The sequence below is a fragment of the Shewanella piezotolerans WP3 genome, assembly GCF_000014885.1.
GTDB lineage: Bacteria > Pseudomonadota > Gammaproteobacteria > Enterobacterales > Shewanellaceae > Shewanella > Shewanella piezotolerans.
In genome coordinates this window covers 4,613,874-4,844,559 of record NC_011566.1, presented here as the reverse complement: position 1 = coordinate 4,844,559, position 230,686 = coordinate 4,613,874, and the positions used below count along the sequence as shown (strand labels likewise).

General features: G+C 43.4%; 167 protein-coding genes, 1 tRNA gene, 3 pseudogenes and 1 riboswitch (2 of these 172 only partly in view). Of the genes and pseudogenes, 82 read left to right on the top strand and 89 right to left on the bottom strand.

Annotated elements, in window-relative coordinates; all coding sequences use genetic code 11:
* Both SWP_RS20510 and mepA read left to right on the top strand, forming a co-directional pair.
* Positions 1 to 481, top strand: the final stretch of a protein-coding gene (locus SWP_RS20510) for a PAS domain-containing hybrid sensor histidine kinase/response regulator (RefSeq protein WP_020914577.1). The gene continues 2,324 nt to the left of window position 1, outside the view; the window shows 481 of its 2,805 coding nt (coding positions 2,325–2,805); its start codon lies beyond the left edge, outside the window; its stop codon occupies positions 479 to 481.
* Between the two features lie 106 nt (positions 482 to 587).
* Positions 588 to 1,442: a penicillin-insensitive murein endopeptidase gene (mepA, locus tag SWP_RS20505; RefSeq protein WP_044556564.1), complete on the top strand. Its 855-nt coding sequence runs from the start codon at positions 588 to 590 to the stop codon at positions 1,440 to 1,442.
* Between the two features lie 70 nt (positions 1,443 to 1,512).
* Here mepA and SWP_RS20500 read toward each other — a convergent pair whose 3' ends face one another.
* The 4 genes from SWP_RS20500 to SWP_RS20485 form a co-directional block, all read right to left on the bottom strand.
* Positions 1,513 to 3,798, bottom strand: a complete 2,286-nt coding sequence (locus SWP_RS20500; RefSeq protein ID WP_020914575.1) for an aminotransferase class V-fold PLP-dependent enzyme — start codon at positions 3,796 to 3,798, stop codon at positions 1,513 to 1,515.
* 279 nt (positions 3,799 to 4,077) lie between these two features.
* A complete protein-coding gene (locus SWP_RS20495) occupies positions 4,078 to 4,611 on the bottom strand; it encodes a protein tyrosine phosphatase family protein (protein ID WP_020914573.1) in 534 nt (177 codons plus the stop codon).
* Between the two features lie 23 nt (positions 4,612 to 4,634).
* Positions 4,635 to 5,096, bottom strand: coding sequence for a NanQ anomerase/TabA/YiaL family protein (locus SWP_RS20490; RefSeq protein ID WP_020914572.1), 462 nt, complete (start codon positions 5,094 to 5,096; stop codon positions 4,635 to 4,637).
* 85 nt (positions 5,097 to 5,181) lie between these two features.
* Positions 5,182 to 5,610, bottom strand: a complete 429-nt coding sequence (locus SWP_RS20485; protein WP_020914571.1) for a hypothetical protein — start codon at positions 5,608 to 5,610, stop codon at positions 5,182 to 5,184.
* A 352-nt stretch (positions 5,611 to 5,962) separates the two neighbouring features.
* On the opposite strand from SWP_RS20485, the gene SWP_RS20480 reads away from it, so the two are divergent.
* The 3 genes from SWP_RS20480 (at position 5,963) to SWP_RS20470 (ending at position 8,729) form a co-directional block, all read left to right on the top strand.
* Entirely contained in the window at positions 5,963 to 7,018 is a 1,056-nt protein-coding gene (locus SWP_RS20480; RefSeq protein WP_020914570.1) for a patatin-like phospholipase domain-containing protein, read from the top strand.
* A 160-nt stretch (positions 7,019 to 7,178) separates the two neighbouring features.
* Positions 7,179 to 7,766, top strand: coding sequence for an LON peptidase substrate-binding domain-containing protein (locus tag SWP_RS20475; RefSeq protein WP_020914569.1), 588 nt, complete (start codon positions 7,179 to 7,181; stop codon positions 7,764 to 7,766).
* Between the two features lie 45 nt (positions 7,767 to 7,811).
* Entirely contained in the window at positions 7,812 to 8,729 is a 918-nt protein-coding gene (locus SWP_RS20470; protein WP_044556141.1) for a pseudouridine synthase, read from the top strand.
* Positions 8,730 to 8,731: 2 nt separating this feature from the next.
* On the opposite strand, the gene SWP_RS20465 is transcribed toward SWP_RS20470, so the two are convergent.
* A complete protein-coding gene (locus SWP_RS20465; RefSeq protein WP_020914567.1) occupies positions 8,732 to 10,651 on the bottom strand; it encodes an alkaline phosphatase D family protein in 1,920 nt (639 codons plus the stop codon).
* 103 nt (positions 10,652 to 10,754) lie between these two features.
* On the opposite strand from SWP_RS20465, the gene SWP_RS20460 reads away from it, so the two are divergent.
* From SWP_RS20460 to SWP_RS20445, 4 genes are all read left to right on the top strand, one after another.
* Positions 10,755 to 11,666 (top strand): dTDP-4-dehydrorhamnose reductase family protein, encoded by a 912-nt coding sequence (locus SWP_RS20460; protein WP_020914566.1) that lies wholly within the window; start codon positions 10,755 to 10,757, stop codon positions 11,664 to 11,666.
* A gap of 14 nt (positions 11,667 to 11,680) precedes the next feature.
* Entirely contained in the window at positions 11,681 to 12,994 is a 1,314-nt protein-coding gene (locus SWP_RS20455; protein ID WP_020914565.1) for a sensor histidine kinase, read from the top strand.
* Positions 12,991 to 13,527: a response regulator transcription factor gene (locus SWP_RS20450; RefSeq protein WP_020914564.1), complete on the top strand. Its 537-nt coding sequence runs from the start codon at positions 12,991 to 12,993 to the stop codon at positions 13,525 to 13,527. The genes SWP_RS20455 and SWP_RS20450 overlap by 4 nt, the downstream gene beginning before the upstream one ends.
* A 204-nt stretch (positions 13,528 to 13,731) precedes the next feature.
* Positions 13,732 to 14,709 carry a sensor domain-containing diguanylate cyclase gene (locus SWP_RS20445; RefSeq protein WP_020914563.1) on the top strand — a complete coding sequence of 326 codons (978 nt, stop codon included), beginning with the start codon at positions 13,732 to 13,734 and terminating at the stop codon, positions 14,707 to 14,709.
* A gap of 79 nt (positions 14,710 to 14,788) precedes the next feature.
* Here SWP_RS20445 and SWP_RS20440 read toward each other — a convergent pair whose 3' ends face one another.
* Positions 14,789 to 16,840, bottom strand: a complete 2,052-nt coding sequence (locus SWP_RS20440) for a TonB-dependent receptor plug domain-containing protein (RefSeq protein WP_020914562.1) — start codon at positions 16,838 to 16,840, stop codon at positions 14,789 to 14,791.
* A gap of 632 nt (positions 16,841 to 17,472) precedes the next feature.
* Here SWP_RS20440 and SWP_RS20435 point away from each other — a divergent pair.
* Positions 17,473 to 17,883 carry a cupin domain-containing protein gene (locus SWP_RS20435; protein WP_020914560.1) on the top strand — a complete coding sequence of 137 codons (411 nt, stop codon included), beginning with the start codon at positions 17,473 to 17,475 and terminating at the stop codon, positions 17,881 to 17,883.
* An 87-nt stretch (positions 17,884 to 17,970) separates the two neighbouring features.
* Positions 17,971 to 18,093 (top strand): DUF3955 domain-containing protein, encoded by a 123-nt coding sequence (locus tag SWP_RS24850; protein ID WP_079891971.1) that lies wholly within the window; start codon positions 17,971 to 17,973, stop codon positions 18,091 to 18,093.
* A 17-nt stretch (positions 18,094 to 18,110) separates the two neighbouring features.
* On the opposite strand, the gene SWP_RS20430 is transcribed toward SWP_RS24850, so the two are convergent.
* Complete coding sequence (locus SWP_RS20430) at positions 18,111 to 19,025, bottom strand: LysR family transcriptional regulator (protein ID WP_020914558.1); 915 nt, start codon at positions 19,023 to 19,025, stop codon at positions 18,111 to 18,113.
* 102 nt (positions 19,026 to 19,127) lie between these two features.
* Here SWP_RS20430 and SWP_RS20425 point away from each other — a divergent pair, with 102 nt between their 5' ends.
* Positions 19,128 to 19,529: a VOC family protein gene (locus tag SWP_RS20425; protein ID WP_020914557.1), complete on the top strand. Its 402-nt coding sequence runs from the start codon at positions 19,128 to 19,130 to the stop codon at positions 19,527 to 19,529.
* Entirely contained in the window at positions 19,526 to 20,620 is a 1,095-nt protein-coding gene (locus tag SWP_RS20420; protein ID WP_020914556.1) for an alkene reductase, read from the top strand. The genes SWP_RS20425 and SWP_RS20420 overlap by 4 nt, the downstream gene beginning before the upstream one ends.
* A gap of 80 nt (positions 20,621 to 20,700) precedes the next feature.
* Here the strand turns inward: SWP_RS20420 and SWP_RS20415 are convergent, their stop codons facing one another.
* From SWP_RS20415 to SWP_RS20370, 10 genes are all read right to left on the bottom strand, one after another.
* On the bottom strand, positions 20,701 to 21,849 hold the full coding sequence (locus SWP_RS20415; RefSeq protein ID WP_044556139.1) for a putative sulfate/molybdate transporter: 1,149 nt from the start codon (positions 21,847 to 21,849) through the stop codon (positions 20,701 to 20,703).
* A 269-nt stretch (positions 21,850 to 22,118) separates the two neighbouring features.
* On the bottom strand, positions 22,119 to 36,854 hold the full coding sequence (locus SWP_RS24005) for a VCBS domain-containing protein (RefSeq protein WP_143711217.1): 14,736 nt from the start codon (positions 36,852 to 36,854) through the stop codon (positions 22,119 to 22,121).
* Positions 36,787 to 39,021 carry a VCBS domain-containing protein gene (locus SWP_RS20405; protein ID WP_020914553.1) on the bottom strand — a complete coding sequence of 745 codons (2,235 nt, stop codon included), beginning with the start codon at positions 39,019 to 39,021 and terminating at the stop codon, positions 36,787 to 36,789. The genes SWP_RS24005 and SWP_RS20405 overlap by 68 nt, the downstream gene beginning before the upstream one ends.
* 14 nt (positions 39,022 to 39,035) lie before the next feature.
* Positions 39,036 to 40,361, bottom strand: coding sequence for an HlyD family type I secretion periplasmic adaptor subunit (locus SWP_RS20400; protein WP_020914552.1), 1,326 nt, complete (start codon positions 40,359 to 40,361; stop codon positions 39,036 to 39,038).
* Positions 40,354 to 42,480 (bottom strand): peptidase domain-containing ABC transporter, encoded by a 2,127-nt coding sequence (locus SWP_RS20395; RefSeq protein ID WP_020914551.1) that lies wholly within the window; start codon positions 42,478 to 42,480, stop codon positions 40,354 to 40,356. Before SWP_RS20395 ends, SWP_RS20400 begins: the two co-directional genes overlap by 8 nt.
* Positions 42,477 to 44,135: an ABC transporter transmembrane domain-containing protein gene (locus SWP_RS20390; protein WP_020914550.1), complete on the bottom strand. Its 1,659-nt coding sequence runs from the start codon at positions 44,133 to 44,135 to the stop codon at positions 42,477 to 42,479. The genes SWP_RS20395 and SWP_RS20390 overlap by 4 nt, the downstream gene beginning before the upstream one ends.
* 280 nt (positions 44,136 to 44,415) lie before the next feature.
* Positions 44,416 to 45,813, bottom strand: coding sequence for a tetrathionate reductase family octaheme c-type cytochrome (locus SWP_RS20385; protein WP_020914549.1), 1,398 nt, complete (start codon positions 45,811 to 45,813; stop codon positions 44,416 to 44,418).
* Between the two features lie 45 nt (positions 45,814 to 45,858).
* Positions 45,859 to 47,571 carry a DUF3373 domain-containing protein gene (locus tag SWP_RS20380; protein ID WP_020914548.1) on the bottom strand — a complete coding sequence of 571 codons (1,713 nt, stop codon included), beginning with the start codon at positions 47,569 to 47,571 and terminating at the stop codon, positions 45,859 to 45,861.
* A 173-nt stretch (positions 47,572 to 47,744) separates the two neighbouring features.
* Positions 47,745 to 48,074, bottom strand: a complete 330-nt coding sequence (locus SWP_RS20375; RefSeq protein ID WP_044556137.1) for a c-type cytochrome — start codon at positions 48,072 to 48,074, stop codon at positions 47,745 to 47,747.
* 437 nt (positions 48,075 to 48,511) lie between these two features.
* Positions 48,512 to 49,231, bottom strand: coding sequence for an SDR family oxidoreductase (locus SWP_RS20370; protein WP_020914546.1), 720 nt, complete (start codon positions 49,229 to 49,231; stop codon positions 48,512 to 48,514).
* Positions 49,232 to 49,430: 199 nt separating this feature from the next.
* Between SWP_RS20370 and SWP_RS20365 the strand changes: the two genes are divergently transcribed.
* Positions 49,431 to 50,330 (top strand): LysR family transcriptional regulator, encoded by a 900-nt coding sequence (locus SWP_RS20365; RefSeq protein ID WP_020914545.1) that lies wholly within the window; start codon positions 49,431 to 49,433, stop codon positions 50,328 to 50,330.
* A gap of 287 nt (positions 50,331 to 50,617) precedes the next feature.
* Positions 50,618 to 51,328: pseudogene (locus tag SWP_RS20360) on the top strand (aspartate/glutamate racemase family protein).
* 57 nt (positions 51,329 to 51,385) lie between these two features.
* Here SWP_RS20360 and SWP_RS20355 read toward each other — a convergent pair.
* The gene (locus SWP_RS20355; RefSeq protein WP_044556136.1) at positions 51,386 to 51,583 is read right to left on the bottom strand and encodes a hypothetical protein; all 198 of its coding nucleotides are present in this window, start codon (positions 51,581 to 51,583) and stop codon (positions 51,386 to 51,388) included.
* A gap of 597 nt (positions 51,584 to 52,180) precedes the next feature.
* On the opposite strand from SWP_RS20355, the gene SWP_RS20350 reads away from it, so the two are divergent.
* On the top strand, positions 52,181 to 52,936 hold the full coding sequence (locus SWP_RS20350; RefSeq protein WP_020914540.1) for a putative porin: 756 nt from the start codon (positions 52,181 to 52,183) through the stop codon (positions 52,934 to 52,936).
* 189 nt (positions 52,937 to 53,125) lie between these two features.
* Here the strand turns inward: SWP_RS20350 and SWP_RS20345 are convergent, their stop codons facing one another.
* Genes SWP_RS20345 through SWP_RS20320 form a run of 6 tightly spaced genes read right to left on the bottom strand, consistent with a single transcriptional unit; the run spans position 53,126 to position 60,007 of the window.
* The gene (locus SWP_RS20345; RefSeq protein ID WP_020914539.1) at positions 53,126 to 54,061 is read right to left on the bottom strand and encodes a sugar phosphate isomerase/epimerase family protein; all 936 of its coding nucleotides are present in this window, start codon (positions 54,059 to 54,061) and stop codon (positions 53,126 to 53,128) included.
* 55 nt (positions 54,062 to 54,116) lie between these two features.
* Complete coding sequence (locus tag SWP_RS20340; RefSeq protein ID WP_020914538.1) at positions 54,117 to 55,850, bottom strand: GMC oxidoreductase; 1,734 nt, start codon at positions 55,848 to 55,850, stop codon at positions 54,117 to 54,119.
* Positions 55,851 to 55,899: 49 nt separating this feature from the next.
* On the bottom strand, positions 55,900 to 56,526 hold the full coding sequence (locus tag SWP_RS20335; RefSeq protein WP_048908479.1) for a gluconate 2-dehydrogenase subunit 3 family protein: 627 nt from the start codon (positions 56,524 to 56,526) through the stop codon (positions 55,900 to 55,902).
* On the bottom strand, positions 56,516 to 57,769 hold the full coding sequence (locus SWP_RS20330; RefSeq protein ID WP_020914536.1) for an MFS transporter: 1,254 nt from the start codon (positions 57,767 to 57,769) through the stop codon (positions 56,516 to 56,518). Before SWP_RS20330 ends, SWP_RS20335 begins: the two co-directional genes overlap by 11 nt.
* Positions 57,770 to 57,789: 20 nt before the next feature.
* Positions 57,790 to 58,839, bottom strand: a complete 1,050-nt coding sequence (locus SWP_RS20325; RefSeq protein ID WP_020914535.1) for a sugar phosphate isomerase/epimerase family protein — start codon at positions 58,837 to 58,839, stop codon at positions 57,790 to 57,792.
* Positions 58,826 to 60,007 carry a Gfo/Idh/MocA family protein gene (locus SWP_RS20320; RefSeq protein WP_044556134.1) on the bottom strand — a complete coding sequence of 394 codons (1,182 nt, stop codon included), beginning with the start codon at positions 60,005 to 60,007 and terminating at the stop codon, positions 58,826 to 58,828. Before SWP_RS20320 ends, SWP_RS20325 begins: the two co-directional genes overlap by 14 nt.
* 245 nt (positions 60,008 to 60,252) lie before the next feature.
* Between SWP_RS20320 and SWP_RS20315 the strand changes: the two genes are divergently transcribed.
* Together SWP_RS20315 and SWP_RS20310 are read left to right on the top strand one after the other, a co-directional pair.
* The gene (locus SWP_RS20315; protein ID WP_079892016.1) at positions 60,253 to 60,918 is read left to right on the top strand and encodes an AraC family transcriptional regulator; all 666 of its coding nucleotides are present in this window, start codon (positions 60,253 to 60,255) and stop codon (positions 60,916 to 60,918) included.
* A gap of 329 nt (positions 60,919 to 61,247) precedes the next feature.
* The gene (locus SWP_RS20310; protein ID WP_020914532.1) at positions 61,248 to 62,441 is read left to right on the top strand and encodes a conjugal transfer protein TraF; all 1,194 of its coding nucleotides are present in this window, start codon (positions 61,248 to 61,250) and stop codon (positions 62,439 to 62,441) included.
* A 21-nt stretch (positions 62,442 to 62,462) separates the two neighbouring features.
* Here SWP_RS20310 and SWP_RS20305 read toward each other — a convergent pair whose 3' ends face one another.
* Together SWP_RS20305 and metJ are read right to left on the bottom strand one after the other, a co-directional pair.
* Positions 62,463 to 63,191 carry a sulfite exporter TauE/SafE family protein gene (locus SWP_RS20305; RefSeq protein ID WP_020914531.1) on the bottom strand — a complete coding sequence of 243 codons (729 nt, stop codon included), beginning with the start codon at positions 63,189 to 63,191 and terminating at the stop codon, positions 62,463 to 62,465.
* A 277-nt stretch (positions 63,192 to 63,468) separates the two neighbouring features.
* Positions 63,469 to 63,783 (bottom strand): met regulon transcriptional regulator MetJ, encoded by a 315-nt coding sequence (metJ, locus tag SWP_RS20300; protein ID WP_020914530.1) that lies wholly within the window; start codon positions 63,781 to 63,783, stop codon positions 63,469 to 63,471.
* Positions 63,784 to 63,992: 209 nt separating this feature from the next.
* Here metJ and metB point away from each other — a divergent pair, with 209 nt between their 5' ends.
* From metB to SWP_RS20270, 6 genes are all read left to right on the top strand, one after another.
* Positions 63,993 to 65,153 (top strand): cystathionine gamma-synthase, encoded by a 1,161-nt coding sequence (gene metB / locus SWP_RS20295; RefSeq protein WP_020914529.1) that lies wholly within the window; start codon positions 63,993 to 63,995, stop codon positions 65,151 to 65,153.
* Positions 65,154 to 65,168: 15 nt separating this feature from the next.
* The gene (locus SWP_RS20290) at positions 65,169 to 67,562 is read left to right on the top strand and encodes a bifunctional aspartate kinase/homoserine dehydrogenase II (RefSeq protein WP_020914528.1); all 2,394 of its coding nucleotides are present in this window, start codon (positions 65,169 to 65,171) and stop codon (positions 67,560 to 67,562) included.
* Positions 67,563 to 67,767: 205 nt separating this feature from the next.
* Positions 67,768 to 68,343: a c-type cytochrome gene (locus SWP_RS20285; RefSeq protein ID WP_228371088.1), complete on the top strand. Its 576-nt coding sequence runs from the start codon at positions 67,768 to 67,770 to the stop codon at positions 68,341 to 68,343.
* Positions 68,344 to 68,353: 10 nt separating this feature from the next.
* Positions 68,354 to 69,424, top strand: a complete 1,071-nt coding sequence (locus SWP_RS20280; RefSeq protein WP_020914526.1) for a c-type cytochrome — start codon at positions 68,354 to 68,356, stop codon at positions 69,422 to 69,424.
* Positions 69,425 to 69,517: 93 nt separating this feature from the next.
* Complete coding sequence (locus SWP_RS20275; RefSeq protein ID WP_020914525.1) at positions 69,518 to 69,886, top strand: GFA family protein; 369 nt, start codon at positions 69,518 to 69,520, stop codon at positions 69,884 to 69,886.
* A 20-nt stretch (positions 69,887 to 69,906) separates the two neighbouring features.
* Positions 69,907 to 70,143 carry a cysteine-rich CWC family protein gene (locus SWP_RS20270; protein ID WP_228371087.1) on the top strand — a complete coding sequence of 79 codons (237 nt, stop codon included), beginning with the start codon at positions 69,907 to 69,909 and terminating at the stop codon, positions 70,141 to 70,143.
* Between the two features lie 109 nt (positions 70,144 to 70,252).
* Here SWP_RS20270 and SWP_RS20265 read toward each other — a convergent pair whose 3' ends face one another.
* The 4 genes from SWP_RS20265 to uvrA form a co-directional block, all read right to left on the bottom strand.
* Positions 70,253 to 72,088, bottom strand: a complete 1,836-nt coding sequence (locus SWP_RS20265) for a DEAD/DEAH box helicase (protein ID WP_020914523.1) — start codon at positions 72,086 to 72,088, stop codon at positions 70,253 to 70,255.
* Positions 72,089 to 72,314: 226 nt separating this feature from the next.
* A complete protein-coding gene (locus SWP_RS20260) occupies positions 72,315 to 73,280 on the bottom strand; it encodes a M28 family peptidase (RefSeq protein ID WP_020914522.1) in 966 nt (321 codons plus the stop codon).
* A 343-nt stretch (positions 73,281 to 73,623) separates the two neighbouring features.
* Entirely contained in the window at positions 73,624 to 73,929 is a 306-nt protein-coding gene (locus SWP_RS20255; RefSeq protein WP_020914520.1) for a hypothetical protein, read from the bottom strand.
* 16 nt (positions 73,930 to 73,945) lie between these two features.
* Positions 73,946 to 76,786: an excinuclease ABC subunit UvrA gene (gene uvrA, locus SWP_RS20250; protein WP_020914519.1), complete on the bottom strand. Its 2,841-nt coding sequence runs from the start codon at positions 76,784 to 76,786 to the stop codon at positions 73,946 to 73,948.
* A 265-nt stretch (positions 76,787 to 77,051) separates the two neighbouring features.
* Here uvrA and SWP_RS20245 point away from each other — a divergent pair, with 265 nt between their 5' ends.
* On the top strand, positions 77,052 to 78,422 hold the full coding sequence (locus tag SWP_RS20245) for an MFS transporter (RefSeq protein WP_020914518.1): 1,371 nt from the start codon (positions 77,052 to 77,054) through the stop codon (positions 78,420 to 78,422).
* Positions 78,423 to 78,878: 456 nt separating this feature from the next.
* Here SWP_RS20245 and SWP_RS20235 read toward each other — a convergent pair whose 3' ends face one another.
* A complete protein-coding gene (locus tag SWP_RS20235; protein WP_020914516.1) occupies positions 78,879 to 79,262 on the bottom strand; it encodes a DUF4156 domain-containing protein in 384 nt (127 codons plus the stop codon).
* A 236-nt stretch (positions 79,263 to 79,498) separates the two neighbouring features.
* Positions 79,499 to 80,824, bottom strand: a complete 1,326-nt coding sequence (locus SWP_RS20230) for a phosphatase PAP2 family protein (RefSeq protein WP_020914515.1) — start codon at positions 80,822 to 80,824, stop codon at positions 79,499 to 79,501.
* Between the two features lie 454 nt (positions 80,825 to 81,278).
* On the opposite strand from SWP_RS20230, the gene SWP_RS20225 reads away from it, so the two are divergent.
* The gene (locus SWP_RS20225; protein WP_020914514.1) at positions 81,279 to 82,394 is read left to right on the top strand and encodes an MFS transporter; all 1,116 of its coding nucleotides are present in this window, start codon (positions 81,279 to 81,281) and stop codon (positions 82,392 to 82,394) included.
* Positions 82,395 to 82,422: 28 nt separating this feature from the next.
* On the opposite strand, the gene SWP_RS20220 is transcribed toward SWP_RS20225, so the two are convergent.
* The 4 genes from SWP_RS20220 to SWP_RS20205 form a co-directional block, all read right to left on the bottom strand.
* Positions 82,423 to 83,304 (bottom strand): LysR family transcriptional regulator, encoded by an 882-nt coding sequence (locus SWP_RS20220; protein WP_020914513.1) that lies wholly within the window; start codon positions 83,302 to 83,304, stop codon positions 82,423 to 82,425.
* A 193-nt stretch (positions 83,305 to 83,497) separates the two neighbouring features.
* A complete protein-coding gene (locus SWP_RS20215) occupies positions 83,498 to 84,058 on the bottom strand; it encodes a cytochrome P460 family protein (RefSeq protein ID WP_020914512.1) in 561 nt (186 codons plus the stop codon).
* Between the two features lie 147 nt (positions 84,059 to 84,205).
* A complete protein-coding gene (locus tag SWP_RS20210; RefSeq protein WP_020914510.1) occupies positions 84,206 to 85,183 on the bottom strand; it encodes a linear amide C-N hydrolase in 978 nt (325 codons plus the stop codon).
* A 385-nt stretch (positions 85,184 to 85,568) separates the two neighbouring features.
* Positions 85,569 to 86,336: a hypothetical protein gene (locus tag SWP_RS20205; protein WP_020914509.1), complete on the bottom strand. Its 768-nt coding sequence runs from the start codon at positions 86,334 to 86,336 to the stop codon at positions 85,569 to 85,571.
* A 922-nt stretch (positions 86,337 to 87,258) separates the two neighbouring features.
* Here SWP_RS20205 and SWP_RS20200 point away from each other — a divergent pair.
* The 4 genes from SWP_RS20200 to ssb all read left to right on the top strand — a co-directional run bounded on the left by SWP_RS20200 (position 87,259) and on the right by ssb (position 89,520).
* Positions 87,259 to 87,555 carry a hypothetical protein gene (locus SWP_RS20200; RefSeq protein WP_020914507.1) on the top strand — a complete coding sequence of 99 codons (297 nt, stop codon included), beginning with the start codon at positions 87,259 to 87,261 and terminating at the stop codon, positions 87,553 to 87,555.
* Positions 87,518 to 87,970 carry a hypothetical protein gene (locus tag SWP_RS20195; RefSeq protein WP_044556132.1) on the top strand — a complete coding sequence of 151 codons (453 nt, stop codon included), beginning with the start codon at positions 87,518 to 87,520 and terminating at the stop codon, positions 87,968 to 87,970. The genes SWP_RS20200 and SWP_RS20195 overlap by 38 nt, the downstream gene beginning before the upstream one ends.
* A gap of 133 nt (positions 87,971 to 88,103) precedes the next feature.
* Complete coding sequence (locus tag SWP_RS20190) at positions 88,104 to 88,481, top strand: hypothetical protein (protein ID WP_020914505.1); 378 nt, start codon at positions 88,104 to 88,106, stop codon at positions 88,479 to 88,481.
* A 352-nt stretch (positions 88,482 to 88,833) separates the two neighbouring features.
* Entirely contained in the window at positions 88,834 to 89,520 is a 687-nt protein-coding gene (ssb, locus tag SWP_RS20185; protein ID WP_020914504.1) for a single-stranded DNA-binding protein, read from the top strand.
* Positions 89,521 to 89,635: 115 nt separating this feature from the next.
* Here ssb and SWP_RS20180 read toward each other — a convergent pair whose 3' ends face one another.
* Positions 89,636 to 90,376, bottom strand: a complete 741-nt coding sequence (locus SWP_RS20180) for a substrate-binding periplasmic protein (protein WP_020914503.1) — start codon at positions 90,374 to 90,376, stop codon at positions 89,636 to 89,638.
* Between the two features lie 511 nt (positions 90,377 to 90,887).
* Between SWP_RS20180 and SWP_RS20175 the strand changes: the two genes are divergently transcribed.
* Positions 90,888 to 91,322, top strand: coding sequence for a hypothetical protein (locus tag SWP_RS20175; RefSeq protein ID WP_020914502.1), 435 nt, complete (start codon positions 90,888 to 90,890; stop codon positions 91,320 to 91,322).
* A 43-nt stretch (positions 91,323 to 91,365) separates the two neighbouring features.
* Here the strand turns inward: SWP_RS20175 and SWP_RS20170 are convergent, their stop codons facing one another.
* The 8 genes from SWP_RS20170 to cutA form a co-directional block, all read right to left on the bottom strand.
* Entirely contained in the window at positions 91,366 to 92,397 is a 1,032-nt protein-coding gene (locus SWP_RS20170) for an aldose epimerase family protein (protein WP_020914501.1), read from the bottom strand.
* 469 nt (positions 92,398 to 92,866) lie between these two features.
* Positions 92,867 to 94,024, bottom strand: coding sequence for a galactokinase (gene galK, locus SWP_RS20165; protein WP_020914500.1), 1,158 nt, complete (start codon positions 94,022 to 94,024; stop codon positions 92,867 to 92,869).
* A 268-nt stretch (positions 94,025 to 94,292) separates the two neighbouring features.
* The gene (locus SWP_RS20160; RefSeq protein ID WP_020914499.1) at positions 94,293 to 95,324 is read right to left on the bottom strand and encodes a UDP-glucose--hexose-1-phosphate uridylyltransferase; all 1,032 of its coding nucleotides are present in this window, start codon (positions 95,322 to 95,324) and stop codon (positions 94,293 to 94,295) included.
* Positions 95,325 to 95,384: 60 nt separating this feature from the next.
* Positions 95,385 to 96,809: a solute:sodium symporter family transporter gene (locus SWP_RS20155; RefSeq protein ID WP_020914498.1), complete on the bottom strand. Its 1,425-nt coding sequence runs from the start codon at positions 96,807 to 96,809 to the stop codon at positions 95,385 to 95,387.
* A gap of 68 nt (positions 96,810 to 96,877) precedes the next feature.
* On the bottom strand, positions 96,878 to 100,015 hold the full coding sequence (locus SWP_RS20150) for a glycoside hydrolase family 2 TIM barrel-domain containing protein (protein ID WP_228371086.1): 3,138 nt from the start codon (positions 100,013 to 100,015) through the stop codon (positions 96,878 to 96,880).
* Between the two features lie 196 nt (positions 100,016 to 100,211).
* Positions 100,212 to 101,846: a cation:proton antiporter family protein gene (locus SWP_RS20145; protein WP_020914495.1), complete on the bottom strand. Its 1,635-nt coding sequence runs from the start codon at positions 101,844 to 101,846 to the stop codon at positions 100,212 to 100,214.
* A gap of 784 nt (positions 101,847 to 102,630) precedes the next feature.
* Positions 102,631 to 104,445 carry a protein-disulfide reductase DsbD gene (locus tag SWP_RS20140; RefSeq protein ID WP_044556130.1) on the bottom strand — a complete coding sequence of 605 codons (1,815 nt, stop codon included), beginning with the start codon at positions 104,443 to 104,445 and terminating at the stop codon, positions 102,631 to 102,633.
* Positions 104,442 to 104,765: a divalent-cation tolerance protein CutA gene (gene cutA / locus SWP_RS20135; protein WP_020914492.1), complete on the bottom strand. Its 324-nt coding sequence runs from the start codon at positions 104,763 to 104,765 to the stop codon at positions 104,442 to 104,444. Before cutA ends, SWP_RS20140 begins: the two co-directional genes overlap by 4 nt.
* Before the next feature lie 308 nt (positions 104,766 to 105,073).
* On the opposite strand from cutA, the gene SWP_RS20130 reads away from it, so the two are divergent.
* Positions 105,074 to 105,658 carry an FxsA family protein gene (locus tag SWP_RS20130; RefSeq protein ID WP_044556129.1) on the top strand — a complete coding sequence of 195 codons (585 nt, stop codon included), beginning with the start codon at positions 105,074 to 105,076 and terminating at the stop codon, positions 105,656 to 105,658.
* Positions 105,659 to 105,666: 8 nt separating this feature from the next.
* Here SWP_RS20130 and SWP_RS20125 read toward each other — a convergent pair whose 3' ends face one another.
* A complete protein-coding gene (locus tag SWP_RS20125; RefSeq protein ID WP_020914490.1) occupies positions 105,667 to 107,469 on the bottom strand; it encodes a protein kinase domain-containing protein in 1,803 nt (600 codons plus the stop codon).
* 236 nt (positions 107,470 to 107,705) lie between these two features.
* Here SWP_RS20125 and SWP_RS20120 point away from each other — a divergent pair, with 236 nt between their 5' ends.
* The gene (locus SWP_RS20120) at positions 107,706 to 108,056 is read left to right on the top strand and encodes a hypothetical protein (protein ID WP_020914489.1); all 351 of its coding nucleotides are present in this window, start codon (positions 107,706 to 107,708) and stop codon (positions 108,054 to 108,056) included.
* Positions 108,057 to 108,207: 151 nt separating this feature from the next.
* Positions 108,208 to 108,876, top strand: coding sequence for a thiopurine S-methyltransferase (locus tag SWP_RS20115; RefSeq protein ID WP_020914488.1), 669 nt, complete (start codon positions 108,208 to 108,210; stop codon positions 108,874 to 108,876).
* A 120-nt stretch (positions 108,877 to 108,996) separates the two neighbouring features.
* Here SWP_RS20115 and SWP_RS20110 read toward each other — a convergent pair whose 3' ends face one another.
* Both SWP_RS20110 and SWP_RS20105 read right to left on the bottom strand, forming a co-directional pair.
* A complete protein-coding gene (locus SWP_RS20110) occupies positions 108,997 to 110,028 on the bottom strand; it encodes a porin (protein ID WP_020914487.1) in 1,032 nt (343 codons plus the stop codon).
* 496 nt (positions 110,029 to 110,524) lie between these two features.
* A complete protein-coding gene (locus tag SWP_RS20105) occupies positions 110,525 to 111,586 on the bottom strand; it encodes a porin (RefSeq protein ID WP_020914486.1) in 1,062 nt (353 codons plus the stop codon).
* A gap of 385 nt (positions 111,587 to 111,971) precedes the next feature.
* Between SWP_RS20105 and tcdA the strand changes: the two genes are divergently transcribed.
* Positions 111,972 to 112,784, top strand: a complete 813-nt coding sequence (tcdA, locus tag SWP_RS20100) for a tRNA cyclic N6-threonylcarbamoyladenosine(37) synthase TcdA (RefSeq protein ID WP_044556557.1) — start codon at positions 111,972 to 111,974, stop codon at positions 112,782 to 112,784.
* Positions 112,785 to 112,938: 154 nt separating this feature from the next.
* Positions 112,939 to 113,556, top strand: coding sequence for a superinfection exclusion B family protein (locus SWP_RS20095; RefSeq protein ID WP_020914484.1), 618 nt, complete (start codon positions 112,939 to 112,941; stop codon positions 113,554 to 113,556).
* A gap of 95 nt (positions 113,557 to 113,651) precedes the next feature.
* Here the strand turns inward: SWP_RS20095 and SWP_RS23655 are convergent, their stop codons facing one another.
* Positions 113,652 to 113,786, bottom strand: a complete 135-nt coding sequence (locus SWP_RS23655; RefSeq protein ID WP_079891968.1) for a DUF3149 domain-containing protein — start codon at positions 113,784 to 113,786, stop codon at positions 113,652 to 113,654.
* A gap of 495 nt (positions 113,787 to 114,281) precedes the next feature.
* Between SWP_RS23655 and SWP_RS20090 the strand changes: the two genes are divergently transcribed.
* From SWP_RS20090 to SWP_RS20065, 6 genes are all read left to right on the top strand, one after another.
* Positions 114,282 to 114,366 (top strand) — tRNA-Leu (locus SWP_RS20090).
* A gap of 394 nt (positions 114,367 to 114,760) precedes the next feature.
* Positions 114,761 to 116,269, top strand: a complete 1,509-nt coding sequence (locus SWP_RS20085; protein WP_228371085.1) for an ATP-binding protein — start codon at positions 114,761 to 114,763, stop codon at positions 116,267 to 116,269.
* Between the two features lie 5 nt (positions 116,270 to 116,274).
* Positions 116,275 to 119,424 carry a Z1 domain-containing protein gene (locus SWP_RS20080; RefSeq protein ID WP_020914480.1) on the top strand — a complete coding sequence of 1,050 codons (3,150 nt, stop codon included), beginning with the start codon at positions 116,275 to 116,277 and terminating at the stop codon, positions 119,422 to 119,424.
* Positions 119,424 to 120,383, top strand: coding sequence for a PD-(D/E)XK motif protein (locus tag SWP_RS20075; RefSeq protein WP_020914479.1), 960 nt, complete (start codon positions 119,424 to 119,426; stop codon positions 120,381 to 120,383). The genes SWP_RS20080 and SWP_RS20075 overlap by 1 nt, the downstream gene beginning before the upstream one ends.
* Complete coding sequence (locus tag SWP_RS20070; protein ID WP_020914478.1) at positions 120,384 to 122,237, top strand: AIPR family protein; 1,854 nt, start codon at positions 120,384 to 120,386, stop codon at positions 122,235 to 122,237.
* Between the two features lie 325 nt (positions 122,238 to 122,562).
* Positions 122,563 to 124,095 (top strand): DNA cytosine methyltransferase, encoded by a 1,533-nt coding sequence (locus tag SWP_RS20065; RefSeq protein ID WP_020914477.1) that lies wholly within the window; start codon positions 122,563 to 122,565, stop codon positions 124,093 to 124,095.
* Positions 124,096 to 124,232: 137 nt separating this feature from the next.
* Here SWP_RS20065 and SWP_RS20060 read toward each other — a convergent pair whose 3' ends face one another.
* On the bottom strand, positions 124,233 to 124,577 hold the full coding sequence (locus SWP_RS20060; RefSeq protein WP_020914476.1) for a hypothetical protein: 345 nt from the start codon (positions 124,575 to 124,577) through the stop codon (positions 124,233 to 124,235).
* A gap of 255 nt (positions 124,578 to 124,832) precedes the next feature.
* Between SWP_RS20060 and SWP_RS20050 the strand changes: the two genes are divergently transcribed.
* The 7 genes and pseudogenes from SWP_RS20050 to SWP_RS20025 all read left to right on the top strand — a co-directional run bounded on the left by SWP_RS20050 (position 124,833) and on the right by SWP_RS20025 (position 133,660).
* Positions 124,833 to 126,010 (top strand): IS3-like element ISSpi4 family transposase gene (locus SWP_RS20050; protein WP_143711184.1). Its coding sequence is split into 2 segments (ribosomal slippage): positions 124,833 to 125,091 and positions 125,091 to 126,010, totalling 1,179 coding nucleotides; the frame shifts between segments, so codons are not numbered across the junction.
* Between the two features lie 15 nt (positions 126,011 to 126,025).
* Positions 126,026 to 126,571: pseudogene (locus tag SWP_RS24795) on the top strand (DUF262 domain-containing protein); the annotation flags it as partial.
* A 174-nt stretch (positions 126,572 to 126,745) separates the two neighbouring features.
* Entirely contained in the window at positions 126,746 to 127,678 is a 933-nt protein-coding gene (locus SWP_RS24790; protein WP_338057177.1) for a GmrSD restriction endonuclease domain-containing protein, read from the top strand.
* Complete coding sequence (locus SWP_RS20040; RefSeq protein WP_020914472.1) at positions 127,671 to 130,187, top strand: DUF262 domain-containing protein; 2,517 nt, start codon at positions 127,671 to 127,673, stop codon at positions 130,185 to 130,187. Before SWP_RS24790 ends, SWP_RS20040 begins: the two co-directional genes overlap by 8 nt.
* Positions 130,188 to 130,960: 773 nt before the next feature.
* Positions 130,961 to 132,262: an AAA family ATPase gene (locus tag SWP_RS20035; RefSeq protein ID WP_020914471.1), complete on the top strand. Its 1,302-nt coding sequence runs from the start codon at positions 130,961 to 130,963 to the stop codon at positions 132,260 to 132,262.
* A complete protein-coding gene (locus SWP_RS20030) occupies positions 132,259 to 132,876 on the top strand; it encodes an HNH endonuclease (RefSeq protein ID WP_020914470.1) in 618 nt (205 codons plus the stop codon). Before SWP_RS20035 ends, SWP_RS20030 begins: the two co-directional genes overlap by 4 nt.
* 52 nt (positions 132,877 to 132,928) lie before the next feature.
* Entirely contained in the window at positions 132,929 to 133,660 is a 732-nt protein-coding gene (locus tag SWP_RS20025) for an NYN domain-containing protein (protein ID WP_044556128.1), read from the top strand.
* A 307-nt stretch (positions 133,661 to 133,967) separates the two neighbouring features.
* Here the strand turns inward: SWP_RS20025 and SWP_RS20020 are convergent, their stop codons facing one another.
* Together SWP_RS20020 and SWP_RS20015 are read right to left on the bottom strand one after the other, a co-directional pair.
* Positions 133,968 to 134,888, bottom strand: coding sequence for a hypothetical protein (locus tag SWP_RS20020; RefSeq protein WP_020914468.1), 921 nt, complete (start codon positions 134,886 to 134,888; stop codon positions 133,968 to 133,970).
* A gap of 117 nt (positions 134,889 to 135,005) precedes the next feature.
* Positions 135,006 to 136,183 (bottom strand): IS3-like element ISSpi4 family transposase gene (locus SWP_RS20015; RefSeq protein WP_143711184.1). Its coding sequence is split into 2 segments (ribosomal slippage): positions 135,006 to 135,925 and positions 135,925 to 136,183, totalling 1,179 coding nucleotides; the frame shifts between segments, so codons are not numbered across the junction.
* Positions 136,184 to 136,639: 456 nt separating this feature from the next.
* Here SWP_RS20015 and SWP_RS19995 point away from each other — a divergent pair.
* A pseudogene (locus SWP_RS19995) lies at positions 136,640 to 137,789 on the top strand (IS3-like element ISSpi1 family transposase).
* A 211-nt stretch (positions 137,790 to 138,000) separates the two neighbouring features.
* Here the strand turns inward: SWP_RS19995 and SWP_RS19990 are convergent.
* From SWP_RS19990 to SWP_RS19975, 4 genes are all read right to left on the bottom strand, one after another.
* Entirely contained in the window at positions 138,001 to 138,285 is a 285-nt protein-coding gene (locus SWP_RS19990) for a hypothetical protein (protein ID WP_020914466.1), read from the bottom strand.
* An 11-nt stretch (positions 138,286 to 138,296) separates the two neighbouring features.
* Entirely contained in the window at positions 138,297 to 138,950 is a 654-nt protein-coding gene (locus SWP_RS19985) for a hypothetical protein (RefSeq protein ID WP_020914465.1), read from the bottom strand.
* A 16-nt stretch (positions 138,951 to 138,966) separates the two neighbouring features.
* Complete coding sequence (locus SWP_RS19980) at positions 138,967 to 140,022, bottom strand: lipase family protein (RefSeq protein ID WP_020914464.1); 1,056 nt, start codon at positions 140,020 to 140,022, stop codon at positions 138,967 to 138,969.
* A 61-nt stretch (positions 140,023 to 140,083) separates the two neighbouring features.
* The gene (locus SWP_RS19975; RefSeq protein ID WP_020914463.1) at positions 140,084 to 140,422 is read right to left on the bottom strand and encodes a YegP family protein; all 339 of its coding nucleotides are present in this window, start codon (positions 140,420 to 140,422) and stop codon (positions 140,084 to 140,086) included.
* Between the two features lie 140 nt (positions 140,423 to 140,562).
* Between SWP_RS19975 and SWP_RS19970 the strand changes: the two genes are divergently transcribed.
* Both SWP_RS19970 and SWP_RS19965 read left to right on the top strand, forming a co-directional pair.
* Positions 140,563 to 140,925: a helix-turn-helix domain-containing protein gene (locus SWP_RS19970; protein WP_020914462.1), complete on the top strand. Its 363-nt coding sequence runs from the start codon at positions 140,563 to 140,565 to the stop codon at positions 140,923 to 140,925.
* On the top strand, positions 140,918 to 141,730 hold the full coding sequence (locus SWP_RS19965; RefSeq protein ID WP_020914461.1) for an ImmA/IrrE family metallo-endopeptidase: 813 nt from the start codon (positions 140,918 to 140,920) through the stop codon (positions 141,728 to 141,730). The genes SWP_RS19970 and SWP_RS19965 overlap by 8 nt, the downstream gene beginning before the upstream one ends.
* Before the next feature lie 141 nt (positions 141,731 to 141,871).
* On the opposite strand, the gene SWP_RS19960 is transcribed toward SWP_RS19965, so the two are convergent.
* Positions 141,872 to 143,155, bottom strand: a complete 1,284-nt coding sequence (locus SWP_RS19960; protein ID WP_020914460.1) for a tyrosine-type recombinase/integrase — start codon at positions 143,153 to 143,155, stop codon at positions 141,872 to 141,874.
* Between the two features lie 472 nt (positions 143,156 to 143,627).
* Between SWP_RS19960 and SWP_RS19955 the strand changes: the two genes are divergently transcribed.
* Positions 143,628 to 145,538: an alpha/beta hydrolase family protein gene (locus SWP_RS19955; protein ID WP_228371084.1), complete on the top strand. Its 1,911-nt coding sequence runs from the start codon at positions 143,628 to 143,630 to the stop codon at positions 145,536 to 145,538.
* A 91-nt stretch (positions 145,539 to 145,629) separates the two neighbouring features.
* Here the strand turns inward: SWP_RS19955 and SWP_RS19950 are convergent, their stop codons facing one another.
* The 9 genes from SWP_RS19950 to SWP_RS19910 all read right to left on the bottom strand — a co-directional run bounded on the left by SWP_RS19950 (position 145,630) and on the right by SWP_RS19910 (position 156,135).
* Positions 145,630 to 146,751, bottom strand: a complete 1,122-nt coding sequence (locus SWP_RS19950) for a site-2 protease family protein (RefSeq protein ID WP_020914458.1) — start codon at positions 146,749 to 146,751, stop codon at positions 145,630 to 145,632.
* Between the two features lie 85 nt (positions 146,752 to 146,836).
* On the bottom strand, positions 146,837 to 148,507 hold the full coding sequence (locus SWP_RS19945; protein WP_020914457.1) for a DUF342 domain-containing protein: 1,671 nt from the start codon (positions 148,505 to 148,507) through the stop codon (positions 146,837 to 146,839).
* A gap of 183 nt (positions 148,508 to 148,690) precedes the next feature.
* Positions 148,691 to 149,719, bottom strand: a complete 1,029-nt coding sequence (locus SWP_RS19940; RefSeq protein WP_020914456.1) for a methyltransferase — start codon at positions 149,717 to 149,719, stop codon at positions 148,691 to 148,693.
* A 620-nt stretch (positions 149,720 to 150,339) separates the two neighbouring features.
* On the bottom strand, positions 150,340 to 151,644 hold the full coding sequence (locus SWP_RS19935) for an alkaline phosphatase (protein ID WP_020914455.1): 1,305 nt from the start codon (positions 151,642 to 151,644) through the stop codon (positions 150,340 to 150,342).
* 18 nt (positions 151,645 to 151,662) lie between these two features.
* Entirely contained in the window at positions 151,663 to 152,610 is a 948-nt protein-coding gene (gshB, locus tag SWP_RS19930) for a glutathione synthase (protein ID WP_020914454.1), read from the bottom strand.
* A gap of 121 nt (positions 152,611 to 152,731) precedes the next feature.
* Positions 152,732 to 153,463: a 16S rRNA (uracil(1498)-N(3))-methyltransferase gene (gene rsmE, locus SWP_RS19925; protein WP_044556126.1), complete on the bottom strand. Its 732-nt coding sequence runs from the start codon at positions 153,461 to 153,463 to the stop codon at positions 152,732 to 152,734.
* Positions 153,464 to 153,477: 14 nt separating this feature from the next.
* Positions 153,478 to 154,185: an endonuclease gene (locus tag SWP_RS19920; RefSeq protein WP_228371168.1), complete on the bottom strand. Its 708-nt coding sequence runs from the start codon at positions 154,183 to 154,185 to the stop codon at positions 153,478 to 153,480.
* A 139-nt stretch (positions 154,186 to 154,324) separates the two neighbouring features.
* On the bottom strand, positions 154,325 to 154,885 hold the full coding sequence (locus tag SWP_RS19915; protein WP_020914450.1) for a SprT family zinc-dependent metalloprotease: 561 nt from the start codon (positions 154,883 to 154,885) through the stop codon (positions 154,325 to 154,327).
* A gap of 89 nt (positions 154,886 to 154,974) precedes the next feature.
* A complete protein-coding gene (locus SWP_RS19910) occupies positions 154,975 to 156,135 on the bottom strand; it encodes a pyroglutamyl-peptidase I (RefSeq protein WP_020914449.1) in 1,161 nt (386 codons plus the stop codon).
* A 268-nt stretch (positions 156,136 to 156,403) separates the two neighbouring features.
* On the opposite strand from SWP_RS19910, the gene blaOXA reads away from it, so the two are divergent.
* Positions 156,404 to 157,240, top strand: coding sequence for a class D beta-lactamase (gene blaOXA / locus SWP_RS19905; RefSeq protein ID WP_020914447.1), 837 nt, complete (start codon positions 156,404 to 156,406; stop codon positions 157,238 to 157,240).
* 9 nt (positions 157,241 to 157,249) lie between these two features.
* On the opposite strand, the gene SWP_RS19900 is transcribed toward blaOXA, so the two are convergent.
* A complete protein-coding gene (locus SWP_RS19900; protein ID WP_020914446.1) occupies positions 157,250 to 158,161 on the bottom strand; it encodes a LysR family transcriptional regulator in 912 nt (303 codons plus the stop codon).
* Between the two features lie 122 nt (positions 158,162 to 158,283).
* On the opposite strand from SWP_RS19900, the gene SWP_RS19895 reads away from it, so the two are divergent.
* Together SWP_RS19895 and SWP_RS19890 are read left to right on the top strand one after the other, a co-directional pair.
* Positions 158,284 to 162,837, top strand: coding sequence for an ATP-binding protein (locus SWP_RS19895; RefSeq protein WP_020914445.1), 4,554 nt, complete (start codon positions 158,284 to 158,286; stop codon positions 162,835 to 162,837).
* Positions 162,838 to 163,051: 214 nt separating this feature from the next.
* On the top strand, positions 163,052 to 164,038 hold the full coding sequence (locus tag SWP_RS19890; protein WP_020914444.1) for a sensor domain-containing diguanylate cyclase: 987 nt from the start codon (positions 163,052 to 163,054) through the stop codon (positions 164,036 to 164,038).
* 10 nt (positions 164,039 to 164,048) lie between these two features.
* Here the strand turns inward: SWP_RS19890 and SWP_RS19885 are convergent, their stop codons facing one another.
* Complete coding sequence (locus SWP_RS19885; RefSeq protein WP_020914443.1) at positions 164,049 to 164,936, bottom strand: LysR family transcriptional regulator; 888 nt, start codon at positions 164,934 to 164,936, stop codon at positions 164,049 to 164,051.
* A gap of 109 nt (positions 164,937 to 165,045) precedes the next feature.
* Here SWP_RS19885 and SWP_RS24280 point away from each other — a divergent pair, with 109 nt between their 5' ends.
* The gene (locus SWP_RS24280) at positions 165,046 to 165,186 is read left to right on the top strand and encodes a hypothetical protein (protein ID WP_020914442.1); all 141 of its coding nucleotides are present in this window, start codon (positions 165,046 to 165,048) and stop codon (positions 165,184 to 165,186) included.
* A gap of 223 nt (positions 165,187 to 165,409) precedes the next feature.
* Here SWP_RS24280 and SWP_RS19875 read toward each other — a convergent pair whose 3' ends face one another.
* Entirely contained in the window at positions 165,410 to 166,024 is a 615-nt protein-coding gene (locus SWP_RS19875; protein ID WP_020914440.1) for a LysE family translocator, read from the bottom strand.
* Positions 166,025 to 166,124: 100 nt separating this feature from the next.
* On the opposite strand from SWP_RS19875, the gene SWP_RS19870 reads away from it, so the two are divergent.
* Positions 166,125 to 167,003: a LysR family transcriptional regulator gene (locus SWP_RS19870; RefSeq protein WP_020914439.1), complete on the top strand. Its 879-nt coding sequence runs from the start codon at positions 166,125 to 166,127 to the stop codon at positions 167,001 to 167,003.
* Between the two features lie 29 nt (positions 167,004 to 167,032).
* Here the strand turns inward: SWP_RS19870 and SWP_RS19865 are convergent, their stop codons facing one another.
* Positions 167,033 to 167,293 carry a DUF5062 family protein gene (locus tag SWP_RS19865; protein WP_020914438.1) on the bottom strand — a complete coding sequence of 87 codons (261 nt, stop codon included), beginning with the start codon at positions 167,291 to 167,293 and terminating at the stop codon, positions 167,033 to 167,035.
* A gap of 219 nt (positions 167,294 to 167,512) precedes the next feature.
* On the opposite strand from SWP_RS19865, the gene SWP_RS19860 reads away from it, so the two are divergent.
* Positions 167,513 to 168,391 (top strand): universal stress protein, encoded by an 879-nt coding sequence (locus SWP_RS19860; RefSeq protein ID WP_020914437.1) that lies wholly within the window; start codon positions 167,513 to 167,515, stop codon positions 168,389 to 168,391.
* 88 nt (positions 168,392 to 168,479) lie between these two features.
* On the opposite strand, the gene SWP_RS19855 is transcribed toward SWP_RS19860, so the two are convergent.
* The 6 genes from SWP_RS19855 to SWP_RS19830 form a co-directional block, all read right to left on the bottom strand.
* Positions 168,480 to 168,905 carry a nitrate reductase cytochrome c-type subunit gene (locus SWP_RS19855; RefSeq protein ID WP_020914436.1) on the bottom strand — a complete coding sequence of 142 codons (426 nt, stop codon included), beginning with the start codon at positions 168,903 to 168,905 and terminating at the stop codon, positions 168,480 to 168,482.
* 25 nt (positions 168,906 to 168,930) lie between these two features.
* On the bottom strand, positions 168,931 to 171,414 hold the full coding sequence (gene napA / locus SWP_RS19850) for a nitrate reductase catalytic subunit NapA (RefSeq protein ID WP_020914435.1): 2,484 nt from the start codon (positions 171,412 to 171,414) through the stop codon (positions 168,931 to 168,933).
* Positions 171,404 to 171,679, bottom strand: coding sequence for a chaperone NapD (locus SWP_RS19845; RefSeq protein WP_020914434.1), 276 nt, complete (start codon positions 171,677 to 171,679; stop codon positions 171,404 to 171,406). The genes napA and SWP_RS19845 overlap by 11 nt, the downstream gene beginning before the upstream one ends.
* 340 nt (positions 171,680 to 172,019) lie before the next feature.
* Positions 172,020 to 173,126 (bottom strand): lipocalin-like domain-containing protein, encoded by a 1,107-nt coding sequence (locus tag SWP_RS19840; protein WP_020914433.1) that lies wholly within the window; start codon positions 173,124 to 173,126, stop codon positions 172,020 to 172,022.
* The gene (locus tag SWP_RS19835; RefSeq protein ID WP_020914432.1) at positions 173,123 to 175,645 is read right to left on the bottom strand and encodes an ABC transporter permease; all 2,523 of its coding nucleotides are present in this window, start codon (positions 175,643 to 175,645) and stop codon (positions 173,123 to 173,125) included. The genes SWP_RS19840 and SWP_RS19835 overlap by 4 nt, the downstream gene beginning before the upstream one ends.
* Positions 175,629 to 176,306, bottom strand: a complete 678-nt coding sequence (locus tag SWP_RS19830) for an ABC transporter ATP-binding protein (RefSeq protein ID WP_020914430.1) — start codon at positions 176,304 to 176,306, stop codon at positions 175,629 to 175,631. Before SWP_RS19830 ends, SWP_RS19835 begins: the two co-directional genes overlap by 17 nt.
* Positions 176,307 to 176,594: 288 nt before the next feature.
* Between SWP_RS19830 and SWP_RS19825 the strand changes: the two genes are divergently transcribed.
* Positions 176,595 to 181,889 (top strand): PAS domain S-box protein, encoded by a 5,295-nt coding sequence (locus tag SWP_RS19825; protein ID WP_044556123.1) that lies wholly within the window; start codon positions 176,595 to 176,597, stop codon positions 181,887 to 181,889.
* A gap of 128 nt (positions 181,890 to 182,017) precedes the next feature.
* Positions 182,018 to 183,034, top strand: coding sequence for an HD domain-containing phosphohydrolase (locus SWP_RS19820; RefSeq protein WP_020914428.1), 1,017 nt, complete (start codon positions 182,018 to 182,020; stop codon positions 183,032 to 183,034).
* A gap of 62 nt (positions 183,035 to 183,096) precedes the next feature.
* On the opposite strand, the gene ygfZ is transcribed toward SWP_RS19820, so the two are convergent.
* Together ygfZ and serA are read right to left on the bottom strand one after the other, a co-directional pair.
* The gene (gene ygfZ, locus SWP_RS19815; protein ID WP_044556122.1) at positions 183,097 to 184,068 is read right to left on the bottom strand and encodes a tRNA-modifying protein YgfZ; all 972 of its coding nucleotides are present in this window, start codon (positions 184,066 to 184,068) and stop codon (positions 183,097 to 183,099) included.
* Positions 184,069 to 184,292: 224 nt separating this feature from the next.
* Positions 184,293 to 185,522: a phosphoglycerate dehydrogenase gene (serA, locus tag SWP_RS19810; RefSeq protein WP_020914426.1), complete on the bottom strand. Its 1,230-nt coding sequence runs from the start codon at positions 185,520 to 185,522 to the stop codon at positions 184,293 to 184,295.
* 462 nt (positions 185,523 to 185,984) lie between these two features.
* On the opposite strand from serA, the gene SWP_RS19805 reads away from it, so the two are divergent.
* From SWP_RS19805 to ushA, 6 genes are all read left to right on the top strand, one after another.
* Positions 185,985 to 186,602, top strand: a complete 618-nt coding sequence (locus tag SWP_RS19805; RefSeq protein WP_044556121.1) for a DUF2238 domain-containing protein — start codon at positions 185,985 to 185,987, stop codon at positions 186,600 to 186,602.
* A gap of 203 nt (positions 186,603 to 186,805) precedes the next feature.
* Positions 186,806 to 187,477 (top strand): helix-turn-helix transcriptional regulator, encoded by a 672-nt coding sequence (locus SWP_RS19800; protein WP_020914424.1) that lies wholly within the window; start codon positions 186,806 to 186,808, stop codon positions 187,475 to 187,477.
* A 1,538-nt stretch (positions 187,478 to 189,015) separates the two neighbouring features.
* Positions 189,016 to 190,068, top strand: coding sequence for a hypothetical protein (locus SWP_RS19790; RefSeq protein ID WP_020914420.1), 1,053 nt, complete (start codon positions 189,016 to 189,018; stop codon positions 190,066 to 190,068).
* Between the two features lie 33 nt (positions 190,069 to 190,101).
* Positions 190,102 to 193,365 (top strand): ExeM/NucH family extracellular endonuclease, encoded by a 3,264-nt coding sequence (locus SWP_RS19785; protein WP_020914419.1) that lies wholly within the window; start codon positions 190,102 to 190,104, stop codon positions 193,363 to 193,365.
* 76 nt (positions 193,366 to 193,441) lie between these two features.
* Positions 193,442 to 196,081 (top strand): endonuclease, encoded by a 2,640-nt coding sequence (locus SWP_RS23235; RefSeq protein WP_020914418.1) that lies wholly within the window; start codon positions 193,442 to 193,444, stop codon positions 196,079 to 196,081.
* A 166-nt stretch (positions 196,082 to 196,247) separates the two neighbouring features.
* Positions 196,248 to 197,990: a bifunctional UDP-sugar hydrolase/5'-nucleotidase UshA gene (ushA, locus tag SWP_RS19775; RefSeq protein WP_020914416.1), complete on the top strand. Its 1,743-nt coding sequence runs from the start codon at positions 196,248 to 196,250 to the stop codon at positions 197,988 to 197,990.
* 139 nt (positions 197,991 to 198,129) lie between these two features.
* On the opposite strand, the gene SWP_RS19770 is transcribed toward ushA, so the two are convergent.
* Positions 198,130 to 198,645 (bottom strand): hypothetical protein, encoded by a 516-nt coding sequence (locus SWP_RS19770; RefSeq protein ID WP_020914415.1) that lies wholly within the window; start codon positions 198,643 to 198,645, stop codon positions 198,130 to 198,132.
* Positions 198,646 to 199,365: 720 nt separating this feature from the next.
* Between SWP_RS19770 and SWP_RS19765 the strand changes: the two genes are divergently transcribed.
* The 5 genes from SWP_RS19765 to katB all read left to right on the top strand — a co-directional run bounded on the left by SWP_RS19765 (position 199,366) and on the right by katB (position 204,707).
* Complete coding sequence (locus SWP_RS19765) at positions 199,366 to 200,592, top strand: NupC/NupG family nucleoside CNT transporter (RefSeq protein ID WP_020914414.1); 1,227 nt, start codon at positions 199,366 to 199,368, stop codon at positions 200,590 to 200,592.
* 88 nt (positions 200,593 to 200,680) lie between these two features.
* On the top strand, positions 200,681 to 201,391 hold the full coding sequence (deoD, locus tag SWP_RS19760) for a purine-nucleoside phosphorylase (protein ID WP_020914413.1): 711 nt from the start codon (positions 200,681 to 200,683) through the stop codon (positions 201,389 to 201,391).
* 283 nt (positions 201,392 to 201,674) lie between these two features.
* On the top strand, positions 201,675 to 202,112 hold the full coding sequence (locus SWP_RS19755; protein ID WP_020914412.1) for a PaaI family thioesterase: 438 nt from the start codon (positions 201,675 to 201,677) through the stop codon (positions 202,110 to 202,112).
* A gap of 121 nt (positions 202,113 to 202,233) precedes the next feature.
* The gene (locus SWP_RS19750) at positions 202,234 to 202,476 is read left to right on the top strand and encodes a YgjV family protein (RefSeq protein ID WP_044556120.1); all 243 of its coding nucleotides are present in this window, start codon (positions 202,234 to 202,236) and stop codon (positions 202,474 to 202,476) included.
* A gap of 767 nt (positions 202,477 to 203,243) precedes the next feature.
* Positions 203,244 to 204,707, top strand: a complete 1,464-nt coding sequence (katB, locus tag SWP_RS19745) for a catalase KatB (protein ID WP_020914407.1) — start codon at positions 203,244 to 203,246, stop codon at positions 204,705 to 204,707.
* Positions 204,708 to 204,816: 109 nt separating this feature from the next.
* On the opposite strand, the gene SWP_RS19740 is transcribed toward katB, so the two are convergent.
* Positions 204,817 to 205,371, bottom strand: a complete 555-nt coding sequence (locus SWP_RS19740) for a TMEM165/GDT1 family protein (RefSeq protein WP_044556119.1) — start codon at positions 205,369 to 205,371, stop codon at positions 204,817 to 204,819.
* Positions 205,372 to 205,383: 12 nt separating this feature from the next.
* A riboswitch (yybP-ykoY riboswitch) is annotated at positions 205,384 to 205,572 on the bottom strand.
* Positions 205,573 to 206,038: 466 nt separating this feature from the next.
* On the opposite strand from SWP_RS19740, the gene SWP_RS19735 reads away from it, so the two are divergent.
* Together SWP_RS19735 and SWP_RS19730 are read left to right on the top strand one after the other, a co-directional pair.
* Positions 206,039 to 207,238 carry an amino acid permease gene (locus SWP_RS19735; RefSeq protein ID WP_020914402.1) on the top strand — a complete coding sequence of 400 codons (1,200 nt, stop codon included), beginning with the start codon at positions 206,039 to 206,041 and terminating at the stop codon, positions 207,236 to 207,238.
* A 203-nt stretch (positions 207,239 to 207,441) separates the two neighbouring features.
* A complete protein-coding gene (locus SWP_RS19730) occupies positions 207,442 to 209,601 on the top strand; it encodes a S46 family peptidase (protein ID WP_020914401.1) in 2,160 nt (719 codons plus the stop codon).
* A 73-nt stretch (positions 209,602 to 209,674) separates the two neighbouring features.
* Here the strand turns inward: SWP_RS19730 and SWP_RS19725 are convergent, their stop codons facing one another.
* Positions 209,675 to 210,412: a hypothetical protein gene (locus SWP_RS19725; protein WP_020914400.1), complete on the bottom strand. Its 738-nt coding sequence runs from the start codon at positions 210,410 to 210,412 to the stop codon at positions 209,675 to 209,677.
* A 647-nt stretch (positions 210,413 to 211,059) separates the two neighbouring features.
* Between SWP_RS19725 and SWP_RS19720 the strand changes: the two genes are divergently transcribed.
* Positions 211,060 to 211,344, top strand: coding sequence for a hypothetical protein (locus tag SWP_RS19720; RefSeq protein WP_020914399.1), 285 nt, complete (start codon positions 211,060 to 211,062; stop codon positions 211,342 to 211,344).
* 170 nt (positions 211,345 to 211,514) lie between these two features.
* Positions 211,515 to 212,231 carry a Crp/Fnr family transcriptional regulator gene (locus tag SWP_RS19715; RefSeq protein ID WP_020914398.1) on the top strand — a complete coding sequence of 239 codons (717 nt, stop codon included), beginning with the start codon at positions 211,515 to 211,517 and terminating at the stop codon, positions 212,229 to 212,231.
* A 38-nt stretch (positions 212,232 to 212,269) separates the two neighbouring features.
* Here the strand turns inward: SWP_RS19715 and SWP_RS19710 are convergent, their stop codons facing one another.
* The 4 genes from SWP_RS19710 to SWP_RS19695 form a co-directional block, all read right to left on the bottom strand.
* On the bottom strand, positions 212,270 to 212,992 hold the full coding sequence (locus tag SWP_RS19710; RefSeq protein ID WP_020914397.1) for an RNA pseudouridine synthase: 723 nt from the start codon (positions 212,990 to 212,992) through the stop codon (positions 212,270 to 212,272).
* A gap of 8 nt (positions 212,993 to 213,000) precedes the next feature.
* Positions 213,001 to 213,711 carry a DUF998 domain-containing protein gene (locus SWP_RS19705; RefSeq protein WP_020914396.1) on the bottom strand — a complete coding sequence of 237 codons (711 nt, stop codon included), beginning with the start codon at positions 213,709 to 213,711 and terminating at the stop codon, positions 213,001 to 213,003.
* A gap of 284 nt (positions 213,712 to 213,995) precedes the next feature.
* Positions 213,996 to 214,979, bottom strand: coding sequence for a Cytosolic protein, putative (locus SWP_RS23110; RefSeq protein ID WP_020914395.1), 984 nt, complete (start codon positions 214,977 to 214,979; stop codon positions 213,996 to 213,998).
* A 324-nt stretch (positions 214,980 to 215,303) separates the two neighbouring features.
* A complete protein-coding gene (locus tag SWP_RS19695; protein WP_020914394.1) occupies positions 215,304 to 217,598 on the bottom strand; it encodes a S9 family peptidase in 2,295 nt (764 codons plus the stop codon).
* 595 nt (positions 217,599 to 218,193) lie between these two features.
* Between SWP_RS19695 and SWP_RS19690 the strand changes: the two genes are divergently transcribed.
* Positions 218,194 to 220,182: a tetratricopeptide repeat-containing diguanylate cyclase gene (locus SWP_RS19690; protein WP_020914392.1), complete on the top strand. Its 1,989-nt coding sequence runs from the start codon at positions 218,194 to 218,196 to the stop codon at positions 220,180 to 220,182.
* 36 nt (positions 220,183 to 220,218) lie between these two features.
* Here SWP_RS19690 and SWP_RS24275 read toward each other — a convergent pair whose 3' ends face one another.
* Positions 220,219 to 220,368 (bottom strand): hypothetical protein, encoded by a 150-nt coding sequence (locus SWP_RS24275; protein WP_187148514.1) that lies wholly within the window; start codon positions 220,366 to 220,368, stop codon positions 220,219 to 220,221.
* Between the two features lie 709 nt (positions 220,369 to 221,077).
* The gene (locus tag SWP_RS19685; protein ID WP_020914390.1) at positions 221,078 to 222,427 is read right to left on the bottom strand and encodes a Na+/H+ antiporter NhaC family protein; all 1,350 of its coding nucleotides are present in this window, start codon (positions 222,425 to 222,427) and stop codon (positions 221,078 to 221,080) included.
* Between the two features lie 365 nt (positions 222,428 to 222,792).
* Here SWP_RS19685 and SWP_RS19680 point away from each other — a divergent pair, with 365 nt between their 5' ends.
* The 4 genes from SWP_RS19680 (at position 222,793) to SWP_RS19665 (ending at position 229,064) form a co-directional block, all read left to right on the top strand.
* Positions 222,793 to 223,317, top strand: coding sequence for a DUF3087 domain-containing protein (locus SWP_RS19680; RefSeq protein WP_020914389.1), 525 nt, complete (start codon positions 222,793 to 222,795; stop codon positions 223,315 to 223,317).
* A gap of 832 nt (positions 223,318 to 224,149) precedes the next feature.
* Positions 224,150 to 225,430 carry an O-acetylhomoserine aminocarboxypropyltransferase/cysteine synthase family protein gene (locus SWP_RS19675; protein WP_020914388.1) on the top strand — a complete coding sequence of 427 codons (1,281 nt, stop codon included), beginning with the start codon at positions 224,150 to 224,152 and terminating at the stop codon, positions 225,428 to 225,430.
* A gap of 271 nt (positions 225,431 to 225,701) precedes the next feature.
* Positions 225,702 to 227,573: a GGDEF domain-containing protein gene (locus SWP_RS19670; RefSeq protein WP_020914387.1), complete on the top strand. Its 1,872-nt coding sequence runs from the start codon at positions 225,702 to 225,704 to the stop codon at positions 227,571 to 227,573.
* A 324-nt stretch (positions 227,574 to 227,897) separates the two neighbouring features.
* A complete protein-coding gene (locus SWP_RS19665; RefSeq protein ID WP_020914386.1) occupies positions 227,898 to 229,064 on the top strand; it encodes a porin in 1,167 nt (388 codons plus the stop codon).
* 67 nt (positions 229,065 to 229,131) lie between these two features.
* Here SWP_RS19665 and SWP_RS19660 read toward each other — a convergent pair whose 3' ends face one another.
* A complete protein-coding gene (locus tag SWP_RS19660; protein WP_020914385.1) occupies positions 229,132 to 229,842 on the bottom strand; it encodes an oxidative stress defense protein in 711 nt (236 codons plus the stop codon).
* A gap of 223 nt (positions 229,843 to 230,065) precedes the next feature.
* Between SWP_RS19660 and SWP_RS19655 the strand changes: the two genes are divergently transcribed.
* Positions 230,066 to 230,419: a hypothetical protein gene (locus SWP_RS19655; protein ID WP_020914384.1), complete on the top strand. Its 354-nt coding sequence runs from the start codon at positions 230,066 to 230,068 to the stop codon at positions 230,417 to 230,419.
* A 51-nt stretch (positions 230,420 to 230,470) separates the two neighbouring features.
* On the opposite strand, the gene bluB is transcribed toward SWP_RS19655, so the two are convergent.
* Positions 230,471 to 230,686, bottom strand: the final stretch of a protein-coding gene (gene bluB, locus SWP_RS19650) for a 5,6-dimethylbenzimidazole synthase (RefSeq protein WP_044556117.1). Its footprint extends 429 nt past the window's final position; 216 of the gene's 645 nt are visible here — the last part of the coding sequence; its start codon lies beyond the right edge, outside the window; it ends in the stop codon at positions 230,471 to 230,473.

Sequence of the window (230,686 nt, the reverse complement as noted above, 5' to 3'; positions counted from 1 at the left end):
CGCACATTTGATCTGTAAAACTCACCTTGCCCATGAAGTGAGTCAAACAGATAATCGTGATAATAAGGTTGTGGCGCTGGCGCGTCATAAAGAGGAGGAGCTTAACATTACAGAAGCCGATATCGACTTCAAGCAGCTACTCGAAATTCACGATGGTAATTATGCGGAAATAGAAAAAATGATTAACTCATTTAAGGTTTTTGCTGAACATTCCATTACTCAACTTATACAAGCCGTTGATAAGGATGATGTGAAGGATATCCATATTCTAGCGCACTCCATTCAGGATATGGCGGCCAACTACTATGCCAGCCGATTGCATAATCTAGCTAAGGAAGTTGAAGCGGTAACAGCAACTGGTGTCATCCCACCATTAGAATCGTTGCAGCACCTAATCAATCTTTTAGAAGTTAATATACATCAAAATCAGCGATTTATAAGCAGGTTGCATCAACAGAATAAAAGCAACCAGGTGAGCTAATATCCATCGGCGTAAATGGCCGCTTAACATATCGAAAATAGCTTAAACTGATATCAAAGGTATAAAAAGTCAGCGTTGTTAAAGGTGCGAGGTGAGGTTTAAGCGCGTGAATAGATACAGTCTCTATTATGGCTTACAGTGGTTAAGTGCGGCTCTTTTGCTGTTTAGCTCGATAACATTTGCGAACCCGTGGGAGCAAGTTAACAGCCCATTTGATGGAGTGGCCGCTGCTGTTGGGAGTTATGCTAATGGCTGCCTAGCGGGAGGTAAAGCGCTGCCTTCATCGGGGCCAGGGTTTGAAGTTATTCGTCCTGAACGACGACGCTATTTTGGTCATCCAACGCTTATTTCGTTTATTGAAGATTACAGCAGTCATTTCCGGCAATACTCTAAATCTAATCTACTCATTGCTGATATGTCGATGCCGCGAGGAGGGAACTTTACCCATGGTCACTCTAGTCACCAGATAGGGTTAGATGTCGATATCTGGTTCAAGCTTGCTGAACAAGCATTAACGGTAATGCAACTGGCTCAACCAGAACCGTTTGATATTGTTCATACCAAGCAGTTCAGGCTTGATAGCAAGCTGTGGCAAGCACAACATACCCGCATGGTGCAATTAGCAGCTGAAGATAGCCGTGTGGCGCGTATCTTTATTAGCCCTGTCATTAAGCAGCATCTATGCGATATGGATCTTGCTAATGATGCTTGGCTAAACAAAGTGCGTCCATGGTGGGGGCATACATATCATATGCATGTTCGACTGCACTGCCCAGAAGATGATGTCGATTGTATTGAACAAGCACCTATCCCAAAGGGGAATGGTTGTAATGAACTTAGCTGGTGGAAACAGCAATACACCCAGCCCAAACTGAAGCCAAAAACTAAAGCAGCAGATAAGGCAATTAAAAAGAAGAGTAAAGCGAAACCTAAGCAGTGTGCACAGCTACTGAGCTCTTAATACTCATATTGAATATAAGCCCTGCAATAATTAGAAGCAGGGCTTATCTACAGTCACTTTTCTGAAAAGCCTATGAACTTAACGCGTAACCGCCTTTTAGATGAGAAACCTGCTCAAATCCAAGCCGGTGCATGGCTTGCGCTGCAATCATTGAGCGACTGCCACTACGGCAAACTAATACCCATTGCCTATTTTTTTGGTTTTGATGCTCTTGGATAAACTGCACTAAACGCGTTAATGGCACATTCAAACTCGACTGAGTTGAGTGATTAAGCGCATATTCGTGAGGTTCACGAATATCGATAATGCAGACATTCTCATCTTGCTTCATTGCTGCAGCTAAGCTAAAGGCGTCGTACTCCTTAATCTTGAACTTGTCACAATTGCCAATCAGTGCGCCACACATTATTTCAGTGCCGACTTCATCGTTTAGATGAGTATCTAGATGGGCTTTTCGCTGCTGGAAGTCGTCCATTGACAACTGGTTGCTTAATACGCCTTTTAGCAGGTCATTGCGATTAATTTCTGCTTTAAGGCTGGTGGTAAACTCATTATTGTAATCGTGACTTGCACAGATCAAAGCCGTACTACTGATACTATCTCTAATCAATTTCAGGCTATTGAATAGTGCTACGCTAGAGCTAGACTCGAAGTTAGTACGGCCAAGGCTTCCCATTAAAATTGTGTCACCACAAAAAGCATACTGTGTGTGTTCTGCCGTGTGGTTTGATGCACTTGGTGCAGAGCATAACAGCAGGCTAATGCTATCGCTGGTATGCCCTGGTGTTGGCAGTCTGAGCAGTTGCTTTGTTCCTATTGAAATAACCTGCAGCTGCTGTGCTAAATGTTGCACCCGGTTCTCGGTTACTGGCCAGCCTAAATGATCAGATTCCTGCTCGGCTAAATAACGACTTGCCAAGGCTTCTCGTCCTGAGACGTGATCGGCATGGCCATGGGTATCAATTGCGGCAACTAAGGTTAGTTGCTGACATTCAAGCAAGGTTTCAAGCCTTTGCTTTAGCTCTGGCAGTGGATCAATTATGAGAGCTTGTTTGCTGAGAGAATCAACAAATACCCAAGTACAGCTTGCACCAGAACGTAGCTGTAACAAACCGTCTAAATCGGTTCTATCTGAAATATCACTGCTGTCATCCAAGATCATGCAACTTTGGGTGAGTGCTTGCGAGGCCGTTTTGATACGTGCGCAGGCGGTATCGACTTCAGCTTGAGTTATCGCAGGTCCAAAGGACATGCGAATTGCCGCTTCACTTTGCCAAGCGGGTAGACCCATTGCATCGAGTACGAAACTGCGAGTCACTTTAGAGCTACAAGCGGAGCCTGAACTGACACGAATATTAGCTGCATCGAAAAGATCCATGATCTCTTTGCTACTAAAGCTAGGAACTGCAAAATTAATCGTGGTTGCAACGCTATGCTCAAAACTGTTGTTAAACACAATATCGCTAAAACATTCTGTCAATGTGTCGGCGATCTGTTGTCGATACTGTGTGAGTTGAGCACTGCTTGAAAATGGCGACCCCTCTTGACTCAGTAACATCTCGAAAATCACATTGAGTGCAGCCAATCCAGGAAGGTTTTCAGTGCCTGAGCGCAGCCCGCTCTCTTGACCTCCGCCTGCAATAAAAGGGGTAAATGGTGCTGAGTCTCTAATATAGACAAAGCCAATTCCTTTTGGGGCGTAGAGCTTGTGACCACTAAATGGCGCGTAATCAATCGTGGTGGTTTTTAAATCTAGCTCTGTTTTACCAAGTGCTTGAACGCAATCAACCATCCAAAATATATCTGAATTTGCACTGCGAATAGTGGCTTCTAATGACTTTAGATTTTGGAATACGCCAGTTTCATTATTGACGGCCATGGTGCAGATCATCAGGGCGCTTGGCGCATGTTGACGGATAAAGTCATGATCAAGCAAGCCAAATTGATCGACAGGAATTGCAGTTACTTCAGCTTTAATGTCTAACACTGTTAGCCAATGCTTCAATGATTCAGGCACGGCTTTATGTTCAGTTGCACCGTAGAGTACAGAGTAATTTTTATCTGCAGACATGCGACTTTTTGCCGCAATTAATGCCGATAGTATGGAGGTTTGAATTCCCTCGGTTGCACCACTGGTAAAGATTATTTTCCCTTCACCGCTGCCGAGTAAGGTTTGTGCTCTTAACCGCGTTTGCTCCATTAGGTTTTTGGCTTTTAGCCCAGTAATGTGGCTACTGCTAGGGTTACCAAAGAGATTCTCCATTGCAGATAACGCCGCTGCTGCAGCCTCAGGTAAGACGGGGGTTGTAGCATTTGCATCAAGATAGATCTGGGTTAACTCTGTGGTGTTCTTCATCGTATTTAGCTCTTAATTGTTATTATTCTAAAGTCGCTTATTACTTTTTGCTATAACTAATATCTTGTCGCTATATTAGCAGGTTGGTAAGAATGATCAAGATCACATTTTTTCACGTTGAAGTCGGACGTTTAGCCGAAAATGATTTATTAAAAAAGACTTCATTAGCTAATAAAACAGAGCTGCAAAGCATGTAATAGTGGGTAAATCGAGGGTGATACAGGGAATAAATAACAAAAAAAGCGCCTTAAGGGCGCTTTAATTACGTCAAAATAGGGACTATTTCAGCTCTTGCTTAACCGTTTCAATCAGCGTATTCCACTGTGGATATTCAACTAAACTTTCTGACAACATGCCCCATGGCTGCATAGTTCGCTGTTTAAAGTCATCAGTATCAGCGTGTCCTTGCTTTAGCTCATAAAGGTAATAAAAGGCTGATGCGCGATAATTGGCTGCGCAATGGATTAATATTTTTTTGCCCTTATTAGCATCCATAATGGCAAAAAACTGTTCAACATTTTCAGTTGTAGGTTGCTGCCAATCGACATCTATCTGCTGATATTGCATGCCTGCGTTAGCGACGAAATCGGCTTCATCATCATGACCACTAGAGCTGCCTACTGGAATGAGATTGATGACTAACTCAACACCTGCTTGTTGTAACAGTGGAAACTGCGACTCGGTTGGTAGGCCTGCAGTGATGATGTTACCGTCATTAAATTGTACCGCTTTTATCTCTTGTAGCTTCTCAGGTGAAACTGCAGCAATAGCAATAGTGCTAAATAAGCTTGCGAGTAGAATCATTAACCTCATCTTATTGTTCCTATTTATTCGCGTTAAATTTTAACTTTAATAACCACTTTACGAACCTGTTGTGGCTTCGGACTAGTGCCAGGCATATGCATATCTTGTGGGAAAAAAAGTGCAAACATACCTGCTTTTAGAGGGATAAATGCAGCAGCTTCTTTATTGGGTAGATAGTCATATTCAGCATAATCATGCTTGGCAAAATAAGGCTTTGATGGCGTTTGGTCTGCTAGCGGCAGGTAGCCAAACTCCTCCTCTCCACTAACAACGTATTGCACATCGATGTATTGCTGATGTACTTCGAAAGGCTCGATTTCTCTAGGTTTAGTTTGGTAATCATTGACGATAACAAATAGGTTTTTGCCATCAAGTTCATAATTGCCAACTTCAAGCTGGCTAAAGTCTGTTTCAGCAAGGTGCGCTAGTGCCTTTGCTATACGTGGACTAATGTGGCTGTACAAATCACGGTTGGCTAAAGTATCTACAATCATAATCTTCTCGTTAATAAGGTCGCTTAACTCAGCTATCTAACAGAGTTTAAGACTTCAATACAGGGAAGTTTAGCGCTAATGGCCGCTAGGCGATACAGGAGTTCACTTCAAACTCGATCCCTTTAGATTCAAAAGCCTGTTTGAGCTTGGCAGCCATTGAAGACTTAGGTTTTAATGGGAAGTTGATCTTGCCACTGCTTGAATGGATAAATAGGTGATCGCCGAGTAAGCGCACTGAGTCGATATCTTGATAATTTAGCGTTAAGGTTTGTGGCACTGAGGTATCAGATTTAACCATCATTTTGATAAAAGTGACTTCAGCGGTGGTAAAAATAATCCGTTGAGTCCATAGCAGATGAATGAGCCAGAAAGTGGAGAGAACTAGATTAACTAGTATGAAGTAATCCCAAATATCATTGTCATTGCGTAAATAAATCGCCATAAAAGCGATGACTATAGCAATAAGCACAAAGCCTGCTTTTTGAAAGGGTTTAATCACCGTCGCATTTTCCATAATACTTCCTTGTTGCTTCCATTAAGCATCGAGTTTACGGTACTGATTATATACCCGTTCTACCTGAAGATGTTCGTTTCAGAGGCATTGTGCCAGTTCAATTATAGGCGCATTAATGTAGAAATGGTTATTCCCTTTTAAATTAATGCAACAACGAAGTGGGCTGGCACAAAGCCTTCTGCGATGGGCTTTAATGGACTTTACTCAGTGTTATTGATTTTACCAAGGGAATAACCATTAGTCTCAATCAATGCCGTGATTAAAGTCCATTAAACTCCCACTGAATTCTGCATCTTCAGGTAGAACGGGTATAAAGCAAAAGTTAATTATTGTTTAGGTATTTGAGGTGAGTGTGTCTTCTTTACGATTTATTGCGGGTGCAAAGGCTTTTAAAACATTGAGTGAAAATGGTTTTAAACCTGAGTTTTTTAGCCAACTGTTGGCGGCCTCTGGCGGTCCTAAATGGATTGGGATTGCTGGGCTCGATAAGTATCTCTTTGGTGAATTCTTTAAGTCACATCGACAACCCTTGCATACTTTAGGAGCTTCATCTGGTGCTTGGCGGTTAGCGTGTTTGGCTCAAAATAATCCACTGGCTGCCTACCAACGGCTTGAAGATCTGTATATTGGTCAACGTTATGACACTAAACCTACTGCTGAAGAGGTATCTGAGCAAGTTAAAGGGATCCTTGCTGGGGTCTTAGGTAGCCATGGCGCCAGTGAAATAGTCTCCAGCTCTTTTATTAATAGTCATTATATTGCCTGTCGAGGTCGTCATTTAAACCGCGTTTCGAACAAAGTCTCACTTGCCGCGGGACTCGCGACCGCAGCAGCCACTAACTTCGTCAGTCGTAAATCGTTAGCTTGGCATTTTGAGCGCTACGTATTCGGAGTTGAGCCGTCACAATCTCCTTTTGTTAACCTTAGCGATCTACCTAGCCAATTTTGTGGATTGTCTAAAGACAACATTCAGCAAGTCTTACTGGCTACAGGCTCTATCCCTTGGGTATTAGCCCCTGTTACTGAAATAAACGGTGCGCCTAATGGTCATTATTATGATGGTGGCATTACTGACTATCATTTTGACCTGCCGCTTAATAAGCCAAAAGGACTGACACTTTACCCACACTTTTTCCCTCGAATGTCGCCAGGCTGGTTCGATAAGTCATTACGCCGTCGAGATGCTAAGCGGAATTACGATAATGCGCTTATATTGGCACCAACTGATGCTTACTTAGCAAGTTTACCCTACGCAAAATTACCCGATCGTAATGATTTTTCTCATTTTGATAGCGACTCTAGAATTAAATATTGGCGTACAGCAAACGCGATGAGTCAGGTGTTAGCGGATGACTTAGCTGATGTTGTTGCTAAACAATCTATAATTGAACATATAGAGCCGCTATAGAGATTTCTGCGTCAAATTGCAATAAATCGCTGTTAATGCCTGTCTAATAAGTGAGCCGTCCCGTGAAAAGCCTGGTGGCTGAAATTTAACCAGCTGCTACACTTTAGCTTTATTGACGACCGTCAAAAGATGGTCTGGCCTACCTATTTTGGAGGTTATTATGCGAACAGAAGAGATGGCGTTATTAACGCACGATACTTTACTGTTACCTGAAGGCAGGTTAGAGATCCGCGTGGTCGATCCTGCCTACTTGAGCATAATAGCTGAAGTGCTAAAGCAGCATTATCCTCTGGTGTTTGGTGTTAGCAAAGCCAATAGTCAGCCTCCCTGTTATGAGATGGCAACACAATGTGAAATTATTGATTTTAATCAGTTAGATGACGATTCTCTTGGTATTGTACTTGAAGGCAAGCAACGGGTGAAAATCTTGTCGGCTGCGCAGCGTCGGGATGGAGTGTGGATCAGCAGAACTTTAGCCTGCAATAACTGGCAACAAGAACCTATCATCGGTGAGTTTGAGTTGATAAGCGCAGCGTTAGAACAATTTTATGAGGTAAACCCCGATCTATTTGGTTTATATGAAAATGACATACACCTAGAGGATGCAACCTGGGTCAGTCAGCGTTGGTTGGAGGTACTACCTTTATACAATAAAGATAAGCTACGGCTAATGAATCAGCCTAATTGCCATAAAACCATGAACTTTGTGCTGGAACTTATTAAGTCCCATGCAAGTGCTATAAGCTAGTTTTTGCTAAAATGGCGCTATGTCTTCGCTACTGTATTAAATCGCATGAGCCAATCTGTCCGCGCCGCCCAAGCTTCCTATATTGTGTTGCCTGAAACTGTCACCGATAAACCCACTGTTTTGAGCTTTCTCGTGAGTCACTTTAAAGCGATTGCAGAAACGACTTGGATTGATCGTATCGAAAACGGCAAAGTCCATTGGCGTGATGGTGAGTTAGTTACTTTAGAGAGTGAGTTTATTCCCCGTGCGCGAGTTTATTATTACCGTGAAGTGCAACAAGAGTCCTTGATCCCGTTTGAGGAGAAGGTATTGCTGCAAAATGAACAGATCATTATCGCTTTTAAACCACATTTCCTCGCCGTTAATCCCAGTGGTAATTTTGTCAATGAGTGCTTAGTCAATCGTTTACGGATTAAAACTGCTAATGAGCAGATCGTGGCCAGCCATCGACTCGACCGCGCGACGGCGGGAGTGATGTTGCTATCACTTAGTGTTGATACACGCCACGATTATCATCAGCTGTTCAAAACTGGCAATATCACTAAAACCTATCAAGCTATTGCTAGGCTTTCTGATGAGCTAATGGCAAAAATAGCGGCAGATGCTCTAGTGCTTCCAATAAGCTGGACTGTTAAAAATCGACTGGTGAAAGCCGACCCTAGCTTTATGATGAAGATTAGTGTTGGAGAATCCAATAGCCATTCAGAAATTACGCTGTTACAGGTTAAAGGGGGTTTTGGGTTATTCGAGCTAACTCCTGTAACAGGGCGCACACATCAACTTAGGCTGCATATGATGAGTTTAGGTATGCCCATCTTAAATGATAGGCTTTATCCAGAACTGCTTGATAAAGCGGCCGATGATTTTGACAATCCATTAAAGCTGATGGCTAAAAGGCTAGCATTTACCGACCCAATAACTGGTGAGCACATTGATATCAGCTGTGACGGCTTTTCGTTTTAGGATTAGCGACGTCTGGGTGGTAAAAATTCGGTTTCGCTCATGTCTGCGTGCAGTACCGTTATTTTAGTGGGGGCGCCATTGGCTGCTAATTCAACTTGACCAATGCCGCTCATATTCATTAAGCGTTGACTGCGGGCACCATTGGGGCGACGGCCACGGATCGACATACGTTTGCGCTTAGTGAAAAAGTTAAGTGGTGAGAAATGACCATATAGCCAACCATTAAATTTGTCGAAGTAGGGCAGTAGTTTTTCTGGGAATTGGTTTTTAATACCACTACAGGTGATCTGATATATCGCAGGGCCAGCATCTCTAAAACGGATACTAATATCGTAGCTAAATGAGTAGTGTACATCGCCAGAGAGAATGACAAATTGCTCGGGTGTTTTGCGGTGCTGGAAAATACTCAACAGTGTATTGGCTGTGCCTGGATGCGCCATCCAGTTTTCGGCATCAACCAGTAATGAAGCGCCGCAAAAGGTCGCCATTCTCTGTACTGTTTCAATCAGCTTCACCCCATACATAGGCGCTGGAGACACAATTATCACATTGGGTTGATTAACAAGCTCCGCCTGAAACTCCATCAATGCTTCCCAATCCATTAACCCCGATGGTTTACCAAGGTTGGACTCACTGCGCCAACGGCGAGTTCGGGTGTCGAGCACGATTATTTTAGGACTAGTTTGTAAGCTGTAGTGCCAGTCTTCAAAATGGAGTAACTCGTCGATAAGTTGATCCTGAACGGCACTCTTTGCTGACAGACCATCCTGAGTCGAGGTTTCTTGCTCGTTAAAAAGCGCATCTAACTGTGGACGCACGTCAGCATCAAATTTTGTTGGCGCATTGCCTAGCCCTTGAAACAGCGTATAGGCGATAAGGGCATTGCCTATGATCCGCTTGGAGAAAGGATGGCTGTATGCTGCCATCTCCCATCTAGCGGTGAGATTCCAATCATCAGTGACATCATGATCGTCGAAAATCATATAGGTCGGCAGGTGGGCAAATAAGCGCCTGACTTGTTTTAAGCCACTTTTGAATTCGAGTAAGTGAGTCCATTCTCGCTGCCAGCGAAGAGTGTTAGTTTTACTGAGACCGCTCACCTCTTTAGGAATATCAATGATCTCCCACAGCTCTGGTGACCAACTTAGTAGATAGAGTGCGATGAGTTCATTGAGGCTAACTAAATGGTTTTCAGCGATGGATGAGGTAAATATAGGATGATTAATATACCAACGTTTGATGGCTGTTTTTGCCTTGTATTGGGTTTTAGGCAATAGGTTCAGATGGCGTTGGTACATAGCTGCAGGCTGGTAACTTATTTGCTCACTATTGGTTAAGTTACAGTCAGTAAAATGCTCTTGATTTAAGCCTAGTAGGTCTATTACTTGCCCTATGGCATAGAGCATTGGTCCTGCAATATCATCGACATAGACTTGGTCGCCACTTAGCATCAGTAGTGCAGGTCGCAGTTCTGGGCTGGCTAATTGAGCCAGTTGTGTGTCGGCAGAGACCAGTGCGTCACCGCTATGGTGATGGGGGTTGCGGCATGAGCCATGCAATAGGTTGTCGACTTGCGGTTTAATAATGAATTCTAGCTCACTTTTACCGGCATAAGTGAGTTCATCAACAGCAGCAAACAGATCAGCATATTGTGCACTACCAAGTTGATAGCTTAATACTGTGTCATTGGGTAGTAGCTCAGGCTGAGAAATGCGGATTAGATATTGATATGCCTCTTGACCTAGTTTTACTACGTGAACCTCTTCACTGCTAAGCTTTCGATCAATCCCCGCATTGATTATCGCCAAATGTAGCTGTGAAAGCCGTTCACGACTGACGAACCACAAGGTAAAATGTTGCTGATCGCAGTGCCGCAAACAGGGGCCTGCAATAATGAGTGGCAAAGCATTTTCAAGCGACATTAAAGATTTCTTTAGTGAAAAGTAATTAATAGCCACAATAAACCAGTGCTTAGGTGATGAAAAGCCCTTAAGCTAACCTAGCGTTAATTCAAGGAGTGAAAATATGGTTAAGGTGATGGTAACGGGTGCAACGGGTTTATTAGGGCGTGCAGTGGTGGCGGAGCTCGAAGCTCAGCCAGATGTTGAAGTATTGGCCTGTGGTTACAGCCGTGCAGTGCAAGGCGTACACAGGTTAGATCTGACTCTTTCTTCTCAAGTGACCGCTTTTATTGAAACTCATCAACCGGATGTTATTGTCCACTGCGCCGCGGAGCGTCGTCCTGATATTTCCGAGCAAAACCCTGCTGCTGCGTTGGCGCTTAACGCCGATGCGACGCGCTTGCTTACTCTGGCTGCTAGCCAGTGCGGTGCTTGGCTGTTATATGTTTCAACCGATTATGTTTTTGACGGTACAGCGCCGCCATACAATGAACATTCGGCGACTAATCCAGTGAATTTTTATGGTGATTCTAAACGTCAAGGCGAAATGATTGTTACAGAGGCTAAGCAAGGCTTTGCTGTTTTGCGTTTGCCAATTCTTTATGGCGCTGTAGAAACGCTGCAGGAATCTGCAGTGATGGTATTGCTAAATCAGCTGCTTGATGAAAATGAACAGTTTGTTGATGATTGGGCTGTGCGCAGTCCGACCTCAACCGAAGATATAGCCAGCGCGATAGCGAAAATGATTAGCTTAAAAACAACAGGGGCTCACCTAGCTGGTCACTATCATTTTAGTGCAAGTGATACTATGAGCAAGTATCAGATGCTATTGACCATGGGTGGTTTGCTTGGGCTTAATACTGAGCATCTAAAACCCGTGACCTCCCCCACAGATAGTGCAAAACGCCCCCATGATTGCAGCTTAAGTTGTGAGAGACTTGCCAGTTTATCTATTCAAAGCAACGTAGTGTTTAACTCTGGAATTAAAAAAGCGTTGCAGCAGTCACCAGTCGCAATGTCGCTACTCAAGAAATAAAAGAATAGTTATTGATGATCAATTCAAAATTAAAGAATCCCTTTACTAGCTTATTTAATAATAACTTTGGCGCAACGGATCAGTTAGCCTTGCTACGCATTGCTGGGTTGCTATTAAAGCTGGGGCTGACGTTTTTTGCTGCAGAAACCTTTGGTCTTTCGTTAAGCAGCCCCGTTTTGTATTGGGGTTTGTGCTTAGAAGCTATGTATCTGGCATTTACCTTCAGGTTGCGTGAGCCCATTGCTCGTACCGAGTCTGGGTTATTTATAGTGTTACTGCTAGACACTATTTTTTGGATCTCTTGGCTCTATTTTACCGGCGGTGCGACCAACGCATTTATCTCCTTACTGTTATTACCGATTGCAATCGCTGCAATTACGTTGCCTAAGTGGGCTCCATGGTCACTGACATTACTGTCGACAGTCGCCTATAGCTTGATGATCTTCTCAGTGCCAGAGAGCCAGATGAAGCATCATGGTATGGACATGAGCTCTCATTATTTAGGTATGTGGTTTAACTTTCTAATCTCTTCATTGGTGCTAACAACTAGTGTTGCCTACATTGCACAGCGGATGCGTAAGCAAGATGTTGAGTTAAGCTTTATGCGAGAAGCCCAGTTACGACAGGAGAAATTACTCGCTCTTGGCACTGCATCGGCTCAAATGGCACACCAGCTAGCGACACCATTGGCGAGCCTTCGTTTGTTGGTTGATGAGGTAGTAGAGGAGGCTCCAACGCAAGACAGAAACCTTAAGCCCATTTTGTCTGAGATGGACAGTGCATTGCTACGCTGTGAGCAGACTTTACATTCACTGCGTACAGCAACTGAGTCTATTAGGGAGCAAAAGCAAACAGTGCTCAGTGCCAATCAACTACTTAATACCTTAAAGCAGCAAGTGCTGCTGCTGATGCCGCAAGTGAAGTTGGAGCTAACACTAATGGATGAATCTAATGCTGATTCTCAGGTGGGCATTGTTACCGATGCTAGTTTATTGCCTGCATTGATGTCATTAGTGGAAAATGCGGCAAGCGCAAGCTTAGCTGAAATTGGAGAGGAGCGAGTGAATGTGTCTGCATTGTTCGCTAATCAAAGTCATCGACTGTGCATTTTAGTCAAAGATCATGGCGTTGGTATTCCTAAAAAAATGCATGCCCAGCTCGGACAAGAGTTAATTGAAAGCGAACAAGGTATGGGCATGGCTTTGCTGTTAAGTCATGCCAGTTTTGAGCGCTTGGGAGGGAGGCTATTATTGGCTGGGCTTCCAGAAGGAGGCACTGTTGCTGAAGTGAGTTTTCCAATGCAGAAAAGTGTAGGGGCAACGACATGAAGCGATTACTCATTATAGAAGATGATGTTGCATTAGCAGCAATATTAACCAGACGTATGAGCAAGCAGGGGTTTGAGTGTCAGCAGTGTCACGATGCCAGCCAAGGTTTGTTGCTGGCACGTCAATTTAAACCGACTCATGTACTACTCGACATGAAGTTGGAGCAAGAAAATGGTCTTAAGTTGATCTCCCCCTTACGGCAATTACTGCCAAACGTCATTATGGTGCTGTTAACGGGTTATGCCAGCATTGCCACTGCAGTTGAAGCTATTCGTCTTGGTGCAGACAATTATTTGGCAAAACCAGTGGATACTCAAACTTTACTGAATGCACTCTCTGTAACTCCAGTAGATTCCATTGTCGAGGCTTTTCAGGAGGAGCCGTTGTCAGCTAAAAGGGTTGAGTGGGAACATATTCAGCAAGTGTTAACTGCTAATAGTGGCAATGTTTCTGCGACTGCTCGGCAGTTAGGTATGCATAGACGCACCTTGCAGCGTAAGCTTTTAAAAAAGCCTGTGGTGGACCATCGATAAGTTAATTTTATAAGTAAGTCATTGTCTTAATTATTTTATCTTTGATAGCTGATTCTATTGTGTGAAGAGCCCGTATTTTGATGTGACAACTACTTATGCTGTTAATCGCAATTAGATTGGACAGATATGCTGCTATATCGCTATGCTGAATTGAGGTAAGCGCTAAAAAAAATAATGTTCGCTTGTCTTTATTCGGAGTTGCCTATGACCCAAAATGCTACTTTTAATACTGATACTTTTTTACTAGAAGATCCAAACGATCTCATCTCAACTGATAAATGGCAAAGAACAGTTAATTTGTTAGCCAAGGTTTTTGACGCTCCCGCCAGCTTTTTAGTGCAATATACCCAGAAAGGTTTTCAAGTCACCATCGCTAGTGACCAAGCGTCTAATCCCTATCCGGCAGGGCTTATTGTTGAGCCCGAAGTGAATATTTTTTGCCGCCGGATCGTTGAGACGCGCCAGCAATTATATGTCAGTAATGCGCTACTAGACAGTTGTTGGGATAGTAATCCTGAAGTGCACAATGACGGTTTTAGATCTTATCTCGGGGTGCCAGTATTTTGGCCTAGTGGAGAGCCATTTGGCACCTTCTGTGTGATGGATTTTAAAGAAACTGACTACCAAACAACCTATCTTGAGCTCATTCGTCACCTTAAAGACATTTTAGAAGCTGATCTGTCATTAATTGGTGCTTACGCAGAAATGCAGAAATTGGCGATTACCGATCCCCTGTCTGGCGTAAATAACCGTCGTGGCTTTGATATTCTGGCTGAACAACGGGTGAAATTAGCTCAAAGAACGGATACAAGTCTTGGCCTTTTATACTTAGATGTCGATAATTTTAAAGCGATAAATGATAAGCATGGCCATGGTGTTGGTGATGATGTTATCACCCTTATTGGCATGGTTTTGACCCAGTCAGTGCGGCAGTCAGATGTGATTGGGCGTGTTGGTGGTGATGAGTTTGTTGCCTTGGTGATGTATGACGCTAAAGAGGAACTTGCGAGTGTAAAACATCGGATTGCAGCTGCATTTTGTTCTCACCACCAGCTTGAACGGCTACCGGTATTTACTGTCTCGATTGGTATTACAGATGCTAACTCTTCAGCTTCTATCGGTGAACTTTTGGATCTAGCTGATAGAGATATGCTGCAAAGAAAGCGTGAAATAATGGATTGAAAAGCCCCCGAGACAGAGGAGTCAGCTCGGGGTAAGGATGGGCGCAGTGGAGTGCTCCCTTTTGGTAACTCTTTTGACCCTAAAAGCGATACTCACCGGTAACCCAGGTATTTAATCCGGTTCCAGGCATGCGTTGACCAGGTGTGAGATCGCCGCCCATTACACGATTATAAGCAGCTAAATGGTCTTCATATTCGGTATCAAATAGGTTATCGACTCCCGCTTTGACTAGCCAATTATCGGCGTCATAGCTGACTGATATGTTGATCAAAGCGTAGCCAGCAGAAGTTTGCTCTAATTGAGATTCAGAGACTTCGTTTTGAGCAGAGACGGCCAACGTCTCTAAGCGTGCAGCCCAGCTATTTAGCTGATAGTTAATACCAATATTGACTTTTGGTGGGCTTATTCTATAAAGGTTGTCATCAATATCCCTGCGTTCTCCTTTGATGTAGCTGGCATTCATATCCATGAACCAGTTCGAGTTGAGCTGATAGCTGGCAGTAACATCCATACCGTAGAGTTGAGCGTCGACATTAGCAAACTGCATCGGGTTGTCGTCGCCCATCATTTGTGCTGCCATAATCACTGCCGGATCGGTTGCCGCAACACCTTGAATATAATCATCGATACGCTGAAAAAATATTCGTGGGTTAAGGCTAAAACTATCAGTTTGAAACTCACTGCCGAGCTCAATTTGATAGGCTGTTTCAAGATCCAAATCCATCTGACCGACATAAGTACGCCCATCAGCCAATCCGCCAGTAGACTGCATTGGTACCCATAAATAACGCTGCTGGTAACTGGCACTATCTTGCTTTCTTGCCAGTCCTACAATCCAGCTTAACTGTTCAGTTTGTGAGTAACGGCCATTAATGACGAGATCGAGTCCCGTTTGTTGCTGCGATCTGTCGGCATTGTTATATCTATCCATCAATACTTTTATTGCAGGCATGGAGCTCGACATTGAGTGATAGACCTCGTCAGCATCGGTTTGATAGTGCTTAACTCGAGCGCCTAACTCCCATTGCCATTGGCCAATTTCTTGCTGCCATTGGGCAAAGGCACTATAAGTGTTATCGATAACGGCATTGAAATTATCAACTTTGAACATAGGTTTTGTTGGATCGCTAATGACTGAGTTATGTTCACTTAGTTGGCTATCGAATCCAAATAGCCAGCTATTTTTGGCAAAAGTAAATGCGGCATCGTAACTCTGGCTTTCTGCGTTGTTATAGCGAGCATTCATGGTTGGCATTTTCATGCGCTCATTAAAGTTATCCATTCCATGCCTAGCATCGCTATATGCGAGATGCCAATTCACCTCCCAATCATTGAGGTCATGATTGCCCTCAAGTTTGACGCGATCTGTTTTAATGAAGTCGATATCCATTGGCAGTGCTGGTGTGCCGGCATCAGTGGTTTCCAAATGTTGATAACCAATGGAGATGGAGTCATTGCTACTGTTGTCGCCGAGGTGATAACGGTATTGGCCGCCAAACATATTCTTGTCATAAGTGGTGGGTGAGATAGTTTGATCGCCACCAGTGGTTACATTCTCATTGCCGTTGAGCATATCGGCATAAACTAAGACTGCGTGTTGTTCATTGGCAAAATTGCCTTTAGCACCGATGTGGCTTCTTTGACCATTGTCTTGGTATTGAGCAGCGACTTTGCCGCTGACTTCATCAAAACTCGCTTGAGACTCAATGACCTGTACGCTACCACCAAGAGTGTTTGTTCCTGCGGAGACTGGGGCAATTCCGCGTGTCATTTCTAGGCGCTCGGTGAGTATTAGGCTGGCGTAACTTAGCGGAGTATCCATGGCATTTGGGCCTGCACTTGATAGAGTCATGCCATTCACTTGGGTGTTGACTCTATCGCCGTATAAACCACGATACTGGGCGATACCTGTTAGTGGGCCATTGCCATTGACTGACGCGCCAGGCAAGTTGTTCAGTAAACCACTGATGTCTGTTTTAGGCTTTGCGGCCTCAGGGGTTACCGCACTGTAACTACCTTGATGTTGTCCGTTGACTTCAATAACCTCAAAGCCGGCATCATCGGCAAACGTCTGTAACGGAAATAGCGCAGTAATGATGGAAAGTGAAACTAGAGATAAATGCAACTTCATAATAATGTTGTTATTTTGTTTTGTGTGTTGCCGATGGTGTCAAGATGGTTTATCGCTGGCAAAGGCTAAAGGGCAATCTGCGACACCATGTCGCAGGTAAACGGCTAAAGGTAATGAGCGGACCGTTATTGCAATGTTTTTACCTAGTACAAAAGTTGCTGAGTTAATGATCAAGTTGAATTAACTTGGATTAGAGGTTAGTTGAGCCCATAGTTAATCTAGGTATGTTAGTTAATGAGTATTGAGATAAAGTCACGCTAGATTAGTCATCTGCTGCTGAAAATTGAGGTCGTAGCTGCTATTTGGGCTTGGATTTAAAGGTTAAGAAAGCTTGTATGGGTAGCGACTCAGGTGCAGCGTTAATGAACTTGAACCGCTGTTCATTCATTGCTAACCACCTGGCCTAGCATGTTCCTGACATGCTTAAGGCATTCCCTCCCTCCTTGGAGGTCAGATATAGGAGGTACGAGAGTAAGGATGCTCGAAGCTAGAATAATGCAGGAGCGATTATCGAGAGTCACGCAGGAGCAGTTACCGAGGAGCATTTAATGACCTGACCTCAAAGCTGCTAAACTCTCGCTGAGCGATTAAATCTTTATACTGATTGGTATAAATTAAAGGGAATATTTAACATGTTGAAATCGGTATTATTGGCTTTAATGTTTGCTGCGACCTCAGTCAGTGCGGCAACCTCTAAAGATTTGATTAAATCTACCCAATCATGGAATGGCGATAGACTACCTGCTTATGTCTTAAATCAGCCGGAAGTGACAATTAAAGAGATAGTGATAGCCCCTGGAGAACAGTTACCTTGGCATCAACATCCGGTCATAAATGCAGGAATCCTATTAAGTGGCGAGTTAGTCGTGCAGACTCGCGACGGCAAAAAATTACACCTAAAAGCCGGAGATACGCTGATTGAGTTAGTGAACACCTCGCATACCGGACAAAATATCAGCGCAGAGCCTGCGAAAATAGTGGTCTTTTACCTTGCAGAGCAAGGCGAGAAAGTAACCGTATTAGATCATGAACATAAGGGTTAACAATGAAGCTGTTGCAATCGTTTTGGCTAGCTATCTTGTTTTTGGTGTTAGCACTATCGGCATCTATCAGTTATCAAGTTATAGACTATTGATGCCAATGGCCTGTTGAACGAACCATTTGGGTTGCTCCCAATTGCATGGCTTTGTCTGTTTCTAGCTATCTTATCAGCGGCAGTCACTATGATCCGGCATAACATTTTAAAGCGATAGCGTTATATCCATTTGGCTTAATTTGGGCAAGGGTACCGTGTTAGATAGCTTTGTGATTTTTGTTTGAGAAAATCAATAGCACTGCGTACTTTGTGGCTAGGATAATCCGATTGCAGGTACACCAACTGTAAAGGGATCTCTTCCGCCAGTTGATCGGCAAAAAGTACCACTAGTTGACCCTGATTGACCTCTTTAGCTACGTCAAACCAACTCTTATAAGCAATGCCTTGGCCTGCAAGAGTCCAATCTTTTATCACTGCGCCATCGTTACAACTTTTATTAGCGGTAACAGCAACTTCATACTGTTTATTCTTGTGGCTAAAGCGCCACTTTTGCCATGGCTCTCCGCCGCGGTTGAGTACCAGTATTTTGTGTTGCGGCAGCTCTCTTGGGTGAGTTGGGTGGCCATGTACTTTTAAATAATCAGGAGAGGCAACCGCGACCCTAGGCATCATCGCCAATTGACGACGCATTAAGTTGGAGTCCTCTAGTTGACCATAGCGCAATGCCAAATGAACATTTTGGCCAATAAGATCTGTCATTTGATCGCCGAAATAGAGGATGATTTTTAGCTCTGGGGCGACAGCGCAAAAATCATCTAGCCACTCACGTACCACATTCCGGCCCAAATCTGACGGCAGTGCAACTTTCAGTTCACCCTTTAATTCTCCTTTATTATCAGCTAGCGCATTGCTAGCGCCTTCAAGTAGTTGAATGGCTTTACGACCTGACTCAATGAAAAGCTTGCCCTCTTCAGTTTGGGTCATTTTTCGGGTGGAGCGGGCGAATAGCACACAATCTAATTTCTTTTCCAAACGCTGCAGCGCAGCGCTCGCCGCAGCGGGAGTCATGGCTAGTTCACGCCCTGCTGCAGAAACACTTTGAAGATCGGCAATGCGAATGGCTAATTTAAGATCGTTAAGGTGGTACATATCAAATATTTTTTGAAAATGATTTTAATATTAGCCTAATTATCAAAATTAGTTAACAGGTATAAACTGCTTAACATCATTTGAATACTGAGATTACTGATTGTGGCAATCACATTTAATCATCTTAATTTACTCACATCTGAACATAGCGATGCTATGTACTTGCTAACGGAAGTGCTGGAATTAACCGATGGTAGGCGGCCCAGATTTCCCTTCAAGGGACAATGGTTGTATCAAGGTGATCAAGCCTTAATCCATATGATTGAGTCTGACGTTCCCCAGTGCCGCATAGGTCATGTTGCATTTGATACTGATATGAGTCTAGAGGCGCTAACCCTAAAGTTGCAAAGCAGCAGTATAAAATACAATGTTCGGCAGGTACCTGACAGTAATGTAATACAAGTTTTTGTCCGTGCTGGAGAAGTGGTATTCGAATTGATCACCTTGGACACACCTAGTCAGCAACATTTCGACGTTTTTAGCCAACATCAGGAGCTATTATGAGCCTTTTCACCTCTTATCTAAAACCACAATTATCACTTACTAACCGTATGGTGATGGCGCCAATGACGCGCTCTAGAACCAGCCAGCCTGGTAATATCCCCAATGAGATGATGGCCACTTATTATGCTCAAAGAGCTTCAACGGGCTTAATTATTAGTGAGGCGACACAGATCTCCGATGATAGCCAAGGTTATTCATTTACCCCTGGCGTGTACACTCCTGAGCAGATAGCGGGTTGGCAAAAAGTAACGGCTGCAGTGCACAAAGCTGGTGGTACAATATTCAACCAGCTATGGCATGTTGGCCGAGTGTCACATCCGGTGTTTCAAGCGGGAGCCGCACCTATGGCTCCATCAGCAATTAAGCCCACAGACACTCAGGTTTGGGTCGTGGATGAAGCACATCCAGAGGGGAAAATGGTAGACTGCCCGACGCCAAGAGAGATGGATCAAGTGGATATCGATCGCGTGGTCGCTGACTTTGCACAAGCGGCCAAAAACTCAATAGATGCGGGTTTTGATGGCGTTGAGAACCACGGCGGAAATGGTTATTTGGTTGACCAGTTTTTACGTACCAACTCCAACCATAGAACTGATGCATACGGTGGTTCGCCATTTAAGCGCATTCAGTTTTTAGCTGATATTGTCACCGCAGTCAGTCGCAAAATAGGCTCAGATAAAATTGGTGTAAGGCTCGCGCCATTTGTGACCTTTAAAGATATGGGATGCCCTGAGATTGTCGACACGATTTTACTGGCGGCAGAACACCTAGAGCAACAGGGCATTGCCTATATCCATCTTTCAGAAGCTGATTGGGATGATGCACCGCAGATCCCTGAGGATTTTAGAATCAAATTAAGACAGGTATTTGGTGGCACTATTATTGTCGCTGGGCGTTATGATGTAGAGCGCGCAAGTGCTGTCATCGATAAAGGCTATGCGGATTTGGTGGCTTTTGGTCGCTCCTTTATTGCCAATCCCGACTTGCCTTATCGATTGCAGCATAACTTACCATTAGCCGATTTTGACAAAGGTCCGCTGTTTGGCGGTGGAGCCGCAGGTTATATCGATTACCCAGCAGTGGAAAGGTAAATAGTTCAGCAACGGAACATAGAAGCATCTCTTCTATGTTCTACTTGATAATTGCAGATTTAAAGCACTTTAAGTTAACTTCAGTGCTTTAAGTCTGAATATAGGTGCCATTGGCGCCTGCCCATCTCTAGTAACACTCCTGCGGCAAGGCCTGCCGCTGTATTCACAATAAGACAGATAGCTGCAGTTGATAGGATCACAAAGATACAGAAAGGCTTACCATCAATAAAACGTTTCGACCAGGCTAGTTGGGTACCTGCAATCGCGAGTAAACTGCCGAGAACGGCCAGTGGGATCAGCGATAAAATGCTAGCAATTCCTTGCCCCCAAAATGCCGCTATGAGTAAGCAGCTGGTTCCAAAGATAGTTGGCGCTAACCAAGTGCGCGCGCCAAAGTGATGCTGCACGGCAAGACCGCCAGCGCCATGACACATGGCGCTGGCGCCAAAAGGAGCGAGCAATAGATTTGCCCAGCCTGAACTGGTGGCGAAGCGCTCTGGTGCAAACTTTTCTTTCGCATCTTGCGGGAATTTATCCTTGGCCATTGCAGAGGTGGCGATCACCGCATTGGTTAACGTGAGTGCTAGCTGCGGTAGCACCAGTAGACCCGCAGCAGAGCTCCACTCATCCATACTTGGCCAGCTAAACTGCCAAGGGCTATAACTCGATAGGTTAAAACTCGGGGCTGTACCACTGTTAAGCTGCCACACTATGCCCAGGGTAATAACGAGCGGCATGGCTAAATATCGCAGCGGTACAAATTTACTGCCAAACAGTAGGCCAAAGGCGATGAGCCCAATAAGCCAAGTTTGACTCATCATTTGACCCCCCATCCATATTAATTGAATACCAATGGCAAGCTGAATACCAATGCTGATAGCGGGAGAGAGCTGTTTTGCCATCCATTTAATCGCACCGCTATAAGCGAGTACGAGTAAGATAATACCCATCATCATACCACTAGCTTGCAGCATACCTGGGGTTAGCCCCTGTGCTATGACTAGTGCGGTGATAACCTTCATTGGTTGGATAGGAATAGGGCGACGATAGAAGAATGCGGTAAACAGCGCAAACAAGCCAAACCCCATAAATATCCCTTGCGGGGAAAAATGGTTGAGGGCAATTAGCCCAAGTACTAAAGGTAGAAAGGTGCCTAAATCGGCAAAGGCGCCACTAAACTCTCCTGAATATTGGTTAACACTATCAAATCGCTTGGTCTTACATGTCATATAGCTTGCCGTGGGAAAAATACCCACTGTCTATCGCAAGTTTGATGCCAGAAATTACAGCCTAAGCTAGCCGTAAAAACCGATTGAGTAAGCTATCTTCCAAGTTAGAGTAGACAACTTGACGCATCGGGACAGGGAAGATGGTCATTAGGTCTAACATTTGAGTTTGCTAAATTAATTTTTTAATAGAATAAGTAAACTTATGCAATTAAAAAGCAGTGAAATTATCACTGCTTAGTCGGGTTAATCATGGCTGATATACAGTCAGGTTAAAGTTGATTATGCATATCGTTTAACGCTTGATGTAGTAAATCATCATCGTTGGCGTAATGTTCTGCTTGATCTATCTGTGGATCATTATCAGCTAGATGATCAGAAGGTAGATGATGCTGGTCGTCATCTAACGGGTTTTCAAATCCATCTGACTGATGAATGTCTAACATATCAGCATCACTTCCTGACTGCGATAGCGTGGCCATTTCAGTAAGTGGTTCAGGTGTTTGAGAGATCTCAGAGCTAGTTTGCGATGATGGGCTAAGGCCTAGCATATTGAAATAATGGTCGACAGGTGAATCAATGGTGTCGGTGTACACCGATGCTAAATCGATGTCGCTAATTGGTTCATTTGGTTCATCTGCGGCAACCGTCATGCTAGGGGCTGCTAGTGACGGTAACACTTCAACTCCAAGGGTTTGGCTTTGAGTCGCTTGTGAGCTGCCGTCGTGAGAAATAGCACTGACTTGAATATCAAAGTGACCAGTAAAGCTAGCTTCTGGAATCAGTTTTAAGTTGGTCAGTTCACTTTGTTGCAATGTCCATATGCCGTTATGTTCATGACCTGCTGATAAATGAGTGTCACTTGGAATACCTGTTATTTCGACCGTTAATGTTTCGCTTGCATCTGGGCTCGAAACGTTAATGTTTAGCGCCAAATCGGTATTTTGATTGCCTTGAATTAAATGACTGTCTAGCGGAGAGCTAAGGTCGCCAACATGCTTGGTAAAAATCATGGTTGGTGTATCAGCTTCAGCTGCCACGTGAACAGTCATTGCATTGTCCACAGCGACATGGCCGTCAGAGACTTGATAATTCAGTCTTAACTCACCACTAAAGTTAATGCCTGGATTGATAACCCAGTGGTCACCTTGTTGGTTGATGCTACCACCTCCAACAAGTTGCAGGTGACTAACATTTAGGGTGTCCGTGTTATCTGTATCCTGCACGTTGGCTAATAAATCAGCCTTAGTCAGGGTTAATAAGTGTTCTTCGACTGTATTACTTGCAAGTGGGTGAGCAATAACTGGAACGTCATTGGTGCCAATAATCACCAGCTTCATTGCTTGGTCAACGCTGTGTCCCTGTGTGTCTGTTGCCGTGACCATAATGGTTTCTTCAAGCCGCTCACCTTCTGCGAGTCCTTGAACCTGAGCGGTATTATTGTGTGCACGGTATTGCCAGCTACCATCAGGGCTTAACGTTAAATCGCCGTACTGTGGCTGATTCCCAGGTTTAATTTCCCAAGTTACACCACTTTCGACTTTAACATCGCCCACTAGTAGGTCTAACAGCCCATGGGACTGGGTAACTTTATCTTCGGTAACCACAGATTCTGACGCCCCGAAAATTTGTGGACCTGTTTTCCCATCGCCTATATGTACCGTCAGTGTTTCTTGGCGGCTGACTCCAGTAGAGTCAGTGATTTTTAAGGTGACTGATTCGGTATGAATATGACCGGCGGCCACCTCTTGGTTGAGCTTATCACGCTCGGGGCCACTATGGCTGAAGGTGAAGTCCCACTTCCCGTCGGGGTCAATGTTGAAGTGACCAATCCCTTTTACTTCAATTTTATTTGAAGAATGGGCATGCATATCTAATAAATGCGTAACGCCTTGGGCATCCACACACTCAACTGTCACTGTGTCATTTTTATCTAGATCTGCAATGTTGATATAGCCATAGGAGTGGGTATGGGTCATTGAACCGGTGGTGACTGAACGAGATATTTCAAACGTACCAGTAAGCACTGGAGCATCATTGGTCCCATGGATTCCTATGTTGAGTACCGCATGTTTACTATCACCATGGGGGTTGGTGTAGCTAATAAAGAAATTATCGGCATGCTGTTCAGTGGCACTCATTTGCTGAATATCTGTATGCTGATTATCGAGTGTGTATTGGTAGCTACCGTCAGCATTAATATGCAATGTACCGTAGTTGCCATGTAACACCCCTAAACTTGCCACGGTATTGCTACTACCCAATGCGAACAGGTGCCCAGTGGCCGCAGTTTTGGTATCTTCTTCAACGTGTGGTGTCTGTACTAGTGTAGATAGATCAGCTGATACCACGAGGTTACGCTGGGTTGACGCACTGTCACTGGTGGCGGTAGCGACAACTTCTGCGCGAATATGATAAGCGTTGTCAGCAATACTGGCTGTCGCACTAGCGGGAACAATTACCTGCCAATGATTATCATGAACCACGGCTTGATAATGTTGACCAGCCAAAGTGACTTGCACTGGGTCACCATCAGATACATGGGTACAAGTCCCCGAGATAGTGAGGTCTTGTTGGTGCTCATCGTGATCGACCCAATCATCCTTGGAAATCGGATTGATACTGACGGTCGGTTTGGCAGTATCAATGGTAACTCGGTGGTGAGCTTGAGCATAGCTGCCGTCGGCTTTGGCCTCAAATACGGTCATGGTATAGGTGCCATCAGCAACATCTGTCGCGCTGGCATCCAATTTCCAGTGACCATTAGCATCGACAATCGTTTTAGCGCTGCTGAGAATCCCACTGCCAATGATACTACTACCGGGCTCGCCAGTACCGTATAAGATTATGTGGCCGTCACTGGTAACAAAGTCACTATCACTGATACCAGTATCATATCCTAAACGGGTAATAGCCAGCGGTGGTGTGACATCAATTATTGCGTTGGCATCAATCGTGTTATGACCATCACTGACTTGGAAGCTAATGGCTAAGTCGTTACCTGTAAAACCGGGATTGGCTGTGAAAGTAAAACTGCCGTCAGGGTTGGTTGAGACTTTGCCATGAGGAGAGTGAAATGACCCTGCAACGATTGATAGTCCGGTGCTACTGGTATCAACATCAGTCACATTAGTGAGCAAATCGGCTGCTTGGAAGTCGTAGGTGCTGCCAGATTCAACTTTGCCTAAATCGGTGGTGACGCTCGTTGGTGCAGTGTCGCTGCCAGAAAGGCTCACACTAATTTGGTGTTCAGTGCCATCGGCAGTCTTAACTGTAACGATATCGGTGGCGCTTTGGCCCTGTGACAGCGCTTGTGCCGCTTTGTTAGGTGTATATTGCCAACTACCACTTGTATCGATGGTGAACTCACCATGGCTACTGGGCAACACTTGGGCAATGAAGTGATCTTGATTGCTATCAGGGTCTGTTACCGTAAGTTGCCCGGTGTCAGCATGGGTTTCATCGGTAGTTAGCTTGCTATCACCTGTGATGCTGGCATTACCCACTTGAACCGTAAGGTGAGCTGGTAATGTCTCTTGACCATCAGTCACATCGACTTCTATTTTCAATTCACCGCGATAGTTCAAATTTGGTGTCACGGTCCACGTGCCATCGCCATTATCGTGAATCGTGCCGTGATTGCCCGCTATGGATACGTGAGATACCGATAAGGTATCGCCATCAATATCAGTAGCTTGATTTAAAATATCATTTTGATTGATGGTGAAGCTTTGATTGACATTAACGGTCGCGTGAAATTGGTCGTGGTCTATTTGATCGTATTTATGTAGCAGATCATTCAAACTGTTTGCTGAAGCAAGTGCTTTAATTTGTGCTGGAGAAATCACCTGATCAAATACTGCAAAATTATCAAAAGCACCATGTAAATTGCCATCCTGGGCCCAATGACTTTTGCCGATATAGTTCTCGCTTCTGGCAATTGCAGGAAGCTGGGCGCCACTATCGGTCTCGCCAAGTAATTGTCCATTATTATATAGCGCCATATGACCATCATGGCTGATGGTCGCAGTCAACTTCATCCATTGGCCTGGTGTTACCCCGTGAGGAACCATTAGGTCATGCTTCTGACCTGCAGCGTCGATGAATTCGAGTTGCAGTGTATCAGTGGTGCCACTATGGGTGAGCAAAATGTTGTCTTTGGCTTGGCCATTGCCGAAATCAAATACTCTGGAATAACTATCTGCTATTGAGTCAAATCTCACCGTAGCGGATACGGTAATACCCTGACCATATTGTAAATCAGGGACTTCGATTTTAGCGCTGCTATCCCCATGAAATTGCACTGCAGAGTCGGGTGTGCCATCGGCACCAGTGGTCGCCGTGACAGCACCACTGAGCACTGCATGATTATTCCTACCGGACAGATCTGTGCCTTGACCGGCGGAAAACTCATAGGCCGCTGATATTGGCAGTGACGCAAATTGGCCACCCGCTAAGAACGTTGGTGCGTCGTTGTCAGCTGAAATGTGGATAGCACCTGTGTATTGCTTTGAATCGAGGCTGCCATCACTAACTGAATATTTAAATGCGGATTCACCATTAAAATCTTTCACAGGCGTAAAGACCAACTTAGCGATGTCATCTGTATCTATTTGCTGACCAGCGACAACAGCCTGACCGTCTAATAGTAAAGCGCCATGGGCAGGGTTAGGTAGGTGGGTAATAGTAATGTGTTGTAATGTATCGCCGCTATCTACATCAGCAAAACCGAACTCACTTTTGCTAAAGGTATGGCTGTGGTCTTCTACATCCCTAATGCTGAGGTGAACAGAGGTTGGCGCATCGTTCTTGGCTGCAATATCAATTACACCTGTCGCAACCGATGAGCTGTCATGGCCATCAGTAACCGAGTATTTAAAATTAACTTTACCGTTAATGTTAAGCTCAGGCGCAAATATCAGTGCTGATATATCAGCGGTTGAAATGACTTGATTGGCACTTACCGCGACGCCATGTAAATAGAGCATGCCAAGACTTGGATCGGGTAATTCTGTTACGGTGACCGAGGTTAAGCTTCCGCCATCGACGTCAGTGAAACCAAAATTACTCGCAGTGAACTGATAGTGCGTATCTTCATTGGCATTGATAACTTGCACTGCAATCGTTGGGGCTTCATTACTTCCTTGTACATCAAAGTGCATGGTGTGAGTTGTTTGGCCACCTTCACTATCGGTCACTATTACATTAAATGTTTCTGTAACGTGTTGCCCTTCGGTTAAGCCTTGGGTTGTTGCTAAAGCATTATCAAGTTCGTAATGCCAGCCGCCATTCGCCGCTATTGAAAAATGTCCATAGGTGCCCAACACATCGGTTTGCTCAGTAATGCTATGGGTGTCACCGGTATCAGGATCGCTGATACTTAGCATTCCCGAAGTGCGAACATGGTCATGGCCACCGTCTTCAATAACGGTTTTAGGTGCTGCGAGTTCAGTAACGATTGGGTTATCGTCACGGCCATCGATATTGATGGTGATTTGGTGTTGAGTTCCATCAATACTAGTGACGGTATAGGTTTCGTGTACCTGATCATTTTTTGTTAGCGCATTTGCGGTGGCATTTGGAGTAAAGGTCCACTGGCCAGCTGAATCAATCGATAAGTGTCCATAGGTGCCACTAACATCATTGGCAGCAAAGTGTGCTTGGCTAGCGTCAGTGTCGGTGACTGTTAGCTGGCCGCTTACTGAATGATCTTCATCGGTATTACCGGTCGAGTCACCAGTGATTGTGGCATCTGGAATGGGCTTGTTAGGATCAAGTTGTAACCCTTCATGTTCAATTGAAATTGCTTCTTTCCCATCAGGAGCTTGGGTTGTTGCAGTAAGCGCCACGTTCATGTTTGTTGCTGCATCATGGGGTAACTGCGCAGTTAAAGATGCGGTATTCCAGCCATGGATATCCACCTTATCATTGAGGCTGGCAATTGTGTGCTGATGCCCATGTCCATCCGATAAGAGTGTACCTTTGATTAGGCCACTAATTTCAAGTTTAGTGACAACATCGTCAGGGGCATTTACAGCTGCGTTAGGGTGCAGATGCAATAACGCACCTCTAGGAATAGTGCCTGCATTACTATCAACAGGCACAACTACGGTATGAGCACCAGAGCCACTCGTTACAGTATGATGGCCAGTAGTATCGATGAAGTTGCCTTTGCCATCGGCCATAATATTGGTCAGAACCCCATTAGGCTCATGGGCTATGGTACCTAAAGCAACAGATGCAGGCGTCACCGCATGGTCGACCATGGTTGCCGAAAATACTCGGCCTCCCGCTGACAAGCTAGCGGTATAATCTGTTGGATTATCAGCCCCCGCGGAATTGTCTCGTGTGCCAGCGATAAAAGTACCGCCGTTAGGGAATGTGCCACCTTGATTAACCGTTTGTTGTTTGATGATGTGGCCGTTATCAAAAACCACCAAGTGACCACTACCAGAATCCCATGTCATCGTTAAGCGATGTGTATTGCCATCAAGTAAGTTCACTCCTGTGTCTACTGTTGGCCCCATAAAGGCAAATTGGAGATTACTGGCATTCCAAAAAGTAATTGTATTTTGTTGATCATGACCACCGGGTACAGAGTAGTTTAATAGCACCGCTGCATTGCTTGGTGGATGGCCATTGTCGAGTACGAAGGTGATTTCGGCTGACATTGCATGCATGGGTCCACCGGCATCGATACCGTCTACTTTGGCATAAGCTGTTTTATCGCCGGAACCAAAGCTCATCACTTGTTGTTCTGCAGAAATATGTAGACTTACCGTAGCGGGGTCGGTCACAGAGGTAACGTCTATGCTTGCATGTGCACTGCTTTGACTGGTGCCATCGGTAACTTGGTACTGTATATCGAGATTATCACCGTGGAAATTGGTTGCTGGTGTAAAAGTAAACCCATGAGCCGCATCACTTGAGAAGCTACCATGTGGTGAAGTAGGTAAACCAATTACGCTTAAGTTTCCATCCACATCTGACAAGTGTTCAAGTAGCTGCGCCTGTGTAATATGAATCGAACGATCTTCATCCGTTGCGCCTAAATCGCGCGCACCACTGTCAGTTAATGGATCATTTACTGCAGCGACATGTATTGATGCTCTAGCAGCTGATGAATCGGCATGACCATCACTGACTGTGTAACCAAAGTGCACATCACCATTAAAGTTGAGTGCTGGCTTGAAAGTGAGGTGGCTAATATCGGCGGCACTAATTTGCTGATTAGCACTAACAGCGACTCCGTTTATGAGTAAGCTGCCCTGTGCAACATCAGGTAGTGAGGTGATGGTAATGTGGTCGAGAGAGTCATGGCTATCAACATCGGTAAAGCCAAAGTTAGCCAGAGTAAATTGATAATCTGTGTCCTCTGTTGCTGAAATTACTTGGGTTGTAATGGTCGGGCGATCGTTGCTGCCATAAATCACCGCAGTTAATTGTTGTGCGGTACCATCAGCACTATGGACAGTAATAGTGTCAGTGATTTTTTCTCCTTCACCTAAACTATTAATTTTGCTGTTATTGTTGTCTGCTCTAAATAACCACTCGCCTGATGCATGTAAAATAAACTCCCCAACATGCTGATCTCCATTGACCCAAGATCCATGACTGTGAGCATCGGTATTCCCGCTAGCACCAGTAGGAATAAAGTAATTTTCACTACTATCGGTATCGGTTACCTGCAATGTCATCCTGTCTGATGACAACATATGAGTACCTGAAAGACGAAGATCTTCAGTTATATGCGTGCGCTCGTCGGTACTGATATGCCCTGAAATCTGCGCGGCATCATCTTTCCCTGTAATGGTAATTTTCGCCGTTTGTGCTACCTGGCCACCATGGCTATCTTTGACGTTGTAACTCACCGTAATGACTTCGGTTTCACCTGCTGCTAGGTGTTGGAATTCAGCGGCATTGGCGTTAACAACTAATGTATGACCATCTTTACCTATGCTTAAAAAGTCTGGTTTGGTAGTACTTTGGCTAGTTGTGCCTACTTGATATTGAAGATCTGCAACCGACAATACTTCAGCGGTATCAGCGTCAGTTGCACCTTGGAGTAAATTGATAGCGCCCATGCCGGAATCTTCAATTTTACTGCCTGTTACCGCAGCAGATACGCTAGGTGGTTCATTGATGAACATCGTCACAGCTTGGGTTATAGACTGACTTTCACCTCCAGCAGATGCTGTGGCGGTGACGTTGAATTGTAAGTCGCCATGGAAATGGGGGGCTTTTAAATCTAAAGTTAAGCCTGTGAGATCGGCTTTGTGCAATACCCACATCTTTGCAATGTTGTCATAGGTGCCGTGATTCAAAAGTGCATGGTCAGGTAATCCACTAATTTTGATCAATAAGTTTTCAGTATCACCACCGGTATCGGTTGCTGCCACATTCAAGTTTAAGTCCATCACAGTGCCTTGTTGGGCATCTGGCGCTGAGGCGCTTAATGTGGGTTTATCGACAGAACCATGAATGGTGATGGTAATATTATTGGTTACTGTACTACCATCGGTTGAAGTGGAAGTCACAGGAATGACTTCAGTGAGTGTTTGATTTACTCCAAGTTGGTTAACCGTAGGGTTAGTATTATCGATGGTGTAATGGTATTTTCCATCTGCATCTAAACTAAAGTGACCATATTTGGTGGTGTGTTGTGCTTGAATGTTAAAGCTAGCGCTATCGCCACTGTCAATATCAGATGTACGCAACTCTCCATCAATAGTGGCTTGTGCAGCATCTTCTTTTAATTCAGCATTGAGTCCCGCAGGGGTAATGTTGCTGACAACATTGCCACTGACTTGAAAGACGGTTTCTGCAGAATGCTGGCCGGTACTATTTTCAACATGCAGAGTATGCAAACCGTCACTCAAATGATTAGCTGCAACTTGCCAATGCCCATGACTGTCAGCAACGACACTGGCTAACTTATTATTGCCATCCATGACATTGATTGTTTCGCCTGGGGCTGCTGTGCCACTGTATGCCGTGCTGCCCAATTGTAGGTTTTGATAGGCATGATAATAAAGGTAATCAACCTCTGAGCCGCCACCAGTACATACCCGATTGATAATACCAATGGTTTGATGTCCAGTCGCATCTTCAAATACCACAATACCGCCGCTCCAAACATTACCGTGGCCACTCGCACCACCAGAGCCGGTGTTCACTGTGTCTGGTATTCCATGCTGATGCCACCAGTCATGGTTATCGACTCGGCTAAATCCTCCGACGCCACTGTGGTCTGTGGTAGTAGTGGCTGGAGTAGTTATCCAGTTATGATCTGAGCCAGGTTTGTACAAACCAACGAGCTTAACGCCTGTGGCGACGCCAGTAACATCGGTGCCCCAACGCGCGGTATTTTCTGCATTGGAGGCAGCGACATCAATATTAGCGCCAGTGGGTTGGGAGATGATACTAACCTCTTGCAGTTTCAAGGTCGCAGATGTGCCAGCCGGTGCGACATGAGCTGATTCGATAATGGGCTTATCATTACTGCCACTAATAGTAATATCCACCACTTGTGTTGACCCATCACTCGCGGTAAACGTGTGGTGATCGACGACAGGCGCTTGGTCTGGATCGAGTTGTTGGACCTTGTTTTGATTTAATGTGTAAGTCCATTGGCCATTGTTCATTTCAATATGGCCATAGGTGGTCGCTGTTGAGGTTATATCAGGAAAAACCGGGTTTTGTCCTGCGTCGACATCGGTAATCGTTAATTGTCCAGTCGCAGTTGTTTGGTCACCGATATCACCTTCAGTAACATTGCCATGGGTGTCGCCATGGATTTTAGCTGCATCATCGATTGCAGAGATGTGCAAGATATTGCTAACTTTGGCAGAATCAACATGGCCGTCATTAACTGTGTAGGCGAACTGCACATCTCCGTTAAAGTCTTTGGCCGGAATAAATTGCAGCTTGCTGATATCCGCAGTCGTAATGCTCTGGCCAGCGGTAATAGTTTGTCCGTCTAAGACAAACTTACCTTGTGATGCTGGTGGTAGGTCGGTGATGGCAATAGCATGTAAGGTGTCGCCTGTATCGATATCAGTAAAGCCAAATTGACTTGCTTGCATCTGATAATGAGTATCTTCAGTGCCATTGGTTAAAGCGACAACATTGGCCACTGGGGCATCATTTGTACCTTCAACTTGGATATGAAGTTCATATGCAGTGCCATCTTGGCTATGAACTCGATACACCACTTCTTCAGTCTGTCCAGCAGCTAAATGTTGTAATTGACTATTGTCAACGCTATATCCCCAATTGCCAGCGCTATCTATACGGAGCTGACCATTGAATTGATCTTTTATGGCTGTTTCGCCGAATTGGCTATACCTAAATCTATTTTCGCCGCTATCAGGATCAATTACTTGTAAACTACCAGAGGCAAGCTCAGTGATATGTCCAAGATTCTGGCTGCTATGAGAACCATCTTCGATAACTGTGCCTGTGGTGACTTCACTAATGATCGCCGTGTCGCCAACAGCGCTTAAGGTGGTAGTGGCACCTGTATGCGTGAGACCGCCATGGTCATCTTTTACGTCATAACTGAAATGGACCTGACCGTTGTAGTCTTTTTCTGGCGTAAAGGTAAAGGTTCCATCTTGATTGTCTTTGAGTGAACCATGATTGACGCTGATATTGGCAATGGTGAGTTTGCCCGCATCATTAGTATCTACATCGGTGGTATTAGCAAGTAATTGAGCTAACGTGAACGTTTGGCTGGTATCTTCAGTGCCAGGTTGAAGAGTAACCTCTGCGGCACAATACGGCTTGTCGTTACTGCCATGAATAGTAATTTTTATATCGTGGGTGGTTCCATCAAGACTATGCACGGTAATGGTATCAGTTAAAGTTTGCCCTTCGCCTAATTGGTCAATTTGGCTACCTACCGTCGTTTTTGTACTGCCTAAGTGCCAATCATGGCTACCAGCTGCAACGGCATAATCCCAATGACCATCAGGATGTAACAATAGGTGACCATATTGACCATGGTAGGAATAGACTTTGCCATTGGGATCGAAATGCGCTTGCCCTGAATCAGGATCGATGATGGTGAGTTGCCCGCTTGTTGAAAGGCTGCTTTGCCCAAGCGTTGCCATACCCGGTTGGGCGTGATCTGGTGACATATCAACGCCTGCCGCGTTCTCAGTCACTGAGCCAGTATCAACGCCACCAATAATCGCTTTATCGTCAGTACCGTTGATGGTGACGATGATCTTCTGTTCGGTGCCATCCACCGAGTGCACCAGTAGTGTATCGGTGAGTGACTCACCCGTTTTTAGCCCTTGAATCACCGCTTGTGAATTATCAGCTGTGTAGATCCAGTGGCCTAAATTATTAATAGAAAGCGTACCGAACTGGCCTTGCAGGCTTTCTGCTGTGAACTGGGCTTGACCATTATCGGGGTCGGTGATGTTTAAATTGCCATCTGCCCGAAGTTGGCCACTATGCACGTCTTTATCTTCAGTGAGGTTTGCAGTGCTAGTACCGCCAATCACCGCCTTATCGTCAGTACCGTCAATGGTGACCGTGATTTTTTGCTCGGTGCCATCCACCGAGTGTACCACTAAGGTGTCAGTGAGTGACTCACCCGTTTTTAGCCCTTGAATCACCGCTTGTGAATTATCAGCTGTGTAGATCCAGTGGCCTAAATTATTGATAGAAAGTGTGCCGAACTGGCTTTGCAGGCTTTCAGCTGTGAACTGGGCTTGACCGTTGTCAGCATCAGTAACACTTAGCGTCCCATCGACGCGAAGTTGGCCAGCGTGTACGTCTTTATCTTCAGTGAGGCTGGCAATGCTTGTGTCCGAAATAACCGCTTTATCGTCAGTACCGTTAATGGTAACCGTGATTTTTTGCTCGGTGCCATCCAGCGAATGTACCAGCAGGGTGTCTGTGAGTGACTCACCCGTTTTTAGCCCTTGAATCACCGTTTGTGAATTATCAGCGGTGTAGATCCAGTGGCCTAAATTATTGATAGAAAGCGTGCCGAACTGGCCTTGTAAGCTCTCTGCTTGGAATTGCTGCTGACTCGCATCGGGATCGGTGATGCTTAAATTGCCGTCTGCTCGAAGCAACCCTTGATGAACATCTTTATCTTCGGTGAGGCTGGTAGTGCTAGTTCCGCCAATTACCGCCTTATCGTCAGTACCGTTAATGGTGACGGTGATTTTTTGCTCAGTGCCATCCACCGAGTGCACCAGTAGGGTGTCGGTGAGTGACTCACCCGTTTTTAGCCCTTGAATCACCGCTTGTGAATTATCAGCGGTGTAGATCCAGTGGCCTAAATTATTGATAGAAAGGGTGCCGAACTGGCCTTGCAGGCTTTCGGCTGTGAACTGGGCTTGGCCGTTATCGGGGTCTGTGATGCTTAAATTACCGTCTGCTCGAAGCAACCCTTGATGAACATCTTTATCTTCGGTGAGGCTGGCAGTGCTAGTTCCGCCAATCACCGCCTTATCATCAGTACCGTTAATGGTGACCGAGACTTTTTGCTCAGTACCATCTACCGAGTGCACTAGCAGGGTGTCGGTGAGTGACTCGCCCGTTTTCAGGCCTTGAATCACCGCTTGTGAATTATCAGCGGTGTAGATCCAGTGGCCTAAATTATTGATAGAAAGGGTGCCGAACTGGCCTTGCAGGCTTTCGGCTGTGAACTGGGCTTGGCCGTTATCGGGATCGGTGATGCTTAAATTGCCGTCTGCTCGAAGCAACCCTTGATGCACGTCTTTATCTTCGGTGAGGTTTGCAGTGCTAGTACCGCCAATCACCGCTTTATCGTCTGTGCCGTTGATGGTGACGGTGATTTTTTGCTCGGTGCCATCCACCGAATGTACCACTAAGGTGTCGGTGAGTGACTCACTGGTTTTTAGCCCTTGAATAGCTGTTTGCGAGTTATCTGCTGTGTAAATCCAATGGCCCAGGTTATTGATTGATAATGTGCCGAATTGGCCTTGTAGGCTTTCAGCTTGGAATTGGTTCTGGCCGTTATCGGGGTCAGTGACGCTAAGCGCACCATCCACGCGAAGTTGGCCGCTATGCACATCTTTATCTTCGGTGAGACTTGCGGTACTGCTGCCAGCAATCACCGCTTTATCGTCTGTGCCGTTGATGGTGACGGTGATTTTTTGCTCGGTGCCATCAATCGAGTGAACCAATAGGGTATCGGTGAGTGATTCACTGGTTTTTAGCCCTTGAATAGCTGTTTGCGAGTTATCTGCTGTGTAAATCCAATGGCCCAGGTTATTGATTGATAATGTGCCGAATTGGCCTTGTAAGCTTTCAGCTTGGAATTGGTTCTGGCCGTTATCCACATCGGTGATAGTGAGGGCGCCATCAACTCGCAATAGCCCTGAATGAACCTCTTTATCTTCGGTGAGACTTGCGGAACTGCTGCCCGCAATAACGGCTTTATCGTCAGTACCGTTGATGGTGACCGTGATTTTTTGCTCAGTACCATCCACCGAGTGCACCAGCAGGGTGTCGGTGAGTGATTCACTGGTTTTTAGCCCTTGAATTACCGCTTGTGAATTATCTGCAGTGTAGGTCCAATGGCCAAGGTTATTGATTGATAATGTGCCGAATTGACCTTGTAAGCTTTCAGCTTGGAATTGGTTCTGGCCGTTGTCAGCATCAATAACACTTAGGGCTCCATCGACGCGCAGTTGGCCGCCATGCACGTCTTTGTCTTCAGTAAGTGTGGCTGTTGAAGTACCCGAAACCACCGCCTTATCGTCAGTACCGTTAATCGTGATCGTGATTTTTTGCTCAGTACCATCCACCGAGTGCACTAGCAAGGTGTCGGTGAGTGACTCGCCTGTTTTCAGTCCTTGAATCACCGCTTGTGAATTATCCGCTGTGTAGATCCAGTGGCCCAAATTGTTGATCGAAAGCGTGCCGAATTGGCCTTGTAAGCTTTCAGTTTGGAATTGGTTCTGGCCGTTATCCACATCGGTGATAGTGAGGGCGCCATCAACTCGCAATAGCCCTGAATGAACCTCTTTATCTTCGGTGAGACTTGCGGAACTGCTGCCCGCAATAACGGCTTTATCGTCAGTACCGTTGATAGTGACCGTGATTTTTTGCTCAGTACCATCCACCGAGTGCACCAGCAGGGTGTCGGTGAGTGATTCACTGGTTTTTAGCCCTTGAATTACCGCTTGTGAATTATCAGCGGTGTAGATCCAGTGGCCTAAATTATTGATAGAAAGGGTGCCGAACTGGCCTTGCAGGCTTTCGGCTGTGAACTGGGCTTGGCCGTTATCGGGATCGGTGATGCTTAAATTGCCGTCTGCTCGAAGCAACCCTTGATGCACATCTTTATCTTCGGTGAGACTTGCGGTACTGCTGCCAGCTATCACAGCTTTATCGTCAGTGCCGTTGATGGTGACGGTGATCTTCTGCTCGCTGCCATCAATCGAGTGAACCAATAGGGTATCGGTGAGTGATTCACTGGTTTTTAGCCCTTGAATTACCGCTTGTGAATTATCTGCAGTGTAGGTCCAATGGCCAAGGTTATTGATTGATAATGTGCCGAATTGGCCTTGTAAGCTTTCAGCTTGGAATTGGTTCTGGCCGTTATCCACATCGGTGATAGTGAGGACGCCATCAACTCGCAATATCCCTGAATGAACCTTTTTATCTTCGGTTAGCGATGCGGTCGAGGTACCAGCTATCACCGCTTTATCGTCAGTGCCGTTGATGGTCACTGTGACTTTTTGCTCGCTGCCATCCACCGAATGTACAACTAAGGTATCGGTGAGTGACTCGCCAGTTTTGAGGCCTTGAATTACCCCTTGTGCGTTATCAGCTGTGTAGGTCCAATGGCCCAGGTTATTGATTGTTAATGTGCCAAATTGGCCTTGTAAGCTTTCAGCTTGGAATTGGTTCTGGCCGTTATCCACATCGGTGATAGTGAGGGCGCCATCAACTCGCAATATCCCCTGAATGAACCTCTTTATCTTCGGTGAGACTTGCGGTACTGCTGCCCGCAATAACGGCCTTATCGTCAGTGCCGTTAATGGTCACAGTGACTTTTTGCTCGCAGCCATCAATCGAGTGAACCATTACAGTATCAGTAACCGAGTCACCCGTTTTTAGCCCTTGAATAGCAATTTGTGCGTTATCTGCAGTGTAGGTCCAGTGGCCAAGGTTATTGATTGATAATGTGCCGAATTGGCCTTGTAAGCTTTCTGCTTGGAATTGCTGCTGACCCGCATCGAGATCGGTGACGCTAAGCGCACCATCCACGCGAAGTTGGCCGCTATGCACATCTTTATCTTCAGTCAGACTTGCAGTACTGCTGCCTGCAATCACCGCTTTATCGTCAGTGCCGTTAATGGTCACTGTGACTTTCTGCTCGCTGCCATCAACGCTATGAACCAAAAAAGTATCGGTAACGGTTTCACCGGTTTTTAAGCCCTGGATCTGAGGACTCGCGTTGTTAGTTATATAGGTCCAATGACCGTTCTCATCAATACCGAATTGACCGTATTGGCCAGAGTAGTTATCTGCTGTGAACTGACTTTGGCCTGAATCTGGATCAGTAATAGTTAGCAGACCTTCTGTTCTCAATTGTTCGCCACTCGGGGTTAGATATACATTGAGATCTTCAGTAATTGCTCCCGTAGATGTACCGCTAATTTGCGCTAACTCATTACTGCCAGTAACTTGAATTGTTATCTGCTGAGCCACTGGCTGACCTGAGCTGTCTGTGGCTATTACCGTAAAGGTTTCAGTTGCTACCTGACCTTGGTTCAGTGCTTGTGTTGCTGGGTTTTTATTGTGGAGCTGATAATGCCAAGTGCCAGTATCAGGATCTATGCTTAGCTCGCCAAGTTGACCCAGACCATTGGCGATTGACCAGCTGGTATTGTCACCGGTATCAGGATCGGTTGCGATCAAACTGCCTGATGCGCTGTCTATGGCACCGTTTTCATTCAGTGCTGCGTGATGTACGCCGGAAATAGTAGGTAGGTCATTGCTACCTTCAACTTCAACTGCAAGCGCAGTTTGAACGTGGTTGCCATCGCTATCAGTTGCCGTGACAATAAACTGTTCGGTGTGGTGTTCATTTTCTGCTAATGCATCTGTTGCCTGTGCGGCGTTATTGAGTTGGTAATGCCACTGTCCAGTCACTGGATCGATATTAAGTGAGCCAAACTGCCCTTGTGATTGGTTAATGCTCCAGTTTATTTGCGCAGAATGATAGCCTTGAGCATGCAAAGTACCTGTAACTGTGTCAGTACTAGAATCTTCTTTAACCTGTTGAATTTGTTGTTGACTATCAATTGATAGTGGTTTCTCATTCGTGCCAGTGCCAGTGCCAGTGCCAGTGCCAGTGCCAGTGCCAGTGCCAGTGCCAGTGCCAGTGCCAGTGCCAGTGCCAGTGCCAGTGCCAGTGCCAGTGCCAGTGCCAGTGCCAGTGCCAGTGCCAGTGCCAGTGCCAGTGCCAGTGCCAGTGCCAGTGCCAGTGCCAGTGCCAGTGCCAGTGCCAGTGCCAGTGCCAGTGCCAGTGCCAGTGCCAGTGCCAGTGCCAGTGCTAGTGCCAGTGCCAGTAGAGTGAACAGGGTGTTGTGGATTTGGGATATATTGTGAGGCTTTATCAGGGCTTATAGTGGTTAAAGCTACGGTAAAGTGAGGCTGATTGTGTTCATTTTGGGTGAAGGTTAGCGGTTTAGCTAGGTTACTTAGGGGGGTAGTGCCTGCAGCGTTCGCGTGAAAATGGGCTCCTGAATGTAAGCCTGTTGTTTCGCTGGAACCATGCTGAGGGGTGAGGGGCTGTTGCTCTATTTGAACTTTTTCTGGTGTATCTGTTGTTGTCTGCTCTGTTGATACTGTTTGCCCGAGTGTCATTTTAGACTCTGTATCGGGCTGTTTGGCTTGTTGCTCTAGTTGGGCTGTGCCATTTTGGGACTCGCCTGTGTCGTCAGTAGATAATGGTGGCGTCGTGCTCCAAGATTTATCCGCGACCAAGTCCTTATTGCCAATGAGATTGGCTTTGCCGTTACTGTCACGTAGCTCTTTGGCTTTGAGGCGAGCAACATCTTTATCCAGTTGTTTGGCTTTTAGTTTGGCCTCCAACTCCCTTTGCTTTTTTTCAGCTTCAATCGCTTCTGGTGTCTTAGCACTTGATGTGGATTTTTTATCGTCCTGACTCATTATCTACTTCCTCTTTAGCGCTCACCAAAAGCTTCTGTCACGTTAGTAAATACCGGCTTCCATAAGTATTGAAAAACGGTTTTATCGCCTGTCACTATGTCTGCTTCACCTGTCATCCCTGGAATTAAGTCAAACTGGCCGGGCTTATCCGCAAAGTATGGTTTATCTATGCTGATCTGCACTTTATAAAATACGCCACCTTTCTCATCTGAATCGGTACTAGGGGATATGCGTTTAACAATGCCATCGAGTGCACCATAACGACTGTAATCAAAGGCATCGATCTTAATTCGCACCGGTTGGCCGACTTTCACAAAACCAATATCTCTTGGGGATAGTTTGGCTTCCATTAAGCCAGTTTTAGTCATGGGTACTATTACCGCCACCGTGCCACCTGGTTGAATAACGCTGCCAGTAGAAGAGGAGGGAATAGACTGAATAATTCCATCAACTGGCGCAGTAACAGTATTTTGTGACACCAATGAACCTGATGATTTTAAGCGGGCGATAATGCCTAGCAATTCGGCTTGTGCATTGGTGCGTTCTTCGCCGACCTCCTTAAGTAAGGTGGCCTGTTTTTGTTTCAACTGCTGCTCCAAGTTAAGCAAGTTTTTAGATAGCACTTGCTGCTTACTCTCCATGCTTTTGAGCTCACGCATATAGGAATCAAGTTTTTGTTGCGACTCCAAAATACGTAGTTTAGATACGGCTTGCTCCTCGGTTACTGATCGCATCATCTTAAGTGTTTGTTTGGCAGTTTCTATCTGATCACTAAGTGGTGGGATCTCTGCTTTAAGGCCATCGATTTCTGCCTGAGATTTAGCGATGTCAGACTCTGACAGTTGCTGCATTGCTAAACGTTCTTGATTCATTCGGCTAAGTGAAGCAGTGTGTAGTTTGACTAACTGAGGATATTCCAATTCAAACTCGACGAAATTGGCTTCTCTTTGATCAATAAAGGCTTCGTAACGCTCAATTCTGAGTACCAAATTGGCCCGCTTACTAGCGAGTTCTTCTTCGGCCGATTGGCTGTCTATAGAAACAAAGCTGGCAAGCACATCACCTTTTTTGACCACATCCCCCTCCTCTACCATTACAGAGGCGATAGTCCCACCTGTGCGACTCTGTATTATCTGGCGGTGGCCAAGTGGCACAACTTGTCCTTTAGATTTAGAGATCTCCTCAACCTGAGCGAATAGTGACCACAGCAACATAATCAGTACCGAACCTGTGATTAAAAATATGATGCGTTTAATCAGTTTTCTTTCAGCAGGAGCTTCAATTGCATCGGAAAATTCGTGCTCAGGCCATACTCGGTTCGCTAGTTGACGCTTATCCATTCGGGAGGCTCTCCTGAGGTGTTACAGGTTGCGGTTGTTGAGCTGATTGGTCGGGAATTGGTCCTGCATAAACGACCGCTCCTTTATCTAAAATGACGACTTTGTCAGCTTGTTGGATCAACTCTTGATCATGGCTGGTAAATAGCACTGTGCTTTTACCTTTAAGCTCATTGAATGTTTTTAGTAGTTGAGCTTTCGCTGCGGGATTGCGGTTGGCAATGGGTTCATCAAGGATAAGTAAGCTTGATTGTTTCAACAGTGCGCGGGCTAAGCTGATGTAACTGCCTTCAACAGCGGATAATAGGGTGTGACCACGGTTAAGTAGATCGATGTTAAGGTCATTACCTAAGGCATTAAACAGTGACTCACCTCCTGCCGCTTTGATGGCTGCTATTAGCTCTTCGTCCGTAGCATCTTCTTTGGCAATACGCAGATTATCGGCCAAAGAACCTGGGAAGATATCCGGTTCAGCAGGGCAGAATGCAGCCCACTTTCGATAGGCTTCAGGATCATACTGTTTTTGGTTTTTACCATTAACACTGACGTATCCTGCTTGCGCTTCAGCGACTCCCATAGCGGCAAGCAGCATAGAGGTTTTTCCGCAGGCATTAGGGCCGATAATTGCGACATTTTCACCGGGTTCAATGTCGACACTGACTCCCGCTAGGGCTGGCTCTACCTCAGCGCCATAACGTAAAGTAACATGTTGAAAGCTGATGGCAGGCGGGATATGTGTCGCAGGTGTATCGAGTCTTAACTCACTGTTTTCAGTACTCGCTTGCATAAAACGATCAAACTGTTTGATTGCCATGTCCATCATGGTGATTTTCTGACTGGATGAAAATGCCAGCTGCGCTGGCCCTGTTATACGCCAGATAAGCATCACACAAGCAATCAGTGCTCCGGGGCTAATACTTTGGTTAAGGACTAAAAATATACCCGTAAATACAGTGACTAACGCCGTGAGTAGACTCATCGCATGAGCGACTGCAGCATTTAGTCCGTTCCGTTTGGCGAATAGAAAATTCTGCCTGCAATTTTCTTTACACTGTCTGGCAAACTTAGTATTCCAACCGTCTGTTTCACCGCTGGTTTTGAGCTGCAGTAGATTCTTTGCGAGCTCGTTAATTGAGTTTTGATAATCACCACTAATGGTAGGAGAGGCTGATTGAGCATATTTGTTTACCGCTTTCATCACTAAATAAAATAGCAGCAACATTACCAGAGGAACAATGACTAACCAGCCACTCAAAAGTGCAATTGTGATAAGCGCAATAGCAGTAAAAGGTAGGTCGACTAGGCCTGCACCGCCAGGACCTGAGAGCAAGGTTCTTACTTTCTCTGCATTGCGCATACGTGCCATATGGTTAGAGATCCCGACGCGAGATAGCACCATCAGTGGCACACTCAATAGCCGCTTAAAAGTGAGATTAGAAAGGTCGCGGGCAAAGCGGTTACTGGTGCTGGCTAGAACATTGGCACGTGTGAGTCTAGTTGTAATCAACACCCCTAGAGCTAACGCAGCGCCAAGGGCGATAGTTGGCAGTACGTCAGGAGCTTGCCCACCGATCACCCGATCATAAACAGCCATGGTAAATAGCGGTACCGCAAGCCCGGTAATACTCGATAGCAAGCTAAGCCAAAATACAGGACGATACCATTTAGTGCGCTTACTCATATGTGCAGCAAAAGCACGAATATTCTGTTTACTGGCTGGCAGGTTTTCGATGATGAAAACGTGACCCATTTGAGGTAATTTAGCAGCGCTTATGGCTTGCCACTGCTCGGTATGCAGGTCAAATATTTCATACTGCTCATTTCTGCGTCGCGCCATTACAGCAGACTCGGTATCTGGGACAATAATAAAGGGATGAATCGCTTGCGAGGTTGCTTCTTTGTCGACTTTAGAGACAGAGTAACCGATATGGTGTTTACCCAGTAAATTGGCGAGCGTCACCGTATCTACTGTTTTAACAGAGTCATCATTAAGAATATTGTTTGCTTGTGAAAATAGCCCTAGCTGCTGAAAGAGTGCTACCAAAATATTTTTTAGTTCGCTTACTTCAAGTGGATGTATTTTTTCCGCTTCAGCTGGTTGAGTTTGACTGATTGAATTCATGCTTCAGCCTCCTGAGTCGCAGTGATAATGTTGCATTCACCAGAGGCGCCAATATTCACTCTTAGGTCGCTATTAGTCGCTAGCTCAGCAAAATGGGAGGCGCAAATAATGGTCATATTGCCACTGTAGCGGTTAATGACATTGATTAGCCTCGTCTGCGAATCAGCATCAAGTGAAATCATCGGCTCATCGAGCAGCAAGATTGATGGTGCTTGCACAAACGCCCTTACTAAGGCAATGAGTTTTATTGCGCCTTTGTTGAGCATTTGACTGTCGTTTACACCCACTTCGGTTTGATAGCCTGCGGGAAGTTGGGCAATGCTGCTGGTTAGCCCTAATGCTTCAGCTACCTCCATCGCTTGTGATTCTAGCTCAGGCCTAAACATGGTCATGTTTTCCAGTAAGCTACCTGCAAACAAGGTTGGCCAAGGAGAGACATAGGTGACCGATTGTCGGTACTCATCAGCCTTATGTTCGTTTTGTGCAACTCCTGCAATGGTGATACTACCTTGCTCCAAATGGTGGAAGGCGCCGACGACGCTTAGAAGTAAGCTCGCATGGGTGAGTGGGTCGGAAGTCACTGTGACTAAACTGCCACTGGGGATAGATAGATCAAAATGATTGAGCTTAGCACCAACTTGTGAACAGGCTACATCGTCGAACTTAATTGGACCTAGCGGCAGTTTCTGTTGATATTGAGTCGTGCCTTTAAACATCTCTTGTGGCAATTTGGCCAAATCATTAACGTGATTCATTGCGGTATTAGCACTTGCGAGTCGCGAGCGCAGACTAATAATGGCACTGAGGGGAGCAATTGCTCTGCCAGCTAATATAGAGCAGGCCGCTAAGCCACCAGTTGTAAGATCACCGTTTAACACTTCAAAGCACCCGATTAGTACAATCAATAGTGTGGTGCCTTGAGATGCACCTTGGATCAACTCCTGTAATTTTGAAGATAACCAATCTACTTGTTGCTGCTGCGCTAAACGGCGGTAATTAATTTCGCTGTAGCTAGCCGACAAGCGGGTCTCCATTGCCAAGGCCTTAGCTGTTGTTAATCCTGACAATACCAAGATCAGCATGCGTGAACGTTCACTCTCAGTGAGTGCCAAATCTTGTGTAGCACGGTTTAGCTTTTGACCGATAAAAAATACTAAGCCTCCGATCACAAGCCAGACTGCGATAGGAATGAACACTAACGGGCCACCAATATAAGCGACTAAGGCTAGAAAAATCAGCACAAAAGGGAAATCCATTAACGCAACGAGTGCTTGCCCAGAATAGAGCTCTCGCATAGCGGCTATGCTAGCAAGCCCGTTTGATACTTTGCCGGTACCGAGGCTTTCTACATGGTGGTAGTCAGATTGCATTAAAGCATTGACAACTTTGGTGGTGGTTTGTAGCTCAAAATTGGCAGCAGATGAGGCCAATAACCAGCTGCGAGAGTAGCGCAATAATAGTTCGAGTAGAATAGCCACCGCCACCGCTGAAGCTAGCACGCTGGCGGTGCCATAACCTTGATTCGGTAGGATCCGGTCGTAAATTTGCAACATAGTAAATGGCAGCGCCAGAGATAATAAATTAATGAAAGTCGAGGAGAGCAACAACTCAGCTTTAGCGCGATTATTATTTAGTAAACTGAAGTTTTCTCTCATCGTTATTCACATCCTTGCAAGCTCAGAAAAGGTTTTATAAATAATAGTATAGCTTTTGATATTCTGTTCGAATTTGCCGTTTAGTTATAACTTCTGGAGAGGATACTGACTCGGCAATATCATCAAGCGCCTAGGGAGTAGCGGGAAGAGTGATTGAAAAATAATCGATACTATAAAGTTTAGACTGGGTGTCAGCCGGTGAATTTGCAGGGAACCGGCTGACGATTAACGCAGCGAACGGAGCAATCGCTGCGTTAAATACTGCTTGTGACGTGTTAAGTTACTTGGCGTGGCGTTTGCCATCCTTATTTTTCATTGGGTCGCCATCATAGCCAAGCGCATTCCAGTTCATACGAGTGCCCTTGTTGTGGCAGTCTCCACATTTCAATGCCGCGGCTTTTGGTGAAACCATGTGGTTTATACGCCACCACATTTCGGTTGCTGCAAAACCATGTTCGCCACTATAAGTGATGCCTTTTTCTGCTAAGACTTGATTGGCTTCCATACCCAGTTTAGCGGCTTTATCCCAATCATAATCTTTCCAGTATCCACCTTTGCCGTAGACTTTAGCGGTAACGAAGATGTTTTGTTTACTGTCGTAGATCTGCTTACCGCGGTGCACCTTAAATGGATAGATTTTTGCCGTGCTATCGTTAATGTCGCCTAGCGGGCTAGTCAGTTTAGTCACTTTAGTTGGGTCCATCTTGTCACCAACCATGTAGGCATCGGCATTACCGTTATACCAAGCGTATTCTGGCTCAACCATCTTGCCCCAAACGAAGTTTCCTTTCTTTTTCTGGTAGCTCTTCTTGCCGTACTTATCTTTAGTTTCCTCAAGATCGCTACCCGCTGTTGACCAATCCCAGCTCATTTTGGTCGCTTCATTACGAGCAAAAAAGGGAATATGACAAGTTTGACAGGCAACACTGGCCGAGTGGGTATTCAGCTTTTTGTTTTTATGCGGCGTGGCATAGTGGCAGTTAACACAACCAATTGGGTTTTGCCCTCCCGGTGAAACCCCCATCGCATTCCCCGTGATCTGGTGAGCTTCGGTGGTATGGCAAGTCTGGCATTGGAAGTCATTGCCGTCGGTGTCCATATGCACATCGGTCGCTTTGTCTGGATAAGACATCGAAGAGTCTAAGTCGCCGTGCTTAACAGCATCGCCACCGCCACCAAAGAAGTGGCAAGTGCCGCAATTATCGCGAACTGGTGCGCCGACATTTTTTGCTACTCGCTCAAGGTTAACCTTGGCTAACACTTCGCCAGCACCAGCAGGGTCTTTGACGTAGGTGCCCGTGGTATCATGGCAGACAAGACAGTCAACTTTGGTCATATCGGTAAAATCAAAATTATTATCTTTCCAACCGTAGCCAGCATGACAACTGGTACACCTTGGTTCGTTTCCTGAGATAGAGGTACAGAAATTGTTGATGGCGTCTTTTTTACCACGTTTCACTGTACGTCCAGGTAACTTCTGTTCAAGTTCCCATGTCCAGTGTGATGACTTCATAAAGTCTTTAGCGTGGTCTTCGTGACATTCAATACATTGAGTAGTGACTTCTGAGCCTTGGGTAAATGGCCCCTCAACATACTCGCTGTGTGGGTTGGCGGCCATGGCGAATTGAGCGCTGATAAGCAGCCCAAATGCCAGGGTAGGGACGATGATTTTTTTCATTTTTAATACTCCTGCCCCGGCTAGCGCCGGGGGGATTCACTAGACTTAGAATTTAACGGTAAGAGAGGCGTTGAGGTCATAAGCTGTGTCGACCACGGGTAACATTGAATAAGCACTGCCTTCGATGACATCATCAATTTTCGTTGGAGCACCAACGGGAGTGCCGCTGCCGGTATATTCAAAGTCGTAATACATTCCAGCCAGTTTGATGAACATATTAGGATTGATATCGAACATGTAATACGCCTCAGCAACATGGCCGCGGGTAGCTAACTTGCTGCCGATCGGGTCATCTTGTGCTTGGGTAAACGGAGTCCAATATTTTGAGCCGTAGTTGTATTCAAAACCGACCTTGCCGTAAGGGGCAGGGATTTGAATACCCGCATAGATGCTGTACCCGTCTTTGGCGCCGCTATCATCAGCTGCACTAGGCATCATGATAATTTCGCTGCCGTCAGAGTTAAGTTGCGCTTCAAATACAGCGTCACTTAACATGCCGCCAAACATACCAGCATTGCCATTGCCATCAGCACGAGTCCAGCCACCGGAGACAAACCATTTCACGTCGTTATCTTCTTCACGTGAGAAGCCAATCCCGCCTAAGAACATATCGCCGATAACACCGCTTGGTTGTACGCGAGTGACAAAGTTAAAATTGTCGAATTTTTGCATATCTTGGTACATGGTTGGCGCAAAGATCCCAGCAAGTTGAGTTGGGAATGCCATGGTGCCTTTGAAACCATCGTTAACATCTTTGGCACCAAACAAAGTGAACTGGAGGAAGTTTTTACCATCATTGATGGCATCAATATTAAATCCGCCGAGATGGGTATCTTTAGTGACGATGTCACCGAATAGTTCGCCGTTGCCCCACTGTGATTCAAAACCTTGGCCATAGCAAAAGCGCACCACTTGACCTTCAACGCCGGTAATATCACCGAGGTGATAACCCATCGTCGCACCGTCAAAATTGAAGTTAACTAGGTGACCCGAAGGCGTGCCGCCACGCTTTTCATTCTCACGATATTGGGTGGGGGGGCCGTAAGTTGATGGGCGGCGTCCAATTGATAGATACAGCGGCGAGCCGTTAATATTTTTCCAGTCAAAATAAGCTCGTTCAACTCTAAGCCAATCGCCACTGGTGCTGCCACCATTGGTGCCATCCATGGTAAATGAGTTCCATGAGTCAAACACTTTTACGCCCGTTGAGTCGCCCCAGTTTTTGTACATAGAGAGTCGGCCAGCAAAGCTGACGTTGTCCCAAACTTTGGCTTTTAGGTTAAGTCTGAGGCGAGTGGTGTAAAAAATATCATTGTCGATGTCTTGTGTGGTTTTAGGTGCTAATACATAGGGCATTACGCCTTGCAGTTGACCATTTTGGAAGGCCGCAGCCAAATTAGGATCGGCTGCCATCATTTTGCCTAGTGGCGAATTAGCATCAGTTGGCGAGCCAAATACTCCAGACATCGCTTTGGCGCCAAAGTCATTGAAATTGACTTTAATAGCCGGGTTCCAGGTGACATTTTGGTAGTGCAATGTGTGTGCTTTAGTGCGGAAGTCGCCAGTAATTTCAAGTCTGTCGAGCGCCGTGTGACGCTCATTACTGTCGACGCGATCATTGAGATCGTCGAGTTCACTGGTGATATCTTCAAGCTGGGCTTTTAGGTCGGCAATTTTTTGAGCATCATTATCGCTAGCATAAACGCTACCAGAAATAGCGAGGGCGTTGGCGACAAGTAGTGAAATAAGGGTACGCATAACATCTCTCCTTTTGAGTGTTAACCCCCTGTTTTGGTGATTAACCTCGATTGATGTTGAAGAATGACCTCGCTATTGCTGATTTTTGGCAGCATTAGTCCCTGAGGTATTCCCCATTTTTCAATTTAAAATGTTGTTAGATATTGATTAGAAGGACTTAATCCCTCATACGGTTAACCACAAGTTTGTGGTTGATCTGAATCGGCCGCATGGTCATAAAGGAATTGTTGAATGTCCTTAAGATCTTTCTCTGATAGTGCGTTGAAGGCTTCTTGATCACCTTTGTGCTTCATGCGCTTAAAGAAGCGATCCCACTGGCTCATGGTTTTAGTCATTGGAGTTATCTCGCCACCAATATCACCTTGGCTATGGCAAGCTTTACACTCTTTTTTATACAGATGTTTGCCTTTTTTAGGGTTGCCGCCGTCTGCTGCTTGGGCTTGAAGTCCCAAAGACAGCGCTAGAGCAAGACCTATTCCAACTTTAGTGATTGTTTTCATCATCAATTCCTTACTATTTTTATAGGTTTTACGCCGTCCTTTGCGTGGTTAACAGAATGGTTCCAAAGTGCTTCTGTGTTGTTGCTAAATTTAACAGCCTGCTGTTGCGAAATAGTTGAGCTCGATCACTTTCATGATAAAAATCTAATTGATAAAAATATCATTGAAAAAAATCTAATGTAAGCGTCACTTTATTTTTTAAGTGACTGTTTTTAGGTGTTTTAGTTTTGAGCTGACATTGAGTTAGCGGGAAGGATGCTTAGTTTTTAGCTATTTAGAGGTTGTCCAAGGTCACACTTTTTGTTTTTAGCTATCACTAAAGTAATAGGTTGGTTAATTTTAAGTGACAAAAAAGCCTTAACAGCGGATGCTGTTAAGGCTTAGATTAGGCGCTACAATTTACACCGCTAACACTTTGAGCAAGTATTAGCGGCTAATAATTAAGGCTGTTGACGTGTTGTCGCTAGAACGATTTCACGTACACAAACATTTTGTGGCTGTTCGAAAGCAAAGATAGCCGCATCAGCGATTGATTTTGGCTCAATGATCCCGCCCATGAACTCTTTCCAATCTTCGTAGCCTGACTTAATTTCGTCATTAGTTGTGTGGCTTAGCAGTGGGGTTTCAACTGCACCTGGTGCGATAGTAATCATACGTACATCGTCCATTGCCACTTCTTCACGAATGTTTTCCGTTAACGCATGAACGGCAAACTTAGTGGCACAATATGCAGCGTGGTTCGGGAATGTTTTACGACCCGCAACAGAGCTGATGTTAATGATAGTACCAGTTTTACGTGCTTTCATGCCTGCAAGTACCGCGTGAATGCCATTAAGCACACCCATAACGTTTACGTTAAGCATTTGGCTCCACTCAGCTGGATCTTGTACATCAGCAGCGCCAAGTAACATCACGCCGGCATTATTGATTAAGCCGCCAACAGGACCAAATTTTTCTTCAGCTGCTGCTATAGCCGCTTTCATTGCTGTTGCGTCAGTAACATCTACACTTGTGCAAATGGTATTCTCAAGCTGTAGCGCTTCCATTGGTTCAACGCGACGAGCCAGTAAAAGTAGAGGATGACCTTTAGCACTGAATGCTTGTGCCATGGCTGCGCCAATACCTGAAGATGCGCCAGTAATTACGATAAGTTGTTTCATATAAACCTCAGTGAAAATGAATTATGCCACTCATGCAGTTGAACTGACTGTATTGAGTCTGCAGTGTTAGTTAGTCATGTCGAATTGGGCGTAGTTTAGCGCTACGGTTATTGTTGATATATAATGTATAGCGAACATCATTGTTTACATTTGACTCCTAATGTAAGCTTGCCACTCTGTCTTCAGTCGAGCCAATGAGATGTACAAAGATCTAAATCTAGCAGATGTTAGAGCATTTACAGTGATTGCTGAGCAGGGCAGTTTTACCTTGGCGGCTGAAAAGCTTGGCTGTTCACGCTCGCACTTATCTAAGCAATTGACCCAGTTAGAAACCTATCTTGGGGTGACCTTGATCACGCGCACAACAAGGGCGCAAAGGTTAACCGATCAAGGTGAGTTTTTTTATGAACGCTGCCAGCATGCACTCGATGTGATGGAGCAAGCAGTTGCAAAGACGGTAGATAATGCACAAAACTTGCAGGGCAACATTAATATAAACTGTGTTGGTGGCTATATTGGTGAGGAAATCGTCACCCGCTTGGTAAATGATTTTATTAGTGCCCATCCCAACATCAGTATTAACCTAGATTTTAGCAGCCAACGTGTTGACCTAGTGTTAGATCATTTTGATCTAGTGTTTCGCATGGGGGAGTTAGAGGATTCAGGTCTAGTGGCTCGTAAGCTGATGGATATCACTAACTGCACCTTGGCAGCGCCGACATACCTTGAGCAAAAAGGCATACCCTCTCACCCAAAAGCATTGCATGAACACAGTTGTATTATCGGCTCTATTAACCACTGGAGCTTTCAGCATAAAGCGGATGCACAGCAAAAAGCAGAGGTGGCAATTACCGGAAAGTTTCGTTGTAAAAATGGACGAGTGATGAAAAGCAGTGCGTTAGCTGGGCATGGCATTGTGCGCTTGCCTGAGCTCTATTGTGCCGATGAGCTACGTCGCGGAGAGCTAGTACATGTGTTTGACCAATGGCTTATTCCAGCTACGCCTCTGTATCTGTTGTACAGTAAAGATAAGTTTCAACCTGCGAGGTTAAGGGAGTTTATAGCTTTTACCACTCAGCATTTCTTGGGCTACGTTTGAGTGCGGCATTAATGGCTTAAACTTTTTTCGTGGTAACTTTTCACGGCATGGTTTGAAACTAACTCAAATCTTTTCGTGCCCTGCTAGAGTCCCCAGCCAAAAAGTAATTAGTACTAGAGTTAGCAGCAGCTCATAAAAGTTTAGCCGTTGCTTCATCTCTTCATAAGCAATCACTTGTAGATAGACACTTTCATTAACTAGGGACATCGAGAGTACCTATAAAAGATACTGTACCGGCTCAGTGCTGTAGTATTAAATATATGACTTGATTACATGTAGGGGAGCAGATGAAAACGATTGGCATGCTAGGTGGTATGAGCTGATAGTCCACGCTTAGTTATTACAAAGCAATTAATGAAGGCGTTAAAGCAGGTCTTGGCGGACTGAATTCGGCTAAGGTTTGTATGTATAGTGTGAATTTCGATGAGATTGAGAAACTCCAGCATGAGGGAGATTGGGACGCGACAGCAAACATTTTGTCACAAGCAGCTATTTCTGTCGAAAAAGCCGGAGCTGACTTTATATTGATTTGTACCAATACCATGCATAAGGTTGCACCAGAAATTGAGGCAAACATTACTATTCCGATATTACACATTGCTGATGCTACCGCAGAAAGTTTACTGGATCACGGCATTAAAAAAGTGGGCCTTCTGGGGACGCGATTTACAATGGAACAGGACTTCTATAAAGGACGCTTAACTGAGAAATATAACATTGAGGTTATTGTTCCTGAACAAAGTGACCGTATTGAGATACATGAGATTATCTATAAAGAGCTATGTCGGGGCGTAATTAGAGATGATTCTAGAGACAGATATATTCAGATTATTGACGAATTGAGAGCACAAGGCGTTGAAGCTGTTATTCTTGGGTGTACTGAAATTGCTTTACTTATCCAGCAGCAACATAGCAATGTACCGCTGTTTGATACAACCAGTATTCATGCTCAAGCTGCAGTAAATTTGGCAATAAAAACAGAGTTAGTTCGCGACTAGCCCTCGCCTGCTTTTGTTTGCTACTCATAACAGATTAGTGGTGGAGCTATTGTCTGTTTAAACTTGCTCAAGCAGCTCCTCGACTCCGGTGACACCAAAGTATTGCACTGAGTTTTTGATGCTGATCTTTTTGGCTATCAGCTCTCCATCTTTATAAATTTTAACGACTTTCTTACCACCTCTGTCATTGGTGCTGTACTCATATTCATCGTTAAGGCGAAGTTCGTCAAACTGAGTTCTCATGATTAGGTGCATAGTCACTCCTATTCGTAGACAAATAATACGGCCTACACTATTTAGACGCCTGTTGGCGGGCAATAGTTTCACTTAACAGCTTTGCTTCAAATATAGATCATCCACTCTGTATTTGTCATCGCATTTTTCTGTGGCGACGAACATTCGAAATAGCACTGAGAAGGTGCTAGCGAAGCGCTGAAATACACTCGACAATCGCTAGAGTCTGCATAACAGTTTAAAACGTCAGACAATGTATTTTAGTAGTTTTGTCTAAGCCTTTTTGATAGAAGCATTGCTTCAAGTGGAATAACTATTACTGACTGCCATACACATTTTGTTTGCTCCGCTTTAGATAGTGAGAGCAGGCTTGTGGCCTTCAGCGGATTTGTACGTTGAAAATAAATTAGCTGATACTTTAGTTGTATTTTGTTGTTCTTCAGTAATTTTATGTTCTATTTGGCTATTCATTAAATTAGTCTGTTGCTCTCTAAGGGGGGGATCGTTTTTGACAACTGAGTCATATCTAGGACGTATAGTTCTTATTCACGTTTATCAGAGACTTTATCTACAGGTCTTCTCCCTTAGCGTTACATCACAATATAAGGGAATAAATTGATGAGAAAATTAACTATTGCTGTAGCTATTTTAGTCGGTCTTTCAAGTGCCAGCGCTATTGCAGTTCAAGATAGTAACTACCAACATGAAGCGAGTCTAAGCTACGGGACTAATTCTGAAGAGATAAGTGACGGTGTTTGGGGCGCTCACTACCGTTACTACGTTGACAGTGTAGAGCAAGGTAAAACCCCTTACGCGCTCAACGGGTTTTTAGCTCAATCGTCGAATATTGGAGCTAATTACTACTCATTCGATCCGCTTGATTATGATAGCTATGGTGTTGATGGCACATTTGTTTTTGACTCTAATTGGTTTGTTAGTGCTAATTATACAAATATTGAGTCTGGAAATTATGATCTCAATAGTTATGGGGCCGAAGTTGGCTATTACTTCAATGATACGTCTGCGGTATCTGCATTCTACCAAGATGGAGATGATAACTTTGTTGAATCTTATGGATTAAAAGCCCGTAGCTTTTTCGTACTGCAATCTACAGCGGGTATCGAGCTAAATGCAGGCTGGACGTATAATGAGTTTGATGATTTACTCAATGTCGGTGCTGATTGGTATATTAATAATGCTTGGTCGGTAGGTGCGGGTTATATCAACAGTGATGATGATGATGGATTTGATTTACGTACTGCTTATTGGTTACGTATTTCAGATAATATATCTGCTAACTTCAATGTGTCGAAAATGCTAGATTCTGACTACGATGGTGTTGGTTTAGGTTTAGGTTTGACTGGGCGATTCTAATTCGTAAACTTTAGATTAAGAATAACAAACGCAATTACTAAGTTGCGTTTTTATGCTTCTCTATTTTTCTCGCTCTATCATGATTGATATGGTTCAGCTAACAACATTTAAAGGCTTAAAGAGAAGCAAGGGCACATTGCTATGCCCTTGCTTGTGGAGTCTGATTAGAGTTATAGCTTACGGCATCAGTTACAGCGTTTTTATAATGCGATCTAAGCCTTTTTTCGATAATGCCACAGCTTCAAGTGGCGTCAGTCCATCGGGATACTCTTCCTGTTCGACTACAAACCACTGAGTGCCGCCAACGGCTATGTTGCTGCTGATCACGGCAGGCCAGTCAGTCATGTCTTCGCCAATAATGGCACGTTTTTCTGCTAAGGCTTCTGTTGCGACAAAGCTCTTTGGCAGCTTTGCTTTAAAATGGGTTGTCTGAGTACGGTTTGGGTAGCGGTTGATGTAAAGCACTGGGCTTTTTTCGGCATAAGCGACCCAACCGACGTCCATTTGCATCACAAAGTCATCAGAAGTGTTACGGGCTATTTGATCCCAGAAAGTGTGCTGTTGATAGGCTTCAAACTCTTCATCATGGTTGTGGTAACCAAAGCGTAATCCTTCAGCTTTTAACTGTTCGTTTAGCTTATTAAGATCGCTGACTAGTTCATTGATTTTATCTGGATCATTGGCGCGTTCATCCCAAGGTACAATCACGCTATCAACCCCTAAGGTTTGGTAAAATGCCACTGATTTAGCAAAGTTGTCGGCATCAAAATGCTTAAAACGTACGTGAGCGCCACTGGCTTGGAGTCCAAGGCTGCTAAGGTAATCTTTAAGTCCTTGTGGATCATCGGCATAGGGGCCGAAATCACCAGCAAATTCAACACCAGCAAACCCCATGGCGGCAATGCTGGTTAATGTTTGCTTAAAGTCAGCTTTAAGCGCATCTTTTACTGAGTAAAGTTGCACACTTATTTGCGGGATGATGGTGCTTGCTGAAACCTTTGGTACTACAGCACTTGCTGCTGGTTTAGCTGCTGTCACTGTTTCTGTCTCCTGCGGCGTTGAATCGGTACAAGCAATCGCGATGAGTGCGAGTGCAATGAGGCTGATATTAGAGAGTCTATTCATTGTCAAATCCATGCTTTTTATTGTATTAAAGTCGGCTCATTTAAAACTAATTAGCTTAAAGTCTTTTCTGTTGTAGTTCTTTGGCGGCGTAATCGACGGCTCTTGCGGTCAGCGCCATAAATGTCAGGCTGGGATTTTGCACTGCCGATGAGCAGAAACTAGCACCGTCAGTGACAAAAAGGTTGGGTACGTCGTGACTTTGGTTATAACCATTTAAATATGAGGTTTTAGGGTCGCGCCCCATTCTTGCGGTGCCAACTTCATGGATCGCCAGACCTGGTGCTTCGTTGGTCACTTCAGTTTTGATATTGGTTAAACCTGCCGCGGTCAGCATTACCTCAACTTGATTGGCTGCGTCATGCATCATGGCTCGCTCATTTTCAGAGAACTGACAATTGATATTGAGCTGAGGAATGCCCCATTTATCTTTTAAGTTTGTGTGCAGGTTAACCTGGTTTTCATAGCGAGGCAGCATCTCACCTTGAGCCCAGAGGCCAAACTTCCATTTGCCTGGTCGCCTAAGCTTGTTCTTGAAATCCACACCAATACCGTCACTACGTTGCATACTTTTCCAGTCTTCACGATAAGCACGGCCAGAGAGAGCATAGCCCCGTAGGAAACCGCGTTTATTATCTGGCTTATAGTTGAAGTTGGGCATATATACGCCAGTAGGGCGACGACCGGAATAGAACTCATCTTCAAATCCAGCTAAGTCGCCAGTGCCACCGGCATTGTAGTTATGGTCCATTAAGTAGTGACCTAGCACTCCAGAGCTATTACCAATGCCGTTGGGGAAACGCTTAGAGGTGGAGTTGAGCAAGATCTGAGTTGAGCCTAACGTTGAGGCGCAAACAAACACCACTTTGGCAAAGTACTCACGCTGACTTAGATCATCATTGTCGATAACTCTAACCCCTTTCACTCGATTACTGCTTTCATCATAAATCAGGCTATGAACCACGCTATTGGCAGCGATATGTAAATTGTTAGTTGCTGCTGCAGCGGGCAAGGTTGAGCTTTGTGTTGAGAAGTAAGCGCCAAAAGAGCAACCTGCTTGGCACTCGTTGCGAGCTTTACACTGCATCCGCCCTTGAGACACTTGCAGTTCGGTTGGCTCTGTTAAATGAGCGGCGCGGCCAATAATCATCGGCCGTTCTGGGTAGAGCGCAGAAAACTGCTTTTGTAGTGCTTTTTCAGGGCCATTGAGCTCGAATGGTGGTAAAAACTCACTGTCAGGCAGGTTGGGGAGGTTCTCTCTACTACCACTAATGCCGGCGTGACGTTCTACATGGGAGTACCAAGTAGCAATATCTGGATAGCGAATTGGCCAGTCATTACCATGACCATCAGTTTTGTTGGCGATAAAGTCATAAGGCCCCCAACGATAAGATTGTCGGTGCCAAAGTAGCGATTTACCGCCTAATTGGTTGGCCCTAATCCAGCTAAATTGCGTACCCTTGCTGGTGGTGTAAGGTAGGTCTTTATCATTACCAAAAAAGTGTTTAGTGGCATCTTTAAAGGCATAGCATTGCTTTTGGATCTTATGTTGTTCGTTAACGAGTAGGTTGTCGACTCGAGTACGTAATGGCTGCTGCCATGGCGCAATATTCTCGCCAATATAATCTTTCTGGTGCTCTACAATACGGCCACGTTCTATCATTAAGGTTTTAAAGCCGCGTTCGGTAAACTCTTTAGCTGCCCAACCGCCTGAGATCCCAGAGCCTATCACGATAGCATCAAAGACAGTGTCGCTGTTCTTAATATAATATTCGTCTTTTTTGTTGTTCATCTTGTCTATCTCACTGTGCTTTTTTAACAGAAAACTACGTTAAATAATTCTAGTAAAACAAGCCTTGAGAGCCCCAGTTACTGTCATCTTCACCTAATGCCACTGTGCCCTTATAACCGTTGGGGATCGGGTCAAAGCGCAGCTCCTTCGTCGCGCCAACCTCAGAGGTGTAATAACCAAAACAGATCAAACTTTTTAGAAATTTAAAGTCATTGGTCTGTGACTTATTGAAGGAAGGTTGCCCGGTGTCGATAGCATTGAGTAATTGAACTTGCTGAGTGTCGCTCACCGCTGTAAACATCAGCTGATATTGATTTTTTGCTGCACTATTGAGGTTATTAAGTGTCGCAATGACTCGCAGCTGTTCTCGCGCTTCATAACAATGGGCTAACTGATTATCGATAAAGCCATGGCAGTCGACATCAGCTGCACTTGGTGTCTCTGTACGTGGCAATACTTGACGGCAAACTTGGGCTAATTGCTCAAGCTGCAAAGCTGTTAAGATTTGGCCTTTACCCTGAATACCACCGGGCACAATTTCGTAAGCCTGCGCCACCGATAGACCATTGCCAAAGATAAACTGGCCAGCAGCAAAGCTACCAACTAGAGCACTGAGGCCTTTTAGAAAACGGCGTCGGTGTAGCTGTTCGCTCGAATCTGTTTCGTTATGCAGCATAGTCTTCACCATGATTGGTTTGCGGCTCATTTTCCGCAGGGAGTGTTGTTTTCGCGTTATGTTTTCTCATGTAAAGTAGTAACACACTAAATGCGACAACCAATAGCACTGGGAATATAGATAAATTTGCTAGTACTGATTGCCCTGCTGCAAGCTCGGGGTTACTGCTTAACTGTGATGCACTTTCTCTCGCTGTATCTATCCAACTGCCGATGATTGGGTTCCAAATGCTGACACCGAACATGCCAATCCCACCCATAACGGCTAAGCCGAGTGCGCCAGTTTGCGGCATTTGTTCAGCGACAAAACCTAGCATAGTAGGCCAAAAGTAAGTTACACCGAGGGCGAACAGTATCGCTGCAACATAGACATAGCCTCCGGTTGCCCAGCTCATGCTGTAAATACCTAAGCTTGCAACTAGTGCCGAGCCAAGTAGTAATCCAACTGGGTTGAGGGTATTAACTAGGAATGCTGAGAAATATCGGCCTAGTGCCATAATGCCAGTAATTAACGCCATGATGAGCATAGGTGAAGCGCCTGAGGCGCCGAGTATTCTCTCTATCCATTGCTGAGTGCCTAGTTCAGTCGTAGCCGTTAATGTCATGCATATAGCCATGAAGATAAATAGCGGCGAAATCAGTGCTGAAACATTGCGACGAGTAGACACTTGTTGCTCGGGGATTGGCGGGAATACCTGTCTAAAAGTGAGTATGCCGTAAACCAGTGTAGGTACCAGCATAATGGCTATTTGGGTTTGCCAGCCAAACCCAAGCTGAGTTAACAACTGTGATGCAAGCGCGCCAATCACGATCCCGCCTGGAAACCACACATGGAAACGGTTAAGCATGATGGTTTTCTTATCGGGGTAAGCAGCTGCAATGAGCGGGTTACAGCCCGCTTCGACCGCGCCATTGGCAAAGCCTATAAAGAAGGTGGAGATCAATAAACCATAAAAGCCCTCTGCTGAGAGAGTGAGCAGCAGCCCTAATAGGTGACAACTAAACGCGATGATGAGCAGTTTCTTGGCACCGAGTGAGTTATAGACCAAGCCGCCGAATAGCGTGGCTACCGGGAAGCCTAAAAACGCCATAGCATTAACCCAACCAAGCTGATTGTCACTGAGGGAAAATTCGCTGCTGAGTTGGGTTAAAATACCCGCCCTAATTGCAAATGTCATTGCAGTAACAGTCAGCGCGATACAGCAGATCCTAAATAGCATCGAGGATTGCCTGTGGGTATTCATCATTGCTCATGTCCTTAAGGTTAAAGCCCAAGTAGCTTTTGATTAAATGTTAGATTGGTTTCAACCGCTGCAAAGTCATCAAACTGCTTGTCGGTTGGTCTTATCAGTTGCTGCTCTATATATTTAGCACCTTCACTGGCACCATCTTCAGGGTGCTTCAAACAGCACTCCCACTCGAGCACTGCCCAGCCTTGGTAGCCATATTGGGTGAGTTTGCTAAAGATGGATTTAAAGTTGATTTGACCGTCACCCAACGAGCGGAATCGTCCAGGGCGCTCCTGCCATGATTGATAGCCGCCATATACTCCAGAGCGGCCATTGGGGGTGAATTCAGCATCTTTGACGTGGAATGCTTTGATGCGTTCATGGTAGATATCGATAAAAGCCAGATAGTCGAGCTGCTGCAGTACAAAGTGGCTTGGGTCATACAAAATATTGGCTCGTGGATGAAAATCTACTTCGGCCAGAAAGCGTTCGAAGCTAGCGCCATCATGCAGGTCTTCACCTGGATGTAGCTCAAAACAGACATCGACTTCAGCGGTATCAAATGTATCTAAAATAGGTCGCCAACGTGCGGCTAGCTCTTTAAAGCCAAGCTCAACTAATCCAGCAGGTCGCTGCGGCCATGGGTAAATCGTTTGCCAAAGCAGGGCGCCGGAGAAGGTCGCATGTGCTTTGAGTCCTAAGCGCTGGCTGGCAACGGCGGCATGCTTTAATTGAGAGATTGCCCATTGGGTTCGTTTCGCTGGGTTACCTCTATATTGTGGCGGCGCAAAGCCATCAAACATAGCGTCGTATGCTGGGTGGACTGCAACGAGTTGACCTTGCAGGTGGGTCGATAGCTCGGTGATAGCAAGGCCGTGGTTGGTCACAATTTCAGTGATGTTGTCGCAATAGCTTTGACTGCTGGCCGCTTGCTCGAGATCAAACAGTTTGGGATCCGTAGGCAGCTGGATGCCTTTAAAGCCTTTATCGGCTGCCCACTGACATAGCGACTCTAGTGAGTTGTAGGGGGCGCTATCAGCCATAAACTGGGCGAGAAAAATCGCAGGGCCTTTAATCTGCTGCATTAAGACTGTCCCCAAGCTCAATGCTTGGCAGCTTGTGCCACTTAGCCTCACCTTGGCTGGCTGCTACAACACCTTCAATAAAGGCCATTCCAGTTATAGCGGCGTCAATACCGGGGAGATCAAGACTAAAAGCGCTTTCAGGAAGGTTGTCGAGCCTGGCATTTAACTTCGCTGCAAACTGCTTATAAATATTGGCAAAGGCTTCAATGTATCCTTCTGGGTGGCCGGCTGGAGTGCGGGTACATGCAGTGGCAAGCGGACTGATTGCACCGACACCCGTACGGATCACCGAGGTTGCATCGGGATGTTTAATAGTAAGGCTGTTTGGCTCCATTTGCGACCATTCAAGGCTGGCTTTGTCACCGTATATTCGTAGCGTAAGGCGGTTTTCTTCACCTATGGCTATTTGACTGCTAAGCAATACTCCATGAGCTCCAGAGTTAAAGCTAAGCATGATACTGGCGTCATCATCGAGCACGCGGTCTTCTACATTGCTGGTTAAGCTTGCGCATACCTGCTCAATAGATAAACCACTGACATATTCTGCAAGATTGGCGGCATGTACGCCGATATCACCAACACAACAGCTAATACCTGATTGTTGCGGATCCAAGCGCCAAGCGGCCTGTTTACTGTCTTCGTCATCTTGAGACGATAGCCAGCCTTGGGAGTATTCCACCAACACTTTGCGAATGGTACCGAGCTCGCCAGCTGCGATGCGGTGCTTAGCTTCCTTGACCATAGGGTAGCCGTTGTAGGTATGGGTTAAGCCATAAAGTAGATCACTGCTTAACAGCTGTTGTTTTAGCGCGATAGCCTGTGTGAGGTCGATGGTTGCGGGTTTATCGCTAATGACATGGAAACCATACTCCAGTGCCATTTTGGCTACAGGGTAATGCAAGTGGTTTGGAGTGACAATTACCGCTACATCCATGCGAATGCTTTCATCGAGTTTGGACTCTTCAATAAACATCTGCTCGTAACTGGCGTAGCAGCGATCATGTGCTAGATAGAGTTTTTTGCCAGAAACTAACGATTTAAACGGGTCGGCACTGAAGGCGCCACAAACTAGCTCAAACTGTCCATCAAGCCGAGCAGCCATCCTGTGGATTTCCCCAATAAATGCCCCTTGGCCTCCGCCTACCATTCCCATTCTAATTTTGCGCATGTTTAAATTTAACCTTACTACAGTGATTATCTTATGTTATCTAAGTGTTACTGATAGGGTTATTATGATTTCGGTTTATTATGTGACAAAATCGGCGTGGTATATTTTATGCTATTTGTAAGTCTTTGTTCAATTTCTATAAAACTATGGAATAAGTGGAGATACTTGTGTATCAGCGGAATAAGTGGCCAAACGAGCTAAATCAAATACTTTTACTAAGGCAGCTGGTGGAAGCCTTCGATCTTATGCCTGATATTCTGTTTTGGGTGAAAGATTCTGATAGTCGCTTTATCTACGCTAACCAGTACTTTCTCGAGCATGTAGGTGTGCAGACACAGGCGCAGATCTACCATTGTAATGATTTTGATTTTTCTGAGCCGCATATTGCCCGGCAGTTTATTAATGATGATCAAAAGGTGATGCTAGGAAACCGGGTTAACGACCGTCTGGAGATGAATCGCCTTAAAGGGCAGGAGGTTGCGTGGTTTATTACTTCTAAACGTCCAGTAATGAATGATGCGGGTGAAGTGATAGGTTCCTATGGCATATCACGGCATTTGCAGAAAACCTCACTGACCCTAAGTAGTATGGACGCCTTGAAAGTTCCGGTAGCGTTTATTAAGGAGAATTACATGCAGTCGATTACTTTAACTGAGCTAGCACAGACTGCACACCTTTCTATCAGTGCCTTAGAGCGACGCTTTACTAAGCATTTAGGGCAGACGCCGAAACAGTTTATTAATGAGGTGAGGCTAGAGAACGCACGTCGATTGCTGATTGAGACTAATGAAAGTATTGCTAATATTGCTCAGGAAACAGGATTTAATGACCACAGCTATTTTAGTCGCCAGTTTCAGCGCTTATTCGGCAAGAGTCCGTCGCAGTTTAGGCGAGAACATTGTACGCATTAGTCTTCATCAATTAACCGACAAACGCTTTTAAATTTAGCTCCAGATAACGCCAAAGCAACCAGTCAGATGTTGTGTTTTAAGATTCTGATATGTCGTAGTTATATATGTTTTCTCACCAGTTTTCATCACCATCTTAAAAGCCTGTTGACCCACATTTACCTGAGTTAATATGGATTGGTAACAAAAATGTGGGTTTGACGTTAAAATTTATCCCTTAGTTGTTATTTTTGGCTTAGAATAACTCTAATAAGAAAAAACAATTTAAGACCTTTTTTCGATTTGAGCCGTATTGGTGTTAAAGCGTTAAGGAAATAAAAAGGGCGAAATGGATGAAACTACGTAAATTAGCGCTACTGTGTACCTTAATCCCCAGCTTTTTTGCCTACTCAGGCCAAGAATATTATGAAGCGCGTAGTGATGCTATGGGTGGTGCAGGTGTTGCCGCATCGAACCATGAGGGCGCAGCATTTGTAAACCCCGCTCTACTTGGTTTAAATGCCCACAAAGATAACTCCGCTGTATTACTTATGCCAGTTTTAGGTGTTGATATGGCTGATAGCGACAACATGATCGACAAATTCGATTCGCTTATTGATTCTTATGACGGACTTGCAGCATCGATTGAGGCGGGAAACAGTGCCGATATCGATGTTTATCGAGATGAGTTGATTCTGGATTTAGAATCGCTAAAGGGAACATCGGCATATGCTAGTGCTGGCCTTGGATTTAGCGTCGCTATTCCTCATCAAAGAATGCCGATAGCCATCTTTTATAAAAGTTATGTTAATGCGGTTGGGGCAGCCAATATTGCTCAAGCCGATATCGACGCGCTTGCGGCTCTCGATCCTGTTAACCCACCAGAAGTGACAGACTTGCTATCAGAAGGGCAAGTGATTGGTGGCGCAGTTTCCGATTTAGGTGTCGCATTAAGCTTTCCACTTTCCATTGTTAATATGCCTATTTCTGTCGGTATCTCGCCAAAGTTTCAACGTATCGATACCTATAATTACGTTGCTAACGCCAATAACTTCTCGGCCAGTGACTTTGATGATGTTGAGTACCGTAATGATGAAACTAATTTCAATGTCGATGTAGGTTTTGCTATTGAACCCCTTAACGGCTTAGTGTTTGGACTTTCTGGGCGAAACCTTATCAGCCAAGATGTGGAAACGATCGAAGTAGAAGGGAATAAGTTTACCTACAGAGTAGAGCCATTAGTTACAGCCGGTGTGGCGTATGACTGGAGAAAGCTAACGGTCACAACCGACGTCGATTTGGTTGAGAATAAGAAATTTAAAGAGCTAGATGGTACTCAGTATTGGCGCGTTGGTGGTGAGGTCAGAGCATTTGATTGGATGTCACTACGATTGGGTTACCGTCATGATATGAAAGACTCTACTGCCAATATTTACTCTATCGGTTCTGGTTTTACCATTGGCGAATCTTTCTTCCTAGACTTTACTGGAATGTTTGGCAAAGATGAAGCTTTAGGTGGGGTGCTGCAGACCTCTTATCATTTCTAGTATTAAGAGCCATATCGATAATTAACTTAGTTCGATAACAGACTTAATCGTCAATATAACTGCACTTACACTACACAAGACCAGAGTGAAAGCTCTGGTTTTTTGTTTATCGACCTTGCCAACCAGTCTTCCTGCCACTACATAGCCGAGTATAACTGACGGCAGTAACATCAAAGAAACCCACAGGTGTTCAAGTTTTAATAGGCCTGCGAACGCTAGAATGGCTAAAGCGATCATAGAGCTGAAGATAAAAAATGCTGATAGAGCCGCTCTAAACTGCGCTGCATCTTTACCGGCAAGCAGTATCGCCAGTGGCGGTCCACCAATAGCGGCAATATTGCCGAAGATCCCTGACAATACCCCTGCCATAAACAGTGTAAAGCGATTAACGGGTAGACTAAATTTGAGTAGACTGAAACCGACCGCTAAGGCCACAATAAAGGCAATAGCAAGCCCCAGAATTGCTTGAGGTGCCGTTAGAATCAGCATCGCACCTAAAATCCCGCCAGGAATGCGTCCGAGTAACGCATATTGCAGTCCATTGAACTCAAGCTGCCCTCGTTCTCTAAACAGCGTTAGTGCAGCGATTGAAAAACCCATCAAGATCACCGGAGCTGGCACAAGCGAGGGTTCGATAATATATAGCAATGGGCTGGCAACCACAGCTAAGCCAAAGCCAATTAAGCTTTGAGTTAATGCACCACAAAAAATGATCAGTGAAGCGAGAATAAGTGTGCTTGGATCTAACATCAGTATAGCCCTGTGATGGCTTTAGAACTCACTAAGGAAGTGCAGATTAATTAGGAGTGCAATGTCCAGCTAAGACAAATAGCGTAGATTAGAATTCAGTGACAACCGCGTGTAGTGCGGTATTAAGTCGCTATAGTCAAATACCAGATATTGCTAAATAGTTACCCGCATTTTTTTGCAAATTATTCAGCAAGAATAGCGCTGCACTGATAGAGAGCGCTATAAAATAAATCGAGGATCTCTTAAGACCCTCGATTTAATAATATAGTAATTCTAGTTATTCTAGTTCTTCCCACTCGATGCCCATTTCATCCATGAGACGCTTTACTTCCGCAGGCATGCTGTCAGGCTTATCTTTCGATAGGTCGCCATCATTTGGCAGAGGTTGACCTGTGTATGCATGCAAAAACGCCTCACAGAGTAACTCGCTGTTGGTGGCGTGACGTAAGTTATTCACTTGGCGGCGTGTACGCTCATCGGTAAGCACCTTGAGTACTTTTAAAGGAATAGAGACAGTAATTTTTTTCACTTGCTCATTCTTTTTTCCGTGTTCAGCATATGGGCTGATATAATCGCCGTTCCACTCAGTCATTGACTCACCTGTAATTTTAAAATGCGGGGCAGATTTTAACCCCTTATGCAGCACAGTCAAATTATTGCCTCTATTTTATGACAAATGCAAATAGATTTCTAAATGCTTGGACGTCTAAACGGCTAAATTGGTTGACGAGGGTGGATAGCTTAGGTACATTTAGACGTCCAGACATCCCTAATAAGAAAATGTAGAGAGAGGAGTAGTACATGACCGAGCGTAAACTAGCCACCGCTGCTGTGCGCCAAGGCATTGAGTCCGATACCCAACATGGTGCAGTCGTGCCCCCCATTTATCTCTCTACAAACTATTCTTTTGACGGTCACAAAAATCCAAGAGATTTTGATTACAGCCGTTCAGGTAACCCAACTCGCTCGATTCTCGGTGATGCAATTGCTGAACTAGAGAAAGGCTGTACTGGCGTTGTGACATGCACTGGAATGGCGGCAATTACTCTAGCGACAAGTTTACTCGGTCCTGATGACTTATTAGTGGTGCCTCATGATTGTTATGGTGGCAGTTATCGCTTATTTACTAATTTGGCTAAGAAAGGCCAGTTTAAGCTAGAAGTTGTCGATCAAACTGATGCCAGTGCATTAGCTGCTGCGATTGCCAAACAACCTAAGATGGTTTGGCTAGAAACCCCTTCAAACCCATTACTTCGGGTCGTTGATATCGAAGCTATTAGCGCAGCTAGTCATGAAGTTGGTGCATTAGTTGTGGTTGATAACACTTTTCTATCGCCTATCTTGCAGCAACCTCTCTTACTTGGCGCTGATATTGTTATTCACTCGACCACTAAATACATCAATGGTCACAGCGATGTAGTTGGTGGAGCCGTGGTGGCTAAAGATGAAGAGTTGGGTGAATTGTTGCATTGGTGGTCGAATACGCTAGGGCTAACGGGTGGTGCATTTGATAGTTACCTTACATTGCGCGGAATTCGAACACTTGCAGTGAGAATTCGTGAGCATCAGGCCAATGCCCAGCGAATTCTTGCTACTCTTAGCGCTCATAGTGCAGTGGAGAAAATCTATTATCCAGGTCTTGCTGATCATCCAGGTCATGAGATTGCCGCTAAACAGCAAAAGGGCTTTGGTGCCATGCTCAGCTTTGAGCTAAAGGGCGGCGAAGAGCAATTAGTCGCTTTCTTAAAAAATCTTAATTATTTCTCTGTTGCAGAAAGCCTCGGAGGAGTAGAAAGTCTAGTGGCAGTGCCTGCAACCATGACGCATCGAGCGATGGAACCAGAAGCGCGTGCAGAGGCTGGGGTAAAAGACACCCTTATCCGTCTGTCTGTTGGTATTGAAGATGCTGACGATCTTGTCGCTGATATTGAAGCTGCGCTTAATGCAGCTGTAGCTTGTTAATTAAAGGGGTTTAGGATGGCACGTTGTCACTTACATAAATTTGGTGGCTCCAGTTTAGCCGACGCAGACTGTTACCGTCGCGTTGCACATATTCTCCTGACACATGGTCATAGTGATGATCTTGTTGTGGTTTCGGCAGCAGGTAAAAGTACCAACTTTCTATATCGTTTGCTTGAGCTGAGCACGACTAAACAGCTTTGGCAGGAAGAGCTGCAGATCTTAATCAGTTTTCAGCAAAAGCTGATTGAACAGCTGTTATCTAACGAGCAAGCTCGTTCGTTAAGAGAGCGATTATCGAATGATAAGGCACAGTTGATCAGCTTACTTTCATTAACGGCGATCAATGATTACCAGAGCAGCCAAGTAGTGAGCTTTGGTGAACGTTGGTCATCACGCCTGCTCGCAGCTTTACTGCGAGAGTCCGGCGTTGCCGCATCTGATGTAGACGCACGCACTTTGTTGATTGCAGATGAAGGTGCAGTGCCCCAGATTAGATTACAGCAGTCACGTCAAAGAGTACAAAAGCTGATTGCTGAACATCCTAATGAGCGACTCATTATTACCGGTTTTATCTGTGCAAATGATAAAGGCGATACCTTGCTATTAGGCCGTAACGGTTCGGATTTTAGTGCTACGTTAATCGCAAGTCTTGCAGATATCGAACGGGTAACGATTTGGACCGATGTTGAGGGGGTGTTTAACGCCGACCCCAACAAAATTAATGATGCGAAACTATTGAGTAGCTTGTCATTAGATGAAGCGAATCGCTTAGCGCATTTAGGCTCACCAGTATTGCATAACCGCACTTTACAGCCGCTATTTGATACCCAAGTTAGCCTAGCAGTGCGCTCTAGCTATGCATCTCATACCGACTTTACCTTGATTGCACCTAAAAGCTCCTCAGCCAGCGCGCCCGTGGTAACTAACCTTAATAGCGTGTCACTGTTTAACATTCAGTTGAATGGTGTCTTATCCGATCTACTGAGCTTATTGACTGATTCAGGGCTCTATCCTTTAGCGCATTGGTCGCTGGCACAAAAACGCATTGAATTAACCGTTACGCTTGAGAATCAGAAACAAGTGCAAGCTCTGCTTGATGCCAATAGCGATGCATTGGGGATTACAGACCTTCAGATAAGAGAAGACCTAGGGCTGGTTGCATTGGTGAGTGCTGATGCGGATCTCTACCGTCGTGGCTTTGCCAGATTATTGAGTCGTAATGCTCGACCATTGTTTAATGACGGTATGAGTTTAGTGACATTGGTGCCACAGACACAAGTGAATTTGTTGACCCAGAAAGTACATCGCCGCTGTGCAGGCCCACGCAAACGTATCGGTGTGCTGCTATTAGGTGTTGGCAATATTGGTGAAGCATGGATCGATCTGTTTGATGGTGCGAGAGCTGCGTTAAACAAAGAGCTCGAGGCCAGTGTTGATTTAGTTGGGCTAGTGAGTTCACGTAAAGCTTTAATTAGTGATAAAGGCATCGCGCTTAATACTTGGAAAAGCGCATTTGAACAAGATGCTACGCCGTGGCAGTACAGTCATCTTTTTGAAGAGCTTCAAGGTCTAGAATGTGATGAAGTTGTGGCGCTAGATATTAGTGCAAGCGCTGATCTGACGTTACAATATCCTGAATTTTTTGCTCGTGGAATTCATGTTGTTAGTGCTAATAAGCTTGCAGGTTCTGGTCCACTACCTTTTTATCGAGAGTTGAAGCTGCAGTTAGGTAATCGCCGATTATTTTGGCGTTATAACGCCAGTTGTGGTGCTGGTCTGCCAGTACAACATGCAATTAATGACCTGCATAATAGTGGCGACAGCATTGAAGCGGTAGGTGGGATTTTTTCTGGCACTCTATGTTGGCTGTTTGAAAACTATGATGCCGTCAAACCTTTCTCTGAGCTAGTCGTCGATGCGCGTGGGCTTGGGATCACCGAGCCTGATCCGCGAGATGACCTTTCTGGTCGTGACATGCAGCGTAAACTGCTTATTTTGGCTCGTGAGATTGGTTTAGAGATAGAGCTTGAAGATATAGAGCTAAAATCCTTGGTTCCCGCTCATCTTGCAGAACTTCCGCTTGAGCAGTTTTTGTCGCGTATAAACGAATTAGATGAAGACATGCTACAGCAGTATCTTGCCGCAGTGGAGCAAGATAAAGTGCTTAGGTATGTAGCTGCTCTAGATAGAGTCGATGGCAAACTAAAAGCTGAAGTGAGCTTACAATGGGTTGATAATAGCCACCCGTACGCTAATTTAACGCCAGGCGATAATGTATTTGTTATCCGCAGCAAATTCTATCAAGACAATCCGCTTATTATTCGTGGACCTGGTGCGGGTCGTCAGGTTACTGCAGCGGCAGTGCAGTCTGATTTAGCACATATTTGTCGAGACTTACTGCAAGAGTAGTGACGCTTAGCAAGTCATAATGAATCAATAATGAGTGCATTTCTGTTTATGGAATGCACTTTTTTTATAGTGGCAATCCGTCCTATCAACTTCAGTTATTTGCCGTTCCATCAAAACTTCACTTACTTATTGAGCAAATAGGCAGATAAACGCTATTGTTAACATATCTATAGATGGAGGTGTGATAATGAAACGTGGATTCATAATGTCGGCTTTACTCATGTTGAGTACAGCATCTTATGCCGCTATGCCGCCTCAGGCTGCGCTGTGTGGCAGTTGTCATGGTCCTCAAGGGCAAGGTGTAGATCCTTTAGGTCCTCGACTGGCAGGGCTCCCTTCCGATTATATAGTTAAGCAGATTAAGCTATTTCAGTCAGGTAAAAGGCAAAACGTCACCATGCAACCGATGGCGATGACCTTGCAAGGAGATGCTATTGTCGCAGTTGCAGAGTATTTTTCTGCCTTTGACGTGCCTATGGTTACACCGCATTTACGTGGAGAGAAAGCAGTCTATAAAGACCCTACTGAGCAGTTAGTTTATCAGGGCGATTGGCAACGGGTCATTCCTGCATGTGTCACTTGTCATGGGCCTTCAGGGCACGGTGTTGGTGAGTTTCCAAGGCTTGCAGGACAGCAAGCTTCTTATATTAAAAGCCAACTACTGGCTTGGAAGGAAGATACCCGAAGTGGCGATCAGAACGGCGTGATGGCAACCATCGCTGACAAGCTCACGAGTGCAGAAATTGATGCATTAGCCAAATATTTTTCAGAATTGAAATAAGGAGTTAACCATGAAATCGCATCATTTAAGTTGGCTCGTTATTAGTCTGTCTTTCAATATGGGTTTAAGCGCAGTTGTACAGGCAGAAGCGCTACCTGATAAGCAGGTTGAGCTTAATGCTAAAGCTAAGCAAGAGGGGCAAACATACCTAACTCCGGCGCCATTAAGCGCTATTCCAGAGGGCGAATTTGGCGACAAGGTTCGTCTAGGTTATCAGCTATTTGTTAACTCTCAGCAGATGAGGGATGCGTACGTAGGTAATAATCTTAACTGCTCTAATTGCCATATGGATGCAGGGCGACGAGCGAATGCCGCTCCACTATGGGCAGCCTATTTTGCCTATCCCGCGTATCGAAAAAAGAATGATAAAGTAAACAGTTTTGAAGAGCGTCTACAAGGGTGCTTTACCTATTCAATGAATGGCAAACCGCCGGGATCGGCAAGCAAAGAACTGGTCGCTTTGTCGGCTTATTCATACTGGTTAGGAATGAGCGGTTTGATGCTGCAAGCTGGGGTTGATGGCGCGGTACCGGAACTATCTGACAGTGAACTGTTAAAGGGTGGAAAGCGCGATGAAATGCCCTTACCTGAGTCAATAAAAAATGTCATGACGCTTGAGCAGCGTGCTTCTTTACCGGGTAAAGGTTATCCGAAAATTGCCAAACCAGCGCAAGCTTATTCGCCAGAGCGAGGCAAGAAGGTGTATGTAGCTCATTGTCAGTCTTGTCATGGTGATGACGGGCAAGGTTATGAAACCTTAGGTGTTTACTCTTTACCGCCGCTTTGGGGCCCTCAGAGCTTCAATTGGGGGGCGGGTATGCATAGGGTCAACACCGCCGCTTATTTTATTTATGAGAATATGCCATTTGGTAAAAGTTACCAACTCAGTAACCAAGATGCTTGGGATGTTGCCGCCTTTATCAATGCTCAAGAACGGCCACAAGATCCTAGATTTAAGGGGGATATTAAAGCCTTAAAAGGTCAGTATCATAAGCATCAAGGCTACTACGGCAGCAGTATTAATGGCCATAAGGAGTTAGGCAGTAAAGCTTACCCTATCAATCCTAAACGCAGTGATTAACCCGTTTAATGCATAGTAGAAAATGAACAGGGTTCGCTAGCGCGAGCCCTTTTTGCTACATTGAACTTGGTTATGATATTTGGAGTATAGCGCTTGAAGCAAACACATATCGCAAGTTGCCATTGCGGCGCGGTGAAGTTATCTCTAAACCTCCCGCAAGGGGTGACAGACCTAAGGCGTTGTGATTGTTCTATGTGCCGCCGTCGAGGCACCATAGTGACTTCCGCAGAACTTGATGGGCTGGAGGTTGTTAGTGGTAATGACAAGCTATCGCTGTATCAATTTAATACTTTTACTGCTAAACACTATTTCTGCAGCATCTGCGGTATATATACTCATCATCAACGCCGTTCTAATCCAAATCAATTTGGTGTGAACGTGGCATGTATTGATGGGGTTAATCCTTATGAACTGACCAATGTAGCCATGCCTGATGGAGTTAATCATCCGGCGGATCGATGAAACAGGGGGGGGGAAGAGTGATGACAATAGATGCTACCCACTGTCCACTATGCCAATCTAAAAATCGCTGCGCCGTGGAGCAAGGTGAGAGTATTGAGCAGTGTTGGTGTCTCTCGCAGCCATTTCCTGCTAAGACTGTGTTAGATAGTGAAAAACTAGCTAATCGCATACTAGATGCTGAATCTTGTTTGTGTCAGGCGTGTATAAAGAAATTAAAGGAGCAAGAGGAGCGTCAACTTTATAAACAAGTTGATTAGACGTTCAGGCGAATCCCTCCGCTAAGACAGTGAGATACAAAAAAAGGAACCAGAAAGGTTCCTTTTTCATTTTATAAAACGCTAAGCTTTAACAAGCTAGCGTTTAATATTACTCAGCGTCTTTAGCTGGACCTTTACGGTGCGGCTTTCTGTCACCTGAAGGGCGACGGTCGCCAGAAGGTTTGCGAGGACGACGTGGAGGACGGCTATCGCCACCTGAAGTGTTCTCGAACTTCTCACCCGCTGCTTCGCGAATGTTTAATGGGCGGCCACATACGCGTACTTTCTTAAGGTGCGCTAATACGTCTTTTGGCATACCATCAGGCAAATCGATTGCTGTGACTTGATCAAATAACTGGATTTGGCCAATGTAACGACTGTCGATGTTTGCTTCGTTTGCTACAGCACCAACGATATTACCAACGCCAACACCATTATCACGACCTACGTCGATGATGTAACGGCACATTTTAACGTCTGGATTATCCTTAAGTGAATCTGCTGAACCAATGTTTGCTGGCGTAGGGCGAGATTCACGACGAGGACGGTCACCACGGTCACGGGAATTGCGATCATTACGGTCACGCGAGTTACGGTCATCACGGTTGTCGCGCTGACGTTCGTTCATTGACGGTAATTGTAGTGGACGATCTTTCTGAACTTGTTGAAGTAAAGCTGCAGCAAGTACATCTGTATCAACTTCTAGCTCCTGACATAGTTTTGCAACTGCGCCTTTCATGAAGTCTAAAGAGTCTTTAGCGATTACTTCACCAATTTGCTCACCTAAACGAGACAGACGACGTTCAGTCACTGTTTCTGGACTAGGAATATCCATTGGTGAGATGCGGCTCTTCGTTGCACGTTCGATGGTGCGCAACATACGCATTTCTCTATGTGTAACGAAAAGAATCGCCATACCAGTACGGCCAGCACGGCCAGTACGGCCAATACGGTGAACATAAGCTTCAGTATCATATGGAATATCGTAGTTAACTACGTGTCCGATACGCTCAACATCCAGACCACGTGCAGCAACATCAGTCGCGATGATGATGTCTAGCTTGCCACGCTTAAGTTGGTCAACAGCACGTTCACGGGCTTGTTGGTTCATGTCACCATGTAATGGTGATGAAGCGTAGCCACGTGCTTCTAGCTTTTCAGCTAGCTCAACACAACTGTTACGAGTACGAACGAAGATAATAATACCTTCAGTCTTCTCTACTTCTAGAACGCGAACTAATGCTTCTAGCTTGTTGTGCTGTGATACTTGTACAAAGCGTTGTTCAATCGTCTCTACAGTGGTTGTTGTAGCAGCGATTTTAACGTGTACAGGCTCTGATAAATATTTGTTAGCAACACGCTTAATCTGCTCAGGCATAGTCGCTGAGAATAATGCCAATTGACGTTGCTTAGGTGTGTGCTCAAGGATCCATTCGATATCATCGATGAAGCCCATTTTTAGCATCTCATCAGCTTCATCAAGTACCATTGCTTTTAGTGACTCTAATTTAAGAGTGCCACGACGCATATGGTCCATAACTCGACCTGGAGTACCTACAATTATTTGAGGGCCACGACGCAAAGCATTCAGTTGTTGATGCATGCTTTGTCCACCGTAAATAGGTAGAACGTGTAGACCTTTCATGAATTTTGCGTAGCTGCCAAATGCTTCAGCTACCTGAACAGCAAGTTCACGTGTTGGTGCAAGTACTAAAATTTGTGGGGAATTTGTATTCGGGTCAATGCTGTTTAGTAGAGGCAGTGCAAACGCACCTGTTTTACCTGTACCTGTTTGAGCTTGACCTAAAATATCTTTTCCAGCCATGAGAGGATCGATACTCGCAGCTTGGATTGGAGTTGGTTTTTCGTAACCGAGCTCATCAAGAGCACGCAACAAAGGCTCGGCAAGACCGAGTTCGCGGAAAGTTTTTTCACTGGATGACATGGGTTGTAGCCTTGTGGAATAGCAGAGTGCAATAAAGCACTTATGTTTATAGACAGAAAATCAACCCCGTGTCGACTTCCCGCACCGAAAACGTATCAGTAAGCCAGCTATTATAGCAGGGTGTAATTGGTATTACCATTTAATGATGCTATTTTTATCAATATTCATAGCAATTACTAGGCCAGTTAGCGGCTTACAGTAAAATAAAAATCAATGAAAGTGGCCTTTATGGGCCGTTTTTTAGAAGAAAACTGTCGATAACCAACAGTTGGTAAGCAGATTCCGCTGTAGCGGCGACAAAGCTAATATCTATTTTATCTGCGATATCACTAGCTTGATGGTAATCTCTATGTGTTGGGACACCAAAGTAAAGCCAAGGGATCCCTATTTTGTGCATTGCGTAATGATCTGATGCTCGTAATAGATCCACACTGATAACACTGCCGTCGAATGATTTTGGCTGACGAGTCCTTATGCACAATTGATTTGATTGAGTCATTAATTGCTGCATTTCATCAAAAGAGTCAAATCGTCTTGCGCCCTCAATGTAGATGGCGTTGCGACGATCTGGACGGCCAATCATATCTAAATTGATTGCGAGTTCAATCTGGGGAACGTGCGGTTCACTGTGTTTGTTTGCCAATTTATCCGCAAGTGCGTAACCACCATATAGTCCAGGTTCTTCTGCATCGGTTGCTACAAAAAGTAAGTTTACTGGGCTGCCTTTTTTCTCGGCGTGCTGCGCAAGTTGCAGTAAGCCTGCCACTCCAGAAGCGTTATCATCAGCGCCATAGTATATACGAGAGCCTTTGTGACCAAGGTGGTCATAATGGGCGACTACCACACGCCATTTACTCGTTGGCGTAGTGGCTAGCAACACGCCAGCAATATTGACACCCACTCTTTCGCTAAAGGATTTAGTAAAACTAAATGGGTGTTGAAAATCACCTTGCCAAGGCTTAAGCCCAATTTGTTCAAATCGTTGGATTAGATATTGTCTTGTTAGCGCGGCTCCTTGTGAGCCACTTTTTCGACCTGCAAATTCGGTTGAGGCTAGCTTATAAATGTCACGACTAATCTGGTCTTGGTCTGCCCAGAAACTTGTGGGACTTTTTTGGCATTGGAAGGTTGAGGTACAGGCATTCAGGCTTAGAGTGATGATAGTCGCTAAGAGAATCGTTAATTTTTGCATCTAACTCTCCTTTATACCCATCCGACCTGAAAATGCAAGATTCAGTGGGAGTTTAATGGGCTTTAGTCACGGCATTGATTGCAGCTAATGGTCGCTGCCTTGGTAAAATCAATAACACAGAGTAAAGCCCATGCTTTTTATATAAGAAACGCCCATCGAAGAAGGGGTTGTGCAAGCCCACTTCGTTATAGCGGCATAACCATTTCCAGGTTAACGCGCCTAGAATTGAACTAGCACAACACCTCTGAAATGAGCATTTTCAAGTGGGATGGGCATATATCTGCAAAAAAGCCATTACAACAGTTAGTAAACCTACAGGTAATGGCTATAAATAGCGATGTTCTTACTCACTTTGTTGATTTTCCGCCGGTTTATCAATTTTAGACAACTTTAACTTGTACTCGTGGGTACCTGAAAAAAGCCGTTGTTTTGCACCGACTGTGACTTGAGATTGCGGCGCTAAGTTGCCCACATCCACTCGTGCCACAGAGCCATTTGGCAGAGATATAGTACTGCTTTGCTGGTCGCTACTAATGACTCTAGCCTCAGTAGAAGCACATTGGCCAAATAATGGGTCAACTACCACCATTATAAGTAGCCCTAGTGTTGCCACTAGGCCTGAGGCTAATAAAATATTACTACTTGTCATTGAACTGGATGATCTCTTACTTTGCTATAAGTGGCTTTAAAAAGCGTGCAGTGTGTGATTCGGTATTCTCAGCAACAACTTCAGGAGTACCAGCTACTAAAATGGTACCGCCGCCTGAACCACCTTCTGGACCCAGATCAATAATCCAATCCGCAGTTTTTATCACATCCAAGTTATGCTCAATCACCACTATGGTATTGCCATGGGATTTAAGGCGATGTAATACATCCAATAACAGTTGAATATCTGCAAAGTGCAAGCCGGTTGTGGGTTCATCCAGAATATATAATGTTTTGCCGGTATCACGTTTAGATAGCTCTTTAGCCAGCTTTACTCGCTGGGCCTCACCACCAGAAAGTGTGGTCGCACTTTGGCCTAAACGAATATAGGACAAACCAACATCCATTAGCGTTTGCAGTTTGCGGGCAACAGCTGGAATGGCATCAAAGAAAGGTCTGGCTTCTTCAACGGTCATCTGCAGCACTTCGTGAATATTCTTGCCTTTAAAGCGAACATCTAAGGTTTCGCGATTGTACCGCTGACCTTTACAACTATCACATGGCACGTATACGTCGGGCAAGAAATGCATCTCTACTTTGATCAAGCCGTCCCCCTGACAGGCTTCGCAGCGTCCACCTTTAACGTTAAATGAGAAGCGACCGGGCTGATAACCACGAGTACGAGATTCTTGAGTGGCCGCAAACAGTTCGCGAATTGGCGTGAAAATCCCTGTGTAAGTCGCTGGATTCGAGCGCGGCGTACGGCCAATGGGGCTTTGATCAATATCGACCACTTTATCGCAATGATCCATCCCGACAATACTTTTGTACGGTGAGGGTTCATCGACGGTAGCGCCATTCAACTCGATATGAGCAATCTTATAAAAGGTGTCATTGATTAATGTTGACTTACCTGAGCCGGATACACCGGTAATACAGGTAAACAGCCCTACAGGGATCTGCAGGTCAACATTTTTGAGATTGTTACCTGTTGCACCAAAAAGCTCGATGAGTTTGTTAGGGTCATACTGGGTTCGATCGGTTGAAATGTGGATCTGTTTCTCACCCGATAAATACTGGCCAGTGATAGACTCTTTACACTCAAGTAGGTCTTTCAGTGTGCCTTCACCTAAAACTTGTCCGCCATGCACGCCGGCTCCTGGACCGATATCGATGACATGATCGGCCATACGAATAGCATCTTCATCATGCTCAACCACAATAACGGTGTTGCCGAGATCGCGTAGGTGGATCAGTGTTTGTAGAAGACGTTCGTTATCACGTTGATGTAGGCCTATCGATGGTTCATCGAGTACATACATTACCCCAACGAGCCCTGCACCAATTTGGCTGGCAAGACGAATACGTTGCGCCTCACCACCGGACAAAGTGTCGGCAGAGCGTGATAAACTGAGGTAATTAAGACCAACATTAACCAAGAAGCCCAAACGGTCGCGTACCTCTTTGAGGATCTTTTCGGCGATCTGTGCACGTTGGCCAGTCAGTTCAAGCTTTTCAAAGTAATCCATGGCTTCGCCAATAGACCACTGGGTTAATACTGGTAAGTTCAACTCTTCAATAAACACGTTACGTGCTTCTTCACGTAGACGGGAGCCACCACAACTTTTACAGGACTGAGTATTGATGAACTTAGTGAGCTCTTCACGTACAGCATTAGATTCTGTTTCGCGATAGCGCCTATCCATATTGTTCAAAATCCCTTCAAAAGGGTGATTTCGAACCACGACATCGCCGCGATCATTGATATATTTGAAGGCGATGCTCTGGTTGCCTGAACCGTAAAGCACAATTTCTCTAACATCGTCGGTTAGCTGCTCGAACGGTTTTTCAATATCGAACTTATAATGTTCAGCTAATGAAGTGAGCATTTGGAAGTAATAGAAATTACGTCTATCCCAGCCTCTAATCGCGCCGCCAGCGAGTGATAGCTCTGTATTGGTGATCACTCTCTCGGGATCGAAATACTGCTGTACACCTAAACCATCACAGGTTTGACAAGCCCCAGCCGGGTTATTGAATGAAAAAATACGCGGTTCAAGTTCCGCCATCGAGTAGCCACAAACAGGGCAGGCGAAATTCGCTGAGAACACATGCTCTTCCGCTTTCACATGTCCCTCAACAGGATCCATGCTAGTGACTTTGGCTATCCCGCCTGATAGTTCAAGGGCGGTTTCAAACGATTCCGCTAAGCGCTGTTTAATATCATCGCGGACTTTAAAACGGTCAACGACCACTTCAATGGTGTGCTTAACGTGTAGATCTAGCTCTGGTGGATCGGTTAAATCGCACACTTCGCCGTCAATACGAGCACGAATATAACCTTGCGCCGATAAGCTCTCGAGTAGCTTTACGTGTTCGCCTTTACGTGCATTAACCACGGGAGCAAGCAGCATTTGGCGACTGCCTTCAGGCATTTCTAAAACTTTGTCGACCATCTGGCTGACAGTTTGCGCGGCTAATGGCTCGCCATGAGTAGGGCAGCGTGGTTCACCCACTCGGGCAAATAGCAGTCTTAAATAATCATATATTTCGGTGATAGTACCCACGGTAGAGCGTGGGTTATGCGAGGTTGATTTCTGCTCGATAGATATTGCCGGGCTCAAGCCTTCGATGTGATCAACATCGGGCTTTTCCATCAAACTTAAAAACTGACGAGCATAGGCTGAGAGTGACTCAACATAACGTCGCTGACCTTCTGCATACAAGGTATCGAATGCTAAAGATGATTTCCCCGAACCTGATAGCCCGGTAATAACAATAAGTTTGTCGCGAGGTATGGTTAGGTTGATGTTTTTAAGATTGTGGGTACGAGCGCCACGTACTTCAATATTTTCCATCTAGCGTTCAGATCTCAAAGCCGAAAAAAGTGGTTAAGTATCTCACAAATTTACCTTAGGCAATAGACAAAGTAAGCTATCAATTGTAGGAGAAATATAGCCTGTTGACAGCAAAAGTTAGCAAAACCAAGCATGCATGCGGGTTTGCCGCTAATGCTTAAAAGAGGGTTTGACTATACATCTTTTACTTTTCCTTTTGGGCTATTGAAAAACTTCGTGATAAACTGCGCGCCTTATTTAGAGTTCACTGATCAGGGCGGGGGCAATGGCCAATAACGGACTTTCGAAGACTGAGAAAAAAGTAGCGTTTTCTTTAGCCAGTGTATTTGGGTTGCGCATGATGGGTCTGTTTATGATCATGCCTGTCTTCGCACTTTACGGGCAGCATCTAGAAGGTTTTTCACCGTTATGGGTCGGTATAGCTATTGGTGCCTATGGCTTAACGCAAGCCATTTTACAAATCCCGATGGGGATCTTATCTGACAAATATGGTCGTAAGCCGATCATTTTAATTGGCTTACTGATCTTTGCTCTTGGCAGCTTAGTTGCTGCCAATGCAGAAACAATTTATGGCGTGGTAGCTGGACGAGCTCTGCAGGGAATGGGCGCTATTGCTGCGGCTGTGCTGGCACTCGCAGCCGACCTAACCCGCGATGAACAGCGCACCAAAGTGATGGCTATTATCGGTATGTGTATTGGCTTTTCCTTTGCCTTATCATTACTTGTCGGCCCCATCGTTGCCCAGCACTTAGGCTTATCAGGTCTGTTCTTTATGACAGCAGGCTTAGCTGTGTTAGGGATGTTGATTGTACAGCTTTTGGTACCGAATCCTATCTCACAAGCGCCTAAAGGCGATACGGTTGCAGCTCCTGAAAAACTGCGTCGGATGTTGGTTGACCCGCAATTATTTAGACTCGATGCCGGTATCTTTATTCTGCACTTAGTGCTGACCGCTGTGTTTGTGGCACTGCCTTTGGATTTAGTCGACGCCGGACTTGCCAAAGAGGAACATTGGATGCTGTATTTCCCAGCATTTATGGGCGCGTTTTTCTTAATGGTGCCGCTGATTATTATTGGGGTTAAACGTAATAATACTAAAGCGATGTTCCAAGTTGCCTTGCTCATAATGATGATGGCCTTGGGCTCAATGGCGTTATTTGCCAACAACCTTATGGTATTGAGCTTTGCAGTGGTGTTGTTCTTTACAGGCTTTAATTATCTGGAAGCGTCTTTACCAAGTTTGATTGCTAAATTCTGTCCCGTGGGCGATAAAGGCTCTGCAATGGGCGTGTACTCCACTAGCCAATTCTTAGGCGCCTTTTGTGGTGGCATACTCGGTGGTGGTGCGTATCAACTTGTTGGCGCAGAAGGCGTCTTTGCAGTTGCCTTGGTCTTAATGGGCATTTGGTTCTTGCTGACATTTGGTATGAAGAACCCTGTATTATTGAAGAGCTACACATTGGAAGCTGACGTGTCTGATAAGCAAGCAGCCAAAGCGATGGCGACTGAATTGTCTGCATTAACTGGCGTGTCTGAAGCTATCGTGGTACTCGAAGAGAAAGTGGCTTACTTAAAAGTAAATGATGATTTTGACTTGAAAGCTGCACGAGCGGTATTAGGCTCTGAAAACTCGTAAGCGTTTGAGTTGGTAGTAAAGTAAACGAAAGCAATACTGTTATTCATTATAGTAGTATTGCTTTTATGTTTAATGACAGCGGTTAAATCGACAACTGGAAACAGTAGCTAGCGTAAAACGATATAGTCAAATACTGCTAGCAAACGCTGGCTGAAATACTCTCTGCAAATTTGTTCCCCTCAGCAGCCAAAGAGGGAAGGATAAATAGGCTATGGGGCTTAGCTAAGTTGCAGCCATCATAGTTATTTCTATTTTTAATCGGTTGCCAAGTAACAATTACCACCTTATAGAATGGGGTGCTTTGCATACGCTCAGGTGATTCGGTGCCCATCAGCTATGAGATTGCTAGCTAACACCGTGCTTTTAATTTAAAAGTGTAGAATGTTAGCTATTACAATTGATTGTCTTATGGAAATACGCAGCCTGCAGAGTAAGCTGCGTATTTTATCGCTCTAATTAAGTTTGTGGACAGTTAAAAGCTTCACCAATAACAGTGCTACTATAAGTTCCTTTAGTGCTAGAAATTACAGCTCCTCGTTCATTACCGTAAGCTTCGATACCTTCATTACTATTATCGACACTTTTCTTTAGTACAATAACATTTGCACCTAGTGCTGCGGCTTGGTTCTTTACTTCGTTGCGGGCGCCTATCAGAATATCACGGTCACTAGTAAAATCTGCGGTAAACCAATTTCCTTGGGAGCCATCAACCTCACCAAGAAAGCTGCAGTTTTGTGGTTCTACATCCACTATTCTAATGGAGGCTGCATCACCATGAAGTTGATGCGCAGAGCAAGCCGTTAATGCAATTAAAGCAAATCCAATAAGTATTTTTTTCATGATCATTTCCTCAATAAAGATATAGTTTTTAATTCAAGGTATTCCTTGATAGAGGGAATGATATAACTGTTTTGTGAATGTGTTTAGTTAGTATGTATATGTAATTCGAATGGGTTTGATGAAGGGCAAAGTATATGAGGAGTTAGTTTATTAATCCAAATGAAACAGCAGCATTGCATTATTCAACAGCTACATTGCTCCTAACGTTAGCTTTCTAGGCTAACGCAAACCATTTATTAGAAAGAGTAATCGACTGAGAATCCGCCATAATCGAATACAGCATCATTGTAATATTCATCAGTATCAGTATTTTGTGCAAACTGGCCATAGAACAACGAAGTTGACCATCGTTCATTGAATTGGTACTCAACACTGCCCCATAACGAATCTGATTGGTATTCAGATAACCCTGAATACTTATAGCCAATGCTGGCGGAAATGCTCTCGGTAAACTGATAACCCCCCTCTAGAGCCAAAGAGGGGACGATGAATAGATCATCATGCTCACCGAGGTTGTCGCCATTATAGTCATCTAAGCGAATAGACTGGCCGACAACTGCTATGCCTGCGCCTATATCTGCATTCCAGCGACTGTCCGGTAGCAAGCGGAACATATAATCGGCAGCAAGCGTCCAGTTACGGTATGCAGATATGATTTCGCTACCAGTGGCATAGGTTTTACCACCAAAAATAATGTCCTCTTTTAGAGTCGCAGTATCTCTGGTTTCTAGCGGGGTAAATTCAAAGGCAAGATATTGCTGTTTATCGAGACCCCACTTTAGCATTGCTGAGGCATAGGTATTAGGCTCTGATTCTTTACTGAAGTTGTTTAGATCAAATCCATTTTGGCCCTGCTCATTGATGCTGTTCTTGTTAGTGTCGAATCCACCGATTAACAATGAGTAACGATGCATAAGCTCAGTTTGTTTCTGTCCCCAACCATTCCCTGCGTAGGATGAACCGCTAGCTTTACGACCCGCAAGACCAGGGGTATAGCTCATTGCTAAGCCTATTTGACCATCGCCAAAGCTGGGCGCAATAACCAGATCTGTTGAGTTATAAGGATCGGTAAAATACAAGCTACTCATTACCGCAATAGAGCCGCCAGCTAACACATCGTCGATATAGTGTTTGTTTGCCCATAATCGACTGCCACCCACAAATGTTGCCGCTGCGTATGCTGGGATCCCCCAAGCATTACCGTATCTATGATGAATATATGCAGCGCCAGAGAATGCGGCAGATGTATGGCCTGATGGAAAAGAGTTGTTCTCTGAGCCATCTGGTCTGAGGCGCTCATAACCAAATTTCAGCGTATGAGTAATTGCTGCTGTAGCCGCAACTCCTTTGGTTAATTGCCAAGCACCTTCATTATCTCCTATCCATAAACTGCCAATCAATGCGCCAGCGGGAAGAGCGATTTGAACCACGTCACCAATCTCCGAGATAGTTCCGGATTGATTCTCAAAAATTTCACTCTGTGCTTGGCTTAAGTTTGGCATCGATATGAGAAAAATGGATGCTGCGATTGCGCGATTTAAACGTGAATCCTGAAAGTGCATATAAACAATCCCCAAATACAGAAGTAACCTCAGTGTATCAGTTGAACACTTGTTGAAATATTGTTTCGCTTTGTGCTGGTTTTTTGTTTGCTAAGAATGGTGTGTATAGCAAGCAGAGCTTGTATTGTTTATTTATACTTTAATGCCACAACAAAGTGCGTTATTACTAATTAATGTAGCTCATATTTTTGCGCGATGAATTGCTCTTGCTTGTTGTTAGTTGAAAATAAGGGATTATTGTTTGCATGCTGCCCAAAGGTTTAGCTAATGAGAGCAATTTTTAATGGTAATACCTTTGAAAAGTGAATTGCTATTTATGATTGAGAATTATGAACGTAGGTAAAACCTTGTAGCGACTGGGCTGCAGTTGCTTGTGTACAATTGATTAACTTTGTTTACATATTTAAAGCTATTGGCTAAGGTTGGATTCTGTCACTGATAAAAAGGCCAGTGTGTGAACTCAGCGTCAAGCAAATATCTTTACCTGTCTACTAGTATGAAACTTGCTGTTGCATCGAGCATTTTTTTATTATTACCAAGCTATCTTAATGCGATATCAATACAGTTCGAGACTTCAGTTTATGATCTTAGTTATTTGGCGACAGTTGAATTATTTGGCTTCGCATTAGCCTCGGTTATCTGCTATCTCCTGGCGAAATCTCGTTCAATTAAAATTAACGAACGCTTCGCTATGCTGGTATTAGCTGGTACTCATTTTGCGAGTGCATACTGCAGTGATATTAGCCTTTTTCTAGCGTTAAGAGCGATATCAGGCGTCGCAGCAGGGTTAATTTTAGTGCTATGTTATGAAGCCCTGTCCCATGAGGCAAATCCTGATCTTGCTTTTGGTAAGGCTATTGCTTTTCAGATGCTATATAGCGGCTTTCTGTTTCTTTGTTTACCCTATTTAATACAAGACTTTGGTGTTGATACTTTCTTTTTTCTGTTGGCAGGGTTGAGCGTATTCCTGTTGTTATTACCTAAATTCTCACCGTTACCCTCCGATTTTACAGAGGTCTATAGCCTGCCAAAAGCTGACCTATCAACTAAGCTACTGGGCTTGGCGGCGGTGTTTATGATTATCTTAACTCACTCTGGTTGTTGGTCTATGTTGAGTGTTGTGGGTGATAAGTTACAGGTATTGCCGACAGAGCAAGGTCAGGTGTTAGCGATTGGAACTATGTTTAGCTTGTTTGGTGCTGTGTTAGCGAGTTTAGCCTCTTTAAGCCGCTTTAAAAAAGCGTTAACGATAGCTGGACTATTTTCTCAAGGGGTGGTGATTGTGTTGCTGTTTACCACCGAGAGCCAACTGTTATATTTTGTTGCCGTTAGTCTATTTATGCTGTTTTGGAATTTTTTATTACCCTTGTTTATGGGCACTATTTCAGAAAGTGATCACAGCGGAGACATTATTCGTTTATCGGTGGCGGCGCAAACAACAGGAGCTGCATTAGGCCCTTATGTGTTGCTTAAGGGCTGGGTGTTGTCTGAACTGGTGATTTTTTTAGCGATTACGTTAATCTGTATCTTTCCACTGCTATCTCATCGTCGCGCGGTGAGTGTAAAGTAAGCCTGTTGAGGCAAGTTTAATTTAACCACTAAAGCTCGACGAATTGCTCTACAAACCAGCGACCAGCAGGGCCAAGAGACGGGCTCCAAACAAGCTCTATTGGCCAGCCTGGTTGCTGCTCACTATCTTCCATTTTTAACTCTACTAAGGCATTTGCTGCAAAGTGTTTTTCAGCTAAGTGGCTAGGAAAAAGAGCAAAACCAAGCCCGTTAAGTAGCATTGACTCTATCTGATAAAACTGTGAGCAATACAGTAAATTTGGACTGAGCCTGAGAGATTCGACTAAATGCTTTTCTGCAAAAAGGTTTTCAGCAGTAATGACCTGCCGATGACTTATCAAATCTTGGTAGGTTAAGCGGCTTTTTAGTTTTGCTAGCGGGTGGCTTGGTGAGGCAACGACCAGCCAATCTAGCTGATCTATAATTTGGGTATCGTAGCCGTGGCGTTGCTTTAATTGAGTTGGGGCGATGATGATATCCGCTGCATTAACATCGTCTGCGCTAAGTGCTGTAATATCCTCTACATCCATTAAGTTAATGATAAGTTCTGGAAATCTGTTGGACAGCGCTGCAATTTTTTCGACATAGGTGGGGAATAGGGTAAAGCCATACACAGCGATATTAAGTTTATCTTCTATCCCAGCTTGAAAAGCCTGTGCCCGTTTCTCCATTGCCTGTAGTCTTGGAATGACCTCTAAAGCTTGCAAATACATCGCTTTACCAACTGCGGTTAATTGTGGCGCTTTGCCCGCCACACGGTCAAATAGCACAATATTTAGGTCTATCTCCATATTTTGAATCACTTGCGCGACTGCAGAGGGGCTCACGCCCATCTCTCGGCCAGCGGCAGAGAAGGAGCCTTTATCTGCGACTAAAACTAAATAGGTTAATCGTTCAGGTGTGACTAGCATATTGGGCTCTTCGATATTGCAGTTGATTGTTGCTAGCTTAATCAATTTGCGGCCTGTTTAACACCCAGCTTGTTCGCAACGGTGGCTAAATATTGGGGCTGCTAACAATGGGGGCTCAACAAGTAGTATGTCTGTACTTTTCACTAATATTAACAGTACAGACACTGTATCTTGACGCAATGTAGATGCGTGATTAACGCTGCATTTGCGGGTAGATATCTGTATATAACCAATCTGTTTCTTTGCGAGGAAGGTGGCAACCTTGGCAATAGTTTTTGTTTTGATTGGTATTTACAGTGGGCTGTTTAGCATCAGTGAACTGCGCCCAACCCCAGCCGTCCCCCCAAATGGCTTTATTGCTGGTGTGTTGAAAGCGATTTTGAGTATCCTTTACCATAATAAATGCAATATCTTGACTCGTTTGGTGTTGCACTTGACCCGAGATCAGGCTTTTTTTCGCGGTAACCAACTTTAAGATCTTAACGATGAGTGTTCCGTCAGGCCATTTTCCAGTTTTCTGATACCACATAAGGGCGGACTTTTGCGTGTAGCTAGAGTTTATATTAAAGATCTCGCCTGATTCAGGGTTGGCAACAGTATTGCTGCCCAGGTGGACAAAGCCGTCCATTAAAAAGTCACTTGGAAAAGTGATGTTTCCCTGCTGATCAACATGCTCACTGTAAGTTTTTGACAGCTCTCCAGCTTGTATAGAGAGGGAGAGAAAAATTAGTACTGTACATATTAGGTATTTCATAACGTTACCAAGTAATTAGAGATTGATTGTTGCGCAACTGGCAACAACTTGTGCTTTGATGCTTATAGATGATGGCTTGTCTCAGCTCGGTAAATATGTAAAGGGCACTCATTTGAGTGCCCTTTGAGTTTAAGCTGAGTCTTAGCTTTACTTCGCTTGTGGGTGTGCGCCAAGAACAACACGTTTAGCTTGGGTTGCGTCAAACATGTCAAAGCTATAGTGTTCAACAGTCCAAGTGTCGTAGCGGTCAAGGTTCCACTCTTTTGCATCGCGATCTGTGTGAATAGTCCATAGTGTTGGGAAGACATCATTCACATAAGGGTCGATTTGGTCATAGCCTGCGAACACCGTTGCTGCTACTGCTTTGATAGAAGCTTTTGCTTTAGTGTTGTCGGTTACATCCCGAGCATACATATCTTCAACAACTGACTTGGCACGCAGGCGACGGTCATAGGCTCTGACTGTTGAACCTGCCTCAGCTTGTTCACCGTCAAGTACCAAGTGCACGCTAAATTCCGGATCATTACTCATGTAGGCAGAGCCATCTTCAGTGTAGGCTTTCATTTCGCCATTAATGAACTCAACCACTGCCGTGTTGCCTTGTGCATCAGCAAACTGGTAATGCACAGGAGGATATAAACATTCGCCTTCGTGCTTAGGTAGGTCACACACTTTAGTCGGCAGTACATCAACATCCTTAAGCGCACTTATCACGTCGGACACACTATCAAAGTTGTCAACAGCCCAGCTCGGTACGTTAGCGGCATCGACGTTCTTAACGTCAGCCCTGTCCGCAGCAAACTTAGTGCCCGCTGCCGTCCCTAAATAGAGAATACGTGCTTCAAGCCCTTGTTCATTCATCGCTTCGGCTACGATACCTGGCTTGAATGATTCAATTTTCATTGCAGCAAACTTAGAGTCAGTTTGCATGCCGTCAGTGGCGCTGTAAGTGTTAGTCATGCCTGCACCTGTGCCTACGACTACTGCGTCGTCATGTCCAAACCAATCCATTGTGCGAACCGTTAGGCGAGCATCGCCATTATTATATACGGCTGTGGTACATGCTTGAGCGATGCCGATAGCAGCTGTTGCAGCAATAGCGATGACAAGTAGTGATTTTTTCATGGTGTTACCTCGATGTGTTGGTTAGTGCCTCGTTGGCTTGAGTGAATTATTGCAAAAGCCTTAATGCAGGTCGATTAAGCACCTTTAAGCTTGCCTTTTAGGTTGTTGGTGGTTTAAAAATTGTGGAGACTGCAGGGTAAGAAGGGAAAATGAGCGATTGACAGAAGAAGCTGATGACAGTTTTAGTCAAGACGATGAGTTTCCAACACGGCAGGGGCTTAATAACTAGCAGAGGGAATATTACAAAAATTAAATGTAGTTATGAGCATTAATAGAGCGGGTAGAGACGCAGCTAGATAAAGGATAGGGTTGGCAGTATAACCAAGCTAAGCATTAGATTTTATAGCTTGGTTAAGAATTGAAGCTGCTGGGTAGTAAAGCTCGATTAAAAAATCCAAGCATAGCGCAGCTTGATAGTAGACTCAGTGCCAGGCACGTAACCTGCAATAGGTGCATTTTCACCGACGTAACGGGAGCGCATGCCTGAAGCGCGATTATTGACCATAAAATGTTCGTTCACTAACATGAATTTGTGACGTTTATTTTCGGTCAAATCAAAAGTTGCTGCTAGTTCCAGCTTCAGGGTGGATCCCATCGTATCTGATTTCCAATATGCATACTGTGGGTGAAATGACAGGCTAAGGCGATCACGCATTTTATAATCAAGCTTTACGTTGAGCTGTGCCCCTTGGTCATTGAAGTTGCTACCGTCTGCCAACTTGTTATCAAGTGTGGCTAGAGTCGGATTGATGCGAAAGCACAAATCACCACTGCAGTTTTTATAGGCAATGCCAGTAGCAAGTATGCTTGGTCCTGCTCCTTGCCAATCGCCTTTAATGATGTCGAGTGACAAGCCAAAATTTTCGTTCCAATATCCATAAGCCCAATTTCTAGCGACAGTGATATTGCCATGGCGATTGAATTTGGCTGCGGTGGTGTTATGCCAGTTTAATCCTGCAAAGTCGATTCCAATGCCTTGTACAATGGTTTCTAATTGCTGTACATCTTTCTTTGAGCTTGCCTGCACGGTTCTAGCTTGCTCTAGCCCGACTATGCCTACCCAAGTTGAATTGGCATTCGCAGTACTGGTGATAGTGCTGAGAAGTAGTGAACTACACAGTAGCAGTTTACTAGCTATTATTTTTCTACACATTAGTTTTCATCTATATAAGGAATAATCGGCAGATGATGATATGTTTTTTATTAATTAGCTTGTTAACACCTTTAAGTTTGTCTTCAAGCATAAAAGATGGGTGGAATTAAATTGTAGATGTGATAATAATTTTATAACTAATTGTGATGTGGTATTAATGTTTTGTTGATGTATTTGTTTTTTACATAGTAACTATCTAGCCAGTGATTATTAATAGATATACTGTGTATGGGTAACGGCTTGAATGGTCGTTTAACTCCCCATGATTTTTAATCATGAGTAGTCAGTATTATATATACCTCATTATTAAGAATGCTAAGTGACAATCTTTTCGTTACCCTCTTTTGCCTCCTCTAGTTTCAATGTTTTGGCTGACGGCGTTGCTAGCTGGGGGCACCTTTCGAGATCCTATCAGTCACCTAAGCTAGGTTGAGCGACTGGCTAATCTCTTCTAGTATGCTTCGCAATCACCAAATAATTTATCTTATTCTATGTTTAAAAATTTCTATGATTTAATACCTTAGCCTAGTCATGGGTTATTTTTAGTTTTTTATAAAGTTAATTCTCCATGGCTAAAACATATGCTTACTTAGCTAGTCCGAATAAGGAAAGTGTTAAAGGTTTTGGCTAGTAATAACGGTCACTATTTAAAGTGAGTTTTAATTAGTTTAGCTAAGTAAAGTGTTTTGATTATCCAAACAACCAAAGAAATAACATTGCCATTTATTATTTTCCTTAACAGATGAAGCCTGAACAAAAGCTGATTCACGCTGCAATTACTCTTTTTAAAGTATTCGAATTTCATATGGAACCTGACTAAATGGATTTAATTTTCTAAAGGATAATGCCCTCACTTAGCAACAAGGCGAAATAATTCGCACTGCTAATTAACTTAAAAACTAACTCCATGAGGATGAACACTATGAAAAAGTCAGCCATTGTTATAGCAACACTAATCGCACTTTCAGCAGGTACAGCAAGCGCAAATACAGAGGTCTTAAATGGCTTCACTGGTAAAGTTGAACTAGAGCACACCACTCAAGACAAGCACACCAATGTTGAAACTCAACTAGGTTACGATTTTAACTTTGGTGCAGTATCGGTTATTCCGTTCTTTGCAGCTGAAACAGCCTACTCAGGCGAGCGAAATCTAGAAGATGGTAAACGTGAAGGTTTTGATAATGGCGGCACTAGGCGGCGGTATCAAGGTTCAAACTAACTTTGATAATTTTTACGCTTATGTTGAAGGCCGTGCTATGCGCAGAGACCGCATTAAGTTAAGCATTGCTGATGACGCAGTTTTACCTATTTTGCCAGACCCAATCGTTAAAGAAACAACTTTAGCTAACGCTTCAGTCAAAGAGTACCGTGCTGAAATTGGTACTGGTTATCAGTTTGACAATGGCCTAAGTGCTGGTATTGAAGCCTCTTTCACTCAAGACCGATTTGAAGGTCTTAAAGATGAGAAGCGCGAAGTATACGCAGTTGCCGGCTACCAAGTGTCTGACAACTTCAATGTCTATGTTAAAGCTGGCCAAGCCGATACCGGTGAGCCAAAACCTGAGCCGATGAAAAAATCAAATAACGATGACTGGGAAACTAAAACGGTTATCGGCCTAACTTACAAGTTTTAAGCTGAGCTATCCCCTCAATGAAGATGCCTAACGAGTTTGAGTTAGGCATCTAGAATTGAGCGTAACCTATCTAATACAAGGTGTTTCTTGAGAATAGCTTGTATGGAAACTGATTCTAAGGAGCTTAATTACAATGGCTAAACTTGGTTCTTATAACAAACGATTTAACTTAAAGCAGCCGGTGCTTTTACCCGAATTGCCGCTTCTTAAAAAGCGAAAGTCTAAGCTGGCTAACTTTCTCTCTGTTGCGGCTCCCGCTGCAATGCTGAGTTTCATTCTTATCAATGATGCTAATGCCGCTCCGGTTTGTGGTACTGCTGACTTCGAATGTAAAGCAGCCTATGCCGCTGAGGTTGAACGCAAACTCGATGAACGTTTAGCGCTTTATAATAAGCAACAACAGCTGCAGCTAGAGAAAGAGCAAGTACAGCGCGAGCATATGAAACAGGCTCATAATCTTTGCTTTGAAGATCCGTTAACGCCAAAAGATGAAAGAGACTGCAAGCGTTGATAATGTTATTGCTGCAGATGAATTTAATGCCTGAGTGTTACCATTCGGGCTTTTTTGCTATCTAGTAGACACCAATGAGTCTCCTATTCATTGCTGCATTACTTTTGAAATATTGTAGAGCATCCGCTGTTTCACAATTTAGCTCTTACTAACGAGTGAATCTCCCATTTTGTACGCTAATCTCTTTAAAAATCGCCAGTTAGGGTTGTCGGAGATCATTAACCAGCAAAACAGCACTCGCGATAAACCTGGCTTATTTAAAAGTTGCTAAGCTTTTCGATTTGAGAGTAGCCTAAGCTGTGTTACGCTCTGTCGATTAGTACAAATTCTTAAAATTTAGCAGGAGATTTCAATGGCCAGTCGTGGTGTCAATAAAGTAATTTTGGTGGGTAACTTAGGACAAGATCCTGAGGTTCGTTACATGCCGAACGGCAATGCCGTAGCCAACATTACCGTGGCGACAAGTGAGTCTTGGAAAGATCAAAGTGGTCAGAAACAAGAGCGCACTGAATGGCACCGCGTAGTGATGTTTGGCAAGCTTGCTGAAATCACTGGTGAATACCTGCGTAAAGGCTCTCAAGTTTACCTAGAAGGTAAATTGCAAACGCGTAAGTGGAAAGACCAAAGTGGACAAGATCGTTACAGCACTGAAGTGGTTGTAGATCAAGGCGGTCAAATGCAGATGTTGGGTGGCCGTGGTCAAGGTCAAGGCGCTCCAGCTCAAGGTGGTTATCAGCAACCACAGCAGCAAGCTCCTCAACAGGGTGGTTATGCGCCTAAGCCACAGCAGTCAGCACCTCAGCAAGGTGGTTATGCACCTAAGCCTCAAGCGGCTCCAGCACAAGGTGGTTACCAGCAGCCACAACAGCAGCAACAAGCTGCACCGGCACAAGGTGGCTACCAAGCACCACAGCAGGGTGGATATGCTCCTAAGCCACAAGCAGCTCCAGCAGCTCCACAGCAGCGTCCAGCTCCTCAGCCACAGCAAAACGTGACTCCAGATTTGGATGATGGTTGGGATGACGATATCCCGTTCTAGAAGACGGTTTATTTAAGCTGCAAAGCTAATGCTCAATTCGATAAAAACCAGCCTAAGTGCTGGTTTTTTTTTGTTTAAAATTATAGTGTAATTGAGGAGCTCATAATGACTGGCTTTACCAAGGCTCGATATGATACTTATCTAAAATCGCTTGGTATTGACCGGACTCTTTTATGTTCTGTATCCCTTCTGCAAATTTACTCGCATAGTTCTGCTCAAGATCTTTATGGCTAAAACCGACAAAAAGCGGAGTTGAAATCCCCTCACTACCAGCAAATTTTATGTCGTCGTAATAATCAAATTTCTTCGCTGTATATTCAATGACATAACGGTTGCCAATGAGGATGTCAACACGCCCTTTTTGCAGTAGATTTAAGTTTGTTTTTAGTGGTGTCTCACCGGAAGCGCGAAAGCTGGTTGGGCTTTTAGCTAAGAGAGAGTTTAGTTTATCACCATAGTCGTAGCCTAAAATGCTGGCAATAGTTTTATTAGTTAGATCCACCAGTGATGAGTACTGCCAATGACTCGCAGAATGCACATAAAAGTCATTTGCATACTGGCCTAATATCAAATCAGAATCTTGCAAATTAGCCTTGCCAATATGTTCTGGTGAAACGGCTAATACCGCATGAATTTTATCTGCTTGCGCTAATCTTAATGCTCGTTGAAACGGTAGTGTTTCGAATTTAGTGCCGACACCAACTGAAGCAAAAGCATGCTGAGTCAGCTCTACAAAGTAGCCAGAGTTGTTTGTGCAGACGTAAGGACACCAAATATCGGATGCAATAACTATCTGTTCAGTTTCAGATTGAACCTGGAAGCTCAAACATAAAAGGGCAAGTAACTTTAGTTTCAAAATTGTTTGGTGGGCATTATTAGTAGGTGAATAGTTTTGCAGTGTAGCAAATATTAACTTTCAATACAGAGTCTTTCGACAGTATCTATCTCTGACTAGCAGAGACATTACGTAGGAGCAGTAACGCGATTTGTTTAGCTGACATCGTTCTGTAATGTTAGTCGAGCACCATGCGTTAATGCTTAGCACTAGATTGAAAGATTTATTCAGCAGGTTAACTTTCTGATAAATTGCTATTTGTTGTCAAACTTTGGTGTTGTTACAATTTATTGTCTAATAAAAACTTGAATAACGACGGCTTTGAACTAAATTCGATATTAGTGCAATTGAGTTTAAAAAAATTCGCTCAATTCATATGAATTATATGAACCTGGTCATTGATATTGACCCAAAAACTGTAAGAATATGGTCGAAAACCCAAGCTAAAATGATTGGGGAAACCGAAGTGAATTTGCATCTTGTTTACTTCATATTGATTAGTATGTGTTGATTTTTAAGGGCATTAGCATATATGTATGACACGTCTAAAAAATCTGTTTGGTACGGTGAGCATAGAAGCTCACGTGGTAATACAGTTATCATCTACGATAAGCAGTTTCCTGAAGCACCGGCAGGTAGAGTATATTTTTATAACACTACCCGCGACGTCATAATTGAATATGCTGAAGAGATAGTTAAACCTCATTTGCATGAGCTTAGCAATGAAGAGCTAGCTGTCGCAGAAGCTAATTATGGTGCTGCATGGGAATTGGCTCGAGAAGCATTTATGGAGAAACACTCGGGCTGGGTTGAAGCAAACAACCCGAAGGCGGCAAGTTTGGCTAAGAAGCCGAAAGCAGAACCTGAACCGATCATGGAAACTGAAGAAGACTCTGAGCTAGAGGTTGAATCAGCTGATGACGATGACTTTAATCGCGGCTGGTCAAATGACGATTTAGACGATTAGTAAAGAGTCTCTCAGAAAAAAAACAGCGCTTATGCGCTGTTTTTTATGCTTCAGAATCAAATTGGTATCGACTTATATGGTGATAAATAGCGCCAGGTTTGACTAATGCATCTCCGGCAAATGTTGGCTGATTCGGTGCGTCAGGTACCTGCTGGGGCTCAAGACAGACCGCTTGATATTGACACAAAGATTGTTGACCTTTACCGATAGTACCTTGCAAATGGTTGGCACCGTAAACCTGTACGCTGGGTTGATTGGTGTATAAGGTCATACCTCGTCCACTTTTAGCTGAACTCAAGCGGCCAAATCGCTGCAGTTGCTGGTCGCTCTGTGGCATGAGATAACAGTGATCAATTCCTGACGTTGGGATGAATTCTTCTGCGCCAATCAGTGACTGCATCAGCGTTGGCTGTCGCATATCAAGTGCACTGTTCTGAGTTGAGCTTAATGCGGTTGGTACGCCGACTTCATTCATCGAAAGGTATTGGGTTGAGTCAACTTGTAGGGCGTGTTGTAAGCTTGAATCACTGCCATCAAGGTTGAAGTAACTATGCTGGGTTAGGCTGATGGGGCAGGTTTTGTCTGTGCTTGCTAATATTTCAATATAGAGATTATTTCCCGCTAATCGATAATCAAGTTGCACAGTACATTTCCCTGGAAACCCCATATCACCATCGGGGCTCACTAAGCTTAAACGTACACCGTCTGGTAATTGACCTAAATTCCAACGCTGGCGATTAAAGCCGTCATTGCCGCCATGGAGACAATTGCTCGCCTGGTTGATGCTTAATTGATGGCTTTTTCCATCGGCGGTGAATGTGCCGTTGGCTATTCGATTAGCAAAGCGTCCTGCAATGGCGCCTAAGTGGGCATCTTGCGCTAAATAGTCACTGGCACTGTCGCACCCAAGTACGATGTTGGCCCGTTCACCATCTCTATCTGGTGTCCAAAGCGAGCGGATAATGGCGCCTAAGCTAAGCACTTCTATTGCTATGGTGCCATTATCTATTATCACCCGTTCAATTTGACCACCGCGGGGATCGTTCCAAGGGTCTTGCGGGCGAAAACGTACCATGGTTTATCCTTGTTATTAGCTAAATATTACCGTCTACTATTCTGGTGTTAACATTTTGATTTAGCGAGATGAATACGTATTCCAATGTGTATATACCCTTCCCACTTGAACATGCTCGTTTCAGAGGTGTTGTGCTAGTTCAATTCTAGGCGCATTAACGTGGAAATGGCTATTCCCTTTTAAGTTGGCGCAACAACGAAGTGGGCTTGCACAACCCCTTCTTTGATGGGCGTTTCTTATATAAAAAGCATGGGCTTTACTCTGTGTTATTGATTTTACCAAGGGAGCGACCATTAGCTGCAATCAATGCCTCGCCTACATGGCCTAGTATGTTCCTGACATGCTCAAGGCATTCCCTCATCCCTGGAGGTCAGATGTAGGTGCTTAGGTTCAGCATGGAGCAATGAACCTGTGACTAAAGCCCATTAAACTCCCACTGAATCCTGCATTTTCAGGTCGGATGGGTATATTAGCTATCTATCCTTTTTGCTCCGTCAGAGGCTGAGCATAAATAAATTGAAGCTTCTATGCCAGTTTTTTGCTGATACTGTTGCTCTACAGCTTCTACCACTGCATCGGTCAGTTCATGATCAACCAGTGCAACCACACAGCCGCCAAACCCGCCGCCAGTCATTCTTACGCCGCCTTTATCACCGATAACATCAGAGATAATATTGACCAGGTAATCAATTTCAGGGACGGTAATTTCAAAATCATCACGCATTGATAGATGGGACTCAGCCATCAAGCTGCTCAATTGAGTGATATTGCCCGATTCCAGTGCCCAGGCTGCATTCTGAGTACGACGATTTTCTGTAATGACATGTTTAGCACGTCGGTAGCAAACGTCGCTCAATTCATCTTTTACAGCTTCTAAAGCATTAAGCTCAAGATGGCGAAGAGAATCTAACTGAAAATGCTCCGCTACTTGTTCACATTGCACACGTCTTAAGTTGTATTCAGACTCCACCAAGCCGCGCTGAACATTTGAATTGATAATAATCAGGCTCAAATTATTAGGAATACTAACTGCTTCGCTATCGAGATCTAGACAATCAATCAAAAGGGCATGGTCTTGCTGCCCTAGGGCACTGATCATCTGATCCATAATGCCACAGGCGCAGCCTACGAATTGGTTTTCGCCGCGCTGTGCGAGTTGGGCAATCGCTAACGGTGATAACTTAATTTGGCTGGCGTCATTGACCGCAGTACCAAAAGCAATCTCAAGTGCCGCTGAAGAGGAGAGGCCTGCGCCTAGCGGCACATTACTGACTATGGCTAAATCAATTCCTTTGGGTGACAGACCTGCGGTCGCCATGGCTGAGCTAAAACCTTTAAGGTAGTCGGCCCACTCAGGGGCTTGTGGTGTTTGGCCTTCTTGGCCAAAGGTCCACTCTTTCATTTCGCCAGGAAAGGCGTCAGATACTGCACGAAATTGGCTATCATCACGACGTTTAATAGCAATAATAGTATTAAAGTTTATCGCCGCTGGCAGCACAAAACCATCATTATAATCAGTATGTTCGCCGATTAAATTGACTCTTCCTGGTGCAAAATAGAGCGCATCAGCTTGGGTGCCGAAGGTTTGGACAAAGAGTTTATTGGCGCGTTGAACTGGATTGGACATGGTTTGCTGTATTCCGAAAGTTGGCCATTGTAATTTAAGCGAAAGCTGTTTATTTTTTGCAACCGTTTACACTAGAGCGTGGCTAAACTTTGTAGCCGTCGATGATATTTTCTGATTTTCTAACTTACGACTTTACTTAAGCGTAAAGTCGCTTATCAATGAAAGTGGGTAAGCTATTTGGCTTAATACTCTGTCCCTGAGTTAAAATATTTACTTACACTTCATTAGCTTTATATCACGACTTTACACCATGTGTAACTGAGTTTTTCTATTGATTTTGGTAATGCACTTCAGGCTGGGCCCGTAGCAGGTGTGCTGCTTGTTCCGCCGTGAGGTCTCGCTGGCTTTCTGCCAACATCTCATAACCGACCATAAACTTCTTCACATCAGCGCTGCGAAGCAGTGGTGGATAGACGTGTCCATGCAGCTGCCATTCTGGGTGTTCACTGCCATCAAATGGTGCGCCATGCCATCCCATCGAGTAGGGGAAGCTGGTATTAAATAGATTGTCGTATCTCGTCATCAGTGACTTCATTATACTGGCTAAGGAGCCTTGCTGCTCTGCCGTGAGCTTATCCAAGTGTGCTACTGCAAAGCGCGGTAAAATTAGCGTTTCAAATGGCCAAGCTGCCCACCATGGCACTACAACAAGCCAATCATCATTACTGACGACGACTCGCTCTGCATTAGCGATCTCTTTATTTGCATAATCAAGTAGCATGTTTTCTTGATTATTTTTTAAGTAGTTTAGCTGGGTGCGAGACTCTGTAACGGCTTCATTAGGCAGCTCACTCACCGCCCATATTTGCCCATGGGGGTGCGGGTTTGAGCAACCCATGGCGGCACCCTTGTTCTCAAACACCTGTACCCAGGGGTAGTGTTCTCCAAGTTCAGCAACCTCTTTGCCAAGTCTGACGAATACCGCGGTAAGCTGTGCAATAGAAAGTTTTGGCAGGGTTTGGCTATGATCGGCAGAAAAACAGATAACTCGACTGGTTCCCGTTACGGATTGTAGCGCAAAGAGAGGATCGTTTTGCTGAGCTGGCGGCGTATCTGCAGTTAACGCTGCAAAGTCGTTAGTGAACACAAAGGGCTCTGTGTAGCTTGGGTTTTTTTCGCCACTAATTCGATTATTGCCCGGACACAGATAACACTCAGGATCGTAATCAAGGTTTGCGACTTCAGCGGTGGCTTCGCGTTGTCCTTGCCAAGGACGTTTTGCTCGGTGAGGCGAGACCAGCAGCCATTGATCGGTTAGTGGGTTGAAGCGTCGGTGAGGGTGGTCGTCACGATCAAACATCTATCAATATTCCTTTATGATGAGCTGTGAAAGGGGCTGCTTTAAGCAACCCCTTTGAGTTTAAGTATTAGCTGTAAGCGGCTTAATATCTTGCTGCGCTGCGAATACAAATCGACTGAGGAACAAGGTGACCAAGATAGTTGCCGCTAGGGTAATTGCCATCATGTGAATGAAGTGGAAAGGGCTCCAGACAAAGGTAAATACAGCGTATACTAATACCCCAAATACTAGGCCAACCTTAATCGCTTTAGCGCTGACGTTTTTAAATGCCAGTGCACAGATGAAAGCTGCTAAAACGGGCATAGAGTAAAGGCCATTAAGCTGTTGTAGTAACGAGATGATACTTTTTGATTCCGCGAATACTGGCACTAATGCAACTGAAATTAAAGTAAATACCAGTGCAACCCGAGTGCCTATTTTTTTCACATTTGCATTTGGGTTGATATAGTTTTGGTGGATGTCACAGGTATATAGCGCGGCCGCAGAGTTTAGGCATGAGTTAAATGAGCTTAATACTGCGCCAGCCATTACTGCCGCAAATGCGCCAGATATCCATGTTGGCAAGATATCGCCAACCAGCCTGCCGTAGGCCACGTCACCTACATCACCATAGAGTTTGTAAGCGACGAGCCCTGGCAGTACCACAATAATTGGGATAATAAGCTTCATCACTACCGCAGCATACAAACCTTTTTGTGCTTCTTTAACTGACTTAGCGGCAAGGGCACGTTGGGTGATCACCATGTTGGTGCCCCAGTAAAATATTTGAATGAAGATCATGCCGGTAAGCAAGGTATGCCAAGGGATATCTGATTGGTCGTTACCAACTAAGGTTAGTCTTTCAATCGGTACACCAGATAGATCCCAGTTGACGGCGTTAAGTGCAAGATAAGACACCACCACCCCCATCACTAACAAGCCGATACCGTTTAAGCTGTCTGAAATTGCGATGGCTCTCAGTCCGCCAAAAATCGCATATATGGCGCCAACGATGGCAAAGATAATCGCTAACGCTGTAACTGAAATAGACAGACCAAACATTGATTTCATAAACAATGAACCAGTGTATAGCACTACTGGCAGCAGGATGAATGCATAACCGAGCATAAACAGCACTGAGACCATGGCGCGGATCCCTTTGTCATTATATTTTCGCTCAAGCAATTCTGTTGTAGTGGTACAGTTATATTTGTAATAGATGGGGATTAACCATTTCGCGAGAATAATAAGACCGATAGCGGCGGCTATCTCCCACCAAGCGACTAGCAGAGATTGCGCACCATTCATGCCAACAATCTGCTCAGCGCTGATGTTAGTCATCATCAATGAGCCAGCGACGACGATCCAGCTTAAGCCGCCTCCAGCAAGGAAGTAATCTTTACTGTCGCTGCTATCTCTGACTATTTTTCGGCACTTGAGATAGGTGATCAGGCCGACGAGTGCTGTTAAGCCAAAAAATATGACCAACTGAATAACTTGTTCCATGTTTATCCTTTATTATTTTTCTAATGCCATATTAATAGCTAATTTTAGGCGTGGTTACTTCCTAGTTCTTAAGGTTTTGTTCTTGCTTGTTGTTGAATATCAGCTGCGGCCGCTAGCGGTTCAATGGTAAATTTAAACTCCATCGGCTCAGCTTTGATGCGATAGGGCCGGTGGACCTGTCTGCCCCAAGAGGTATCGCCGCCTACACCCATCTGTTTATGGTCAATATTCCAAGTGACAAACTTTTGAGTTGTTATTTCAGCGCCGTGATTGACGGTAACGGGCACGAGCCCCGAAGCTGAGCCTGACGCGTCTCCTTGTCTGAAGTCGATATCGGCTTGTGCAAAGGGCCAAAGGCTGGTTTGCAAAGTGGTATTGTCTGCATTGGTTTTGGCTAGTAATCCTTTACCCTTACTATCAGTAATTGCCACATACCGCACATCAGTGCGTTGGCCTGTTTCTTGTGGGCGAGAGTAACGGTGAAAGGTTTGCTCGATAGGCAGTGCAAACCAACCTAGGGGATTACCTGACTTTCTATCTGCGTAGGTTTCTTCAGGACCACGACCAAAGTAATGCATAAAGCGCTGGCTAAAAGGCAGCTGTGTTTGAAAGCCAAAGCGGGGAAGATCAGCAAGTTCTACCGTCCCAGGTTTAAACTGACTTTGTACCAGCAATTGACCTGCTGTACTGATTTGGTACCGAGTGTTAAGACTGAAATCTAAGGTCGGATGCTGTTGCTGAACCTCAATACTGTAGGGATTAATGCGTTTAATCGATAGTAGCCTCAGCTCCTTTGCAGCATCTTGCCAAGCGCCTGCCCATTCGGGCATCTGATTACCTAAATCATTATCGGTTGGTGCACGCCAGAAGTTAACCATTAGTGGTGCGGTTAGTTGGGATTGGCCTGCTTGCTTGATATCGGTGAGCCAACCTGTTTTTTTAGAGATAAGGTATTGGAGTTGCTCATTACCTAACTGCCAAAAGCTATCTTGCTGCTTTATTGCCACCGCTAAGGTATGTGGCTTATTGCTGGCGGCTTGCAAAGAAAACTGACCAAATGCGATGCGGTGATCACTAGGTAGCATAGGTTGAGGCTTATCAACTAGCACCTCGAGCAACAACTGGTATTCAAAATGGCCAGCGAACTGACTCTGATCTAGCGGCAGGATTATTTGCTTAGATAAGCCAGCTTTTACCATCGGCATCTCAATGCTGCCGACGCTAAACGGGCGACCATCCTGCTGGATTGTCCATTTTAGTTGTAAGTTTTGAGTGCTAATAAAGTCATAGCGGTTTTCAAGTTCAAAACTAGCCGAATCAGTATTGACCACAAAATTGTTGAAACGTAGTGGTTGGTAAACCTTCTTAACTTCACTTAAATGCGGGTGTGGATTACGGTCAGGATCAACCAGACCATTATTGAGAAAGTTACCGTCAGTTGGCATATCAGGGTGGTAATCTTTGCCATAAGCCCAATAGCGTTGGCCGTTAGAGTTGGTAAAGGCTAAGGATTGATCCACCCAGTCCCAGATAAAGCCGCCTTGTAGTTGCGGGTAGCGCTCTATGACATCCCAATAATCCTGTAAATTTCCCACCGAGTTCCCCATAGCGTGGGCGTATTCGATCATAATCAATGGCCGATCGTTATGGGTTTTAGCGTATTTCTCAATCCGCTCGATTGACGGGTACATAGGAGCAACGATATCAGTATAGGCATGTTGACCAGCGGGTTCGTATTGCACAGGACGACTCGGATCGCGTTGTTTAACCCAATCATATAATGCTTCAAATAAATGACCTTCTCCTGCCTCATTACCTAGCGACCAGATAATGATAGAGGGATGGTTTTTATCACGCTCAATCATGCGCTCAATACGTGCTTGATGCGCTGGTAACCAACTCATCTCGTTTCCGAGTTGAGTCTTTTCGTCAATCGCTAATGGGTGCGATTCGATATTGGCTTCATCGATAACATACAGACCATATTTGTCGGTTAAGCTCAGCCAGTAGGGGTCATTAGGGTAGTGACTTGAACGCACGGCATTGATGTTGTTCTGCTTCATTAAACGGATGTCAGTTTCCATGCTAGTCCGACTTACCACATGGCCGGTATCGGGGTCGGTTTCATGCCTATCGACACCGCGTATGGTAATGGCCTTGTTATTGACCAGTAGTTGACCTTGTTTTATCTCTACTCGGCGAAAGCCTATCTTCTGGCTACTGGCCTGCAGCAGTGTGCCATCCGCTGCTTTTAGGCTTATTAATAGCTGATATAACAATGGGGTTTCCGCACTCCAAAGGGCGGGGTTTTCGACAGATAAAGTAAGGGTTTGGTCAACATTGTTATTAAACTCAGCGACAGCTTGTTGGCCCAATTTAGCGCTAGCCCCTTGAGGAGAAAGCAGCTGGTACTCTAGGTTTAGCTCCCCAGCTTTAATAGCGGTTTTAGCATGATTGTTAAGCTTAATTTTAATCGCCATATTGGCTTTGGTGAGATTTTTATTGAGCGTATAAGTTGCGTCGATATCAGCGATACGCTGCTTCTCTGTAGCGTAAAGATATACATCACGTTCAATACCACTGACTCGCAGCATATCTTGGCTCTCGAGATAACTGGCATCACTCCAACGTATTATCTGCAGGGCTAGCAAGTTTTCACCTTGGTTAAGGTGGGGAGTAATATCAAACTCGGCCGGTGTTTTTGCCCCTTGGCTATATCCGACTTCCACACCGTTTATATGCGCGCTTAACGCTGAACGTGCCGCGCCAATATGCAGAAATACTTGCTTGTTTTGCCACTCTTTGGGTAACTCAAATTGTCGGCGGTAGCTACCTGTAGGGTTGTGATCTTCTGGAGCATTGGGCCAAGTAGTAGTGAAAGGGTAGCGTTCATCTAGATAGATGGCATGACCAAAACCTTGGGTCTCCCAGTTACCCGGTACTTGTATGCTTTGCCAGTCATCTAGCTTAGCCTGTTGTTGAGCAAAATCTTTAGGCGCCACAAATGGGTTTTTAGCGTAATGAAATTGCCAGCGCCCATTGAGATCAAGAAAGTTATTACTGGCTTGATAATCATCGACAATTGCTTTTGATAATGAAGAGTAGCCAAAAAAGCTGGCGTGGGGTGGCTGTTTATTTTGTTCAAAAACAAGGTGATCTTGCCATCGCTCCGCCTGAGCTATGGATTGAGGGCTTATTAGGCTCACTGCTAATAAGCTAATAATTTTGGCGTAACTAAGATGCACACGTGCTTGTTTTAATAAGGGGTGAAACTGTCGGGTTCGAGGTGTAGTTAGCATAGTATGTTATTTGGCATTTTTTTTATTTGCCAAATAACATACTCGATAGTGGGAATAATGTATACAATCAGTCTAAAGGTTTACTTTATAAACACAGTAAATGTTAACTGTCGCTGCGTGGATGATTCACCGCTTGTGGATGATCAGGCGTGGTGCCATTAGGGCTGAGCAACTCTTTAACGACATGATCGACAAAACCAGCACCAGCTGCCTCATAAAGGTTATATACGCTGTGTACCCCTGATTCTTGCAATGAATCAGCGTCCTCTTTGTATTGTACAATGGCACTGAGCTTGCCTTGGTAATCTAAACGCTTCAGTTGTTCAACAGCAAATAAATTACCCACGTGATGAGGCATAGCCAGTAATACCAGCTCTAGATTAGGGGCTTTGTCTAACTTCTCCCAAAAGTCGGTGTCGGAAGCATCGCCCTGCACCACATTACGGCCCTCTTGGTTGTGATAATCGACTAGATCTTGCTTATGCTCAACCCCCAGTATTTCACCTTCGTATTGCACTCTCAGTTCATCATATGCGCCAGAACCAATGCGGCCCATACCTAAGATTAGAAATCTTGGGTTACCCACATGGATCGGGCGATCTTCTGGGTGCAATGGATGCTTCTCCAATCGTTGCAGTCGATTTTGATACTTTTGATAGAGTCGATTCGATGCGATATTGAGTGGTGCTGAAAATAGAAAACTAAAACTTAAGGCCACGGCTAATATCACCATCCACTGCGGAGGTAGCCAGCCTTTTGAGGTAGCGACTGCGGCAACGATTAAACCGAATTCACTGTAATTACCTAGGCTAAATGAAGACAATAACGCTGTGCGTGAACGTAACTTAAAGTGAGTCAATAGATAGAGGAATAACACGATTTTAATCGGAACCACCAACACCAAAATTGCTGCTAAGCCTATATCTGAGAATGTTGGTAAACCATTGAGGCCAACTGTTAAGAAGAAGGCAACGAGGAACAGCTCTTTAAAGTAAAACAGCGACTTTGCTAGTTCTGAAGACTTAGGGTGTCCCGCCAGTAATATGCCGATTATCAGCGCACCTAGATCAGGTTTTAGGCCGACAATTTCAAACAACCATGCGCCCATCACCAACGCCATGACTAGCCCGAATAGCACCAGTAACTCACCGTGACCGACTCGATCAAAGGCTTTATAAATAAGTGGTTTAGCTAGCGGAAGTAGTAGTAGGCATAACGCCCAATAAGAGGGGATATCACCTTTAGAGATCGTTAAGAAGGCGACGGCAAAAATATCCTGCATAATCAAGATACCGATCGCTACGCGGCCATAGAGTGACTGCATGTCACCTTTGTCTTCTAATATCTTTACCGCAAAAATGGTACTAGAGAAGCTCAATGCAAATGCGAGTAGACCAAGTTGATTGAGTTCAAGACCGGTTAGTTGCTCTAAACCAAGCAGACCTAACAATTTTAACAGCGGTATAAAAAACAGCATAGAGCCGAGCAAGTGCAGGCTGGAGCCCGCTAAAACCTCTGCTTTAAACAAGCTGCGAATATCCAGCTTAAGACCGATGGCAAACAATAATAAGGTCACACCTAAGTTAGCTAACTGCTCCAACATTGGCAGGCTAGATTCTTCAATTCCGAATAGAAACAGTACAAATCCCGCAACAAGGTAGCCGATCAATGGGGGCAGTCCCACACGGCTAACTAGCATGCCGCAGGCTAAGGTTATAATGAGTATCGCGGGTTCCATGGTGCTCCTTGCAAAAGATATTATTAGTGAGCATTGTACAAGATGTTTGTGAATTTGAACTGAAGTTTACGGATTTATTTACAGATTGTGATAGTGGTAATCGTGGTGACAATTGCGACCTGATAGAAGGTGAGATGGCAATGTAGGCTTGCTGTCTCTGTGTCGATAACAATCAAAAAAGCCCCACCAACAGATAAACGCTAATGGGGCTTTTTACTTGATACTTCTGAGTTATACCAATTGTATTAAGTATTTGGCCAGTTCAGAGCGCCTCAGATTTTTCAATTCAAAGCGCATTGGTAAAGAAATGGTGACTCCCTTTTAAGTCAATGCAAAGGAGAAGTGGAAAGCCTGAGGGTCTCACGTAGTGCGGCTGAGGTTAAACAAATTGGCAATACGTAGACTTCGCTATGGGATTTGGATATACGACTAAATGGATTTAGGAGGTAGAGCGAAGCAGGATGCCAGAGCCGAGAATAACTATTAGCTCAAATTCCACTACTTGCCTACAGCGTTTTGAATTCCCGCTGAATGGTCAAACTTTTAATGCAATTGGTATAAATGGTCTATTTTGTTCCATACAAAATAAGACATTCCGGCCCTCCTTGGCGGTCAGATTTAGGAGGTACGAGACCAAGGATGGTCGAAGGTAGAATAATGCAGGAGCTATTATCGAGAGCGAAGCAGGGGGTCAGAGCCGAGAATATCTATTCGCTCAAATCCCACTGCTTGCCTACAGCATTTTGAATTCCGCTGAACGGTCAAACTTTTAATGCAATTGGTATTATTTTACGAGGTGATCCAGATGTTCTGCGAACGCTTTAGGACGCATAAAGCCGGTGACTCTTAAGTCATCCCTTACAGCGCCATTTTCGTCAAACATCAGCAATGTCGGTAAACCGAGCACATCGTAATGTTCTAGTAGCTCAATATCGACAGCATCATTTTTGGTGACATCAGCTTGCAGTAATACCATCTTGTTCATCCGCTCAAGGACTGCAGCATCTTTAAAGGTAATTGCTTCAAATTCTTTACAAGCGACACACCAGTCGGCATATAGATCTAACATGACTGTTTTGCCCTGTGCAGATGCCGCAGCTATTTCGCGATCGAGATCTTCAAGTGATTTAACACGCTTGAAGCTGTGATTTTGCTCACCAGTAGCTAGCGTTACACTGCTGTTTGAGACAAAGCCAAAGTGCGACATTACCGCTTGTAAGCCGTAAGAGAAGCTGCCCAATAGTGCTAACAGAAGCAGTACCGCACGGGTTGTTTGTTTCCAGTTGAACTCAGTGAGCTTGTTTTGGTGCATTAGGTAACCGACGATGCTGATCCCCCAAACCGACCAGAGTATATCTGAGATGAGTCCAGGCCAAATTCGACCTAACATCACGATAGAAACTGCAATGAGTAAGAAACCGAAGATGGTTTTGATGATATCCATCCAGCTGCCCGCTCTTGGTAAGATCTTACCACCAGAGGTGCCGATAATAAGCAACGGTAGTCCCATGCCCATGCTCAATACGTAAAGCGCTAAGAAGCCCTGCAGTAAATCGCCTGTTTGCGCAACGTAAATCAATGCTCCAGATAACGGTGCTGTGGTACAAGGCGAGGCTACAAGGCCAGAGATAACACCCATCAAGAACACACCAATGACGTTACCGCCTTTTTGGTTGTTTGATACAGTGTTCATCTTCTCCTGCCACTTAGATGGCAGTTTTAAGTCGTATAAGCCAAACATCGACAAGCTCAATACGAAGAACATTATCGCAAGTGCGATCAATACTGCAGGGTGCTGTAGATAGGCCTGATACTTCATCCCAGCAGATGCCACTACCAGGCCTACTAATGAGTAGGTGATAGCCATACCTTGTACATAAACCATCGACAAGCTAAAGGCTTTGGCGGTCGAGAGTTTCTTACCTTGGCCAACAATAATGCCCGATAGAATCGGATACATAGGGAACACACAAGGCGTTAATGCTAAGCCGATCCCTAAGCCAAAGAAGATAACTAATGTCCAAATTAAACTATCGCTAGCAAGCATTTGAGTCAGGTTATCTTGCTGAGTTATTGGCGCGTTAGGCTCATTGGTTGCTGTGGCTATCTCGTTGTTTTGTTGTAAGTCGAGTACGCCATCATTAGTGCTAACCTCGGTTAGCTCTGCCACTTTTTTGGTTGGAGGGAAGCACAGTTTGCCCTCAGCACAGCCCATAAATGTAACGTTGAGAGTGTCGCCAGCTGCCGCTTGTTTAATTGCAACGGGTATTTCTACAAATGAGTAATAAACCTCTTGTTCACCAAAGTATTCATCGGTATGAGATTTACCTTCAGGTAAGGCGATTTCTACCAGCACAGCACCGTTGGCTTCAAATTTGAGTTTATCGCGATACATGTAGTAGCCGTCGGCAATTACCCAGCTAATTTTTACTTTATCGCCCTCCTGTTTGAAGTCGAAAACAAACGCTTCATCGACAGGCATCAACTCTGGTTCACCCTTTAAAAAGGAGAATTTACTGCTATTAAAAATGCTTTCAGCTTGTACTAATGGACTAAGCATTAGTAGTGATGCTAAAAACAGAGTTATGATTTTTTTCATGGCTGTGTGGTTTCTTTTATCCAATCAAAATAGGCTGGCAATCCCTGGGTTACAGGTAGTGCTATTAGCTCGGGAACGTCATAAGGGTGCAACTGTAAAACTGCAGCCTCAATCGCGGGGTAATGCACGGTAAGGCACTTAATATGTAAACAGAATTCTGTCTCTTCACAGACTTCAGCTTGCCACTCATATACGGAGGTAATGGCTGATGAGATCTGCACACATGCCGCTAATTTCTTTTTGACAAGGGCATGAGCTAAAGATTTAGCGCTAGCTTCGTCTGGGCAAGTGGTCATTAAGAGTAAAAATTCGTTATTCATTAAACTGTGTTTGTCCGTCTGATAGCTTGTTCAATTTATATTAAGCAGATTAAAGCTGCGTTAAGGCAATTTAGTTAAGCTGATTATCACGATAGTCACTATTGTTACTTTACGTGTTTTGCAGAATGCTTGCATTAAGGCATTGCTAAAATAGTGATGCCAGTAGTTTTTGCTTACAAATGCGTATGTATTCTGCTGCTTGTGTTGATTATTGTTAGCACACAAGCCAATTGTTGGTTATGCGACTTGAAAATAGACCGACTAACCCCAATTTAGTTTTCATCGCCATAAAAAAATGTGAGGTCAGCGTGTTTTTTATTCTGTTATTAATTTTTGTATTAGTTCCTGTGATGGAGCTATCTGTATTGATCCGGGTGGGCGAAGCATTAGGCAGCTGGACAACGGTCGCTTTGGTTATATTTACCGCAGTGGTTGGCGTATCATTAGTTCGCAGCCAAGGCATTAGTACCTTGATGCAGGTTCAGCAGAAGTTGGCTCGTGGCGAAGCGCCAGGGCAAGAAATTGTTGAAGGAATGATGTTGGCGGTTGCTGGACTACTGCTGTTAATTCCAGGTTTTGTGACCGATTTTTTAGGGCTAATTCTATTAACCCCATTTACCCGCATTCCTGTGGCGGGTTACTTTTACAAGCGTATGCAGCAGAAAGCTAAAACCCATGGCGGTTTTCAAGCAGGCTTTGGCCCAGGAATGGGCGGACAAGGTAACCCCTTTGGGCAACAAGGTGGCCGGTCTCCTTTTGACGATGGTAACACCTTCGACGGTGATTTTGAGCGTAAAGATGATCCTAGTGATAAGCGCCCAGAAACACATCAAGTTGAAACTTCGCTTGATGAGGATGAAAAGGCAAAAGATGATAAATCTAATAGCAATTAGTTAAAGCCTTAACTTTGTTTTGGGTTGCGCGGATAAAAGTTATCGGGCTTGCGCTCAAGATGACTAAATTTACGGGTGTTTTTATAGGGAAGCTTCATAAAGCCTGACACCCCTTTCCCTTGTATCTTATCAACGTGACTTAAAATTCGATCTAAACAACCTCTAAACGCTGCTTGTTTTCTAGGGTTTAATAACCTTAGGTAGCTGTGGATCTTCATATGGTTTGGCAAAGCCTCAAAGATAATACAGCCGGTATGGTGGATCTGGTTTATGATCGCAAGTTCAGTCATTATCTCTTTTGGTAGCTCTAGGTTTTCCTCTGGATCGCGGCCATCTTCAAAATAGGAGTGTAGTCTTGAGCGATCTTCTAATGACGGTACATCACCAACTTCAAAAGGTAATTGTAATTCACTGCTAATCAAGAACGGTTGCTCACTATCTTCTCGTTCAATATGCAATGTATCTCTTGCATTAAAGAAACATGCTTTGAACACCCCGATACGATGAATACCACGGGCGAGCGTTACCATATTGTTGACTGCAATTGTCAAAGCTTGCTTTTGACTCTCGTTATACAGTGCTAGGTTCGAATCAATAAACACTCCGGTTTCACGCCAATGAATCGCTAAACCGCCTACGATGTCATATTGTGCTAAGCGGCCTACTGATGCGATAAAACCTTTCTCAGTATCGCCCATGCCAGCCATAAAGTTACGGTAGTATTTTTCCAGCTGTAGATCGTCCATTTTGGCAATGGGGTCATCGGCGTTGTGTTCTTTAAGAAATGATTTTCGTGAGCTATAACTAACGGTTTCGACTTCTTTGTTGCTGGCAAGCACCCAAACTGGGATTTCGGCGATAAGCGGTCCATTATCAATCTCTGGCAGGTGCATTCTGTGACTGTGAGCCATACTTTTGAGAAAGTAATCACCAGCCTGTTTTCGTTGCATTGGGTCATCGCTCAGCATGCCATCTAAGGTTTTAGCAAGCTCAATGGGTAAGCCTACACTGGTGGCGGGAATGACCTTACTGCCAAAACGACTGGCTTGCCCAGATGCCAATGCGTAAAGTGTTGCGGCTACGCCTTGCTCATCAAAACGCGGACTCGACAATGCGCCATTGAGTTGCTCTTCCCCGATAAAGTACACATCGCCCATGCGGGCATTAGTATGCTGATGGTCGCTGGACATTAAATCCATAACGTTACCATTAACTGGGTTACCATCATTGTCGCGTTGAGCAAATACTGCTGAGCCCCAATCTATTAAGGACAGGTGTTGATTTTTTACATCATAAACCAGATTCGAGGGCTTAATATCGCCATGGATCAGTGGCCGACCGTTATGTAAGTATTTGAGTATTGCTGCAAGTTGGCGCGCGATATTCATCACCATGGCAACTGGTAATGCACCGATCCGCAGACAAAGTTGTTCTAAGTCCTCGCCTGGTGCCCTTGCCATAACAAGAATGCCTTGCTTTCCAACATGCTGAAACCTAATTGCAGGGGGGACATTAGGGTGGATGACTTGAGAGAGCATAAATGCTTCCTCTTCAAGCCTGTCTTGTACGTGCTGCGGCAGTGTTAGTCGAGAGAATTTAAAGACATGGGCTTCGCCACTGGCGTTAACGCCTGCAAAGACAAACCCATAAGCCCCTTTTCCAACCATTTCAAACTCTTTATAACCTAATTTACTCAGCTGCTGCTTACATAGCCTTATCCAGGCACGATGTTTGCGGGCATCGTTAGCCGCGAGCAGGTAGATTGATTGCTCTTCTGAGATGTAAAAGTGTTGCAGTTCTTGGGTTTGCAATTATCTGTCCTCGTTAATGTTCTTATTAAATCAACATTAGCGAAGATAGTCCAAGCTGATTAAGTAAAAAACTGACAGCTAAAAGGGGAAGTGGGTCACACCTAACCAATATTTTTGGAACAGATATTGATGTATATCAATTCTGTAACAATAAGAGAAAGGTAGTCTTAAAGTCAGTACTAATATAGAAAATATCAACTTAGTTTTATAAGCTAAATCAGCACAAAGGTGATTATATGTCAGGGTTAGATAAGTCACGCTTAATCGAATTACTCGAGTATCCTCGGCAGCGTATTTTGCAGTCAATGGAACTAAATCAATGTCCTCACGCTGGTTTTTTTAATCATACTGACATGCAGTGTATTAATTGCCATCAAGGCATGGAGTGCACCTGGATGAACCACAACGACGAGACTGTTGCAGTGGATCAAAAGACAGCCGAAGAGCTCAAACAACAATTACTGGTTGCGGTAGATTTTATTGATTCAAGTTTGAGTCCACACCATTTATCTCGTCGTCAATGTGAGTGTGAGAATTGTACTTGGCTTAAAAAAGTCCAAAAAGCGTTGGATATTCCTGCTGTCTAAAGCTGTAGCATTTATCTTTCCTTTTGCTAAATGAAAGTATTGGCTTTAGAGTGTTGCTCATTCGGTTTTGACAGAAGTCGCTTAATTAAGGGATGACCCCTTGGTTATAGTATTCTGCTTAATCCCACTCTAACGTTTTAGGATTTTAGCAATGCAACCAAGTTTTTGGCATGAAAAATGGGACGCTCAACAAATAGGTTTTCATTTGAGCGCCGTTAACCCGCTACTGATTCAGTTTTGGTCACAGCTAAAACTCCCCGCAAACTCACAAGTTTTTGTCCCTCTTTGTGGTAAGTCTCTTGATATGTGTTTTTTAGCTGAGCAAGGCCATGATGTACTGGCTTGTGAGCTCAATGATCTTGCGGTATCTCAGTTTTATCAAGAAAATAACCTTACTCATACCGTTGAAAAAGTTGGTGAGCATAAGCGTTATTCAACCGAGCAAATCACCATTTATCAAGGTGATATTTTTAGCCTCCAAAATACCAATAGTGTAGAGCTTGCCAAAACCAGCGCTTTTTATGACAGAGCAGCGCTAATAGCATGGCCTGAAGCGATGCGATTACAATACGCACAGCAGCTCGCCTGTCTAATTCCTGCTGGCAGTGTTGGCTTGCTTGTTACCCTAGATTACCCGCAAGCAGAGCTAAATGGCCCGCCATTTTCGGTATCTGATGATTGGATGCAGGCTAACATGGGCGCTGATTTCGAGATTGAACGTTTGGCTTGTGAAGATGTTTTGAGTGACAATCCTCGTTTTGTCAAAAAACAAGTGTCTTCATTAACTGAGTCTGTTTATAAGTTGACCAGAAAAGGGTAATTGCCGGCAAAGATAATGGCCGTTAATCGTTTTCATTTCGGCCGTATTTCAGGCATTAAAAAAGCGACCATAAGGTCGCTTTTTTGTACTTATGATTCAAGAGTCCAATGACTCATTGAATTAGAAGTTGTAACGAACACCAACGGTGAAGATGTTGTCATCTTCTAGGTCGATTTTAGCGCCTGCTACTTTGTAGTCACCTTCGTACATAGCGTAGTGGCCATATACCATAGTTGACTTAGATACCTTGTAGTCAGCACCAACAGTGATTGACTGAACGTTTACGTCAGACATTTCGTCTTGGTATCCGCCAGAAATATTTTTGAAGTACTTACCGAAACCAGCTTCATCTTTACCGTATTCAGCTTTAAGGTTAACGCCACCTAAGTTGTAAACTACGTTTACGAAGTAAGAGTTACCTTCTTGGTCAGATGTTTGGCTTTCAGTGTTTTGGTATAGGCCACCTACTTTGAAATCGCCTAACTTAACTTGAGCCACACCACGGTATGCATCGATGCCACCGATAGTGTTGTATGCACCTGCTACGTAGTAGTTTTGTGCTTTAAGCTTCTTGTCACCGATAGTCGCGCTAAGTGCGTACTGATCTTCGTAAGAAGTTTTGTTTGCATCGTTAGTGTAGTTGTCTTCCATTAGGTACGTTGCGTTTAACGTCACTAGGTCAGCGATTTTTGGCGAGTAGTACCAGATACCGTCGCCAGAACGAGTTTGGCCACCGACTAAACGGTCGATATCGGCGTTAGTGTTACCAAATACGTCAACACCGCCTTCAGACTGCTTGAATACTGTGTCGTTACGACCAACAAGTACAGTACCTACTTGAGACTTAAGACCTAGGAAAGTGTTACGAGCCTTGAAAGTCTCACCTGAGTTAGTAGTGTTTTCTACTTGGAATTCCATTTGGTAGATAACGTCGATGTTGCTAGTTAGGCTTTCGCTGCCTTTAACACCTAGGTGAGAGAAGTTGTTCTCTAGAACAGTACCTTCTTTACCATTTTGTGTAGTCGCACCAGTATCTGAGTTAGTTACTGATAGATCTAAACGACCGTAAAAGCTTGGACCTTCGGCTAGCGCACCGAATGAAGCTAGGGTTAAAACTGATGCCACTGATGCAGAGATTAGTGTCTTTTTCATTTCATTTGCTCCCAGAACCTAAGTTCTTATACGTTTCTTATGGTTTCTTACATAAACTTTTGTTTTTGTTACAAGCATCCGAGCTCATAACAATTGTGGGAGCAAATATTACAGTTTTATGGCTTTCAGATTGTGGGCTAGATCAAGTTTTTACTTTTCCACCATGGAATTGCTGCTTTTTTGTGGCGCTTAGTGGATTTTAGTTATCAAAATAGCAATTTTTACAGAATTCAATGTCATAAAGTATCCCTAAAGGGGTATTCGTAACGGTTTGCTGTTTAATATGGTCTGTCTTGATTAGTGAATGACTAATTAAAATAAAGACGATTTAACCGCCAAGTGACAATGTTAAAAATGAGTGTGTGGCCGTTATTGTTGCAAAATGGAGTGAAGTAGCTGAAATGTTGCGTTTATGTTGTGCCTGGGTGGGCTGTTCATTTACAAGAACAATAAAAAAGGCAGCGAAGGCTGCCTTTGTATTTAGCTGGTTAATAGTTTAGAAGTCGAAACGCATACCGATTGTCACGATATCATCACCAAGATCTTGCTTAATGTTGCTTAGCATCATGTCGCCGTCATACTTAGTGTAATGACCATAGATCAGTGTATTTTTACTCAGACGGTAATCAGCACCGACACTGAACTGCTGGATATCGACATTGCTGACCGTTTCTAGGCCACCATCAACATTACCGACATAGCGGCTTACGTACTTGCCTAAACCAGAGTCATCGCTACCGTACATGGCTTTTAGCTTTAATTTGCCCATCACATATGCAGCGTTTACGAAATACGTGTCGCCTTCTAGGTTGGCGTATTTGCTGTCAACATGTTCACTGTTTTGGTAGAAGCCACCGAGAATGACGTTACCCAGTTTTACTTGAGCAACACCACGGTAAGCTTTTATGTTTTCAATGCTGTCATTGTAAGCCGCTGATACATAGTAGTTTTGTGCTTTTAGCGCCTTATCACCAATTGTAGCGCTTAGCGCATACATATTGTCGCTGTACTTTTCTTCGTTATTAGAATCGACTTGATCGTAGTTGTCATCCATCAAGTAGGTTGCGTTTAAGGTGACTAAATCGGCGATCTTAGGAGAGTAATAGCTAAAACCATCGGCCGAACGTGTTTGGCCTGCAGCTAGCAGATCAATATCAGAGTTTGTGTTGCCAAATAGGTCGAAACCACCTTCAGAGGCTTTAAATACAGTGTCGTTACGGCCGACAAGAATTGTTCCTGCCGATGCCGATTTAAGCCCTAAAAAGGTATTACGTGCACCAAATGTGTCACCAGAGTTGTCGAAGTTGCTGACACCAAACTCCATTTGGTAAACAACTTCCAGCTCTTCATTAATCTTTTCAGTGCCTTTAACACCTAACCAAGAGAAGTTGTTCTCAATGATGGTGCCAGATTTTTGGTTTTGGGTTGCAATCCCCATGTCTGAATTAGTGATTGCAAGGTCTGCACGACCATAAAAGTTAGGGCCATCAGCTAATGCTGTAAAAGAGGTGGCGGTAAGTGCAGAAATAATCGTGGCGGACAGAACAGTTTTTTTCATTTTCATCTTCCTGTAGCTCGAAGCTATGCTGAGTTTGGGCTGTCATCTCGGTTATTGAACCGGCTGAATAACCAAGGTGAAGCTGTTATTTGTCGGTTGAAATACTGCAATGAAAGGGAATTTGTCGATGTGATCTTGATCTGGTTTTTTGGATAATGTGTGATATTAATCATAGGTGTTTACCTTGATTAAACAGTAGTTTAATCAAAATTCAATAGTTGATCACACTCTGGTTGCCGAGCTGTCTTTTTTGGTGAAAGCTGTTTACATAGCTTTCACCAATAAAGGGAATAATTTAGAGTTTTCAGCGAAATTAATATAAAATTGCCCATCAGATTTTATCTATTACAGCTCCAGATAGAGTATTACCTTGAATAATCAAATTTTGTCAGACGCCTACCTGAATCGTTTTGCTGGTATCGGTCGTTTATACGGTCAACAAGCACTGCATGACTTTGCCCAATCACATGTCGTTGTGGTTGGAATTGGTGGCGTTGGCACCTGGGTGGCGGAATCTTTAGCGAGAAGCGGCATAGGTCAAATCACTTTAATCGATCTCGATGATATCTGCGTGACTAACACCAACCGTCAAGCCCATGCGTTAAAAGAGACGATTGGTGAGTCTAAAGTTGAGGTTATGGCGCAGCGATTAAAGCAAATTAATCCAGAATGTACAGTGAATGAGATTGAAGATTTTATTACCGTAGATAACTTGGCTGCATATTTTCAAGGTAAGAAAGCGGGTGGCGATCTGGACTATGTTGTTGATTGTATCGATGCGGTAAAACCAAAGACCGCGTTAATCGCTTGGTGTAAACGTCAAAAACTACCCATTATTACTGTCGGAGGGGCGGGGGGACAGAGCGATCCTACCCAAGTACAAGTCACCGATTTGGCGAAAACGTACCAAGATCCTTTACTTGCTAAAGTGCGCAATTTGCTAAGACGTGAGTATAATTTTTCTAAAAATGTCGCCCGACGATTTGGTATTGAAGCCGTCTTTTCGACTGAGCAGTTAGTCTATCCACAGGTCGATGGTTCGGTGTGTAATACTAAGTCCAGCGCCGATGGTAGCATGCGTATGGATTGTGCCTCTGGCTTTGGTGCGGTAACGGTAGTGACTGGCACCTTTAGCTTTGTTGCGGTTAGTCGAGTATTGACCAAGCTTGCAGCTAAAGCACAACGTAGTGAGTCGTAGTCATTGACGGCATAATCTATCCGTTAGGACTGATGTTCTGACGGTCGATTCACTAACAAGCTGACTTTTTTGATCTTTATTTTTTTGACGCGATCTTTGGCATTGTTTTTGCTTTTATCTGGTTAGGAACAGAATTCTGACACTGGATTTGGCAATGCAAAAAATTAACCTCAATGCACTTTCTTTTACTGGTAAATCAATTAAAAAATTGATCTTTAATGCAATGCTGTGGCTTTCTTTGGCATGTACAGCGTTACTATTCTCGCCAGTTAACTTTCTTGCCTCAATTAACCTTGCTGAATTTTCCGAGCAATATGCCAATTTAATCGGTTTAGGTTTGATCATTAGTGCCGCGTATTTATTGACGCAGATCCTCAACTACTTCCTTGATGAAGCCATCGGTTATTTAAGTGATAAACGTTCAGTTGAAGTGATCGAAGAGAAGGTGAAACTGTTAGACCCTACCGAACGTGCTTTGCTAAGGGAGTTCTTTTTACAAGGAGAAACAATTCTAACGCTACCTGAAGCTGAGCAAGCTGTAAAAAGTCTGTCTAAAACGGGAATATTGGAACATCTTGGTAATCAAAAGCATTATGCGATTCAAGGTTCTACCGCAGACTTCAAAATATCCATGCGTGCTCGTGAGTATTTAAATCGTCAAGTGCTGCGCTTTCCAGTTGGAGAGCCTAGTCCTGAAGAGATGAAAAACCTGATTAAAGCTCGTCCGCAGTTTATCAATAGTTTTGTTACACCGCGCAAGCACGCAGCTTAAGCTGTTTAGCTATGGCAGGTTTTGTTCGCTTAATGATGAATAAAAGATAAAAAAATGGGGGCAAATAGCCCCCTGCATTAATAGAACGTTGGAGATTAACTCTCAGGATCCGCAGACTTGGTATAGAACATCCACATTAGATAGGAAACAATGCCTATCGTACTAAATATAACGATCATTGATAGCAAGCCGATAGCGTTGCCAAACATCAAATCTAACCAGAATGCCATGTCCGAAATCCTCTTTCTTCTTAGTTCACAGTTAAAGTACTCCTCTCGATTAATGACGTAATTGATCTTGGTCAAGTTACTACCTAGTTATTGGGAATTTGCTGCACGAGTGTTAATAAAGATGCTGTTGATCACGTTTTGCTAATGTGGTGGTTCGCTAAAGTAAATTTCGCAGCTTGAATCGGGACGTTTTTTGCCGTCGAGGCTGAATTTTGCTCAGTTGATAAGAAAGTCAAATCAAAGTGCTTGCCATTACGATATCCGAAGGTATAATTCGCTTCACTCCTTGAGGTCCACCTCATTGAGTCGAGATACAAAGCCTGAGTGGTGGAATTGGTAGGCACGTCGGATTCAAAATATAGCGTCTCTAAGTTCCGATTTGCTATAACATATTGAATAGTCGAAGTTAAAAATCCTTTTTAGATATGATTTATCTTGCAAAGGTTTGCAAAGAATTTTATGATTTGCAATGAGTTATACAGCTACTAAAGCTTTGCCGGTGTGGTGGAATTGGTAGACACGACGGATTCAAAATCCGTTGCTTTCGAGCGTGACGGTTCAAGTCCGTCCTCCGGTACCAAACTTTAAAACCTTGCTAACGCAGGGTTTTCTTGTATCTGACGTATGGTAAATCTTCTAATATCCCTTTCTATTTTCTCATTTAAAAGTACCTGAATAGTCACCTTTGCATGACTTTCCCTATCTCTAGCATATACCTATTTTGGTGTCATTAAAGCTGGCAATATACGGTTCCCGCCTACTCCTTGCTTATCACTGATGAACATGAGAGCCAAAAGCTCAAGGCAGAGAATGCAAAGCGTAAAATACCATTGGATATGGATGTTATCGACGCAGGCTTTATGCAATGATCAAAAAAACCAATGAAAACCGATAAACAAAGTATGAATTTTTAGCTTTTTAATGGTACAAATAGGTAGTAACCCTATAGTTTATAGTGCAATTATGGAGCTGTGTTGTCTAACTGTATGAATGTAATTGATGCTACACCGAAGGCTGACTTTCTAATAAAGTCTATTGCTGAACAAGGATATACTCTTGAGGCTGCAATTGCTGACTTAATCGATAACTCTGTTACTGCTAACTCAAATGTAATCCAAGTCTTGATAGATTCTGACATCGAGCCATTTCAGCTGTTTCTTGCTGATAATGGCGATGGCATGTCTATTGATGAGCTTATCCATAACATGCAATTTCCAAGTTCGAGTCCAGAGGGAGAGAGAGCTCAGCTTGATTTAGGGCGATTTGGCCTTGGGATGAAGGCAGCTTCATTCTCTCAGACTCGGAAATTTACTGTATTGTCGAGAAAGCAAGGAGAAGAGGATTACTATGGCCTAACTTGGGATGTAGATCACTTAGTAAAAACCAAGAAGTGGGAGATAGTAGTTAATAACCAGGCTGAAATTGATCAACTTGTAAGTGAATTTAATAAGTTAAACAATGAATTTAACGGCCAAGTTTCAGAGTTTTCTCCGAATACGATAGTTATATGGTCAGGGCTTTATAAGTTTGAGAAATATCTTAAAGAGCACAATAGAAAAAAGGCATTACATAGAGAAATCGTTCAAAATACCACAGAGCATTTGGGGATTGTTTTCCATAGGTTTTTAGAAAACCCTGAAGACCCATTAACTATTAGAGTTAATAACTCCCATATTAGGTCGTTCAACCCATTTCCTGAAATTAAACAAAGCCTTAGGAAACTTGAGTTTAGGCAGAAAGACTTTGGTAACGACAATATAAAATTAGAAGGGTTTATTTTACCCTCATACAGTATTAAAGACTCACAACAACCAGATAATGCTTGGACAACACCCAATAAAAGCTTGTTAGATATGGAAGGTGTATATATCTATCGAGCAAATCGGTTGATAATTTATGGTGGTTGGAATGGCTTAATCAGAAAGGCTCCTAGAATCCAACTGGCTAGGTTAAGAGTTGATATAGGAAATAAAGCTGATCATTTACTTCATCTGAATGTAGCCAAATCTCAAGTCATGATCCCTCATGACCTAATTAAAGCTTTTAAAGGATATGTTGAAGCACTAACAGCTGAAGCTGAAAAGGAATTTTACAATAGGGGAATAAAGAAATTTGATCATAACACAAGTGATAAAGAAGCCAAATTTTTGCGAAAAATTCATTCTAACAAAGGCCCGTTGCTAGAGATGAATTATGAATTTCCGTTACTGAATGATTTGGTAGATTCATGTGACTCAAAACAAAAAGCTAAGTTAAATTTATTAGTTAGAATGATCAATACTACTATCAATAAAATTAGAGATACTCATGAAGACGTACCTTTTTATAAATGCGAAGAAACTAAAAGCACAAGTTTTGTTGAAGATATTTTGAACCTAAGGGAACATGGATATAGCAATGACTTTATTAAGAAAAACCTCATCAGTGAACTAGGTATAGAATTAAAAACGTTACCTACTGATATTCTTGAAATGCTGGAGTAACAGATATGGATAACTATCGTTTTAAATACCAAGATGCAATCAAAGATAAAATTAAAGAGCACTTAAAAACAGCAAGTTTTGAATCTTTAGAGCAAGTACGTTTAGAATTGGCTGATAGAATATTTTCTAGTTTAGCAATTGTTGCTGAGCATTTAAATTGGCCAAATATAGATAGAGAAACCTTTGAAAGTTACTTTGAAGTTGTTAGAAAAGAGGTTCAATCAAATCATGTCACAACAATAAAAGCCCCCAACCTTTTATCAAAGAATAAATCAACTTGGCTAAATAATTCTAGAGAAAATGAAATTACATGGAATTATACTGAAAGGTACTTAGAGTATTTGCGTGGACAAGGACGTGCAGATACAGTAGTAGAAGAAATTAAAAACTCGAGCTATAAAATTTTAAGTAAATTGGCGGATCCTAAGAGTCAATCGGCTACTTTTGTTAAAGGTCTTGTCGATGGTGATGTGCAGTCAGGTAAAACAGGGAATTTTAATGCTGTAATCAATAGAGCGCTAGACTCTGGTTATAAGCTGATTATTGTTTTATCAGGAATTATGGATGATCTCAGGTCACAAACACAAGCCCGGATAGACAAAGACGTAATTGGTGATGGTAAAGGTGTTGGTCTTAGACAAGCTTTTGGCCATCAAGGTGATGAAAGTGTTTTCCAAGTTGTTTCAATTACATCTGAAGACGAAGACTTTAGCAGACCTTTAGCTAATGCTGACTTCTCCTTAAATCAAACCAATATCATGGTTTGTAAAAAAAACGTCAGCATATTGAAAAATATCTTACTTTGGCTAAAAGACAACTTGCCTAAAGATGCAACTAAGCACAACCTGCCTTTATTAATTATTGATGATGAAGCTGACAATGCTTCGCTTAATAATGAGGGGCATAAAGGTCAAAATTATGCGTCAAAAATTAATGGTCACATTAGAGCAATATTAGGTATCTTTCATAAAAAGTCTTATTTGGGATACACAGCAACTCCATTCGCTAATGTCATTCAAGATAGAAATTCTGCATCAGAAGAAATGTGGAGTGTCCTTGAAATAAAAAAGGAAGGCTCAAAGAAAAAAATAAAGGAAAATACAGAACATTTATTCGATCAAGTCGATAATCTATTTCCTGATGACTTTATATTTCTTTTAGATACCCCCACCAATTACATAGGTGCTCATCGAATTTTTGAAACGCTACAACCAAGCAAAAAACTTCCGGTTGTATTTGATATTGATGACTATACAGCAGACTTTCCAAGTCGAGTAACGGAAGATGGTGATGACGTAATTGGTGTTGAACGATTTGACAATAAACAAGACTGGGAAAATAAAGTAGGCAAGTTTGGTCATTATTTAGACTTTGCTTCATTTAGTGAATATAAAAAGGGCACTCGAGCCTCCAAGTCTGTCGATAATTTCCCAATTGATTTACCTAACAGTATCAAAGATGCTGTGATGTGCTTTGTTCTTGGTATTGCGGTTAGAGAAACTAGACGAAAAGACCTTATTCTCTCTAAAGTATACCAACCTCATAATACTATGCTTGTGCATATTTCAAGATTCACTTCATGGCAAAATAAATCTAGTAAGCTAATTAATGATTTTTATATCGATATCGAGACTAGGTTAAAAATGGATAAGCCAAATGGCGCAAATTCTATCTATCGAAAATTTGAAAAGGTTTGGTCTGACTATTGCGCTGAAATTGTCGGTTCTATTCATAGTCATTTACCTGAAAATTATATTGATGACTACATGCAGCCAGTCTCGTTTGATTCTATAAGCCCCTTATTGGTGGATGCGGTGTCAAATATTGAAGTTCTGGCATTAAACAGCACTACAGGAAAAGATCTTAAATACCAAGATGAAAAACCTCGCAAAGTTATCGCTATTGGGGGGAATAGATTATCTAGAGGCTTTACTCTTGAAGGCTTAACGGTTAGCTATTTTGTACGTTCGACAAACTATTCAGACTCTCTCCTGCAAATGGGTCGATGGTTTGGTTATCGACCAGGCTATTTAGACTGCTGCAAATTATTTACATCTAGGGATTTAATTTCTAAATATGATTCAACATCTTTATGTATTGATGAGTTAAAAGAAGAATTCAAAAAGATGGATCAAAAGGGAACTCCAAGAGATTTTGAATTAAGGGTTAGAAAGCACCCTGGAGTTTTACAGATTACCCGTCCAACTATTTTGAAAAATACAACAAGCATAAAATGGTCGTACCAAGACTCTCTAGTAATGACAACAGAGCTTGATATTACTAAAGAAAAAATTAGTAGAGTATGGGCTGATTTTAAAGGCATTGTTTCTCCTTTGTTTTCTGCTGCCAAGATAAATGAATCATTACTTACTACCACAGTATCTTCTAAAGAGCTCATCAAAATCATTGAATTAAATAACAATTTTGATGAGGCTAGAAATAATCTGATAAAACAATACGTAAATAAGTGTGTTGAAAAAAACTTACTAACATCTTGGACCATAGCAATTAAATTGACAGGTTCAGCTTCTAAATATAGTGGTTTAGGAATACTCACCTCTGATGACACAGGCTTACCTGAAGATGTTCAATTAGCGATTCGAACAGGGCCTGCTCAAGAGAAAGGCAATCATTTTTATGATGAGTTCATAAAAGATCAGAGATTTAAACCTACTGGTTCATCTGCGAATATAATGAGCGGAGGAACAGATATGAAGGTTGCTCTTGAAGAGGACCAAATACTTTTAGCTGAAAAAGAATTTATCATTCAAAAAGTGTTTGAAATTTTAAAAGATGACCCAAATATAAGCGAAGAAGAGGCTCTAATAAAAGCTCAACGAAAAACCAAACCGGAAAGAATATATCGAGAAAAGCTAACTCAAAACCAAGGTGTGCTTATATTTTATTTATTTGATCCCCACTACGTTTTCAATCAAGTTCCTGGCAAAGTAGACACTAATATTCAAAGGCTATTGAAAGAAAGAGGCCAATTACTTAATGAACCATTGGTTGGCATGGCAATGGGTTTCCCTCCAATATCAAGAAAGCTAGACCCTTGTGGAGAGTATGTTAAAGGTGATTATGATCTAGAAATACCAGATGAAGATCAAGATGAAGCTTCGGATGAATTATTACCAACAGACGCGGAGATATAATGGAGTTAAGTGATAAATGGAAACTATTAGAATCTCAAGAGATTGATTCTGGTTTAAGCACAATCAGATTTGAGTCTGGTGGGCCGTTAGAGGTTTTTTTGGCTGTTGACGAAAAATCGAGTCATGCGATATTAATTTATCTTCCTTCCTCATTTACTCCTAAATTTGATGCTCTAAATAACGATAACTTAGAGTTGCTTTTTGTCAAGCAAGGGCATTATCTCCAAATTAAATTATTAGACTCAGACTTTACATCATTGTTCGATGACCTAATTATTTCTTTAATTGATTCAATAAAAAACACCGCTAACGCAGAAGAAGCATCTAAAAACTTCATAACTAGCTATTTAAAGTGGAGTACATTTTTTACAAAAACTTTAGATAAAAAACTGAGTAAAGAGAGAGTAATAGGGCTCTGGGGGGAATTGAGTTATTTACTAAAACTAATTCAAGTCGCATGTTCAAGTGTTCCGATCGATAACATTTTAAAATCGTGGGTAGGACCACTTGGTGCATCACATGATTTTGAGTTTTCCAGCTCCTCAATTGAAGTAAAGACCAAGCCATTAAATTCTAGGGTGATAAAAATATCTAGTGAATACCAACTCGAGAATGTTGATGAAAAACCTCTCAATTTAGAAGTCATCTCTGTTATAGAATCGGAACATGGCTTATCGCTCAAAGATTTATTCCTGAAAGTTAAGGAGCATATAAATAAGAAAAGTGGAGATGTCACTATACTTTTATCTGCTTTAGAAAAGGAAAATCTTAGTGAGGAAGGTCTGTCAAAGTATTCAAGTTTTTTGTTTGCTAGAAAGATGACAGAAACCTTTGATTGTGATGTTGATTACTTCCCCAAAATTAAAGCCTCTGGGTTACATAAGGCTATTTCGACAGTTAAATACAATTTAGATGTTAGAGAATTACAAGAGTTTAGAGTTTCACAGGAGAACTATTAGGTGGAATTAGGCGCAGTATTAAACACTAGAGAAGACTTATTAAACTCTAGCAAAGATGATGACGGTTTTGTACAACAAAATTTGTTGATTGATGAAGTTATGCCATTGTTATTAGAGACTAAAGTGGTTGACTCAGAAGATGTTAATCATACTTATTATCTTTCGAATGACGATAAAATTAAAATCAACGGGTATACGGTTAATAGCACTGGCGAGCGCTTACAAATATTTATAGTTGATGATAGTTACTTATCAGAAAGCAATGATGACTTCTATGTATCTCAACGAAATAACTATGAAGAACAGTTTAAAAAAGCTATCCGATTAGTTTCGTCTGCAATTCAAAATAAACTTAAAAATATCCAAGAATCTGAGCCTATTAAGCCACTAGTTGCTAAATTAGGAAGTGAAGACGGATTGACTCAATTTGATGTTATTGAAATATTTTTGGTAACTTTATCTGCTACCGTTTCTTTTAGAGGAGAAGAGCCTCAGTTACGTACTATTCATTATAAAGATAACAATAAAAGTTTCTCACATAGAGTTGTAGGTAAAAAAGCTCAATCAAAAGAACTTCTTTTCATCAGAAGAGTTGTTGATCTAAATTACTTGGCGAATATATATGCCTCACAAGGTAGGGCTGAGCCACTTAAAGTCGTTTTTAAAGATGTAATTGGCAAGAATATTGAGGTTATTAAAGCAGCTGATGAAGCGGATTTTGAATCTTACTTATGTGTTTTAGATGCACCTATTTTGGCCGATCTTTATAAAAGATATTCAAGTCAGCTATTGGAAAAGAATGTTCGTTCATTTTTACAGTTCAAAGGTGTTAACAAGGGGATTAAGAAAACTATTAAGGATGACCCAGAAAAGTTCATTGCCTTTAATAATGGTTTAACTATCACTGCTACAGAAGCAAAAACATCTTACTATAAAAAATCACTGTATCTAGAAAGCCTAGACGACTTTCAAATTGTAAATGGTGGCCAGACTACGGCTTCTATTTATTTTTCTAGTAAAGAAGGGTTGGATATTAGTAATGTAAAAGTAGTGGCTAAGATTAACATCGCTAAGACTAGTAAATCTAAGGATTTAGATGATCTAATTTCTAAAATAAGTGAGTTTTCAAATAGTCAATCTAGAGTATCTAAAGTAGACCTTCGATCTCGTAGTCCTAAATTAGTACAGTTAAAATCACTCAGCGAAAGTGTCCTGCCCCCATCAGGAAAGAAGTGGTTTTTTGAGCGAGCAAAAGGTGACTTCAATACTCAAGTTAGAAAAAGTACAAATGGTCAGAAATTAAAGAATGAATTTCCTCCTAAAAAACGCTTCACTAAAGAGTTACTCGCCAAATATTATTGTGCATGGGGAGATGCACCACATCTCGTTAAAAAAGGTGGAGAGAAAGTTTTTCGCATGTTTATTGAAGATATTGAGCCAGAACAGGGTGACGGCATAGATATCAACCGTGAATTCTATGAACAACTTATAGCCAAAATAATATTATTTAGAACTATGGAAGAAGTGTATGGCCAAGGAAAGAATGCTATTGGGCAGCTTCGTTCAGCGGCCGTACCATATGCTATATCTGCTATTTACAAGTGGTCTAATACTACTAATGATGGCACATTGCTTTTGCAAAAAATATGGAAACAGGAATGCTTAAGTGATGGACTCATAGAGTGTCTAAAAGAGCTGCTATTCCTTATGAATGAACTTATTAAAAAGTACTCTTTAAGTGACGATTATGGAGAGTATTCTAAAAAGGAAGAGTTATGGGTGGCAGTAAAAGGATCATCAGAGTTAAAGAGCTTCATGGCTTCAGCGAGTACAAAAGCAGCGCTCAATATTTAAGCTGTTTTAAATTAATTGGTAAAATGGACTTATTGAGATGGCATGGTCGAAAGTTCGGCACTTTAGTAAATTGTTATAGTGACCAAGTCTCCCCCTACAAGGAAATTGTCTTATAGATCTGTGCAGGAGTATCTATGAAAGTACCGCCTCCAAGGCAATTGTTCAATTTATAGGTTACAAGTAGAAGTTTTTTCATCGTGAATTAAGTAACTAAAAACAAGTAAGAGCAGTTGAGGAGTAATCTAAAGGAATTAGATAAATCTATTGCTCGACAGTTTCAGCCTGGTATGATTGCCTGGATTCTTTTATTGATAGTAGTAGTTAAATGGAAACTGGTGAAGTTCTTGTAATCGACCTTTTTGCGGGGCCTGGCGGGCTTGGAGAGGGGGTATCTTCTGTAGCTGATGGCGATGGTAACAAACCGTTCAGGATTGGTGTATCAGTCGAGAAAGAGCCTTCGGCACATAAAACTTTAACAACGCGAGCCTTCTACAGAAAAATTAAAGTATTAGATGGCGGATTAGAAGACTACTTCAATTATGTTCGTGGAAAGTTAACTCGGGATGAAATTTTCGAGTTATACCCTCAACAAGCTCAAGAGGCTATTTACGAAACGTTAGAAGAGCCTAGGGCTCTGGGTGAAGATAACGATCTAATCCATTCACGCATTCGTGAATTAATTATAACTCATCAAGGCCCCAAAGTTGTCATTGGTGGGCCGCCATGCCAAGCATATTCTTTAGCTGGACGTTCTCGCAATGCGGGAATCAAAGACTATAAAGCAGAAGATGATCATAGAAATTTCCTATATAAGGAATACCTTAAAGTATTATCTATAGTACAACCCGATGTATTTGTTATGGAAAATGTACGTGGTATTCTGTCTGCCAAACTTAATGGCAACGTTATGTTTCCTCAGATATTGCAAGATTTGAGAGACCCTGGCCTAGTCACAGAAGTTAGGGGGGTGGCTAAATATAGAGTTTTTTCACTTGTTGTAGAGGCAAACGATCCAAGCGATCCTCAATATCCAGATTCTTCAGACTTTCTTATTCGTTCTGAAAACTATGGAGTCCCTCAAGCACGGCATCGTGTGATTTTGTTGGGAGTACGACAAGACATAGCCCATGTTCCTGATACCATTCATCCGATGAAGCAAGCTGTAACTGTTGAACAAGTGCTGTCTGATTTACCTCCATTAAGAAGTGGCTTATCTAAGCAGAAAGATATTCAAAAAGATTGGGAAAACCAAGTACAAATAAATGCTAAAAAGTTAGAACGTATTTTGAAAACGCGATTCGAGAGTGGTGCTGTTGATAAATTAAACCTTGAACCGATGCTAGATTTAGAGCGTCAAAGCTCTCTAGTGTCAGAACTTGAGCGGATTATACCGGCACATCTTGAAGACTGGTATTTGGCTAGTCATCCTGGTTGTGTGTTAAATCATGCGACTCGCGGACATATGACCTCTGATTTACTTCGCTATGCTTTTAGTGCTGCGTTTACCAAGTTAAGTGGTGGTACATCACCTAAAGCAAGAGATTACCCGTTAGAGTTAGCCCCTGATCATGAAAATTGGGATTCGGGGGTTCATGTAGATCGTTTCCGTACCCAAGCTGCAAACAAGTGCGCGACAACGGTAACTAGCCACATATCTAAAGATGGTCACTACTTTATTCACTATGATCCAAAGCAGTGTCGGAGTTTGACTGTTCGAGAAGCTGCAAGATTACAGACATTTCCTGATAACTATTTATTTGAAGGGAATAGAACACAGCAATATGTTCAGGTAGGTAATGCTGTGCCACCATATTTGGCGCAGCAGATTGGGAATATTGTTATGAAGTTACTTGAATAAGGTTGCTTTTGATGAGAATAATCTGGGGTACCAATACACCTGAAATTAGAACTTAGTCATTTCGACAAATGGTGGCACGAATACCACATTAATGGGAAAGATATTCGTTGTCATATGACTAAGGTTAGCGGGATATTTTAACTAACAATATGACCTTGAGAATTACTTAAATTCGTCAAAAACTGGTTAAGGTTTACGATTAGCTCATTTTCAAAAATGATGTCACCACTAGAGCTATAAACTTCAGGGTTTGCTTCATCGCCTTCATTTGTAGCTTCTTGAATTAAGTAGCGTTCATTAGAGGTTTCACGTTTAGATAGTTCCACATAATCAACCCATAAGACATAGTACTGTTGACCAACGTTAAAATAGAAGCTTGGCGATACATCATTGTGCCAGCTTTTGTCTATTAACCAAGGGTACTGGGATAAGTCGAAGCCTAAGTTAAAGTTTTGGCCAAACTCTTGTTTATATAGTTCCATGATTTTTCCTTACCTAGGCATTAGAGTGCGCGCCTAGAATACCAATTTATATAAAGTTATCTAGTGGGGTGGGCTGATAATGTCTAGTCACTCGTCACCGTAACTTGGTAAGCTTTAACCCCAAGGCTATAAGCCAAGAAGTGTTGCTCCCACACTTGGTAGATCTCTCTTGCTTGTTCGATTTGTAGTGGTACGGTGAATTTGGCCACCTAGTTAGAGGTGATATCATTACCTCATAAGTAAACAGGTGACACTATGACGAAACGTACAAGAAGACTTTTTAGCGCAGAATTCAAACTTGAATCAGCTCAATTAGTGCTAGATCAAAATTACTCAATTGTTGAAGCCGCTCAAGCTATGAACGTGGGTAAATCGACCATGGATAAGTGGGTTCGGCAATTAAGAGAAGAGCGACAAGGTAAGCAACCTAAAGCATCACCTATATCACCAGAACAAATTGAAATTCGAGAGTTAAAAAAGCAACTAGCTCGCCTCCAGGAGCACAACGAAATATTAAAAAAAGCCACAGCTCTGTTGATGTCGGACTCACTGAACAATTCTTAATAATTGAGAAACTCAGGCAGAGCTACAGCATAAAAACATTATGCGAAGTGTTCAGTATTCATCGTAGTAGTTACAAGTATTGGAGAAAACGGCCAATAACCATAAACGCAGATAAAGTAAAGCTTCGAAGTCTAGTTAGCGAAGTACATACTGCAAGTAACGGCTCGGCAGGAGCTAGGACGGTTGCAGATATGGTTAGCCAGCAAGGTATCTCGTTAAGCCGTTATCGCGCCACTAAGCTGATGAAGGAGCTTGGTATAGTGAGTTGTCAGGTACCTAAGCACAGATACCGAAAAGCGACACTAGAGCACATCGAAATCCCTAATCACCTAGGTCGACAATTCGCTGTCACCGCTCCGAATGAAGTTTGGGTTGGTGATGTCACCTACGTGTGGGCAGGTAACCGCTGGATGTACTTAGCGGTTGTGATTGATCTATTTGCTCGTAAAGTCATTGGCTGGGCTATGTCGTTATCACCTGATAGCCGTTTAACGGGCAAAGCGCTTTCGATGGCCTATGAAGGTCGTGGAAAACCTAAAGGTGTTATGCTCCATAGCGATCAAGGGACTCACTATACAAGCAGAAGATATCGACAACTATTATGGCGATATCAGCTCAAGCAAAGTTTATCTCGACGTGGGAACTGTTGGGATAATAGTCCAATGGAACGCTTTTTTAGGAGCCTTAAGACAGAATGGATACCACCAATAGGGTATCGTAGCTTTGCTGAAGCTCAGCAAGAAATTACACGATACATAATTGGATATTATTGTCAGCTTCGCCCGCACCAATATAACGGCGGACTGACACCTAATGAATCAGAACGATTGTTTTGGTTAAACTCTAAGATCGTGGCCAATATTAGTTGACCACTACAATGGGGCGCAATCCAGGTTAAAGAGTTGCTGGATGATATTTGGGAGTTCAGTCAACAAAGTGGTAGTAACGATTCAGCCTTTTATTGTCTTCAGCCTGTGGTTGTGGTGAGGTGGGAGGATAGTTGGCAGGTAGTAGATGGACAGCAAAGGCTAACGACGCTACGTTTGATCTTACACTTTATGGAGCAGGAGCACCTAAGGCGACCCTTGACGGATGCCTACAAAAAAAACTTGTATGTTCTACAGTATGAGACTCGCCCGGAATGTGAAGCATTTTTGCAGCGGATCCATGTAGAGTCTAGTTCAGATAATATTGATTTCTTTCATATGGTGCAAGCCTACGAGGCCATTGAAAACTGGTTTATCGAGAAAGATTACAATGACAATAACAAGTTGTTAGGGACGCTACTGGCTAAGTCTCCCGAAGAGCGTTCTGTAAAGGTTATTTGGTACGATTTAAGTGACGAATGTGTCAATAACGATTATGCCATTGATGTTTTTTCCCGTATTAATATTGGCAAAATTCCTCTGACCAATGCTGAGTTGGTTAAAGCTCTTTTTTTACAGCGTAGCCACTTTCACAATGATCAGGCTAGATTGAAGCAGTTGCAAATTGCTACCGAATGGGATGCCATAGAAAAGCGACTGCAGGAGCCTGAATTCTGGTCTTTCACCAGTAATTCAAGCAAGCACTACCCTACCCGGATTGAGTACATCTTCGACCTAATGAAGGGTAAAAAGTCAAGTGATGAGTCATTTTTCACTTTTCATCAGTTTCATAATGACTTTAAGGCCAATGCAGTTGATATTGAGCTGCTGTGGCAGGGAATTAAGCGCTATTTCTTGACCTTTGATGAATGGTTCCAGGATCGGGAACTGTATCACTTGATAGGCTTCTTAGTGGATTGCGGTGAGAGGGTTGCGGAATTAAAAACGGAGTCAGAACGGGTGGACTCAACCAAAACGGACTTCAAAAACTATTTGAGAGTGCGCATCCGCCGTCAGGTTAGTTGCCAGTTGGATGAGCTTGAATATCGCGACTCCCGTATCAAGAAGCTGCTTTTGTTGTTTAATATTCAAACCTTATTGTCTACTCAAGAGGCTGATATGCGTTTCCCCTTTGACCGTTATAAGCAAGAGAAGTGGGATATCGAGCATATTCGGTCTCAGACAGATTCAGCACCTGCAGGTATTGATCGTCAGGAGTGGCTAAGGGGTATAAAGGCTTACTTTAATGGCAGTCGATTTAAAGGGGCTTCTTTAGAAAGAGAGCAGGAGTTTGCTTCTTTGGCAACAGAGCTGCTGGCTCAAGACCGTATTGATGATGGATTCGACGGATTTCATAATGAGGTAATTAGTTATTTTGGGCAAGGAGATGTGTCCTGGAGAGACCAGTTGGGCAACCTGACACTGCTAGACTCTTCAACTAATCGCAGCTATAAAAATGCTCTATTTCCAATCAAACGTGCTCGCATTATAGACAGTGACAAACGAGGGGTTTTTGTTCCCATTTGTACCAAGAATGTGTTTTTAAAATATTACAGCCAGTCTGTGATTGAGCTTATGCATTGGACTGAATCGGACGCCAAGGATTATCAACAAGCGATAGGTCAAATATTGAAGGTGTATTTGCCCGAACAAGGAGAGGGGAATGAGTAATATGGCAATCAATGCAAGTTCGGGCGAGCGACTCAGTTTCTACCAGTTGTTTGATCAAAAGAATATGAAAGTAGAGATTCCTATTATACAGCGGGATTATGCCCAAGGACGGGTTGCAGAGGTTCGGGATACTTTTTTGCAGGCCTTGCACGACTATTTGGAAAAGGGGGAACCTTTTAGGGATTTAGACTTTGTTTATGGCAGTGTGACCACCAATACTTGTGGGCGGGATACCTTCACGCCACTGGACGGTCAGCAGCGATTGACAACCCTTTTTTTGCTGCATTGGTATCTTGCACAAATTAACTGTCAGGGAGAATCCTTCCGGCAGGAATTAAGTACAGATGGCATCTCTTATTTTACCTATGAAACACGTAGCAGCTCGAGAGAGTTTTGCAATGCATTGGTTACCAATGACATAGATTTCAGTGCTTTGCTAATGGAATCGAGTATTGAGTGTTTGAGCAAAACGATTAAAGATCGGGCGTGGTTCTATTTGTCATGGGAAAGTGACCCTACCATCAGTTCAATGCTGATGATGCTGGATGCGATTCACAGTCAATTTTCTGGGAATGCAGATTACTTTGATAAGCTTATCGATAGAGAAAACCCGGTAATTACGTTTCGATTCCTTAACCTTGCTGAGTTTAAACTCACGGATGATTTGTACATCAAAATGAATGCCAGAGGAAAGCCTCTGACGAACTTTGAGAACTTTAAGGCGAGGCTGGAAAAGACTATTAAGTCATTCACAGGAGAGTGGCCGGAATATCGATTGAGTTTCAAGGATGCTCCAGTGTCTGGCTATGACTATTTCATTCATAAAATTGATACAGATTGGGCAGATCTGTTTTGGCGTTACCGTAATGTAGCGTCGCAGGATGAGACCTATGATGATGAGCTGATGAACTTTATTGCCCTATGTGCTGCCAACTTCCTTCTACTGCAGGATACAGAGGATAGCTATAGTTTAAAGAAACGTTTGTTTGGTTTAGGTGGTAGAGTCAAGAGATTATCCTTTTTAGAATACGAGCAGTATAGGTTCTTGCCTCAAGCCCTGATCATTGAATTGATAACACAATTGGATCTGCTACACGGTAACGTCAACGCTTGCTCAGGCATAGCTAAGTACTTGGATAGCAATAGATACTATGACGAAGAAGTTGTATTTGAAAAGATCATTGCCAATCGTTCAAGCTTGCCGGAAAAGCTGAGGTTCCATGCCTTTTATACTGGGGTGGCAAACGGTAAGGCTGGAGCAGAGTTATTGTCCTGGATGCGGGTTGTTTTCAACCTTACAGAAAACACCATCATCAACTCGGTGGATGATTATCACAGGGCTCTGCAGGCTATCAGCGACATGGCCCAAATGGATGGTACTATTCTCAATCAGCTCATCCAAAATGTATCGGTAAAAGGTTTTCTTGCTGCTCAGGTATTTGAAGAGAAACTGAAAGCACACCTGTTGATGAAGTCTCCTGAGTGGGAGGTGGCCATTGTTGAACTCGAAAAGCATAAATTCTTCAAAGGACAAATTGGCTTTGTATTAAAGTTTAGCGGCATAGTGGACTATTTTAATGAGCATGAAAATGTTGGCTGGCTTGATGGAGGGGAAAGCTATTTTGAGCAATTCAAACACTATGCCGATTGCGCATCTGCATTATTTAGTAAAATAGCACATAGCTCTGAGGCATTGAATTTTGCTTGGGAGCGTGCTGTGCTTTCGAAAGGAGACTACCTAACTTCGACAAGTCCAGGTAAATTTAACCTTCTTAGTTCGCGTACAAATAAAGGAAACGTTGACCGTGATCATTCCTGGCGTCGCCTTCTACGCCTTCCTCTTCTAGAAACAAGTTTGTGGAATGAACGGCAAAAACATGTGAAAGCAGTACTGGATGATCCGTCTTTTGACCTTTGCGATTTAAGGGCTGGTTTAGAAACCATTTGTGCCGAAGGATTGAAAGAGCGGCCATTTAACTGGCGTACTATGTTGATTGCCAAACCAGAGTTATTTAGACTTTGTAATCAGGGGTTTATTGCAAAAAATTCAAGTGAGGTAGTGCTATTACATGAATCTCGGCGAAATCACTATCAAAGTGAACTTTATTCCAAATACTTAGAGTTAGAGTTAATAGATCGCGGATTACATACTCCCCCTTTCAGCATCAGAAGCTACAAAAGCGTTCGTAGTGGTGAAGAGTTCGCTTCTCTAATCTTTAGTGGGGCTTACGTCAATGAGCAAGAGTTTGTGTTAAAGGTATGGTACTGGGATGATCAGTACATCTTCCTTTTCTATCTTAATAATGATGAATCAACCCCGTTCCCTGATGAGCTAAAGAGTGCCTTGGTGTTCTGTGGCTTTACAGGAATTGCTGATTTGCAAGGTTATCAGCCTGAAGATTGGACATGTAGCGTTGAGAGTCATGTCTGTTATTGTACAGATCATATGCATGCGTTGACAAAAATATGTGAACTTTGTACTCAGTTGATGAAATTCAGTGATGACTAGCGGGGCTACGTTGTATTTCAGAGGCCCCGAATTAGAGGACTCTGATAGCCTATGTTTAGTCAGACAATCTTATAGTGCAAGATCGTTTTGAGTTTAAGCCGAGTCTCTATGATTCGGCTTTTTTATAAGGAAATGCACTCGAAAATACATTGTAGTTTACTTCATTTTGTCCAAACTAATGTAACCAAAAGTCGGCGATCACGAATAGAGCTTTAGCAAATTTGTCTAATAATGAATTAACGATGAAAGCTATAACTATGAATTTGCTACTAGAAGGATAACCAATTTAACGGTAACAGTAATTATCACGGTATTGATATCACTCGTTTGCGGCCCTTTGTGATGTACATGCTTTGGCAGCATGATTTTAGCGATTAACTAAAGGATAAATCCCAAAAAAGGCCCGCAGGGTTGATAATTACAGAGGTAATATTTTGTTCCAATAATAATCGCTTAAAGTATGCTCGAGCCTTGATTGCTTTGAATCACCAGCTATAGAAAACTACTTTATCAAACTTAAGACTCAACTCCTGTGAATGTTGCAACTAATCAGTATTAGTCTGGAAACCGAGTTTTATTCTTAGTCGGTGGCGGCAATGGTTTTAGTTATTTAGTTGATGAAAATACTACATTTATTATCTTTGGCTAGTGATTTTATATAGCTTTAGAGGTTGAGTATTCTAAGTAAGGGCTTATATATTTTATCAAAAGATAAAACCTGTGAAGACAACATGATATGATTTATGTAATAGAAAACTGAACGGTAATTTTTAGTGATAATTGACACGTTAAAACTCACAAACTTTCGCTCTTTTGAAGACTTTGAGCTGCAATTTGATCCGAGGCTCACCGTGTTAATTGCCCGTAATGGTGCTGGTAAGTCTAGCGTACTGGATGCCGTAGCTACAAACTTAGGTCAGTTTCTCACTCGGTTACCAGGTGTTTCAGGACATAACCCTAAAGATACTGATTTTTTGGTATTCCCGGATGGTCAAAAGCCTGCCTATATGCGAATTTACTGTCGTGCCACTAATGGTGTCGAATGGGATCGTACCGAGCGTCGAGATCAAACAAAAAAAACTCTGAGTAGCATTCCTGAAGGTGTAGGCATAAAGCGCCTACACGAATACGTTGATCAATTCGTTGATGCTCATAATGAAGGTGGTAAATACGATCTTCCAATTTTTATCTACTATGGTACCGGACGGGGAGTGTTCGATATTCCTCAAAGAAAGCGAGGGTTTAGTAAAAAATTTCCCCGCTTTGAGTCTTTGTCGGGCGCATTAGAGAGTCGCACTAATTTTAAGCGGTTTGTCGAATACTTTTATTATTTAGAAGATAAGGAAAGCAGGCTGCAAAAAGAACAGCGGTCTTTCGATATAGAAGTGCCAGAATTGAAGTCTATCCGGAATGCAGTAAGCAAAATGATGCCGGAGTTCCGTAACCCTAGAACTATCGCTCCTGCAGGCCTTATGGTTGATTGGTTACACGATGATGAAACCAGAGAGCTTAAAATTGAGCAGTTAAGTGATGGATATCGTACTACTTTAGCAATGGTAATGGATATTGCTGCTCGAATGGCTGAAGCTAACCCTTTCATGGAAGATCCACTTCAGACCAGAGGTATGATTCTAATTGATGAGGTTGACCTTCATTTACACCCGGAATGGCAACGAGAATTCTTACCTAAACTCATTAATACTTTTCCAAAAGCTCAGTTTGTGGTTACAACACATTCACCCTTCATTATTCAGTCTGTTAAAACTGGAAAGTTAGTGGACCTAGATCAAGAAGATCCAGAGGATAGTCCATCTTTAGAAAAAGAGCTTAGCGTCGAAGATATTGTTGAAGACTTCATGGGTCTTGAGGGGATACAGCGTAGCGCAAAGTTCAATGAACGAATGGAGTTAGCGGATGAGTATTATAGGCTACTTGACGCGGGAGTTGATCGGGAGTCTATAAAAGTGCAAAAAATAGAAAAGAGGTTGGATGAGATAGAGGACTTATTTGGTGATAGCCCTGTAGAGAGCGCACTTCTGAAGTCAGAGCGCCGAACAAAAGAGAGTAAAGTATGAGGCCTGTTTCTCGTCCTGTGTATACCGGTCAACTATATGTAAATTACAAGAGTTACCTCAAACCACTCATTGAAAATTTTGGAGGCTACTGCTCTTATTGTGAACGGCAGGATAAACTGGATGTTGAGCATGTCGCGCCAAAGTCAAAAAATCTACACCTTGAAGTCGAATGGGGAAACTTATTGTTAGGTTGTCCAAGATGTAATAGAGACTTCAAAAAGTCAAAGAATGATAATCGTGAAGGGTACATGTGGCCAGATACGCATAATACGTTTGGGCTTTTGAAATATTTGGAAGATGGAAGAGTTACTCCTGCCGATGGTTTAGCTGACGATATTGAGCTGATCGTACAAAATACGATTGAATTAGTTTGTTTAGATGATAAAAACCAGCCTCAAAAGACACTGAATCTAGCTCGAAGAAGAAAGTTTAAAAGTGCTGATATAGCAAAAAGAAAGTTTGTTGATGGCTGTCAAACTCTTGATGAAATTTTGCTTTTGGCAGAGGAAGGGTTTTGGTCAGTTTGGCTTACTGTATTTAAAGATATAGATGAAGTGAAAGAAGCCCTGTTAAATCACGTATCTTACCCAAATACATCCGGTGATTTAGCTTAATTAGTACGATTGAGATGAAGTCCTATTTTAGGAGGTAAAGCAAGGAATGCTAATGAAGGATAAGGAAAAAATAGCACTTTTTATTGATGCAGATAATGCGCCTGCTGCAAAAGTTGATGTGATCCTGTCAGAGCTGGCAAAGTATGGTGTCGTTAACATACGCAGGGCATATGGTAATTGGAAAAGCTCTAACATCAAGCCATGGGAAGATGTATTGCATGAATATGCGATTCAGCCTATCCAGCAGTTCGATCTCACTAAAGGCAAGAACGCCACAGACATAGCTTTGGTTATCGATGCTATGGATATCCTCTATACCAAAGATGTCGATATCATATGTCTGGTGTCATCTGATTGTGATTTCACTCCCCTAGTAACTAGAGCGCTCGCAGATGGAAAATTCTTGATTGGTTTTGGTGAGCGTAAGGCACCAAGTGCATTCGTAAACAGTTGTTCCCGCTTCCTATATCTAGACGAATACGAACAAAGTGTCGAAGGGTTACCGAAGTTTGATAAAAGCCTGAACAAGGATAATAAGCTTATTAGTCTTTTAAGGCAGGCGATTGAGGCTGTTGAAGAGGATGATGGGTGGGCTATGCTTGGTCCAATTGGTTCACATATCTCTAATCAAGCATCTTTTGATCAGCGAAACTACGGCTTTAAAAAACTAAGCGATCTCTTTGCTGCAATTGATCTGTTTGAATCGAAGATGACTCAAGGCTCAGTGATTTGGATACGTGATATCAAGAGAGCGAAGCAGCAAGCTAAGAGACTGTCATCGTGAGACTTCATGATAATCATTATGTTCGTACTTGAACACGATATAGTGGCAATAGCATAATCGCTCCAGGTTCACTAGGTTGAGCCGAATTAGAACCTGTAGTGAAGTGGTTGTAACTTACGGTTACCGTGAAGTTAAGCCAGATTAAGTCGAAAAACGTACGGAATACCAATGGCTTACAAACTTAACGATAATAATCATTATCGTTAAGTTGAAAGGTAATATGTGTCTATGGAGCTTGTAGTTAGCTAGGTTTTACTTAATTGATTTGCTGTTCGCATGATAGCATTACTAATAATGCACCATTTTATTATGAGAATAGTTGTCTGAGATTTATTAAGCTGGTGTACCAACTATTTAGTACTTGTGCTGTTACTTTAGGTGTTAGGAGTGGACTTATGAGAAATAGAATAATTATAAAAGCTAATGCGTAAAGGCCATTTTTTTGAAAATCTACTTTTCTCCTGTAGTCACTTAATTTCTCGTCGTACTTATTAAATTTTTCTTTGGTTTCATTGGCGTTTCCTTTGTAGCTTTCAAGCTCGTCAGTCATCTGAGAAATTTCACTTTGGAGATTTTCGTATGCACTTTGGTAGTTTTGAACTCTTTTTAGTAAGGTAGAGTTTTCTTTTTTGTGCTCGTGGAGCTCATCAGCAACCCTTGTATGTTTTGCATGCAATAATTCAAGTTCGTTTTTAACATTGGCATTTTCACTTTTAAGATAACTAATATTGTTGTTTAGTTTGCAAACTCTTTGTTCGTGAACTCTAGTTGAGGTTGGATCAACAATAAACTCCCCTACAACATCTTCGTGAAACCAGGTAACAAGCTGATTTATATGTTGCTCTACTAACTCCTCATCCCATAATTTGCCTTTTGGCCAATTGGGGCGCTCAGCAGGGAACTGCCTTGCTGAATTGTTCTTGATAGTGACTTCAAATACAGGAATATTATGAAATACAAAGTCTTCTTTTTTATAAGACTCACATCCATGTGTATAAGTAACCTCAATGGCTAATTTTCCGCCCCATTTGTCATAAAATTCGCTATCTTCACCAAAGGTGCATAAAATATCAGGGTAATATTTTGCACCGTTAGGTAGGTGTAAATATGGCGTTTTTTCTACAGTTCTAAATTCGAAATTAAGTGGTATACGCTTATCTTTACATACGTGGATAAGCTTCATATTACTAAGGCGAGATAATGCTTCAATGACACATTTATGAGACATCGATTCATCATAATTCCTATCAAACTCTGAGGTTTGTTCTCCCTTAGTGAATCGTTCGAATTGATGGTTTCCGCTATGCACCTTTAAGCGATATCGCTTGCTTTCATCTTGTAGTGGTCAACTAATATTGGCCACGATCTTAGAGTTTAACCAAAACAATCGTTCTGATTCATTAGGTGTCAGTCCGCCGTTATATTGGTGCGGGCGAAGCTGACAATAATATCCAATTATGTATCGTGTAATTTCTTGCTGAGCTTCAGCAAAGCTACGATACCCTATTGGTGGTATCCATTCTGTCTTAAGGCTCCTAAAAAAGCGTTCCATTGGACTATTATCCCAACAGTTCCCACGTCGAGATAAACTTTGCTTGAGCTGATATCGCCATAATAGTTGTCGATATCTTCTGCTTGTATAGTGAGTCCCTTGATCGCTATGGAGCATAACACCTTTAGGTTTTCCACGACCTTCATAGGCCATCGAAAGCGCTTTGCCCGTTAAACGGCTATCAGGTGATAACGACATAGCCCAGCCAATGACTTTACGAGCAAATAGATCAATCACAACCGCTAAGTACATCCAGCGGTTACCTGCCCACACGTAGGTGACATCACCAACCCAAACTTCATTCGGAGCGGTGACAGCGAATTGTCGACCTAGGTGATTAGGGATTTCGATGTGCTCTAGTGTCGCTTTTCGGTATCTGTGCTTAGGTACCTGACAACTCACTATACCAAGCTCCTTCATCAGCTTAGTGGCGCGATAACGGCTTAACGAGATACCTTGCTGGCTAACCATATCTGCAACCGTCCTAGCTCCTGCCGAGCCGTTACTTGCAGTATGTACTTCGCTAACTAGACTTCGAAGCTTTACTTTATCTGCGTTTATGGTTATTGGCCGTTTTCTCCAATACTTGTAACTACTACGATGAATACTGAACACTTCGCATAATGTTTTTATGCTGTAGCTCTGCCTGAGTTTCTCAATTATTAAGAATTGTTCAGTGAGTCCGACATCAACAGAGCTGTGGCTTTTTTTAATATTTCGTTGTGCTCCTGGAGGCGAGCTAGTTGCTTTTTTAACTCTCGAATTTCAATTTGTTCTGGTGATATAGGTGATGCTTTAGGTTGCTTACCTTGTCGCTCTTCTCTTAATTGCCGAACCCACTTATCCATGGTCGATTTACCCACGTTCATAGCTTGAGCGGCTTCAACAATTGAGTAATTTTGATCTAGCACTAATTGAGCTGATTCAAGTTTGAATTCTGCGCTAAAAAGTCTTCTTGTACGTTTCGTCATAGTGTCACCTGTTTACTTATGAGGTAATGATATCACCTCTAACTAGGTGGCCAAATTCACCGTACCACTACATCTGGATTCAAGCTCCAGTAAGTACGCGTTTTATGCATCTCGTTATCATCTCTTTGGACTCGAATGGCTTTGTCTATCGAAATACGAAGAGGTTTACTTGTTAAAGGGGCTTTATGATATTCGTTGTTTTTTTTGTCTTTAATATATGCCTCATTCGGCCTTTGCACGGCTACTTTAGCAGCTTTCTCTCTTTGTTCCATTTCAGCCTCATCTAGTGTAATGACCAGTTTTTATTTGTTAGTTATGTATTTTGAATTGTATGAAAGTTGGCTCTTGGAGCTGATGCAGAGGGATTCGAAGCATAAGCCTTCAAAGTACCTGGTAAGCCCCTAGAACAGTAGACACTTCATAGAGTTATACTTAACCAAAAATATGAGGTGTTACATGCGCGGAAAACGATATCCAGATGAGTTCAAAATAGAAGCTGTTAAACAAGTCACTGAGCGTGGTTATCAAATCGCAGATGTTGCTGATAGATTAGGCGTCACTTCCAAAAGTTTGCACAACTGGATTAATAAGTTTGATAAGCCGGAAAAGCAACACATCACCATTGATAATCAACAAGACGAAATACGTAAACTCAAGGCTGAACTACGTCGCGTAACCGAAGAGCGAAATATCCTAAAGGAGGCCGCCGTGTACTTTGCAAGCGAGTCAAAGAAAAGTACACGTTCATAAAGTCTAGGCTCAAGCACTACCCAGTAAAAACCCTATGCGAAATACTTGGCGTTCACCGCAGCGGCTTCTATGCCTGGCTTAAGGAGCCTCTGAGTCGCAGAGCTACTGAAGATAAGCGACTACTAGGTAAAATTAAACAGTATTGGCTAGAAAGCGGTTGTGTGTATGGCTACCGAAATATCACTTTAGACCTTAAAGATGATGGTGAGGCTGTGGAAAAAATCGGGTATATCGGATCATGAGAACAGCTGATATTAAGGCTGTACGTGGCTATAAGCGCAATCCAAGTTTTGGCAGAGGCGATGTTAGTCATACAGCACCAAATACGTTAAATAGAGGGTTTGACATCGCTGAGCCCAATAAAGTTTGGGTGACCGACTTTACCTATATTCGGACTCATGAAGGTTGGCTATATCTCACTGTTGTTATCGATCTATTCTCTCGACAAGTTGTCGGTTGGACAATGAAAAGTACAGCTAGAGCTGACCTAGTTATTGATGCGCTACTGATGGCGGTATGGAGACGCACTCCAACAGAAAAGGTGCTTATCCATTCCGATCAAGGCGTGCAATATACTTGCTCTGATTGGCGCAGCTTTCTTAAAGAGCACAACCTGGAAGCGAGTATGAGTCGAAGAGGAAACTGTCATGATAATGCAGTTGCTGAAAGCTTTTTCTCATTACTGAAAAAAGACAGGATTAAGCGAAAAGTCTACAAAACCAGAGATGAAGCGCGTGCTGAAATATTTAACTATATCGAATATTTCTACAATCCAGTGCGGCATCATGGTAGTAATAACGGACTGTCTCCAATGAATTTTGAAAAGCAGTATTATGAGAACTTAGAAAGTGTCTAGAAAACTAGGGGCTTACCAACCTCTCCCGTGGCTTAATACGAAAGATTAGTAAACTGGTTATGGTTGCAAAAGAAATCATCTTTGTAGGGATGCCGGTTTGTAAAGACCTATTACCATTTCTCTACTCCGAAATCGAAGATGGGGAGAAATGGTTTTTGATACGGAAGTTGGCACACCAAATACCTTATGCTGGAGCAGCTAGGGTGAATGCCTAAGTTAATTTAGTCAGTAAAGTAAGGATTACACCAGAAAACTCTTCTGATTTGTTTACAATTGCATTTACTTTGTTGTTACGCTCTTCAGCGGATTTGACTATTTTAAGTAATTCAGCAAGCTTTTTAAGATCTGCAGGCTCAGGGAATAGCTCGTTAACTTCACTATCCGTTAATCGAGTGATTGAGGAAATGTGCGATGCCAGCCTTATATCAACAGCAGCAGCTGATTCAGAGATAGCTTGATCTACATTGTTGTCAAATTCTTTCCAGTTGATAGTCATGATATTTTTCCTTATTCTATTGATTCTTTAATGTCTTTTATTTTGTTTAAATATTTTTTTGCAGAATTAACTTTGTCATCTACTTTATGACCAGTTTTTAGCAAGTCTGAAACAGCATTGTCTGTTCGATCAATAAGAGTTGTTAGTTTGTCATTAGACACTCCCATCATTTCCAAATAACGGTCTCTATTTTCGGAAACCTTAGAAGCTGAGAGTAAAAAGCTAGTGATACTGTTATTGATACCCCTTGCTTGTCCATATTCTGCTTTTATGTTTCGTTCTATACGTCTTTCCAATTCATCAAGAGGTTGGATTAATTCAATACGCTTGTCATTTATCATTTCTTGAAGTTTTGGGCCCGTTTTTAGCAAAAATGTTAGCCGTTGTTGTTTATCATTTTCAGTGACAACAGTATTCCATGCATCAGAAATGAATGGTTTTTGGAAGAACTCGTTTGCAAACTCAGGTAACCAAACATCTTGAATAAACCGATCCACCTCTATCCGTTTTTGGTCAAAATAGCGATTTAAAAGTGTAATGTTGGCGTTTTCTAAAGCTGATATTCTGTTGCCTAATTCGCTTGATAAATTAGGTGCTTCTGGTGGAATAGTGGCGCAGCCCGATATTCCTATTATGCAAATGACTGCCATTATGTAATTACGCATTTCTATATTCCTTATCCTAGTTTTTATTTGTGGCGACAATAGCTAATTTTTTACGGTAAAGGGTTATAGAGTGGTCAGCCAGAGGCTTACTCCAAGGCAGGGATTTAATGAATAGCATTTTTATACGATAGAGAAAAGTAACTGAATAAAGCAGGTTAACCGCGTCGTAGCTGCCACCTGCACAATTTGTAAGGTAACGCATATTGCCACCATGCAAGTATCCGCCAAACTTTGATAGAAGATAACTTCTTATGCTTTTACCTACCTGAGGAATGAGACCCAGTAGCCAACTTACAGCCGAAATTGTATCAGATCCAGGTGGCATCATAGTTACACAATCAGCTGCATTTACAACACGGTACAGGGGGGTCTTGATGTTGGATATCCATTTTTCGTCACCAACTCTGGGTGAGCCAAATGTATAACAAGACGCCATACCTCCAGTATGTTTTAATTTTTTCGCTGCAATTGTAGCTAATGCCCCACCTAGGCTGTGACCCGTGATGAAAAGTGGTTTATTTTTAAATTCATCTTGGTTTAGTGTATGTTGAATTTCAATTGCGACTTCTTCAAATGCCTGCTTGAAGCCGCTGTGTATATTACCGCCGCTGTCGCATTTCGTTGTTGTTGCTTTAGCATCAGATTTGATATCTTTGACACTAGTTGATTCAGTACCTCGAAAAGCAAGAGTGATGAACTTGTCGGTGGATATCAAAATTGCTTGTGTACCATTGGAGTCGAATGTCTTAACCAATTTCGCGTTTAATGATTCTAATTCTGCACCTAACCTTTCTATCTCGATTTTATGGTCATAACCGACGATATCTAATAGCTTAATAAGGCTAGATTTTTTAGTTTTCTGTGTAAACTCTTCTAAATATGTGGTGATTAATTCTTTCTGTTGATTGTTCGTAAATAGTGGATTAAATCTAAGGTAGGCCAGCTCAGAAAAACAAGCCATAAGCCATGATGTTCTATCGCTATATGCCTGGCGATAAGTGGGTACTTGTTTGCTCAGGAGATTGTTGACCATTTCAATTTCTAAAGCATTTTGTGCGATAACATTTTTCATTTGACACTACCTTTGATCTAAGTAACAAGCTAGTTGAGGCAAGATTTGAGCCTTATATGCATTAAGTTAAATCAACGACATCTGCTATTGGGGCATTGCGCTTTACAGACTCAATACCGTTATCACGACCCTGCGTTGATACATAAAGTTCGCTAGTGCCTACCACTTGGTAGTTGCCACTGCTCTTTAAATTAAAGTAATACTGGTCATTGCTTGCAATGAGTCGATCGTAGTTAGAGTCAAGTGGAGAATTAACTTTTACAGATTCAATGCCATTTCGACAGTTATCTTTAGTGGTATAACCTTCGCTACCTAGGATAGTTTCCCCATTTTGTGCGCGAAGGCGGAAGTAGAAATTGTTGTTAGCTGTGCTTTTGAATATTTCAAATTTAGTAGACATGATGATTATCTCTTTTGTTTGATGGCGAAAGTAAGGTTGTTAACTAAAATTAAGTGCGAGCTTAACAACTGTTAAATATGTTGGCACGACTAGAAATTCATGTCAACAGTTGTTAAGATCTATTTTTACTGGAGGAAATCATGTCTAGCAAAGCTGAACAAGCAGAAGTCATTAGTAGTAATATAAAAAAATTAAGAGAAGGAAAGGGCTGGAACCAGACAAAGTTGGCTTCTGAAGCCAGCATTAGTGGAGCGGCACTAAGCAAAATTGAGCAAGGCAACGGTCGTGTACCGACTATTGTGGTTATGAGAAAGATAGCTTCAGCACTTAAAGTGCAAGTTAATGATATTACAGGCGAAGCTACTGAGGTCACCTCCGAGGCAGAGGAAAGGAATAGAGAGTTTTATAGGAAGTGGGATGTGCTAGATGATCTTGAGCAAAGTGATCAGGAGATTCTTCGAGGAATGGCAGAAAGGCTTAAAGGAATAACACAACGTGATTAAAGAAAAGCATGGAGCGGCTGAGGCGGAATACTTGTTGGAGGAATTAGAAATAAATACTCTTCCTATAATTCCTAAGGAAGTGGTAAAAGCTATTGACTCGGAGCATTACAGAGTTGTATTAGAGCCTCAGTCTTTCAAATCAGAATCAATTCTTGGAAAAGCTGAAGGTAATAATGATGGTGCTTTAATATACGTTAACGCGAATATAAAAGACGAAGGTCGTTATAATTTTACTGTTGCACATGAGTTAGGCCATGTTGTCTTGCACATCATGAACCGTAAAAAATTATCTTTCGAGTGCGGTAAAGATGCTTTTAAAAGCTACTACAATGATCCATCGGAAAGAGAGGCGAACGGCTTTGCTTCAGGGTTGTTGATGCCAAAGCAATTAATATCTCCATTAACTGATGGGGATATTAACTGGCGAAATATAAGTACAATTAAGCGGGAATGTAAGACTTCTTTAGAGGCTAGTTTCAGGCGACTTTGTAGTTTATCGCATGAACCTGCTGCTTTAGTTATTCATAAAAAAGATAGATTTCACAGGTTTGCTTCATCCGAGCAGTTTGATTTTTATATTGAGCAAATACCTTTAACCATTGATAAAAAAGATCTATGTTCTAATGGCTTAGCTGATGAGTTGTTTGCTGAATTTGAAGAGATGGACGCGTCAGATTGGGTGAATCCATGTAAAAAGGGTCTTACAATAGATAGGATTTATGCCAGCTCAATTTCACTTGCGAACGATATTACATACACATTACTTAAGTATGATGATGATTGTTTATCAGACTCAAATGAGTGATAAGGTGTTGCATCAATCGAATTTTTTATAATCGATAAGCACTAAGTTTATGCCGTATTTATACAGACTGGTGCTTGTTTATTAGAGATTTTGAACTGGCTCAACAGTCTTGTCAGCCGACTCACCGTACTTCTCGAGTATCTAAATACAGCCTCGTTTTCTATACTCAAGCCCCCATTCATTAAACTGCTTTGCTAGCCTTGCATGGCTTTTAGCTAAAGCAGTTGGCGAGGCTGCTTTCTTCTTAGGTTTAGGCTTTCTTACTTCAACACCAGATAGCTCACGAGTGAACATCTTGGGAACAACATGGCTGTAATGCTGCTCGATCATTTGAACACTTGTACCACACTGTTTGGCCAGTATTTCCATACTCACTTCACCAGACATTAATTGCCATGTGATATAGGTATGACGTAACGAGTAGAGCGTTCTGACACCATGCGCTGATTGCTTTAATCCTGTGTCGAGGAGTGCTTTATCAAATGCCTTGCCAAGCTCTTTAGTCGTTGAACCATCGCCTAGTCTGAATAATTTATCTGAAGGTTTGCGGTTGGGGAATCGTTCACGTAGATCTGCAATGCACGAGAAGATCTCATCACGGCACACGATCTCTCTAGTACCTGTATGTTTGGTTGTCTTACCTTTCGTCACCGTCACATAGAAAACGACATTGTGCTCATCAGTTTCCATGTTGATATCCCCCCAGGTTAGGTTCTCCATCTCAGTGCCAGGTCTGATCCCTGTGTGAACAGCAAACTCCATATAATCTAACAGCAACTCTCTGATCTGACGTGTCTTCTCTTTGCGGCTATTCTCTTCTAGCTTTATGATCGCATCATAAGTTTGCTCGTACTCCTTCTTGGAAAAAGAGGCGCGCCGCTGGCTGGTTAAGCCGTCGCTATTGAGTACGGGGACTTGCATAGGAAGCATCCACTTTCTAACCACCGCTTCTTTGAAGACCATCTGCAGAGCGGCGTTATGAGTTTGGATTGTGGACTTCGCTGGTATACGTTTGAACTCTTCAATTCGCCACTTATCAAACTCGCGGACCACCTCTTGATCAATGGAAGTAATGAACATGCGATCGAAGTAGGGGATATGGTATTTTCGCAGGGCACCTATGTAATCTTTGTAGATGACCTTGCCACCGCCATGCATTAATTCACTCTGCATTTGGTCAATGGCTTTCTCTGCCACATCTTTAAAGCGTTTACTGTCGATTAAGGTGTTGGTCTCGGCTCGTATTTCATAATCCATATAAATACGGTGAGCCATTGCGATGGCCTCATTCAGATCTGTTTTCTTTGTGGCCTTGGCGTACCATTTACCGTACAGCACGAAGCGGCAGTACCAGTATTTACTGTTACTCTGAAGGTAGACATAGAGTTTGTCTGAGATGTTGTGACGTTCGATTTGTTTGCTCATTCATCCATCATAATGAGAAACGCTTGTTCTTGCAAAGAATTTGCAAAGGTGTTCTGCCTGGTTTTTATCTATTGATATTATTCAATATTTTTAGAGGTGTTCTTTTCAAAATCCGATTTCGAAAGAAGTGACGGTTCAAGTCCGTCCTCAGGTACCATTTCTCTTTAAGAGAAATAATCAAGCCGACATTAAGTCGGTTTTTTTGTGCCTGAAATTCACAACTTACCCACTTTTGGGGTTTTCAACTGCTAGCAATTTACTATTTTAATAGAATAAAACAGTTCGGTGATGCTTTAGAGCGAATCAGCTTCTTTTAGTCAATATTGACTAGCGAATAGTGACACATATTACTTCTATTCAACTTGTCTAACATCCTATGCAGGTTAATACTTTTGTATGATATGTTCCTCCTGCATCAGATTTGATGTCGATAGTGCCACAGCACTATAGGATTTATTCAAAGGAGTGTAATGTGTCTCTAGTCAAAAATATTCTCGGTTTCACCGCGTTAGCAATACTGCCGCTCGCTACACAAGCGATAACGGTTGAAGAATTTTCCAAACATCCACAATTTTATGATGTCAAAATTTCTCCAGATGGTAAGCACCTTGCTGTATTAATTAATACCGAAGGGCGTAAGACGTTAGCTTTTCTTGAAACAGAGTCAAAAAAGCTTACTTATGCTGTTCCTGCCAGCAAACGAGATCAAGCGGGCAATTACTATTGGGTGAACAACGAAAGGGTGGTGGCGCAAGTACAGCAGGTCAGCGGCCGATTTGAGAGGCCAGGCAGTGCCGGAGAATTGTTTGCTGTGAACTACGATGGTAAAAAAAGTAAGATGATTTTTGGCTATCGGGCAAAAAAAGGTATTGCATACAGTGCATATGGTGGTTTTTTGCTGGATAACCTTGAAGGAGATGACAGGCATATTTTGATCCAAAAGCGGGAATTGAACCAAAGTGGCAACGCTAAGCCTAGGGCAGTAAAGCTAAACGTATACACAGGCAAGGAAAGACGTGTTAAAACTGCGCCAATGGCTTATGGTGGCTTCTTAGTTGATCATAGTGGTACACCGCGTTTTTCTGCTGGTACTGATGAGGAACATGTTACTCACGTTTATTACACTGAAGGTAAAGGGGAAGATTGGCAGAAGTTTGGTGAAGAGATTAAGGGGGAGTATTACCCGCTAGGTTTTGCTGAAGATAACAACACTGTCTATGTTACAAAAAGTAGCAATGGTGGGCCTATGGGCTTATACGAATATGACATCACCACTAAAAAGTCGACCCTCCTGTATCAAAGTCAGCTTGCGAGCCCTTCACCATTAAGTGTTGACCTCAACCAGGTTTATGGCATTCGTGTCGATGAAGATTACCCCAGTTTTCACTTTCTGAATAAAGATTCGCTGGAGAGTAAACTACACCAAAAGTTAGTTGCCTCGTTCAATGGCGATACAGTAAGAATCACCAGCATGACGGCCGATAGAGGAAAAGCGGTATTGCATGTTTCTGGTGACCGCAACCCAGGTGAATTTTATTTGTATGATACTAAAACCAATAAAGCTGAGCATATGCTTAGCAGCAGAAATTGGCTAGATAAAAGCAAATTGGCACCAACAGAGCCCTTTAGAATTAAAACGCCTGATGGCTTAGTGCTCAATGGCTATATGACATTACCATTAGGTAAAAGTAATAATTTACCCACTGTGGTGATCCCCCACGGTGGCCCTCATGCCCGAGATTATTGGGGCTATAACGCTGACGCTCAACTATTAGCAAGTAGAGGCTATGCGGTAGTGCAAGTTAACTTTAGGGGCTCAAGTGGTTACGGTCAGGCATTTAAGGAGGCGGGTTACACCCAATGGGGCGCAAAAATTCAAGACGATATCCTACTAGCGACTAAATATGCGGTGCAAACTGGGGTCGCCGATAAAGAGCGCTTATGTATTTATGGTGTCAGTTTTGGTGGCTACAGTGCGCTACAAGCATCGATAAAAGAGCCTGATACTTTCAAATGCAGTATTGGCTATGTCGGCGTCTATGATCTACCTATGTTGTACGAAGAGGGAGATATGACTGATGCGACATGGGGGGAAGCTTATTTGGATAAAACCTTAGGAACAAATGAAGCCGAGTTGATTGCCCAGTCGCCGGTACATAATATCGATAAGCTTAAAGCGCCGGTGCTGATTGTTCACGGTGAAGACGATAACCGGGCTCATTTTGAGCATGCACTAGCGCTGCGCGATGCGCTCGATGAGCATAAGCACCCTTATGAGTGGTTAGTGAAAGATAAAGAAGGCCATGGCTTCTATAAAGAAGAAAATATCATTGAGGCAAACCATAAGATATTGGCTTTTTTAGATAAGTACATTGGTCATTAACTTTCAGTTTTATGAACAGAAAGGCATCCATTTTGGATGCCTTTTCTATTGGGCTGGAATACCCTGCCTTAAGGTTTATACCGATTGGTATTTAGCTTTTTAAGATCTCTAACGGCAGCGCTAACATATCGTCGCCGCTGCCGGCGAAATACCAGATAATACCAATCAAACAGCCTACAGTAAGAAAATACCATACCGCTGAGAAGATCTGACCGTAGCGATCCAGTGGCAGTAAGTGGCTCTGGTGGCGTGTTTTCCATTCAAAGACTATCTCGGCACTACCGATAAGTAGCAGGAAGCCTAATAGTGCCAAGCCTAGGCTATAGCTGATGTAGACGCCAACTGCTGCACCTGCAATACAGGCGACGAGCCCCATAACACTGTTCATTGAAAAGCTGATGCTTTTCAGAATATGGCCACCATCGAGCGGAAGAATCGGCAACAGGTTAAACAGATTCAGCAATGCATTAAAGGCCGCTAATCCAGCAAAGAAGATATTGCCGGTAACCCAATAAGCGATGAGTGCTGCAATAGACATAAATAAGCCAAAAGTAGGCCCCATTATTGAGATCACTACATCTTGCCAGCGGGTGTTTATTTTCTCGTCACTTAAGGCTAAGCCGCCCATAAAAGGGATGAGATATATTCCTTTGGTCTTCATGCCAAAATGCTTCATTGCCCGGATATGGCCATATTCATGGAATACTAAACAGGCGATAAGCGCGAGAGCAAACTGAAATGAAAACAACCAGGAGTAGGCGGCAACACTGGCTCCTGCTAAAACGACTTTAATCACCTTGGCGCTTTTTAATAGCTTGAAGCCCAGAGATGCAAGGCCGATTATGCTAAATTGCTTTTTTTCTGCAATTGCAACAGTAGGGACTTGTTGCTCAATATCTTTAGTGTTGCGCTTGCCGCTAGCTATGACGTTTTCATCTTGCAGCAGGCGGTAATCGATGGCAAAAGGCTGCCAACGTAAGTCGGTCTCTAAAGTGATCTTTGTGGTTCGCTGTTGAAGAACCGCATCTTGGGAGTCGATTGCGGTTGGGGCTGCTGTATTGAGCTCAAAGCTATGGCTTTTTAAACCTTCATTGTCAGCGCTTGCTTGGATAACTGAGACTAAGGTATCGCCCCAAAAGAGTTGTTGCCATCCTGCCAATGAGCCTTCTAAGCGAAGCGGCTTACCAAGGCAGTCAATTTTCAATAGTTCCACGTCATATCTCAACGATTTAAAGTATCGTTATTATGCCGCTAACCATCGTCCTTAGGCAATGGCTCTCAAGTTGCCTGTATAGGGATTATTTTTTAATACTGTAATCGTAGTTGATCTCTTGATTACAGTTGGTAATACAGCAGGGGCCATGCTCTCTCTGAGTTCGATTAAACGCGCCACCAATATGGATCTCGATATTGGCGAAAACATGTTTTAATGCATCAATGCGGTAGTTCTTGTAGTAGCCTTCAACTTCTTGCTTAGTCGTTTCAAACTCTGCCTGCTCTTCTTGCATCACGCTATTGATTCGACGCTTCTCTTCCAGCATTCCTTTGACTTGCTCGACCATCATTTCATCATCTTGCCATTGTGTTTTAGGGGGCAGGTTACCTAGTTGTCCTTCAATATTTTTTACTGCCACCCTCATTGAGGTAATGCTCTCTTTAAGCTGGACTAGATTATGTTTATGTGTACTAATATGCATGGCGCAGAATATTTCAGTTTTGGTTCCAGCAGTAGCGCCAATGGCAACAACTTTCACCCCTTTATCGGCTTCGACTTTGCCACCGACTAAATCGCCGCGGCGACCGCTCGCATCGCAAACTATTAGCTGTTGATTCGTTTTGGCATAACTATGCAAGAGCTGTTTGGTTACCAGAATATTACCAGTGGCTTCCAGATTAGAGTACTGCACAAATTGTGCACTTATTTGGCCTTGAGCTTTTAGTGTCGTAGAAAGTGCATTGTCTTTTAGTTGGCGCCCAATCACTCCCTTACTAACGGTAACATCGCCTTGGGCAATTAAGGTGGCTGAGTCGACAAATCCCATAACAGTGATATCACCGCTGCTTTTAACAATCATGCCTTCGCCAACGTCACCGGTAATTAACACGCTACCCTTAAAGTCGACATGACCATAGCCGACGTTGACATCTTTTATTTGCAGTACGTCATCAACTTGCATGCCGTTTTTGGTTTCTACTGGTTGGCCCGCAACACTAGCGACGAGCAGGTTAGGGTTATTGGCGCAAAATTCAGTGCCCTCACCAGCAACCAGCTTTATGTCTTTCCCCGGCTTAGCGAGCAGTTTGTCACCATAAACGGTGTAGCCATCGACTCCTGCAGTTGCGGGATGTTTCAAAATAAGCGCATTGCCAGGTTTGACCATGATGACTGAGCCAAGGTTACGCATATCGACGCTGCCGTCACTATTTTCTTGAGGCTGGAGTAAGCGCTCTCGAGCCAACATGACCTTTCGTTCTATGCTGGCTGATTTCCCATGGATGGGGGAGCGCCCATTAGCGATGATATTACAACATTCATCGCCAGGTAATAGATTGGTCAACTGCCTTAACGCTAACTCTATTTTGGGTTTACTTAGGCCAAGCTTGATATGTTGAGACTTTAGGCTTTGAAGTATGTCTTTTAAGGTAATGGTTTGGCCGCCGTAGGCTGCGGTTAATGTCATTGATGCTTGCATTTTGTCATCGGAGATCTCAAAGCTGATACTTGCATCACGACGTTCTGCTATCTCAAAGCGTTGCTCAAATTGGCCATCATCAGTTCCTGATAACTGGTTTATTTGAGCCACAGCTTTACTGATGATCTCCTTGAGTGGATATAGGGAGCTAAAGTCAGGAAACGCCAATAGTTCCACAATGTCCTTATCAGTTAAAGGGCCGTGGGTATTGGGGATGAGTGTTAGCACGGCTTTTATACCGTCAGTGTCTAACTCTATAAGCTCCGGATGCAACATGAAAATCCCTACAGTTATTTGTTTTTATAAGTGAGATTACCTTTGAGTATAACCATACAAGTGATTGTTTAGGTATTATAAAATATAAAATTTTTGACCAATATATCATTGAAAATGTAACACTATATTGGTTGCAGAATAATCAACTAGTAGAGATTTTATAACATACTTTTATGCTCTGCTTTAGCGTTTTATATTGGAGTATATTTTGTAGCGGTTATTCTCGGCACTGACGTTTACTTCGCCGAAATTTTCAGCAATGCAATCGGAGTAGGGTAGGTGGCGGTTAGCAACGATATGGAACAGTCCACCTCGCATTAGATTAGCACTTGCCGCTTTTACAAAATCGGTAGCGATATTAGTCGTACTGGCCAAACCATCGTGGAACGGTGGGTTAGAGATTATGCCATCGTAGTGGCCGCTTGTTTGTGCCATACCATCGGATGCAAAAATGTTGGCGCTCAGCCCATTGGCTTGCATTGTTAAATCACAAGATGTCAGCGCCATCGCATTAATGTCGACACAATCAAGAGTAAGCTTAGGTTGTGCTGTTAATAATGCTGCCGCAATAACACCTGCACCACAACCAAAATCAAGCACGTTACCCTGCATCTTGGGTAGGTTTTCGAGTAACAGTTTAGTGCCTTCATCGAGTTTCTTCTCGCTAAATACACCGACCATATTACAAATGGTGATCTCCCCTTGTGGGGTTTGCAGTTGATACTCGCTGTACCAGTCTTGCAGCTTTATCTCAGGTGCTTCCCGGTTTAACTCACTGGTAAATACGATACAGTGACGGGCATTATCTGCTTTAAATGCTTTGTCGAAGTAATCGGGGAGCTGTTTAGGCAATGACTTAATACCTCCCTTATTCTCACCAACCACAATGAGCTGGCCTTGGGGCTTTAGGTGCTTGCCTGCTAGATTAAACAGGTAAGGAGCGAGCGCTTTCGCTTTTGGAAAATAAACGATGACACTATCAAAGCACTCTTGGGTAGGCAGTTGATGACCAAAATACAATTGCAGATTTTTTGCTGCATAGGGCTGCATTATAAGGTGGTGATGAAAATCCAGTGCTAAAGCACTTACGCTCGACGCACTCTCTAATAGCGCTTTGGGTAGCGTATCACCTTCATAGTTGAGTACTAATACAGAGTGGTCTTTGAATAAATCACTATTTCTAAGAAGGACTTGCGAAGCATTGGTTAGCATGAGTTTTCAAGGTCGAATGTTAAGTGGCAGTAATTATACCCAACTGACCTAAATATGCACTTTATACCAATTGCATTAAAAGTTTGACCATTCAGCGGGAATTCAAAACGCTGTAGTCAAGTAGTGGGATTTGAGCTAATAGTTATTCTCGGCTCTGGCATCCTGCTTCGCTCTACCTCCTAAATCCATTTAGTCGTATATCCAAATTCCATAGCGAAGCATACAGCGTTTTGCCAATTTGTTTAACCTCAGCCGCACTACGTGAGCCTCTCAGTCTTTCCACTTCTGCTTTGCATTGGCTTAAAAGGGAATAACCATTTCTTTACCGATGCGCTTTGAATTGAAAAGACTGAGGGGCTCTGAACTGGCCAAATACTTAATGCAATTGGTATTATACCAATCGGTATAAAGATTTGCTCGCTCAGCGAGAGTGTAGTGGTTTTGAGGCAAGGTTATTAATTTTACCAAGGGAGTGACGATTAGTGGCAATCAATGCCTTGATTAATCTCCCACTGAATTCTGCACCTTCAGCTAGAACGGCTATATATTGACTGGTTTTAAAGTTCGATAAAAAAGCTAGCTGGACACAGGATTCCAGCTAGCCTTTAAGATAGTTACTACTAGTCTTTTTTCGGTAGCAGAGTCATCATTTTTTCAGCTATTTGGGTGTTGTCTTGATTGCCTTTAAACAAATCTGCTGCAGGCCCTACGGCAAATACTTGCACATCGCCACCAGTGTGGCCACTTGTCGTCCAACCAGTATTACTGCGGACATCAATCAGTTTCTTAAGTGCAGTTTGTAGAGCTTCATCGCCCTGCATACGTGCATTGCTTAATTGTTGCAACTCTGAAGCGCTCAACTCGAAACCAAGGCTTTTACTAACCCCAGTTTGCCACTCGTCACTGGCAATGGCAGTTGCACTAATATTTGAGGGGCTAGCACTAATCCCTTTTAGTAGCTCAGAGTCCCAAGCATATTCGCCATTTGCACCTATAGAAAGCCCACCAGTATTATGATCAGCAGTAGCCACCAACAAAGTATCTGGGTGTTGGCGAACATATTGCTCTACAACCTCCATTGCGTTAGCAAAGCTCTGCATTTCGGCCATGGCGGTTGCGATATCATTATTGTGTCCAGCCCAATCAATCAAACTGCCTTCGACTAATAACACGAAACCTTTGTCATTTTGTGATAGTAGCTCTAAAGACTTTTGGGTTAAACGGCTTAAGGTATTGGCGTCCACATCGTTTATCACCCAAGGGAGTTGCACCTCGGCAAATAGCCCTATAACTTTGGGTTTAGCAATGGATTCAAGCTGTGCTAAGTCATCGATATGTTGATAGCCTTTGGTTTTGAACTGGCCTAATAGTGCTTCAGAGAAGTATTTTTGCCCACCACCTAAAATCACATCGGCATCAGATTGCAGCATGTCTGTGGCAATCGCTTCATAGTTGCGGCGGCTTTCGTTATGCACTAAAAAGGCTGCTGGCGTCGCATGGTTTACCTGTGAGGTAACAGCCACACCCGTTGACATGCCGCGGGATTTTGCCATCTGCATGATAGTGGTCAATGGGCGTTTATTGGTATCGACAGAGATGGCACCATTGTAGCTCTTAAAGCCTGTGGCAAGTGCGGTCGCTGATGCTGCTGAATCAGTTACATAACCGCTCTCCTTAGCGGGGTAAGTCGAAGCCATTCCCACTAATAAACGATCAAACACCGTCTGCTCAATCTCTTCGGTATCAGGGTTGTTCTGAAAATATCGATAGGCACTGGTATAAGCTGGCCCCATGCCATCGCCAACCATGATGATCATATTCTTAGGCCGTGATGGTGCTTCAGTTATATCGATATTGGCTGTTGCATACAGCGGCAATATGGCAAGGGCACTAAGGACCCAAGTAAAAGTGTTTCTAAAAGTCATACCGAGTCCTTAGGGAGGTTATTTGTTGATTCTGGCTTCGATAGCATCCATCAACATGCCGCTAATATCGACATCAAAAGCAGCTTCAATCTCTTTTATACAGGTTGGGCTGGTAACATTTATCTCTGTCAGTTTGTCACCAATAACGTCGAGTCCAACAAAAATTAAACCGCGTTTTTTAAGCTCAGGACCGATCGTGCGGGCAATATGCCAATCAGACTCTGATAGAGGTTGAGCAACACCACGTCCACCGGCGGCTAAGTTACCGCGAGTCTCACCTTTTTGCGGAATTCGCGCTAAGGAGTATGGCACTGGTTCGCCATCGACAACCAAGATACGTTTATCACCTGAGGTAATATCCGGAATAAAGGCCTGCGCCATAGCGTATTGTTGACCTTCATTGGTTAAGGTTTCGATAATCACTCCAAGATTTGGGTCGTCTTTTTTGACTCTGAAGATAGAGCTGCCACCCATACCATCTAATGGCTTAAGAATGATATCCCCCTTCTCTTTATGGAAAGCTCGAATACGTTGCTCATCACGGGTAACCACAGTCTCTGGAGTAAACTCTGAGAACCAAGCGGTAAACAGTTTCTCATTAGCATCGCGTAGGCTTTGCGGTTTGTTAACAATTAACACGCCTTGCTCTTCGGCTCGCTCGAGCATGTAAGTTGAGTAAACAAATTCTGTGTCGAATGGGGGATCTTTGCGCATTAAAATAACGTCTAGATCGGCCAGCGGCGTGTCGACCGCAGCTTCAAGTTGATACCAATCGAGTGGATCTTGTTTGACTGTTAATGCACGCATGGTCGCCATCGCTTGGCCATTAACCATGGCTAGATCATTCATCTCCATGTAAAACAGTTGGTAACCGCGAGATTGGGCAGCCATTAACATGGCAAAGCTTGAATCTTTCTTAATATTAATGTCGCTGATGGGATCCATCACGATACCGAGTTTTATCATGGAACTTGTTCCTTATTCTATATTTCGAGTCAACTGCTAACATGGGGGCTATTAAGCCGTTTTTCCAGCATCGAACTGATATTCTTATCATTGGCGCAGCTAATTCACTGCAGCGTTAAGTTTAACCAATATCACCAAATTTGAGCTGCAGAGCGGTAATAGTGGTCAGCGCCGCGGTTTCGGTGCGCAGTACTCTTGGGCCAAGCAGTACATCGGTAAATTTATGGGTTTCGGTCATGGTGATTTCAGTTGCAGATAAACCACCTTCAGGCCCAATAACCAAACGTACACGATTGTTAGGTAAACAGAGCCCGTTAACCCCGTGTGAGGCTCTAGGGTGCAAGTTGATCTTCAGCGAGCTTGTCTCTTCTGCACACCAGTCACTCAGTTGCATGGCGGGGCGAATAACCGGCACCACACTGCGGCCAGATTGCTCACAGGCGCTAACGACTATTTTTTGCCACTGCTGGATCTTTTTCTCTAATCGCTCACCGCTTAATTTGACTCCACAGCGCTCAGAGAAAAGCGGTGTAATGGTGTTAACACCCAGCTCGACAGACTTTTGAATGGTAAAGTCCATTCTGTCGCCGCGGGAGATCACTTGACCTAGATGTAGATGCAGTGGCGACTCGCTGTCGTTGCTTTCACAAGATAAGACCTTTACCGCGACGTTTTTCTTACTGGCACTGAGAATTTCAGCCAGATAATTATTACCATCGCCATTAAATAAACAGACTTGCTCTCCTGCAGCCATTCGCAGGACGCGGCCGACATGACCTGCAGCTTCCTCGTGTAGTGACACTGTTTCATCAATAGCCAACGAAGAGGCTTGGTAAATTCTTGGAACTCTCATGGTACAGGTTTGCCTTATTCTGCGATGTTCGATGCTGAGATTAGTTGCTGACACTGAGTTTGTACAAAATGATTGTGATTACCTTGTACATTTGCAATAGCTTGATCTCGCTTGCACTCAATAGTATCAACTGGATAGCTTTTATCCCATGCTTTAAATAACTTTAATTGGCTACTGGATATTTGTAACGCATAGGTTCTTTGCATATAAAGATAAATGCGGGCTATTTGCCCTCGAGTATAGCTAGGCGGCTGCACTTTTCGAGATTTAAAGTCCACGCTTATCTCACATTGACCATATTGTACGGGCTTGGCATTCCACTGGCTAAAGCGATAGTTACTGCGATCGCCATTCACTTCGCCAATAGCGGGGACTAAGTTGTGTAGATCCGACTCCATTTTCTTAAAGAGTTTATCCGTTTTTCCACAATTTTTACGGCCTCCTTGTTGCCAACATTGGCGTTGATGACCGAACTCCCACGCCGGGACGATATGTTCCCACTCAATTCTCGCGGCTCTTTTTTGCTGCTTACGCACCTGATAGCCACAGCGGCTAAAATCAGTACGCCACTTTTTACCTTCAACTTTAATGTCACAACCACAATAAAAGCTGCTGATTGGCAAAGACTCAATATAAAGCTTTTTGGCTAAGCGTTTTGCTTGACTGAAACTGGTTGGTTGCTTGGCTTCGGCGAAGCTCTGTAAAGGAGTAAACCCTATAATACTAAGCGCTAATAAGAGCGCTTTAAATGCAGCGTTGTTCAATCTTAATCCCCGTACTGACGAATTCTCTGTTCGTTGGCGGCGATTGTAAGTTAGCTATAGGGTTGGGGCAATATTTGACGCGATTAAGCTATCAGTTTTATTTTGTATTACGCAAGTTTTGACCGCATTTACGACAACGGTACTGACTGTCTCCACGTACAACTTTATTGTGACGTCGAATACTGAGGTTTACTGAACCGCAGCCACAGAAATACTCAAAAGTTCTGCCCTCTACTGACTGAGTGTTAAAGCTGTGGGTCGTACGGGGCTGGCGTTGGTAAAGTTGCCGCATTAAGCGTTGCCACTCAATGCCGTGAGGTTTAACCCTGCCAAAGAGCTGAAAGGCTAGTAAATGACAGATCTCATGAGGTACCACATCATCGATAAATGCTTGAGGATTATCTTTTAATAGCAGTGGATTAAAGCGTAGCTTGTTGAGTTGCAAATGTGCCGTACCAGCGCTTTTTCCGCGTAGTTTAAAGTTAACCTCTGGCCGTGGGAACTGCCGTGACAATGCCGATTCCGCGGTTTGATAACAATCTTCTACCTGAGCCACTATTGATTGCTGCAGAGGATCGGTGAATGTCGCCTGCGGATGATCTACCAGGGAGTTGGCTTTTAATTGTTTAGACTTGAAAGGGTTAAGCGCTTTGAACATTGAATCGGTAACTCACGGTTGATGAACTCGCGAATTGCGAGTTCATCAATATTACCTGAGTCAAATGTGCCATGCCAGTGCTGACATGCTTAGAGCGTTGTTGCGGAAACCTCTACCATAGCTCTCACTTGTTCGACAATATCGTGCTCGACTTTAACGTCGTATGCGGCAATACGCGGTGTGTGGATATGGCCGACGGGAATGCTGCTATTGAACTGTTTTTGCAATAATATGGCGCGGTAGGAGATCTCATTGGAGAGATAGCCTCCGCCAGAACCTTCAACCGAAATAGCATTTTGCAGCTGCCCTAATGATTTCGCTTGAAACTCGCCCTGTGCTAATGTCGATACCATATGGTTATCATTGACTTTCCAAGGTCCTTCAACTGTCTGCATTGCTGCTATCGGCAGGGAAAACTCCACAAACTCTGGCCCATTGAGTGTGCCACCATTAACCAGGGGAGCGATTGGTGCCTGCTTGTTGGCACCGGTTAAAACATTTAGATTGTCAGGCGCTGCAGCACTGCGATTACGCCCCGGAAAGCGTTCAATATCAAACTCGTCGCGGCCCATGCTGACGGTAAAGATCATATCAACGCTGTTGTCACGATAGATGGGAGTGAGAATTGACTCAATAAGCCCGTCATCAAAATCGGCAAACCGTACTGGGATCATCGCGGTTTCAATTTGAGCTTGCTTACCATTAACCATGAATCGGTAGCCATCGAGTGCTAACGCGACTAAGCCCGATGGATTACTCTGGTCGATATGTCGATCGAGGAAGAAAGGGTCAAATCCGGTGAGTAGTATTTTAATCTCGACATCATCTTTAAAAGCGATGTCACTTAAACCCCGTGATGATTTTTCAACAGCTTTGATAAGGATATCTCGCTGCCATGCAGCAATATTAAAATCAGGCTTTTGTGTTTTAAGTAGCTCTCGCATCGCAAGACGATTCCAATACAAAGAGCGATCATCCAAGTGACCTGATTGCACATCTCTTACCGCTTGCTGCCATAGACGTAATCCTTGGTGAGCAACCATTTGAGTGATTTTTAGCTCATCAGAGTGCAGGGTGTATTTGTCAGCAAGGTTGCTAACAAATGCTTGGTAGCGACTGACAACTTCAGGCATCGCCTCTGTTGCAGCTGGTAATCTAGCCTCTTCAACATCGAGTTTGGCAAAAGCAGCGGTTGAAGTTGTGCCAACAAAAAGTGCTGTGGCGACAAGTGCCATGCTAGATAATTTCATTACTAGGTCCTTTGTTATTATTCTCAGTTTTTGCTACTGGCTGTAAGCAGTAAAAGCTGAACTCTCAGGCTATTAGCTCATTCGCCTCAGTATGCCTTAGCCGACAATGCATTGAAAGCGAGGAATAATTATTCAGCTTTGGATGGCTGCTATTGCCATTATTTCGCCACAATTGCTCCTCATATTGCCACATTTTGAAACTTATTAAGCGTTATCATTATCGATATAAAGTTCGGTGCATTTGCACGGAAATACTAAGAGATGACAAATGACAAAATTAATATCGCTGTTGCTGTTCACCATTTTGGCTGCAGCAGCACTCATTGTTGATGCCAGTGATAATGATGACCATAGCGTTCAGTTTACTGAGCAAAGGTTGGCGCCGCAGTTAACCACACACTGGGACTCAGTATTTCTGCAACACTCAGTTGAGGGAGTGTTAGTGCTTTTTGATCCCCTGAAGCAGACATTAACCACTAACGATCTAAGTCGAGCTAGTAAAGGCTTCATTCCTGCATCGACCTTTAAGATTGCCAATGGATTAATTGGTTTGGAGTTAGAGGTGGTTGCAGATGCTGAACAAGCCTATCCGTGGGATAGGCAACAGCGTGCCTTTAAAGCTTGGAACCAAGACCACACCTTTACAAGCGCATTCAAGTATTCAGTCGTACCAATATTCCAACAAATTGCCCGAGATATAGGTAAACAGCGGATGGCTAATATGCTGGCAAGCCTAGAGTATGGTAACCAGAAGCTGGGCCCCGAACTGGAAAGTTTTTGGCTTAATGGGGATATACGCATAAGCGCAATCGAGCAGCTGCAATTTTTGCAAAAATTGCACGATGAGAAGTTATCCATGAGCCGTCGTTCACAGCAGATCATCAAACAGGTGATGTTAGCTGAATCGAATGATGATTATCGTATCTTTGGCAAGACAGGCTTCGCCAATAAAGGCGACGAATATATCGGCTGGTGGATAGGCTGGATAGAAACTGATGAGCGAACTGTTTATTTTTCGTTAAACCTAGATCTGACCAATATACAACAAGCATCACTACGAAAAGCGATAGTGAAACAGATCTTTCAGTCAGAGCGGATGATGTAAAGCGTCATTTTACACCATCAAAGATTGCAGTGACTCTTGGCTAGTGAAGCGCTTATGGAAGAAATCTAAAAATACGCTAATGTTGGTCGCCAGCTGACGACGACTCGAATAGACGCCATACACTTTAAAGGCTTCCATAGGCCACTCTTGTAAAATGGGGACGAGAGAGCCGCTGGCCAATTCATTCTTGCAGACGGAATTGGATAACATAGCAATGCCAAAATCATCCATCACAAGCTGTTTGACCATCACCGCGCTATTAACTCTGACTTTACGCTTAAAATTCACCATCGTCTTGCGTGTCCCTTTTCCTAAGGGCCAGATAGGTGCTGAGCGCGATGTACCTAATAATATACCACTATGTGTTGCCAGCTCTTGTGGGTTGGCTGGGGTGCCATGAGTTTTCAAATAGCTTGGGCTTGCTACTAATATCGGTTGGCGTTCGAATAATAACCTTGCCACTAAATCGCTTGATTGCAAAGGACCATACTTAATCGCGATGTCGTAACCTTCACCGACCAATCCAACGTCATTATCGGTAAACTGCACGTCGAGCTCTACATTTGGATACAGCCGCATAAAACCACTACAAAGGTTGGCGATAAGCTCTTGGCTGAAAGAGACAGGAATAGCCACCCTCAATGAGCCAGAGACATCATTGTGGGTGTTTTCGATAGTCGCTTTGGCAGCTTCTATTTCATCGCTTATACTGGTGCAATGCTGGAAAAATAGCGCGCCAACCTGAGTTAAGCTCAGATTACGGGTATCTCGCTGTAAAAGCCGAACTCCGAGTTGCTCTTCTAGCTGGGCAACCTTTCGACTAATCGTTGATTTTGGCATGCCTGTTTCGCGGGCGGCTTGAGAGAAACCTTGGGCTCTAACAACCGCTGCAAACAGCATCATACCGTTTAAATCTGGCATGTTATTTTCACTGTCTCAAAAATGGAACAAAGCGTCTAGTGCAGTTTAATAGCAATTGACAGGATAACAAAGTTATATTTACGGGCTAAAAATTTCAGAGGCTAAAAGCAGAGGATCTTTCGATGACCAGCAAAAATCAGCCCGCTAACATGACTCAAGCGCAAACTGCCGACCCGCTTTTTTTAAAAGCAGAGCAGTTGGCTAAAGACTTTTCGCTGTTTCCTGAGCACAGTAAACAGACACTATCTGAGGAGATCAAAGGTCTTCTTGGTGATGACGAAATCCAAGCAAACCTAAAAGATCTTGCTGGATTAGACGTTGATGGTTATGTCACTAAGGTGATCCAACCGACACAGGATAAGAACCGCCCAGGTGCGAAACGCATCATTGCGGATCTTAAAGGTAAGCTTGTTACCGAAACCCACATCGGCCCTTTTTATAGTGCAGAGATTGAACTGAATTTTGGATCTCGTACTCGCCGTATTGGTTTTGTTGCACAAGAGCGTACTACCGCTAACGGCGCCTGGATGCCTGAGCATCACCTAGCTTGTTGTAAAGCGATTCGTCATTTCGCCGAATTGTCTATGCCTATTATCTACCTTATCGACACTCCTGGTGCCGATGCTGGTGAAATTGCTAACAGTCAAAACCAAGCTCACTCAATCTCTAAAGCAATTGCTGAGAGTGCCAATGTTGATGTTCCGACAGTCGGTATCGTCATTGGTGCAGGTTACTCTGGTGGCGCTATTCCACTGGCTGCAGCAAATATCTTATTGTCACTGCGTGACGGTATTTTTAACACCATTCAGCCACAAGGCTTGCAAAGCATTGCACGTAAGTACAACTTGTCTTGGCAAGAGTGTGCTAAATCAGTTGGTGTTTCACCTGAAGAGTTATACACCTCTGGCTGCATTGATGGCATTGTCGATTTCTCACCGTCAGACAGAGATGAACGTCAACATAACTTGCGCCGCGCCATTATCAGCAGTGTTGAAGCTGTTGAGAAAGCCGCTGTACAGTTTGTACGTGAATCAGCGGATTTACGTGAGCATTATGACCGCAGTCTAGAGCGCTTCTTAGCACCGTCTAAAAACTTGGCAGCACTTGAAGTGAATGCTGAGCTAGCTGTTGCTAACAACCCAACCATGCACTTAAATCTGTTTGGTAGCACCTACCGTTACTTGCGTTACCTAACACTACGTAGTCGTATCCACTCTATCTCGCAAGAGCAGTATGGTCGCCTCTCTAAGGTCAGCGTACCTGAAGGTGATTTGCTAGCACGTATTCAGCAAGAGCAAGATCGCGTATTCCAGTCTTGGTTATCAAGTCCTGATAAACTGGTTTATGACGAAGAGTTGAATAAACTTTGGGGGAATTTCACCTCTAAGCGTGATGATGTTTCAACTGAACGAAACATGCTAACCCGATTGATTTTGGGTGAGCCAAAAGAGAACTATAAGAAAGCACGCAAGGCGCTTATCTTTAATATCAGCTGGTCGCTATACCACCGCTGGAAAGGCAATGCAGAGAATAACTTCAAAGGGCTAATTAGCTACCTTGAAACATTGCCATCAGAAGTGACTCAAGCAGACTGGCCTGAGCTGAACCAACTCACTGTACTTGATGTGATTGTGCATGATGAACTGCGTGAAGATTTCATCTGGCAGTGTCATAACATTTTGGTATTCAACGCACTGTACGACAACGTTGTGGGTAATCTGGCTTCAATCGCTAAAGAAGCGATGATGTCTAAGAGCCTGTCTCGTAGTTCAGTTGATAACCTATTGCATGATTCAATCGATAGAGCATTATCTACTCAAGATGTTGCTAACGATAAGAACAAATTCTACAAGTGGCTGAAGTACTTTATGTCTCAGTCAAACCGCGCAGAACTACTGACTCGTACTGAGCAGTGGAAGAGTGTTGGTTTCCCACAATTGAATGACAGCCTGTTCGTAATCTTGACTTACTTCTTTGAGCGTTTACTCCCAGAGTATTTCGACAGTGAAGAGGAAAGCAGTGAGTACACTGGTGCGATTAACCCTGTGCGTATCGGTCGTCGTAAAGACTTCTGGAACCGTTTGACCATGGGTTATCAAGATCTACTGATCCAAAAAGTCCTTCGCGATGAAAAGCGTGCAGGAAAGATGGGCTGGGATGCAATCATTGGTAAATTCTTCACTGATTTCGAAGAGATCAATGGCGATAAGATGTCGGCTAATTTGCTGAACTTCCCAGGCTTCCGCCTTTCTATTGAGGATGCTATCGATAAAGGTATCCGCCCTTGTGGTTTAATCACAGGTGTGGCTGACTTTGACAGTGAAGGCAAGCCAATGCGCGTTGGTGTTGCAGTTTCAAATACTGCATTCCAAGCGGGTGCATTCGATATGGCCGCTGCTGAAAAATTCAGTGCGCTATTGATTGAGTGTGCTAAGCGTAAACTTCCTGTTATCTGTTTCATCAGTTCAGGTGGTATGCAGACTAAAGAAGGTGCAGCAGCACTATTCTCAATGGCTGTAGTGAACGACCGTATTACACGCTTTATTCGTGATAATGAATTACCTGTATTGATGTTCGGTTATGGTGATTGTACTGGTGGTGCACAGGCGAGTTTTGTGACGCATCCTTTAGTGCAAACATACTACCTATCGGGTACTAACATGCCGTTTGCTGGTCAAATGGTTGTGCCTGCATACTTGCCATCAACTTCTACACTGTCGAACTACTTGTCTAAAGTACCTGGCGCGATGAATGGTTTAGTTGAAAACCCGTTCAGCACCACGCTAGATGACCAGTTGAGCAGCATCGATCCACTAATGCCTAAGCCTAGCGGTAAGATAGAAACCATTATTAACAACGCGTTGTCGACATTGGTTCCTGAAGCTGAAATCGAAGATGAAGAGATTGTTCAAGACGACCCTCGCGCATTGATGAAGCCAATTAACAAAGTATTGGTTCATGCCCGTGGTTGTACTGCGGTTAAGCTGATTCGTAAGGCGCATGATAACAACATCGACGTTGTACTGGTGGCATCTGATCCAGATATGACATCTGTGCCTGCTGATATGCTTAAGGCGAACGATAAGCTTGTTTGTATTGGTGGTAACACCTCTGATGAAAGTTACCTCAACGCATACTCAGTATTGAAAGTAGCTGAATATGAGAATGTTGATGCCTTGCACCCAGGTATTGGTTTCCTATCTGAAAGCCCACAGTTTGCAGCGCTTTGTGTGAACAACGGCGTTAACTTTGTTGGCCCAAGCGTGCACAGCATGACGACCATGGGTAACAAGTCTAATGCGATTAAGACTTCGCAAGACCAAGACGTACCTGTAGTACCTGGTAGTCACGGTATTTTGACTAATGCAGAGCAAGCGGTAAACGTGGCGACTGAGATTGGTTACCCTGTACTGCTTAAAGCGGTACAAGGTGGTGGCGGTAAAGGTATTCAGGTTGTAGAGCGTCCTGAAGACATGATTGAACTGTTCCAAAAGACCTCCACTGAAGCTGCTGCAGCATTTGGCAATGGCGACCTTTATCTAGAGAAATATGTTACTTCATTGCGTCACATTGAAGTGCAGTTATTGCGTGACCAGTTCGGGAATACTAAAGTACTTGGCTTGCGTGACTGTTCTGTGCAGCGTAACAACCAGAAAGTGGTTGAAGAATCTGGTTCAACTATGTTGCCTGACGAGCTGAAACAGAAGGTCATGGAATATACTCGTGCACTAGGTGATGCAACCGATTATATGGGCGCAGGAACGGTAGAATTTATCTATAACTTAGACGCAAATGAAGTCTACTTTATGGAGATGAATACTCGTTTGCAGGTTGAGCATCCAGTAACAGAAGCGACCTCTTGTATCGATATCGTAAGTGCTGGTTTTGATATTGCTGCCGGTCGTTCTATCGCAGATCTTGAGCCGCAAGACAAAGGCTACGCGATGGAAGTGCGTGTGACAGCTGAAAAGGCGGCACTTGATAGTAATGGCGTACTGCAATTACTACCAAACCCAGGCTTGATCACTGAATACAAAATGCCAGAGCGTGATGACATTGAGATCATCTCAATCGCTGGCGAAGGTAAAGAAGTATCGCCTTACTACGATAGCTTGATTGCACAGATCATCTGTCGCGGTGAAAGTCGTGAAGACGTCATTAACAAGCTACACGATTACTTAGCTAACGAAGTGGTTATCAAAGGCATTGCGTCAAACATTCCATTGTTAACGCGCATCCTTAAAGATGGCACCTTTAACGAAGGCGTTTACGACACCAACTATCTACCACGCTTCATGGCAGAGCTGGATATTCCTGAGCTTATTGCTGAGATGGAAGCCGCGGCAGAAACTGTTGGCGTTGATACTGAGTCGCTGCGTGTTGGTGAAAGTAACGAACTTAAAGTGATGACTCAAGGTGCGGGGATCTTCTATACCTCTCCAGCTCCTGGTGAAGCTGACTTTGTTAAAGAGGGTGATATAGTAACTGTGGATCAGACATTAGCGCTAACTGAAGCGATGAAGATGTTCTCACAAGTCACTCTGGCTGGCTTTAACCGTAAGAACGCAGTGCTGTACCCTGAAGATCAGCAGTACCGTATTGAGCGTATTCTTAACAGTAATGGCCAGCAGGTTTCCCAAGGTGAATTACTGTTTGTTGTATCACCAGTAGCGTAATAGCGAACTTTAAAACAGTGCCAAGTTTAAAGGCGCTGTTTTGATATTTTGAAATACCCACCATTCGGTGGGTATTTTTTTGCCTAATGTAAGTCGATAGTATTATAAGCTTGTGTTTCCCTGTAGATAACAGTAGTTTCGATTGAGTAGAGCAAGGAACCGAGAGGAGAAACGATAGGAAGCTGCAACGCGGTTCTTATCATCGGAACATTAGATGGATTCATTAAAGGCTGAAATTGCTCAATTAAAGCAGATGTTGGGGGCTTTGGAGCAGGAAAAGAGTCTGCTAGAAACTGCCAATTCAGAGCTTATACAACAAAAATCAATGTTGGAAGAAAAGCTCAATGCTGCGCTTGATGGCACGGGATTATGCCTATGGGAGCAACATATCCCTAGCGGCAACCTCACTATGTTCAATATGGAGTGGGGCTCATTACTCGGCTATACCATTGATGAGCTCGCTGCACATATTGATAGCTGGAAAGGCAATCTACATCCTGAAGATCGTGATTGGGTGATCCAAAATTTTGAAGATCATATCAGCGGTAAAACAGACTCCTATCAAGTAACACACCGAATGCTGCATAAAGACGGTAGCGTCAGTTGGGTTTCGGATCGTGGTCGAGTTATTGAGTTTGATGAAAACGGTCAGCCACTGCGGATCATGGGCACTCATATCGACATAACGCAAGAGAAGCGTTATGAGCTCGGTTTGGCGGAGCTTGCACACAAAGACCCTCTAACTGGCTTATTAAACCGCAAGGCGCTTATAGAGGCCTTTGAACAGTCAAAACAAGGCACATCAGGAGGTGCACTGTTATTTATTGATCTTGATGACTTCAAAGCTAATAACGACCATTTCGGACATAAGTTTGGTGATAGCGTACTCGTGGCTATTGCCAATAAACTCACCTCATATCTAAAAAGAACAGCAGACACTGCGCGGTTAGGTGGTGATGAGTTTGTTGTGCTCTACCCCTCTGTAAATAGAGAGGTGTTGACTAAGCTAGCGGCAGAACTGTTGCAACTTTTTGAGGCGCCGCTTGCAGTTGAAGGTCGCCGAGTTAACGTTGGTTTGAGTATCGGCATCAGTGTTTATCACACTGATGTATTATTTAGTTCTGCTTGTGAACATGCCGATAGCGCTATGTATCAAGTGAAACGCCAAGGAAAGAACTGTTTTCAGTTTTTCTCTAGCTGATAAATATTTGCTAAGTTGCACTTAACTCTCTGCTTAAATTTATGAAAGTCGATGCGGCTGGTGTCAGCGGCAAATTCTTACGCCAGATAAGTGCAAGATCCCAAGTAAGCTGTGGCTTTAGCGCTTTATAAACGAGTGAGTCAGAATTTACTTTCTGGCAGATTGGTTTAGGCAAGATAGCAACCCCCATCTTGGCTTCTACCATGGCAGCAATAAAATCCCACTGGCCACTTTGAGCGGCAACGTTAAGCTCTACATTTGCGGATCGGCTTAAGCGATGAATGAGTTTTGTCAGTGAAAAATCATCGTTATATAGGATAAATGGGTAGGGCGCGAGATCTTGCCAGCCGATATTGTCTTTTTCGGCCAAAGGGTGTTCTTTGGGTAGGCAAGCTAATAGTGGATAGCCCCTTAGCTCTAAGCTGTCGAATTCTTGAGTATGGGTGGTCGGTAGGGCTGTAAAGGTGAGATCTAGGCTGTCATTAAGTAAAGCCTGCTCAGCGCCGAAGCCACCTAGCTCTTGAATACTCAGTTCGACTCCCGGATATTTCTTCCTAAACTGAGCAACCAGCTCGATGATCATCTCCCCCATCATAGGACAGACACCCAAACGCAATTGGCCTGTTTGTAATCCATTCAGGCTATTGAGATCTTCTCGCAGTCTGTGCCATTGGCCAACTATCTGCTGCGAAGTACAGATCAACGCGCGGCCAGCTTCTGTGGCGATCACTTTCTGGTTGTTGCGGATCAGCAGCGGTTGACCAAGGTTCTCTTCAAGGCGCTGGATCATCTTAGTCAAAGTCGGTTGAGTCAGGTGTAACTTTTCAGCTGCACGAGTGTAATTACCCATCTCAACTAAGGTCACGAAACAGTGTAGATTCTTAATTTGAATATTCATGCTTATATGGAATGTAGTCGATGGATATTATTCATTTTACTAATAGTATAAACAAGATTACTTTGACCTCAATCCCATATCCAACCATTTATTTCCAGAGGTCTCTATCATGAAGTTTTATCAAGGTCTGTTTGCCCAAGCGCTTTATCTCGCAGCAATGCCATTAAACAAAGAAGAAGCGAGCAAGATTCAAGCTAATACTTGTGAGCAGCAACACTCGTTAGAGGAAGCTGTTACTGAAAAGGCATAAAAGGAGTCGGTCAATTTTTTATTACCAAGCAAACCGTCCATCAGCGTCACTGTTTAACTTAGATTCACTTATCTCTCCCTGACCCATAGAAGTTAACTTTGGTGATGGGAGACTTTCACTTTTTAGATTTAGCCTATTCATACCATTGCTGTAGGCAAGCTGTGATATGAATAGCGCAACGAGGTATTGCTGATGCTGATAAACGATCAGCATCAGCTATGGGTCAATGACTTGGTTTTATGCCAAGCAAGACCCCAAAGCCTATTAGTGCAATGGCACACCCGTTGTTAATTCTAGATTGGTAGCGAGTTAAAGTGTTGCTCAATCCTTCTGACGTAAATAGCAATGCCACAGTCGTGAACCACAATAGGTGCAGTAGCATGATATATAAACCATAAGCAGGTGCGATAGTGCTGCCATTATTTAAACTCATTACTTGGCTAAAGATACTTAAGAAAAACAGCATTGTTTTAGGATTTAAAACATTGCAAAGAAAACCCTGAGCCAGATATAGCTGACGGCGAGTGGTTAATGCCCTCTCTTTCTCAGAGGTTAAGCTTGTCGAAACTGAGATTAAGCCTTTTATTCCAAGATAGATGAGGTAAAGGGCCCCTGCATATCTAATGAGTTCAAAAAGCCATGGGCTATGTGAAATTAAGTATCCAATCCCCATTAATGAATAGCCGATATGAACTGTAATGGCTAAGCTGATCCCAAGTGCTGTATAGATGCCGGAGCGTCTACCATGATTGATGCTATTTTTAAGCACTAGAGCAAAGTCTGCCCCAGGGCTAATAACGATAACTATACCTAATATGAGTAAACTGATTATTTCCACTTGTGAGCCTCAATGTTCTTTTTTGTCCCCAAATTGTAGAGTGTCGATAGGCAAGTTATAATCGAATTAATCTCTGTTAATTGGTGAGTTTTATTCACATATGAGGCATCTGAAAGCATTTCATACATTTCATATTGCAGCATCTTCTTTTAGTTTCAGTGATGCTGCAGCTAAGCTACATATTACTCATGGAGCAGTAAGTAAGCAGATCAAAATTCTCGAGAACTACCTTGGGATGTCACTTTTCTATAAAGAGGGACGTAAGGCGCATTTAACTCAAGAAGGTAAGTTGTTACTGCAATATACAGAGGAAGCGTTTCGTACATTGAAAACTGGTGTTAAGAGAGCAAAGCAGCTTAATAATAATTATCTAGAAGTCAGCTGTGAACCAACACTAACGATGCGCTGGCTTATGCCTCGCTTATCTGAATTTAATGATCTATCTGGACTCGATATCAGGTTATCAACAGCGGGTGGTCCCGTGACTTTAGGGGCGACAGGGCTCTCAATGGCTATTCGTCGTGATGATTTCGTGCTCAGTGATGAGTATATTAAGCAGCCGTTAGTTGAAGAGTGGGTTGGGCCTGTGATGTCGAAAGAATACTGGGATTCAGTGTCGAATGACCCATCAAAGCTTCTGCTACTTCATAGCCAAACTCGTCCTCTGGCTTGGGCGGCATGGTTAAAGGCGACTGACCAACCATTTGAGAAAACCCGTCAAGAGCAAACATTCGCTCACTTCTATTTCTGCTTTCAAGCCGCTGTCGACGGTTTAGGTGCGGCTTTAGGCTCCTACCCTTTAGTTGTTGATGATTTAAAAAGGGGTCGTCTTATCGCACCATACGGCTTTATCCGTTCGGGTCATCGTTATATTGCGATCAGCGACCCGAGTATGGTTAATGGAAATCAAACCGCATTTTCTAATTGGATCGCTGAGCAGCTAGCGGTTTGTATTCCTGAGCGACATGAAATGGGGTAAGGCTCCTAGTAACATTTGTTTGTGTTGTGTTAGTTGAGTAACTCGTGGTTTTCAGGCAGTTGGCGACTAATCCACAGCACTAACTTGTGTTTCATATTAGGGCCATCTTCTTTGTCTTTTGATAGCGCTTGAATGAGGTTATCTTTAACTAATAAGCGGTAAATACACTCGACTTTATCTTTCGGTGAAATCCCCTGACCGAAATCAGAAAAACCTCTTTTCTTGGCATATCCCACACCAATTTCCATTGCAAGTTTTAGCAGTTGTGCATCGTGTTTTCCAGACTTCATGTAGACGCTTCTTCTGTCGGTTGATGTGATTATTACGTTACCTGATTAGCCAACGATTACAAGCAGGATTTAGGTAAATTTAATGCCTATATTAAAATACTAAAGCAGAGGTTATCTATCCGCTAAATACTTTGATCGGGCGCATCATTGCTGTCGGTATCACTGCAGTTATCGCTGAATTTAGCTAAGCTAAAGTTAGGGTGAATATCGGAGGTGGTTATGAATAAAGTCTTTGTTATTTCTCAGCGAGAAGATGCGCATGCAGATGCGATTAGTACCGGCATTGCACTCGCTAAATCATTAGAAAAAAGTGCGGAGATTTTTGCCTATAGTTTTGAATATTTTGGCGAAGCTGAATATTACAATCCTAAGTTTGTTGCGGTAGCGCAAAAGCAGGTTATGAAACAAAAAGCGGCTAAAATAGAGCAGAGCTTAGTTAAGCTGAGCGCAAGCGATATTCCTATCCACAATGTGTGGAGTAAAGATCTCTATGAGCATGCTTGTCATCATTCTGCGCGCCATGGCTTTGATCTTATTATTAAAGCTGTGCATCATGCCGAGCACTACTTACCTGTCGACTGGAACTTAATTCGCCATACCCGTGTGCCGTTAATGTTGTTAACAGATAATCCACTGCATAACTGTGATGCGCTAATGATGGCGCTAGATTTAGATAGTAAGAAAACTTTAAAGCAACAACTTAATCGCGCGGTGATCCGTCAAGCATGTCTACTCGCTAAAGCGACACAGTGTCAGTTGCATCTAGCTTTTGTTATCCGTTTACCGCGAGTTATTCACGATATGGATATTGTCGATACTCACGCAATGATCCAATCTGCTCGGCAAAAGCACCAGAAACTGTTTGATGAGCTCGGGCTTAGTGATGAGAGTATTCATATTACTGTCGGCGATCCCGATTTGTGCCTTTATCAATTGGCATGCAAGTTTAAAGTTAAGTACTTGGTCGTTGGAGCTGTACAGCGACAGGGACTATTTGCCTATATGGTGGGGAATACTGCGGAATCTCTATTGAGCCGTATTCGCAGTAATGTATTGATAGTCCCGGCTCGAGAAGGTCAGCTACAGCCTCTAGACTAATTGTTTTCCTGATTGGCATTTATTGGTAATAAAAAGCCACCTCAATTGAGGTGGCTTTAACATGCATATTTAACAGACTAGAACAAAATTACTTGTTTGAGAAATCGTTCTCAACCAGCTCTGTTTTGTTTTCAGCTTGTGGTGTATGGCACTGAGTACAGTTGTAGTACTCGTTGTTAAGCTTGGCGTCAGCTAGCAAGTGCGAAGGGTCGATTTGAGTCGCCTTCATACGCTTTGCTTTTGCTGGACTGTGACAGCTCATGCAACCATTCTTCTTAAGCGTAATTGGGTATTCCGCTTTATGTGGGATCATAGGTGGTTGATGTACAAAAGTACGTTCAATCGACTTACCACGCTTCGGATAAACCGCAACAGCGTCTGCTGCTCGAATATCAGTGATCTCAGATTGGCCCAATGACATGACATTGACAGGCTCAGCTGAAGTTGTTGTTTGTTGGCCAGAGCAAGCACTAAGTGCCATCACTAGCGCAGCTGCAGTAAATAATTTTTTCATCTTTTTATCTCCGCTTATTAGCTAGTTATGCTTTCATCACTTTGACTGGACACTTCTTGAAGTCTGTCTCTTTTGACAGAGGATCCGTCGCGTCGAGTAGCAACTTGTTGACCAGTTGGCGCGCATCGAAGAATGGCATAAATGCTACGCCTCTTGGTGGCTTGTTACGGCCTTTAGTTTCAACACGGGTTTTTACTTCGCCGCGAGGTGAAGCAACAATCACTTCATCACCACGTTTAACGCCGCGTGCTTTAGCGTCTTCTGGATGCATGAAGATCTGTGCATCTGGGTAAGCACGATAAAGCTCAGGGACACGAGCTGTCATCGAGCCAGTATGCCAGTGCTCTAGTACACGACCGGTTGACAACCATAGGTCATATTCTTTGTTTGGCTCTTCTGCTGCTGGCTCAAACGGTAGGGCAAAAATAACCGCCTTACCATCTGGCTTACCGTAGAAGTTGAAGCCTTCACCGGCTTTAACATAAGGGTCGCTACCTTCAACAAAGCGACGTAGGGTCTCTTTGCCGTTAACCACAGGCCAACGTGCACCGCGGTTTTCATGGTATGAATCGAAGTCTGCAAGGTCGTGAGCGTGACCGCGACCAAATTGAGCATACTCTTCGAATAGTCCTTTTTGAACGTAGAAGCCAAATGCATCAGACTCATCGTTTAGCTCGGCTTTACACTCTTCAGCAGGGAACTTGTTGACTACGCCATTGGCAAATAGCACGTCATAAAGCGTCTTGTCTGCGTATTCAGGCTGCTTCGCGATAAGTTCTGCAGGCCATACTTCAGAGACTTTAAAGCGCTTAGAGAATTCCATAAGCTGCCACAGATCAGACTTGGCTCCCTCTGGTGGCTTAACTTGCTGGTGCCACATGTGAGTACGACGCTCAGCGTTACCGTAAGCACCTTCTTTCTCAACCCACATAGCTGTAGGAAGAATGAGGTCCGCAGCCATTGCTGTTACTGTTGGGTATGGATCTGATACTACAATGAAGTTTTCTGGGTTACGGAAACCTGGGTAAATTTCATCATTGATGTTTGGACCCGCTTGCATGTTGTTGGTACACATAGTCCAGTAACAGTTCAGTTTGCCATCTTTAAGCATACGGCTTTGCAATACAGCGTGGAAACCAGGCTTTGGCGGAATCGTACCTTCAGGCACTTGCCAAAGTTTTTCTGTTAGCGCGCGATGCTTTGGATTTTTAACAACCATGTCAGCAGGCAAACGATGAGCAAAGGTACCGACTTCACGGGCGGTACCACAAGCTGATGGCTGGCCGGTTAGTGAGAATGGGCTGTTACCTGGAGTCGCAATTTTACCTGTTAGTAGGTGAATGTTATAAAGCATGTTGTTTGCCCAAACACCACGAACGTGCTGGTTAATCCCCATGGTCCATAAGCTCATCACTTTCACTTTAGGATCTGCATAGGCTTTAGCCATTAGCTCAAGTTTTTCTGGCTCAACGCCACTCATCTCCGCTGCATATTCAAGCGTATAAGTGCTTACAAACTTAGCATATTCATCAAAGCTGATAGGCGCAGACTTACCGTTACCAGGGTTCTTCGCTTTTTGCTCTAATGGATGCTCTGGGCGCAGGCCATAACCGATGTCAGTTGTACCTAAGGCGAACTTAGTGTGCTTGGTGACAAACTCTTTGTTCACTGCATCATTCTGGATAATGTAGTTAGCAATGTAGTTAAGGATCACGAGATCAGATTGAGGACGGAAAATCATCGAGTTATCTGAAAGATCGAAACTGCGGTTTTCATAAGTAGACAATACATGTACGCGGCTAGTCGGGCTGCTTAAGCGGCGATCAGAAAGGCGAGCCCAAAGGATTGGGTGCATCTCAGCCATGTTTGCGCCCCATAGGACGAACTCGTCAGCGGCTTCAAGATCATCGTAACAACCCATTGGCTCATCAATACCAAAAGTACGCATGAAGCCACCAACAGCTGATGCCATACAGTGACGCGCGTTAGGGTCGATGTTGTTTGTTAGGAAACCAGCTTTATGCAGTTTAGACGCGGCATAACCTTCCCAAACAGTCCACTGGCCAGAGCCAAACATACCGACAGCAGTTGGGCCTTTAGTTTTTAGTGTGTTCTTCCACTTATCAGCCATAGTATCGAGTGCGACATCCCAGCTGACAGGTGTGAATTCACCCTCTTTATCATACTGGCCATCTTTCATACGTAGCAGAGGCGTAGTTAGACGGTCTTTACCGTACATAATCTTCGACAGGAAGTAACCTTTGATACAGTTAAGGCCTTTGTTGACTGGGCTTTCGGGATCGCCTTTAGTTGCAACAACTTTGCCATTATCTGTACCGACAAGAACACTACAACCTACGCCACAAAAACGACAAGGTGCTTTGTCCCACTTAATGCTATCTTTTTGCTCTGCAGCTTCTACTATCTTAACTGGCAGAGTCGCACCGACGGCTGTTGCGGCGGCAACTGCTGCGTTGGCTTTTAGAAACTCGCGACGGCTAATGCTCATGGTGTTCCTCACTCTTTTGTTCTACTGGATCGACTTGATGATAAATAAGGCTGCTATTAATGACGCCTTCAAAGGCGTTAATAGCTTCGACGTTATCGAGGATAGAGCGCTGGGTTTCACCTTCTAGGGTGACCACAAACTTTCCTTCATCGGTAACGGCATGGATTTCGGCGCCAACAAGGGCAGACAAGCGTTGCTTGATATCTTCTACAGACTTGGACGTTGCGTGTATGACTAAGCTGGTAATATGAAATTCTTGGTTCATCTCTCTACCTTCTCTGTATTGGTTATAACAACTGAAGAAAGAGTGCTATTAACCAAGGTTTAACTCGAGTCTAGACCTCATAGAAATTGTGGGTATACCTCACAAGGGGTATTGAGCTTTTTTATCGACCAAGATCAACTTTTAGGGGGTGATCTAGTTCTCAAATTTACCAATAAAGACTAGAAGCTTGTTTGAATTTTGTCCACTCGAAATGTTAGCTTGCGCTACATTAAATATCCAAGATATTCATAAGCTTAGTAAATGATAATTATTCTTATCTATTGCTTTTTGAATGCAATTACATACTTCATAAAGCTTATGTTTGAGTGGTTGTTACGGCTTAGTAGCCGGTGAGTTCCATGTAACCTTCGCCGTTATGGCTCCCCTCTATAATTATCGGCCCCTCCCAATAAGGGATAGAGAGCGGCATGCTAGAGTCATTATTTAGCGCAGTGGTGCTAATATCGATATTTTCTGAAGGAATTTGAATGCGCCATTTTATTGGGTAACGGCCTGACTGTGTCTGTTGCCATGCCGTGGCTGTCATACCTATCTGCTCACTGGCAATGTTGCGACCACGACCATCTCGGTACATAACACGGGCGCTATAAAAGCTACTTTGTTTTTTGCTGTCACCCCTTAGTTGAAACACCATCAGTGCGGTGTCGTTATCAAGTCGAATAGCAAACCAATCCCAACCTTGCTGTGTTTTCGATAAGAACTGCGAGCTCCACTCTCTGTCGAGCCAAGCTTGTCCGCGAACTTTCTGCTGTTTACCATCGATGATTACACTGCCGCTGACATTGATAAAAGGTTGGCTATAGTAGTAGGAGGCCACGCTGCCGCTGGCATTCTTTTTACTGTAGCCATTATCACCTTGCAACTGAAAGGGTGCGGTTGAATCAAGTTGTAATTGATAACTGAAATCTTGGCCACTAACACTAAGTGTTGCGGGAAACAGTTGCTTGCTTTGGCTTAACCATTGCCAGTTATCTTGCCTAATGGATATTGGTTGAGCTTGGGTGCCAGCAATATTTTGATGACCGCGAGACCACTTCTCTTCAGCTAAATGGTTGGATGTGGAGGTAAGAGCTGTATGGGACATATAGAGCTGCTGGGTTTGCCAGGACAGGCTATTAATCGCCGTATCTTGTTTGTTATTCTGCTCTGACGGCGGTGCTAATGCAATGCGAAACTGCGTCCATTGCAAGCCAATTTTTTGCTTTGACTCAGTCTCGAGATTAGCGGTGAGATACCACCATTCCTGCCTGAAATCATCGTGCGCCATATGATCGTCTGGAAAGCGTAAAATAACATCTGGCTCTACTGGACTATAACCTTGTGTATCACCATCGAGTAGTTCTCCCATGCCCGTTGTGGTTTGTTGAGCAGGTGAACAGGCTGTTACCCAAAGCGCTAAGAGAATAGCCACAATCGCTTTGTTCATAATGCCTCCTGCTGCAGGCTGCTTATTAGCGGTTTGCGAGTTTGCCAGTATAGCGGTAGTAATATGGCTAATGCACTGGCTGCTAGGGCGATAGCCACCACTCTAAAATAAGCTTGCCAGTCCCAAACCATGGCAATACTCCAGCCAAATGCTTGTAGCGTTACTTTGTTAATTAATAGATAGCCCAGTAGCGCACCACTTGGCAGTGCGAGTAAGCAAGTAAATAGGACGATTAGCAACATTTGTAGTGACACCAAACTGCGCAGCTGAGTTCGGCTCACGCCCAGTGCATATAAACGGGCCAGTGGTGCTTGTCTCGCTTTAGTGAGCATCAAGCAGGCACTAAACAGCCCAATAGCGGCAACCATAAGGGTCAGGCTGTTAAGAACCAATGTAATCGAAAAGGTGCGTTTAAAGATCTCCAGTGCGCGCTGTTTTATCTTGGCTTGGTTATACATCTGCGCTGCAGATAATGGAACTTGCTGCTGTAATACCTGCTCTAGCTCAGCGATATCTCCATCATAACTGGCAGCAATACTGCTTGGGTTACTAGGCAGGTTCAATCGATGCCAAGTATGTTGACTAACAATGACTTGGCCTAACGGATTGCCGTAATCATAAAAAATGGCGCCAATAGGCAAAGGAGGTTGCTTAGCAGATTCAAACTCTGGCAGTGAGACGGTGTTTCCGACATGCAATTGATACTTGATTGCCATCGGTTCACTGATCATTAGCGCTTTGCCCTGAAAAAACTGTGGCCAAAAGTTATCGATTTGAGCTTTCATTTGATTGCTGTTTCTAAGCGAGTGTTCATCTCGGGTCATCAAGCTCACAGGGGTATGCTGATATTGACTGCTATGTCCCCACTGGCCGTATATTTCAGTCACTTTAGGCTGCTGAGCAAGCAGTGTTTCAGTGGCTACGATTTTGTCGTTAGGTGGGCGAATATAAATATCAGCATACAAACGGGCATCGAGCCAATTCTTCAAGGTTATCTCAAAGCTGCCAACTAGAGTGTTCATTGAAATATTAGCGGTTAACGCCAGTAACATCGCCATCATCGCCAGTGACAACGGAGCGATTAACTCTTTACTTTCAGCAACCGCATACTGCCATAAGCCATTGCTCGTCACGCGGGTAGATAGGCTGAGGCAAAATTGAAGTGATAATGGCAGCAGCAAAGGGATTGCCACAGTGACGACACCCAATAACACCAGGCTGTGTTGATACTCTTGAGTCAATGGAAACAGCGTTGCTGCTAGGATGAGCAGAGCAATAGCGGCCATAAACATGACTCGCTGGTAATTTGCTGCATGGCGTTGCTGTTCAAACCGGCTAGCGCTACGGGCTAGAGGTTGCTTTGCTAATGCATTAAATAGTGGGAAACAAGCACAGATAGCGGCAACAAATGTCAATCCAATAGCTTGATAAAGCCAGCTCCACTGCCACACTCCCGGTAATAATCTAGCGCCGTACAGTTGCTCTAGTGTTAGGGCTATCATGGGTTGTAGCCAGTGACTTAGTTGTAAGCCTAGTATAAAACCAAGGATAGAGCCGATAACGACCAATGCCAGTAGCTCTAACATTAGCGCGGTTAATAATGCTCGCTGCGGGATCCCTTGTTGTTGCAGTTGCACCAGCAGTTTTTGTCTTTTTAATAAGCTGTAACGTACACCGTTGTAAGCAATAAATAGCCCAACGACAAAGGCAAGTAGGCTCATAGCGGTTAAATTCAAGTGGAAACTACGAGTTAGGCTCGTCAATCCTTCACCTTCATCTTGCTCTGCAATTTCAAACTGTTTAGCACTTTGCCCACTAAAGATTTGCGTCACTTGCGTGCTGAGCTTATTGGTATCACCAAACAACGCGATGTAACTTAGCTTGCCGTATTTATTTAATAGTTTTTGGCCTAAAGAGATATCCATGAGAATGGCATTACCTAGCCCTAACTTGTCATCTAAGCTAATAACGTTAAGTGATTCACCTTCAAGTTTAAGCTGACCATCTGTGGTTACTCGTTCGGCAAAGCTTTCGCTCATGAGTATGTAAGGCTGTCCTGAAAGCAATTTAGCCAACGGGATCTGGCTTGAAAGTAATGAGATTTGTGCAGACTGAGCTGATTTATCCGCGTGTTGCTTAAATTGCTGTACTGACAGTGCGGCAATCAAGTCACTGGCTTGAATATCCCAGCGCTGACCTCTGTCATCAGTCACTGTGCCTGTTAGTACCGCTAATGACTGACTCACTCCGGCTTGTCGAAGGTGAATATAAACCGATTCTGGAACCATTTTTTGCCCGGCTATGGGCGCAAGAATAAGTTGAGCGCGCTGACTTAATAACTCTGTTGCTTGAGAGTAACTGCGCACCGCATTGTCATTGGTTGCGCGAACACCTATCAGTAACATCACCGCCAATATAAAACCGAGCAGTATTGCGCCAGCTTGCAAAGGGGCTTTTAGGTAGTGGCGAGCAAATACCTGTAAGCTAAGACGGACGGATAACCTAAACTGGCGATTCATTTATCTTGCCTTGCTCTAAATGCCAGCGTCTTTTCATAAACTGCGCACAGTCATTGCTGTGGGTCACCATCAATATGCTAGTGCTGGACTCATTAGCCAGTTCGGTCAGTAGCTGCATCACCTCAAAACCTGCTTTTTCGTCGAGGTTGCCGGTCGGTTCATCGGCGAGTAATAATCTAGGTTGGTGTGCTAATGCTCGCGCGATTGCCACTCGTTGCTGTTGGCCGCCTGAAAGCGCTTCTACATGACGTTTTTTGACTTCGTTTAAACCGAGTTGTTTGATGAGGTGATCGACCCAAGGTGACCATGGTCGTTGATTGAGCCGTAATGAGAAAGCGATATTGTCTTGTACGTTTAACGGCGTCAGTAAATTGAATTGCTGAAACACTACCCCGAGATCGCGGCGTCTAAACTGACTCCAGTGTTTGTCTTGCCATTGGCTGGCATCTTCATCAAAAAGGTTCAGCTTACCGCTATCAATAAACTCAAAGCCGCCAATGATATTGAGCAGAGTACTTTTACCGCAGCCACTGGGGCCGGTGAGGGCGATGGTATCAGCATCTTCAAGCTGTAAGTCAATTTTATCGAGTACTTGGTGATATTTGTCACCGTCATTAAATCCTTTAGATACGGCAGATAAAGCTACAATACTTTTGCCCATTACCACTCCTTTGTCGGAGACTCCAAGCGTGTTGCAAAGAGTGCCGATTGGCTTTATTCAATATTTACTCTCGAGCATGCGAATAACAGTGTATACGCTTAGTGAGAGTATTTGGATCCTTTATCAATAAATCTTATTTGATTGAATTTTAGGTGTTAACTGCCAGTCTTGCCTACACTTATTAACGAGTTCCAATAACCCTATTAAGTCTAATAAAAAACGTTGTCAAAGCAGCGAGATCGATTTTTAGCTGCACTGTACTGCTGATTGACAATAGCCCCGTGGATAATGGAAATGAGTAGACTTCGCACCTTTCGTAGCAGAATTTTATCGCAAATTGCTTTGCCGTTAATTGCAATTATGGCCGCCGTATTTAGCATTAATGCTTGGTTTAACTATCAAGCAGAAAAGCAATACATCTATGAAGACTTGGAGAAGCAAGCGAACAATATTGCCCAGAGGATCCAGTTTTTTCTCAAGTCTGCTGAAACTGATACTCGCTCTGTAGCTGATCTCTTGGGAGAGAATAGCGCTAATGATTTATACGCCAATGCAGCCAAGCTCAACTTACTGCTGACACGCCGACTCGATAGGCACCCCGACTTCTACGGCAGCGCAATTGCTTTTCGAAAGGCGAAAGTACCTGGGCGAGAGTTATTTGCCCCTTATGCATATCGCGATGGTAATAAGATAAATATCATTGACATTGGTGTTGATGGTTACGATTACACCGATGGCAACTGGGATTGGTGGAGTGAAGCAATAAATAACGTCAATGGCTATTGGTCGAGCCCTTACTTTGATGAGGGCGCGGGTAATGCACTGATGATCAGTTACTCACAGCCCTTCGGTAGTTCTCTGCCCTACGATGGTGTCGTTACCGTTGATTTGGCTCTCAATACTCTCCCGCAAATGGTGAATGTAGCGGCGAGCAGAATTGTGGTGATAGATGATAAGGGGCAGCTGGTATACCACGCGAACCCATCGATATTACTGGCGAAAAGCACCGATAAATGGTTAGCGAAGACGGCTAATAATCAACATTTTATTGGCTTGGTAAACAGTAATCAACCTGGTCATAGCCATATTGAAGATAGTCTAGGTGGTAGGTATTTAGCCAGTATAGGGGTGGTACCATCGCTTAATTGGCGGGTCATTATCATGACCTCTGAACAGCATCTGCATAATAATTTCTTATTAGGATTCTCCTCTCTAGCGTTAAATTTACTGTTGATCTCTACCATTTTGTTATTCACCGGTTACCTAACAGCTAGAAGGTTAACTCGTCCCATTGAAGAGCTTGAATCGGGCATCGCTGCGTTTGGTGCTGGTGAAACCAAGCGACTTGATAACCCGAAAGGAGCGGTGAGTGAGCTCATCACATTAACTACCCAGTTTAATGAGATGGCGCAGGCGTTAGAGGAGCGCGAACAAGCTTTATTGGACTCTCGCGGTAATCGTTTTGCGAAGTTAATCGATGGCATGAGTGACAAATCCTTTTATTGCTCTATCGAGCCAGACGGGCAAATTGCGCAAGTCAGTGAAGGGGTTGAGAAGGTGCTCGGTGTTAGCGCAGAGTTGTTGAAGCGTAAGTATCAGAGAATGTTTTCTGATAATGCCATTAATGAGAAAAATTGGCACTATATGGATGACGCGCTGCAAGGCAGGAATGTACCGCCACATCAGGTAGAAATGCTCGACAGCAAAGGTAAGTTACGCCGCTTAGATGTATTTATGCAGCCGTTACTTTCAGATAATCAGGAGTTACTCTCCGTCGAAATGCTCTTTAACGATGTCACAGAGCAATTTTCAGCTGCTGCCTGGTCAAATGCAGTATTGGAGTCTGCGCCAGAGGCAATGCTGATTGTCGATGAGTCAGGGCGGCTGGTATTTACCAATAGCCGCTGCCAGTTGTTGTTTGGTTATGATGAAGCACAGATGTTGGCTATGTCAGTTGATCAGCTCGTCCCCGATTCAATCAGGTCACACCATGCTAGTTTACGTGAGAAGTTCGTATCCGAGGGACGAGACCGTAAAATGGGGCTAGGGATGACGTCAGATCTCATGGCGCTAAACGCTGATGGCTGTGAATTCCCAGTGGAGATCAGTCTCGGCCTGTTACCCGTTGATGCCGATGGTCAGCGCCAAGTAGCAGCCACTGTGCGCGATATGACCGAAGAGCTCAAAATTGCACAGCGTATTAAGGACAGTGAAAACCGTTTTCGCGGCTTAGTGACCAATATCCCTGGAGCCGTCTATCGCACTCGAATTGAAGATACTTGGATAATGGAATATGTCAGTGACAATATAGGAGATATTACCGGTTACCCCGCCGCAGACTTTATTGAAAATAGTAAACGCAGCTTTGCTAGCTTGATTATTGAAGAGGACTTAGCCATTGCCAGTCATGCCATAGAAACTGCATTGGCCGAACAAAGAAGTTTTGAAGTGCAATATCGAATCCAGCATCGAGATGCCAGTATTCACTGGGTGCATGAAAAGGGGAAAGCGATATATGACGAAAACGGTGTGGCTTTGTGGTTTGATGGCAGTATCAACGACATCACTATCAGTAAAGCTGCACAAGAGAAAATAGCCCAATCTCAGCAGCAACTTGAAACCATTACTGAGTCGATCCCGAGTACCGTCTACCAGCTGCATTGGCGATCAAATCGCGATCGCAACTTTACCTTTCTCTCTAGTGCTTGTATTGCCACGCTAGGTTTTCATCGAGATCAAGTCATTGAAAAATTTGATCTGGTCGCTGAGTGCATTATCAACGATGAGCGCACGCATATCATAGAGGCTTTATCTGGGGTGAGTTCATCAGGCTTGAATTGGACTGAAGAGTTTCGCTATCGCCATCCAATGGGAGACATTCGCTGGTTGCAGGCGGGGGCACACGGTAACCAACTTGCCGATGACAGTATTATCTGGAATGGCTACTTGATGGATATTACAGAGCGCAAACAGATCGATAAAGAGCTAGCTAAACGTGAGGCCCACTTCAGAGCATTATTTGATAATGCTGGAATAGGAATTGTAAATGTCGATGAGCGAGGACTGATTCTAGATTGCAATGAGCAATTTAGTCAGTACGTTCAATTATCATCAGATGAGCTCAATGGCAGCTCCTTTTTTGACTATCAGCACCGTGATGACCAACAAACCGCCAAGCAGTTGTTTAGTCAGTTAATGGGAAATGATGATAGCAGCATGACTGCTGAGATCCGCTTGTTGAGTCAGTCTGGCGATGTAATGTGGATGGATTTGACCTTAACAGGCCTTCAAGATAAGCATGGCACGCTCAATTCAGCAGTGCTATCGATGGCAAATATTACCTCATTGAAACAGATCTCTAATGAGCTTAAGCAAGCCAAAGATTCAGCCGATGCTGCCAGTAAAGCAAAGAGCGACTTTTTAGCGAATATGTCCCATGAAATCCGTACGCCAATGAACGCCATTATCGGTATGTCGCAGCTATGCTTGCAAACTGAATTGGACAAGAAGCAGCAAAATTATGTGCAAAAGATTGATAGAGCCTCAAAGTCATTATTAGGAATTATTAATGACATTTTAGACTTTTCAAAAATTGAAGCAGGTAAGCTCGATATCGAATCGGTCTCTTTCCAGCTGGAAACCATGCTAGAAGATCTCAGCGATATGTTCTCGGTTAAAGCTGCCGATAAACAGTTGGAATTGCTATTTGCCGTTGCACCTAATATCCCAAGGCAACTGGAAGGTGACCCGCTGCGATTGTCCCAAGTACTTATTAACCTGATGAACAATGCCGTTAAATTCACTGACCAAGGAGAAGTATTGCTGTCTATCAGCCAACTTGAACGCGTAGACGACGCGATCACCCTACGTTTTAGTGTGCGTGATAACGGCATTGGCTTGACCGAAGACCAGCGCAACAAGCTATTTAAATCATTCAGTCAAGCTGACACTTCCACCACACGTAAATACGGTGGAACTGGGCTTGGGCTTGCAATCTGTAAACAGCTAGTGGAGTTAATGGGAGGGGAAATTGGTGTCGAGAGTCAATTCGGCAACGGCAGCACCTTCTTCTTCACCGTTAAGTTTAAAGTGGCAGACAATAAACTAATAAAGGCCGGGCAAGAGTTAGAAGGGATGCGAATTTTAGTCGCTGATGACAATGCCACTGCGCGAGATATTTTGCGCACCACGCTTGAAAGTATGGGCTTTGAGGTTGATACCGTTAAAAGTGGCGCTCAAGCCGTAGAGCGCTGTAAAACAACCCAATATCCCGTTGCGCTAATTGATTGGTTAATGCCTGAAATGAACGGCTTGGAAACCTCAGCGGCAATTATAGCTAATAGTGAAACGCCGCCAAAAATCTTAATCGTCTCCGCTCACGCAAATACCGAACTGACCGATCATATCGAGGGTAGCGGTATCGCAGGCTATATCACTAAGCCTATCAGTGCTTCACGTCTACTCGATGGCATCATGTCATCACTGGGGAAAAATGGTGCCATACCAGTGCGTCGTACAGGTGTTGAGGTGAACCAGAAATTGCTGACTCAACTGAAAGGCAAACGTATTTTGCTGGTGGAAGATAATGAGATGAACCAAGAGGTTGCCACTGAGTTTCTTGAGCAAGTCGGCATTACGCTGTCGATTGCTGATAACGGTCAAATTGCACTTGAAAAATTAGCAACACAGACATTTGATCTTGTATTAATGGATTGCCAAATGCCTGTGATGGATGGCTACCAAGCCACGCAAGCGCTGCGTAAAATACCTGAGTTATCTGACCTCCCTGTTATCGCTATGACAGCAAACGCAATGGCGGGTGATAAAGAGATGTGTCTGCGTGTCGGCATGAATGACCATATTGCCAAGCCAATAGAAGTATCACTGCTATATACCACTTTGTTGGAGTATCTCGGTGATGAGAAGGAGCAGGTTTTGGCCAATGATTTAGCCAATAGTAATACAGAAGCTGCGGTACTATTTTGGCCGCAACATGATGAGCTTGATGTTGATAAAGGCTTGCAGTTAGTGCAGAACTCGGTGCGCCTTTACAGAAGAATATTTGAACGTTTCTATACTGGGCAGATACATACAGCCAAGCAGATAGAGTTGGCATTAAGCCAAGATAAAGTTGAGGATGCAATTCGCTATGCACATACATTAAAAGGGATCTCCGGCAACCTATGTGCTCCGCGATTAGTTGAAGTCGCTAAAGTCATTGAAGCTCAATTAACTGCTGACAGTAATGTTGATATTACTGCTGAAATTGACGAACTAAAACAGCTAATAGAAGTGATATGTCAGGCTATTTCAGAGTGGATGACACAATTAAATTTGCCAGAATCTGCAGTGCCAGCGGCTGAGGATATCAAAGTTCTGTCTGCCGCAGAGTTAAAGGTCGCAATTGCAGAGTTGCTGGTCATGTTAGAGGAAGCTGACTCGGACGCCGTTGAAAAAATGGAAGAGATTAAAGCTCAGGTTGCCGCTGATATGTGGCACAAAATGAATCCGGCACTGGCAATGATTAATGGCTATCAATTTGATGATGCAGCAGAGCTTATTAAGTCGCTATTTGAGATTTGATACTTTTATTTGAGCTTGCTAATAGTAAAAATTTTGGCGTATCCAAATGCGCGGTAGTCCTAAAGCTGACTATACTTAAAAGCAATTAATCCCAAAATAGATCCCTAACAGAAAGGAGACTTGGTTTGATGGATAAGGCCACTATTTTAGTTGTGGATGACACCCCAGAAAACATCGATATTTTGGTGGGGATTTTAAGTAGTGATTACAAAATTAGAGTGGCGATCGATGGCCCAAAAGCGTTAGCGCTGGCACAGAAAAGTACGCCCGATATTATTTTACTTGATGTGATGATGCCGGGGATGAATGGCTATGAGGTTTGCGAACGTTTAAAGCAAGATCCGCTTACCTGTCATATTCCAGTTATTTTTGTTACCGCTCTGGCTGAAACAGCCGATGAAACCCAAGGTTTTGCTCTTGGGGCTGTTGATTACATTACTAAGCCTGTAAGTGCACCAGTGGTGCAAGCTCGAGTTAAAACACACCTGGCGCTTTACGATCAAAAACGGCTCCTAGAACAGCAAGTAAAAGAGCGTACCAAAGAGCTAGAGGAGACTCGATTTGAGATCATCAGACGCTTAGGCCGAGCCGCAGAATATAAAGATAATGAAACTGGGTTACATGTTGTCAGAATGAGTCTTTATGCGCGTTTATTAGCGATACAGTCGGGGTTGCCTGACAAGTATTGTGAGTTAATCTATAACGCCGCACCTATGCATGATATTGGTAAAATAGGTACGCCAGACTCTATCTTGAAAAAGCCTGCGAAGTTGGATGAGCCTGAATGGGACGAAATGCAACGCCATGCCGAAATTGGTGCCGAAATTATTGGTGACCATCACGATCCATTACTGGAGATGGCGAGACGGATTGCGCTGAGTCACCATGAGAAGTGGGATGGCAGTGGTTACCCATTTGGGGTGTCAGGTCAAGATATCCCAATCGAAGGGCGTATTGTGGCCATCGCCGATGTATTTGATGCGCTAACATCAATTCGTCCTTATAAAAAGGCATGGACAGTCGCCGATACCATGGCACTCATAGAGAGTGAATCTGGTAAGCATTTTGATCCTGAATTAGTAGAGCATTTTAAGCAGATAGTGGATGAAGTGACGAAAATCCGTGATAAGCATCATGAGACTTAAGCTGAATACTATCCACAAAAAAGGCGCTCAATGAGCGCCTTTTAAAATAAATTGACCGATTATTACTCACTATCTTCTAGAGAGTAGGGCAGTTCAATTATGTGTAATTGTGATGCTTCATCGCCAGCAATTCTTAAGCTTGCGTCTAGCGGTGTATCATTGGCAAGTACAGCGGTAAATAGTACTTGTTGCTCACGCTGGACGCTTTCAATAATGGTGCCTGCACGGCGGAACCCCGCTCCCTCACCTAATGCTATCTCTAACACGCTTTCATCAGTCAATACTGCAGAGACAGTGCCACTAACGATATAGAGGGCGCGTTTATTGCCACCGCGGTACTTCATGCGAGCAATAGTCTCTTGCCCCATATAGCAACCCTTATTGAAGCTGATACCATCGATCGCTTGTAGATTACACATCTGTGGCACGAACTGCGCACTATGGGCTGCACCAATGTTAGGGTAGCCGGCGAGAGTTTCTAATGCCTGCCATGCTGTTGCATCAAAAAGGCTAACATCAGCAAGTAGGTTTGCGGTATCGACTTTACTCTGCTCTATAACAACAATAAAACGGTCGTTATCTTGAATGACCATGCCGTTATCGATGAGCGTTAACTCAGCATTTAGCTCACCAAACTTTGCCGTTAACCAACTTGCTGCTTGCTCACCAGCAACCCCTAGAATTAACCATTGCTCGCTAACATCTGTGAGCTCAGCTTTGCTAAACACTGCATATTTCTGTAGTTGCGGTAGATCTAGTGCCAATGTTTGCTTTGGCATCAGCATAAATAGGGTGTCGCCTTTGGCAAAGGTCCTAAATGTTGCCAACATCTTTCCTTTAGGATCGCAGTGAGCGCCCCATCGCCATTGCTCGGCTTCTAGTGAGCTAATATCTGTAGTGACTTGGCCATGGATAAAGCTACGACCTTGTTCACCAGTTACTGACATTAAACCAAGATGAGACAGATGAGATACCATTAAGGCAGGTTGCTGTCCGTTTAAAGGCCAGTTCGGCTGAGAAGTTGACAAGGTCATGAGCGAGTCCAAGAGTTTAATCAGAAGAGCGATGATTGTACCGCTAATCAATGGCGGCGAAAAGTTGCATACCTCAACTTTATCAAAACTATCCTTAAACGGGTTAAAACTAACTGCTTGAAATAAAGAAAGGGAATTGTTGGCAGTGATTTTCTGACAATAATAAGGCCGCTAAATGATATTAAGCGGCCTTTAGTTTCTATCGAGCATGGATAGGTGTCAATTTAGTGCAGTAATCGAGTTCTGATCGTGCCTTCAATCGCTTGCATCTCTGTTAGCGCTTCATCGGCTTTATCTGAATCAACTTCCATCACCACATAACCAATTTCTGCTGTTGTTTGCAGGTATTGCGCGGCAATGTTGATCCCTTTCTCTGCAAATGCCAAGTTAATTTGGATTAGAATTCCCGGTCTATTGCGGTGAATATGTAACAGTCGTGAGGTTCCTGAATGTTGTGCTAAAGACACTTCAGGGAAGTTAACGGCAGTCATGGTCGAACCATTATCTGAGTACTTAGCGAGCTTACCAGCAACTTCGATACCGATGTTTTCTTGAGCCTCAGCCGTACTACCACCAACATGTGGAGTCAGCAGCACGTTATCCAGTCCACGTAGCGGGCTAATAAACTCATCGCTGTTAGACTTAGGCTCTACTGGGAAGACATCAATGGCAGCGCCTGCTAAATGCTGCTCTTTTAAAGAGGCAGCAAGGGCGTCAATATCGACCACTGTGCCACGAGAAGCATTAATCAATATGCTGCCTTTACGCATACAAGCCAGCTCAGCGTGGGCAATCATCTCTTTTGTTTGCGGTGTTTCTGGCACATGCAGACTGACTACGTCAGCCAAAGACATTAACTGTTCCATGGAGTGAACCTGCTGTGCATTACCCAGTGGCAGTTTGTCTTCAATATCGAAGAAGATAACGCGCATACCTAAGGTCTCTGCTAAGATCCCTAATTGGGTACCAATATGGCCATAACCAATCACCCCAAGGGTTTTTCCACGGGCTTCATAGCTACCAGCGGCACTTTTGAGCCAGCCACCACGGTGCGCCATCGCGTTACGCTGTGGGATCCCACGCAGTAACATGATGATCTCGCCAAGCACTAGTTCAGCTACACTTCGTGTATTAGAAAAAGGAGCGTTGAAAACTGGAACTCCCAGTTTTTCTGCTGCTGCCAGACTCACTTGATTGGTGCCAATACAGAAACAACCTATCCCGACAAGTTTTTCTGCTTGAGTTAATACTGTTTCAGTCAGTTGGGTACGGGAGCGAATACCGACAAAATGAGCATCTTTAATTGAAGAGAGTAGTGCCTCTTCGCTCAAAGCAGCTTTATGGTACTCAATATTGGTATAACCCGCTCGTTCGAATACATCTACCGCAGATTGGTGGACGCCTTCCAACAGCAGGATTTTAATCTTATCCTTGTCCAGCGAGTGTTTCGCCATGATTTATGTACCCTTTTGGTTTATTTGTATTTTTTATACCGCGCGTCACAGTTGAGACGACTAAATTCAAGCGTTAGCGTGGTTTCGGTATAGACTGTCAATTAATATACCTAAACCACCAGAAGATACTTTTTGTAGAGCACTAGTATTAGCTTAATTCCAAGTGCATTACCGGGGAGTTGTTGCTCCTTGCTGTGATAATGCAACAACGAAGTTAAGTAACGCAAGGCGTTCATTGCGAGGTTTTAACCTACTTCATAGTTTGTATTTGATTCCGGTAAGAGGCTAGCTATTACCAGTAATCAATGACTTGGCTAAAGTTTGTTTAACTTCCACACAATTCTATAACTTCAGGTAGTCTGGGTTTAAACAAAGTAGCACTTTTTTTGCTCGCTGTGGAGGGCTAGATGGCTAAAGTGTTTATTCTAAATTTAGAACAATATCTTATATGGGGGAGATATTTTGAATAAAAGCGTTTTATGGCTAGTTATATTTTTCGTAGTGCTAGTTTGGTCTGCTATTGGACCTAAAGATCAGTTCACTTGGTTTTTAGAGGTTTTGCCTGCACTAATCGCATTACCTTTACTTGCTTTTACTCGTAAAAGTTTTCCACTTACGGGGTTGGCTTACATCTTAATTCTAATTCACTGCGTGATCTTAATGGTGGGTGGTCATTATACTTATGCAGAAGTACCTTTGTTTGATTGGATAGCTGAATGGACAGGAGGCAGCCGGAATAACTATGACAAAGTCGGTCACTTAGCCCAAGGTTTCGTGCCTGTCCTATTGGCTCGCGAAGTGTTTATTCGTCTAAGCGTGGTCAAATTGGGGGCTTGGTGTAACTTTTTAGCGGTGTGTTTTACTTTGGCATTTTCAGCTTTTTATGAGCTGATAGAGTGGTGGGTTGCAGAACTTACAGGTGAAGATGCAGAAGCGTTTTTAGGTACCCAAGGATACATTTGGGATACCCAATCAGATATGGCAATGGCATTGGTCGGTGCCATATTTGCAATCGTGTTATTGAGCCGCTATCAAGATAAATTAATTGCGTTGAAGATGAATCTTAAAAATAAGCAGTGATTTTTAGATGAAAACGCTAAAAATAGCAGTAAAGTTAATGATTGTACTGTTGTTGATAACAAGTTTTCATCTCGCATACTTTATTACTAGGCCAAGTCTATGTAGACTGGCTTAGTCTGCTTTTTGACAGCAGCTATTTTGCTAAGAACAGCATGTTATTAAGCGTTGAATGGATTAAGCGAAACTTTTCAGGGAGAGAAGTGATGAATAATAGTGATGAAGTAGTTTTTCTTCATCAGGTGACGGCACCTTGCCACCTGGCCATGCTAGCGGAATCAATAGGGTTGAAGACGCGGGTTATTTCGGATATTGAGCAGTTAGAAGCGAGCAATGATCCATGCTGCTTTTATCTAATTTCCCAACAAGGTGCAGCTGTTGACTGTAATGGGATCCCTCTGGTGGCAGCGCAATTGGTCAAGCATGTGCCTGTGGCGCTTTACGATGTAACAAAAGATTCGCTAGATGAGGAGTCAGCGCTACTCTTGGGGGTTAGAGGTTTACTTTTTTCTGATCAGCGGATGGATCTACAGCTCACGGGCTTGCGAAAAATACTAGCAGATGAACTTTGGTATGATAGAACCTTAATAAGTCGAGTTTTTCGTCAATTAGTCAGCCAAATTGAAACGCCATTGCAGCTATCAACTGAAGGTTCTGAATCCTTCCAGCAGTTAACTCGTCGAGAAAAAACGATTATTCAATTGGTTTCTAGCGGTGCTCGTAATAAAGAGATTGCTGAAGGCTTGTGCATTAGTGAACATACAGTCAAAGCGCATATCTCATCTATTTTCAGAAAAACCCATGCCCGTAATCGTGTTGAATTATTACGTTGGGCGGAGCCGTTTCAGAATCAGCTAAACCTCCACAGCGCTGTTTAGGTATTGCCAAGTAGCTAGGCCAAATTAAACGACCTACGGGTCGTTTTTTTAGTTATGGGCTTTAATACCAATCAGTATAAAGATTTGATCGCTCAGCGAGAGTTTAGCGACTTTGAGGTAAGGTCATTAAATGCTCCTGCATTAATGACATTCACCACATCCATGTGGTTAGCAATGAATGAAGAGCATAGTTATTCTACGTTCAAATTCATTAACGCAGCATCAAAGCCGCTAAAACTCGCCTTATAGGAGTGTTTTTGGCTTGCTACTTCTGCGTTGAATAAACTCATAAAGGAATAACCATTATGTCATTACTCACTTTGAATTAGCCGGCCTTGAATTAGCGTGCCAAAAACGCTCTGAGTAGATCAACTTCTTATACTGATTGGTATAACACTATTCGCATGAAGTATTCACTCGGTGGGGAATTTAAAGTGCTGAAGGTAAGGCCTGTATTTTCTCCTCGGTAATAGCTCCTGCGTTACTCTACTTCTTATATCCATATGATCGTGCAATATAGTCATTCTTCATATTTTTGTGACTTGGAGAAATATAAAGCTAATCGTTATTCTCGGCTCGGGTACCCTCGATATTACTCCTTTATTATTCTAGATTAAGTTACGTATTTCCTACATCTGACCGCCAAGGAAGCTGGGAATGTCTATATCAATCCCAGTAAGTAAGTGATCTAATACCAATTGCATTAAAAGTTTGACCATTCAGCGTTTTGCCAATTTGTTTAACCTCAGCCGCACTACGTGAGCCCCTCAGTCTTTCCACTTCTGCTTTGCATTGGCTTAAAAGGGAATAACCATTTCTTTACCAATGCGCTTTGAATTGAAAAGGCTGAGGGGCTCTGAACTGGTCAAATACTTAATGCAATTGGTATAAAATCCTATAGTAAGGATTCTCTTCGCATCAAGCGCTGTTCTGCAGCTTTCCATTAACATTAGCCTCCTATAGAGAGCACTCAAGCACTCAATTTCGACTTTTTATTGGCTTAAATCAGCCTGCTTGATGTGATCTTGGCTTGGCGAAAACGGCAATAGTCAGTCATTTAAAAGGTAAGAGTCCACCTAGCTAGATCAAATAACTAAAAAAGCAATTTATTTTAGTCAAAAAAATTCACGTTTACACCTGCTCACGACTCGACACTGTTCTTTGTTAACTGTTTGATTTAAATGTTTGTTTAGTCGGCTTTGCAACCACTGTTCGTGCTGGTGGTCATTTTATCCTTATATTACAGTTAGTTACTGTGATCAAATGTGACGAAACCTCCTTTTTTGTTGCGGAACTCTGTAACAATCGCTACGCACGTTAATAGAAAATAGCGGCATTATTATAAAAATGGGGTTGAATGTATGCACTATGTAACTAAGAGGTCGGCGGTTTTGTCATCGATTTCGTCATCGTTTTCACCATCTAATTTTCCCGCTACCTGAGCAGCTAGCAGCTTAAGGTACAACTAATAAACATTTTTAATTTTGGGTTCGGCCTTCAATAAAAGGCTGACAAATTACTAATCGGAAGTAACAGAAATGTTAAATAAATCAACAATTGCAATCGCTATCGTCGCTATGTTTAGTGCCGGTTCAGTGAACGCTGTAATACTAGATGGTGACAGTCAAGGCGACCACGTTCGCTTATATGGCGAAGTGGGTGTAGGTGGGCATTTTGATACCCATGCAGAGTATAACCACGATGAGTTCTACGACACTAAAGGCTATGTAGATGATAGCTTTGCGACTATGGGCGTAACGGGTCAACGTGAAAAATTCACTTATCGTCTTGAACTTGATTACCAACGCCGTAATTGGCTAGGCGGAGATGGTGAATTTGAATTAGCTATCGACAAATTATACGTAGGTTATCGCTTAACTGAGCAGCAGTGGGTAGAGCTAGGCTTGACCGACACAGCCTTTGACGATTACGACCACTTTGGTGACTTCACATTCAACAAGTCCGTTGAAACCGGTGAAGCCGGTGACCAAGAGAATACCGTTAAGTACCAAGCCAAGTTCGAGCATCTTGTTACCGGCGTTTCTTACTCATACAACGGTGAGCACAAAAGTGGTGCACTACAAGGTGACATTATTAACGGCTATGCAGGCTGGATGACTGATCTGCTGTCTGTCGTAGTTGGCTTAGAAACTCGTGGTGGCTCTAACGGTGTTAGTAAATATGGTGAGCAGCAACAGATAGGTTTAGGCGTACGCCTTAAATTGATGCAAGAGTTCTCTATTGGTGTCAATGGCTTTATAGAAGATGAAGACTTATCTACACGCAAGAGCGGCGATGTACACCTAGATTATCAGACCTTCCGCAACCAGGGATTAACGGTAAGCGCTAAGTACGACCTGAATGAACATTGGGAAATCATCAGCTCCGTAAACCACGAAGAGTACGAAGGTTGGGATCTTATCAGTCCTAACTATGACTACTCTGACCTGCCACCTGAGTATGGAAAAGAACGTCGATGGGCAAGCTTAGGCTTCAACTATCGCCCAGCTCGCGACATCGTGGTGTCTCTAGAAGGCCGTGTCGGGGAAGCCCCTGAAGCTGGTTACGCATACGTTCGTATGTACTTTTAGTCCTAATTAAATTCAACTTTTATAGAGTTTACTATGAAAAAAAGTTTCCTATCGCTGGCTATTGCCAGCACAATCAGCATGGGCGCCTTCGCTGGCGTTGAAGACCTGCTGATCACCGAAATGACCCAAAGTTCTGATGCTAGTGTGGGATCTGTTGAGATCACTAACACTGGTTCTGACGCCTTTACTTTTACTGCTGACATTACCGCTTTCCAACGCTCTAGCGGTAAGTACGACAATGAGTTGCTTAACGCTGATGCTAAGCCATTGTTGACCGGCGAAACGCTTGCTGCTGGTGCTTCTCTAGTGCTAGTCAATAGTCGAGCGACCGAAGAGTTTCGCAATGCGATTGAGACTCAAGGTGGCACAGTTGTAATCTCCACATATGACAGCAGTAACAAGTACAATAACTTGTACATGACCAGTGATGACGGTTTTTTCCTGAAAAATGGTGATACCGTTATCGATCGTGTTGGCGCTGTGAACGACAATAGCAAGTGGGCGCCTAACACCACTTTGCGTCGCAAGAAAACTGCTGATGGCAACAATCCTGCTCAATCAGGAACTTTCGATGCGACTCAGTGGCAGAACATTTTACCAATGCGGTTTGATGATCTAGGTAAGTCAGAGCTACCTGCTGCTGATGCAGAAGACATCATGGACATCTTCACTTGTCCAACTGATAAGAATGAGATCATGTCTCCTAGCGAAGTTCAAGGCACAGGCTTTACCTCGCCTCTGATTGCTGCTGGTGAAACGGAATCCGCTGAGAAAATTGCTGTAGAGGGGATTATTTCCGCTAAGGTGTCTATCCCTAACGAGGGGTTCTATCTTCGCAATTTTGCCCCTGATAACAACCCAGAGACCTCCGATGGCATCTTCGTTAGTACAAGTGCAGCAGGTGATCTTAAGGTTGGTCAAACTATTTGTATCGGCAGTAAAGTTGTTGAGTTTGAAGGCCAGACACAGCTATCGGCCGATACAGCATTTGGCTGGAACGTTACTGATACTAATATCGTAACCGAGCCAACGGATATTCAGGTCATCAGCTCAGACAATGGTTCTTTCGATAAGACCTTAGAGCGTTACGAAGGTATGTTGGTTAATTTGCCGGAGGATTTGGACCCTAGTACTCCTAGCGAAGAAGCTAAAGAGGATATGCGTATTACTCGCAGCTTCAGCTACAACTATCTTTTAAGTAGCAAAGGGCATAACCGTAACAACATGGTTGCTGCTTATAAGCGTCCTAACTTGCAGCCTAACCATTTGCATGTTGCCGGAAGCCCTGAGTCGAAGGCGGCTTATGAGCAAAACAATGACTATCGTTTAGTGATTGAAAGCTCGCCTAAATCAGGCGGTACAGATTTACCTTATTACGCTGGCTTTAACAGTGATCCACACACTAACTATATCCGTATCGACGATAGCCTCGTTAACGCGCAAGGTGTGATCAGCCAATATGAAACTGAGTTGATCCCAGGAACGGATAAGTTTGATCAGGACTACAGCCTGACTATAACCAACCAGTTGACTAGCGACAACTTCATCCACAACTTACCGCGTACTGATGAACCGGATTTGAATGACACTGTGGCGGAAGATGATTTTGCTATCCGCATTTCTAGTCAAAACCTGTTTAACTTCTTTAACTCTCCTTTTGGTGGCGACAATAACAACTTTGGTCAGAGCCGAGGCGCAGACAGCTACGATGAATACATTAACCAGAGAACTAAGCTGGTAGAAATTATTCGTGCTCAGGATGCTGATGTCATGGCCCTAATGGAGATTGAGAATAACGGGTTTGGCGATGCCAGTGCGATTGCTGAGATTGTTAACCAGGTCAATGTCCAGTATGTGGATGAGCGAGCACAAGACTATAACGGTCCTAACTCAACAGAGAACCGTTATGTGTTTGTTGGTTTTGACAATAATGGTAATCAAATGCTGGATAACCTAGACGCTATTGGTTCTGATGCCATTGCGACAGGTATCATATATCGCCCAAGCAAGATGAGCATTGAACGTACTCGCGTTATTCCTATGCCTCAGCAGAAAGCACCCACCATAGTGAATGACTTAGGTGAGGTGATCAAAGATCAGAATCAGGAAATTCTAGAGAACGGTCAGAACTACCACCGTGACGCTCTGGTTGTAACCTTTATCGTTAACCAAACAGGCAAGCGCCTGACGCTAGCTGTAAATCACCTTAAGTCAAAAGGCTCTACTTGTTGGGAAGAGTGGCAAGGTGTTGAGTTTGGCAATGCCACGACTTGGAACAACCGTACTGCACCAGATCTGGACTACCAAGGGTCTTGTGCCGAGTTCCGCGTAGCTGGCGCCGTACACTTAGGTGAAGAGATGGAAGACGTTCTCGGGGATAAGATTATCCTTGGTGATTTGAACGCTTATGGTAAAGAAGATCCTGTATTAGTTCTTACCGAGAATCCACGCAACAAGACGATCGTTACCGCTAGCCACACTTTCCTTGGACCTAAGCCTCAATTTAACGAAGATGGTTCGCCAGCCACTATCACTAAGACTTATGGCTACATCGACATCGTCGGTGAAAAGTTCGAGGATAATGGCAAAACGCCTTGGAGTTACTCTTTCAGTGACGAAATAGGTTCGTTGGATCACATCTTGATCTCACCTTCACTGAAAGATCGCGTGATTGATGCGACTGACTGGCATGTAAATGCGGCTGAGACCGGCCTGTATGACTACCAAAACCGCTTTAAAGGTAGCATCGACGGTACTGGAACGCATAAGTTCTATAAAGCAGACATCTATCGCGCGTCGGATCACGATCCAGCACTGATTACCCTTAGCTATAAGCCTGGTGATGCGGATGCTAACGTGCCTCTGAACTTGCCAAAACTGAGAAAGCTAATCAAGGTTCCTTACCAAATCCCAACGGGTGTTTCTGCTCAAGTTGGTGATGTAGCGACCGTCAATATGACTCCTACGAATGACGAAGAGCGCTTAGATTTGAGCCAAATGGTGCTGCCTAATGTGGTTATTTCTAATGACGCAACAGCTTTGGTTAATTTCGAAGTCTTTGGTGCGCCATCAGCTATCTACAACGTTAGCGTAAGCCTACAGCGTGATGGCCAAATTGTAGAAGGGTCTAAGCAAACGTTCAAAGCGAAGGTATCTAACCGAGACTCTTTGATTGCGGACATTGTAGAAGAAGAAATCGATCACACTGGCGGTGATGGCAGTGCTGGTAGCACTGGCTTCATCAGCTTGTTATCCCTGTTCGGACTTGCAGCTATGCGCCGTCGTCTTCGCAAATAAGCGTTGTTCTCGACAATGAAGCGCGCTGCCCTTAGGCAGTGCGCTTCCCATCAAAGATTCAAAAAGAGATACGATTATGAGAATTAAAATGAATGCAGTTGCTGCGGCCACTGCTATGGTTTTGGGCACTCTATCTACAGCTGCTAATGCTAATTTAGTTATTACTGAGTACATAGAAGGTAGCAGCAACAATAAAGCCCTTGAGATTTCTAATGTCGGCACCAGCTCCATTGACCTAGATGCCGCAGACTACAAATTACGCCGCTATAACAACGGTGGAACTGAGGCTGGCGCAACGGAAGCGTTAACTGGTAGCCTTGCCAGTGGTGAGAGCATTATCTTCCACAATGGCGGCGCAGCAGATGAATTTAAAAAGGGAACTGAGTCTACCATTACCTATTTCAACGGTGATGACACGCTGGTACTGACTAAGGATGATGTGGTTATTGACCGTTTTGGTAAACTGGGCGAAGACCCTGGTTCTGCTTGGACTGATCCAAATAACGCTGACTTCTCTAGTGCTAATAAAACGTTACGTCGCAAAGCCAGTGTTACCACAGGTGATACCGATGCCGCAGCAGCATTCCCAAGCGGTGACCAATGGCTCGTGTTTGATACAGATACTGCTGATGGTCTTGGTTGTGCTGGTGAAGGAGCTTGTAGCTCAGAAGCGACTCCTGGTGTATTGCTGCTTACCGAATACATCGAAGGGAGTAGCAACAATAAAGCGATTGAGATTTCCAACGTTGGTGGCACTGCCATCGATTTAGATGCCAATGTTTATAAGTTGACGTTATTTGGCAATGGCAAAACAGAGCCAGGTAATACTGAGACCCTAACAGGCACGTTAGAGCCTGGAAATAGTCTAGTGTTCCATAACTCTGGTGCAGCAGACGCGTTTAAATTCGGTAACGCTTCAACCGTAACATACTTTAACGGTGATGATGCCTTAGTATTAACTAAAGACGATGTGGTTATCGATCGCTTTGGTAAGCGTGGTGAAGATCCTGGTTCTGCTTGGACAGATCCAAATGACGCAAACTTCTCTACCGCAAATAAAACTCTACGTCGTAAAGACAGTGTCACCGCCGGTGATACTGTGGCCGAAGCTGATTTCCCTGGGACTAACAATCAATGGGCAGTATTTGATGTTGACACCGCTGACGGCCTTGGTTGTGCTGGTGAGAGCGCCTGCGATGGTTCAGTAACACCTCCAGAACCAGAGCCAGAAACTGGTCCTTGTACTGGTTGTGAGACACTGACTCCAGTTGCCGATCCGACTACGTTTAATGCTGAGATCTATTACTCAGATGTACTCAGTGGCGAATTTGCTAATGCAGAAGAGCTTAAGAATGCCCTGTCTGCCATTATTGCCAAGGATCACAAGTATCTGACCTATAAGCAGGTTTGGAGTACATTGACTTACGCTGATCAGGATCCCACCGACGATAAGAAAGTTATTGAGATCTACACTGGCGCATCTATTTCCAAATATGACAACCAGACTAGTGGTAGCGGCGCGGGTAAGTGGAACCGTGAGCACGTCTGGGCTAAGAGCCATGGCTTCCCGAGCGACTCGCAGTGGGGCTATACCGATGCTCATCACCTGCGTCCTTCAGATCCTGGAATTAACACCGCGCGAAGCAACAATGACTTTGGTGCATGTAGCGACACGGGTGAAGAAGTACTATTCAATGGTGTTGGTACAGGTAACTACCTGAACAAAACTACCGACTGCTGGGAGCCTCGTGATGAGGTGAAAGGCGATGTTGCTCGTATGATCATGTATATGGATACGCGTTATCAAGGTACTGATACTGCGACAACTAATATGCCAGATCTAATCGCAGTCGATCGTTTAACGACTACTGCTGAGGATAGCGAGCCGCTGATCGGTACGCTTTGTACTCTGTATGCATGGAATAAGTTAGATGCTGTAGATACTTACGAGCAGAATCGTAACAACCAAGTCTATAAATATCAGGGTAACCGTAACCCATTCATTGACCGTCCAGAGTTAGTGCAAGAAGTATACGGTGCAGTCTGTGGTGACGATCCAAACCCTAGCTTGGTCGTTGAAGGCGATATCGTTACGCCTGAGAGTGTCACTGAAGGTACTGCATACACCATCGATGCGTCTGCAATCACAGCTGGTGAAGGTGTTGCGCTTACTTATAAGTGGGAGCAGGTTGTCGGTGAAGAGAAGACCGTTGTTGGTGACGAGGCTATATTGTCTCTGACTGCACCAACGATTAAAGCCGATGAAACTTTGAACTTTATGGTGACTCTGAGCGACGGTACTTTGGAAACAACCAAAGCCGTTAGCTTGGTCGTGACCAATGTTCCTCTAACTCTTGAAGTGACATTTGCTGGTAACACCAAGTTGACTGAAGGTGATAAAACGTCTATCACAGCGACTGTTGCTGACGCTCCAGAAGGTACTCGCTACAGCTGGAAACAAGTATCAGGAAGCACGGCTGAGTTTACTGCAACAGGTCTGACACTTGATGTCACTTCACCTAGCGTAAGCATTGATCAGGTTCTTGTTTTCGAGCTTACGGCTACTGTTGGCGAAGAAAGCTTCAGTCAGTCTGTTAGCATTGAGGTGAAGAACACGGAAGAAGCGGGTTGGACTAAGCCTGATGGGGCGGGTAGTTTAGGTGGTCTTATGACACTGCTACTACCGCTCATGTGGTGGCGTCGCCGCCAAGGCTAGCCAATAGCTAAGCCTATAAAAAAGCAGCACCGGGATCGCTCTGGGTGCTGCTTTTTTTACTGTACAGCCGTTGGCCTATGTCTCATTTTGACGCCTGCTCACGCAGTGAGAGGCTGGTCAATAAAGCTAGTGGCACGGTATATCTGTCTAATATTGAAGGGTTATTATGAATACTTCACTCCGTCCTTCTCGTCTGCTTCTAACTGGTTCAGCTATTGCTCTTGCGTTGGTATTGAGTGGCTGTGGTAAGAAAAAGGTGGAAGAAGCGCCTAAAGCGCCAAAGGTGACTGCATCTGCTGCCTGTATCGCTGCAGGAGGTGATTGTAAGCGCTTCACCTTGCTCCATACCAATGATCATCATGGCCGTTTTTGGCATAGTAAAAACGGTGGCTATGGTATGGCTGCGCGGAAAACCATCCTTGATGAGATCCGCAAAGAGGTGGTTGAACAGGGAGGCCAGGTTTTGCTGCTCTCAGGTGGCGATATCAATACAGGCGTTCCTGAGTCTGATCTTCAAGACGCCGAGCCAGATTTTATCGGCATGAACCACCTTGGTTATGACGCCATGGCCGTGGGTAACCATGAGTTTGATAATCCTTCAACTGTGATGGACAAGCAGAGAAGTTGGTCAAAATTTCCTTGGTTATCTGCCAACATCTATCGCCAGGTTGATGGTGAATGGCAACGCTACTTTGAGCCTTACAAGGTGTTTGAGGTGCAAGGCTTAAAATTAGCCGTAGTTGGTCTTACAACCGAGCATACGGCAGAAATCGGTAATCCAGAGTATGTTGAAGGTTTCAAATTTACCTCTGCTCAAGATGAGGCGAAACAGACTTTGGCAGAGCTTGAGCAGAAGCATCATCCAGATCTAGTCTTTGGTCTCACCCATATGGGCCACTATGAAAATGGCAATCATGGTAGTAACGCTCCAGGTGATGTTGCCTTAGCGCGTAGCTTAGAGCCTGGTCAGATTCAGGCAATCATAGGCGGTCATTCACAACTGCCTGTGTGTATGGAAGGGAACACGGGTGAATACGTAGAAAAATATGCTCGAGATGAGCCTTGTAAGCCCGACCGTCAAAATGGCACTTGGATAATGCAAGCCTATGAGTGGGGTAAATTCATAGGCCGTGCCGATTTTGAATACTACGATGACGAGCTCCACCTAGCAAGTTACGAGCTGGTTCCTGTCAACACTGAAAGCAAGTATGGTTTCATGCTGCATTCTTCGATGCTAACCCCCAAGGACCCAGAAACTCTTGAGCTACTACGTCCTTATCAGCGCAAGGGACAGGTACAGCTGAGAGAAGAGATCGGTGTTGCAAAAGCGGATTTCATCGGTAAGCGTAAGGTGGTTCGTTACCAAGCGACGCCTTTAGGGATAATGATAGCCCACGCTCAAACTCAGCTCCCTGTGCCGGCGGATTTCGGCATCATGAACTCAGGCGGTATTCGTGCCAGCATAAAAGAAGGACCGATTCGATATCGTGATGTACTTAAGGTGCAGCCTTTTTCTAACAGTGTGACAGTCACTGAGATGAATGGTGATGAACTGAAAAAGTACTTATCTAAGGTGGCGCTTAAAACTCGAGGTTCAGGAGGCTTTGCTCATTTCAGTGGCATCAAGATGACTGTTGACTGTAAAGCGAAAGATGTCGACATCAAGATGGTTGGTGACAAGCCTTTCAAGCTAACGGATAAATATCGATTTACCCTTCCAAGCTACAATGCTGCGGGTGGGAACAAGTATCCCAAGTTGAAGGAAAAGGCTAGAGACACAGGCTTTATTGATGCAGACATGCTTTATCAATTCATCAAAAAACATGACTCGCTTGATCCCATTGACTACGACACCGTGAAAGATGTCCGTTATATCAACTCTCGAAATTCTGATGGTTGCGGCGGCTAAATCACCTAAGAGGTGATAGAGGTTTAGTGAATATTCTAGGCCTACTGATGCTATCACTAGTTAGGTTGCTTTGTAGTCAATATTGAGGTCGTGGAAGTAAAAAACCACCTGACTCTAGGTGGTTTTTTGCATTACACTGCTATTTGAAACTAGGTTGACCGTCAGGTTGGCCATCTCGTCCATCATTACGATCTCCTAGGTTATCTCTACAGTGTGAAACCCAAATTCGACGCTCTTCCATGCGGCAGTTATACTGTTCGGTATCTTGTTGCTGTGTTGTGTAATGAGTTTGGCTGGACAGCCTTACATTGAGCCTAATTTGTGGAGGCGGGTTATCCCCTGGATTATGGTAACGATATTCAGGATCGTCTATCCATACTCCAATTGATTGCTCACATTGAGTGTGACCGACTTTATTTATTTTGATTACTTCTGTTTGCCCCGGAGGCGGACCACGGTAATTAGGATCATTAAACTCATATTCACAAAGAGTCTTAGGGGCATCTACCATTACTGTACGAATATCACACACTTGCTCCTCATATACTCGCCAATGGCCAGGCCCTTGATCAGGATTGGTGTTACATTGCTGTGGCGCGGCGAGTGTGGCGGTTGAGATAAAACTCAACAAGCCTAAAGCTAATATTTTTTTCATGTAAAATCCTTTTCATTACCTATGTTTATGTAGAGTCTGTGACTTTGCAGCTGCCTAATGTTCTGCCTATCAGAATGAGGCAATACCCAATCCTTCAATGTTAAAATTGTATATTGAATTCAATGCTGCTCTACGGCATAAACTATCATTTGTAGCTGGGCTGTCAACGAAGCAAACGCTATTTAAAACTTTCTACTGATAACAATTAATTAACATTGTTAATTTAAAGAATTGAACAATGTTAAAGGTGATTGATGCCTCGCTGTAGTGAGAATAAGGGTTATGAATTGTTGAATTCTCGTTTTTTAATGTTCAGTTAAAGATATTAAGGCAAATTAAACAGGCTAAACTAAGTAAAATAGCAGCTAGTGATGGAAATTAGTCAATAAGGACCATAATCCATTGTTTTAAAATTACAGTTGTGTAGGTTTTTGATCGTATTTTGCTCGGTGATAGCTTCATTCTAATCGAGCCTATCAGTGCTTGCTCCCTTAGTTTTTGTTAGTTATAACGCATGTTGGTAGGGTTTTGGTTGTAATTTCGTTGAGCTCTCGTGGTGTTTTTGTTTGTTTCTTTTGTGTGTTTTCCGCTTCTTGCTTCCATTCTAGATTTACTTGGTAAAAGTCGCACTTTTGTTGTGAATTTTCGGTCTAATTCCTTGCAGCAAATTAGCTCCTGTATACACTGCGTCCATATTAAGATTTGTTGAGTTAAAAATGTATGGAAGTTTTCATCAGTTTGTTCGGTATGCTCTGTTTAATAGGGCTTGCAGTTGCACTTTCAGAAAATCGTAAAGCCATTAACGTTCGTACCGTGCTTGGCGCGCTAGCATTTCAGATCGCCTTTGGCGCATTTGTGATGTACCTCCCTATGGGTCAAGCCATGTTAGATGGTGCTTCAAGTGGAGTGATGCATGTTATCAATTATGCTAACGAAGGTTTAAAGTTCCTATTTGGTGGATTAGCCACTTTTAGCCTAGGATTTATCTTCGTGATCAACGTGTTATGCGTAGTGGTATTTATCAGCTCTCTTATTGCAGTGCTGTATTACTTAGGCATTATGCAGCTGATTATTGGTGTGATTGGTGGCGGTTTATCAAAGTTACTTGGCACTAGCCGCGCGGAGTCACTCTCCGCGACCGCGAACATCTTCGTTGGACCCATTGAAGCGCCATCAATGGTTCGGCCGTTCGTTAAGCATATGACACGCTCAGAGTTATTTGCAGTCATGACTGGCGGGTTAGCCTCTGTGGCTGGCGGTACCATGATTGGCTACATTCAGATGGGTGTGGATGTTAAATATGTTTTGACTGCTGCCTTCATGACGGCTCCTGCGGGACTTCTATTTGCCAAGTTAATGTGGCCAGAAACAGAAAAGCCAGTAAATGACATTAAGAAAGTTCTTGATGAGCAAACTGATAAGCCTGCCAATGTGATTGATGCTGCTGCTGGTGGCGCTGCAATGGGGCTGCAGCAAGTACTCAGTGTATCGGCGTTATTGCTTGCTTTTGTTGGTCTTATCGCACTTGTGAATGGTTTTATTGGCGGTATTGGCGGCTGGTTTGGCTTCGAGGAGCTGACCATGCAAGCGATATTGGGCTACATTCTTGCGCCACTTGCGTGGGTGATGGGTGTGCCTTGGAGTGAAGCGGTTCAGGCTGCATCATTCATCGGTCAAAAGATGGTAATTAACGAATTCGTCGCCTATATAGATTTTCTAAAAGTCCAAGATCAACTGTCTGAGAAAACACAGATTATTATCAGTTTTGCCTTATGTGGCTTTGCCAATATAGGTTCGCTTGCGATGGTGATGGGCGGTTTAGCGGCGCTTTGTCCTGAGCGTAGACATGATTTAAGTGAGCTCGGCATGAAGGCACTCATTGGCGCGGCACTGGCAAACTTAATGAGCGGCACAATCGCAGGTTTGCTATTTAGCATCGCGGGATAATTTAAAACAGAGATTGTAAACCTAACTAGGATTTTGGTGTGCTTGCTGAGGGGTCAACAAGCACCTAATTGATACAAAAGGAAAGACTATGACACCACATATTAATGCCGAAGCTGGCGCATTTGCTAAAACCGTACTTATGCCAGGCGATCCATTGCGCGCTAAGTACATAGCTGACAACTTTCTAGATAATGCCGTGCTAGTGACTGATGTTCGAAACATGCTGGGTTATACCGGTGAGTACAAAGGCAAACGTATTTCAGTGATGGGATCAGGAATGGGGATCCCATCGGTCTCTATTTATGCCAAAGAGTTGATTACTGAATATGGCGTCGAGAACATTATTCGTATTGGTTCATGTGGCGCTGTCAGTGACAAAATTAAGCTGATGGATGTGGTAATGGCAATGGGCGCAAGCACAGACTCTGCCGTTAACAGAACTCGCTTTGCTAATACCGATTTTGCCATGATTGCCGATTTCAACTTGCTGAAACGCGCCACTGACTCAGCAGAAAAACTAGGTACTAACTACCATGTCGGAAATCTTTATTCATCGGATTTATTCTATAGCAGCGATGAACAGCGTTACGACTTGATGGAGAAATACGGCATCTTGGGCGTTGAGATGGAAGCTGCAGGTCTTTATGGTGTGGCGACTGAATTTGGCGCTAACGCATTGGCGATGATGACGGTAACGGATCATCTGCGTCAGGGTTTACATTTAACTGCCGAAGAGCGTCAGCAAACATTGAATGAGATGATTAAGCTGACCCTTGATGCAGTAGAAGACTTACTTTAATAGCGCTGTACCTTTTTGGGCTTAATAGAGAGTTAAGCCAAGACTGATAATGTGTAGTGATATAACTCTTTACCCTATGGCGTGCGATTAGGCACACAAGTTGAACGTGAAAACGTGACAGCACCTAATATTAAGCCTAATCGCGCGCCAATTCTTCCAAGTTCGCTGCTGTATGTCTCGCTGCTATTCGTTAAAAAACACAATCTGCACTCATCTTACCTGTTTAAACAATCCCGCTTACGCAGTAGACTGTCGACAATAACTACAACAATGGATGTAACAGATGTCGATTTGGTTTAGACCGGTAAGCTTAGAAACGTGTGCCAAGATGGATTCAGGAATGCATGGCAAAGGTACACTAATGCAAACAATGGGGATTACCATCTCAGAAATTGGTGATGACTATATGAAGGCAACTATGCCGGCATCTCCTGCAGTGCATAACCCTCTCGGCATTGTGCATGGTGGTGCGAACGTGGCGCTGGCTGAAACTGTTGCCAGTTATGCCGCTAATTTCGTAGTCGATTTTGAGCAATATTATTGTGTCGGACAAGAGATCAATGCTAATCATCTAAAAGCTTCGCGCAATGGCACATTAACGGCGACAGCAAAACCTATACACCTTGGTAAGCGTAGCTCTGTGTGGGAAGTATTAATCCACAATAGTGCCGGTGAACTATGCTGCATATCCAGAATGACTGCTGCTGTAGTAAAACGCTAATAAACAATAGTAGAAGGTAAGCTCACTACAGAGCATTTAATTACGCAATAAGCTTGTTGCATTGGCAATCTATTGCTCATACTCAGTATATGATTTTTTTAGGATAAAGGTTGGAGCTAAAATGGATAGCGCAACAATATGGGAATGGGTCGGGTATTTAGCCTCTGTGGTGGTTGCCATATCGCTGATGATGTCAAATATCAAAAAGCTACGTTGGTGGAACCTGATTGGTGCAGCACTGTTTGTGGCCTATGGCTTAGCCATTGACGCCATTCCCGTCGCATTGGTCAACTTTTTTATCGTACTGATTGATGCCTATTACCTAGTTAAGCTCTACAAACCAGAGCCGCAAAATAAAGATTAGCTCTATATATCAATTCCATTAAAGAATTGCGCATTCAGCGGGAGTTAAAATCACTTTAGACAAGTAAGTGGCTTATTGCTAATCGTTATTCTATATCGAATGCCATATGCGCTGTATTAAGTGATTTTAAAGCCGCACATTGTGAGTGTCTCAGGGCTTTCACTGCTACGTTGCATTGTCTCAAAAGGGAATAACCATTTCTTCCACAATGTGCCTTGAATTGAAAGCCCTGCGAAAGCTCTGGACTGAGTATACCCTTAATGGAATTGGTACTATAAGTTAAGGAGGTAACTTGGTTTTGTCTGCTAGTAAATTTGTGTAAACAGCAGAAAAATTCTTGCTATTGCTATTCATCCTGCTTATTTCTTGAGCTTTTAACTGCTATCAAGTCGTTGTTTAGCATATTTGCTTCTATTTCAGAGTTTAATTCTGACTTGTTAAGGTGTTGATTTGTATCAATATTTGTCATTTTCTGCTGCGTTAAGTTTAGACCTCTCTACCCTACGAACTCTCATCAAATGATTAAGCAAAATAAGGTTGCTAACTTCTGGCAGATTAATCTCAAACATCTAATCTGTTATTTAGTTTAAGTTAATCTGCTTTAATCGTTTTATTGTTTTGTGTGTGGCGACTAGTATTACTGCATCGACACGGTTTATATCGTTATCACGCCAAGGCACTTCATTAAACAGGGAGAGCAATCATGGCCACTTTATTTGATTTAATCGAAATTTGGTTACAAGCAGAGCAAGATTGAGGAGTAATTTATGAGTCAGCAAAACCGAGTACTTACTGCACAAAATGGCGCACCCATTAGTGACGATCAAAATTCACTATCCGCAGGTGAACGCGGACCATTGTTGCTTCAAGATTGGCATTTAATTGAAAAGCTAGCACACTTCAATCGCGAACGTATCCCTGAACGTATTGTGCACGCCAAAGGCACAGGTGTTTACGGTACGTTTACCCTGACAAAAGATTTAAGTGAATTCACACTGGCAGACCATTTCAATGGTGTAGGCAAGCAAACTGAGACTTTTGTACGCTTCTCTACCGTTGGTGGCGAGATGGGCAGCGCAGATGCTGAGCGAGATCCTCGTGGTTTTGGTCTACGTTTTTATACTGAGCGCGGTAATCACGATATTGTCGGCAATAATACTCCGACCTTCTTCCTGCGTGACGGGATTAAGTTCCCGGACTTTATCCATACCCAAAAGCGCAACCCGCAAACGAACTTAAAAGATCCCCATGCGATGTGGGACTTCTGGGCACTTAATCCTGAAGCGCTGCACCAAGTGACGATTCTAATGTCAGATCGCGGTATCCCAGCTAACTACCGTCAAATGCACGGATTCGGTTCGCACACTTTCTCGTTTTGGAATGCTAAAGGCGAGCGCTTCTGGGTTAAGTTTCACTTCAAAACCCAGCAAGGTATCGCTAATTTAACGGCTGAGCAGGCAGATATATTAAAAGGTATCGATCCTGACTCTTCTCAGCGCGACATGGTGGTGGCGATTAATGACGGAAACTTCCCTAAATGGAGCGTTAAAGTTCAGATCATGCCTGAAGCTGAAGCCAATACTTATAAGATCAACCCATTCGATCTCACTAAAGTATGGCCTCATGCTGACTACCCATTGATTGAGATTGGCGAGTTAGAGCTTAATCGAATGCCTGAAAACTATTTCGCTGAAGTAGAGCAGGCGGCACTGGCACCTAGCAACTTAGTGCCAGGTGTGGGCGCATCACCAGATAAGATGCTGCAGGCGCGGTTATTTGCCTATGCAGATGCGCAGCGCTACCGTATTGGCGCTAACTATAATCAACTGCCTGTAAACTGCCCCCATGCAACCACGGCAAACCATCATCAACGTGGCGGTGCAATGGCTGGGACTCAGTGCCCATTCTCCGGGAGTCAAACGGGTGGTGATGCGAGCCGTAACTATGGCCCTAATAGCCATGACGGTTTGCAGGAACAGGCACAATTTGTCGAGCCACCACTGCGCTTAGATGGTGAAGCCGACCGCTACAGTCGTTACAATCAAGATGACTTTAGCCAAGCAGGTGATTTGTACCGTTTGTTACCAGAAGAAGAGAAGACTAGATTAATTACAAATATTGTTGGCACTTTGAGCGTAGTGAGTGAAGCCACTCAAGCTAAAATGGTTGGACACTTTAGCGCGGCGGATAGCGACTACGGCCAGCGTGTAAAGCAAGCATTAGGCTTGTAGAGGCCGGAAAACCAATGACAAAAGCAAAGGCCTGTGGGGCATGACTCCACAGACCTTTTTACTCGTATCTAAATCATTTCGGCATGAACGGGCTCAGCTAGAACCGATGCTAAAACATCAAAGTCACCACACCTAACAAAGCAAAAAGTACTGCACAGCCTCGATGGATCCAGTGCATGGGCAGTTTCTCTGCACTAAAGTGTCCAGCAATCACCACAGGTACATTGGCGATTAACATACCCAGCGTTGTCCCCATCACTACCATTGCTAATGCATCGTATTTTGCAGAAAGTACAACGGTAGCTATCTGTGTTTTATCGCCCATTTCGGCTATAAAAAATAGCACGAAGGTGGCTAAGAAAGGTCCCATCGAATAAAAACGGCTCTCCTCTTCATCGACTTTATCTGGCACAAGCACCCAAAGTGCAATGGCGAAAAATGACCCTGCGACTAAGTAGCGACCAACTTCTGGACTGATAAAGCCAATAGCCCACTGCCCAAGCCAAGCGGCGGCAAAATGGTTGGCGAGTGTTGATAGAAAAATACCCAGAATAATGGCTGTTTTGTTTTTAAAGCGGGCGGCGAGAATAAGCGCCAATAGCTGTGTTTTATCACCAATTTCGGCAATAGCAACGGTAAAGGTTGAGGCGAGAAGAGCTTCCAATGGTATTCCTATATTAGGGAGGCAAAAATCCAAGCACAATACACCCCTCCCTAAAATGAGTGGTATTGTGCTCAGGTCTTGCTGGGTCTATGGCAATAAAAATGACATCGACTGTAAGTACCATGGCATATGGCCAATTATGTTGATACTTACTCAACCAATGTAAAGCGAATACATTGATTGATAGCTACTCCCCTGAAGCAGAGCTGAGCATTATAGTGATAATGCAGTTAAGTTCAATGCTAAAAAGGCTACCGATGCCTCAATTTTCAACTAAAACAGTAAAACGTAAACTAAGTGTTACTAAGGCTTTACAGCATTATTGTCGATAAGTATTAAGTTGATTTTATGCTATGAAGATGGCTTGCCCGCTGGGTTAGTAGCTGTTAATGTCGCTTACAGTCATTTTTTAGAGAAAGAGTCGTAATGAAACAATCTTATCGATATTGCCCTCGATTTATCAAGCCTCAGTGGCGAAGTTGATAAGGTGAATATCCGTATTATTTAACTAAGCCGTTGGGGCCAATTGGAATCGTAAGGTCGATGGTGACCAGATTCGATTGGGGGCTGTTAATAGTATTGTTAACTTGCGAAAATATCTCTCCCTCAAAGTCGTTCTAAATCTGACCTACCAAAAATAAATTATAAAATCTAACAGGACAATTTTGTGAACTCAAAAATACTTGGCTCTATAGCCATTGTAGCTGGAACTGCAATTGGTGGTGGTATGTTGGCATTGCCACTTGCTACTGCGTCACTCGGTACTATCCCTGCACTGCTTTTATTAGTCGTGATTTGGGGCGTATCTATCTACACCTCTTTATTAATGCTCGAGATCAACTTGCGTGCTGGCGTCGGCCTAAACGTACATGCGATTACTGGCAAAACCTTAGGTAAATTTGGGCAACTTATTCAAGGGGGCTCATTTCTAAGCTTACTGTTCGCGTTGACTATGGTCTATCTGATGGGAGGCTCGTCGCTGCTTGAGTCCAAGATGGAACTGGTTGGCATGCAGATGGACAACCAGATCGCGGTACTGCTGTTTACCGCTATTTTTGGTGGTTTTATTGCCGTCGGCGTACGTTGGATTGATAAAGTATCTCGGGTTCTATTTACTTCGATGATCGCTCTTCTGGTTATTGTTGTAGCTTACCTGCTACCAGAAGTGGATATGAAGCTGTTGATGAACAATTCAACCGCGGGCATAGTTGCAGGTAGCGATTTAACTAACCTATGGTTAGCCGCTATTCCAATTGTGTTTACCTCTTTTGGTTTCCATGTCTGTATCGCGACTATCGTGCGCTACCTAGATGGTGACGCAATCTCACTACGTAAGGTGCTTATAATTGGCTCTACTATTCCGTTGGTGTGTTATATCCTTTGGTTGATGGTGACATTAGGCACGTTAGGTGGCAAAACGGTTTATGGCTTTGAAGGTTCATTACCGCTATTGGTTACAGCGCTGCAGGGCGTGGCAGATTCTGCCATCTTACAGCAGTTTATTGACCTGTTTGCTAACCTGGCATTGGTAACGTCGTTCTTGGGTGTGACCATGAGTCTATTTGACTATGTGGCTGAACTAACCCGTGCAAAAGATAATGCCTTTGGCCGTGCTCAAACTTGGTTATTGACCTTTATACCGCCACTTTTATGTGCGCTTTACTATCCAGATGGTTTTTTCCAAGTACTAGGTTTCGCCGCTATTCCACTGGTTGTGATGATTATCTTCCTGCCAATCGCCATGGCTTTAGGGCAACGCAAACAAAATTTGGGCGGTTATCAAGTGAGTGGTGGCAGCGCCGCATTAGGCGCTGCAGGTGTGTTGGGTGCAGGGATTATTGCCGCGCAGCTGTGGGTTGCACTATAGATAAAATCGAAATGCAACGTCAGCTTTACAGATGATGCATCTAGAGTCTGTTTATTAGTTAACATCTTGTGATAAAGTCGAGTGTCGATATTTAAATATTGGGCTCGGCTTTTTTGTATCTAAAGCAAAGTAAAGCCTAAATTAGTTGTATCTAGCGGCAAGTAAGAATAATAATCCTAAAAATAAAAAATGGACTTAACAACATGAAAAAATGGCTTTTGACAGCTGCAGCAATGGCGACCTCTTTTGGTGCTATTGCTGATGAAGGTATGTGGCAGCCTTATCAGTTGCCTGCAATGGCAGACGAACTGAAGGCAAAAGGGTTGGAGATCGATGTTAACTCGATTTCAAAACTAACTGAATTCCCAATGAATGCCGTGATCAGCCTTGGCGGCTGTACAGCGTCATTTGTTTCACCAAAAGGACTGGTGGTAACCAACCATCACTGTGCTTATGGTTCAATTCAATACAATTCAACGCCAGAGAAAAATTTACTTAAGGATGGCTTTTTAGCTAAAAGCTTTGCTGAAGAGTTGCCCGCTACGCCAGGTTCTCGTATCTATGTGACAGAAGCTGTCACTAATGTGACCAGCGAAGTGAAGTCAGGCCAAATGAGCAAAGTGGGTAATGACTTCTACAAAGGCATTGAGCAGAAAGAAAAAGCGCTAGTGGCTGAATGTGAAAAAGAAGATGGATACCGCTGTAAAGTGTATAGCTTCCATGGTGGTCTTGAGTACTACCTTGTAAAGCAAATGGAAATTCGTGACGTGCGCCTAACGTATAACCCAGCAGCAAGCGTGGGTAAATACGGTGGTGATATCGATAACTGGATGTGGCCACGTCATACTGGAGATTACTCTTTTTATCGTGCCTATGTCGGCAAGGATGGTAAGCCAGCAGATTTCAGCAAAGATAACGTTCCTTACGAGCCAAAAAGCTTCTTAAAAGTGTCAGCTAAAGGCGTCAGTGATGGCGATTTTGTGATGGTTGCTGGTTATCCTGGACGCACCAACCGTTACCGCACGGCTAACGAAGTTGAAAATCAATTTGAATGGGCGTATCCAGAAGGGAAAATTTTACGTGAGCGTCTCATTGAGATCATCAAAGAGACTGCTCCAGAGGGTAGCGATGAGCGTATTAAGTATGAAAGCTCAATTGCTGGCTTAGCAAATTACGCTAAGAACTTCACTTCGATGATCGAGTTCTATGGTAAGTCAACCATGCTTGATGACCGTAAAGGGCTAGAGCAAGACTTAGCAAACTGGATTAAGGCCGATAAAAAGCGCCAAGCTAAATATGGCGAAGTACTTGCCCAGCTTGATAAGTTAATTGCTAAGGGACAGCAAGGACAAGAACGCGATTTATTGATGAGCTATATGGGTTATAGCACCATGATAAGCACGGCTGACCGTTTATATCGCTTAGCGAATGAAAAAACGCTACCAGATATGCAGCGTGAGCCAGGATATCAAGATCGCGATATGACCCGCTTTACCTCTGGTATGGAGCGAATTGAGCGCCGTTATGCTGCCAGTGTGGATCAGGCAATGTTAGCGGACTTAATTAGCCGTTATGCCGCACTACCAAAAGATCAGCGCTTACCAGCGTTTGATAAAGCCTTTGGTATTAAGAATAATTTTGATGCGGTTAAGTTTAATAAGACGCTTGGTAAGATGTATGCCAATACTAAGTTGTCAGACAAAGAAACACGTTTAGCTTGGATGGACAAATCAGTCGCTGACTTTAAAAAGTCAAAAGACCCATTCATTCAGTACGCTGTTGCGACATATGATGAACGTATGAAGCGTGAGAAAGAACGTAAACAGCTTGCGGGTGACTTAATGAAGGTGCGTCCACAATACATGGATGCGATCATTGCTTATAACCGTGAGCAAGGTAAGCCAGTGTATGCTGATGCAAACTCTAGCCTACGGGTAACAGTGGGCAATGTGAAAGGCTACTCACCTGAAGATGGTCTGCAAGCAGTGCCATTCACTCGTCTAGAAGGTATTTTGGCGAAAGACACAGGTGTTGATCCATTCGATGCACCTAAGAAGCAACTTGAGCTTATCGCTAACAAGCAGTACGGCGATTACTATGTTAAGTCGCTAGATTCTGTGCCAGTTAACTTCCTATCAACGCTTGATACCACAGGCGGTAACTCGGGTTCACCAACCTTGAATGGCCGTGCTGAATTAGTCGGTCTGCTATTTGACGGTGTATACGAGAGTATCATTGGTGATTGGGGTTACGATCCTGACACTAACCGTTCAATTCAAGTTGATAGCCGTTATATGCTTTGGGTGATGAAGTATCTGGATCATGCTGATAACCTACTTGAAGAGATGGAAATTGTGCATTAATCATATTGATTATGATTAGTTAGCCTTTTGATGCGAAAGCCGAAACATGAAAGTGTTTCGGCTTTTTTGTTAGTTAGTCTATATTCCACATTGGCTGACCACCGATGTTGTAAAAAACATTGTGCTGATACTTAAATGGTTCTCTACTTTTGATATTGAGAACTTCAAGCAATTGGCTGGGCAATATTGCTTGGCACGAACAATTTGCATTTTTTATTGCATTGATAAATTTTCTATCAGCAGTAAGAAAGTAATCGATGTTGCACATTTCTGCACTCCACAAATGAAATGCATCTACATATTGTGCTTCTTTTTGCAGTACTCGACACATTGTATGGAAATTAGGTAGTGAATTTACATTTTTAATCACTTCTTTTGGAACTGGCTTATTTGTTACGATATTCAATATATCAGCTTCTATATTTTCTTTATTTAACCATTTACAAAATTCAATAACTTGATCGTTATGTAGGTACTCAGTTAATGATGCTTGAAAGAAATAAGATCGTTCGATGGCGGGAGGCACTTCATGCATTATGGTGTTTGGGAATAATTGTCCTAATCTAGAGGTATCAGCAGAGCCAGACCTTTTCCAGTTTTCTAAATCTAATTCAATATAGCGATAAGCAGTGATCGCTTTATCATTAACTAATTTTGAAATGCTGGGCAAGCAACTTATTTCTTCTCTCAACCAGTCTCCATCCTTACCTACTAATGGTTTTCGTACATATCCGATGACGTCATTGATTTTTTCTGGCGTTAATATATCGCCGTAAGTAACTATATTTTGATCGATTAAGATTGACGGCATTAGATACTCTCGAATGAAAAAAGATTTTAATTGGTCGTAATGTGCACTGATACTGGATGTCATGATACCTGTAAAAGAATATTTAGTAATTATAATCAAAGGGATGAGTTTTCTTGAACTAAAACCGAAAAATCAAATTTAGTTTGATAAAAGTCGTGGCGCTTCGCCCACATCCGAGCCAAGGGGAAAGCGCTTGCCCCTTAGCGAATCCTCATCGGCCCGGCGAAATTTAAAAAGCGAAATTTCCAACGGGGTGAGATTAGCCCGTGCAAGCTAGGCTTTTAACTTTACTCCAGTGCTAACTGAGAGCGTCGTTACTTATTAGCATCAAACTGAAAACTCTAATGCAACAAGTTTGCGCTTGCTAACTCCGTGTAGATACGGCCGTGACCTTCCATGACATGGATGTCATGGCGAGCTTCCACGGACGGACTTGCTGCGTGTCACGGTCGTATCTGCACATGCGCCGACCGCAGGTCATTGGATGAACGGCTTAGTAGCAGAAAAAATAAACCGCTATCGCTATAGGTTTGTCCGATAGCGGACATTCTTTTAATTTGTAAAACCGTACCCTGTTCTGTATCGAAAATACGCTCGGCTGCGTAGCCTATTTCACAGCTGAGTTTTAACTCTTAACAGGTGATAGAGTGAAACCGTTTTTAATTGTCATGCTGAGCTTATTGGCTTTCAGTAGTGGAGCCAGTTTTGATGAAAAGGTGGCGGCTTCGTTTGCGGCCAAATATGAAGTCTGTGCGTTAAAGTTAAAAGATACTCAAGGTTATAAGTTGAAGGCGCTAGGGCTTAAAATTAAGGCTGATGAAATTGGTCGAGATAAGCTCAGTGCGGATTACATTAAAGCCTTTGTTAAAGAGAAGAACAAGGCGTGGCTACTGCCACTGCATAAATGCAAAAAATTTGCGGATAGATTGTAGCTATTCACCATTAACGTTTTTTGAAACGATCAATCAACATTGAGGCTATTATTGGCCTGACCGTTCACTGTGGGCGGTTTTCTTATATCTAGTACCAGCATCCTTCTTGCCTCTATATGCCATAATAGGGCTAGCTAACCATTGCCAAACCATCTCTTTAAGGTATTAATTTGATTGATTCTACGCTGCTAAAAGCACTTAATTGGAATACTGAACTCTCGACTGATTTGACTGAAAAGTTGTTATCGATTGCTCAGCTTAAAACGCAATTGAAAGCGAGTGAGATGGATGAGGCAAGGATTGCGCATCAAGGTACAAGTTTTGTGCTAGAAGGCACTGTAACCATTTGCCTGCAAACCCCGAACTTGAAAACGGTCAATAATATCGTGATGGGAAAAGGCGAATGGTTTGGTAACTATGACAGCAACAATGCCAGTTATACGCCTTTTTTTATTACAGGAATAGGTGCGGTAAAACTGATCCATTTTAGCAATTTTGATCTACACCGCTTGGCTCAGGAGAATATTGAAATCTATAAATGGTTTCATTCATTGTCGGTAATGGCCAAAACTAAATGGCTGCAGTCGCAATTGATGATGAGTGAGAATAAGCTAAAGCGGGTAGTGTATTTGCTTTTGGAGCTTGCAGCTCATATTCCATTATTACGTGGTGAAACTCCTAAAGTGTCTATATCTCAACAGCAAATCAGCCAAATAACCGGTATTGCTCGTCAGCGAGTTAATGAAGTTATTAAACAGCTGGAAAAAGAACAGTTATTGCAAATTAAACGCAGCTGCATTTACCTAACAGACTTAACTGGGCTGGGACACACACTGGATAAAGTTGATTTGAGTCTGCGAGATCCAAGGTTGATGATAGATCTTTAGTCATTTATTTATAAGCTAGATTGCTTAAAAATAAATGTTCAGTTGGCAGCAACGGATGCCAGTAAATCAGCTAACTCTGTTGAGCTCAGAGGTCTCATTGAACCCTCTAGCAAATTCCCAAGCTGCAAACTTTGAATCGAGATCCTTTTAAGATCAATCACTTTAAACCCGAGTGCATGAGACATGCGGCGGATCTGTCTGTTCAACCCTTGAGTTAAGATAATCTCATACCTGTCGACGTCTAAACGAGTAATAGTGCAGGGCAGAGTAGTAACACCTTTATAGCTTACGCCAGCAGCCATATTTGCCAAAAACACTTCATCAAACGGGCGGTCAACTTGCACATGATAAGTTTTGCTGTGGCCAAAATCGGGGTGCATTAATTGGTGGGTGAGTTCACCATCATTGGTCAGTAGTAGCAATCCGTGTGAGTCTTTATCGAGCCGACCAACAGGGTAGAGTCGTGGTGAAACTGGTAATAGGTGGATCAGGCTATTAGGCAATTCGGCTAACAAGCGGCTATCGGTACCAACAGCCTTATTAAATAACCAGTATGCTTTAGCCTCAACGGCTTGGATTAACTCACCATTGACTATAACGTGCTCTTGGCAGCGTTGACCTTCAGGCGTATCAATTAGAGTCACACTATCGACATGGTTGGCGAGACGATCATTGAATATGACCTGCCCATCTCGGATTAAACGGGTTGCAGCACGTCGTGAACAGCAGCCCGTGATGGCTAAGTATTTTGCGAGTCTCATGGTATGTGTTATCGCTCTCCAGCAAGGTAGCGCTGTGATAGTTCTAGATAGTTCTTTATCGCTATTCTTCTCACTGTCCAGGCAAAAGATAAGCACCAAAGCAGAACGACATTGGTTTGTAGCCACATGGTGATTGCTACCCAGCATGGTGTGCTTTCTGGGTGTTCACAGGGGCTAAAGTCGAGGGTATTCCAATCGAGTTGTATCACTAAAGCTGTTGCAGCGATAAAACCCAGTATGCTCAAGGTGAAAATGGGGCCTTTACAGATAGTATGTTGACTGAATCTATCTGTGATACATAAAAAGTACATCAACACTGTGCCGAGTAAAAAGCAGGTTGATACTAATCGATGCATTTCAAGATAGTTGATAGGAAACACGCCCATCAGTAACACACACATGCCAACCCAGCCGCCAATTAGTGACAGGTAATGACTAAAAAAACCTTGTTTGAGTAGATATAAGCCGAACATGGCTAACATGATACAGATACCTGTGATCATCAGTGCGATATTAAACACAAAGGCAAATTTAGCGTTATTGTAGTCACCTAAAAAATCAGAACGACGATTGAAAACAAGATCACCGATAACTTGGTATTCGGCCCAAACAGAGATGGAAACACCTGTAGCGGCGATGAGTGCACCGAAGAAAATAGTCAGTACGACTAAGCGGTGCAAATCATACTGCATCGATTGATACTTTATTCTATCTTCCATCAAGTCCTCTATCCATTACGCGGCGCCTAGTATATACCCAAGCTACTTGAAAGTGCAGGTTGTGTTGAGGGAATCGATTCTAGGCAAAAGTTTGCAGTTTAACATTGCGCCTGCATGAAGAAGTTGCACCACTACAGCGCCTAGTGTTGGACTAGCTTATAACCTGCCTGAATATCTTCCTTTGTACAAGAATTTGATTTTTACGGCAACTCTCTCTACAAGAAAGTTGGTTCGGAAAACGCTGGGGATTTGTTCGTGAGTAAGATACAAAAAAAGTGTGATTTTCAGCATAAAACCAAGGCAGAGAGCCCTGCGACGTTTTTGTAACCATGACCAAATATGCGCTCTGTGGTGTAAAAACAGCGCTTTTGAATACTTTCAGATAGTTGCTGATATATTTTTTTAGGATCGATATCTAAATGATTTATATGGTACTGGATTCTGTGAAAAAGTATGACTCGAGAACGAAGCGAAAATCGCGATGTGTTATTACAGGATTGAAGGCCACGATAAAAGAACGAAAGCGTCCTACGTTTCCTTATTTTCAGAAAGAAGCTAGCTGGATCAATCTGTTGTTGTCGATATTGTAAAATTGTAGATTTTAATATCCCCAACTGCAGTAAAGCGCGTGGTATACGGTGGCCAACACCTGGTAGCGGAAAGCGAACTCTGCAACTTTGGAAGCGCTTCATATGCATAGAGTCAGGTTTATAGAGTGGATCATAAATAATGGTCAATGGGATGTCACAATCAGCAGAGTCCGGAGATGCATTAAGGTGCTGAGCAGCTTCTCTAACTTTTGGATCCCAAGAGGCAATGGATATGTCGTAGGTGCTAATGGGCATCAGCAGCAAGGCACGGTCTAGGCGTAAATTCTTAGAAAACATCGATGTGGCGAAACCGCCGCGACTGACACCATAACCGATGCGTTCACAGAAACAATCCAAATGCTTGCCCAGCTTTTCGGTAAATATTACAAGCTCATTGGAAGTGAAATAGTTGCCTTTGCCTATATGGTTGAATGAGATGACATTCATCCGTCGTTTTGCAAAGAAATCGTATCCCCAAGGTGTTTTATTTTCAATCAAATCTGAATCAGAGAATGCTTCACTACCAGGAGGAAAAGTGATCATCAGTGGTTGCGCGGTATCAAATATATGATATTGAATAACAACATCGTCAACCTGTAAGCGAACAGTTTGGTTGAATAATAACAATGCTAGTTGCTCCTGAATCTGCTCTAGGTAAATTGAAAAAGGGCTGAGCATATCTGTAATTCGCCTAATTTTACTGAAAGCTAATATATCGAGAAGTCATTACCTCCTTGAATGTGATCTAGCTCTAATTAAAGAATTAAAGCTTTAAAATCAATAAGTAGATGTGTGTAGGTTGTCGGTGTACTTGTTGTTGGCTGGTTTGTAAATTGTGCAGCATGTTGCTTGGTTGTGTGTTTTGTGAGCAGCTTTTAACTGTTACAAATTGCAGTTTAGTATCGTTAGTTCGCTCGTAGAGGCTAATGGGTTGTCAAAAAAGGGCAAATGAGGCTCAATATCCTCTTTTGCCCTTGAGAAGAGTTTGCTTGCTATGATGGATTAATTTTGTTCAAACTGATATTCCTTCACTGGTTTAGCACCAAGCAAATGTTCGACAAAATAGTCCCAACGTTTACGTACAAAGTAATCGCTGTCATTAAGGAAATGATCGCGGTTTGGATAGATCATCAAGTCAAAATCCTTATTGGCTTTAATGAGTTTATCAACCAACTGCATGGTCGCTGCTGGGTTTACGTTATCGTCGAGTTCTCCATGAGCTAGTAATAGCTTACCTTTTAATTTGGCAATACTGTCCATATTGAGATTGGTTTGTTCGTCCCAATGCTTGGCAACAGGATAGCCTAACCAAATCTCGTTCCAGCCGGTTTTATCAACTCTAAAATCGTGGTTACCTGATGCTGCAACGCCCACCTTAAAGAAATCAGCATGCCTAAACATCGCTTGCGCAGTGTCATAACCTCCAGCTGAAAAACCGTAAATACCGACTCGGCTAGCATCTAAGTAGCTGTGCTTTTTAGCAAGATCTTTGATGGCTTGGACATGGTCATCGACACCGGCGGCTAAATTCTCGTAAGCTACTAAATGAAAATCTCTATCGCGCTTACTGGTGCCGCGGCCATCCATTTTTATAACCACAAACCCAAGTTCAGCAAGCGATTGTGCTTGTTGGAAATAGCTCCAAAAAGACTTAGGAGTGAAAAAGTTATGTGGTCCAGTATAAGTCGCATCAATCACCGGATATTGTTTGCTTGTATCAAAGTTGCTGGGTTTATACATTAAGCCATAGAGCTTAGTTTTGTTGTCATTGGCGAGCACTTCAAAGGGCTCTGGTGCGCGCCACCCAATGGCCATCAATTCACTCACGTCAGGATTGCCGACGGTCATCACCACTTTACCATCGATTGTGCTACGTACCTTGCTGCTCGGTACGGTTTGAACATTAGAGGCAATATCGACAAAGTAACTGAAGTCTGGCGCTATACGTACGCTGTGCTCTAGTGCTTCAGGAGTAAGCAATTGGTGGCCAGAACCATCTAAATTAACTTTATATAGGTGTCTTAGATAAGGATCGCGATCATCAAACCCACCTGATGCTTCGTAATATAGCGTGCGGGTTGTCTTATCCAATGCACGGTAAGTCCTGACAAAACAGTCGCACTGAGTGATTTTGTTCTTGAGCTTTCCGCTGGCTAAATCATACAAGTAATACTGTTGTTTACCAGATCGCTGGCTTGGCCAAATGACCTCATTTGACTCAGGTAGCACCCAAGCATCTTGTGCCCACGGATCAAGGAATTTATCGGACTTTTCTTCCACAATGAGCCTTACCTGATGGTTTTCAGGGTTGTACTCATGAAAGCTTATGCGTTTTTTTGCTCTGGCTTGCTCGAAGAAATAGAAACGATTGTTGTCTTCCCACCAACCCCACAGCGGACCACCGTAATAGGTTTGCTGCAAATCTGGTGCAGCGACTTTGGTGACTTTCTTACTCGCTACATTGACAGAGTAGATATCACCTGTTGGTAAGTGTTCATCACCTGCGAGTGGGTAATAGTAACTATAAAGTTTTGGTCGAAGGCCTTCGTCATGACTTGACTGAATAAGGTGTAACTTGCCGACTTTTTCGCGATTCAGCCTGTGGGTCAGTACTGTTTTACTATCCGCTGCCCAGTAAACACTGAGTCGCTGTTTAACCTTGGCAGGATCTTTGTTGATAAAGGCTTTTGGGTTCTGGTTTTGTACTGCATAAGGGTAACCTTCAGTGCCATCAAAAGTAAGCTGAGTGATCTTGTTAGTGGTTAAGTCGGTTAAATAGAGATTCCAAGATTTGACACTAATGGCATAGTTGCCATCTGGAGAAGAGTAGTTGGGAGTACTCTCTGCTAGCGTTTCAGCGTTTAGTTCGCAGGTACTGTTTAGGAGAACACATCGATATTTTTGCTTATTATAAGTCATGCTTAGCAGATTGCTTTGCAAGTCTACAGTATGGATCTTGATATAAAATTCAGTGCCATTTTCATGCTTGAGATTGGCCTTTAATTTTTGATGGTCGAATAGGACTGAAACCTTAGCTTCTGCTGGCTCAACTTTGTAGTAAGTGTTATTGCCCGTTTTATCTCTTTCACTAAACCAAAAGTCGCTCGTGTTACCTATCCAATTAGGTTCTACCGCTAAGTTTCGTACTTTCTTACGCACATTTTTCGGCAAGAAGCTTTCGGCACGCTGGTAATCGACCTGAGTTACGTTTGGTTGTGGGGAGGTATTTGGGGTTGGTGTCGCGTTGCAAGCAGCAAGCATTGCACAGGCGAGCAGCATACCTGACTTTTTAATCATCTAAATCTCCAGTCTCTTCATCTTGATTAAGCAGTAAAGTTCTTATCGACCACAGAGTATTAAATAAGATGGATAATGTATACATTTTGTTGGTGTATTGCAGGAAGAAGTTTGCAAAAATGTCGACACACATTCCTGGCTTCGAGTCGTAAGCTGAAGTTAATTTACTGAGACTTTACAATGAATCGCTAAAAAATGTGGAATGCTGCTGAGATGACCACTAGAACTATTTTAGCCTTTACCTAAATTGGCTAGTTTACTCGTTAGAATAAATTGCTTTGAATGTGGCCGTTTTCCAGTAATTATAACTAATAATGGCTTGTATTAATTTATAATAATACTAATGAGTTGAATAGGACCTACTTTTCTTATCATTATCTTTTTCGAGTAGTTTCAATTTGATTAAAGGTTTTATATTTATTGGATGGTTATATTGTATACGTTGTGATAAAAATATAGGGGTTATGTGGCAACGAATAGGCTATTTAATTAGTCCTGCAATTAGTTATTGAGCAACTTTTGGGGAGTACTCATTTTACTTACAGTCATAAGCAAGCCACCGTACTCAATCTTGTTTTATTTGAAGGGCATGGAAGTGATAAAAAAAATAGCTCTCTTATCTGTATTGTTTATGTTTTCTAGTTCAATTTTCTCTCAGGAACAATACCATTTTACAGCGCTTGAATTAGAGATGGATCGTATTGCAATTAGATACGGGGCCGACCGCTCAGAGCAGTTGGAGCAATTAAAGCAACTATTAGTTAATAACCCTCAAGCTACCGCAGCAGAGAAGGCCCTCTTTAGTACGTTTAGTTGCAGCTTGAAAGCAAACCTAGCCCCCACATTAGCCGAAGAAAGCCTTGCTGCTCTAAAGGATCTGATGTACGAAAGTCTCAATGATAATTCTGTGAAGGCGGCTGTCGCATTGTGTGAAGCGAGCCTTGCTCAATATGTAACTTCAAGTGATGATTATGATGTTGCACTTTACAAAGCCTTTTTGTTCTCACAACTTTCGGATTTGGCAACATTACGGTATTGGATTGGTTTAAATATTAATGACACTTTTATTCAATATAATGACTTAAAGAGTTCTGAATTAGCATTATTAACTGCACTTGGAGTTGCCATTGATAATAATGACGATTATCGAGTAATCGTTTCTAGTATGAGCCTGATTCATACTTACCGTAAGCAAGGTAAATATGACTTGGCAATTGAATACGCTAATTTGGCTCAGGAGTCACTAAATAATCTAGATGATAATTGGCTTCAAGATCAGGTTTATATTGGCCGTGCAGCAACATTACAAAGTTTAAATAAGTATGATGATGCTCTGTTTTATTACAAAAAAGCATTGGTTAATGCTAAAGAACAGGCTAAATATCGAGAGGTAAAGTTTTTACAGCTTGATATTGCCTTTGTTAAATTAATGCTAAAGAAACCGGGGCAGGCAAATAAGGGCCTGGAAGAGGTGATGAATTATAGCCTTGAGTACGACGATCAATTTCTATTACATCAAGCAAAACTGCTTCAAAGCCATATCTATTTATTTGAAGGCTTGGGTTCTAAATCTACACAATTGTTTAATCAAGTGATTAACTATCTTCAACGAGAAAATTACCCTAAAGAGCTGTTAAATGCTTGGCAGCAGCTTATCCAAGTGGCGAAATTGAGCGAAAATCAAGTGTTAGAGCGTAAATCTCTGCAACGTTATAACGCCTTACTCAATGAGCGGACTGTTAACGAGCGGGCTGTCATGCAAGGAATAATTACAAAGGCTCATAACGGGATCCGCGTATATGACGTTGAACTTGCTGCGCATGAACTAAAGCGACAATCAGTTCTGCAAAAAGAGTTATTGTCGAATAGAGATCAACTGCTCGCTAGCACGATTTTCTTAGCTGCCTTATTGGCAATAATAGGTGTCAGGTTTGGTTGGCGTCGAGTTGCTAGCTATAGGCGAAGAAAAGCAGAGATCTGTCGGCAGCGATATTACGATCCTTTGACTCAATGTTTCAATCGTCGTTATCTCAACGAAGTTATTGTCAGTAAGCTAATTTCATCATCGAAAGCAGGTAATAGCGGTGTTCTGGTAATGATTGATATCGATCATTTTAAACAGTTTAATGATACATATGGACATGCGGCAGGTGATAATGTTCTGAAGGAGGTAGTTAAAACTTTGCAAGCTGATCTACGTCCCAATGATAATATTGTACGCCTAGGCGGTGAAGAGTTTCTAATGGTACTTCCACCAAGCGACAATTTGAATGTCGAAGCTGTTATTGAGCGTATCTTACAGGTAATAAATCGTAATCCCGTTATCATTGAGGATAAGCCCAGAAGGGTGACGATTAGTATTGGTTATATCCCTGTCGAAAAAGTTAACAGTGCTGTCAAAGTGGAGGAGTTACTTATTCTAGCGGATAAAGCGCTATATCATGCAAAAGAGTGTGGAAGAAATAGGGCGGTAGGGATTAGTGAGTTGCAGTGCTCAGCAAATGCTATTGATAATATAGTGACAGCGAAGAATAATGGTCTGCTTAAGCTTTCTGAAATAAGAATCGACGCTAGGGGCTGTTGATCTTTCGAGCTTAGTTTTTGTTCGAATTCAATGCTTCTAGTACAAGGCTTGAGCGATAAAGCTTAGCTGGCTAAGTGAAAAGCTCATAACACCGTAATAGAAGCATTGAATCGAACCCAAAGGGCCGCGTTTCTTGGCTATTTTTACTGTGTTGTAGACTATTTGTGGAGAATAACTAAACGGCATAGCCTCCGCCTTGTCAAAATAGCCAATAAACTGCGGCAAAAACAACCGTGAAAGATCAACAGCCCCTAGTTATACCAATTAGTATAAAGATTTAGTCACTCTGCGAGAGTTTAGCGGCTTTGAGCTAAGGTCATTAAATGCTCTTCGGTAACTGCTCCTGCGTGACTCTCGATAATCGCTCCTGCATTATTCTAGCTTCGAGCCCCTTATACCAATAGCATTAAGTATTTGGCCAGTTCAGAGCCCCCCAGTCTTTACAATTCAAAGCGCATCGGTAAAGAAATGGTTATTCCCTTTTAAGCTAATGTATTGCTCTCGTACCGCCTATATCTGATCTCCAGGGATGAAGGGAATGCCTTAAGCATGTCAGGAACATGCTAGGCCATGTGGTTAGCAATGAATGAAGGACATAGTTAAACTAGGTTCAAGTTCCTTAACGCAGCATCAAGGCCGCTAGAACTCGCCTGTAAGGTGTGTTTTGGCTTGCTACTTCTGTGTTGAATAAACTCATAAGGGAACAACCATTGTGTCATTGCTCACTTTGAATTAGCCTGCCTTGAATGAGTTCGCCAAAAAACTCTGGGTAGATCAATTTCTTATACTGATTGGTATTAAGTAATGTTTGATTGAATTGTAGGCAGAGATTATTGAATTAAAAAGGAGTACCTGAGTACTCCTTTTTAATTTTGTTTTTTAAACGAAAGCTGACTTAAACTCGCTTGCGAAATGCCACAATCAACACGGCAACAACGGCCAAGATCATGCAGTACCAAGCGTGAGTAACCACTTCTAATGGTGATAAGCTGAAGGTTGATGCAACCAATAGTGCTTGTGCGCCGTATGGGATTAGACCTTGAATAATACATGAGAATATATCCAAAATACTGGCTGCGCGCTTTGGGGTAACACCGTGCTTTTGAGCTAAATCTTTAGCTATATCGCCAGTGACTACAATTGATACCGTGTTGTTGGCGACACAAGTATTCGTCGCTGCCACAATACCGGCCATACCGAGTTCTGATGCGCGGCACGATGCTTCGCCTTTGGCTTTAGAGAAACGGGCTATTAGCTTTTCTATCTGCTTACTCACAAACGCAAGTCCGCCTTGCTGCTGCATAAGCGCTGCTAAGCCTCCGACTAACATAGACAGAATGAAAATCTCCTGCATGTTGCCAAAACCAGCGTAAATATCTTGGCCGAACTGGATAACACCGTAGTCCATCGTTAACAGTCCAGTAATCCCCGCTAATAAGATACCCACTGTAAGCACAACAAATACGTTCAGACCCGCAACCGCTAAGAATAGAATCGTTAAATAAGGGATGACTTTAATGAAGTCAATCTCTTGAGCTGCAACGTCAGCCTGCCCTTGGCCAACTAAGGTAAAGATAATCAAGGTGATAATAGATGCCGGGACAGCAAAGATAAGGTTTTCTTTAAACTTATCTTTCATTTCACAGCCCTGAGTTCGAGTCGCAGCAATGGTGGTGTCTGAAATAATAGAGAGGTTGTCACCGAAAAGTGCACCAGAGATAACCGCGCCCGCCATGATGGCCAAGTCGATTTGTGCTTCGTTTGCTACGCCTAGTGCGATAGGCGCCACTGCGGCGATAGTGCCCATTGAGGTACCCATTGCAGTTGCAATAAATGCCGCAATCACAAAGAAACCTGGCAGCAATAAGCTAGAAGGTACTAACGATAAACCTAATGCTACAGTAGCATCCACACCGCCAGTCGCTTTTGCCACGGCCGCAAATGCACCTGCAAGCAGATAGATCATACACATTGCAATGATATTAGAGTGGCCAATACCAGCTAGGAATGTTTCGATTGTTTGATTCAGTTTCTGCTTAGAGATTAGTATGGCAAAAATAATCGCTGGCAGAATTGCAACAACACTCGGCAGTTGATAAAAAGCAAAGTCGACACCTTGGCTTTGAAAGTAAACTCCAGCACCAATAAACAGTGTTAGAAAAAGAAAAAGCGGAGTTAGCGCAAGAAACGATGGCGCTGTTGCGTCAGTTGTTTGAGCTTTTGGGGCGTTACTGGAATTAGTCAAAGTTATCTCTCTTATTTTAAATCAGTCATCGAACCACTGTTCCCATCGCCCTCCTAGCTGGAACAAACTGTGCTTTAAATGAATAAACTCACAGAATGGTACATCTCATTAGTTGAGAGGATATGAGATCAAGAGACGGCTGTCAATTTAGACGTCTAGATGTTTTTACTGCCAAAGTGAACGTTTAGTAAAAGTTGTGACATAAGTAGGATTAATTGCCACTTATTTTAGCAAGAACTTAACTTGCCAACATTGAGGGACAAATACAAATGTTTTACCGAGACAAGGTGGATTTTGGAATATTAACTGGTAGCTATGATGCTAGAATAGCCACTCTTCTATCTGCTAAATCTTGAGAGCCACTAATGCAATTAATGCACGTTGATAAACAGACATATCGAAAGAACACTAATATTGTTATCGCGACGTTTGTTGCTAGTTTGGCAATATTGGCGCTAGTGTTTGGAGCGTTATTGATCCAACTATTTGGCGCATCAGCCCTACCTGATGATGGGTCAACGGGGAATTTTCATTTAAACGTATTAGGTGTGATCCTGTCTTTAGTTGTTTGTAGCGGTGTGTTGCATAGCCAGAAGAGTAAACCTTATATGCGTGAAGTGTATTACGTTTGGCGTTTAAAGCAGTTGCACAATCAAATCTACCGTAAGCTGGCTAAAATAAAAGTGGCCGCTGAAAACAATGATGAAAATGCATTTGTCATTTTGAGCTTCTATTTTGCCAGCCTCAAGCAAGTCTATAGCTTAGATGACAACACCTTGACGATCGCGACAGTCGAGAAAGATCTCAATCAGTTGAATGAAAAGATCGCATCGCTTGGTTTAACTATTTCTGCCGAACAGTTTGAGCCAGAACTGCTAGAGAAAATATAGTACTGATAATGTTTATATTGCGAGGGCTAGCAAAGAGCTAGCTCGAAAAGCTAATAGATAATTGGGCAAAGCTCTTAGCATCTATGGTTCTCATGACCTGCGGTCGGCATATATGCAGATACTGCCGTAACTCGCTGCAAGTCCATCCTTGGAAGCTCAATCATGACATCCGTGTCATGGGCGGTCACAACCGCATCGACACTGAGTTATAAAAGCGAAAATTTCGATATTTATATTTGTGCCTAAGAACAAGCTGTTCAACGACAAATTTGAACTAACATTAATACCAATTGCATTAAGTATTTGACCAGTTCAGAGCCCCTCAGCCTTTTCAATTCAAAGCGCATTGGTAAAGAAATGGTTATTCCCTTTTAAGCCAATGCAAAGCAGAAGTGGAAAGACTGAGGGGCTCACGTAGTGCGGGTTTCAAAACGCTGTATGCTTCGCTATGGGATTTGGATATAGAATAACTATTAGCTCAAATTCCACTACTTGCCTACAGCGTTTTGAATTCCCGCTGAATGGTCAAACTTTTAATGCAATTGGTATAACTCCTCATCGAGTGAGGTAGCATCGGTTGGGGCGCTAAGAGATTGACTCTTATAAAATCAAGATCGGGTGCAAGCGCTTTGCCCTTGGACTTGGGAGAGCCAAAGCGGCACGACTTTGATTTCGATTGTGACTTTAAAACTAGAGGCTGATACTTAGGAAATAACGATGGCGCAAAAGCGCAATAATGAGTGTGTAACGAGTAAAGGAAAAAACATTTAGACTTCTAGATGGCTATTTGTTATGTTCATATTTCAATCAAAAGGAATAGGATATAGCAGGTATGAAACTTGAATCTTTAGCACTGCACCATGGTTATGAATCGGAAGCGACCACCAAGGCGGCCGCTGTGCCCATCTACCAAACCACTTCCTATACCTTTGATGATACTCAGCATGGTGCCGATCTATTCGATCTCAAGGTTCCTGGAAATATCTATACGAGGATCATGAACCCCACCACCGATGTGCTTGAGCAGCGTCTTGCAGCTATAGAAGGTGGCATCGCTGCACTAGCATTAGCGTCGGGAATGGCGGCAATCACCTACGCGATACAAGCGCTTACTGAAGTGGGCGATAATATTGTCAGTACCAGTCAACTCTATGGCGGCACTTATAACTTATTTGCCCACACTCTGCCAAGGCAGGGGGTGGCAGTACGTATGGCAGCCTTTGATGATTTTGAGCAGCTCGATGCACTCATAGATGATAAAACTAAGGCGCTTTTTTGTGAGTCTATTGGAAATCCAGCAGGTAATATTGTCGATCTGAAGCGCTTGGCAGAGATTGTCCATAAACACGGAGTGCCACTAATTGTTGATAATACCGTAGCCACTCCTGTGTTATGTAAACCGTTTGAGCATGGTGCAGATATCGTTATCCACTCATTGACCAAGTATATTGGCGGACATGGCACAACCATAGGTGGTGCGATTGTGGATAGTGGTAAGTTTGACTGGACAGCGCAGCCTAAGCGCTTTGCGCTGCTTAATGAGCCTGATGCTTCCTACCACGGAGTGGTCTATACCCAAGCTTTCGGCCCTGCAGCCTTCATAGGTCGTTGCCGTGTCGTCCCCTTAAGAAATACCGGCGCAGCTCTCTCGCCACAAAGTGCATTCTTATTACTGCAAGGCCTAGAAACTTTAGCGCTAAGAATGGAGCGCCATTGTGAAAACGCTCTTGCCTTAGCGCAGTATTTAGAGGCTCACCCTAAAGTGAGTTGGGTTAATTACGCTGCGCTGCCAAACAGCCCTTTTCAGGATAACTGCTATAAAATCACTGGCGGTAAGGCCTCAGGTATTATTAGTTTTGGTATAAAGGCTGCTGACGGCAAAGTGGCTGGTGGGCAGTTTATTGATGGGCTAAAAATGATCTTGAGGCTAGTCAATATCGGTGATGCTAAATCACTTGCTTGTCATCCTGCTTCAACAACCCATAGACAGTTAGATGCTGCTGAATTGGCAAAGGCTGGCGTATCGGAGGACTTAGTGCGGATCTCTGTGGGCATTGAGCATATCGATGATATCATCGCTGATGTGGCGCAGGCCTTAGAGCAAGCCTGTTAGCTTGCTCACATTTATATTAAAAGGTTAGCTGAAATGCTAACCTTTTTTTGTTTTATATTTCTCGAAAAATACCCACTATACAGAGTGGTTAACTGCCAAAGTAATATTTTCCAGACGCTTTCGTGGCGTGATTGTTTGTCGGTAGGTATTTACAATATGTGCTTAATTTATATTGTAAAGCGCTGTTAAACCTTACAAAGTATACAATTTTTTTTCATGTGTTACCCTGCAGACTGGTACTCAAAAAGAGTTAGGCCTGAAGAGCTGTAATATGTTAAAAAAAATAATAGTCGCTGTCTCATTCTCTCTTTTTATGGCGCTTTTTTCTGTCGCAAAAGCGAACACTATGCTGCTCCAGTTAGAAGCCAAGTTTAAAGATAAAGTTCCGGAAACGGCACTGACCATACTTAATGATGCGAATATCGCCGCCGAAGCGTTAACAGCAGAAGAGCGGGCGCGTTACTACTTCTTGTATGGCCAAGCTTACGAGAAGAGTCGTCAGTTAGCACTGGCTATTGAGAGCTATGATAGAGGGATTGAGCAAGTTGTGTCTTTGGCCATTACAGACATCTTGATTGACAGTTATCTTGAGCGTTCTTTTGCGGTGTACCTGCAGACTAATGATCCTGCTGCTTACTGTGTTGATCGTCGCAAAGCGCTGAAATACGCACGGCAACATGACAATCAGAAGTTACTTGCTAAAACTTTAACTCAAAATGCTTATTGTTATTACACGGCTACAACTGTGAATAAAGGGATTGCGCTGCTCGATGAAGCGATGGCAATTGTTGATAAAGGTGAACAGCTTGATGTCCATAGGAAAGCCGTTATTTATAACGCCACGGGCAGTTTATATCGCACTGCTGGTTTACATCAACGGGCTTATGAGAGCTTTAATAAGGCCTACGAAACATGGAAAACCGTAGACGATAGAGAAGATATGTTCAACATGCAGCACAACATGATCAGTTCGGCGATTAAGTCGGGCGACTGGGATAAGGCTAAGACTAATATCGCTGCACAGTTTACCTTAGCCGAGCAATCGCCAGAGTTTAAAGATTTTTATTTTTTCGCCTATCTCAATGCTGGCCGTGTGGCATTAGGCACTTTTGATTACCCGCTTGCTGTCTCTCACCTAGAACAAGCAGTAGCCTTTAAAGATACCACTCAAGAACGTTATTTTGTCACCAGTAGCCATCTGTTTTTGGCGCTGGCTTATATGCGAACTGGTGAGGCTGAAAAGGCGGCTAGGATGGCGGCAGTTTTTAAGCTAGATAAGCGCTTTCCTGCCAATATGAGCAGCATGACTCTTACTGCTGATGCGATTTTGGCATTTGACGATGGTGACTACTTAGATGCCGTCAATACATTGTTAAAAATAATAGATGAAGAACGTGAAAATAATAAAACTATTATTAATAACAAAGTTATAGATGCAGCTTTGGAGCACAATGCAAAATTGGTTGAGTTTGAAAACGTGTTATTGGCCAATAAGCTCGAGCTCAAGGAGCTGAGCCTGAAAGCCGCCACAGATAAAGAGCGCATCAGTGAACTTAAGCTCAGTATCTATTTTTTAGTGGCTGTAGTGCTATTAGCGGCAATTATCTTCCTGTTACATTCTCGAAAAGTGTTTAAGGGGCGTGCTCAAACTGATTACCTCACCGGTATTGCTAACCGGGGGTATACTTTTGTGGCAGGCGATAGAATCTTAGAAAAAGCGATCAAGAAGCAGCAGTTAGTTTCAGTCATCATTTTCGATATTGATAACTTTAAAAGCATTAACGATCATTATGGCCATCATATTGGTGATCTCACTATTCAAGCGACAACCAAGCGTATTCAGCGTTGGCTCAAGGAGCAAGACCTGTTAGGTCGAATTGGTGGCGAAGAGTTTCTTATTATTTTACCTGATACCAGTGGCGAAGAAGCTGCAGCTATTTCTGAGCGGATCCGCAAGGCGGTGGCATCACAGCCTTTTCAGTTTGATGGAATCAAACTGGAGTTAACGATTAGCTTAGGTATTGCGGTTCTACACGAACAAGCGACTACGCTGAGTGAGCTAGTCATAGAAGCAGATCAAGCGCTCTATAAGGCTAAGTTCTCGGGTAAGAATAAAGTCTATCTCGCTTGGCAGCGTGCCTAAAGCTTAAAGGCCTGTAAGTCATAAAGATTACACTGCAGCCCAAGTCCTCTTGGGCTGCTTAATTTTATATTCAATCTGCGTACACCAGCTTGCCTGTCATCAAAGTTTCATTATATTAAGCAAATCGACCAAACTAATTAGACCCCCACCGCTAGCTTATAGCGACACTTCTGATGTTATCAACTTGTATTAACATATTTATTTGCTATGTTTTTTGGGTAGCGATTGCTGTTTTTGAAAATCAATTATGCATATAAAAATCAAGGCCAGCGAATGCGTGACGCTAAAGCAGCAAATGGATAAATAACCAAGGTTGGAGATATTATGAAAAAAGCGCTAGCAATTTTGCCCCTCGCCACGTTGGTTTTCGTGCCGACAAGTTCGGCGATTGAAGTATTTAAAGATGATAAGAATGCATTTGAAGTTGGTGGTTTTGTTGATGCTCGTATTATAGATACTCAAGGTGTTACTGAAGTCGTAAACGGCAGCTCTAGAATCAATTTCGGCTTTACTCGAGAGATGTCCAGTGACTGGAGAAGTTACGTTAAGCTAGAATGGGGCGTAAATCCCTTTGGTAATGCAACGATATCCTATAGTAGTGAGAGTAATTTCGAGACTCAAAGTGGTGATTTTTTAAATAACCGTTTAGGTTATGTTGGTCTTAGTCATGCTGATTATGGTTCAGTCTCTATTGGTAAGCAGTGGGGCGCATGGTATGACGTGGTTTATAACACCAACTATGGTTTTGTTTGGGACGGTAATGCATCAGGGACTTATACTTACAATAAGTCTGATGGGGCGATCAATGGTGTGGGCCGTGGTGATAAAATTATCCAGTATCGCAATGGTTGGGGCGACTTGAGCATTGCTCTGCAGATGCAGCTCAAGAGCAGCATGACTGATATTGAAGATGATGGCAGTGGCAATCCTAATCGACTGGTCTCAACAGAATACGATAATACTTATGGTATTGGTTTAACCTACCAAGCAACAGATATGTTAGTGATTACCGCAGGTGGCAATATTGGTGAACCTGAGGGAACTACCGCAAGCGGTCGAGTGATTTCTGAGACTGACTATATTTATGGTTTTGGACTGACCTGGGGCAGTTGGGATGAGCATGGATTTTATGCGGCGATGAATCTCAACCAAAATGAGTTCCACGACACCGATAACTTAGGCCGATTCTTGCAAGAGTCGGTTGGTCTAGAGACCTTAGCTTCTTACTTATTAGACAATAACTTTAAGTTAATGGCCTCATACAATGTATTAGAGGCTGGAGATGCTTATGAAGCAGCACATCCTGGAGATGTATTTAAGCGACAATTCGCCGTTGCTGGGCTGCATTATGTTTGGGACAATAGCTTGGTATTGTACTTAGAAGGTCGCGTCGACTTTAGTGATTTCAGTAGTGATAATCCAGAAAATGAAGCTAAGCAGTCCGTTTCAGAAGATGATGGCATAGCCATCGGTATTCGATATGTTTTGTAAAGACTATCGCGAGTAGAAGCGTTAAGGCTTATCAATCTTAAGTGTTTTGATAAGCCCTTTAATTAGGCTATTTCAGTCGGTAAGTGACCTCGACTCTATCTTGAATAGTCACTTGCCCCTGCTGATAGCTTTTTGCCACATTGTAGCTGTCACTCTCGGCGTTCATTCTCATCATTATCGGTTGCACTGGGCGTTGGTCAAAGTAACGAATTTGCCAAACTCCATCGAGCTCTTCACCAAAACCTTCGGCTAGTTCTGCGGCTTTTTGTTGGGCATCTTTAATCGCTGCCAACCTAGCTTGTTTTATGTATTGTGCCTCTTTGCTTGATTTGAGCGTAATATGATTGATGCGATTAATGCCTTGTTCGAGGGCGTTATCTAAAATACCGTTAAGCTCGCTAAGATTATTCACTGTAACGGTTACACGGCGATTTGCGCTATAGCCTATTAGCTTATTAGGCTGACCCTTTTCGTAATGATATTGCGGTTGAAGGTTAATATTGGCACTTTGAATAAGTTCGCGGCTAACGCCTGCTTTTTGTAAGCGCTCAATGAATTTTGCTATGGCTATATCGGACTGATTCTTGGCAGCCTTTGCCGTTTCTGCTTTGATAATCACTTCCACGTTAACGTCTGCCATATCGGCTTGTGTCACAATATTGCTGTTACCAATGGTTTCTAAATGCGCAAAGTTTACCTCTGCCGCGAAGGTCGGTGCCGCGAGGCTGACAGATAAAATAACAGTAGATATAGCAGTTAAAATTGATGATTTATTCATAATGACTCCAAAAAAAGATACCAAGAAATAATTGAGTTGTTATGAGCTATAAACGGCAACAATCTGAAAAAGGGTTATATTTTTTTGGTATTTAAATATTATTAGTGAATTCAATGCTCAAATTAGGTATTAAATTGCTTTTTTACAGTGATTTACTCTATGCATCATATCCATTACAAACCATTGGCTATACTGATTACTTCAAACAAAAGGAGTAAAGCAAATGCAACGTCTTTTAATTGTGATAACGCTGCTAGTAGGCTTTTTTAGTGTGAGTGTTTTGGCTGTCGATAAGCCAGAGCCTGGGCAAATGCTGGCTAAGTTAACTAAAGAGCTTAATTTGACCCTAGAGCAACAAACAGAAACAGAAGCTGTGATGGGACTATTTCATGATGAGATGGAATTACTGCGTGATAGTGATGAGAGTCGGCGCGAAAAGGGCAAAAAAATGCGTTCAGCGGCTGAGACTAGAGACAATAAAATGCGACAGATCTTAGATGAGCCGCAATTTGAACAGTATCAAGCAATGGTGGCTGAGATGCGTGAGCAGATGAAGCAACGAAGAAAGCAGAACTAGGACTGCTTAACTTTTGCGGTTTGCTTTTTAAGCTGGCAAGTTTAACAACCATTAGTCAAACTGCTCTTTAAAAACGGTTTGTGCAGCAGATTTAGTTTGTTGCCAGCCTGTTTGTTTAAGTTCAGGCTCTGCCAGGAATTCATCAACGTAGCCAATGCATAAATAGCCTATCAGTTCTGATGAGCTAGGGGCATTGAGAATTTTTTTAACCTTAATAGGATCTAAAATACTGACCCAACCTACACCAATATTAAGTGAGCGGGCCAT

What these genes read in the sequence shown, in the direction of transcription:
- SWP_RS19900 (WP_020914446.1), bottom strand. Translation starts at nt 158,161, where the DNA reads ATGCCAGATTTAAACGGTATGATGCTGTTTGCAGCGGTTGTTAGAGCC.
- SWP_RS19830 (WP_020914430.1), bottom strand. Translation starts at nt 176,306, where the DNA reads ATGGGCAAAAGTATTGTAGCTTTATCTGCCGTATCTAAAGGATTTAAT.
- SWP_RS20115 (WP_020914488.1), top strand. Translation starts at nt 108,208, where the DNA reads ATGCAACCAAGTTTTTGGCATGAAAAATGGGACGCTCAACAAATAGGT.
- SWP_RS20370 (WP_020914546.1), bottom strand. Translation starts at nt 49,231, where the DNA reads ATGAAACAACTTATCGTAATTACTGGCGCATCTTCAGGTATTGGCGCA.
- SWP_RS20265 (WP_020914523.1), bottom strand. Translation starts at nt 72,088, where the DNA reads ATGTCATCCAGTGAAAAAACTTTCCGCGAACTCGGTCTTGCCGAGCCT.
- SWP_RS20290 (WP_020914528.1), top strand. Translation starts at nt 65,169, where the DNA reads ATGGCACGTTGTCACTTACATAAATTTGGTGGCTCCAGTTTAGCCGAC.
- SWP_RS20345 (WP_020914539.1), bottom strand. Translation starts at nt 54,061, where the DNA reads ATGAATAGACTCTCTAATATCAGCCTCATTGCACTCGCACTCATCGCG.
- SWP_RS19845 (WP_020914434.1), bottom strand. Translation starts at nt 171,679, where the DNA reads ATGAACCAAGAATTTCATATTACCAGCTTAGTCATACACGCAACGTCC.
- deoD (WP_020914413.1), top strand. Translation starts at nt 200,681, where the DNA reads ATGACACCACATATTAATGCCGAAGCTGGCGCATTTGCTAAAACCGTA.
- SWP_RS20475 (WP_020914569.1), top strand. Translation starts at nt 7,179, where the DNA reads ATGCGAACAGAAGAGATGGCGTTATTAACGCACGATACTTTACTGTTA.
- SWP_RS19860 (WP_020914437.1), top strand. Translation starts at nt 167,513, where the DNA reads ATGAATAAAGTCTTTGTTATTTCTCAGCGAGAAGATGCGCATGCAGAT.
- katB (WP_020914407.1), top strand. Translation starts at nt 203,244, where the DNA reads ATGAGTCAGCAAAACCGAGTACTTACTGCACAAAATGGCGCACCCATT.
- SWP_RS19885 (WP_020914443.1), bottom strand. Translation starts at nt 164,936, where the DNA reads ATGAATATTCAAATTAAGAATCTACACTGTTTCGTGACCTTAGTTGAG.
- SWP_RS20170 (WP_020914501.1), bottom strand. Translation starts at nt 92,397, where the DNA reads ATGGTACGTTTTCGCCCGCAAGACCCTTGGAACGATCCCCGCGGTGGT.
- SWP_RS20400 (WP_020914552.1), bottom strand. Translation starts at nt 40,361, where the DNA reads ATGGATAAGCGTCAACTAGCGAACCGAGTATGGCCTGAGCACGAATTT.
- SWP_RS20395 (WP_020914551.1), bottom strand. Translation starts at nt 42,480, where the DNA reads ATGAATTCAATCAGTCAAACTCAACCAGCTGAAGCGGAAAAAATACAT.
- blaOXA (WP_020914447.1), top strand. Translation starts at nt 156,404, where the DNA reads ATGACAAAATTAATATCGCTGTTGCTGTTCACCATTTTGGCTGCAGCA.
- metB (WP_020914529.1), top strand. Translation starts at nt 63,993, where the DNA reads ATGACCGAGCGTAAACTAGCCACCGCTGCTGTGCGCCAAGGCATTGAG.
- SWP_RS20230 (WP_020914515.1), bottom strand. Translation starts at nt 80,824, where the DNA reads ATGCACTTTCAGGATTCACGTTTAAATCGCGCAATCGCAGCATCCATT.
- SWP_RS19890 (WP_020914444.1), top strand. Translation starts at nt 163,052, where the DNA reads ATGGATTCATTAAAGGCTGAAATTGCTCAATTAAAGCAGATGTTGGGG.
- SWP_RS20075 (WP_020914479.1), top strand. Translation starts at nt 119,424, where the DNA reads ATGGAGTTAAGTGATAAATGGAAACTATTAGAATCTCAAGAGATTGAT.
- napA (WP_020914435.1), bottom strand. Translation starts at nt 171,414, where the DNA reads ATGAGCATTAGCCGTCGCGAGTTTCTAAAAGCCAACGCAGCAGTTGCC.
- SWP_RS19705 (WP_020914396.1), bottom strand. Translation starts at nt 213,711, where the DNA reads ATGGAAGATAGAATAAAGTATCAATCGATGCAGTATGATTTGCACCGC.
- SWP_RS19835 (WP_020914432.1), bottom strand. Translation starts at nt 175,645, where the DNA reads ATGAATCGCCAGTTTAGGTTATCCGTCCGTCTTAGCTTACAGGTATTT.
- SWP_RS20320 (WP_044556134.1), bottom strand. Translation starts at nt 60,007, where the DNA reads ATGCGCAAAATTAGAATGGGAATGGTAGGCGGAGGCCAAGGGGCATTT.
- SWP_RS24790 (WP_338057177.1), top strand. Translation starts at nt 126,746, where the DNA reads ATGAAGGGTAAAAAGTCAAGTGATGAGTCATTTTTCACTTTTCATCAG.
- SWP_RS19785 (WP_020914419.1), top strand. Translation starts at nt 190,102, where the DNA reads ATGAAAAAAAGTTTCCTATCGCTGGCTATTGCCAGCACAATCAGCATG.
- SWP_RS19865 (WP_020914438.1), bottom strand. Translation starts at nt 167,293, where the DNA reads ATGAAGTCTGGAAAACACGATGCACAACTGCTAAAACTTGCAATGGAA.
- SWP_RS20245 (WP_020914518.1), top strand. Translation starts at nt 77,052, where the DNA reads ATGGCCAATAACGGACTTTCGAAGACTGAGAAAAAAGTAGCGTTTTCT.
- SWP_RS19895 (WP_020914445.1), top strand. Translation starts at nt 158,284, where the DNA reads ATGACCAGCAAAAATCAGCCCGCTAACATGACTCAAGCGCAAACTGCC.
- SWP_RS20215 (WP_020914512.1), bottom strand. Translation starts at nt 84,058, where the DNA reads ATGAAATACCTAATATGTACAGTACTAATTTTTCTCTCCCTCTCTATA.
- SWP_RS19935 (WP_020914455.1), bottom strand. Translation starts at nt 151,644, where the DNA reads ATGACTTTTAGAAACACTTTTACTTGGGTCCTTAGTGCCCTTGCCATA.
- SWP_RS23655 (WP_079891968.1), bottom strand. Translation starts at nt 113,786, where the DNA reads ATGGCATTCTGGTTAGATTTGATGTTTGGCAACGCTATCGGCTTGCTA.
- SWP_RS19910 (WP_020914449.1), bottom strand. Translation starts at nt 156,135, where the DNA reads ATGAAATTATCTAGCATGGCACTTGTCGCCACAGCACTTTTTGTTGGC.
- SWP_RS20030 (WP_020914470.1), top strand. Translation starts at nt 132,259, where the DNA reads ATGAGGCCTGTTTCTCGTCCTGTGTATACCGGTCAACTATATGTAAAT.
- ygfZ (WP_044556122.1), bottom strand. Translation starts at nt 184,068, where the DNA reads ATGACCTTGTCAACTTCTCAGCCGAACTGGCCTTTAAACGGACAGCAA.
- rsmE (WP_044556126.1), bottom strand. Translation starts at nt 153,463, where the DNA reads ATGAGAGTTCCAAGAATTTACCAAGCCTCTTCGTTGGCTATTGATGAA.
- ushA (WP_020914416.1), top strand. Translation starts at nt 196,248, where the DNA reads ATGAATACTTCACTCCGTCCTTCTCGTCTGCTTCTAACTGGTTCAGCT.
- SWP_RS19770 (WP_020914415.1), bottom strand. Translation starts at nt 198,645, where the DNA reads ATGAAAAAAATATTAGCTTTAGGCTTGTTGAGTTTTATCTCAACCGCC.
- ssb (WP_020914504.1), top strand. Translation starts at nt 88,834, where the DNA reads ATGGCCAGTCGTGGTGTCAATAAAGTAATTTTGGTGGGTAACTTAGGA.
- SWP_RS20235 (WP_020914516.1), bottom strand. Translation starts at nt 79,262, where the DNA reads ATGAAAAAAATACTTATTGGATTTGCTTTAATTGCATTAACGGCTTGC.
- SWP_RS20155 (WP_020914498.1), bottom strand. Translation starts at nt 96,809, where the DNA reads ATGGAACAAGTTATTCAGTTGGTCATATTTTTTGGCTTAACAGCACTC.
- SWP_RS20325 (WP_020914535.1), bottom strand. Translation starts at nt 58,839, where the DNA reads ATGCAGCAGATTAAAGGCCCTGCGATTTTTCTCGCCCAGTTTATGGCT.
- serA (WP_020914426.1), bottom strand. Translation starts at nt 185,522, where the DNA reads ATGGCGAAACACTCGCTGGACAAGGATAAGATTAAAATCCTGCTGTTG.
- SWP_RS19695 (WP_020914394.1), bottom strand. Translation starts at nt 217,598, where the DNA reads ATGATTAAAAAGTCAGGTATGCTGCTCGCCTGTGCAATGCTTGCTGCT.
- SWP_RS20340 (WP_020914538.1), bottom strand. Translation starts at nt 55,850, where the DNA reads ATGAACAACAAAAAAGACGAATATTATATTAAGAACAGCGACACTGTC.
- SWP_RS20490 (WP_020914572.1), bottom strand. Translation starts at nt 5,096, where the DNA reads ATGATTGTAGATACTTTAGCCAACCGTGATTTGTACAGCCACATTAGT.
- SWP_RS19755 (WP_020914412.1), top strand. Translation starts at nt 201,675, where the DNA reads ATGTCGATTTGGTTTAGACCGGTAAGCTTAGAAACGTGTGCCAAGATG.
- SWP_RS20205 (WP_020914509.1), bottom strand. Translation starts at nt 86,336, where the DNA reads ATGTGTAGAAAAATAATAGCTAGTAAACTGCTACTGTGTAGTTCACTA.
- SWP_RS19945 (WP_020914457.1), bottom strand. Translation starts at nt 148,507, where the DNA reads ATGTTGCATCCGGAGCTTATAGAGTTAGACACTGACGGTATAAAAGCC.
- SWP_RS20430 (WP_020914558.1), bottom strand. Translation starts at nt 19,025, where the DNA reads ATGTACCACCTTAACGATCTTAAATTAGCCATTCGCATTGCCGATCTT.
- SWP_RS20095 (WP_020914484.1), top strand. Translation starts at nt 112,939, where the DNA reads ATGCAAAAAATTAACCTCAATGCACTTTCTTTTACTGGTAAATCAATT.
- SWP_RS20200 (WP_020914507.1), top strand. Translation starts at nt 87,259, where the DNA reads ATGAAAAAGTCAGCCATTGTTATAGCAACACTAATCGCACTTTCAGCA.
- SWP_RS19790 (WP_020914420.1), top strand. Translation starts at nt 189,016, where the DNA reads ATGTTAAATAAATCAACAATTGCAATCGCTATCGTCGCTATGTTTAGT.
- SWP_RS19975 (WP_020914463.1), bottom strand. Translation starts at nt 140,422, where the DNA reads ATGTCTACTAAATTTGAAATATTCAAAAGCACAGCTAACAACAATTTC.
- SWP_RS19960 (WP_020914460.1), bottom strand. Translation starts at nt 143,155, where the DNA reads ATGAGCAAACAAATCGAACGTCACAACATCTCAGACAAACTCTATGTC.
- SWP_RS20255 (WP_020914520.1), bottom strand. Translation starts at nt 73,929, where the DNA reads ATGACAAGTAGTAATATTTTATTAGCCTCAGGCCTAGTGGCAACACTA.
- SWP_RS20435 (WP_020914560.1), top strand. Translation starts at nt 17,473, where the DNA reads ATGTTGAAATCGGTATTATTGGCTTTAATGTTTGCTGCGACCTCAGTC.
- uvrA (WP_020914519.1), bottom strand. Translation starts at nt 76,786, where the DNA reads ATGGAAAATATTGAAGTACGTGGCGCTCGTACCCACAATCTTAAAAAC.
- SWP_RS20270 (WP_228371087.1), top strand. Translation starts at nt 69,907, where the DNA reads ATGACAATAGATGCTACCCACTGTCCACTATGCCAATCTAAAAATCGC.
- SWP_RS20495 (WP_020914573.1), bottom strand. Translation starts at nt 4,611, where the DNA reads ATGAGGTTAATGATTCTACTCGCAAGCTTATTTAGCACTATTGCTATT.
- SWP_RS19840 (WP_020914433.1), bottom strand. Translation starts at nt 173,126, where the DNA reads ATGAACAAAGCGATTGTGGCTATTCTCTTAGCGCTTTGGGTAACAGCC.
- SWP_RS19915 (WP_020914450.1), bottom strand. Translation starts at nt 154,885, where the DNA reads ATGTTCAAAGCGCTTAACCCTTTCAAGTCTAAACAATTAAAAGCCAAC.
- SWP_RS20105 (WP_020914486.1), bottom strand. Translation starts at nt 111,586, where the DNA reads ATGAAAAAAACTGTTCTGTCCGCCACGATTATTTCTGCACTTACCGCC.
- SWP_RS20455 (WP_020914565.1), top strand. Translation starts at nt 11,681, where the DNA reads ATGATCAATTCAAAATTAAAGAATCCCTTTACTAGCTTATTTAATAAT.
- SWP_RS20175 (WP_020914502.1), top strand. Translation starts at nt 90,888, where the DNA reads ATGTATGACACGTCTAAAAAATCTGTTTGGTACGGTGAGCATAGAAGC.
- SWP_RS20195 (WP_044556132.1), top strand. Translation starts at nt 87,518, where the DNA reads ATGGCGGCACTAGGCGGCGGTATCAAGGTTCAAACTAACTTTGATAAT.
- SWP_RS20060 (WP_020914476.1), bottom strand. Translation starts at nt 124,577, where the DNA reads ATGGAACTATATAAACAAGAGTTTGGCCAAAACTTTAACTTAGGCTTC.
- SWP_RS23235 (WP_020914418.1), top strand. Translation starts at nt 193,442, where the DNA reads ATGAGAATTAAAATGAATGCAGTTGCTGCGGCCACTGCTATGGTTTTG.
- SWP_RS20415 (WP_044556139.1), bottom strand. Translation starts at nt 21,849, where the DNA reads ATGACATGTAAGACCAAGCGATTTGATAGTGTTAACCAATATTCAGGA.
- SWP_RS20380 (WP_020914548.1), bottom strand. Translation starts at nt 47,571, where the DNA reads ATGCGTACCCTTATTTCACTACTTGTCGCCAACGCCCTCGCTATTTCT.
- SWP_RS19855 (WP_020914436.1), bottom strand. Translation starts at nt 168,905, where the DNA reads ATGAAAAAATTATTTACTGCAGCTGCGCTAGTGATGGCACTTAGTGCT.
- SWP_RS20460 (WP_020914566.1), top strand. Translation starts at nt 10,755, where the DNA reads ATGGTTAAGGTGATGGTAACGGGTGCAACGGGTTTATTAGGGCGTGCA.
- SWP_RS19980 (WP_020914464.1), bottom strand. Translation starts at nt 140,022, where the DNA reads ATGAAAAATGTTATCGCACAAAATGCTTTAGAAATTGAAATGGTCAAC.
- SWP_RS19820 (WP_020914428.1), top strand. Translation starts at nt 182,018, where the DNA reads ATGGATAAGGCCACTATTTTAGTTGTGGATGACACCCCAGAAAACATC.
- SWP_RS20285 (WP_228371088.1), top strand. Translation starts at nt 67,768, where the DNA reads ATGTCGGCTTTACTCATGTTGAGTACAGCATCTTATGCCGCTATGCCG.
- SWP_RS20465 (WP_020914567.1), bottom strand. Translation starts at nt 10,651, where the DNA reads ATGTCGCTTGAAAATGCTTTGCCACTCATTATTGCAGGCCCCTGTTTG.
- SWP_RS20025 (WP_044556128.1), top strand. Translation starts at nt 132,929, where the DNA reads ATGAAGGATAAGGAAAAAATAGCACTTTTTATTGATGCAGATAATGCG.
- SWP_RS19670 (WP_020914387.1), top strand. Translation starts at nt 225,702, where the DNA reads ATGTTAAAAAAAATAATAGTCGCTGTCTCATTCTCTCTTTTTATGGCG.
- galK (WP_020914500.1), bottom strand. Translation starts at nt 94,024, where the DNA reads ATGTCCAATCCAGTTCAACGCGCCAATAAACTCTTTGTCCAAACCTTC.
- SWP_RS19750 (WP_044556120.1), top strand. Translation starts at nt 202,234, where the DNA reads ATGGATAGCGCAACAATATGGGAATGGGTCGGGTATTTAGCCTCTGTG.
- SWP_RS19825 (WP_044556123.1), top strand. Translation starts at nt 176,595, where the DNA reads ATGGAAATGAGTAGACTTCGCACCTTTCGTAGCAGAATTTTATCGCAA.
- SWP_RS19675 (WP_020914388.1), top strand. Translation starts at nt 224,150, where the DNA reads ATGAAACTTGAATCTTTAGCACTGCACCATGGTTATGAATCGGAAGCG.
- SWP_RS20350 (WP_020914540.1), top strand. Translation starts at nt 52,181, where the DNA reads ATGAGAAAATTAACTATTGCTGTAGCTATTTTAGTCGGTCTTTCAAGT.
- SWP_RS20145 (WP_020914495.1), bottom strand. Translation starts at nt 101,846, where the DNA reads ATGGAACCCGCGATACTCATTATAACCTTAGCCTGCGGCATGCTAGTT.
- SWP_RS19730 (WP_020914401.1), top strand. Translation starts at nt 207,442, where the DNA reads ATGAAAAAATGGCTTTTGACAGCTGCAGCAATGGCGACCTCTTTTGGT.
- SWP_RS20190 (WP_020914505.1), top strand. Translation starts at nt 88,104, where the DNA reads ATGGCTAAACTTGGTTCTTATAACAAACGATTTAACTTAAAGCAGCCG.
- SWP_RS20405 (WP_020914553.1), bottom strand. Translation starts at nt 39,021, where the DNA reads ATGAGTCAGGACGATAAAAAATCCACATCAAGTGCTAAGACACCAGAA.
- SWP_RS19940 (WP_020914456.1), bottom strand. Translation starts at nt 149,719, where the DNA reads ATGCTAACCAATGCTTCGCAAGTCCTTCTTAGAAATAGTGATTTATTC.
- SWP_RS20450 (WP_020914564.1), top strand. Translation starts at nt 12,991, where the DNA reads ATGAAGCGATTACTCATTATAGAAGATGATGTTGCATTAGCAGCAATA.
- SWP_RS20065 (WP_020914477.1), top strand. Translation starts at nt 122,563, where the DNA reads ATGGAAACTGGTGAAGTTCTTGTAATCGACCTTTTTGCGGGGCCTGGC.
- SWP_RS24275 (WP_187148514.1), bottom strand. Translation starts at nt 220,368, where the DNA reads ATGCCGTTTAGTTATTCTCCACAAATAGTCTACAACACAGTAAAAATA.
- SWP_RS20470 (WP_044556141.1), top strand. Translation starts at nt 7,812, where the DNA reads ATGAGCCAATCTGTCCGCGCCGCCCAAGCTTCCTATATTGTGTTGCCT.
- SWP_RS20310 (WP_020914532.1), top strand. Translation starts at nt 61,248, where the DNA reads ATGAAACTACGTAAATTAGCGCTACTGTGTACCTTAATCCCCAGCTTT.
- SWP_RS19870 (WP_020914439.1), top strand. Translation starts at nt 166,125, where the DNA reads ATGAGGCATCTGAAAGCATTTCATACATTTCATATTGCAGCATCTTCT.
- SWP_RS24280 (WP_020914442.1), top strand. Translation starts at nt 165,046, where the DNA reads ATGAAGTTTTATCAAGGTCTGTTTGCCCAAGCGCTTTATCTCGCAGCA.
- SWP_RS20385 (WP_020914549.1), bottom strand. Translation starts at nt 45,813, where the DNA reads ATGAAAAAAATCATCGTCCCTACCCTGGCATTTGGGCTGCTTATCAGC.
- SWP_RS20330 (WP_020914536.1), bottom strand. Translation starts at nt 57,769, where the DNA reads ATGAATACCCACAGGCAATCCTCGATGCTATTTAGGATCTGCTGTATC.
- SWP_RS20500 (WP_020914575.1), bottom strand. Translation starts at nt 3,798, where the DNA reads ATGAAGAACACCACAGAGTTAACCCAGATCTATCTTGATGCAAATGCT.
- SWP_RS20445 (WP_020914563.1), top strand. Translation starts at nt 13,732, where the DNA reads ATGACCCAAAATGCTACTTTTAATACTGATACTTTTTTACTAGAAGAT.
- gshB (WP_020914454.1), bottom strand. Translation starts at nt 152,610, where the DNA reads ATGATAAAACTCGGTATCGTGATGGATCCCATCAGCGACATTAATATT.
- SWP_RS20485 (WP_020914571.1), bottom strand. Translation starts at nt 5,610, where the DNA reads ATGGAAAATGCGACGGTGATTAAACCCTTTCAAAAAGCAGGCTTTGTG.
- SWP_RS20335 (WP_048908479.1), bottom strand. Translation starts at nt 56,526, where the DNA reads ATGCTGCATAACGAAACAGATTCGAGCGAACAGCTACACCGACGCCGT.
- SWP_RS19970 (WP_020914462.1), top strand. Translation starts at nt 140,563, where the DNA reads ATGTCTAGCAAAGCTGAACAAGCAGAAGTCATTAGTAGTAATATAAAA.
- SWP_RS23110 (WP_020914395.1), bottom strand. Translation starts at nt 214,979, where the DNA reads ATGCTCAGCCCTTTTTCAATTTACCTAGAGCAGATTCAGGAGCAACTA.
- SWP_RS20305 (WP_020914531.1), bottom strand. Translation starts at nt 63,191, where the DNA reads ATGTTAGATCCAAGCACACTTATTCTCGCTTCACTGATCATTTTTTGT.
- SWP_RS20160 (WP_020914499.1), bottom strand. Translation starts at nt 95,324, where the DNA reads ATGTTTGATCGTGACGACCACCCTCACCGACGCTTCAACCCACTAACC.
- SWP_RS20140 (WP_044556130.1), bottom strand. Translation starts at nt 104,445, where the DNA reads ATGAAAAAAATCATAACTCTGTTTTTAGCATCACTACTAATGCTTAGT.
- SWP_RS20110 (WP_020914487.1), bottom strand. Translation starts at nt 110,028, where the DNA reads ATGAAAAAGACACTAATCTCTGCATCAGTGGCATCAGTTTTAACCCTA.
- SWP_RS20365 (WP_020914545.1), top strand. Translation starts at nt 49,431, where the DNA reads ATGTACAAAGATCTAAATCTAGCAGATGTTAGAGCATTTACAGTGATT.
- SWP_RS20280 (WP_020914526.1), top strand. Translation starts at nt 68,354, where the DNA reads ATGAAATCGCATCATTTAAGTTGGCTCGTTATTAGTCTGTCTTTCAAT.
- SWP_RS20315 (WP_079892016.1), top strand. Translation starts at nt 60,253, where the DNA reads ATGCCTGATATTCTGTTTTGGGTGAAAGATTCTGATAGTCGCTTTATC.
- SWP_RS20080 (WP_020914480.1), top strand. Translation starts at nt 116,275, where the DNA reads ATGGATAACTATCGTTTTAAATACCAAGATGCAATCAAAGATAAAATT.
- SWP_RS20120 (WP_020914489.1), top strand. Translation starts at nt 107,706, where the DNA reads ATGTCAGGGTTAGATAAGTCACGCTTAATCGAATTACTCGAGTATCCT.
- SWP_RS19765 (WP_020914414.1), top strand. Translation starts at nt 199,366, where the DNA reads ATGGAAGTTTTCATCAGTTTGTTCGGTATGCTCTGTTTAATAGGGCTT.
- SWP_RS19985 (WP_020914465.1), bottom strand. Translation starts at nt 138,950, where the DNA reads ATGCGTAATTACATAATGGCAGTCATTTGCATAATAGGAATATCGGGC.
- cutA (WP_020914492.1), bottom strand. Translation starts at nt 104,765, where the DNA reads ATGAATAACGAATTTTTACTCTTAATGACCACTTGCCCAGACGAAGCT.
- SWP_RS20210 (WP_020914510.1), bottom strand. Translation starts at nt 85,183, where the DNA reads ATGAAAAAATCACTACTTGTCATCGCTATTGCTGCAACAGCTGCTATC.
- SWP_RS19725 (WP_020914400.1), bottom strand. Translation starts at nt 210,412, where the DNA reads ATGCCGTCAATCTTAATCGATCAAAATATAGTTACTTACGGCGATATA.
- SWP_RS19655 (WP_020914384.1), top strand. Translation starts at nt 230,066, where the DNA reads ATGCAACGTCTTTTAATTGTGATAACGCTGCTAGTAGGCTTTTTTAGT.
- SWP_RS19660 (WP_020914385.1), bottom strand. Translation starts at nt 229,842, where the DNA reads ATGAATAAATCATCAATTTTAACTGCTATATCTACTGTTATTTTATCT.
- SWP_RS20375 (WP_044556137.1), bottom strand. Translation starts at nt 48,074, where the DNA reads ATGATGAAAACAATCACTAAAGTTGGAATAGGTCTTGCTCTAGCGCTG.
- SWP_RS20420 (WP_020914556.1), top strand. Translation starts at nt 19,526, where the DNA reads ATGAGCCTTTTCACCTCTTATCTAAAACCACAATTATCACTTACTAAC.
- SWP_RS20260 (WP_020914522.1), bottom strand. Translation starts at nt 73,280, where the DNA reads ATGCAAAAATTAACGATTCTCTTAGCGACTATCATCACTCTAAGCCTG.
- SWP_RS20220 (WP_020914513.1), bottom strand. Translation starts at nt 83,304, where the DNA reads ATGCTAGTCACACCTGAACGATTAACCTATTTAGTTTTAGTCGCAGAT.
- metJ (WP_020914530.1), bottom strand. Translation starts at nt 63,783, where the DNA reads ATGACTGAGTGGAACGGCGATTATATCAGCCCATATGCTGAACACGGA.
- SWP_RS19990 (WP_020914466.1), bottom strand. Translation starts at nt 138,285, where the DNA reads ATGACTATCAACTGGAAAGAATTTGACAACAATGTAGATCAAGCTATC.
- SWP_RS20440 (WP_020914562.1), bottom strand. Translation starts at nt 16,840, where the DNA reads ATGAAGTTGCATTTATCTCTAGTTTCACTTTCCATCATTACTGCGCTA.
- SWP_RS19680 (WP_020914389.1), top strand. Translation starts at nt 222,793, where the DNA reads ATGCAATTAATGCACGTTGATAAACAGACATATCGAAAGAACACTAAT.
- SWP_RS20040 (WP_020914472.1), top strand. Translation starts at nt 127,671, where the DNA reads ATGAGTAATATGGCAATCAATGCAAGTTCGGGCGAGCGACTCAGTTTC.
- SWP_RS19665 (WP_020914386.1), top strand. Translation starts at nt 227,898, where the DNA reads ATGAAAAAAGCGCTAGCAATTTTGCCCCTCGCCACGTTGGTTTTCGTG.
- SWP_RS20020 (WP_020914468.1), bottom strand. Translation starts at nt 134,888, where the DNA reads ATGTCTCATAAATGTGTCATTGAAGCATTATCTCGCCTTAGTAATATG.
- SWP_RS19710 (WP_020914397.1), bottom strand. Translation starts at nt 212,992, where the DNA reads ATGAGACTCGCAAAATACTTAGCCATCACGGGCTGCTGTTCACGACGT.
- SWP_RS20390 (WP_020914550.1), bottom strand. Translation starts at nt 44,135, where the DNA reads ATGAGAGAAAACTTCAGTTTACTAAATAATAATCGCGCTAAAGCTGAG.
- SWP_RS20355 (WP_044556136.1), bottom strand. Translation starts at nt 51,583, where the DNA reads ATGCACCTAATCATGAGAACTCAGTTTGACGAACTTCGCCTTAACGAT.
- SWP_RS19800 (WP_020914424.1), top strand. Translation starts at nt 186,806, where the DNA reads ATGAATAATAGTGATGAAGTAGTTTTTCTTCATCAGGTGACGGCACCT.